Annotated in this window: 167 protein-coding genes, 2 tRNA genes, 1 other RNA gene and 1 pseudogene (1 of these 171 only partly in view); 107 read left to right on the top strand and 64 right to left on the bottom strand. The window is 56.7% G+C overall.

The genetic code is table 11. The features are described from left to right. From ACUTQW_RS18010 to mdtD, 3 genes are all read left to right on the top strand, one after another. Positions 1–255 (top strand): hypothetical protein (locus ACUTQW_RS18010; RefSeq protein ID WP_445654926.1); only part of this gene is annotated, 255 nt, incomplete at its 5' end. 30 nt (positions 256–285) lie between these two features. Next, positions 286–975: a FadR/GntR family transcriptional regulator gene (locus tag ACUTQW_RS18005; protein WP_006328988.1), complete on the top strand. Its 690-nt coding sequence runs from the start codon at positions 286–288 to the stop codon at positions 973–975. 69 nt (positions 976–1,044) lie between these two features. Then, the gene (gene mdtD / locus ACUTQW_RS18000) at positions 1,045–2,460 is read left to right on the top strand and encodes a multidrug transporter subunit MdtD (protein ID WP_020440007.1); all 1,416 of its coding nucleotides are present in this window, start codon (positions 1,045–1,047) and stop codon (positions 2,458–2,460) included. Here the strand turns inward: mdtD and rbsR are convergent. From rbsR to kup, 7 genes are all read right to left on the bottom strand, one after another. Next, positions 2,457–3,458, bottom strand: coding sequence for a ribose operon transcriptional repressor RbsR (rbsR, locus tag ACUTQW_RS17995; RefSeq protein ID WP_006328992.1), 1,002 nt, complete (start codon positions 3,456–3,458; stop codon positions 2,457–2,459). The two genes, mdtD and rbsR, sit on opposite strands and share 4 nt — an antisense overlap. Positions 3,459–3,463: 5 nt before the next feature. Continuing rightward, positions 3,464–4,390, bottom strand: a complete 927-nt coding sequence (gene rbsK / locus ACUTQW_RS17990) for a ribokinase (protein WP_006328995.1) — start codon at positions 4,388–4,390, stop codon at positions 3,464–3,466. A 61-nt stretch (positions 4,391–4,451) separates the two neighbouring features. Continuing rightward, positions 4,452–5,339, bottom strand: coding sequence for a ribose ABC transporter substrate-binding protein RbsB (gene rbsB, locus ACUTQW_RS17985; RefSeq protein ID WP_006328997.1), 888 nt, complete (start codon positions 5,337–5,339; stop codon positions 4,452–4,454). Between the two features lie 23 nt (positions 5,340–5,362). Continuing rightward, positions 5,363–6,328: a ribose ABC transporter permease gene (gene rbsC, locus ACUTQW_RS17980; RefSeq protein ID WP_004950441.1), complete on the bottom strand. Its 966-nt coding sequence runs from the start codon at positions 6,326–6,328 to the stop codon at positions 5,363–5,365. Between the two features lie 6 nt (positions 6,329–6,334). Further along, positions 6,335–7,840, bottom strand: coding sequence for a ribose ABC transporter ATP-binding protein RbsA (rbsA, locus tag ACUTQW_RS17975; protein WP_037433830.1), 1,506 nt, complete (start codon positions 7,838–7,840; stop codon positions 6,335–6,337). A 7-nt stretch (positions 7,841–7,847) separates the two neighbouring features. After that, positions 7,848–8,267 (bottom strand): D-ribose pyranase, encoded by a 420-nt coding sequence (rbsD, locus tag ACUTQW_RS17970; RefSeq protein WP_004950445.1) that lies wholly within the window; start codon positions 8,265–8,267, stop codon positions 7,848–7,850. Between the two features lie 168 nt (positions 8,268–8,435). Then, entirely contained in the window at positions 8,436–10,304 is a 1,869-nt protein-coding gene (gene kup / locus ACUTQW_RS17965; RefSeq protein WP_004950448.1) for a low affinity potassium transporter Kup, read from the bottom strand. Between the two features lie 283 nt (positions 10,305–10,587). Here kup and ravA point away from each other — a divergent pair, with 283 nt between their 5' ends. Beyond that, entirely contained in the window at positions 10,588–12,096 is a 1,509-nt protein-coding gene (gene ravA / locus ACUTQW_RS17960; RefSeq protein WP_006329002.1) for an ATPase RavA, read from the top strand. A gap of 2 nt (positions 12,097–12,098) precedes the next feature. Next, on the top strand, positions 12,099–13,562 hold the full coding sequence (gene viaA, locus ACUTQW_RS17955) for an ATPase RavA stimulator ViaA (protein ID WP_004950455.1): 1,464 nt from the start codon (positions 12,099–12,101) through the stop codon (positions 13,560–13,562). A 3-nt stretch (positions 13,563–13,565) separates the two neighbouring features. Here viaA and asnA read toward each other — a convergent pair whose 3' ends face one another. Further along, positions 13,566–14,558, bottom strand: a complete 993-nt coding sequence (gene asnA / locus ACUTQW_RS17950) for an aspartate--ammonia ligase (RefSeq protein WP_006329006.1) — start codon at positions 14,556–14,558, stop codon at positions 13,566–13,568. Between the two features lie 155 nt (positions 14,559–14,713). Between asnA and asnC the strand changes: the two genes are divergently transcribed. The 15 genes from asnC (at position 14,714) to glmS (ending at position 29,920) form a co-directional block, all read left to right on the top strand. Next, the gene (gene asnC / locus ACUTQW_RS17945) at positions 14,714–15,175 is read left to right on the top strand and encodes a transcriptional regulator AsnC (protein ID WP_004950461.1); all 462 of its coding nucleotides are present in this window, start codon (positions 14,714–14,716) and stop codon (positions 15,173–15,175) included. Between the two features lie 96 nt (positions 15,176–15,271). Continuing rightward, the gene (mioC, locus tag ACUTQW_RS17940; protein ID WP_004950463.1) at positions 15,272–15,712 is read left to right on the top strand and encodes an FMN-binding protein MioC; all 441 of its coding nucleotides are present in this window, start codon (positions 15,272–15,274) and stop codon (positions 15,710–15,712) included. Positions 15,713–16,093: 381 nt separating this feature from the next. After that, the gene (mnmG, locus tag ACUTQW_RS17935) at positions 16,094–17,983 is read left to right on the top strand and encodes a tRNA uridine-5-carboxymethylaminomethyl(34) synthesis enzyme MnmG (RefSeq protein ID WP_006329008.1); all 1,890 of its coding nucleotides are present in this window, start codon (positions 16,094–16,096) and stop codon (positions 17,981–17,983) included. 137 nt (positions 17,984–18,120) lie between these two features. Further along, positions 18,121–18,741, top strand: coding sequence for a 16S rRNA (guanine(527)-N(7))-methyltransferase RsmG (gene rsmG, locus ACUTQW_RS17930; RefSeq protein ID WP_006321814.1), 621 nt, complete (start codon positions 18,121–18,123; stop codon positions 18,739–18,741). A gap of 639 nt (positions 18,742–19,380) precedes the next feature. After that, complete coding sequence (gene atpI, locus ACUTQW_RS17925; RefSeq protein WP_004950471.1) at positions 19,381–19,764, top strand: F0F1 ATP synthase subunit I; 384 nt, start codon at positions 19,381–19,383, stop codon at positions 19,762–19,764. 21 nt (positions 19,765–19,785) lie between these two features. Beyond that, positions 19,786–20,562, top strand: a complete 777-nt coding sequence (gene atpB / locus ACUTQW_RS17920) for a F0F1 ATP synthase subunit A (protein WP_006329010.1) — start codon at positions 19,786–19,788, stop codon at positions 20,560–20,562. Between the two features lie 49 nt (positions 20,563–20,611). After that, positions 20,612–20,851: a F0F1 ATP synthase subunit C gene (gene atpE, locus ACUTQW_RS17915; RefSeq protein ID WP_004093904.1), complete on the top strand. Its 240-nt coding sequence runs from the start codon at positions 20,612–20,614 to the stop codon at positions 20,849–20,851. 57 nt (positions 20,852–20,908) lie between these two features. Continuing rightward, a complete protein-coding gene (gene atpF / locus ACUTQW_RS17910) occupies positions 20,909–21,379 on the top strand; it encodes a F0F1 ATP synthase subunit B (protein WP_004950476.1) in 471 nt (156 codons plus the stop codon). A gap of 14 nt (positions 21,380–21,393) precedes the next feature. Beyond that, the gene (gene atpH / locus ACUTQW_RS17905) at positions 21,394–21,927 is read left to right on the top strand and encodes a F0F1 ATP synthase subunit delta (RefSeq protein WP_004950480.1); all 534 of its coding nucleotides are present in this window, start codon (positions 21,394–21,396) and stop codon (positions 21,925–21,927) included. A 12-nt stretch (positions 21,928–21,939) separates the two neighbouring features. Next, entirely contained in the window at positions 21,940–23,481 is a 1,542-nt protein-coding gene (atpA, locus tag ACUTQW_RS17900) for a F0F1 ATP synthase subunit alpha (RefSeq protein WP_004950482.1), read from the top strand. A gap of 59 nt (positions 23,482–23,540) precedes the next feature. Continuing rightward, positions 23,541–24,404 carry a F0F1 ATP synthase subunit gamma gene (gene atpG / locus ACUTQW_RS17895; protein WP_004950485.1) on the top strand — a complete coding sequence of 288 codons (864 nt, stop codon included), beginning with the start codon at positions 23,541–23,543 and terminating at the stop codon, positions 24,402–24,404. A gap of 32 nt (positions 24,405–24,436) precedes the next feature. Next, positions 24,437–25,819 carry a F0F1 ATP synthase subunit beta gene (gene atpD / locus ACUTQW_RS17890; RefSeq protein ID WP_004950488.1) on the top strand — a complete coding sequence of 461 codons (1,383 nt, stop codon included), beginning with the start codon at positions 24,437–24,439 and terminating at the stop codon, positions 25,817–25,819. Positions 25,820–25,839: 20 nt separating this feature from the next. Continuing rightward, on the top strand, positions 25,840–26,259 hold the full coding sequence (locus ACUTQW_RS17885; protein ID WP_004950490.1) for a F0F1 ATP synthase subunit epsilon: 420 nt from the start codon (positions 25,840–25,842) through the stop codon (positions 26,257–26,259). Positions 26,260–26,555: 296 nt separating this feature from the next. Beyond that, a complete protein-coding gene (gene glmU / locus ACUTQW_RS17880) occupies positions 26,556–27,926 on the top strand; it encodes a bifunctional UDP-N-acetylglucosamine diphosphorylase/glucosamine-1-phosphate N-acetyltransferase GlmU (protein ID WP_020440008.1) in 1,371 nt (456 codons plus the stop codon). 164 nt (positions 27,927–28,090) lie between these two features. Then, entirely contained in the window at positions 28,091–29,920 is a 1,830-nt protein-coding gene (glmS, locus tag ACUTQW_RS17875) for a glutamine--fructose-6-phosphate transaminase (isomerizing) (protein ID WP_006322826.1), read from the top strand. A gap of 48 nt (positions 29,921–29,968) precedes the next feature. Here glmS and ACUTQW_RS17870 read toward each other — a convergent pair whose 3' ends face one another. Then, a complete protein-coding gene (locus ACUTQW_RS17870) occupies positions 29,969–30,349 on the bottom strand; it encodes a hypothetical protein (protein ID WP_006322834.1) in 381 nt (126 codons plus the stop codon). A 217-nt stretch (positions 30,350–30,566) separates the two neighbouring features. Here ACUTQW_RS17870 and pstS point away from each other — a divergent pair, with 217 nt between their 5' ends. From pstS to ACUTQW_RS17830, 8 genes are all read left to right on the top strand, one after another. Continuing rightward, entirely contained in the window at positions 30,567–31,607 is a 1,041-nt protein-coding gene (gene pstS / locus ACUTQW_RS17865) for a phosphate ABC transporter substrate-binding protein PstS (protein WP_004950502.1), read from the top strand. 89 nt (positions 31,608–31,696) lie between these two features. Continuing rightward, the gene (pstC, locus tag ACUTQW_RS17860) at positions 31,697–32,653 is read left to right on the top strand and encodes a phosphate ABC transporter permease PstC (protein WP_004950505.1); all 957 of its coding nucleotides are present in this window, start codon (positions 31,697–31,699) and stop codon (positions 32,651–32,653) included. 1 nt (position 32,654) lies between these two features. Next, on the top strand, positions 32,655–33,545 hold the full coding sequence (gene pstA, locus ACUTQW_RS17855) for a phosphate ABC transporter permease PstA (RefSeq protein WP_020440010.1): 891 nt from the start codon (positions 32,655–32,657) through the stop codon (positions 33,543–33,545). 54 nt (positions 33,546–33,599) lie between these two features. Continuing rightward, on the top strand, positions 33,600–34,370 hold the full coding sequence (gene pstB, locus ACUTQW_RS17850; RefSeq protein WP_369982368.1) for a phosphate ABC transporter ATP-binding protein PstB: 771 nt from the start codon (positions 33,600–33,602) through the stop codon (positions 34,368–34,370). Between the two features lie 14 nt (positions 34,371–34,384). Continuing rightward, positions 34,385–35,119, top strand: a complete 735-nt coding sequence (gene phoU, locus ACUTQW_RS17845) for a phosphate signaling complex protein PhoU (RefSeq protein ID WP_004950510.1) — start codon at positions 34,385–34,387, stop codon at positions 35,117–35,119. A gap of 169 nt (positions 35,120–35,288) precedes the next feature. Then, positions 35,289–36,128, top strand: coding sequence for an ABC transporter substrate-binding protein (locus ACUTQW_RS17840; protein WP_004950512.1), 840 nt, complete (start codon positions 35,289–35,291; stop codon positions 36,126–36,128). Between the two features lie 79 nt (positions 36,129–36,207). Continuing rightward, positions 36,208–36,921, top strand: a complete 714-nt coding sequence (locus ACUTQW_RS17835) for an amino acid ABC transporter permease (RefSeq protein ID WP_020440011.1) — start codon at positions 36,208–36,210, stop codon at positions 36,919–36,921. Between the two features lies 1 nt (position 36,922). Beyond that, entirely contained in the window at positions 36,923–37,663 is a 741-nt protein-coding gene (locus ACUTQW_RS17830; protein ID WP_006322842.1) for an amino acid ABC transporter permease, read from the top strand. Positions 37,664–37,673: 10 nt separating this feature from the next. Here ACUTQW_RS17830 and yieH read toward each other — a convergent pair whose 3' ends face one another. Beyond that, complete coding sequence (yieH, locus tag ACUTQW_RS17825) at positions 37,674–38,339, bottom strand: 6-phosphogluconate phosphatase (RefSeq protein WP_004950519.1); 666 nt, start codon at positions 38,337–38,339, stop codon at positions 37,674–37,676. Between the two features lie 222 nt (positions 38,340–38,561). On the opposite strand from yieH, the gene ACUTQW_RS17820 reads away from it, so the two are divergent. Continuing rightward, positions 38,562–39,899 (top strand): NCS2 family permease, encoded by a 1,338-nt coding sequence (locus tag ACUTQW_RS17820; RefSeq protein WP_006322843.1) that lies wholly within the window; start codon positions 38,562–38,564, stop codon positions 39,897–39,899. Positions 39,900–39,933: 34 nt separating this feature from the next. Here the strand turns inward: ACUTQW_RS17820 and ACUTQW_RS17815 are convergent, their stop codons facing one another. From ACUTQW_RS17815 to rpmH, 9 genes are all read right to left on the bottom strand, one after another. Further along, complete coding sequence (locus tag ACUTQW_RS17815; RefSeq protein ID WP_006322844.1) at positions 39,934–40,983, bottom strand: alpha/beta hydrolase; 1,050 nt, start codon at positions 40,981–40,983, stop codon at positions 39,934–39,936. 96 nt (positions 40,984–41,079) lie between these two features. Then, positions 41,080–41,646 (bottom strand): NADPH-dependent FMN reductase, encoded by a 567-nt coding sequence (locus tag ACUTQW_RS17810; protein WP_006322846.1) that lies wholly within the window; start codon positions 41,644–41,646, stop codon positions 41,080–41,082. Positions 41,647–41,821: 175 nt separating this feature from the next. Next, complete coding sequence (locus ACUTQW_RS17805) at positions 41,822–42,547, bottom strand: 4'-phosphopantetheinyl transferase family protein (protein WP_037433843.1); 726 nt, start codon at positions 42,545–42,547, stop codon at positions 41,822–41,824. 96 nt (positions 42,548–42,643) lie between these two features. Next, positions 42,644–43,957 (bottom strand): lysine N(6)-hydroxylase/L-ornithine N(5)-oxygenase family protein, encoded by a 1,314-nt coding sequence (locus tag ACUTQW_RS17800; protein ID WP_004950536.1) that lies wholly within the window; start codon positions 43,955–43,957, stop codon positions 42,644–42,646. Positions 43,958–44,076: 119 nt separating this feature from the next. Continuing rightward, entirely contained in the window at positions 44,077–45,444 is a 1,368-nt protein-coding gene (gene mnmE, locus ACUTQW_RS17795) for a tRNA uridine-5-carboxymethylaminomethyl(34) synthesis GTPase MnmE (RefSeq protein ID WP_006322850.1), read from the bottom strand. A gap of 100 nt (positions 45,445–45,544) precedes the next feature. Next, positions 45,545–47,182: a membrane protein insertase YidC gene (yidC, locus tag ACUTQW_RS17790; protein WP_004950541.1), complete on the bottom strand. Its 1,638-nt coding sequence runs from the start codon at positions 47,180–47,182 to the stop codon at positions 45,545–45,547. Between the two features lie 2 nt (positions 47,183–47,184). Continuing rightward, entirely contained in the window at positions 47,185–47,442 is a 258-nt protein-coding gene (yidD, locus tag ACUTQW_RS17785; protein WP_004933881.1) for a membrane protein insertion efficiency factor YidD, read from the bottom strand. After that, entirely contained in the window at positions 47,406–47,765 is a 360-nt protein-coding gene (gene rnpA, locus ACUTQW_RS17780) for a ribonuclease P protein component (protein WP_004950547.1), read from the bottom strand. Before rnpA ends, yidD begins: the two co-directional genes overlap by 37 nt. A gap of 18 nt (positions 47,766–47,783) precedes the next feature. Further along, entirely contained in the window at positions 47,784–47,924 is a 141-nt protein-coding gene (gene rpmH, locus ACUTQW_RS17775) for a 50S ribosomal protein L34 (protein WP_000831330.1), read from the bottom strand. Between the two features lie 681 nt (positions 47,925–48,605). On the opposite strand from rpmH, the gene dnaA reads away from it, so the two are divergent. The 5 genes from dnaA (at position 48,606) to yidA (ending at position 55,717) form a co-directional block, all read left to right on the top strand. Then, positions 48,606–49,997 (top strand): chromosomal replication initiator protein DnaA, encoded by a 1,392-nt coding sequence (gene dnaA, locus ACUTQW_RS17770; RefSeq protein WP_004950554.1) that lies wholly within the window; start codon positions 48,606–48,608, stop codon positions 49,995–49,997. Positions 49,998–50,001: 4 nt separating this feature from the next. Next, positions 50,002–51,102, top strand: a complete 1,101-nt coding sequence (gene dnaN, locus ACUTQW_RS17765) for a DNA polymerase III subunit beta (protein WP_004950557.1) — start codon at positions 50,002–50,004, stop codon at positions 51,100–51,102. Between the two features lie 155 nt (positions 51,103–51,257). Next, positions 51,258–52,343: a DNA replication/repair protein RecF gene (recF, locus tag ACUTQW_RS17760; protein ID WP_006322860.1), complete on the top strand. Its 1,086-nt coding sequence runs from the start codon at positions 51,258–51,260 to the stop codon at positions 52,341–52,343. An 18-nt stretch (positions 52,344–52,361) separates the two neighbouring features. After that, the gene (gene gyrB / locus ACUTQW_RS17755) at positions 52,362–54,776 is read left to right on the top strand and encodes a DNA topoisomerase (ATP-hydrolyzing) subunit B (RefSeq protein ID WP_004950559.1); all 2,415 of its coding nucleotides are present in this window, start codon (positions 52,362–52,364) and stop codon (positions 54,774–54,776) included. A gap of 125 nt (positions 54,777–54,901) precedes the next feature. Continuing rightward, a complete protein-coding gene (yidA, locus tag ACUTQW_RS17750; RefSeq protein WP_006322861.1) occupies positions 54,902–55,717 on the top strand; it encodes a sugar-phosphatase in 816 nt (271 codons plus the stop codon). Between the two features lie 44 nt (positions 55,718–55,761). On the opposite strand, the gene ACUTQW_RS17745 is transcribed toward yidA, so the two are convergent. Then, the gene (locus ACUTQW_RS17745) at positions 55,762–56,703 is read right to left on the bottom strand and encodes an ornithine cyclodeaminase family protein (protein WP_006322862.1); all 942 of its coding nucleotides are present in this window, start codon (positions 56,701–56,703) and stop codon (positions 55,762–55,764) included. Beyond that, a complete protein-coding gene (locus tag ACUTQW_RS17740) occupies positions 56,690–57,658 on the bottom strand; it encodes a threonine/serine dehydratase (protein WP_006322863.1) in 969 nt (322 codons plus the stop codon). The genes ACUTQW_RS17745 and ACUTQW_RS17740 overlap by 14 nt, the downstream gene beginning before the upstream one ends. A 218-nt stretch (positions 57,659–57,876) precedes the next feature. On the opposite strand from ACUTQW_RS17740, the gene ACUTQW_RS17735 reads away from it, so the two are divergent. Then, complete coding sequence (locus tag ACUTQW_RS17735) at positions 57,877–59,157, top strand: DUF3748 domain-containing protein (protein ID WP_006322864.1); 1,281 nt, start codon at positions 57,877–57,879, stop codon at positions 59,155–59,157. Positions 59,158–59,193: 36 nt separating this feature from the next. On the opposite strand, the gene ACUTQW_RS17730 is transcribed toward ACUTQW_RS17735, so the two are convergent. Next, positions 59,194–59,538 (bottom strand): YceK/YidQ family lipoprotein, encoded by a 345-nt coding sequence (locus ACUTQW_RS17730; protein WP_004950571.1) that lies wholly within the window; start codon positions 59,536–59,538, stop codon positions 59,194–59,196. A gap of 303 nt (positions 59,539–59,841) precedes the next feature. On the opposite strand from ACUTQW_RS17730, the gene ibpA reads away from it, so the two are divergent. The 3 genes from ibpA to ACUTQW_RS17715 all read left to right on the top strand — a co-directional run bounded on the left by ibpA (position 59,842) and on the right by ACUTQW_RS17715 (position 62,614). Beyond that, the gene (ibpA, locus tag ACUTQW_RS17725) at positions 59,842–60,255 is read left to right on the top strand and encodes a small heat shock chaperone IbpA (protein ID WP_004950577.1); all 414 of its coding nucleotides are present in this window, start codon (positions 59,842–59,844) and stop codon (positions 60,253–60,255) included. A 104-nt stretch (positions 60,256–60,359) separates the two neighbouring features. Then, entirely contained in the window at positions 60,360–60,788 is a 429-nt protein-coding gene (gene ibpB, locus ACUTQW_RS17720; protein ID WP_006322865.1) for a small heat shock chaperone IbpB, read from the top strand. A 167-nt stretch (positions 60,789–60,955) separates the two neighbouring features. Beyond that, positions 60,956–62,614 (top strand): putative transporter, encoded by a 1,659-nt coding sequence (locus tag ACUTQW_RS17715; RefSeq protein ID WP_004950583.1) that lies wholly within the window; start codon positions 60,956–60,958, stop codon positions 62,612–62,614. Between the two features lie 48 nt (positions 62,615–62,662). Here ACUTQW_RS17715 and ACUTQW_RS17710 read toward each other — a convergent pair whose 3' ends face one another. The 10 genes from ACUTQW_RS17710 to ACUTQW_RS17665 form a co-directional block, all read right to left on the bottom strand. Then, positions 62,663–63,916, bottom strand: a complete 1,254-nt coding sequence (locus tag ACUTQW_RS17710) for a valine--pyruvate transaminase (RefSeq protein ID WP_006322873.1) — start codon at positions 63,914–63,916, stop codon at positions 62,663–62,665. A gap of 134 nt (positions 63,917–64,050) precedes the next feature. Further along, entirely contained in the window at positions 64,051–66,117 is a 2,067-nt protein-coding gene (locus tag ACUTQW_RS17705) for an alpha-amylase (protein ID WP_004950589.1), read from the bottom strand. Positions 66,118–66,277: 160 nt separating this feature from the next. After that, positions 66,278–67,255, bottom strand: coding sequence for a glyoxylate/hydroxypyruvate reductase GhrB (gene ghrB, locus ACUTQW_RS17700; RefSeq protein WP_004950598.1), 978 nt, complete (start codon positions 67,253–67,255; stop codon positions 66,278–66,280). A 101-nt stretch (positions 67,256–67,356) separates the two neighbouring features. After that, positions 67,357–68,625 (bottom strand): MFS transporter, encoded by a 1,269-nt coding sequence (locus ACUTQW_RS17695; RefSeq protein ID WP_004950600.1) that lies wholly within the window; start codon positions 68,623–68,625, stop codon positions 67,357–67,359. 164 nt (positions 68,626–68,789) lie between these two features. Beyond that, a complete protein-coding gene (locus ACUTQW_RS17690; RefSeq protein WP_004950602.1) occupies positions 68,790–69,749 on the bottom strand; it encodes a sugar kinase in 960 nt (319 codons plus the stop codon). 5 nt (positions 69,750–69,754) lie between these two features. Further along, on the bottom strand, positions 69,755–70,507 hold the full coding sequence (locus ACUTQW_RS17685) for a sugar phosphate isomerase/epimerase family protein (RefSeq protein WP_020438246.1): 753 nt from the start codon (positions 70,505–70,507) through the stop codon (positions 69,755–69,757). Positions 70,508–70,690: 183 nt separating this feature from the next. Then, entirely contained in the window at positions 70,691–71,707 is a 1,017-nt protein-coding gene (locus ACUTQW_RS17680; RefSeq protein WP_004950609.1) for a LacI family DNA-binding transcriptional regulator, read from the bottom strand. Positions 71,708–71,863: 156 nt separating this feature from the next. Continuing rightward, positions 71,864–72,523 carry an OmpA family lipoprotein gene (locus ACUTQW_RS17675; protein ID WP_004950614.1) on the bottom strand — a complete coding sequence of 220 codons (660 nt, stop codon included), beginning with the start codon at positions 72,521–72,523 and terminating at the stop codon, positions 71,864–71,866. 132 nt (positions 72,524–72,655) lie between these two features. After that, the gene (locus ACUTQW_RS17670) at positions 72,656–73,090 is read right to left on the bottom strand and encodes an N-acetyltransferase (RefSeq protein ID WP_006322891.1); all 435 of its coding nucleotides are present in this window, start codon (positions 73,088–73,090) and stop codon (positions 72,656–72,658) included. After that, positions 73,087–73,653: a DNA-3-methyladenine glycosylase I gene (locus tag ACUTQW_RS17665; RefSeq protein WP_004950617.1), complete on the bottom strand. Its 567-nt coding sequence runs from the start codon at positions 73,651–73,653 to the stop codon at positions 73,087–73,089. Before ACUTQW_RS17665 ends, ACUTQW_RS17670 begins: the two co-directional genes overlap by 4 nt. Before the next feature lie 198 nt (positions 73,654–73,851). Between ACUTQW_RS17665 and ACUTQW_RS17660 the strand changes: the two genes are divergently transcribed. Together ACUTQW_RS17660 and ACUTQW_RS17655 are read left to right on the top strand one after the other, a co-directional pair. After that, positions 73,852–75,840 carry an autotransporter outer membrane beta-barrel domain-containing protein gene (locus tag ACUTQW_RS17660; protein ID WP_235196019.1) on the top strand — a complete coding sequence of 663 codons (1,989 nt, stop codon included), beginning with the start codon at positions 73,852–73,854 and terminating at the stop codon, positions 75,838–75,840. An 801-nt stretch (positions 75,841–76,641) separates the two neighbouring features. Beyond that, a complete protein-coding gene (locus ACUTQW_RS17655) occupies positions 76,642–77,385 on the top strand; it encodes a helix-turn-helix transcriptional regulator (RefSeq protein ID WP_198640615.1) in 744 nt (247 codons plus the stop codon). Positions 77,386–77,600: 215 nt separating this feature from the next. Here ACUTQW_RS17655 and ACUTQW_RS17650 read toward each other — a convergent pair whose 3' ends face one another. Continuing rightward, on the bottom strand, positions 77,601–78,941 hold the full coding sequence (locus tag ACUTQW_RS17650; protein WP_020438250.1) for an MFS transporter: 1,341 nt from the start codon (positions 78,939–78,941) through the stop codon (positions 77,601–77,603). 263 nt (positions 78,942–79,204) lie between these two features. Between ACUTQW_RS17650 and glyQ the strand changes: the two genes are divergently transcribed. Both glyQ and glyS read left to right on the top strand, forming a co-directional pair. Beyond that, positions 79,205–80,119 (top strand): glycine--tRNA ligase subunit alpha, encoded by a 915-nt coding sequence (glyQ, locus tag ACUTQW_RS17645; RefSeq protein WP_006321728.1) that lies wholly within the window; start codon positions 79,205–79,207, stop codon positions 80,117–80,119. A 9-nt stretch (positions 80,120–80,128) separates the two neighbouring features. Then, positions 80,129–82,198: a glycine--tRNA ligase subunit beta gene (glyS, locus tag ACUTQW_RS17640; RefSeq protein WP_004950631.1), complete on the top strand. Its 2,070-nt coding sequence runs from the start codon at positions 80,129–80,131 to the stop codon at positions 82,196–82,198. Between the two features lie 39 nt (positions 82,199–82,237). On the opposite strand, the gene ACUTQW_RS17635 is transcribed toward glyS, so the two are convergent. Next, the gene (locus tag ACUTQW_RS17635; protein ID WP_445654925.1) at positions 82,238–82,570 is read right to left on the bottom strand and encodes a Fic family protein; all 333 of its coding nucleotides are present in this window, start codon (positions 82,568–82,570) and stop codon (positions 82,238–82,240) included. Positions 82,571–82,716: 146 nt separating this feature from the next. Between ACUTQW_RS17635 and ACUTQW_RS17630 the strand changes: the two genes are divergently transcribed. From ACUTQW_RS17630 to ACUTQW_RS17615, 4 genes are all read left to right on the top strand, one after another. After that, a complete protein-coding gene (locus ACUTQW_RS17630) occupies positions 82,717–83,436 on the top strand; it encodes a DUF3053 domain-containing protein (RefSeq protein WP_004950637.1) in 720 nt (239 codons plus the stop codon). Between the two features lie 531 nt (positions 83,437–83,967). Beyond that, positions 83,968–85,887 (top strand): PTS mannitol transporter subunit IICBA, encoded by a 1,920-nt coding sequence (locus ACUTQW_RS17625; RefSeq protein WP_020438252.1) that lies wholly within the window; start codon positions 83,968–83,970, stop codon positions 85,885–85,887. Between the two features lie 58 nt (positions 85,888–85,945). Further along, the gene (locus ACUTQW_RS17620) at positions 85,946–87,097 is read left to right on the top strand and encodes a mannitol-1-phosphate 5-dehydrogenase (RefSeq protein WP_020438253.1); all 1,152 of its coding nucleotides are present in this window, start codon (positions 85,946–85,948) and stop codon (positions 87,095–87,097) included. Between the two features lie 94 nt (positions 87,098–87,191). Then, positions 87,192–87,743 carry an MltR family transcriptional regulator gene (locus tag ACUTQW_RS17615; protein WP_006322902.1) on the top strand — a complete coding sequence of 184 codons (552 nt, stop codon included), beginning with the start codon at positions 87,192–87,194 and terminating at the stop codon, positions 87,741–87,743. On the opposite strand, the gene ACUTQW_RS17610 is transcribed toward ACUTQW_RS17615, so the two are convergent. After that, entirely contained in the window at positions 87,740–88,348 is a 609-nt protein-coding gene (locus ACUTQW_RS17610) for a LysE family translocator (RefSeq protein WP_020438254.1), read from the bottom strand. The genes ACUTQW_RS17615 and ACUTQW_RS17610 overlap by 4 nt on opposite strands. Before the next feature lie 139 nt (positions 88,349–88,487). On the opposite strand from ACUTQW_RS17610, the gene ACUTQW_RS17605 reads away from it, so the two are divergent. Together ACUTQW_RS17605 and ACUTQW_RS17600 are read left to right on the top strand one after the other, a co-directional pair. Beyond that, complete coding sequence (locus ACUTQW_RS17605) at positions 88,488–89,954, top strand: aminotransferase-like domain-containing protein (RefSeq protein WP_006322906.1); 1,467 nt, start codon at positions 88,488–88,490, stop codon at positions 89,952–89,954. A 73-nt stretch (positions 89,955–90,027) separates the two neighbouring features. After that, the gene (locus ACUTQW_RS17600) at positions 90,028–90,390 is read left to right on the top strand and encodes a YibL family ribosome-associated protein (RefSeq protein WP_004950649.1); all 363 of its coding nucleotides are present in this window, start codon (positions 90,028–90,030) and stop codon (positions 90,388–90,390) included. A gap of 34 nt (positions 90,391–90,424) precedes the next feature. On the opposite strand, the gene ACUTQW_RS17595 is transcribed toward ACUTQW_RS17600, so the two are convergent. The 5 genes from ACUTQW_RS17595 to fdhD all read right to left on the bottom strand — a co-directional run bounded on the left by ACUTQW_RS17595 (position 90,425) and on the right by fdhD (position 95,650). Beyond that, positions 90,425–91,201, bottom strand: a complete 777-nt coding sequence (locus ACUTQW_RS17595) for a class I SAM-dependent methyltransferase (protein WP_198640613.1) — start codon at positions 91,199–91,201, stop codon at positions 90,425–90,427. A gap of 54 nt (positions 91,202–91,255) precedes the next feature. Next, positions 91,256–91,927: a 6-hydroxyaminopurine reductase gene (gene yiiM, locus ACUTQW_RS17590; protein ID WP_006322911.1), complete on the bottom strand. Its 672-nt coding sequence runs from the start codon at positions 91,925–91,927 to the stop codon at positions 91,256–91,258. A 97-nt stretch (positions 91,928–92,024) separates the two neighbouring features. After that, on the bottom strand, positions 92,025–93,950 hold the full coding sequence (locus tag ACUTQW_RS17585) for a methyl-accepting chemotaxis protein (protein ID WP_004950658.1): 1,926 nt from the start codon (positions 93,948–93,950) through the stop codon (positions 92,025–92,027). Positions 93,951–94,074: 124 nt separating this feature from the next. After that, a complete protein-coding gene (gene sodA, locus ACUTQW_RS17580; RefSeq protein WP_004950661.1) occupies positions 94,075–94,695 on the bottom strand; it encodes a superoxide dismutase [Mn] in 621 nt (206 codons plus the stop codon). A gap of 127 nt (positions 94,696–94,822) precedes the next feature. Continuing rightward, positions 94,823–95,650: a formate dehydrogenase accessory sulfurtransferase FdhD gene (gene fdhD, locus ACUTQW_RS17575; RefSeq protein WP_020438258.1), complete on the bottom strand. Its 828-nt coding sequence runs from the start codon at positions 95,648–95,650 to the stop codon at positions 94,823–94,825. Positions 95,651–95,795: 145 nt separating this feature from the next. On the opposite strand from fdhD, the gene fdnG reads away from it, so the two are divergent. The 8 genes from fdnG to selB all read left to right on the top strand — a co-directional run bounded on the left by fdnG (position 95,796) and on the right by selB (position 106,033). After that, positions 95,796–98,843 carry a formate dehydrogenase-N subunit alpha gene (gene fdnG, locus ACUTQW_RS17570; RefSeq protein ID WP_144080219.1) on the top strand — a complete coding sequence of 1,016 codons (3,048 nt, stop codon included), beginning with the start codon at positions 95,796–95,798 and terminating at the stop codon, positions 98,841–98,843. A 12-nt stretch (positions 98,844–98,855) separates the two neighbouring features. Further along, positions 98,856–99,755 carry a formate dehydrogenase subunit beta gene (gene fdxH, locus ACUTQW_RS17565; RefSeq protein WP_004950673.1) on the top strand — a complete coding sequence of 300 codons (900 nt, stop codon included), beginning with the start codon at positions 98,856–98,858 and terminating at the stop codon, positions 99,753–99,755. After that, positions 99,752–100,387 (top strand): formate dehydrogenase cytochrome b556 subunit, encoded by a 636-nt coding sequence (gene fdoI, locus ACUTQW_RS17560; RefSeq protein ID WP_004950677.1) that lies wholly within the window; start codon positions 99,752–99,754, stop codon positions 100,385–100,387. The genes fdxH and fdoI overlap by 4 nt, the downstream gene beginning before the upstream one ends. Further along, a complete protein-coding gene (gene fdhE, locus ACUTQW_RS17555) occupies positions 100,387–101,316 on the top strand; it encodes a formate dehydrogenase accessory protein FdhE (RefSeq protein ID WP_004950679.1) in 930 nt (309 codons plus the stop codon). Before fdoI ends, fdhE begins: the two co-directional genes overlap by 1 nt. 131 nt (positions 101,317–101,447) lie before the next feature. Next, the gene (locus ACUTQW_RS17550; RefSeq protein WP_006322920.1) at positions 101,448–102,089 is read left to right on the top strand and encodes a DcrB-related protein; all 642 of its coding nucleotides are present in this window, start codon (positions 101,448–101,450) and stop codon (positions 102,087–102,089) included. 35 nt (positions 102,090–102,124) lie between these two features. Beyond that, entirely contained in the window at positions 102,125–102,730 is a 606-nt protein-coding gene (locus ACUTQW_RS17545; RefSeq protein ID WP_020438260.1) for a glutathione S-transferase, read from the top strand. Positions 102,731–102,797: 67 nt separating this feature from the next. Continuing rightward, complete coding sequence (gene selA, locus ACUTQW_RS17540) at positions 102,798–104,189, top strand: L-seryl-tRNA(Sec) selenium transferase (protein WP_020438261.1); 1,392 nt, start codon at positions 102,798–102,800, stop codon at positions 104,187–104,189. Next, entirely contained in the window at positions 104,186–106,033 is a 1,848-nt protein-coding gene (selB, locus tag ACUTQW_RS17535) for a selenocysteine-specific translation elongation factor (RefSeq protein WP_020438262.1), read from the top strand. Before selA ends, selB begins: the two co-directional genes overlap by 4 nt. 409 nt (positions 106,034–106,442) lie before the next feature. Here the strand turns inward: selB and ACUTQW_RS17530 are convergent, their stop codons facing one another. Continuing rightward, the gene (locus ACUTQW_RS17530) at positions 106,443–107,690 is read right to left on the bottom strand and encodes an MFS transporter (protein WP_004950695.1); all 1,248 of its coding nucleotides are present in this window, start codon (positions 107,688–107,690) and stop codon (positions 106,443–106,445) included. A 219-nt stretch (positions 107,691–107,909) separates the two neighbouring features. On the opposite strand from ACUTQW_RS17530, the gene ACUTQW_RS17525 reads away from it, so the two are divergent. Continuing rightward, positions 107,910–108,902 (top strand): acyltransferase, encoded by a 993-nt coding sequence (locus ACUTQW_RS17525; RefSeq protein WP_006322925.1) that lies wholly within the window; start codon positions 107,910–107,912, stop codon positions 108,900–108,902. Here ACUTQW_RS17525 and ACUTQW_RS17520 read toward each other — a convergent pair. The 5 genes from ACUTQW_RS17520 to xylA all read right to left on the bottom strand — a co-directional run bounded on the left by ACUTQW_RS17520 (position 108,897) and on the right by xylA (position 114,832). Continuing rightward, positions 108,897–109,820, bottom strand: a complete 924-nt coding sequence (locus ACUTQW_RS17520; RefSeq protein WP_006322926.1) for a GlxA family transcriptional regulator — start codon at positions 109,818–109,820, stop codon at positions 108,897–108,899. The two genes, ACUTQW_RS17525 and ACUTQW_RS17520, sit on opposite strands and share 6 nt — an antisense overlap. Next, a complete protein-coding gene (locus ACUTQW_RS17515) occupies positions 109,820–110,374 on the bottom strand; it encodes a cysteine hydrolase family protein (protein WP_004950705.1) in 555 nt (184 codons plus the stop codon). The genes ACUTQW_RS17520 and ACUTQW_RS17515 overlap by 1 nt, the downstream gene beginning before the upstream one ends. 99 nt (positions 110,375–110,473) lie before the next feature. Beyond that, on the bottom strand, positions 110,474–111,868 hold the full coding sequence (locus ACUTQW_RS17510) for an amidohydrolase family protein (protein WP_020438265.1): 1,395 nt from the start codon (positions 111,866–111,868) through the stop codon (positions 110,474–110,476). Between the two features lie 145 nt (positions 111,869–112,013). Then, positions 112,014–113,465, bottom strand: coding sequence for a xylulokinase (xylB, locus tag ACUTQW_RS17505; protein WP_445654924.1), 1,452 nt, complete (start codon positions 113,463–113,465; stop codon positions 112,014–112,016). Positions 113,466–113,512: 47 nt separating this feature from the next. Continuing rightward, a complete protein-coding gene (gene xylA, locus ACUTQW_RS17500) occupies positions 113,513–114,832 on the bottom strand; it encodes a xylose isomerase (protein ID WP_006322931.1) in 1,320 nt (439 codons plus the stop codon). A gap of 345 nt (positions 114,833–115,177) precedes the next feature. On the opposite strand from xylA, the gene xylF reads away from it, so the two are divergent. From xylF to xylR, 4 genes are all read left to right on the top strand, one after another. Beyond that, entirely contained in the window at positions 115,178–116,173 is a 996-nt protein-coding gene (gene xylF, locus ACUTQW_RS17495; protein ID WP_004950719.1) for a D-xylose ABC transporter substrate-binding protein, read from the top strand. A gap of 29 nt (positions 116,174–116,202) precedes the next feature. Next, positions 116,203–117,744, top strand: a complete 1,542-nt coding sequence (locus ACUTQW_RS17490) for a xylose ABC transporter ATP-binding protein (RefSeq protein ID WP_004950722.1) — start codon at positions 116,203–116,205, stop codon at positions 117,742–117,744. Beyond that, positions 117,722–118,906: a xylose ABC transporter permease XylH gene (gene xylH / locus ACUTQW_RS17485; RefSeq protein ID WP_006322934.1), complete on the top strand. Its 1,185-nt coding sequence runs from the start codon at positions 117,722–117,724 to the stop codon at positions 118,904–118,906. Before ACUTQW_RS17490 ends, xylH begins: the two co-directional genes overlap by 23 nt. 96 nt (positions 118,907–119,002) lie before the next feature. Then, positions 119,003–120,181: a D-xylose utilization transcriptional activator XylR gene (gene xylR / locus ACUTQW_RS17480; protein ID WP_004950728.1), complete on the top strand. Its 1,179-nt coding sequence runs from the start codon at positions 119,003–119,005 to the stop codon at positions 120,179–120,181. Positions 120,182–120,234: 53 nt separating this feature from the next. On the opposite strand, the gene ACUTQW_RS17475 is transcribed toward xylR, so the two are convergent. Continuing rightward, positions 120,235–121,089, bottom strand: coding sequence for a LysR family transcriptional regulator (locus tag ACUTQW_RS17475; protein WP_006322935.1), 855 nt, complete (start codon positions 121,087–121,089; stop codon positions 120,235–120,237). 126 nt (positions 121,090–121,215) lie between these two features. On the opposite strand from ACUTQW_RS17475, the gene ACUTQW_RS17470 reads away from it, so the two are divergent. From ACUTQW_RS17470 to ACUTQW_RS17450, 5 genes are all read left to right on the top strand, one after another. Further along, on the top strand, positions 121,216–122,415 hold the full coding sequence (locus ACUTQW_RS17470) for a cyanate transporter (protein WP_006322937.1): 1,200 nt from the start codon (positions 121,216–121,218) through the stop codon (positions 122,413–122,415). A 76-nt stretch (positions 122,416–122,491) separates the two neighbouring features. Next, complete coding sequence (locus tag ACUTQW_RS17465; protein ID WP_006322939.1) at positions 122,492–123,838, top strand: esterase-like activity of phytase family protein; 1,347 nt, start codon at positions 122,492–122,494, stop codon at positions 123,836–123,838. A gap of 102 nt (positions 123,839–123,940) precedes the next feature. Then, positions 123,941–124,035: transfer RNA gene (locus ACUTQW_RS17460), tRNA-Sec, on the top strand. A gap of 162 nt (positions 124,036–124,197) precedes the next feature. Then, a complete protein-coding gene (locus tag ACUTQW_RS17455) occupies positions 124,198–125,382 on the top strand; it encodes a tyrosine-type recombinase/integrase (RefSeq protein ID WP_445654923.1) in 1,185 nt (394 codons plus the stop codon). Beyond that, positions 125,375–126,733 (top strand): hypothetical protein, encoded by a 1,359-nt coding sequence (locus ACUTQW_RS17450; RefSeq protein WP_445654922.1) that lies wholly within the window; start codon positions 125,375–125,377, stop codon positions 126,731–126,733. Before ACUTQW_RS17455 ends, ACUTQW_RS17450 begins: the two co-directional genes overlap by 8 nt. Positions 126,734–127,013: 280 nt before the next feature. Here the strand turns inward: ACUTQW_RS17450 and ACUTQW_RS17445 are convergent, their stop codons facing one another. Both ACUTQW_RS17445 and ACUTQW_RS17440 read right to left on the bottom strand, forming a co-directional pair. Continuing rightward, a complete protein-coding gene (locus ACUTQW_RS17445) occupies positions 127,014–127,268 on the bottom strand; it encodes an ogr/Delta-like zinc finger family protein (protein ID WP_198639994.1) in 255 nt (84 codons plus the stop codon). Beyond that, complete coding sequence (locus ACUTQW_RS17440; RefSeq protein ID WP_261435447.1) at positions 127,265–127,990, bottom strand: NAD-dependent aldehyde dehydrogenase; 726 nt, start codon at positions 127,988–127,990, stop codon at positions 127,265–127,267. Before ACUTQW_RS17440 ends, ACUTQW_RS17445 begins: the two co-directional genes overlap by 4 nt. Positions 127,991–128,535: 545 nt before the next feature. Here ACUTQW_RS17440 and ACUTQW_RS17435 point away from each other — a divergent pair. The 6 genes from ACUTQW_RS17435 to ACUTQW_RS17410 are packed head-to-tail and all read left to right on the top strand — an operon-like array spanning position 128,536 to position 132,530. Beyond that, positions 128,536–128,796, top strand: a complete 261-nt coding sequence (locus ACUTQW_RS17435) for a helix-turn-helix transcriptional regulator (protein WP_261435448.1) — start codon at positions 128,536–128,538, stop codon at positions 128,794–128,796. Next, positions 128,793–129,038: a hypothetical protein gene (locus ACUTQW_RS17430; protein ID WP_261435450.1), complete on the top strand. Its 246-nt coding sequence runs from the start codon at positions 128,793–128,795 to the stop codon at positions 129,036–129,038. The genes ACUTQW_RS17435 and ACUTQW_RS17430 overlap by 4 nt, the downstream gene beginning before the upstream one ends. Before the next feature lie 5 nt (positions 129,039–129,043). After that, complete coding sequence (locus ACUTQW_RS17425; RefSeq protein ID WP_261435452.1) at positions 129,044–129,589, top strand: host cell division inhibitor Icd-like protein; 546 nt, start codon at positions 129,044–129,046, stop codon at positions 129,587–129,589. Continuing rightward, positions 129,586–129,849 (top strand): hypothetical protein, encoded by a 264-nt coding sequence (locus ACUTQW_RS17420; protein ID WP_037432034.1) that lies wholly within the window; start codon positions 129,586–129,588, stop codon positions 129,847–129,849. Before ACUTQW_RS17425 ends, ACUTQW_RS17420 begins: the two co-directional genes overlap by 4 nt. Continuing rightward, positions 129,846–130,184, top strand: coding sequence for a DUF5375 domain-containing protein (locus ACUTQW_RS17415; protein ID WP_261435455.1), 339 nt, complete (start codon positions 129,846–129,848; stop codon positions 130,182–130,184). The genes ACUTQW_RS17420 and ACUTQW_RS17415 overlap by 4 nt, the downstream gene beginning before the upstream one ends. A 12-nt stretch (positions 130,185–130,196) precedes the next feature. Next, complete coding sequence (locus ACUTQW_RS17410; RefSeq protein ID WP_445654921.1) at positions 130,197–132,530, top strand: primase-helicase zinc-binding domain-containing protein; 2,334 nt, start codon at positions 130,197–130,199, stop codon at positions 132,528–132,530. A gap of 445 nt (positions 132,531–132,975) precedes the next feature. Here ACUTQW_RS17410 and ACUTQW_RS17405 read toward each other — a convergent pair whose 3' ends face one another. From ACUTQW_RS17405 to ACUTQW_RS17395, 3 genes are read right to left on the bottom strand one after another with little or no spacing between them, the layout of a single operon-like run. Then, positions 132,976–134,031: a DUF3800 domain-containing protein gene (locus tag ACUTQW_RS17405; protein ID WP_445654920.1), complete on the bottom strand. Its 1,056-nt coding sequence runs from the start codon at positions 134,029–134,031 to the stop codon at positions 132,976–132,978. Between the two features lie 5 nt (positions 134,032–134,036). Then, entirely contained in the window at positions 134,037–134,606 is a 570-nt protein-coding gene (locus ACUTQW_RS17400; protein ID WP_261247694.1) for a hypothetical protein, read from the bottom strand. A gap of 14 nt (positions 134,607–134,620) precedes the next feature. Continuing rightward, positions 134,621–135,058 carry a hypothetical protein gene (locus ACUTQW_RS17395; protein ID WP_445654919.1) on the bottom strand — a complete coding sequence of 146 codons (438 nt, stop codon included), beginning with the start codon at positions 135,056–135,058 and terminating at the stop codon, positions 134,621–134,623. Positions 135,059–135,633: 575 nt separating this feature from the next. On the opposite strand from ACUTQW_RS17395, the gene ACUTQW_RS17390 reads away from it, so the two are divergent. Continuing rightward, positions 135,634–136,275, top strand: coding sequence for a hypothetical protein (locus ACUTQW_RS17390; protein ID WP_231106886.1), 642 nt, complete (start codon positions 135,634–135,636; stop codon positions 136,273–136,275). A 241-nt stretch (positions 136,276–136,516) separates the two neighbouring features. Here ACUTQW_RS17390 and ACUTQW_RS17385 read toward each other — a convergent pair whose 3' ends face one another. Continuing rightward, positions 136,517–136,840: a hypothetical protein gene (locus ACUTQW_RS17385; RefSeq protein WP_020438270.1), complete on the bottom strand. Its 324-nt coding sequence runs from the start codon at positions 136,838–136,840 to the stop codon at positions 136,517–136,519. Positions 136,841–137,426: 586 nt separating this feature from the next. Here ACUTQW_RS17385 and ACUTQW_RS17380 point away from each other — a divergent pair. The 4 genes and pseudogenes from ACUTQW_RS17380 (at position 137,427) to ACUTQW_RS17365 (ending at position 142,579) form a co-directional block, all read left to right on the top strand. Beyond that, positions 137,427–139,301 (top strand): diguanylate cyclase domain-containing protein, encoded by a 1,875-nt coding sequence (locus ACUTQW_RS17380; protein ID WP_006322942.1) that lies wholly within the window; start codon positions 137,427–137,429, stop codon positions 139,299–139,301. A gap of 39 nt (positions 139,302–139,340) precedes the next feature. Then, positions 139,341–141,119, top strand: coding sequence for a sensor domain-containing diguanylate cyclase (locus ACUTQW_RS17375; RefSeq protein ID WP_243846151.1), 1,779 nt, complete (start codon positions 139,341–139,343; stop codon positions 141,117–141,119). Between the two features lie 142 nt (positions 141,120–141,261). Continuing rightward, a pseudogene (locus ACUTQW_RS17370) lies at positions 141,262–141,441 on the top strand (IS630 family transposase); the annotation flags it as partial. 388 nt (positions 141,442–141,829) lie between these two features. Then, the gene (locus tag ACUTQW_RS17365; protein ID WP_020438272.1) at positions 141,830–142,579 is read left to right on the top strand and encodes a helix-turn-helix transcriptional regulator; all 750 of its coding nucleotides are present in this window, start codon (positions 141,830–141,832) and stop codon (positions 142,577–142,579) included. Here the strand turns inward: ACUTQW_RS17365 and ACUTQW_RS17360 are convergent. Both ACUTQW_RS17360 and ACUTQW_RS17355 read right to left on the bottom strand, forming a co-directional pair. Then, positions 142,551–143,183, bottom strand: coding sequence for an acyl-homoserine-lactone synthase (locus ACUTQW_RS17360; protein ID WP_004950753.1), 633 nt, complete (start codon positions 143,181–143,183; stop codon positions 142,551–142,553). The two genes, ACUTQW_RS17365 and ACUTQW_RS17360, sit on opposite strands and share 29 nt — an antisense overlap. 419 nt (positions 143,184–143,602) lie before the next feature. Beyond that, positions 143,603–144,202 carry a histidine phosphatase family protein gene (locus ACUTQW_RS17355; protein WP_006322949.1) on the bottom strand — a complete coding sequence of 200 codons (600 nt, stop codon included), beginning with the start codon at positions 144,200–144,202 and terminating at the stop codon, positions 143,603–143,605. A 160-nt stretch (positions 144,203–144,362) separates the two neighbouring features. On the opposite strand from ACUTQW_RS17355, the gene ACUTQW_RS17350 reads away from it, so the two are divergent. Further along, complete coding sequence (locus ACUTQW_RS17350; protein ID WP_004950762.1) at positions 144,363–144,599, top strand: DUF4282 domain-containing protein; 237 nt, start codon at positions 144,363–144,365, stop codon at positions 144,597–144,599. Between the two features lie 81 nt (positions 144,600–144,680). Here the strand turns inward: ACUTQW_RS17350 and ACUTQW_RS17345 are convergent, their stop codons facing one another. After that, positions 144,681–145,844, bottom strand: coding sequence for an MFS transporter (locus tag ACUTQW_RS17345; protein ID WP_006322951.1), 1,164 nt, complete (start codon positions 145,842–145,844; stop codon positions 144,681–144,683). A gap of 115 nt (positions 145,845–145,959) precedes the next feature. Then, positions 145,960–146,871, bottom strand: a complete 912-nt coding sequence (locus ACUTQW_RS17340) for a LysR family transcriptional regulator (protein WP_020438274.1) — start codon at positions 146,869–146,871, stop codon at positions 145,960–145,962. A gap of 242 nt (positions 146,872–147,113) precedes the next feature. On the opposite strand from ACUTQW_RS17340, the gene ACUTQW_RS17335 reads away from it, so the two are divergent. Further along, a complete protein-coding gene (locus tag ACUTQW_RS17335) occupies positions 147,114–148,562 on the top strand; it encodes an alpha/beta hydrolase (RefSeq protein WP_006322955.1) in 1,449 nt (482 codons plus the stop codon). On the opposite strand, the gene ACUTQW_RS17330 is transcribed toward ACUTQW_RS17335, so the two are convergent. Then, complete coding sequence (locus ACUTQW_RS17330) at positions 148,559–149,308, bottom strand: NAD-dependent epimerase/dehydratase family protein (RefSeq protein ID WP_006322957.1); 750 nt, start codon at positions 149,306–149,308, stop codon at positions 148,559–148,561. The genes ACUTQW_RS17335 and ACUTQW_RS17330 overlap by 4 nt on opposite strands. A gap of 92 nt (positions 149,309–149,400) precedes the next feature. Continuing rightward, positions 149,401–150,264: a LysR family transcriptional regulator gene (locus tag ACUTQW_RS17325; RefSeq protein ID WP_006322959.1), complete on the bottom strand. Its 864-nt coding sequence runs from the start codon at positions 150,262–150,264 to the stop codon at positions 149,401–149,403. 114 nt (positions 150,265–150,378) lie between these two features. On the opposite strand from ACUTQW_RS17325, the gene ACUTQW_RS17320 reads away from it, so the two are divergent. The 4 genes from ACUTQW_RS17320 to ACUTQW_RS17305 all read left to right on the top strand — a co-directional run bounded on the left by ACUTQW_RS17320 (position 150,379) and on the right by ACUTQW_RS17305 (position 156,212). Then, complete coding sequence (locus ACUTQW_RS17320; RefSeq protein WP_006322963.1) at positions 150,379–151,137, top strand: SDR family NAD(P)-dependent oxidoreductase; 759 nt, start codon at positions 150,379–150,381, stop codon at positions 151,135–151,137. A 262-nt stretch (positions 151,138–151,399) separates the two neighbouring features. Next, the gene (bglF, locus tag ACUTQW_RS17315; RefSeq protein ID WP_006322964.1) at positions 151,400–153,271 is read left to right on the top strand and encodes a PTS beta-glucoside transporter subunit IIABC; all 1,872 of its coding nucleotides are present in this window, start codon (positions 151,400–151,402) and stop codon (positions 153,269–153,271) included. Positions 153,272–153,285: 14 nt separating this feature from the next. Next, a complete protein-coding gene (locus ACUTQW_RS17310) occupies positions 153,286–154,689 on the top strand; it encodes a glycoside hydrolase family 1 protein (RefSeq protein WP_006322965.1) in 1,404 nt (467 codons plus the stop codon). Between the two features lie 128 nt (positions 154,690–154,817). Then, positions 154,818–156,212, top strand: coding sequence for a carbohydrate porin (locus ACUTQW_RS17305; RefSeq protein ID WP_006322966.1), 1,395 nt, complete (start codon positions 154,818–154,820; stop codon positions 156,210–156,212). Positions 156,213–156,215: 3 nt separating this feature from the next. Here the strand turns inward: ACUTQW_RS17305 and ACUTQW_RS17300 are convergent, their stop codons facing one another. After that, positions 156,216–156,815: an HD domain-containing protein gene (locus tag ACUTQW_RS17300; RefSeq protein ID WP_004950792.1), complete on the bottom strand. Its 600-nt coding sequence runs from the start codon at positions 156,813–156,815 to the stop codon at positions 156,216–156,218. Between the two features lie 111 nt (positions 156,816–156,926). Between ACUTQW_RS17300 and ACUTQW_RS17295 the strand changes: the two genes are divergently transcribed. The 14 genes from ACUTQW_RS17295 (at position 156,927) to dppF (ending at position 172,426) form a co-directional block, all read left to right on the top strand. Beyond that, a complete protein-coding gene (locus ACUTQW_RS17295; protein ID WP_062789672.1) occupies positions 156,927–157,391 on the top strand; it encodes a MarR family winged helix-turn-helix transcriptional regulator in 465 nt (154 codons plus the stop codon). A 158-nt stretch (positions 157,392–157,549) separates the two neighbouring features. Then, on the top strand, positions 157,550–157,975 hold the full coding sequence (locus ACUTQW_RS17290; protein ID WP_004950797.1) for an organic hydroperoxide resistance protein: 426 nt from the start codon (positions 157,550–157,552) through the stop codon (positions 157,973–157,975). 223 nt (positions 157,976–158,198) lie between these two features. Further along, a complete protein-coding gene (eptB, locus tag ACUTQW_RS17285) occupies positions 158,199–159,893 on the top strand; it encodes a kdo(2)-lipid A phosphoethanolamine 7''-transferase (protein WP_004950800.1) in 1,695 nt (564 codons plus the stop codon). A 239-nt stretch (positions 159,894–160,132) separates the two neighbouring features. Continuing rightward, on the top strand, positions 160,133–160,723 hold the full coding sequence (gene uhpA, locus ACUTQW_RS17280) for a transcriptional regulator UhpA (protein WP_004950803.1): 591 nt from the start codon (positions 160,133–160,135) through the stop codon (positions 160,721–160,723). Continuing rightward, a complete protein-coding gene (gene uhpB, locus ACUTQW_RS17275) occupies positions 160,723–162,264 on the top strand; it encodes a signal transduction histidine-protein kinase/phosphatase UhpB (RefSeq protein WP_006322972.1) in 1,542 nt (513 codons plus the stop codon). Before uhpA ends, uhpB begins: the two co-directional genes overlap by 1 nt. A 94-nt stretch (positions 162,265–162,358) precedes the next feature. Then, positions 162,359–163,690: an MFS transporter gene (locus tag ACUTQW_RS17270; protein WP_004950809.1), complete on the top strand. Its 1,332-nt coding sequence runs from the start codon at positions 162,359–162,361 to the stop codon at positions 163,688–163,690. Between the two features lie 119 nt (positions 163,691–163,809). Continuing rightward, positions 163,810–163,886: transfer RNA gene (locus ACUTQW_RS17265), tRNA-Pro, on the top strand. 33 nt (positions 163,887–163,919) lie between these two features. After that, positions 163,920–164,049, top strand: a non-coding RNA gene (locus tag ACUTQW_RS17260) — RtT sRNA. A gap of 392 nt (positions 164,050–164,441) precedes the next feature. Continuing rightward, the gene (locus tag ACUTQW_RS17255) at positions 164,442–166,133 is read left to right on the top strand and encodes a glycosyl hydrolase family 18 protein (RefSeq protein ID WP_006322973.1); all 1,692 of its coding nucleotides are present in this window, start codon (positions 164,442–164,444) and stop codon (positions 166,131–166,133) included. A gap of 601 nt (positions 166,134–166,734) precedes the next feature. Then, positions 166,735–168,342, top strand: coding sequence for a dipeptide ABC transporter periplasmic-binding protein DppA (dppA, locus tag ACUTQW_RS17250; protein ID WP_062789680.1), 1,608 nt, complete (start codon positions 166,735–166,737; stop codon positions 168,340–168,342). 168 nt (positions 168,343–168,510) lie between these two features. Next, positions 168,511–169,530 carry a dipeptide ABC transporter permease DppB gene (gene dppB / locus ACUTQW_RS17245; protein WP_020438277.1) on the top strand — a complete coding sequence of 340 codons (1,020 nt, stop codon included), beginning with the start codon at positions 168,511–168,513 and terminating at the stop codon, positions 169,528–169,530. Between the two features lie 11 nt (positions 169,531–169,541). Continuing rightward, a complete protein-coding gene (dppC, locus tag ACUTQW_RS17240; RefSeq protein WP_020438278.1) occupies positions 169,542–170,444 on the top strand; it encodes a dipeptide ABC transporter permease DppC in 903 nt (300 codons plus the stop codon). A 15-nt stretch (positions 170,445–170,459) separates the two neighbouring features. Continuing rightward, positions 170,460–171,440, top strand: a complete 981-nt coding sequence (gene dppD, locus ACUTQW_RS17235) for a dipeptide ABC transporter ATP-binding protein (RefSeq protein WP_006322977.1) — start codon at positions 170,460–170,462, stop codon at positions 171,438–171,440. After that, on the top strand, positions 171,437–172,426 hold the full coding sequence (gene dppF / locus ACUTQW_RS17230; RefSeq protein ID WP_037432049.1) for a dipeptide ABC transporter ATP-binding subunit DppF: 990 nt from the start codon (positions 171,437–171,439) through the stop codon (positions 172,424–172,426). Before dppD ends, dppF begins: the two co-directional genes overlap by 4 nt. 347 nt (positions 172,427–172,773) lie before the next feature. Here dppF and bcsG read toward each other — a convergent pair whose 3' ends face one another. The 3 genes from bcsG to bcsE are packed head-to-tail and all read right to left on the bottom strand — an operon-like array spanning position 172,774 to position 176,184. After that, on the bottom strand, positions 172,774–174,426 hold the full coding sequence (bcsG, locus tag ACUTQW_RS17225; RefSeq protein WP_006322978.1) for a cellulose biosynthesis protein BcsG: 1,653 nt from the start codon (positions 174,424–174,426) through the stop codon (positions 172,774–172,776). Then, positions 174,423–174,626 carry a cellulose biosynthesis protein BcsF gene (bcsF, locus tag ACUTQW_RS17220; RefSeq protein WP_004950833.1) on the bottom strand — a complete coding sequence of 68 codons (204 nt, stop codon included), beginning with the start codon at positions 174,624–174,626 and terminating at the stop codon, positions 174,423–174,425. The genes bcsG and bcsF overlap by 4 nt, the downstream gene beginning before the upstream one ends. Then, the gene (gene bcsE / locus ACUTQW_RS17215; protein ID WP_006322980.1) at positions 174,613–176,184 is read right to left on the bottom strand and encodes a cellulose biosynthesis protein BcsE; all 1,572 of its coding nucleotides are present in this window, start codon (positions 176,182–176,184) and stop codon (positions 174,613–174,615) included. Before bcsE ends, bcsF begins: the two co-directional genes overlap by 14 nt. Positions 176,185–176,382: 198 nt before the next feature. Between bcsE and bcsR the strand changes: the two genes are divergently transcribed. The 9 genes from bcsR to ACUTQW_RS17170 all read left to right on the top strand — a co-directional run bounded on the left by bcsR (position 176,383) and on the right by ACUTQW_RS17170 (position 192,483). Beyond that, complete coding sequence (gene bcsR, locus ACUTQW_RS17210) at positions 176,383–176,574, top strand: cellulose biosynthesis protein BcsR (protein WP_006322982.1); 192 nt, start codon at positions 176,383–176,385, stop codon at positions 176,572–176,574. Positions 176,575–176,577: 3 nt separating this feature from the next. Continuing rightward, positions 176,578–177,300, top strand: coding sequence for a cellulose biosynthesis protein BcsQ (bcsQ, locus tag ACUTQW_RS17205; protein WP_006322984.1), 723 nt, complete (start codon positions 176,578–176,580; stop codon positions 177,298–177,300). After that, positions 177,297–179,900: a UDP-forming cellulose synthase catalytic subunit gene (bcsA, locus tag ACUTQW_RS17200; RefSeq protein WP_004950843.1), complete on the top strand. Its 2,604-nt coding sequence runs from the start codon at positions 177,297–177,299 to the stop codon at positions 179,898–179,900. Before bcsQ ends, bcsA begins: the two co-directional genes overlap by 4 nt. A gap of 56 nt (positions 179,901–179,956) precedes the next feature. Continuing rightward, positions 179,957–182,263 (top strand): cellulose biosynthesis cyclic di-GMP-binding regulatory protein BcsB, encoded by a 2,307-nt coding sequence (bcsB, locus tag ACUTQW_RS17195; protein WP_020438279.1) that lies wholly within the window; start codon positions 179,957–179,959, stop codon positions 182,261–182,263. A 5-nt stretch (positions 182,264–182,268) separates the two neighbouring features. Further along, positions 182,269–183,381, top strand: a complete 1,113-nt coding sequence (gene bcsZ, locus ACUTQW_RS17190; protein WP_020438280.1) for a cellulose synthase complex periplasmic endoglucanase BcsZ — start codon at positions 182,269–182,271, stop codon at positions 183,379–183,381. Beyond that, positions 183,363–186,836, top strand: a complete 3,474-nt coding sequence (gene bcsC, locus ACUTQW_RS17185) for a cellulose synthase complex outer membrane protein BcsC (RefSeq protein ID WP_197912225.1) — start codon at positions 183,363–183,365, stop codon at positions 186,834–186,836. The genes bcsZ and bcsC overlap by 19 nt, the downstream gene beginning before the upstream one ends. Positions 186,837–187,113: 277 nt before the next feature. After that, positions 187,114–189,120 (top strand): biofilm formation regulator HmsP, encoded by a 2,007-nt coding sequence (gene hmsP, locus ACUTQW_RS17180; protein ID WP_020438281.1) that lies wholly within the window; start codon positions 187,114–187,116, stop codon positions 189,118–189,120. A gap of 300 nt (positions 189,121–189,420) precedes the next feature. Next, positions 189,421–190,710, top strand: coding sequence for a dicarboxylate/amino acid:cation symporter (locus ACUTQW_RS17175; protein WP_004950857.1), 1,290 nt, complete (start codon positions 189,421–189,423; stop codon positions 190,708–190,710). A 279-nt stretch (positions 190,711–190,989) separates the two neighbouring features. After that, complete coding sequence (locus ACUTQW_RS17170; protein WP_004950859.1) at positions 190,990–192,483, top strand: M16 family metallopeptidase; 1,494 nt, start codon at positions 190,990–190,992, stop codon at positions 192,481–192,483. Positions 192,484–192,507: 24 nt separating this feature from the next. Here the strand turns inward: ACUTQW_RS17170 and ppiC are convergent, their stop codons facing one another. After that, the gene (gene ppiC / locus ACUTQW_RS17165; protein ID WP_004950862.1) at positions 192,508–192,789 is read right to left on the bottom strand and encodes a peptidylprolyl isomerase PpiC; all 282 of its coding nucleotides are present in this window, start codon (positions 192,787–192,789) and stop codon (positions 192,508–192,510) included. Positions 192,790–192,897: 108 nt separating this feature from the next. Between ppiC and rep the strand changes: the two genes are divergently transcribed. After that, positions 192,898–193,407: the start of a DNA helicase Rep gene (gene rep, locus ACUTQW_RS17160; RefSeq protein ID WP_020438282.1), read on the top strand. Its footprint extends 1,515 nt past the window's final position; 510 of the gene's 2,025 nt are visible here — the first part of the coding sequence; it begins with the start codon at positions 192,898–192,900; its stop codon lies off the right edge, out of view.

Here is a 193,407-nt window from a genome sequence, read left to right as displayed (position 1 = left end):
CTACGCTTTTCACCCGAAGAGTCAAGCGTTTATTTCGCTTTTCTCTTACCGACCTGGCGACTGGTTCTCGTTAGAGGAGTCGTTGTTCCCGGTCAGTGGAGGCGCATTATAGGGAGTTCTCAGAAGGCCGCAACCCCTAAATGCAAAAAACTTTTCAAGCGCGGATTTTTTCGGCAAAACGCTGCACAAGCCAGCGATTCCGTCACTTTTTCCGGCAAACAGCCACAAAAGCTGGCGATCTGTAGAGTAAAATAAGAATAACGATGTCAGTAAGGACCCGCAGCCATGCAATTTAACGCTCAACAACAGGCCGCCCAACGTAACCTTTCTTATCTGCTTGCAGAGAAACTCGGCCAACAAATTCTGGCTGGCGATTATCAGGCGGGCAGTATCTTGCCCGGAGAGATGGAGCTGGGAGAACAATTCGGCGTTAGCCGCACGGCCGTGCGCGAAGCAGTAAAGATGCTGGCAGCCAAAGGTATGCTGTTGCCACGCCCGCGCATCGGTACCCGGGTGATGCCGCAAAGCCAGTGGAATTTTCTCGATCAGGATTTACTGACCTGGTGGATGACCCGGGAAAACTTCGATCAGGTGATGCAACACTTCCTTATATTGCGCACGTCATTGGAACCGCAGGCCTGCTCACTGGCTGCGACTAACGCCAGCGCTCAGCAAACCGCGCTTCTGGCCGAATTGATGGCAGAGATGCGCGCGCTGCATACCCAGTTTGACCGCGAGCACTGGATCCAGGTCGATACCCAATTCCACCAGCTTATCTATAAAGCCAGCGGCAACCCGTTCCTGACATCATTCGCCAACCTGTTCAGTTCGGTGTACCAAAGCTACTTCCGCGCCATTACCGGCAACGAAGTGATTAAGCTCCAACACCATCAGGCTATCGTAGATGCGATACTGGCCGGTGACGGCCCCCAGGCGTTAACCGCATGCCAGGTTTTACTTAAAGAGAAAGACTGACTCATCCCCTACTTATATATAGAGAAGAAAGGTGAGAGAGACGGATACGACAGTTAACCAGGACCGACAATGACCAAATCCGCGCGTAGTATGGCAGGACTACCCTGGATCGCCGCAATGGCGTTCTTTATGCAGGCGTTGGACGCCACCATTCTCAACACCGCATTGCCGGCGATCGCCCACAGTCTGGATCGCTCGCCATTGGCAATGCAGTCTGCCGTGATCAGCTATACGCTGACGGTCGCCATGCTGATCCCGGTCAGTGGCTGGCTGGCGGACCGCTTCGGCACGCGTCGAGTATTTATCCTCGCGGTGTCGCTGTTTACCCTCGGCTCACTGCTGTGTGCGCTTTCCCCTACGTTGAGCGTGCTGGTGACCTCACGCGTCATTCAGGGGATCGGCGGCGCGATGATGATGCCGGTAGCGCGTCTGGCGCTGCTGCGCGCCTACCCGCGCAGCGAACTATTGCCGGTACTGAACTTCGTGACCATGCCGGGGCTGGTTGGGCCGATCATGGGGCCGCTACTGGGCGGCTGGCTGGTGACCTACGCCACCTGGCATTGGATTTTCCTGATTAATATCCCGATAGGCCTGCTCGGCATCTTCTATGCGCGTAAATACATGCCGGACTTCACCACCCCCAAGCGCCGTTTCGATCTCATTGGTTTTATGTTGTTTGGCCTGAGTCTGGTGCTGGTTTCCACCGGGCTTGAGCTGTTCGGCGAACGGGTCCTGGCCAGCTATATCTCGCTGGGCATCTTGCTTAGCGGCGTGGTGATGCTGTTCGGTTATATCGCTCATGCCCGCAGACATCCCCAACCGCTGATTGGTCTGGATTTGTTCAAGACCCGCACCTTCTCGGTGGGCATCGCCGGCAACGTCGCCTCGCGCCTGGGTACAGGCTGCGTGCCATTCCTGATGCCGCTGATGCTGCAAGTGGGCTTCGGTTACTCTGCGATTATCGCCGGCTGCATGATGGCGCCGACCGCCGTAGGTTCGCTGATGGCAAAATCCACCGTCACCCAAGTGCTGCGCTGGTTCGGTTACCGCAAGACGTTGGTTGGCATCACTGTGATTATCGGCGTGTTGATTGCCCAGTTCGCGCTGCAAAGCCCGGGGATGCCGCTGTGGTTGATGATCTTGCCGCTGTTCGTTCTGGGCATGGCGATGTCTACGCAATTCACCGCCATGAATACCATCAGCCTGGCGGATTTGAACGATGCCAATGCCAGCTCCGGCAACAGCGTGCTGGCGGTCACCCAACAGCTTTCCATCAGCTTCGGCGTGGCGATCAGCGCGGCAGTGTTGCGTTTCTACGAGTCAATGTCGCTCGGCACCATGGTCGATCACTTCCACTACACCTTTATTACCATGGGGATTGTCACCGTCGCGTCGGCGTTTGTCTTCATGCTGTTGAGAACAAAGGATGGCCGCAATCTGATCGGCGGCCGGGAAGCGAAGAAAGAAGCGAAAGCGGCGGGCTAGCGGTGCCCCACCGAAGCGCGTTCCACCAGCTCCGGGGTCAGCACCAGGACCTGGGCTTCCCGTTCCGGGTTCTGCAGGCGGTTGATCAACGCATCAATCGCCAGTTCCCCCAGCGAATCTTTCGGCTGGTGAATGGTACTTAGCGGCGGCGCGAGGTATTTGGCCAGCTCGATATCATCGTAGCCCATCACCGCCATGTCCTGCGGTACCGACAGCCCGGCCTGATACAACGCCTGATAGGCGCCTACCGCTACCGCATCGTTACCGGCGAATACCGCATGCGGCGGTTCGGCCAGCGCCAGCAACTGTTTCATCGCGGTAACGCCGCCTTCAAACTCGAAGTCGCAATGCACTTCGTATCCGGGCAGGATCGCCAGCCCGGCGCGTTGCATGGCGCGGCGGTAGCCTTCCAAACGATGGCGTGCGGTGGTTTTATCCTGCGGGCCGGCGATACAGGCAATGTTGCGATAACCGCGGGCGATCAGGTGATCGGTCGCCATCTCCCCGCCCAGCAACGAGTTATCCTGAATGATATCGTTAGCCCCTTCGAAGGGCGCCCAGTCCATCATCACAATCGGCAGCGACGGATAGCGGCTCAGCGCGTCCTGCGACGGTCGGTGGTTTTCGGTGCACATCAACAGCAGGCCATCGACGCGTTTTTGCAACAGCGTCTCCATGCTGCGGTTCATGCGTGCGGCATCTTCTTCGGTATTGCACAGGATCAGGCTGTAGCCGCGCTCGTAGCAACTGCGCTCAACGCCACGCACCACTTCGGCATAGAACGGGTTGTTGCTGGAGGTAACCAGCATGCCAATGGTCCGCGTCTGATTCAGCTTCAGGCTGCGCGCCAGCGCGGAGGGCGCATAGTTCAATTGTTCAACGGCCGCCATGACCTTGTCGCGCACGCTGTCGCTGACAAAGCGATTGTTATTGATAACGTGTGAAACCGTCGAGGTTGAAACGCCCGCCAGGCGAGCGACATCTTTCATGGTGGCCAAAGGCGTTACTCCTGCTGCTGCAAGAAGGCGTCGATCTCTTCACGCCAGGGTACGGAGGGCTGAGCGCCGGGACGGGTTACCGCAATCGCCGCCGCCGCATGGGCGAAGCGCACCGCATCCGCCATAGTTTTACCTTCCAGTAGCGCCGTCACCAGCGCCCCGTTGAAGGTATCACCGGCAGCGATGGTGTCTACCGCTTTAACCTTGAAGCCGGGCACCAACTTACCGTTACCGTTCTCACTCAACCAAACGCCACGGCTGCCAAGAGTTATGATCACCGTGCCGATGCCTTGATCGTGCAAGGCTTTCGCCGCACGCGCCGCGTCATCATCATTAGCGATAGCTATGCCGGTGAGGCGCTGGGCTTCTGTTTCATTGGGCGTAATCATATCGACCAACGCCAGCAACTCGTCCGGCAGTTCACGCGCCGGCGCCGGATTGAGGATCACCTGAGTTTGATGCTGCTTCGCCAGACGGGCGGCAGCCATCACCGTTTCCAGCGGCGACTCGAGCTGCATCAGCAAAGCATCGGCTTCAATAACCCGCTGCTGATAACGCGCCAGATAGTCGGGCGTTACGGCGGCATTGGCGCCGGCATCGATGCCGATCACGTTCTCGCCTTCCGCATTAACAAAAATCAGCGCCACACCCGTGGTGTTGTCGGCAATCGCCTCAATAGGTTGGGTATCAATGCGATCGGTCGCCAATTGCAGGCGGATGCGTTCACCGATGTCATCTGCGCCGACGCAGGCGATAAAAGCGATATCTGCACCGCTGCGCCCGGCCGCCACCGCCTGATTCGCGCCTTTACCGCCAAATGCCACCTTATACTGTTTCCCGATCACCGTTTCGCCCGGGCGGGGAAACTGCTCAATATTGAGGATATGGTCGGCATTGATACTGCCAAGCACCACCAGCTTACCTGTTTCCATCGCATTGATTCCTGAATTGCGCGCCATCACAAACGCCCCGTTTTGATGGCGCTGGTATGACTTATTTAGTGACCAGTTTCAAATCAACCGGGAGGGTGGCCGGCACTTTCTCGCCTTTCAAGACCTTATCTGCCGTTTCCACGCCAATCACGCCGATTTGATCCGGACGCTGCGCCACGGTCGCCGCCAGCTTGCCGCCTTCAACCGCTTTCACGCCGTCGGCGGTGCCGTCGAAGCCTACCACGACCACATCGGTTTTACCGGCGGTTTGCAGCGCGCGCAGTGCGCCCAGCGCCATTTCGTCGTTCTGCGCAAACACTGCCTGCACGTCCGGGTGAGCAGTCAGCAGGTTTTGCATTACGTTCAGGCCCTTGGTGCGGTCGAAATCTGCCGGCTGGCTGGCCAGCAGTTTGAATTTGTTCTGATCAAGCGACTGTTTGAACCCTTCGCCACGCTCACGGGCGGCGGAGGTGCCCGCAATCCCTTCCAGTTGGATCACTTTAGCGTCTGTGCCCACTTTTTTAGCGATAAAGTCGCCGGCCATTTTGCCGCCAACGCGGTTGTCCGAGGCGATATGGCTGACCACCTCGCCCTTGCTTGCCACGCGGTCCAGCGTAATGACCGGAATCTTGGCCTGATTGGCCATCTTGATGGCGTTACCCACCGCATCGGAATCCGTCGGGTTAATCAGCAGCAGTTTAGGCGCTTGCACCATCAGATCCTGCACGTTAGCCAGCTCTTTCGCCGGGTTGTTCTGCGAGTCCAGCACCACCAGGTTATAACCCAACTTGTTGGCTTCCTGCTGCGCGCCTTCTTTCATGGAAACGAAGAACGGGTTATTCAGGGTGGACACCACCAGCGCGATGGTGTCTTTCGCCAACGCGTTAGCGCTTAAGGTGGCGGTCAGAGCGAAGGCCGAAGCCAGGATTGCCAGTTTTTTCATTTTCATCATCGTGATTCCTGTAGGGGAGGTTACTTGTTGCTTTTGTTATCTACCAGAACCGCCAGCAGTATCACCACTGCCTTCACGATCATTTGGTAGTAGGAAGAAACACCCAGTAAATTCAGGCCGTTGTTCAGGAAGCCGAGGATCAGCGCCCCGATCAGCGTGCCTACGATGCGGCCTTTGCCGCCCGCCAGGCTGGTGCCACCCAGCACGACGGCGGCGATGGCATCCAACTCATAGCCGGTACCGGCAGTCGGCTGCGCAGAAGACAAACGCGCCACTTCGATAACGCCAGCCAGCGCCGCCAACAGCCCGCACAGTGAATAAACGATAATCTTCACTTTATCGACGCTAATGCCGGAAAGGCGGGTCGCCGCTTCGTTACCGCCCAGGGCATAAATATAGCGGCCCAGACGGGTGTGGTGCAGCATGTACCAGGCGGCGATAAACACTATCGCCATGATCCAGATCGGGGTTGGCACCCCCAGCGGGCGGCCGATGCCGAACCAACCGAAGGTATCGGCCACGTCGGTAAAGCCGGTATTCACCGGGCTGCCGTTGGTGTACACCATGGTGACGCCGCGCAGCAGCAACATCATCACCAGGGTGGCAATAAATGCCTGCACCTTGCCTTTGGCGACAATCACGCCGGTGCAGGCGCCCACCGCAGCACCCAACGCCAGCGCCGCCGCAACGGCCACCACCGCGTTAATTTCAAAACCGACGATCGACGCCGCCACCGCACCGGTCAGCGCCAGCAGCGATCCCACCGACAGATCGATACCGGAAGTCAGGATCACCAGCGTCATCCCGACCGCCATAATGGCGTTCACCGAAGTTTGCTGGAGAATATTGAACAGGTTGTTCAGGGTGAAGAAATTCGGGCTCATTGAAGAGACCACGGCAATCAGCACCAGCAGAGCAATCAGGGACTTTTGCTCTAACAGCCACTCTTTACTGAACCAGCGCTTTGCGACACTCTGGGAACTCATATCTGATTACTCCTGCTTTACGCCGTATTGCTTGCCGACGGCCGCTGCCATCAACACTTCCTGGGTGGCCTGTTCAATCGGGAATTCACCGCTTAGGTGCCCTTCGTGCATGACCAGGATGCGGTCGCTCATGCCCAGCACCTCCGGCATTTCCGAAGACACCAGAATGATGCTCAGCCCTTCCTGCTTGAACTGGTTGATTAACTGATAGATTTCTTTTTTGGCACCGACGTCGACCCCGCGCGTCGGCTCATCGAGGATCAGCACCTTTGGTCGCGTCATCAGGCCACGGGCAATCGCCACCTTCTGCTGATTACCGCCGGAAAGCAGGCCTATCGGCTGCTCCATCGAGGGGGTCTTGATATTGAACAGGCGAATGAAATCCCCTACCGCCTGCTGCTCGTCAGCCTGTTTCAAGCTACCGCCGGCGCGGCTGAAATAACGCAGCGCAGTCAGCGACATGTTTTCCTTCACCGACATCCCCAGCACCAGGCCATCGCGCTTGCGGTCTTCGGATATATACACGATGCCGTTCGCCAGGCCGTCCTGCGGGGAGCGAGTCACCACCTCATGGCCATCGAGGCTGACCGTGCCGGCTTTACGCGGCGCGGCGCCGTAGAGAATTTTCATCAACTCGGTACGCCCGGCGCCCATCAGCCCAGCCACACCCAGGATTTCACCGCGGTAGAGGGTAAAGCTGACGTCATGCACGCCCGGGCCGGAAAGCTGGCTGACCTCCAGCCGCTTTTCGCCGCGCGGCAGGTTAAGCCGCGGGTACTGCTCCTCCAATTTGCGGCCGACCATCATTTCGATAAGCAAGTCTTCCCGCAACTCACTGACCGGCCGCTCGGCGATAAACTGCCCGTCACGGAACACCGTGACGTCATCGCAGATTTCGAAAATCTCCTTCAGCCGGTGCGAGATATAAACAATGCCGCGCCCCTCGGCCTTCAGCTCGTTGATCACTTTAAATAAAGACGCGGTTTCCGTGTCGGTCAGCGCATCGGTCGGCTCATCCATGATGATGACTTTCGACTCGAAGCTCAGCACCTTGGCAATTTCCACCATCTGCTGATCGCCGATCGACAGTTCGCCCACCAGCCGGTGGCTGCTGTAACTCAGGTTCAGCCGTGCCAGCAGTTTGTCGGCTTCGGCGTACATTCGCTTCCAGTCGATGCAGCCAAAACGGTTAACAAATTCACGCCCGAGGAAAATGTTTTCCGCAATCGTCAGTTGCGGGATCAGGTTCAGTTCCTGATGGATAATGCCGATGCCCGCTTCCTGCGAATCCTTTGGCCCATTGAACGCCACCTCTTTGCCGAGAAAATACTGACTGCCGGCGTCTTTGTCGTAGATGCCGGTCAGCACTTTCATCATGGTGGACTTCCCGGCGCCGTTTTCGCCCACCAGCGCCATCACCTTACCGGGATAAACGCTGAGGGCGGCGCCGGAAAGCGCCTTCACGCCGGGAAAGGCTTTATCGATCCCTTTCAGTTGCAGTAAAGGTTGCATAAATGCCTCAGAAAGTTACGCCGGCGCAGAGGATGACGTTCGCGTACGGCGAACATTCACCGCTGCGGATCACCGCCCGGCTGTGTTCAGTTTGCGCTTTAAAAGCCTGGTGGCTGATATAACTCACGCTAATGGTGTTTCCCTGGTGTTGGCCAAGCTGTATCAGTTGAGCCAACAAAGCTTGATGGAGCTGCGGATTTTGGTTCACCATCTCTTCCGCCAGAATGGCGCTTTCAACCTGCATCTCCTGCGTCACTACCCCGACCACCTGCAAAAACGTCGGCACTCCCTGGGTCAGCGCCAGATCGATACGCTGCGTTACCGCCGGGATCGGCAGCCCTGCATCGCAAATGACAATCTGATCGGTATGGCCGAGCCGGGAAACCACGGCAGAAACCTCAGCATTCAGCAGTACGCCTTTTTTCATCTTCTCACTCCAGCAGCGAAACGTTTCGCTATCGGATGAGTTTAAAAAAACGGCAGGGGAAGGCAACTGGGATAATGCAGAAATGTGATCGCTATCGAAACGTTTCGCTCATGCAAGCTAAAAGCGGAAACAAAAGGGGCCCAGCATAGCTGAGCCCCTGAGAGGGAGTTAAATCTCGACCTGGGTTCCCAGTTCTATCACCCGATTCGGCGGGATCTCAAACTGGTCCGGCGCACGCAGCGCGTTGCGACTCAGCGCGATAAACAGCTTGCCGCGCAGGAACAGATACCAAGGGCGCTTGGTCAGGATCAACGACTCATGCGACATAAAGAACGAGGTTTCCGTCATGCGGCACGGCAGCCCTTCCAGCCCGCAGCGGTGGAACACTTCTTCAACGTTCGGCGTTTCGCGCCAGCCGTAGCTGGCCACCACCCGCCAGAAGGTCGGCGAAAGCTGTTCGATGGTCACCCGGCGCACATTGTGTACGTAAGGCGCATCCTCGGTACGCAGCGTCAGCAGCACTACCCGCTCATGCAGCACCTTATTGTGTTTCAGGTTATGCAGCAGCGCAAAAGGGATCACGTTAATGGCGCGCGACATAAATACCGCAGTGCCAGGCACCCGCACCGGCGGCGATTTCTCCAGTGAGGCAATCATCGCCTCCAGAGAGTTACCGTGTTCATGCATGCGGCGCAACAGACGGAAACGTTCGCTTTTCCAGGTGGTCATGATGATGAACATCACCAGCGCCAGCATCAACGGCAGCCAACCGCCGGAGAACAGTTTCAGGGCGTTGGCGGAGAACATCGGCACGTCGATAATCAGCAGGATAATCAAAATGCCAACGGTGAAGAAACGGTTCCAGTGCCAATTCTTGATCGCCACCGAGGTCACCAGAATACTGGTCAACACCATGGTGCCGGTAACGGCGATGCCGTAAGCCGCCGCCAGGTTGCTGGAGTGTTCAAAGCCCACAATGACCAGCACTACCGCGATATACAACGTCCAGTTAATCACCGGAATATAGATTTGGCCCGATTCCATTTCCGAGGTATGGATAATGCGCATCGGCGACAGATAGCCCAGGCGCACCGCCTGGCGGGTCAGGGAGAACACGCCGGAAATCACCGCCTGCGAGGCGATGACCGTAGCCAGCGTCGCCAATATCAGCAGCGGGATCAGCGCCCAGTCCGGCGCCAGCAGGAAGAACGGGTTCTTGATCGCCTCGGGATTTTTCAGCAGCAACGCGCCCTGGCCGAAATAGTTCAGCACCAGCGAAGGCAACACCACGGTGAACCAAGCCAGGCGGATAGGGAATTTGCCGAAGTGCCCCATATCGGCATACAGCGCCTCAACGCCGGTGATCGACAGCACCACCGCACCAAGCGCAAAGAACGAGACCTTCTTATATTCCATAAAGAAGTTCAGCGCCCATTTCGGGTTCATCGCCTGCAACACTTCCGGGTTAGCGATGATGCTGCGCGCGCCCAACACCGCCAACACGATAAACCACAGCAGCATCACCGGGGCAAACAGTTTGCCGACGCTGCCGGTACCGTGTTTTTGGATAGCGAACAGCAGCGTCAGCACCAGAATGGATAAGGGGACGATATAGCCATCGAGCGATGGCGCGGCGATCTCCAACCCTTCTATCGCCGACATCACCGATATCGCCGGGGTGATAACCACCTCGCCATAGAAGAAGCTGCCGCCAATCAGGCCGAGAATAACCAGCACCGCAGTGGTGCGCGCCGAGGTATTGCGCCCGGCCAGCGACATCAGCGTCAGGATACCGCCTTCGCCGGCGTTATCCGCACGCATGACATAGCTAAGGTATTTAAGCGAAACAATGATAATCAGCATCCAGAAAATCAGGGACAGGAAGCCAAACACCACGTCAGGACGCACATCGAAGCCATAATGGCCGGAGAAACATTCTCTCAGGGTATAAAGAGGGCTGGTGCCGATATCACCGTAAACCACCCCAATGGCCGCCAGAGTTACCGCTGATAAGGACTGTTTATGTTCTGTGCTCATAATTCGTTTCTTTATTAGAACATCCGTTAGCGATGCATCCGCATCAGCCAGAGATACGGGCTCTAAGATCCGTTACGCCCACTAAAAGGCGCACAGTATGCACGATTTATACTGCTTGCCTACTCTTATATCAGCCCCAAAAAATAAACAAAATGTGAACCAGCCACTCTTTTGATAATAGAAAGATTTTACTAATCAACAAGCTATACCATTAAAAATAATGGTGGTTTATCATCGGATTATCCACCAAGATTGGCTAACTCTCGGACAACACGACAATAATATGGCGCCATCATCACTTCTGGCAGAACGGATCTCCCGCCTCAGCAGCGCGCTGGAGAGCGGTCTTTATGAACGGCAGGAAGCAATTCGCCTGTGTTTACTGGCGGCGCTCAGCGGTGAAAGCGTGTTTCTTCTCGGCCCGCCCGGCATCGCCAAAAGCCTGATTGCCCGCCGGTTAAAATTCGCCTTTCGCAGCGCGCGCTCGTTTGAATACCTGATGACGCGTTTCTCGACGCCGGAAGAAGTGTTCGGCCCGCTGTCTATCCAGGCATTAAAAGATGAAGGCCGCTATCAGCGTCTGACCGCCGGCTATCTGCCCGAGGCAGAGATCGTGTTCCTGGATGAAATCTGGAAGGCCGGCCCGGCCATCCTCAATACCCTGTTAACGGCGATCAACGAACGCCGCTTCCGCAACGGCAACAGCGAAGAACCGATCCCGCTGCGGTTACTGGTTACCGCCTCTAACGAACTGCCTGAGGCCGACAACAGTCTGGAGGCGCTGTACGACCGCATGCTGATCCGCCTGTGGCTGGACAAAGTTCAGGATAAACAGAATTTCCGCTCACTGCTGGTCAGCCGCCAGAACGAGAATGACAACCCGGTCCCTGAAGCCTTGAGCATCAGCGACGAAGAGTTTCACCAGTGGCAGTCGCAGATCGACAAGGTCAAGCTGCCCGAAGGCTGTTTTGAACTGATATTCCAGTTGCGCCAGCGATTGGATGCGCTGGAGAGTGCGCCCTACGTCTCCGACCGTCGTTGGAAAAAGGCATTGCGGCTGTTGCAGGCCTGCGCCTTCTTCAGCGGCCGCGACGCCGTCGCCCCGCTCGACCTGATGTTATTGAAAGATTGTCTGTGGCATGACCTCACTTCGCTAAAGCTGCTGCAACAGCAAATCGACCAATTGCTGACCGAGTCGGCCTATCAGCAGCAGACGTTGTTGATTCAACTGCAACAGATCCACACCCGCTGGCTGCAACACCAACAGCAGCAGAGCGATCGTCAGGCGATAGCGCTGGTGAAAAAAGGCGGTATGTTCAGCAGAAAGCCCCAATACATGGCGGCGGCGCCGTTAGGCACCGGCACCCTGACCCTGCTGCTGCAAAAACCGCTGCAACTGCATGATATTCAAGTCAACCATCTGAGCATTGAAAGCAGCGCGCTGGAAAACTGGCTGCAAAAGGGCGGCGACGTGCGCGCCAAGCTGAACGGCATCGGCTTTGCCCAGCAGATCGACCTGGAAGTGGACGAGCAGTTGCACCTGACGGTGCTGGACGTCAGCCGCCAGCCTTCGCTGCTGGCCCTGCCCGGTAAACAGACCGGCGGTACGCCTCAGGCGATGCTGGACGAAATGGACGCGTTGGCACAGCGTCTGGCGGAACAGCGCCGGTTGTTCAGCCAACACCAGCCCTGCCTGTTTACCCCTGCCGGTGGCCTGGCAAAAATTGAAGCCAGCCTGTTGCAGGTGGCGGAACAGATCAAACAGCAGCACCAGCAGATGCGCGGCCAGTAACGATGCTCAGCCTGGAAACGCTCGATCTGCTGCTGGCGATCACCGAAGGTGAGCTGATCGAGGAGATGATCGTCGGCATGCTGGCAGCCCCGCAGCTAACGGTTTTCTTCAAGAAATTTCCGGCCATCCGCCGGGCGCTGGATCGCGACCTGCCGCGCTGGAAGCTGCAACTGAAAGAGCGTATCCATGAAGCCATGGTCCCGCCGGCGCTGGCTCAGGAGTTTTATCGCTATCAACAGTGCCAGTTGGAGAACAATACCCAGTTCTATCACCATCTGAACGACACCCTCGATCTACTGCGCCAGCTGGTTTCCCCGTTTTATGAGCAGGCCCGTTCGCTGGTGGATGCCGCCGATCTGCCCAATCATCCGCTGGACGACAGTTTCCAGACCCTGTTTTTGCAGCGTTGGCGCATCAGCCTGACGCTACAGGCCACCATGCTGCACCATCAGTTGCTGGAACAGGAGCGAGAGCAACTGATGGCGGAGCTGCAGGAACGTCTGGCGCTGAGCGGTGCGCTGGAGCCGCTGTTGTCGGAAAACGACACCGCCGCCGGGCGGTTGTGGGATATGAGCAAAGGCCACCTGCAACGCGGCGACTACCAGCGGCTGGTGGAATACGGCAATTTCCTGCAACAGCAGCCGGAGCTGAAAAAATTGGCGCAGCAATTGGGCCGGAGCTATCAGGCCAAGGCGGTGCAACAGCAAGATGCACTGCCGGAACCGTTCCGCGTAATGGTCCAGGTGCCGGCCACGCTGCCGGAAGAGGTCAGCGGCATTCACCAAAGCGACGATATTCTGCGCCTGCTGCCGCCAGAACTGGCCACGCTGGGCATTGAAGAGCTGGAGTTCGAATTTTACCGTCGCCTGCTGGAAAGGCGGCTGTTGACGTATCGCCTGCAGGGCGACGTCTGGCAAGAGCAAATCCTGATCCGACAGGTCACCCACCAGCAGCAAGATCAGCAGCCGCGCGGGCCGTTTATCGTCTGCGTGGACACTTCAGGTTCGATGGGCGGTTTCAATGAGCAGTGCGCCAAGGCTTTTTGCCTGGCGCTGCTGCGCATCGCGTTGGCGGATAACCGCCGTTGCTACATTATGCTGTTCGCCAACCAGATCGTGCATTACGAACTTACCGCCGCCAGCGGCATCGAGCAGGCGGTGCGTTTTCTCGGCCAGCATTTTCGCGGCGGTACCGATCTGGCCGCTTGCCTGAACGCCACGGTCACAAAAATGGCAGACAGCGGCTGGTTTGACGCCGATGCGGTGATCATTTCTGACTTTATTGCCCAGCGGTTGCCGGAGGAGGTCATAAAGAAGGTGAAACAGCAGCAACAAAGCCACCAGCAGCGCTTTCATGCCGTGGCTATGTCCGCCTATGGCAAACCCGGCATCATGCGCATCTTCGATCATATCTGGCGCTTTGATACCGGGTTAAAAAGCCGTTTAATGCGCCGCTGGCGGCGCTGAAGATTACAACAGCCCTTCGACTGCTTCACGCACTTGCGGCGACCACACGCCGCATTGCACCTGGCCGATATGCGACAGCTGCAGCAACAGCATGACCAGACGCGATTGACCGATGCCACCGCCAATGGTCTGCGGCATATCGCCGCGCAGCAGCGACTGATGCCACTCCAGCTTGAGACGATCTTCATCGCCAGTCAGCGACAGTTGGCGTTTCAGCGCCTCGGCGTCAACGCGGATCCCCATAGAAGAAAGTTCAAAGGCATCCTGCAATATCGGGTTCCACACCACAATATCGCCGTTCAGGCCGGCCAACCCTTCAGCCGCCGGTGTGGTCCAGTCATCATAATCCGGCGCACGCACATCGTGGGATTTGCCATGCGACAGTTTACCGCCGATACCGATCAGGAATACCGCACCCAGCTCTTTGGCAATAGCCCGCTCGCGGCCTTTGGCGTCCAGCTCCGGGTAACGTTGCAACAGGGTTTCGCTGTGAACAAAGTGGATTTGCTCTGGCAGGAACGGGGTTAAGCCGTATTCGCGGCTCACTTCGGCCTCCGTAGCCTTAATAGCCGCATAAATGCTGCGCACGGTGCTTTGCAGGTAATCCTGGCTGCGTTCACCGTCGCCCATCACCCGTTCCCAATCCCATTGATCAACGTAAACCGAGTGGATCGCGCTCAGACGATCTTCATCCGGGCGCAGCGCTTTCATATGGGTATACAGGCCTTCACCTGCACCGAAATCATAGCTGCCCAAGGTTTTGCGTTTCCACTTGGCCAGCGAATGCACCACTTCGAAGGTGGCGTCCGGCAAGGTTTTCACCTTAACTTGCACCGCTTTCTCGCTGCCGGACAGGTTGTCCTGAGTGCCGTCGCCCAAACGGCTGAGGATAGGCGCCTGCACTTCGATCAGGCCAAGCTGCTGTTCCAACTGGCGGGAGAAGAAGGATTTAACCAGGCTGATTTGTTGTTGTTTTTGGATAAACTGTTTTTTCATTGCCGTATCTCTTATAAATCTGTCTCTGTTGCCATCGATTAAGCAACGGAACGGCACCACAATTCAATATCCGCTAATCAATATTGCCTTTTCACTTTTAATCATTCATTTTGAGGCGGTGATAATTCAACAATCAGCAATTAATGGGGGTTTAAATGGCGGAAAATTACCAGATCGATAATCTCGATCGCGGCATTCTCAACGCCCTGATGGAGAATGCGCGCACGCCCTATGCCGAACTGGCGAAGAACTTTGCCGTCAGTCCCGGCACCATCCATGTGCGGGTAGAGAAAATGAAGCAGGCCGGTATCATCACCGGCGCACGGGTAGACGTGAACCCCAAACGCCTGGGTTACGACGTCTGCTGTTTTATCGGCATTATATTAAAGAGTGCCAAAGACTATCCTTCCGCGCTTAAAAAACTCGAAAGCCTGGAGGAAGTGGTCGAAGCCTACTACACCACTGGCCACTACAGCGTGTTTATCAAAGTGATGTGTCGCTCGATAGATGCATTGCAACAAGTACTTATCAACAAGATCCAGACGATTGACGAGATCCAGTCCACCGAAACCCTGATCTCGCTGCAGAACCCCATCATGCGTACCATCACGCCTTAGTCAGTTAATTAGTATACCCATATTATCCACAGGTAGATCCCAGCCGATTCACAGCGTACAATGCTGCGACTTTAAGAAGGCTGGGATCATTCATTCATGGCAGATATAACCCTGATCAGTGGCAGTACACTTGGCAGCGCCGAGTATGTAGCCGAACATTTGGCTGAAAAGCTGGAAGAGGCAGGCTTCACTACCGAGATGCTGCACGGTCCTGAATTGGATGAACTGACCCTGTCCGGGCGTTGGCTGGTGGTGTCTTCAACCCACGGCGCCGGCGACTTGCCGGATAATCTGCAGCCGCTTCTGGAACAAATAGAAGAACAGCAGCCTGACTTGTCGCAGGTGCAGTTCGGTGCCGTCGGTTTAGGCAGCTCTGAATACGATACCTTTTGCGGCGCGATCCAACGGATCAACGATCTTTTGATCGCCTGTGGAGCGAAAAGGATCGGCGATCGGTTGGAGATCGACGTGACTAAACACGAAATTCCTGAGGATCCGGCAGAGGAATGGGTGAAAAACTGGGTTAATTTACTCTGATTCGCTCAAAGATCACGCGAACGATTGTGGATAACTATGCTTGAAAGCAGGGTAAAAGCAGTAGTTATCCCAATAACAACCCTAGGTCGCTTTTTGTCCTGTGCATAACATGCCATTTAGATCCCAGCTTATAAGCAACAGGATCACCGATCATTCACAGCTAACGATCCTCCTTAATCCGCTGATCTCACTCGCGAATAATCACTTATCCACAGAGGATCGCGATCCTAATAAGAGATCTAATAAAGAGATCTTTAAATAAAAAAGATCTTCTTTTAATTACCTAAGATCCTGACCACTTGGTCGATCGACTAAACTTGAGTAGAATCTCCCACCCCAGGGCAAACAACGATCGTTCGCAATACGGCGAGGTGCAGTTCCATGTTTTATCCAGATCAATTTGACGTCATCATCATCGGTGGTGGCCATGCCGGTACCGAAGCCGCTATGGCTGCGGCACGCATGGGACGTCAGACTTTATTATTGACACACAATATCGATACGCTGGGGCAGATGTCTTGCAACCCGGCAATTGGCGGTATTGGTAAAGGGCATCTGGTTAAGGAAATTGATGCACTTGGCGGCCTGATGGCCACGGCGATCGACCATGCCGGCATCCAGTTTAGGATACTAAACGCGAGTAAAGGCCCTGCGGTACGAGCGACTCGTGCTCAGGCAGACCGCGTGCTGTATCGCCAGGCCGTTCGCACCGCTCTGGAGAACCAGCCTAACCTGATGATCTTCCAACAGCCGGTCGAAGATCTGATTGTGGAAAACGATCGAGTCGTAGGTGCCGTTACCCAGATGGGCCTGAAATTCCGTGCCAAAGCGGTAGTACTGACCGTAGGCACCTTCCTGGACGGCAAGATCCACATTGGTCTGGAAAATTACAGCGGTGGCCGTGCCGGGGATCCACCGTCGATCTCGCTGTCACAGCGTTTGCGCGAATTGCCGCTGCGGGTAAACCGTCTAAAAACCGGTACGCCACCGCGCATTGACGCACGCACCATCGATTTCAGCGTATTGGCTCCGCAGCATGGCGATACGCCGATTCCGGTTTTCTCGTTCATGGGCAATGCCAATCAGCACCCGGAACAAATGGCGTGCTACATCACCCATACCAACGAAAAAACCCATGACGTGATCCGTAATAACCTCGATCGTAGCCCGATGTATGCCGGGATCATCGAAGGGATCGGCCCACGCTACTGCCCGTCGATCGAAGACAAAGTGATGCGCTTTGCCGATCGTAACGCGCATCAGATCTTCCTCGAACCGGAAGGCCTGACCAGCAATGAAATTTATCCAAACGGCATCTCCACCAGCTTGCCGTTTGACGTACAGATGCAGATCGTTCGTTCGATGGAAGGGATGCAGAATGCCCGTATCGTTCGCCCAGGTTATGCCATCGAATATGATTTCTTCGATCCACGCGATCTGAAACCCACGTTGGAAAGCAAATTTATCCAGGGCTTGTTCTTCGCCGGCCAGATCAACGGCACCACCGGCTATGAAGAAGCCGCGGCCCAGGGCCTGCTGGCCGGTCTGAACGCCGGGCGCTACGCCAATGAAGACGAAGGCTGGTCGCCACGCCGCGATCAGGCCTACCTGGGCGTGCTGGTAGACGATCTCAGCACGCTGGGTACCAAAGAACCCTACCGCATGTTTACCTCACGCGCCGAATACCGCCTGATGCTGCGCGAAGACAATGCCGATCTGCGCTTGACCGAAAAAGGCCGTGAACTGGGCCTGGTTGACGATGCCCGCTGGGCGCGTTTCAGCGAGAAGCTGGAACATATCGAACAGGAACGTCAGCGCTTGCGGGACATTTGGATGCACCCGCACGCCGAAAACGTCGAGCAGGTCAACGCGTTGCTGAAGGCCCCGCTGTCACGCGAGGCTAACGGTGAGGAACTGCTGCGTCGACCTGAAATGGATTACGCGCTACTGACCACCGTTGCGGCTTTCGCGCCGCCGTTGGCGGATACTCAGGCTGCCGAGCAGGTTGAGATCCAGGTAAAATACGAAGGTTATATCGCTCGTCAGCAGGAAGAGATCGAGAAGCAACAGCGCAACGAGAATACCGTGCTGCCGCTGGATCTCGATTATCAGCAGGTTTCCGGCTTGTCGAATGAAGTGATCGCCAAACTGAACGATCACAAACCGAACTCTATCGGGCAGGCTTCACGTATCTCCGGCATCACCCCTGCGGCGATCTCAATCCTGCTTATTTGGCTGAAAAAGCAGGGGCTGCTGCGCCGCAGCGCATAAATCCTGTTTCTGGGCGGCCGTTTGTTTATTCCGTGAACAAACGGCCGCTGACATCATCCCGGGCCTGAATTATCATGGTCGCCTTATTGGCCAGCCCTGATTAGGCTTGCCGTTCCGCGCCTGTCAGAGGACACGTTGTGCAGAAAAAATTAGATTCGCTGCTCTCGGCGGCAGGCATTGCGCTTCCCGATCAGCAAAAACAGCAGTTGCTGGGTTATGTCGGCATGCTGGATAAGTGGAACAAAGCTTACAACCTCACCTCCGTGCGCGATCCGCAGCAAATGCTGGTGCGCCATATTCTCGACAGCATCGTGGTGAACCCGCATCTGCAAGGCTCACGTTTTATCGATGTCGGCACAGGGCCTGGTCTGCCGGGTATCCCATTGGCTATCGTTCGTCCTGATTCTCATTTCACCCTGCTCGACAGTCTGGGCAAGCGGGTGCGCTTCCTGCGCCAGGTGCAGCATGAACTGGGATTGACCAATATCGAGCCGGTGCAGAGTCGTGTTGAAGCGTTTCCGGCCGAACCGCCTTTTGACGGCGTCATCAGCCGCGCTTTCGCTTCGCTGCAGGATATGCTGTCCTGGTGCCATCATCTGCCGGCAAAAGGGCAGGGGAGGTTCTACGCGCTGAAAGGGGTACGCCCGGATGAAGAGCTGGCGCAACTGCCTGAAGGCATAGTGCTGGAGTCGGTGGTGCGTCTGCAGGTGCCGGAACTCGAAGGTGAACGCCATTTGGTGGTACTTAAGGCAAACTGAGTTTGCTTTTGATCAAATAAGCGTGAATTAAAGAGGGTGCCCAACGTAAAAGGTAAGCAGGCTAACTAAATGGTGATTTCTTTAGTTAATTTACTTTTTATTAACACAAAAATAGCCGCTAATTAGCGACAATAGAGTAATTGCCATTTGAAATAGTCACGTTAGCAACGATAGGCGAACGATTCTGCTTTGCTGCTAATGTTAATTGGCTGTTGTAATATTAGCCCGGAAGCTGTCAATAAAAGGTTTTTATCGGGTATATGGATTGTTTTTGAACAGTTAACTTGTAATGTTTTGATTTATAATATTTTTTGATCGCCCAATTAGCTAAAGACTGTTTGCGTTACGATGAGCTATAAATCATTACGAGGCATTATTGTGAGCGGCTCCACGTTTCTCGGTGCAATGCTGGAATAATCAGACAATTAAATTAGCCCTATTATTCCGACCGTTTTCTTGTGAAAATGGCCTGAAATGGGGGAATTTAAATAATTGTTCACCTTTTCGCTACTTATCGATTGAATTCGTTGGTATGCCCCGTATAATTTGCTCGTTTTTTGCTGCTTGACTCAGGACAGCAAAGACAGTTTTATACGTCACTCAGCATACCCCCTCTGGGGTACGGAGAGAACAAACGTCATGTCTGTGTCCCTTTACAGCGGAAAAGTAGCACGCAAGCTGCTGTTCCTGCAGTTAATGACTTTTGTTCTGATCAGCGCTGTTTTCTTGCTGAAAAGCCTGGAATGGAGCGCTTCGGCATTGGCAGGTGGTCTCGCCGCCTGGTTGCCGAGTGCAATGTTTATGCTGTTTGCCTTGCGCCATCAGGCGCAGACGCCGGCGCCCGGTCGGGTTGCCTGGTCGTTCGCCATAGGCGAGGGGCTAAAGGTCGTGATCACCATCGTTTTGCTGATCGTGGCGCTTGGGGTGTTCAAGGCGGAGTTTATACCGCTTGGCCTGACCTATTTAGCGGTGTTAGTGGTGCAAATAGTGGCACCCGCCGTGATTAACAGTTACCGAAATTAACTAAATAAGGGTAGAGGCATCATGTCTGCAGAGGGATACAACAGTCCACAGGAGTATATCGGTCACCACCTGACGCAGCTTCAGGTCGGGACTGGTTTTTGGTCGATTAACCTCGACTCGATGTTTTTCTCCGTTGTACTCGGGGTTCTGTTCCTGGTGGTTTTCCGCAAGGTTGCCAAAAATGCCACCAGCGGCGTGCCGGGTAAACTGCAAACCGCAGTAGAACTGGTCGTTGGCTTTGTCGACAGCAGCGTCAAAGATATGTACCACGGCAAGAGCAAGGTAATTGCTCCGCTGGCGCTGACGGTGTTTGTCTGGGTGTTCCTGATGAACATGATGGACCTGATTCCGGTAGACTTCCTGCCGTACATCGGGACTCATCTTGGTCTGCCTGCGCTGCGCGTCGTGCCTACCGCGGACGTCAACGTGACCTTGTCGATGGCGTTGGGCGTATTTATCCTGATTTTGTTCTACAGCATCAAAATGAAAGGCGTTGGCGGGTTCGTTAAAGAGTTAACCATGCAGCCGTTCAACCACCCTGTATTCATTCCTATCAACCTGATTCTTGAAGGTGTCAGCCTGCTGTCCAAGCCTGTTTCACTGGGCCTGCGACTGTTCGGCAACATGTATGCGGGTGAGTTGATCTTCATCCTGATTGCCGGCCTGTTGCCGTGGTGGTCACAGTGGGTCCTGAGCTTGCCTTGGGCTATCTTCCACATCCTGATCATTACGCTTCAAGCCTTTATTTTCATGGTTCTGACGATTGTCTATCTGTCGATGGCATCTGAAGAGCACTGATTTTCTTAAAACACTTGCACTTTTAAACTGAAACAAACTGGAGACTGTCATGGAAAACCTGAGTATGGATCTGCTGTACATGGCTGCCGCTGTGATGATGGGTTTAGCGGCAATCGGTGCTGCGATCGGTATCGGCATCCTGGGTGGTAAATTCTTGGAAGGCGCTGCACGTCAGCCTGACCTGATTCCTCTGCTGCGTACACAGTTCTTTATCGTTATGGGTCTGGTTGACGCCATCCCGATGATCGCTGTTGGTCTGGGTCTGTACGTGATGTTTGCTGTCGCGTAAGTAGAGAAGTTCTCTACACTGAAACCACACTATTAACTTTTAAAGAGGCATTGTGCTGTGAATCTTAACGCAACAATCCTCGGCCAGGCCATCGCGTTCGTTCTGTTTGTCTGGTTCTGCATGAAGTATGTATGGCCGCCGATTATGGCTGCCATCGAGAAGCGTCAGGGAGAAATTGCTGACGGTCTCGCTTCTGCAGAGCGTGCCAAAAAAGATTTGGACTTAGCGCAAGCCAATGCGACCGACCAGCTGAAAACTGCTAAAGCAGAAGCTCAGGTGATCATCGAGCAAGCAAACAAACGCAAAGCTCAGATCATGGATGAAGCGAAAGCCGAAGCCGAGCAGGAACGTAACAAAATCGTGGCGCAGGCTCAGGCTGAGATCGAAGCCGAACGTAAGCGCGCTCGTGAAGAGTTGCGTAAGCAAGTCGCGATGCTGGCAATTGCCGGCGCCGAGAAGATCATCGAACGTTCCGTGGATGAAGCTGCTAACAGCGACATCGTTGATAAACTGGTCGCTGAACTGTAAGGAGGGAGGGGCTGATGTCTGAATTTGTAACTGTAGCTCGCCCCTACGCCAAAGCAGCTTTTGACTTTGCCGTTGAGCACCAAAGCGTAGAACGCTGGCAGGATATGCTGGCGTTTGCCGCTGTTGCCACTCGCAATGAACAAATTTCTGAACTGCTGTCTGGTGCTGTCGCGCCGGAGACGCTGTCCAAAACGTTCATCGCTGTTTGTGGCGAGCAGCTCGACGAACATGGCCAGAACTTTATCCGTGTAATGGCCGAAAATGGACGTTTACTGGTTCTTCCCGCGGTGCTGCAGCAGTTCATCGAACTGCGCGCTTTGCTGGAATCCACCGTCGAAGTCGAAGTGCTCTCTGCGAGCGTACTTAACGACGAACAGCAGGCTAAAATTGCCGCTGCGATGGAAAAACGTCTGTCACGCAAAGTTAAGCTGAATTGCAAAATTGACAAGTCTGTTCTGGCTGGCGTGATTATCCGCGCCGGCGATATGGTGATTGATGGCAGCGTTCGCGGTCGTCTTGAACGCCTGACAGACGTCTTGCAGTCTTAAGGGGACTGGAGCATGCAACTGAATTCCACCGAAATCAGCGAACTGATCAAGCAGCGCATTGCTCAGTTCAATGTGGTGAGCGAAGCTCACAATGAAGGTACTATTGTTTCCGTCAGTGACGGGATCATCCGCGTTCACGGTCTGGCCGAAGTTATGCAGGGCGAAATGATCGCGCTGCCAGGCAACCGTTACGCAATCGCATTGAACCTGGAGCGCGACTCCGTAGGTGCCGTGGTTATGGGTCCGTACGCGGATCTGGCCGAAGGCATGAAGGTAAAATGTACCGGCCGTATTCTGGAAGTTCCGGTTGGCCGTGGCCTGCTGGGCCGTGTAGTTAACACCCTGGGCGCACCTATCGACGGTAAAGGCCCGGTTGATAACGACGGTTTCTCCCCGGTTGAAGCTATCGCCCCTGGTGTTATCGAGCGTCAATCCGTAGATCAGCCGGTTCAGACTGGCTACAAATCTGTTGATGCGATGATCCCAATCGGCCGTGGTCAGCGTGAGCTGGTGATCGGTGACCGTCAGACCGGTAAAACCGCTCTGGCCATCGATGCGATCATCAACCAACGCGACTCCGGCATCAAATGTGTTTACGTGGCTATCGGCCAGAAAGCGTCCACCATCGCTAACGTGGTGCGCAAACTGGAAGAGCACGGCGCATTGGCTAACACCATCGTTGTGGTTGCGACCGCGTCTGAATCCGCTGCACTGCAATACCTGGCACCTTATGCCGGTTGTGCGATGGGTGAATACTTCCGTGACCGCGGTGAAGATGCACTGATTGTTTACGATGACCTGTCCAAACAGGCTGTCGCTTATCGTCAGATCTCCCTGCTGCTTCGTCGTCCACCAGGTCGTGAAGCTTACCCAGGCGACGTATTCTACCTCCACTCCCGTTTGCTGGAGCGTGCTGCGCGTGTTAACGCCGACTACGTTGAAGCCTTCACCAAAGGTGAAGTCAAAGGTAAAACCGGTTCACTGACCGCTCTGCCGATCATTGAAACCCAGGCAGGTGACGTTTCCGCGTTCGTTCCGACCAACGTAATCTCGATTACCGATGGTCAGATCTTCCTGGAATCCAACCTGTTTAACTCCGGTATTCGTCCGGCAGTTAACCCGGGTATCTCTGTATCCCGTGTGGGCGGTGCAGCGCAAACCAAGATCATGAAAAAACTGTCCGGTGGTATTCGTACCGCGCTGGCACAGTATCGTGAACTGGCTGCGTTCTCTCAGTTCGCTTCCGATCTGGATGATGCGACCCGCAAACAGCTGAGCCACGGTCAGAAAGTGACCGAGCTGCTGAAACAGAAACAGTATGCGCCGATGTCCGTCGCACAACAGTCTCTGGTGCTGTTCGCCGCAGAACGTGGCTACCTGAACGACGTTGAAGTCGCGAAAGTCGTGAGCTTCGAAGCCGCTCTGGTTGCTTACGCAGACCGCGAGCATGCCGAGTTGCTGAACCACATCAACCAAACTGGCAATTTCAACGATGAGATCGAGGGCAAGCTGAAAGCTATCCTCGAGACCTTCAAGAAAACCCAGTCCTGGTAACGCCTAACGGTCCTGCTGTTGAAAGACAGCAGGCCGTCTGGCAATGAGGAGAAGCAGAGATGGCCGGCGCAAAAGAGATACGTAGTAAGATCGCGAGCGTGCAAAACACGCAAAAGATCACTAAAGCGATGGAAATGGTCGCCGCCTCCAAAATGCGTAAATCGCAGGAACGCATGGCGGCCAGCCGTCCTTATGCAGAGACCATGCGCAAAGTGATTGGTCACCTTGCGTTAGGTAATCTGGAATATAAGCACCCGTACCTGGATGAGCGTGATGTTAAGCGCGTCGGGTATCTGGTGGTGTCTACTGACCGTGGTCTCTGTGGTGGCTTGAACATCAACCTGTTCAAGCGGCTGTTGTCAGAGATGAAAGGCTGGTCCGAAAAAGGCGTCGAAGCTGATTTGGCGCTGATTGGCTCTAAAGCGGCTTCTTTCTTTGGTTCCGTGGGCGGCAACGTGGTTGCCCAGGTGACCGGCATGGGGGATAAACCTTCTCTGTCGGATCTGATCGGGCCGGTGAAAGTGATGCTGCAAGCCTACGACGAAGGTCGTTTGGACAAGCTGTACATTGTCAGCAACAAATTTGTCAATACGATGTCTCAGGAACCACAGATCGTTCAGCTGCTGCCGTTACCGCCTTCCGATGACGGTGAGCTGAAGAAAAAATCTTGGGATTACCTGTATGAACCCGATCCAAAAGTGCTGCTTGATACCTTGCTGCGCCGTTATGTGGAATCGCAAGTTTATCAGGGCGTCGTGGAAAACCTGGCCAGCGAGCAGGCCGCACGAATGGTAGCGATGAAAGCCGCAACCGATAACGGCGGTAGCCTGATCAAAGAGCTGCAGTTGGTATACAACAAGGCTCGTCAGGCCAGCATCACTCAGGAACTCACCGAGATCGTTTCGGGAGCCTCCGCGGTTTAAGCTAGGTTTACGAATTACGTAGAGGATTCAAGATGGCTACTGGAAAGATTATCCAGGTAATCGGCGCCGTAGTGGACGTCGAGTTCCCTCAGGATGCCGTACCGAAAGTGTACAACGCTCTTGAGGTAGAAAACGGTACCGATAAGCTGGTGCTGGAAGTTCAGCAACAGCTGGGCGGTGGCGTGGTTCGCTGTATCGCGATGGGGACCTCTGATGGTCTGCGTCGCGGCCTGAAAGTGATCGACCTGGATCACCCGATTGAAGTACCGGTAGGTAAAGCTACCCTGGGCCGCATCATGAACGTATTGGGTGAACCAATCGACATGAAAGGCGACATCGGCGAAGAAGAACGTTGGGCAATTCACCGTCCAGCGCCAAGCTACGAAGATTTGGCCAACTCCCAGGATCTGCTGGAAACCGGTATCAAGGTTATGGACCTGATCTGTCCGTTCGCTAAGGGCGGTAAAGTTGGTCTGTTCGGCGGTGCGGGCGTGGGTAAAACCGTAAACATGATGGAGTTGATCCGTAACATCGCGATCGAACACTCCGGTTATTCCGTGTTTGCGGGCGTGGGTGAGCGTACTCGTGAGGGTAACGACTTCTACCACGAAATGAACGACTCCAACGTACTGGACAAAGTATCCCTGGTTTACGGTCAGATGAACGAGCCACCGGGTAACCGTCTGCGCGTTGCTCTGACCGGTCTGACCATGGCGGAGAAATTCCGTGACGAAGGCCGCGACGTTCTGCTGTTCGTTGATAACATCTACCGTTATACCCTGGCCGGTACCGAAGTGTCCGCACTTCTGGGCCGTATGCCATCTGCGGTAGGTTATCAGCCAACGCTGGCGGAAGAGATGGGCGTTCTGCAAGAACGTATCACCTCTACCAAGACCGGTTCTATCACCTCCGTACAGGCCGTTTACGTTCCTGCGGATGACTTGACTGACCCGTCGCCAGCCACCACCTTTGCCCACTTGGACGCAACCGTGGTACTGAGCCGTAATATCGCTTCTCTGGGTATCTACCCGGCCGTTGACCCGCTGGATTCCACCAGCCGTCAGTTGGATCCGCTGGTAGTTGGCCAGGAGCACTACGATGTAGCGCGTGGCGTGCAGTCCATTCTGCAACGTTACCAGGAACTGAAAGATATCATCGCAATTCTGGGTATGGACGAGCTGTCAGAAGAAGACAAACTGGTCGTATCCCGTGCGCGTAAAATCCAACGCTTCCTGTCTCAGCCGTTCTTCGTGGCAGAAGTCTTTACCGGTTCTCCGGGCAAGTTCGTATCGCTGAAAGACACCATTCGTGGTTTCAAAGGCATTATGGACGGCGACTATGACCACCTGCCTGAACAAGCGTTCTACATGGTTGGCACCATTGAAGAAGCAGTGGAAAAAGCCAAGAAACTGTAACGTCTTGAGAGGAGGGTGATATGGCTATGACTTACCATCTGGATGTAGTCAGCGCGGAAAAACATATGTTTTCCGGCCTGGTGCAAAAGATCCAGGTGACAGGTAGCGAAGGCGAACTGGGGATTTTCCCTGGCCATGCGCCGCTGCTGACTGCCATCAAGCCTGGCATGGTGCGTATTGTTAAACAACACGGTGAAGAAGAGTTCATCTACCTGTCCGGTGGTATCCTTGAGGTACAACCGAGCGTGGTAACCGTGCTGGCCGACACTGCTATCCGTGGAACGGACCTCGACGAAGCGAGAGCGCTGGAAGCTAAGCGTAAAGCTGAAGAGCATATCAGCAGCTCTCATGGCGATGTCGACTATGCTCAGGCATCTGCAGAACTGGCGAAAGCGATCGCGAAACTGCGCGTTATCGAGCTTACCAGAAGATCGATGTAATATTTTGGCGCGTGCATAACGTAGCTAAAATTAAGAAAGCGGCCTATAGGGTCGCTTTTTTTTTGCTTTAAAATAAGCGTTTCTACCCGGCGGGGATTGTGATGTATAACACCCGGTACAGGCTAAAAATGTCTCCGATTGCCGACAATTATACCCTGCATAACGGGATGTCAGGCTGAGCTGCGGAACGCCTAGTGCCACATGGCTTATGCCCGGTTCGTGCAGAGAAATATGTAGTAATATTGTCACCAAAGGGTTCTACTTTCGTCCATCAAAATGGAGTTATCAGGTTGCTTATGTCGAACAGCGCAATGAGTGTGGTGATCCTCGCCGCGGGCAAGGGAACACGCATGTATTCCGATCTTCCCAAGGTGTTACATCCGTTGGCCGGCAAGCCGATGGTGCAGCACGTCATTGATGCCGCGATGAAACTGGGCGCGAAAAACGTCCATCTGGTGTATGGCCACGGCGGTGACTTGCTGAAAAGTACCCTGACCGATGAAGCGTTGAACTGGGTGTTGCAGGCTGAGCAACTGGGTACCGGGCATGCCATGCAGCAGGCTGCGCCGCATTTTGCCGATGATGAAGACGTCCTGATGCTGTACGGTGACGTGCCGCTGATCTCCGTCGATACGCTCACGCGCCTGCTGGCGGCGAAGCCGCAGGGCGGCATTGGCCTGCTGACGGTAAAGCTGGCTGACCCAAGCGGTTACGGCCGCATCGTGCGTGAGAACGACGATGTAGTGGGTATCGTTGAGCATAAGGATGCCAGCGAAGCCCAGCGTCAGATTACTGAAATCAATACCGGCATTTTGGTCGCTAACGGGCGCGATCTTAAGCGTTGGTTGGGGATGTTGAACAACGACAATGCGCAGGGTGAATTCTACATCACGGATATTATTGCGCTGGCCCATGCCGACGGTAAGAAAATTGAAGCGGTGCACCCGTCACGCCTGAGCGAAGTGGAAGGCGTGAATAACCGCCTGCAGCTGTCGCGGCTTGAGCGTATCTATCAGGCAGAACAATCTGAAAAATTGCTGTTGGCCGGCGTAATGCTGCTGGATCCGGCACGCTTTGACCTGCGCGGGGAACTTGTGCACGGTCGCGATATCTCTATTGATGCTAATGTCATCATCGAAGGAACGGTAACGCTGGGGGACCGGGTGAAGATCGGTGCTGGCTGTGTACTGAAAAACTGCGTGATCGGCGATGACTGCGAAATCAGCCCCTACAGCGTGTTGGAAGATGCGGTGCTGGAATCTGCTTGTACCGTGGGGCCATTTGCCCGCTTACGCCCGGGCGCAGAGTTGGCAGAAGGCGCTCACGTCGGCAATTTCGTGGAGATAAAAAAAGCGCGTCTGGGCAAAGGTTCCAAAGCGGGCCATCTGAGCTACCTGGGCGACGCTGAAATTGGCGATGATGTGAATATCGGCGCCGGCACCATTACCTGTAACTATGATGGCGCCAATAAGCATAAAACCATTATTGGCGACGGCGTGTTTGTCGGTTCAGACACGCAGCTGGTGGCGCCGGTTTCCGTTGGCAAAGGTTCCACCATTGCCGCCGGCACCACGGTCACCCGCGATATCGCTGAAAATGAACTGGTACTGAGCCGCGTCAAGCAGGTACATATCCAGGGTTGGCAGCGACCGGTGAAAAAGAAATAGGCGTAAGAAGATAGTGTGTTTTGCGTTGGGCTCAGGTAACGAGCCCAATACAAAACATAATAATCCCCATTCTCTACAGGCTCGGGGACGCACGGTAAAAACCGGCAAAATCAGGTCAAGGCATCGAAAGCGCCCCGAAAGGCGTTTAATTAGGAATACAACTGATGTGTGGAATTGTAGGCGCAGTAGCGCAACGTGATATTGCAGAAATTCTGTTGGAAGGGTTACGCCGTCTTGAGTACCGCGGTTACGACTCCGCCGGTCTGGCGGTGGTTGATGCCGAAGGCAACGTAAGCCGTTTACGCCGCGTAGGCAAAGTCAATAAACTGACCGAAGCCGCAGAACAACACGAACTGCATGGTGGCACCGGTATTGCTCACACCCGCTGGGCAACGCACGGTGAACCTACCGAAGCGAATGCGCACCCGCATGTTTCTGATTACATCACCGTGGTGCATAACGGCATCATCGAAAACCATGAACCGCTGCGTGAATTGCTGATCGAGCGCGGTTATCACTTCAGCTCTGAGACCGACACCGAGGTGATTGCACACCTGGTGCATTGGGAACAGCGCCAGGGCGGTACGCTGCTGGAAGTGGTGCAGCGCGTGATCCCACAATTACGCGGCGCCTACGGCACCGTGGTCATGGACAGCCGCGATCCTAGCGTGCTGGTGGCTGCGCGCTCCGGTAGCCCGTTGGTTATCGGCCGCGGCGTGGGCGAAAACTTTATCGCTTCCGATCAGCTGGCTCTACTGCCGGTAACTCGCCGCTTTATCTTCCTGGAAGAAGGCGACGTGGTGGAAGTGACTCGCCGCACCGTCAGCATTTTCGACAAACAGGGGAACGCCATCGAGCGTCCTGAGATCGAATCCAAAGTGCAGTATGACGCCGGTGACAAAGGCGCTTACCGTCACTACATGCAAAAAGAGATCTACGAACAGCCGCTGGCGCTGAAAAACACCCTGGAAGGGCGTTTCAGCCATGGCCAAATCAACCTGAGCGAACTGGGTCCGCGCGCCGATGAATTGCTGGCTAACGTGCAGCACGTGCAAATCATCGCCTGCGGCACCTCCTACCACTCCGGTATGGTGGCGCGTTATTGGTTCGAAGCGCTGGCCGGCGTGCCGTGCGACGTCGAAATCGCCTCGGAATTCCGCTACCGCAAATCTGCCGTGCGCCCGGGCAGCCTGATCATCACGCTGTCGCAGTCCGGTGAAACCGCCGATACCCTGGCGGCGTTGCGTCTGTCTAAAGAGCTGGGTTACCTCGGTTCCCTGGCGGTGTGTAACGTGGCCGGTTCTTCGCTGGTGCGTGAGTCCGATTTGGCGCTGATGACCAAAGCCGGTACTGAAATCGGCGTAGCTTCTACCAAAGCCTTCACCACCCAGCTTGCGGTATTGCTGATGCTGGTGGCGCGTTTGGGTCGTTTGAAAGGCATGGCGGAAAGCGTTGAGCATGAAATCGTGCACGCTCTGCAGGCATTGCCAGCGCGCATCGAACAGATGCTGTCGCTGGACAAAAACATTGAAGCGCTGGCGGAAGGTTTCTCCGACAAGCATCACGCGCTGTTCCTTGGCCGTGGCGATCAGTACCCGATCGCCATGGAAGGTGCGCTGAAGCTGAAAGAGATCTCTTACATTCATGCGGAAGCCTATGCGGCGGGTGAGCTGAAACATGGCCCGCTGGCGTTGATCGACGCCGATATGCCGGTCATCGTGGTGGCGCCGAACAACGAACTGCTGGAAAAACTGAAGTCCAACATCGAAGAAGTGCGCGCGCGCGGCGGCCAGCTGTACGTGTTCGCCGATCAGGACGCCGGTTTCGTCAGCAGCGAAGGAATGACCATCATTCCATTGCCGCACGTGGAAGAAATCGTGGCGCCCATCTTCTACACCGTGCCGTTGCAGCTGCTGTCCTATCACGTGGCGCTGATCAAAGGCACCGACGTTGACCAGCCGCGTAACCTGGCGAAGTCCGTCACGGTAGAGTAATCAGCTGCTGTTATGTTTGAAAAGCCGGCCTGAGCGCCGGCTTTTTTATCATTTAATTTTGTTATTCAGGTCTTGTACCGAGCGTTTCAGATCGCTGATTTCGCTTTGGGCATTGTCTTGCCCTTGTAACTTACGTTTCAGATTGTCGATCTCGCTGTTTTGATTTCGGTTCTCGTTTTCCATATTGCTCAGCTTGTCTTGCAGTTTCTTGATGGCCTGTTCCTGAAGCCTTAATTGTTCTTTGAAGCCGTCTAAATCTCCAAGCTCATAATTGGAAATGACGTAGCCTTGGTCGTAATGGCTCCAAAGAAGGATGTTATCGGTACTGCCGCTCGATTGCTTGCTGCGCTGTAGTCCATCCGCCGCCGTGGCGTTGGCCATAGCCAGCAAACCAAGGCTAACCGTTGACAATATAAGTATTTTTTTCATATGAAGTCCCTTTTCCTGAGCAAGGTATAACAGAATGTTTCAGGTTAAATAATAGCCTAATCAATATGTTAATTGCACGCTTGGTGTCTTGTAATATAACTGTCATATTTCGTACATTTTACTGTCACCAAACTGTCCTATTTTCCCTCCTGCAGCAATACTTACTCTGATGAAAACGACTTGAAGTCGATTTTTGAATATCCCATTAGGAGGGATTATGAAACTGATGCGTACCACCGTCGCCAGTATTGTGGCAGCGACTTTCTCCCTGACCGCCGTGTCCGCGTTCGCTGCTGCCAGCCTGACCGGTGCAGGTGCGACATTCCCCGCTCCGGTGTATGCCAAGTGGGCAGATTCTTATCAGAAAGAAACCGGCAACAAGGTTAACTATCAGGGGATCGGTTCCTCTGGCGGCGTGAAGCAAATCATCGCCAACACCGTTGACTTTGGTGCTTCTGATGCCCCGTTGTCTGACGACAAACTGGCGGCCGATGGCCTGTTCCAATTCCCTACCGTGATCGGCGGCGTAGTGCTGGCCGTAAACATCCCGGGCATCAAATCCGGTGAATTGACCCTGGACGGTAAAACGCTGGGTGACATCTACCTGGGCAACGTGAAGAAATGGAATGACCCGGCAATCACCAAGCTGAACCCGGGCGTCAAGCTGCCGGATCAGAATATCGCCGTGGTACGCCGCGCTGACGGTTCAGGCACCTCTTTCGTGTTCACCAGCTACCTGTCTAAAGCCAACGCGCAGTGGAAAGAGAAAATCGGCGCAGGCTCTACCGTTAACTGGCCAACCGGTCTGGGCGGTAAAGGCAACGACGGCATCGCCGCGTTCGTACAGCGTCTGCCAGGCTCTATCGGCTACGTTGAGTACGCTTACGCCAAGCAAAACAACCTGGCTTACACCAAGCTGATTTCTGCCGACGGCAAGCCGGTCAGCCCAACCGAAGAGAGCTTCAGCGCCGCCGCTAAAGGCGTGGACTGGAGCAAAACTTTCGCTCAGGACCTGACTAACCAGAAAGGCGATGGCGCATGGCCAATCACCTCCACCACCTTCATCCTGGTGCACAAAGAGCAGAAAAACCCGGCTCAGGGCGCAGAAGTGCTGAAGTTCTTTGACTGGGCGTACAAAACCGGTGCCAAGCAGGCCAACGATCTGGATTACGCCTCTCTGCCTAACGAAGTGGTTGAGCAGGTGCGTGCAGCATGGAAAACCAACGTAAAAGACAGTTCCGGTAAAGCACTGTACTAAAGAACGCAGGGGCGCGGGTTCACCGCGCTCCAGCCTATTTTGCAGGGCTCACCCATTGAGCTCGCCAGGGTTAAAACAGAGAGTGATCTATGGCTGAGTATAAGCCGACCATCAAAGCACCGAGTAAAAATGGTGATGTCATCTTCAGCGCGCTGGTCAAACTGGCGGCGCTGATTACCCTATTGTTGCTGGGCGGCATTATTGTTTCGCTGATTTTCGCCTCCTGGCCGAGCATGCAGAAATTCGGCTTCGCCTTCTTGTGGACCAAAGAATGGGACGCGCCTGCCGAGCAGTTCGGTGCGCTGGTTCCTATTTACGGTACCGTCGTCACGTCGTTGATTGCCCTGATTATTGCCGTACCCGTGAGCTTCGGTATCGCGCTGTTCCTGACCGAGCTGGCGCCAAACTGGCTGAGACGCCCACTGGGCATCGCTATTGAGTTGCTGGCGGCAATCCCGAGTATCGTTTACGGCATGTGGGGCTTGTTCGTGTTTGCGCCGCTGTTTGCCGAATATTTCCAGACTCCGGTTGGCGACGTGCTGTCCGGCATTCCTATTGTCGGCGAGCTGTTCTCCGGCCCGGCGTTCGGTATCGGTATTCTGGCAGCCGGGGTGATCCTGGCGATCATGATTATTCCTTATATCGCCGCCGTCATGCGAGACGTGTTCGAACAGACCCCGGTGATGATGAAAGAGTCCGCCTATGGCATCGGCTGCACCACCTGGGAGGTGATGTGGCGTATCGTGCTGCCGTTTACCAAGAATGGCGTGATTGGCGGCGTGATGCTGGGATTGGGCCGCGCGCTGGGGGAAACCATGGCGGTGACCTTCATCATCGGTAACACCTACCAGCTCGACAGCGCTTCACTGTATATGCCGGGTAACAGTATTACCTCTGCGCTGGCCAACGAATTCGCCGAAGCGGAATCGGGCGTGCACACCGCAGCGTTGATGGAGCTGGGCCTGATTCTGTTTGTTATCACCTTTATCGTCCTGGCGCTGTCGAAGTTGATGATCATGCGTCTGGCCAAGAAAGAGGGGCGCTAACGTGGCGACTATGGAAATGCAAAACGACGTGGCGCTGTTAGAAAGCCGCCGCAAAATGCAGGCCTGGCGCCGCCAGAAAAACCGACTGGCGCTGTTCTTGTCGATGGCGACCATGGTATTCGGCCTGTTCTGGCTGGTGTGGATCCTGTTCTCCACCGTGACCAAAGGCATCGACGGTATGTCGCTGGCGTTGTTCACCGAAATGACGCCGCCGCCGAACACCGCAGGCGGTGGCCTGGCGAACGCCATCGCCGGTAGCGGCTTGTTGATCCTGTGGGCCACCGTGTTCGGTACGCCGCTGGGCATCATGGCCGGCATTTACCTGGCGGAATACGGCCGTAAATCCTGGTTGGCGGAAGTCATCCGCTTTATTAACGATATTTTGCTGTCGGCGCCGTCGATAGTCGTGGGCCTGTTCGTCTACACCATTGTGGTGGCGAAGATGGAACACTTCTCCGGCTGGGCCGGGATCATCGCGCTGGCTTTGTTGCAGGTACCGATTGTTATCCGTACCACTGAAAACATGTTGAAGCTGGTGCCGGATACGCTGCGTGAGGCGGCTTACGCGCTGGGTACGCCGAAATGGCGCATGATTTCTGCCATCACGCTGAAAGCCTCGGTCTCCGGCATTATCACCGGCGTGTTGCTGGCCATTGCGCGTATCGCCGGGGAAACCGCACCGTTGCTGTTTACCTCGCTGTCGAATCAGTTCTGGAGCACCGACCTGATGCAGCCGATCGCCAACCTGCCGGTCACCATTTTCAAATTCGCCATGAGCCCGTTCGCCGAATGGCAACAGTTGGCCTGGGCCGGGGTGCTGTTGATTACCCTGTGTGTACTGTTACTGAATATCCTGGCGCGTGTGGTTTTCGCCAAGCAGAAGCATTCATAAAATTTTGAGCGCTGCCGTGGCGGCGCTGATGAAAAGAGAGAAGTCTTGATGAGTATGGTTACTGACGCTTCCAGCAGCAAAATTCAGGTACGCGATCTGAACTTCTACTATGGCAAATTCCATGCGCTGAAAAACATCACGCTGGATATTGCCAAGAACAAGGTCACCGCGTTTATCGGCCCGTCCGGCTGCGGCAAATCCACTCTGCTGCGTACTTTCAACAAGATGTACCAGCTGTACCCCGAGCAGCGTGCTGAAGGCGGTATCCTGCTGGATGGGCAGAACATTCTGACCGACAACTCGGATATCGCCCTGCTGCGCGCTAAAGTCGGCATGGTGTTCCAGAAACCGACGCCGTTCCCGATGTCGATTTACGACAATATCGCCTTCGGCGTGCGCCTGTTTGAAAAGCTGTCGCGTGCCGACATGGACGAGCGCGTCCAGTGGGCGCTGACCAAGGCGGCATTGTGGAACGAGACCAAGGACAAGCTGCACCAGAGCGGTTACAGCCTGTCCGGCGGCCAGCAACAGCGCCTGTGCATCGCACGCGGCATCGCCATTCGCCCGGACGTTTTATTACTGGACGAGCCCTGCTCGGCGCTGGATCCGATCTCCACCGGCAAAATCGAAGAGCTGATCAGCGAACTGAAGTCTGACTACACCGTGGTGATTGTGACCCACAACATGCAGCAGGCCGCGCGTTGCTCTGACTCCACGGCATTTATGTATCTGGGCGAACTGATCGAGTTCAGTGATACTGATAACCTGTTCACCGCGCCACAGAAAAAACAGACCGAAGACTACATCACCGGCCGCTACGGTTGATTACGGGAACCCAAATGGACAACCTGAATTTAAATAAACACATTTCCGGCCAGTTCAACGCAGAACTTGAGCACATCCGTACCCAGGTGTTGACCATGGGCGGGCTGGTGGAACAGCAACTGACCGACGCTATCACCGCGATGCATAATCAGGACGGTGAACTGGCCAAACGCGTTATCGAAGGTGACGCCAAGGTCAATATGATGGAAGTGGCGATCGACGAGGCCTGCGTGCGCATCATTGCCAAGCGCCAGCCGACCGCCAGCGATCTGCGTCTGGTGATGGCGATCATCAAGACCATCTCCGAGCTGGAACGTATCGGCGACGTGGCGGATAAAATTTGTCGCACCGCGCTCGAGAAATTCTCGCACCAGCATCAGCCGTTGCTGGTCAGCCTGGAGTCGCTTGGCCGCCATACCGTGCAGATGCTGCATGACGTGCTGGACGCCTTTGCGCGTATGGATCTGGATGAAGCTATCCGGATTTACCGCGAAGACAAGAAGGTCGATCAGGAGTATGAGGGCATCGTCCGTCAGTTGATGACCTATATGATGGAAGACACCCGCACTATTCCAAGCGTGCTGACTGCGCTGTTCTGCGCCCGTTCGATCGAGCGTATCGGCGACCGTTGCCAGAACATCTGCGAATTTATTTTCTACTTCGTGAAAGGTCAGGATTTCCGTCATATTGGCGGCGATGCGCTGGAAAAACTGCTGTCTGCCGACGGCAAAGTAGAAAAAAAAGAGTAATTTTCCCCGCGAGTTACTCCCCGGAAGGCGCAGAAAACTGCGCCTTTATGCTGTTTAAAACCCTCAAAGATAAAAAGGTTATAAATATAGCTTTTTATATTATTTCCTGACCTATGTGGCTCTTGCTAGCTTAGCAGCCAGCAGGACATCAACCACTTAGGAGCTTTTCATGAAACACCGCGCTTTGGCCTTAACTCTGTTAGCCAGCCTGACCAGCCTCGCCACCGGCGCCGCACATGCGGATAAACTCGACGACATCAAGAAAGCCGGCGTAGTGCGTATCGCGGTGTTCGACAGCAACCCGCCGTTCGGCTATATCGATCCGCAAAGCAAAAAGTTGGTCGGTTATGACGTTGATGTCGCAGACGCGATCGGCAAGGCGCTGGGCGTAAAAGTTGAGCTGCGCGCCACCAACCCGGCTAACCGCATTCCCTTGCTGGTATCCAAGAAGGTCGATTTGATCGCCGCCAACTTCACCATTACCGACGAGCGCGCCAAGGAAGTGAATTTCAGCGTGCCGTATTTCGCTACCGGCCAGAAATTTATTGCCCGTAAAGGCGTGCTGAAAACCCCGGAAGACATTAAAAAGCTGCGCATTGGTGCAGATAAAGGGACAGTGCAGGAAATCACCCTGCGTGAACATTACCCAACGGCAAAAGTGATCTCTTACGACGATACCCCGCTGGCCTTTGTGGCGCTGCGTAACGGCAACGTACAGGCGATCACTCAGGATGACGCCAAGCTGGTTGGCCTGCTCGGCAACCTGCCGGCGGCGCAGAAAGCCGATTTTGAGATTTCACCGTTCAGCATCACCAAAGAGTACCAGGGCGTCGGCATTCCAAAAGGGGAAGATCGCCTGACCGCCAGCATTAACGACACGCTGATCAAGCTGGAAAAAGACGGCGAAGCGGTTAAGATCTACGACCGCTGGTTCGGCCCGGAAACCAAAACCGCCCAACCGCGCGGCGATTTCAAGATCGCGCCTTTGGATCAACAGCCAAAAGCCTGACGATCTGGAGTGCCGAGATCTGAACGGAGGGGCGCAGCTTGCTGCGCCCCTGATGCATTTGGCAAAACAAGGATTGAACATGAATTTGGACTGGCTGCTGGCGCCTCAGTATCTGGGCTGGTTATGGGATGGCTTCCTGCTGACGCTGTGGCTTTCCGCTTGCGCGAGCCTGGCGGCCACGCTGTTGGGCTTGGTACTGACGGCGATGCGCGACAGTAGCCTGCGTCCGCTGCGCTGGCTGGCGGTGGGCTACAGTTCGTTGTTTCGCAATACGCCGCTGTTGGTGCAGCTGTTCTTCTGGTATTTCGCGGCCGGGCAGATCCTGCCTTCCTCCGCCATGCAGTGGCTGAACACTTCGCATCAGATTGGGCCAATCGCCTGGCCGTCGTTCGAGTTTCTCGCCGGCTTCTTTGGCCTGACGTTGTATTCCACTGCTTTTATCGCCGAAGAGATCCGCTCCGGTATCCGCGGCGTCGCAGGTGGGCAAAAATACGCGGCCAATGCGCTGGGGCTGACCGGCTGGCAGGCCATGCGTTACGTGGTGCTGCCGCAGGCGCTGAAAATTGCCTTTCCGCCGCTGTTGGGCCAATACATGAACGTGATAAAAAATTCTTCGCTGACCATGGCGATCGGCGTTGCCGAGCTGTCTTACGCCTCGCGTCAGGTGGAAACCGAAACGCTGCGCACTTTCCAGGCGTTCGGCGTTGCGACGGTGTTGTACATCGCCATCATTGCGTTATTGGAAGGCTGGGGCATGTGGCGACAGCAACGTAAACCCCTGGGAGGGCACTAACATGGATTTCGGCGTAATTTACGACAATCTGGGTTATTTATTGTGGGGCACCTGGCCGGATGGGCCGTTGGGCGGCGCGGCGTTGACGTTGGCGATCAGCCTGATGGCCGGCGTGGCTTCGGCTGTCCTCGGCACGCTGCTGGGCGTGGCGTTGGCGATGTCGCGCGGCGTAGCCGCCGGGTTATTGGCTGCTGTACTGGGATTTTTTCGCGCTATCCCGGTCATCATGCTGATTTTTTGGACTTATTTCTTGCTGCCGATCCTGTTTGGCGTGGATATCCCGGAGATCACCACCGTGGTCTGCGCATTGGCGCTGATCGCTTCGGCCTATCTGGCGCATGCGGTGAAGGCGGGCATTGTCGCCATTGGTCCCGGCCAGTGGCAGGCCGGTTTGTCGCTGGGGCTGACCCGTTGGCAAACGTTGCGCATGATCGTGCTGCCGCAGGCGTTGCGCATGATGGTGCCGTCGTTTATCAACCAGTGGATTTCCCTGATCAAGGACACCTCATTGGCTTATATCGTCGGCGTCAGCGAACTGACCTTTCTGGCGACCCAGGTCAATAACCGCAGTATGGTGTACCCGATGGAAGTGTTCCTGTTTGTCGCGCTGGTGTACTTCGTGTTCTGCCTGGCGCTTGATCTGCTGGCCAATGCGGTCAACCGCCGCCTCAGCCCGCAGGCCAGGGCATTGAAACGTTCCTGGCGCTGGTGGCGCAACAAACCGCCGCTGCCGGCGAGCTGATCGGGGCCGATTAACGGGTCAACTGCCAGCCGCGTTCCCGCCATAACGCCGGAAGTTGGGCCAGATCGTCAAACGGGGTGACCAACGGGTGGTCGATAGGCTGGTTGTGCGGATCGGCGCAGAAGTAAAACACCGGAATGTCGGCGGCGATCCCGGCCTGGGCTCCGGCGGCGGAATCATCCACCAGAATACAACGCTCTACCGGCACCTGCATTTTTTCGGCGGCGTGGAACAGGAGCGCCGGGTCCGGTTTCCAGCGCTGGATGTCATAGCCGCTGAACAACCGGTCATCAAAATAGTTCAGCATGCCGGTCAGGCCGAGCGAGTGCTGCATTTTGCTGACCGGACCGTTGGAGACGGTGCACATCGGCACGGCTACTTGTGCCAGCAACTCGCGCGCGCCGGCGATCTCCTGTAGCTCACTGTCGAACAGACGGGCCACTTCCCGGCGATATAAGGGCTCCAATTCCTCTTTCGGCAGCGTGATGCCGTGCTCCGCATTAACCTGCTCGATGATCTCGTACAGCTTTATCCCTTTGTATTTCCTGAACATCTCTTCCAGCGACAGCTGAAGGCCGTAGTGGGCGAACATATGCACATAGGCTTTGCTGCACAGCACTTCGCTGTCTACCAGCGTGCCGTCGCAATCAAACAAAATGCAGTCGATCTGATTCATCAGGGTAAGCGTCCTTCGGTTAAGCGGCGATAAACCACTTTAACCGCATCAGGCAAGATTGCGACTCCTTAATCCACTTTGCCAGTGAATATCAATAAATACAGTCTGTTGACTACTTTAGCCGTAAAGACGGCGAAAAAAACCTGTGACCTGCGTCAAAAGCCAGACTTTTTGTTATAGGATAGCCAACGACTGTCCATTCCCCTCTTCGGAATTCTGATAATGAGCAAACCAGTATCTGGCCTTGACGTTGAGCAAGGCTTGCTTGGGCGCGTGTTTAAACTCAAGCAGCATGGAACCACGGCGCGTACGGAAACGATTGCCGGTATTACTACCTTTTTGACCATGGTGTATATCGTGTTCGTTAACCCCCAGATCCTGGGCGCGGCGGGCATGGATACGCAGGCGGTGTTCGTAACAACCTGCCTGATTGCCGCTTTTGGCAGCATTTTTATGGGCTTGCTGGCTAACCTGCCGGTAGCGTTGGCGCCGGCGATGGGCCTGAATGCGTTCTTCGCCTTTGTGGTGGTTGGCGCCATGGGTATTTCGTGGCAGATCGGCATGGGCGCTATTTTCTGGGGCGCCGTCGGTTTGTTGCTGTTGACCATTTTCCGCATCCGTTACTGGATGATTGCCAACATTCCGATGAGCCTGAGGGTGGGGATCACCAGCGGTATCGGTTTGTTTATCGGCATGATGGGGCTGAAAAACGCCGGCATCGTGGTGGCCAATCCGGACACTCTGGTCACCATCGGCAAGCTGACCTCGCACAATGTGCTGTTGGGCGCGCTGGGCTTCTTTATCATTGCCGTGCTGTCCTCACGCAATTTCCATGCGGCGGTACTGGTTTCTATCGTGGTGACGACTCTGATCGGCTGGGCGTTGGGTGATGTTAAATACGGCGGTGTGTTCTCCATGCCGCCGAACATTACCTCGGTGGTGGGCCAGGTTGATCTGGCCGGGGCGCTGAATATCGGCCTGGCAGGGGTGATCTTCTCCTTTATGCTGGTTAACCTGTTCGACTCTTCCGGCACCCTGATTGGCGTGACCGATAAGGCGGGGCTGACCGACGACAAGGGCAAGTTCCCGCGCATGAAACAGGCGCTGTATGTGGACAGCATCAGTTCGGTCGCCGGTTCGTTTGTCGGCACTTCTTCCGTCACCGCGTACATTGAAAGCTCTGCCGGCGTATCCGTTGGCGGCCGCACCGGCCTGACGGCGGTGGTGACCGGTATCCTGTTCCTGCTGGTGATCTTCCTGTCGCCGCTGGCGGGCATGGTGCCGGCTTATGCCGCCGCCGGCGCGTTGATCTACGTTGGCGTGCTGATGACATCGAGCCTGGCGCGCGTGAAATGGGATGATCTGACCGAGGCCGTGCCGGCGTTTGTCACCGCGGTGATGATGCCGTTCAGTTTCTCGATCACCGAAGGCATCGCGCTGGGCTTTATTTCTTACTGCGTGATGAAGCTCGGTACCGGCCGCTGGCGTGAAATCAGCCCCTGCGTGGTTGTCGTGGCGCTGCTGTTTATACTGAAGATTGTCTTTGTAGACGGCCATTAATACGACAAGGGCCGACGTTTGTCGGCCCTGTTCTCTATACCCCAGGCTTCGCGTCCGGTGCCTGATTCAATACCCACTGTAATGGCCGTTTGAAACGCGCCTGCCAGCCGCCTTCCGCGTTCTCTCCCTGGGGAAAATGCAACGTCTCCACCTGATTATTTTCGCTGAAAAGATTGGCGAAGTGCAGTGCCAGCGCCTGCTCGCTGAAGTTTTGCCGATCGTAGTACGCCACCACCACCTTCTTGTTCGCCGCCAGCGACTGCTGCGCCGGTTTGATCTCGCCATTGGGCGCAATCAGCATTGCACCGGCATAAAACTGCGGATACTTGCTCAGCAGGTTGGCGGCATGCAACGCCCCTTGTCCGCGGGCCGCGAGGTAGATCTTTTGCGGGTTGAGCGGTAATTCTTCCTGAGGCCGGAGGGCCTGTTGAATGGCGTTTTGGGTACTTTCCTCGCTGTAATTCGACCAGCGGAAGCTGTTTTCCGACAGCATCTGGGTGCCGTTGATCTCAATATAGGCGACGCCCATCTCACTGAACAGCAAGCGTTCTTCGGGGCTGATATTGGCGCCTTTGCCATAGCCGTGCAGGAACACCACGATTGGCCATCCTCCAGCCGGAGGAGTGCCGTCCGGTATGGCATAGCTGGCTTTGCCTTCAAACAACGGGGCGTGCCGCAGGTAGCGAGCTTTGGTGGCGGCGAGGATCGACTGATAGGTGGCACGGTGCTGGATGCTGTTGAAGGCGTCGTCTTCGAGCAATGCGTAGTAATACCACAACCCACGATTGGCGCTCAGTTGCAGATAGCGCTCAGCCAGCTCTGTCTGGCCCTTTTCAGCCGAAGAGGCCGCTAACTGATAGGGTGCCCATACGTTGCTTCCATCTTCTCGCATCAGCGTCAGATAGAGCGACATGGCTCCGAGTTTCTTGTCTTCCTGGCTTTGGGCGGAGCGCGGCAACTGGGCGTTCAGCAGGCTATGTGCCGGCAGCTCGATCGGTTCTTCTCCGGCGGGATAGCGCATTTCTGTGGCGAACGAAGGTCTGGTGAACAAAGCCAGTAATAGGGCTAAAATAAAAAAATACATAATTGCATAACTTTATTTTTTAATGGGTTAGAGAAAATCCTCTCACGGAAGCAGCGCCTTCAGCCGATTGACGGCCGAAGGCCTCAAAAACAGGATTTACTTTAGGCGGCGGATATAGTCGCTGAATGCGGACAACTGGCCGGTCAGGAAATCCAGCGCGCCTTGTTCGACCAATTGCCCGGCCTGCGCATCCACTTTGTTCTGGATGACACTGCCCATAAACTCCGGCTTGTTCATCACCATGGCGTCGAGGAACACCAGAATCTGGCGCAGATGATATTGGCAACGCGCGCCGCCAATGGGCCCCATCGAGCTGGTCTGAATCGCTACCGGTTTACCGGCCAGCGGCTGGTTCGGTAAGCGGGAGAGCCAGTCAATGGCATTTTTCAATCCGCCCGGCACCGAGTAGTTATACTCCGGGGTCACAATGATCACGCCGTCAGCCTGACGGATTTGCGCGGCGATAGCCTCAACCGAGGCGGGGAAACCTTCATCTTGTTGCACATCGGCATCATACAGCGGGATATCACGGATTGAGGGAAGCGCTTCGATGATCACCCCCTGAGGGGCGAGGTCTGGCAGCGCTCGGGCCACCATGGCGTTGTAAGAACCTTTACGCAGGCTACCGAGCAGGGTGACTATTTTTAAGGCTTGGTCTGACATGGTGATTCTCCCTTCCGAATGAACAGATTCAGCTTAGAACACCTGCCGATAGTAGGGCAAACATGGCGGTGAGAATAGCCAATTCCTGCATATTTGCCTGCATTTACAATTTTATTCAGAAATTAATAGGTTAAAGAAAGTTTTATCTTATCTTTTTTGCCATAAGCCGCCGATGTCAGCGGTGATGGGCCAGGCTGGTCAGTTTTACAAAGCGGGTGGAGATGGTGGGGGTGCGTGATGAGATCTCGCCGTACTTCTGCAGGCCTTTGTGCTCTTCGTACTGCCAGCACACCAGCCGATCAAGATTGGGCTCATGCGCACAGGCCCAGCTAAGGTGCTCGTCGATATCGCTCATCACCTGAACCTGGGGGGTAGCGCTGGAGCGAAGATGGCCGGAAAAGGGGTGCAGCAGCAGCGTCGATTGCCCGCTATTCCCCAGACCGGAAAGCTTCAGCACGCTCTGGCGGATACTCCACAACTGGGTTTCCGCTTCCAGCTGATCGTACTGTGCGCTGATCCAGGCGGTCTCTGTCGGTGTCTGATACTGGTGTTGCAGCTTTTTTTGCTGGCCGCCGCGCGCGCGCATGACCTCGATATCCAGCCCTACTTTGCCTTCATTGCTGAGCAGGACGCCCACGGTATCGCTGGCATAGGCCAGGCTGAAATCAGGCAGGTGGTTGTCGGCAAAACAGGGGCGCCCGGTGGGCGTGGTGGCTATCGGCGGCAGTGTCGGCAGCCCATAAAGATAAAACATCATTTCGGCGAGCAGGATGCGTCCCTGAAGGAAACGCTGGCGGCGTTTAGCGGAAAAAGCCGCGGTCGCGGTCAACACCTCGGCGGATAATCTATGGGTATCCAGGGCGGCGCTAGCGGGGATCCATCGGGCAAAATGACACGCCATTGTTCACTCCATGACAGAGAGGTCTCTGATAACGCAGGAGTGTTAGATTAAGCATAAGTCGCGGATTTATCATCAAAAAACAGTATGAGGTTTATCCTATTTATCTGTTTCTTGAATGTCATTGTCTGGCGCCGCATCACTCCACCATTGTATCAGCGAGGCATTTGGCGTCAGATCAAAATGCGGTTTGCCGAGCAAATGATTGAGGATGCGGGCAGAACGCCAGGCCATCAGGCTCAGGCCGCCTTCAGCGCTGCCGTGGCTGTGGATACCGGCATTCACCGCATAAATCCGGTTCTGCTCCGGCCCTTGCCACTCAAGGTTAAAATCCGGTAACAGCGGCAGGTGCTGTTGATTGTCGAAGGGGATGCGCGGCAACAGCGGTTTCAGGCAGGAAGGCAGCGAAGGGCGGTAGCCGGTGGCTAAAATGACCATATCGGCCTTAAATCCTTCCTGACGATTTTCCAGGCCATGCCGGGCACGCAACTGGAAATCCTTTCCCGTTGGCTCTATCGCCAACAGCGTTCGGTGCGGCAACAGGCGTACGTTACGTGTCTGGTGCATTACGTCAAAACGCATGTACAGCTCGCGATACAGGGTACGCAGCGTATGGTTGCTGATGCCGTCGGCGGGCAGCTTCTGCGCCTTGATTTCCCGCTCGCGGATATCTTGCGGCAGCGTATAGAAATAATCGACGTATTCCGGGGTGAAGTACTCATTGGTGAAGGCGGATTCATCCAGAGGCTGGAAGTTGGGCCGGCGGGAAAGCCAGTCCAGCTGCGCCGGTTTTCCCCAATGCCCGCGCAGCGCATTGAGGAAAATATCGGCACCGCTTTGGCCGCCGCCTACCACCATAACCCGCTTGCCGGTAAGATCCGGATTGCGGAGGGCGATCTCTGCGGCATGCAGGCAATTTTCCCCCAGAGCCGGGTAGAACTCATCGGGGATCCAGGGATCGTGGCCGGTGCCCAGGCAGATGTTTTTTGCCCACAGGGTTTGGTTGAGAGTACGGACTTCAAACAGCTGCTGGTCATCGTCAAAATCAATGCTTTCAACCGACTGCGAAAACTGTAGCCCATCTAATCTGTCGCAGGCCCAACTTAGGTAGTCCGAGAACTCTTCACGGCTGATAATTTGCTGCTCGGTGATCAGAAAACGGTAAATTTTTTTCTGCTCGACCAGATAATTGATAAATGAAAACTGGCTGCGCGGCGCAACGGCGGTCACCAAGTCCTGCAGCACGTAAGTCTGCATATACGCCGAGGGTAACAACATGCCGGGATGCCAGCGAAAGCTGGCGTTGCGATCGAGAAAGGCGTAGTTCACCTCACCGCTTTCGAAGGCCATGGCTGCCAGGCTGAGATTGAATGGCCCCAGGCCAACGCCCAGTAAATCCAATGGTTCGTTCATTTATGCTTATGTCTCCCGGCAAAAATCGCTGAGATAAGCTTAGGCCAGTTTGGGCGGGTAAAGGGGAAATGACGGGGGGATTGTTGGATGCGGGTGCCGTTTCCAGCACCCGTCGCCGATTATTTTCCGATGCAGAAACTGGAGAAAATGCGCCCCAGCAGGTCATCTGAGGTAAATTCGCCGGTGATTTCACTCAGCGCTTGCTGCGCCAGGCGCAGTTCCTCGGCCAGCAGCTCCCCCGCGTAAGCGCTCACTAACTGTTCTTTGCCCTCGACCAGATGCAGAGCCGCCTGTTCAAGCGCCTGCAGATGCCTACGACGCGCCAGGAAGCCGCCTTCCATATTGCTGGTGAAACCCATGCTCTGTTTCAGATGATCGCGCAGCAGGTCGATGCCTTCGCCGGTGCGCGCCGAGAGGCGAATAAGTGAGTGACCATTTACTTCGGTCATGCCCAGCGTTTCACCGGTGATATCGGCTTTGTTGCGCACCACAGTGATTGGCAGGCTGTGCGGCAGGCGCGCCATAAACTCTGGCCAAATCTCTGCCGGTTCGGTTGCGGCGGTGGTGGTGCCGTCAACCATAAACAGCACGCGATCTGCCTGTTCGATCTCGTTCCATGCACGTTCGATGCCGATGCGCTCCACTTCGTCACTGGCTTCACGCAGGCCGGCGGTGTCGATGATGTGCAAAGGCATGCCGTCGATGTGAATATGCTCGCGCAGTACGTCGCGGGTGGTGCCGGCAATGTCGGTGACGATCGCCGCATCGCGGCCGGCTAACGCATTGAGCAGGCTTGATTTACCGGCGTTTGGCCGCCCGGCGATCACCACCTTCATCCCTTCGCGCAGCAGGCTGCCCTGGCGCGCCTCGGCGCGTACGTTGGCAAGAGAGGCCATCACGCCGTTGAGCTGCGCTTCGATTTTACCGTCAGACAGGAAGTCGATTTCCTCATCGGGAAAGTCGATCGCGGCTTCCACATAGATTCGCAGGTGAGTAAGTGCTTCCACAAGCTGGTGGATGCGGGTGGAAAACGCCCCCTGCAATGAGTTCATTGCAGAACGCGCTGCCTGTTCGGAACTGGCGTCGATCAGGTCGGCAATTGCCTCGGCCTGCGCCAAATCCAGCTTGTCGTTGAGAAAGGCGCGTTCGGAAAACTCACCGGGCCGCGCGATGCGCACGCCGGGTAGCGCCAGCACGCGTTTCAGCAGCAGATCGAGGATTACCGGCCCACCGTGGCCTTGCAGTTCCAGCACGTCTTCGCCGGTAAAGGAGTTCGGCCCCGGGAACCACAGCGCAATGCCCTGATCCAGGGTGGCGCCTGCGGCGTCGCGGAACGGCAGATAATCGGCGTATCGTGGCTTCGGCAACTTGCCGAGCAGGGCCTGGGCGGCGTCTTTCGCGCCACGACCGGAAATACGCAGAATGCCGACGCCGCCGCGTCCCGGCGGAGTGGCTTGGGCTACGATGGTATCGGTAGTGCTGCTCATAACGGTTCTCTCTGACGATTCAATATGCAAAAAGGCGGTCTAATGACCGCCTCTTATCTTTCGCTGCAAGGGTTCAGCGCGCCGAACCCCTACAATACGCTTAGGTCTTTTTCTTGTCGCGGCTGTGTAAGCCACGTTTTTCCAGGCCGCGGTAAATCAGCTGCTGCTGGAGGATGGTGACCAGGTTACTGACGATGTAGTACAGCACCAGACCGGACGGGAACCACAGGAAGAACACTGTGAAGATCACCGGCATAAAGGTCATGATTTTCTGCTGCATCGGGTCAGTCACTGTGGTTGGCGACATCTTCTGGATGAAGAACATCGTCACGCCCATCAGGATTGGCAGAATGTAGTACGGGTCTTGCGCCGACAGATCATGGATCCACAGGGCGAACGGCGCATGGCGCAGCTCAACCGAGCCCATCAACATGTAGTACAACGCCAGGAAGATTGGCATCTGGATAACCAGCGGCAGACAACCTCCCAATGGGTTCACTTTCTCGGACTTGTACAGCGCCATCATTTCCTGACTCATGCGCTGTTTGTCGTCACCGATACGCTCACGCATCGCCTGCAGTTTTGGCTGCAGCATGCGCATTTTCGCCATCGAGGTGTACTGCGCTTTGGTCAGCGGGTACATGATGCCGCGCACGATGAAGGTGATGATGATAATCGAGAAGCCCCAGTTACCGATAAAGCCGTGGATGAACTTCAGCAGTTTGAACAGCGGCTGGGAGATGAACCACAACCAACCGTAATCCACGGTCAAGTCCAGATGCGGCGCCAGTTGGGCCATCTGATCCTGCAACTCCGGGCCAACCCACAGGGTGGCATTCAGCTGTTGCTGCGCACCAGGCTGCACCACAACCGGGGTAGATTTGAAGCCGATGGTGGACAGGTTGTCGCCAGGTTTAGCGGTATAGAAGGTATTGCTGCCCTGAGTTGCCGGCACCCATGCGGTGGCGAAATATTGTTGCAGCATCGCAACCCAACCGCCCTGAGTGGTGACATTCAGGTTCTCGTCCTTGTCGAACGCATACTTCTGATATTTGTCTTCGCTGGAAGAGTACGCCGCGCCGCGGAAGGTATGCAGAGCGAAGTTGTTGCTGCCGGTGTCGCGGTGCTTAGGCAGTTCAGTAGTCTGCTTCAGTTGGCCGAACAGGGTCAGCTCCAGCGGAGCGGTGCTTTTGTTGTCGACGTTGTAGTCAACGCCAACCGCGTAATGGTTACGCTTGAGCACGAAAGTCTTGGTGTAAACCGCACCGTCTTTGCCGGTGAAGGTCAGCGGGATGCGCAACTCATCCTGGCCTTCCGGCAGGGTGTAGTTGTCCTGCGCCGCCTGGAACAACGGGCGTTCGCCGTTTGCCGGGTTATCCGGGCCGTTTCTGCCGGTCAGACCGCTTTGCGCCTGATAAACAAATGACGGGGTGTTTTCCAGCAGTTGGAATGGAGTCGATGAACCCAGGGTATCCGGGTAGGCCAACAGTTTAGCCTGCTCGATATCACCACCACGCGTGTTGATGGTCAGCGACAGCACGTCAGTGTTAACGGTAATCAGTTTACCTTGGCCACTGGCTGGCACAGCCTGGCTTGCAGCATCACCGGTAGCTGTGTTCGAAGTCTGTTGCGTGGTCTGGGCGACTGGTTGCGGAGCGTTGTCCGTTTGCCAGGCTTGCCAGATCATGAAAGACACGAACAGCAGAGCGATGAGGAAAAGATTGCGTTGCGAATCCATCGTTAGTGTTCTCTGTTATCGTCGGTTTTCGGCGGCACGGGATCATCGCCACCTGGGTTCAAGGGGTGGCATTTTAATACGCGTTTCAATGCTAACCAACTGCCTTTTATCATGCCAAACCTGCTTAATGCCTCAATTGCGTAATGAGAACATGTCGGCTGGAAGCGACAACGAGGCCCAAGCAACGGACTGATGACGAGCTGGTAAGCCCGCACCAGCCCGATCAGGATGCGGGAGCCTGGCGACAGTGGCGACGCCATAATTTTTCCAAAGCTTCCGTCAACGCGCGGTTATCCAAATCCGCTATCCCTTTTTTGGCCACCACGACAAAATCCATCGCCGGTAACTCGTGCTGACGTAAACGGAAGCTCTCGCGGGTAAGGCGTTTGATCCGGTTGCGTTCATGCGCGCGTTTGACGTGTTTTTTGGCGACGGTAAGACCGATGCGGGGATGCCCCAGCTGGTTCAGGCGGCCGAGGATGGTGATTTGCGGCGTGCCAGCCCGTTGTGGCTGCTGGAAGACGAAAGTGAAATGAGTGGGAGTTAACAAACGTAACTCCCTGGGAAAAGCGAGCTTAACCACTCAGCGGGTTAGCTTTTATTACTTAGAAACAGTCAGACGAGCACGGCCTTTCGCACGACGGCGGGCCAGAACTTGACGACCATTTTTGGTGGCCATACGAGCACGGAAACCATGGCTACGGTTGCGCTTCAATACGGACGGTTGGAAAGTGCGTTTCATGGCGATTTCTACCTAAACTTAAAATAAGGACATAAGTCAAATGCGTTTGGCTACTCGGCGTGAAAGCTACCGACGCCTCAATCGCAATATATAAAGAGGCGGGATTGTAATAATTGTACAGTCCTGAGTCAATTCACATCGCGCGAGCCTACCTGGTTGTCTGCCAATACGGAGTAAAATCCGGTCTTGGCCCGTGGTCACAGCTGAATCCCGTCTGGCCAATGACTCACCATAAGGAACCAGGTATTACACGTAGGGCGAATATTATACGGATTCGGGGGTAAACCGCAAGGATCCTGAAGCGATCCTGGTGTTTAAAAGCCAGGATCCTTCGTGGATAACAGGGTATAACCGGTTGACAATGTAAAAAATGCCCTCCTTCGGGCGGGATCTCGCCTGCAATTCGACGTGGATGGCGAAAAGATCGCCGCAGGCCGCGGCCTGTGGATAAAATGGATCTAATCTGTGATGAAGGGGAGGATCTCTTGCTCGGATTGCGCTATGATCCGTCATTCCGATCGCGATCTCTCAAGCGGGGATCGTGAGGGACATAAACCGTGAAAGGCGGTTCGCATGCCCCACTGGTGTTCAGCCGATGCCGGGCATGTGTCAAAAATCATGAGTTATAAAAAATTAGCCTGATTCTTTTCTTTTATTGATCTTGTTCGAGTGGAGTCCGCCGTGTCACTTTCGCTTTGGCAGCAGTGTCTTGCCCGATTGCAGGATGAGTTACCTGCCACAGAATTTAGTATGTGGATACGCCCATTGCAGGCGGAACTGAGTGACAATACCCTGGCGCTTTATGCGCCCAATCGCTTTGTGCTGGATTGGGTTCGCGATAAATACTTAAACAATATCAATGGGCTGCTGAATGATTTCTGCGGTACGGATGCCCCTTTGCTGCGTTTTGAAGTCGGCAGCAAACCGCTCACCCAAATCATCAGCCAGACCGTCACTGCCAGCGTCAGCGCACCTAGCGCGCCGGTGGTGCGCGCCGTAGCGCCTTCCCGGCCAAGCTGGGATAACGCGGCGCCACAGCCCGAACTTTCTTACCGCTCCAACGTTAATCCAAAGCACACCTTTGATAACTTTGTTGAGGGTAAATCCAACCAACTGGCGCGCGCGGCGGCCCGTCAGGTGGCGGATAATCCGGGCGGTGCCTATAACCCGTTGTTTCTGTATGGCGGTACCGGGTTGGGTAAAACTCACCTGTTGCATGCGGTCGGCAACGGCATCATGGCGCGCAAGGCCAACGCCAAAGTGGTCTATATGCACTCTGAACGTTTCGTGCAGGACATGGTAAAAGCCTTGCAGAACAACGCCATTGAAGAATTTAAGCGTTACTACCGTTCGGTCGACGCGTTGCTGATCGATGACATCCAATTTTTTGCCAACAAAGAGCGTTCGCAGGAAGAGTTCTTCCACACCTTTAACGCCCTGTTGGAAGGCAATCAGCAGATTATCCTGACGTCAGATCGCTATCCCAAAGAAATTAACGGGGTGGAAGATCGCCTCAAATCCCGTTTCGGTTGGGGCCTGACGGTGGCAATAGAGCCGCCGGAGCTGGAAACCCGAGTGGCGATCCTGATGAAAAAGGCCGACGAGAACAATATCCGTCTGCCGGGCGAAGTGGCGTTCTTTATTGCCAAGCGCCTGCGTTCCAACGTGCGTGAGCTCGAAGGGGCGCTGAACCGCGTGATCGCCAACGCGAACTTTACCGGCCGTGCCATTACCATTGATTTCGTGCGCGAAGCGCTGCGCGATCTACTGGCACTGCAGGAGAAGCTGGTCACCATCGATAATATTCAAAAGACGGTGGCGGAATACTATAAAATTAAAATCGCGGATTTGCTGTCCAAGCGGCGTTCGCGTTCGGTTGCCCGCCCGCGCCAGATGGCGATGGCATTGGCAAAAGAACTCACCAACCACAGCCTGCCAGAAATCGGCGATGCGTTTGGTGGCCGCGACCATACCACGGTGTTGCACGCCTGCCGGAAGATTGAGCAGCTGCGTGAGGAAAGTCACGACATCAAAGAAGATTTCTCAAATTTAATCAGAACATTATCTTCCTAGCGCTATGAAATTTATCGTTGAACGTGAGCATCTGCTAAAACCGCTGCAACAGGTGAGCAGCCCGCTGGGCGGCCGCCCAACATTGCCAATTCTGGGTAACTTGCTGCTGCAGGTGACGGAAGGCTGCCTGCTGCTGACCGGCACCGATCTGGAGATGGAGATGGTGGCGCGCGTTGCCCTGTCCCAACCCCATGAAGCGGGCGCGACTACCGTCCCCGCGCGTAAATTCTTTGATATCTGCCGTGGCTTGCCGGAAGGGGCTGAGATCGCCGTAACGCTTGAAAGCGAACGCATGCTGGTGCGCTCCGGCCGCAGCCGTTTCTCGCTGTCAACGCTGCCGGCGGTGGATTTCCCGAACCTGGACGACTGGCAGAGCGAAGTTGAATTTACTCTGCCGCAGGCGACGCTGAAGCGCCTGATTGAGGCCACGCAGTTCTCGATGGCTCATCAGGACGTGCGCTACTACTTGAACGGCATGCTGTTCGAAACCGAAGGTGAAGAACTGCGTACCGTAGCGACCGACGGTCACCGCCTGGCGGTGTGCTCGATGCCTATCGGTCAGCAACTGCCTTCGCATTCGGTGATCGTGCCGCGTAAAGGGGTGATGGAGCTGGTGCGTCTGCTGGACGGTGGCGATACGCTGCTGCAACTGCAGATCGGCAGTAACAATATTCGTGCCCACGTCGGTGATTTTATCTTCACCTCCAAGCTGGTTGATGGCCGTTTCCCCGATTACCGCCGCGTATTGCCGAAGAATCCGGACAAAACGCTGGAAGCCGGCTGCGACTTGCTCAAGCAGGCTTTTGCCCGCGCAGCCATTTTGTCGAACGAAAAGTTCCGCGGCGTGCGCCTGTATGTGAGCCAGAACCAGCTTAAGATCACCGCCAACAACCCGGAGCAGGAAGAAGCTGAAGAGATCCTTGATGTCAGCTACGACGGCACCGAGATGGAAATTGGTTTCAACGTCAGCTACGTGCTGGATGTGTTGAATGCGCTCAAGTGTGAAGATGTGCGCCTGCTGTTGACCGACTCGGTTTCCAGCGTGCAGATCGAAGACGGTGCGAGTCAGGCGGCGGCGTACGTCGTCATGCCGATGCGGTTGTAGAAATTATCGGGCTATCTTACTTGCCCCTTTGCGATTGGGCAGTGCTCGCAATCCTCGCGTACTCTGTGTACGCTCCGGTTGCTGCGCGCTGGCCGCGCGCAAATGGCCTGCGACGATTACGCCCTGGGCTGTTCGATGATTAAGATAACTGCAGCATGGCTCTGACGCGTTTACTGATTAAAGATTTCCGCAATATCGAAGCGGCGGATTTGGCTCTGGCGCCGGGATTCAATTTCCTGGTTGGGGCCAACGGCAGTGGGAAAACCAGCGTGCTTGAGGCGGTGTATACCCTTGGCCACGGGCGCGCATTTCGCAGCCTGCAGGCCGGAAGGGTGATCCGCCACGACCAGCCGGAGTTCATTTTGCACGGCCGTATTGAAGGCGCTGAGCGTGAAATATCCGTTGGATTAAGCAAGAGCCGTCAGGGAGACAGCAAAGTACGCATCGATGGCAGCGACGGCCACAAAGTGGCTGAGCTGGCGCAGTTATTGCCGATGCAGCTGATTACCCCCGAAGGTTTTACCCTGCTAAACGGCGGGCCGAAATTTCGGCGCGCCTTCCTGGACTGGGGTTGTTTTCATAACGAACCCGGTTTTTTCACCGCCTGGAGCAACCTGAAACGGTTACTGAAGCAGCGTAATGCCGCGCTGCGCCAGGTCAGTCGCTATGCGCAGATCCGCGCCTGGGATCAGGAACTGATCCCGTTGGCCGAGCGTATCAGCGAGTGGCGGGCAGCTTACAGCGACGCGATTGCCGCGGATATCACCGCGACGTGCGCGCAGTTTTTGCCCGAATTTGCCCTGAGTTTCTCTTTCCAGCGCGGCTGGGACAAAGAGAGCGACTACGGAGAGCTGCTGGAGCGCCAGTTTGAGCGCGACAGGGCGTTAACCTATACCGCCGTGGGGCCGCATAAGGCGGACTTCCGCATCCGTGCCGAGGGCACGCCGGTAGAGGATTTATTATCGCGCGGTCAGCTAAAGCTGCTGATGTGCGCGTTGCGCTTAGCGCAGGGTGAGTTTCTCACCCGGCAGAGCGGGCGGCGTTGCCTGTATCTGATTGATGATTTTGCCTCCGAGCTGGACACCGGCCGTCGCCGGTTGCTGGCCGATCGCCTGAAAGCCACCCAGGCCCAGGTCTTTGTCAGCGCGGTAAGCGCTGAACAAGTGACCGATATGGCCGGTGAAAAGGGCAAGATGTTCCGCGTGGAACAGGGTAAAATAGAGGTTCAACCACAGGACTAAAATGAGCGAGAAACGTTGATGTCGAATTCTTATGACTCCTCAAGTATCAAGGTATTAAAAGGGCTGGATGCGGTGCGTAAGCGCCCGGGCATGTATATCGGCGACACCGATGATGGCACCGGTCTGCACCACATGGTATTCGAGGTTGTGGACAACGCTATCGACGAAGCACTCGCGGGCCACTGTAGTGACATTCAGGTGGTCATCCATGCCGATAACTCCGTTTCGGTACAGGATGACGGCCGTGGTATCCCGACCGGTATTCACGAAGAGGAAGGGGTTTCTGCGGCGCAGGTCATCATGACCGTGCTGCATGCCGGCGGCAAATTTGACGACAACTCCTACAAGGTATCCGGCGGCCTGCACGGCGTGGGTGTCTCCGTTGTAAACGCCCTGTCCGAGAAGCTGGAACTGGTTATCCGCCGCGAAGGCAAGGTGCATGAGCAGACCTACGCCATGGGTGAGCCGCAGGCGCCGCTGAAAGTGGTCGGTGAAACCGATCAGACCGGCACCACGGTGCGTTTCTGGCCGAGCTACGAAACCTTCACCAACAACGTTGAATTTGAGTACGACATTCTGGCCAAGCGCCTGCGCGAGCTGTCTTTCCTTAACTCCGGCGTGTCTATCCGCCTGAAAGACAAACGCACGGACAAAGAAGACCACTTCCACTACGAAGGCGGCATCAAGGCGTTTGTCGAATACCTGAACAAAAACAAAACCCCAATCCACCCTAACGTGTTCTATTTCTCTACCGTGAAAGACGACATCGGTGTGGAAGTGGCGCTGCAGTGGAACGACGGTTTCCAGGAAAACATCTACTGCTTCACCAACAACATCCCGCAGCGCGACGGCGGTACCCATCTGGTCGGTTTCCGTACCGCGATGACCCGTACCCTGAACAGCTACATGGATAAAGAAGGCTACAGCAAAAAGGCTAAAATCAGCGCCACCGGCGATGATGCGCGTGAAGGCCTGATTGCCGTGGTTTCGGTGAAGGTGCCGGATCCCAAGTTCTCTTCCCAGACCAAAGACAAGCTGGTTTCCTCCGAGGTGAAAACCGCGGTTGAAACGCTGATGAACGAGAAGCTGGTCGATTATCTGATGGAAAACCCGGGCGATGCGAAAATCGTCGTCGGCAAAATCATCGATGCGGCGCGTGCCCGTGAAGCGGCGCGTAAAGCGCGTGAAATGACCCGTCGTAAAGGCGCGTTGGATCTGGCCGGCCTGCCGGGCAAACTGGCGGACTGCCAGGAACGCGATCCGGCGTTGTCCGAACTCTACCTGGTGGAAGGGGACTCTGCGGGCGGCTCTGCCAAGCAGGGGCGTAACCGTAAGAACCAGGCGATTCTGCCGCTGAAAGGTAAAATCCTCAACGTCGAGAAGGCGCGCTTCGACAAGATGCTGTCTTCGCAGGAAGTGGCGACGCTGATCACCGCGCTGGGTTGCGGCATCGGCCGTGACGAGTACAACCCGGACAAGCTGCGTTACCACAGCATCATCATCATGACCGATGCCGACGTCGACGGTTCGCACATCCGTACGCTGCTGTTGACCTTCTTCTACCGCCAGATGCCTGAAATCATTGAACGCGGCCACGTGTTCATTGCCCAGCCGCCGCTGTACAAGGTGAAAAAAGGCAAGCAGGAACAGTACATCAAAGATGACGAGGCGATGGATCAGTATCAGATCGCCATCGCGATGGACGGCGCAACTCTGCACACCAATGCCAACGCGCCGGCGCTTGCCGGCGAACCACTGGAAAAACTGGTGGCCGAGCACTACAGCGTGCAGAAGCTGATCGGTCGTATGGAACGCCGCTACCCGCGCGCGCTGCTGAACAACCTGATCTACCAGCCAACCCTGAATGAAAGCGATCTGAGCGATCAGGGCAAAGTGCAGGTATGGATTGAGTCGCTGGTGAAACTGCTGAACGATAATGAGCAGCATGGCAGCAGCTATGACTCGGTGATCTTCGAGAACCGCGAGCGCCAGATGTTTGAGCCGGTGCTGCGCATCCGTACCCACGGCGTGGATACCGACTATCCGCTGGACTTCGAGTTCTTCCACGGCGGAGAATATCGCAAAATCTGCCAGCTGGGCGAAAAACTGCGTGGCCTGATCGAAGAAGATGCCTTCATCGAACGTGGCGAACGCCGTCAGCCGGTAGACAGCTTCGAGCAAGCGCTGGAGTGGCTGGTGAAAGAGTCGCGCCGTGGCCTGTCGATACAGCGTTATAAAGGTCTGGGCGAAATGAACCCTGAGCAGCTGTGGGAAACCACCATGGATCCGGAAAGCCGCCGCATGCTGCGCGTGACCGTGAAGGACGCCATCGCCGCCGATCAACTGTTCACCACCCTGATGGGTGATGCCGTTGAGCCGCGCCGTGCCTTTATCGAAGAAAATGCCCTGAAAGCGGCCAATATCGATATCTAACGCGTTCTGTCGCCGTAAAAATCCGCGCCGGGCAACCCGCGCGGATTTTTTTACGCTTTTTTTAGCGCTGACACCGCAGGCTTAAACGCGTTAGCATGAAGAAAATACACCTGGGAGAGGACGTTATGGCTATTGAACTGATTGCGATTGATATGGACGGCACGCTGCTTAATCCGCAGCACCAGATTACGCCTGCGGTGAAGCAGGCCATCACCGAAGCGCGCCGCAAAGGGGTTCATGTGGTGCTGGCTACCGGGCGGCCTTACGTCGGCGTGCAGGATTATCTGCGTCAATTGGACATTCAGGGCAGCGGTGATTTCTGCATTACCTATAACGGTGCCCTGGTTTTACAGGCCGTAGACGGCGCCTGCATCCTGCAGGAAACCCTGGATTTCGAAGACTACGTCTATGTTGAAGGGTTGGCGCGCGAGTTTGGCGTGCACTATCAAGCGTTTGATTTCGATACCCTGTATACGCCGAACAAAGACATCGGCAAATACACCATCCATGAAGCCCACATGACCGGTATTCCATTGAAATACCGCAGCGTGGAAGAAATGGACCGCCAGATGCGCTTCCCTAAAGTGATGATGATTGATGAGCCGGAACTGCTCGATAGCGCAATTGCCCGCCTGCCGGCCGAAGCCTGGGAGCGTTACACCATCCTGAAAAGCGCGCCTTACTTCCTGGAGATTTTGCATAAGCGGGTTGATAAGGGCACCGGGGTGAAAATGCTGGCCGAACACCTCTGCATTGCGCAGGAAAACGTGATGGCGCTGGGCGATCAGGCCAATGATACCGCGATGATCGAATACGCCGGCGTTGGCGTAGCTATGGGCAACGCCATCCCTGAACTGAAAGCGGTGGCGCAGTTCGTTACCACCGCCAACACTGAAGACGGCGTAGCGCGCGCCATAGAGAAGTTTGTGCTGAATGCCTGAGGCGTGGTTGCACTCCGGGGGGCGCACCCGCCCCCTGGGGTGCGTCAGAGCCGCGCTAAAATACCCTTCACAATCTGTACGTCCTGAATCGCCAGCCCGGTAAGATCGGCAATAGTGATTTGTTGCGGGCTGCTGCGCAGCCTTCCCCCCTGCGCCAGAGCAGTACCTAATTCGACGATCGGCTTCGATGTCAGCAAACCTTGCCGATAAGCGGTGGCGATTTCGCCATAGTCTGTGCACTGCGACAAGGCATCAACCAGCAACAGGTCAGCCCTGGCGACCAAATCGGTCGCCAGCTCCTGCTTGCCGTGGGTGTCTGCGCCAATTGCCGTGATATGGGTACCAGGCTGAATATCCGCCGCCTGCAAAATGGGCTCGCGGCTGGGGGTAGTGGTGACAATCAGCCGACAATGCGCCGCCAGCTCTGCCGCGTTTTGGGTGGTCTGCACCCGAAAACCCTCGGCTTCGGCATCCTGGCGAAAGGCTTGCAGAGCCGCTTCGTTGCGGCCCCATACCCAGACATCGCGGCATGGAGTGAGCGGTTTTAGCTGCTGCAGTTGCAACCGGGCCTGCATGCCGCAGCCGACGATGCCGATCGCCGGGATGTCCGCCGGGGCACACAGCTCGGCGGCAATACGCCCCGCCAGCGCGGTACGTAACGCTGTCAGCCAGCCTTCGTCCAGCAGCAGCGCCTGCGGTTCGCCGGTCAGTGCAGAGAAGGCCATCAGCAATCCCTGATTGCTGGCCAACCCTTGCGTCGGGTTGCGATAGAAACCGGCGGACACCTTGACGACAAACTGCTCATCGCCTTCCAGCCACGCCGATTTGATACAGCAGTCGCCCGCGGCCTGCTCAAACAGAAAATGCTGTACCGGCGGCTGTTGTACCTGTTGGCGCGAGTAAGCAATAAATCCAGATTTAAGCAGCGACGTGATGCTATCTGCGTCGAAACTGTCAATTATCTGCTGCTGGTTAATGATTTTCATCGGCGATGGCCTTGAGGTATTTCTCCAGCACGATGTTTTTTCCGCACAGCACCACCGCCACTTTTTTTCCCTGAAATTCCGGTGCCAGCTTGATGGCCGCCGCCAGGGCTACCCCGGCCGCGCCTTCAATAATCCAGCGATCGCTGGCGGCAATCTGGCGCATCGCCCGTTTGATTTCCGTTTCACTGACCAGAATTTTGCGATCGATCAGCTGCTGGCACAGTGGGAAGGTAATGGCGTTAGGCTCCACGCCGCCGGCGGTGCCGTCGGACAAAGTCTCCTGCTCCTCTACCGGGAAGATATGGCCGGCTTCCAGCGCGCTGTACATGCTGGTGGCATTCTCAGGCCAACAGGCGATCAGTTGGGTTTTTGGCGACAATTGCTGCAGGACGGTGCCAATGCCTGAAATATAGCCACCGCCGCCCACGGCGACAATTACCGCATCCAGATCCGGCTGCTGTTCGACCAGCTCCATGCCGCAGGTGCCCTGGCCGGCGATCACCTGTTCGTCGTTATAAGGGGAAACATAGACCTTTCCCTGTTCCTGCGCCGCTTTCTCGCCCGCCTGTTCCGCTTTCAGAGCATCCCCCGGCACTGTCACGACTTTGCCGCCCAACGCACGGATGGTTTCGAGCTTGATCGCGGCGGCGGTTTCCGGCGCATAGACCGTCACGCTGACGCCCATCAGTTTGCCCGCCAGCGCCATCGCCTGGCCGTGATTACCGCTGGAGGCGGCGATCACCCCGCGTTGACGCTGTTCGTCACTCAGCAGCCGCAGTTTATTGCTGGCCCCGCGAAATTTGAATGAACCGGTTGGCTGCAGATGGTCGCATTTCAGATACAGATCGCAACCCAGTTGCTGCGACAGCAGCACGCTGCGCTCCAGCGGGGTCACGCGTACCTGAGGACGCAACTGCTGATGGGCGGAAACAATTGCGTCGAATAAGCTGCTCATACCGGTTCCTTTTATTTTCATCGGGTTGACGATCTTTTTGATCTGATTTTCCACATGGGTACTTCCTATTTTTGTGGACTTTAAAATCCATATTGTACTTTATTGTATTTATTGTAAACCCCCCTGCGTCGACGGGAAGCACCTTGATGGGCGATGTGAAGCCCTTGCCCAATCCGGTAAGATGGTGACTTAGTGCCAACATGTGCAGGGGAGCCGCCATGAGCTATCGGGAAAAACAACTGACTTTTGAACCACGTGGACACCAGTTAACCAATATCAACGTTTGGACGCCAGACAGCCAGTGGCTGGCTTACGACGTGCGTCCGAACGGCGCTTCCTTTACCGGTCTGAGTATTGAACGGGTGAATGCCAACAGCGGCAAGGTCGAGGTGGTATATCGCGCGCAGCACGGTGCACATGTGGGTGTAGTGACCGTTAGCCCGGACGAGCCGGCCCGTTACGCTTTTATTCACGGCCCGGAACACCCGGACAGCGTTTGGCATTACGACTTTCATCATCGCCGTGGCGTGATCGTCAGCGAACCGGATCTTGAACTGGCCGTGACTCTTGATGCGATGGATATCACCGCGCCCTATACCCCCGGGGCGCTGCGCGGTGGCTCGCACGTTCACGTGTTCAGCCCGGACGGCAGCCGCCTGAGTTTTACTTATAACGACCACGTGATGCACGAGCTGGACCCTGCACGGGATCTGCGTAACGTAGGTGTGGCTGTGCCGTTGCAGGGCGTAAATCCGCCCAAGCAGCATCCGCGTGAATATGATGGCAGCCATTACTGCGTGTTGGTCAGCGAAACGACGCCGCAGCCGCAGCCGGGCAGCGATCAGATTAACCGTGCCTACGAAGAGGGTTGGGTCGGGCAACGCGGCTATTTACGGCCCGATGGACGCCAGCAGCGTTGGGCACTGGCGTTTATCGGCGATACGCGTTCCGCTGCCGGCGAAAAGTTGCCGGAAGTGTTTATTGTCGACCTGCCGCGCGACGACGCCGATTACGCTAAAGCCGGCTCCCGACCGCTGCAGGGCACCTCGACCCATTTACCCGCTCCCCCTTTGGGCGTGCGCCAACGTCGCCTGACCTTTACCGAAGGGCGTCGTTATCCCGGCGTTGTCACCGCACCGCGCCACTGGCTGCGCAGTTCGCCTGATGGCAGCATGATTGCCTTTCTGATGAAGGACGACCAGGGTGTGGTGCAGCTGTGGACGGTTTCGCCGAACGGCGGTGAGCCGCGCCAAATTACCCGGGGTGAGCATGGGATCCAGTCTGCGTTCAGTTGGCATCCGCAGGGCGGACGAATCGCGCTGGTGTGCGATAACAGCCTGATGTTGTGCGAGGTGCCCAGCGGCCGCATGCAGCGCCTGACGAAACGCACCCTGCTGCCACCGTCGGGCGATGCCATTGTCTTTTCGCCGGACGGTAACCAAGTGGCGTTTATGCGCGAGGTTGAGGGTTTCAGCCAGATTTTTGTGGCTACGGTGTGATCAGGATGCGGGCAGGGCAGCCCGCGTCAGAGCCTTTTAATGTGCGGCTACGCTGGCTGCATGGCTGGGATCGCCGCTGGCCGCCAGGTTCTGCTCTTCGCCGCGCAGGATGCGTGCTCTCGGCGAGTCTGCGGTGTCGTCACTGCCGGAGCGCATATAGTCGTAAGGCAGCAGCACGGTGTCCATCACGGCCGAGAAGGGCAGATCCAGCGCCACCAGCGGCATCATCGCCCAACTGGTGTTGTCGTCCTTCAGCATGCCCACGCTGGCGCGGGTACCCGGATAGTAGCCCTGATTCGGGCCGGTGTGGCTCATCACGCTGGAGCAGCCGTTTGTCGCCAGCAGCATGCAACTGGTTGCTATCACTTTTATCGTTTTCATTATTCCATCCTGCAGGGTGCTGTTCCCTAAAATTTGCTGATCTATAACATCTTGTCGATGTTTTAAAAGGAGCAAGGTCACGCTCTGTGGCGGCTCTCTCACTTTATTGTAAGGGATAAAAAAACTTTCGCCGAACTGATTGTCATTTTTTTGATCGCCGCCGGTTGAAATGATGAAATCAACCCCCATTTTCTTATCAGAAGCAAATTAAGAATTTGCCGTAAGGGAATTCTTATTATTAGCCTGTCCTTAGTGGAAGGCGTAATTATTAAACCTCGCTGAAGTGCCTTAGGAGGCTGTTTTATGCGCAATTTCGATCTTTCCCCGCTATACCGTTCCGCCATTGGTTTTGACCGCTTGTTTAACGCGCTGGAGGCTGGGCAGAGCCAGGGGAATGGCGGCTACCCACCTTATAACGTTGAGCTGGTGGATGAAAACCATTATCGCATTGCGATCGCGGTGGCCGGGTTTGCCGAGCAGGAACTGGAAATCACCACCCAGGACAATCTTCTGATTGTGCGTGGTGCCCATAATAACGAACCTGCTGAAAGAACCTACTTATATCAAGGTATTGCCGAGCGTAACTTCGAGCGTAAATTCCAGCTGGCCGAGCATATCCAAATTAAAGGCGCGAAGCTGGAGAATGGATTGTTGTATATCGATATGGAACGCATCGTACCGGAAACATTAAAACCGCGCCGGATTGAAATTAAATAATTCTTATTTCATCAGCGAAACGTCTCGCTGGTGTTAAATGTTAACTTGCCCGCCGTCAGGGGGCACTTAAACATCATCTCGCTTCATAGAAGGAGTTTTACATTATGCGTAATTACGATCTGTCACCTTTGCTGCGTCAGTGGATTGGTTTCGACAAGTTGGCCAGCTCAATGGGCGGCCAGGAACCCCAGGGCTTCCCGCCGTACAACATCGAGAAAAGCGACGACAACCACTACCGCATTTCTCTGGCGCTGGCCGGGTTCAAACAAAGCGAACTGAACATTGAAGTGGAAGGGCCGCGCCTGACCGTGAGCGGTAAGCCGACGCCGCCGGAAAAACAGGTGGAATACCTGCATCAGGGGCTGGTGTGCAAAGAGTTTACTTTGACCTTCACGCTGGCCGAGCACCTGCAGGTTGCTGAGGCGCAGTTTGAAAATGGCCTGTTGCACATCGATCTGGTGCGTCAGGTGCCGGATGCCTTGCAACCGCAACGCATCGCCATCGGCACCACGCCAGGGTTAGAATCTCAGTAACCGACTGAAAAAAATCGGTAATAACACGGGGGAAGTCCAAACGGGCTTCCCCCGTTGCATTCTGTGGCGTAACCCACATTCCCCTCGTCCCGCTTATGCCAGAATCCCTATTAATTGTGTGCTTTAACCGCAAACCGGTTGTTAAACTTCTGGCAAGGATGTGACCTATGAGCGATATCGCCCTGACCGTCAGCATGTTGGCGTTGGTGGCCGTTCTCGGGCTGTGGATGGGTAACTGGAAGGTGTATGGCGTCGGGCTGGGCATTGGCGGGGTCCTGTTCGGCGGCATTATCGTGGGGCATTTCGCCCAGAGCTGGCAAATCAGTCTTAACGGCGACATGCTGCATTTCATTCAGGAATTCGGGCTGATCCTGTTCGTTTACACCATTGGCATTCAGGTGGGCCCAGGTTTCTTTTCTTCCCTGCGGGTGTCCGGGCTGCGGCTCAACGGTTTCGCCATTTTACTGGTGTTGGTTGGCGGCGTGGTGGCGGCGGGGGTTCACAAGCTGTTTGCCGTGCCGCTGCCGATCATTCTCGGCGTGTTCTCCGGAGCGGTCACCAATACCCCCGCGCTCGGTGCCGGGCAGCAAATTCTTACCGATCTGGGGTCCGATCCGGCGTTGGTCGATCGCATGGGGATGGGTTACGCCATGGCCTATCCGTTCGGTATCTGCGGCATCCTGCTGGTGATGTGGCTGATCCGCCTGTTCTTTCGTATCAATATCGATAAGGAAGCGCAGGCGTTTGAAAACAGCCTGGGCAATCACCACGAACTGCTGCACACCATGAACGTGGCGGTGCGTAATCCCAATCTGCAGGGGATGGCGATAAAAAATGTGCCGCTGCTGAATGGGGAGGACATCGTCTGCTCACGGTTGAAACGTGGCGAGCTGCTGATGGTGCCCGCGCCGCTCGAGAGGCTGGAGTTGGGCGACTATCTGCATCTGGTAGGAAAGCGCGAGAGCCTGGAAAATGCCCGGCTGGTGATTGGCGAAGAGGTGGACGTTTCGTTGTCAACGCGCGGCACGGCGTTACAGGTGGTGAGGGCGGTGGTGACCAATGAGAAGGTGCTGGGCAGCAAAATCCGCGATCTCAACCTGAAGCGGAAATATGACGTGGTGATCTCGCGCCTGAACCGTTCCGGGGTTGAGCTGGTGGCCGGCAGCAACGTTACGCTGCAATTTGGCGATATCCTCAACCTGGTTGGCCGGCCGGAATCGATTGAAGCGGTTGCGGCCATCGTCGGCAACGCTCAGCAGAAATTGCAACAGGTGCAGATGTTGCCGGTATTTATCGGCATCGGGCTGGGAGTGTTGCTGGGTTCTGTCCCGCTGTTTGTACCGGGTTTCCCGGCGGCATTGCGCCTTGGGCTGGCCGGCGGGCCGCTGGTGGCGGCATTGATCCTCGGGCGTATCGGTAGCATTGGCAAGCTGTACTGGTTTATGCCGCCGAGCGCCAACCTGGCGCTGCGAGAGTTGGGCATTGTGCTGTTTCTGGCGGTGGTGGGGCTGAAATCGGGGGGGAACTTTGTCGATACCCTGATGCATGGCGAAGGGCTGGCGTGGATTGGCTACGGCGCGTTGATTACCGCTATCCCGCTGCTCAGCGTGGGTGTGCTGGCGCGGGTCGTGGGCAAGATGAATTATCTGACGCTGTCCGGCATGCTGGCAGGTTCGATGACCGATCCGCCGGCGCTGGCTTTCGCCAACGGCCTGCACCCGACCAGCGGCGCTGCCGCGCTGTCTTACGCCACGGTTTACCCTTTGGCGATGTTCCTGCGCATCATGTCGCCGCAGTTGCTGGCGGTGCTGTTTTGGGCGATGTAGCGAGCCGGGGCGCAGCTTTTACCTGCTAACTGCGCCCCGGCTCAGGCATCAGCCCGCTTCCTGGTGCGCGCGTTCGATCTCTTCCGCCAAAATCGCCACGCCGCGCTCGATTTTCTCCGGATCCGGCACGTAGTTCATCCGCATGCACTGGTGAGTATGCGGCCATTCATGCTCCAGCCCCGGGAAGAAGTAGTGGCCCGGCACCATCAGCACGCCGCGTTTTTTCAGGCGCTGATACAGCAGCTCGGTGGTGATCGGCAGATCCTTGAACCACAGCCAAAGGAAAATCGCCCCTTCCGGTTTGTGGATCAGGCAACGCTCTGGCGACAGATAGCGGCGGATTATCTCGATGGTGTGTTCAACGCGCTGTTTGTAGAACGGGCGGATCACCTCGTTCGACAGGCGCAGCAGATCGCCGCGTTCGATCATTTCCGCGGCCATCGCCGGCCCCATGCTGCCCGGTGACAGGCTGATGATGCCGTTCATGTTGGTCAGGGCGCTGATGACTTTCTCATCGGCAACCACGATGCCGCAGCGTGAGCCGGGCAACCCGAGCTTGGACAAGCTCATGCACAAGATGATGTTCGGGTTCCACAGCGGCGTCGCTTCGCTGAAGATAATTCCGGGGAACGGCACGCCGTAAGCGTTATCGATCACCAGCGGAATATTGCGCTGTTGCGCCAGCAGATCGAGCTTCATCAGCTCTTCGTCGGTGATCACGTTCCCGGTTGGGTTGGTCGGGCGCGACACGCAGATCATGCCGATGTCGTCGCCAATGTGCAGGTGTTCGAAATCAACGTGATATTTGAACTGGCCTTCCGGCAGTAGCTCGATATTGGGCTTGGCCGACACGAACAGGCCCTCATCCAGCCCGGCGTCGGCGTAGCCGATATATTCCGGCGCCAGCGGGAACAGCACGCGGCGACGGCTGCCGTCGGCATAACGCCCGGCAAACAGGTTAAACAAGTAGAAAAACGCGCTCTGGCTGCCGTTTGTTAGTGCAATATTCTGTGGTGAAATCTGCCAGCCCAGCTCGTCGCGCAGCAAAGTAGCCAGCGCTTTCAGCAGGGCGTCTTTGCCCTGCGGGCCGTCGTAGTTACACAGCGCCTCGGTCAGTTTGCCCTGGTCCAGCATGTCCTGGCACAGCTGTTTGAAGTAGCTTTCCATCTCTGGAATTTGCGCCGGATTGCCGCCGCCGAGCATGATGGCGCCGGGCGTGCGCAGGCCTTCGTTCAGGTCATCCATTAAACGGGTAATGCCCGCGTAACGGGTAAATTTGTCGCCGAAAAGTGAAAAAGTCATAGGTGCAACAGTATTGTTTTTAGCAGGTAATCGCCCACCATACCGCCAGATAATTTTCGGCGCAATGCGGTTCATAAATCAACCATCGGGGATAAACTTCACCCGGTGGTTGTTTTCCAGCAGATTGTACTGAATTAATGTGACCGATCGCCGACCCACACCACCATCACCTTGTCGTCGCCAAGTCGGCGGCTGAAGGCATAGTAGCCTGCGGTTTGCTGCGACTGTTGCGTGCCGGCGCCGATCGCCGGATGGCGGGCGCGGAACTGCCCAAGCCGCTGCCAATGCGCCAACAGTGGCGCTTTGGCGTCTTGCAGTTCACGCCAGTTCATATCGGAACGCGTGCCCTGCAGCGGATCCGAACCGGTCGGGCCGAGCTGGCGGCCGCTTTCATCACCGTAGTAAATTTGCACCGCCCCAGGGGCCAGCAGCAGCAAATCTGCCGCACGCTGCTGCAATGGCAGCGAACCTTTGGCATCGCTGGCGAAGAACAGCCGGGTATCGTGCGAGGAGAGATAGCTCAGTACGTTGAAATCCTGCAGCTTGTCGGCCATTTGCTGGTAAGTGGCATCGATACTGGAGAAACAGCTCAGCGCCTGCGAAGCCTGATCCTGAAAATCGAAATTGATCATCGCGTCGAAGCCGTTCTGGTAATAGTCGCTTTTCATGACGCCGTGGCCCCAGGCTTCGCCGGTCATCCAGAACGGGGCGTCATCCAGCGCCTGGTGTGGATTGGCGGCTTTCCATTGCGCCAGTGCCGCCGTGGCACGCTGTTTCAGCAGCGCCAGCGTGGGTTTCTCCACGTGCTTGGCGGTATCGACGCGGAAGCCGTCGATACCGTAATCGCTTACCCATTGGCTGAGCCAGGTGGTCAGGTAGTCGCGGGTGGTAGCGCCGGGAATGTCGTGCGCGGCGGTGTCGGGTTTGTGGCGATAGAACAGCGGCAGGCCACTGGCGCCGGGCGCTTCAGTTTTGATGTCCGGGAGGAAGGCCAATGACATGGTGAGGTCGTTATAACCCGGCGAGTCATAGTCGCCGATATCGGTGCGGATCCAGTTTTTTCCCCACCACGGGCTCCAGCCCGCCTTGTCGCTGAAATTAATGTAATCGTTGAAGCTGTGCCAGTTTTGGCCTGGACCAGGCCGCCAGTCGCCCCAGTTTTTACCCAGCGTTTTTTCGATCTCCGCGCCCTTCAGGTAGAGCGAGCCGAATTGGAAGGTCTGCATATCGGCCAAGGTGGCGTAGCCGACATGGTTTACCACCACGTCGAACAGAATGCGGATACCGCGTTGGTGCGCCTGTTCGACCAGTTTGCGCAGGTCTTGCTCGGTGCCCATATTGGCGTCGAGCCGGGTCCAGTCCAGTGCGTAGTAGCCGTGATAAGCGTAGTGCGGGAAATCGCCCTTGGTGCCGCCGCCGACCCAACCGTGGATCTGTTCCAGCGGCGAGCTGATCCACAGTGCGTTGACGCCAAGCTGTTGCAGGTAATCCAGCTTTTGCGTCAGCCCGGCGAGATCGCCGCCGTGGAAGGTGCCGATCTCCTGCATACCGTCGCTGCGGCGGCCGTAGCTGTGGTCGTTGGTCGGGTTGCCGTTCTCAAAGCGATCGGTCAGTGCGAAATAGACCGTGGCGTTGTGCCAGTTGAACGGTGCCGGTTTTTCCGTGCCGGCGGATTCCAGCAGCAGCATGCCGCCGCTGCCTGCGGCAGGCTGAAGGGTCACTTTGCCCTGGCTGACCCTGGCCGTTTGACCGGAATAGAAATCGCGCACTGTTTCGCCTTCGGCGAAGGTCGCCGCTACGTCAAGGGTGACGGGCTTGCCGTCCCAGCGCTGGCAGGTGCGGGTTACCGCTGCTGCGGCGGCCTGTGGGGCCGTTTTCAGGCTGAGTTGCAGCGTCGGCGTACCGCTGCGGGTATCGATGCGCACCTGGTATTCACCGTCGCGGAACAGCCGCCAGGTGACCGGCGGGGCATCGCCGCAAGGTTGCAGCGACAGGGTTTGATTCAGCCTGGCCGCAGCGGTCGGCTGCCAGCATTGCCGATCCTGATAAATTTTCAGCGGCAGTTCGCCCTTGGGCAGCGTGGCGTGGCTGGTGAACAGCCCGGCGGTGGATTCGTCAAAGGTCGGGAAGCTTTGCAGCGTCCAGCTTGCTGTTGCGGCCGGTGACAGCAGCATCAGCAGGGGTAGGGTCAGGCGTTTCATGGCTCTCCTTACGCGCGGCAGGAAGCGTTTTTATTCTGGGGTAAGGTCAGTGTGACAAATGAAGAAAAAATAGCCTCATCCCGATGGCGTATTTTCAGGGAGGAGGGAGAAGGGGGAGAGGAGGGAAGAAGATGGACGGGAAAACTCCCGCCCGTTATGACTATTTCTTCAGCAACTGCGGATTGACGCAGTTTTCTTTTACCGTGCCGGTCAACGCGGCAATCAGGTTATCCACCGCGCATTCGGCCATCGCATTGCGGGTTTCATGAGTGGCGGAGCCGATGTGCGGCAGTGCCACCACGTTCGGCAGCGTCAGCAGCGGCGAAGAGACCGGCAGCGGCTCTTTCTCGAAGACGTCCAGCCCGGCGGCGTGGATCGTTCCGTTCTGCAACGCTTCTATCAGTGCGGCTTCATCCACCACCGGGCCACGGCCGGCGTTGATCAAAATACCGCTCTTTTTCATCTTCGCCAGTTGGTCGCGGCTGATCATATGGAAGGTTTCTTCGGTCAGCGGCAGCGTGATGCAGATGAAATCGGACTCGGCCAACAGGGTGTCCAGATCGCAGCGGCGGGCGTTAAAACGCGTCTCGGCCTCTTCGTGGGTGCGGCGGGCGTTGTACAGTATCGGCATGCCGAAGCCGAAATGCGCACGCTGCGCCAGCGCCAGGCCGATGCGGCCCATGCCGAGGATGCCGAGGGTTTTATGGTGCACGTCGACGCCAAACCAGTCCGGCCCGATGCTGCCCTGCCATTCACCGGCTTTTACCCGCTCGGCCACTTCCACCACGCGGCGAGCCGTCGCCAGCACCAGGCTCATGATGGTATCGGCGACGGTTTCGGTCAGTACGGTCGGGGTATGCATCAGCACCACGTTATGGGCGTTAAGCGCGTCGACGTCGAAATTGTCGTAACCGACGGAAATGGTCGAAGCGGCACGCAGCTTGGGTGCTTGTTGCAGGAAAGCTTCATCAATCTTGCCGCCGGAACCGATGATCCCTTCCGCCTGAGCGAGCGCCTGTTTCAGCTCGTCGCGGTTATCCGGCGACAGGCCATCGAAGGCGTGCACGGTAAAGTGCTGTTCCAGCCGTTGACGCAGGTCGGCGGGGATGCTTTTGTACAATACGATAGAAGGCTTCATCACGAACTCCAGCAATACCCTTTGTCTTTCAGGCTGCAGCGTTGTTGGCTACAACCTGAAATCCATCGGGTATGTTCAACAGAAAATAAAGTATAACGAGATCAGGCTACTTGTGGATGAACCTCGTTGCGAGCGGGTTTGACGATCAGCGTCACGACGACCGCCACGATCAGCGCTATGGCCATAAACATATAAGAAGCTGACGGGTTGCCGGTCGCGCCGTTCAGGTAGCCGACGAACCAGGAGCCGAAGAAGGAACCCAGCGCACCCATGCTGTTGATCAGCGCCATCGCGCCACCGGCGACGTTTTTCGGCAGCATTTCCGGAATGATGGCGAAGAAGGGTCCGTATGGGGCATACATTGCCGCGCCGGCGATCACCAGCAGGCCGTAGGAAACCCAGAAATGGTTGGTGCCGACGGCATAGGAACCGAAGAACGCCAGCGCGCCGATCAGCAGCAGCGGCCAGACGAACAGTTTGCGGTTCTGCATTTTGTCCGAAGCCCAGGACACCAGGATCATGGAGATAGTCGCCGCCAGGTAAGGCACCGACGACAGCCAGCCGGCTTCCACCATGCCCATTTGCATGCCGCTGCGCAAAATGGACGGCAACCACAGCACGAAGCCGTATACGCCGATGCTCCAGGCGAAATACTGTACGCACAGCAAGATCACGTTGCGTGAACGGAAGGCTTCACCGTAGTTGCGCACCGCCTTGATGCCTTTCTGCTCCTCATCAAGCTGCTTTTGCAGCGCCGATTTTTCTTCTTCGTTCAACCATTTGGCCTGCGCCGGCTTGTCTTTCGCCAGCACCCACCAGCAAAAGGCCCAGAGTACCGCCGGAATACCTTCGATGATGAACATCTCGCGCCAGCCGAAGGCGTGGATCAGGTAGCCGGAAACCACCGACATCCACAACACGGTTACCGGGTTACCGAGGATCAGGAAGGTATTGGCGCGAGAGCGTTCTGATTTGGTGAACCAGTTGCTGATGTAAATCAGCATCGCCGGCATCACGGCCGCTTCCACTACGCCGAGAATAAAGCGAATGGCGGCCAGCATCGGGATATTGCTGACCACGCCGGTCAACGAGGCGCAGCCACCCCACAGGATCAGGCACCAGAAGATCAGTTTTTTTACGCTGCGGCGTTCGGCATAGATCGCGCCGGGAATTTGGAAGAAGAAATAGCCAAGGAAAAACAGCGCGCCCAGCAGCGAAGACATGCCTTTGGTAATGCCCAGATCGTCGTTGATGCCGGCGGCCGAGGCAAAGCTGAAGTTAGCGCGATCGAGGTAGGCCAGGCTGTAGGTGATAAACACGATGGGCATGATGTACCACCAGCGTTTGGCCGCGAGAGTGACTGTATTCATGTTCAGATTCCTCAGTGGTGTCGTATTCCCGTTGCCTTTCAAGCTGCAGCCAACAAGGCTGCAACTTGGAAATCATTGGGTATTGCTCTCCCGGCGAGTCTGGTTGTAGGGCCAGAGGTGTGTGCCGTTCGGAGAAGGCTGTTAACTGATTTTGTTTGTTATTTTTATTCAGCCAGTGCCGCGCGGGTTGGCAACCCTTCGCTGTCGCCGATGGCCTGGATCGCCAGCGAGCCGATTTTATTGCCGCGTTGCACCGCCTGTTTCAGCGTTTTGCCCTCCAGCAGGGCGCTGATCGTCCCAACGGCAAAGCCGTCTCCTGCACCTACGGTATCCACTACGTTGCTGACTTTTATCGCCGGTACTCTGGCCCGATCGCCGGCGGCGGTTTTAAACCAGGCGCCGTCCGGGCCGGTTTTGATGATCACCGCTTGCACGCCGCGTTCCAGGTAGAAATCGGCGATGCCTTCCGGCGTGGATTGGCCGGTAAGGATTTGCCCCTCTTTGAGCCCCGGCAGCACCCAGTCGGCGGCGAACGCCAGCTTGTTCAACTGGTCGATCATCACCTGTTGGCTGGACCACAGCACCGGGCGCAGGTTGGGATCGAATGAAATGGTCTTGCCCATGGCGCGCATTTCACGGGCGGCATGGTTGCACAGCTCCAGCGATTGACCTGACAGGGCCGCAGCCACGCCGCTCAGGTGCAGATGGCGTGCGGAGCCGAAGTAATCGCGGTTAAAGTCGGCGGTCGACAAATGGCTGGCCGCTGAGCCTTTACGGAAATACTCCACGCTGGGATCGGTACCATCGGTAGTTTTCGATTTGATCTGAAAACCGGTCGGATAGTTGCCGTCTACCGTGACCTGCTGAAAGTTAATGCCTTCTTTTTTCAGCTGTTGCAGGGCGAAACGGCCGAAAGCGTCGTTGCCGACCCGGCTGACCCAGCCCACGTTCAGGCCCAGGCGCGCAAGGCCAATTGCCACGTTCAGCTCGGCACCGGCGATGCGTTTGGTGAAGGTCTCGACTTCAGCCAGATCGCCGGTTTGCGTGGCCACGAACATCGCCATGGCCTCACCCAGCGTAACTACGTCCAATGGCGCATTACGCGCCGCTGTCAGCGTTGTCATGATGTTTACTCCGCACGCAGAAGGTTAACGTAGTGGCGGGTAACGGCTTCCAGGCTGTCACCTTGCAGAGGGAATTCGATGCCGCGCGGCGCGTCCAGCGGCAGACGGGTCAGCAGATCGCGCCAGCTGCCGTCGGTGTCGTCCAGCGCCACTGCGCGCCAACCGCGCGGGCCGTGGGTGGCGGCTTTAACGTGAACATAGCTGACGTGCTGCGCCAGGCGTTCTGCGGCGGCGAAGGCGTCTTGCCCCACCCAGTGCCAGTTGGCCATATCGAACGTCATGCTGACCGGCAGGCGGTTGTCTTCCGCCGCATGGAAAAAGGCATTCAGCAACGACAGGATGCCGCAGTCAGGGGTCTGGTCATTTTCCACCACCAGCTTGACCGGGTGCTGCTCCAGCGCCACTTTCAGTTCGGTAAAATCGAAGCCCGGTTGGTAATGCCCAAGGGAAAGCTTCAACTGCCGAGCATGCAGCACCTGAGCTTCCGCCAGCAGCGCCGGCAGGTTTGGGTTCAGCGTATGCTGTGGGGTAAACAGCGCTTCAGGAGCGGAATAAACGGCAAACAGCTGCTGCTGTTCAATCGCCTGAGCCAGCGCCGGCAGGCTTTCCAGCTCCTGGGCGGAAAACAGCTCGCGGCGGATCTCCACGCCATCCGCGCCCGCGCCGGCAATGATCGGCAGTAAAGCGGCTTGCCCGCCGTGTTGCTGAACCACATCGGTGCCGTATGCGCCGGTCACTACGATAATTTCTCTTTTCATTTTGGCTCCTGAGGTGGCGTTATTCCCACCGCTGCTGTTAAGGGTACGTTAAATGGAACCGGTTCCAGGTTAAAGCGACAGAATGTAAAAATATGATCGCAATCACGAACATGAGCAAAAAATAGTCTTTCGAGGGAGGCGAAGAGGCGCCGTAAACCGCGCCACTGCTGGGAAAAGGGGGGGTTAGCGGGTGGTGGAGCCGCGCACGATCAGTTCACCGGAGAACATCTGTTCGCCGATCGGCGCATCCAGGCCCTGAATACGTTGCACCAGTTGTTCCAGCGCCGCGTGGCCCATTTGATAGGTCGGTTGCTTCAAGGTGGTGATGCCTACCCCCGCCAGTTCGGCCCATTCCAGCTCGTCAAAGCCGAGCAGGCCGATGTCGCTGCCCCATTGAATGCCCAGCCGGCGCATGGCGCGCGCGACCTGCAACGTCAGAGCGCCGTTGGCGGAAATCACCGCCTTGCGCATGCCGCGGTGGCGGGCGTTAAAGCCGCTGAGTACGCTTTCCAACTGCTTGAGGTCGTTAAGCGGCGTCTCGGCTTGCTCAGCCAGCAGCCCGGCATGTTGCGCCATGGTCTGGTTAAAGGCGTGCAGCCGCTCCAGCCGGGTATTGACCGTGCCAATGGGTTCGCTGAGAAACAGGATAGCTTCGAATCCCTGCTGCAACAGATGTTCGGTGGCGGTGGTCGCCGCCTCATGGTTGTTCAGGCCGACCACGTCGCAGGCGAAATCAGGGATTTTTCGGTCGATCAGGACCATCGGCAGCATGGATTGTTGCAGTGTCGACAAGGCTTCTTCACGCATGCCGACGGCATTGACCACGATGCCCTCCACCCGGTAGCTGCTGAGCAACTGCAGGTAGTGTTGCTCCTGATTGACCTCGTTATTGGTGTTACACACCAGCAGGGTAAAGCCGTGTTGACGGCAGGCGGCTTCGATACCGCGCATGACGTCCACCGAGTAGGGGTTGGTGATATCGGCGATGATCAGGCCAATCAGACGCGTTTGCCCGCCCTTCAGGCTGCGGGCCATCTGGCTCGGCCGGTAGTCGAGCTGTTGGATTGCCTGTTCGATACGCTGTTTGAGATCGTCAGAAAGCAGGTGCTGCTCACCATTCAGATAGCGCGATACGCTGGTCTTGCCGGTTTTGGCGGTTTTCGCCACATCGCTGATGGTGGCGCGCCCCGAGGCGCGCATTGCCTTAACAGTGCTCACTGCCGATCTCCCCTGCGGTTAATTGCCAAGGAGACTACCACACCCGGCGTGGGGCCGGGAATGTTGAATGGCAGGTTGTGTGTGACTGAGGGATGGGCACAAAGCGAGAAGCGGCGGGGCTTGGCGCCCCGCACGGGATTACTGCAGCGGGCTGAGGGTGATCTCGACGCGGCGGTTTTGCGCCTTGCCTTCCGCCGTGCTGTTGGAGGCGATCGGATTATCCGGGCCTGCGCCTGAGGTGCGGATGCGGTTTGCCGCTACGCCCTGGGTGATCAATGCGCTGCCCACGCCGTCGGCGCGCTGCTGCGACAGGGTCATGTTCAGGGCGCGGGAACCGGAGCTGTCGGTGTAGCCAATCACGTTAACCGCCGTTTTTGGGTATTCCTTCAGCACCATGGCAACGCCGGTCAGGGTGTTGGCGCCCGCCGGTTTCAGGGTGGCGCTGCTGCTGTCGAAGGTGACATTGTTCGGCATATTCAACACGATATTGTCGCCCTGGCGGGTGACGCTGACGCCGGTGCCTTTCATTTTGTCGCGCAGCTTGGCTTCCTGCACGTCCATGTAATATCCCGCGCCGCCGCCCAGCGCCGCACCGGCTGCTGCGCCGATCAGCGCACCTTTGCCGCGGTCTTTTTTCGACGAGGAGATCATGCCCACGCCGGCACCCAGCGCCGCGCCAATGCCGGCGCCAATACCGGATTTACCGGCTTCAGATTCCCCGGTGTACGGGTTGGTGGTACAGGCTGACAGCGTGAGCGCAACGCTCACCGCGCCGGCAATAATCGCAATGCGTTTCATGTTTTTTCCTCAACAAGCGGATAGAAGCTGAGCCTGTTATCAGGGAAAAATCAGAGGAATACCATGCAGCGGATTCTGAATTGACCGCATCCCGGTGCGGGATGCGTTATTTTTAAGCGAAATCGACAGGGTTCAGACGGCCGGCGGCCAGTTCATGATCAGCGTATAAGCCTGAGTTTCTTCATTGTACAGCCGTTGGGATACCTGAAAACCCTGCTTACGGTAGAACGCGCAGGCACGCAGATTCTGCTCGTATACCTCCAGGCTCAACCGGGGATAGCGCTGCTGTACGTGCGTCATCAGCGCCTGGCCGACGCCGTGGCCATGAAAGGCTTGTTCGACAAACAGCGCGCCGATAAAACGGTCATCCAGTACGCTGATAAACCCGACGATCTCCCCTGCGTGACAATACGCCCAGCTTTGCGCCCGCGGCAGATAGCTCTCCCGCACCAACACAGCGCTTTCCCGCCAATAGCTTTCCACCACGAACGGATGGGCGGCGATGGTGCTGGGCAACCACAGGGCCATCAGCCGCGGAATATCGGCCGGGCGGCAGGGGCGGATCATTTCTGCTTTGGGTAGCAAATACACCCGGTCAGATGATCGTTCACCAACCCGCAGGCCTGCATAAAGGCGTAACAGATGGTGGAGCCGATAAATTTGAAGCCGCGTTTTTTCAACGCTTTGGACAAGGCATCGGACAGCTCGGTTTTCGCCGGCACCTGGCTCAGCGCTTGCCAGCCGTTGAGCTGTGGCTCGCCGCCGACAAAGCCCCAGATAAAGGCGGAAAAATCTTCGCCGGCCGCTTCCATGGCCAGGTAGGCTCTGGCGTTGGCGATGATGGCTTCGATTTTGCCGCGATGGCGGATGATGCCGCTGTCTTGCAGCAGCGTTTCCACGTCCTGCTCGGTCATGGCCGCCACCCGTTGCGGATCGAAATTGTGGAAGGCGCGGCGGTAATTTTCACGCTTTTTCAGCACGGTGATCCAGGAAAGCCCGGCTTGCTGGCCTTCCAGGCACAGCATTTCAAACAGTTCACGCGCAGCGGTGGTCGGTGCGCCCCATTCTTTATCGTGATAGTCGAGATATAACGGATCTGCCGTCACCCAACCGCAACGTTCGCTGGCCATACTGCCTGTCCTTAAGCTGTGTTTATTTACAGTAATCATCGCCCGAAGCGGCAAGCTTGGCAAGCCCCTGATTGTTTTATCATCAACTGGCTTGACGTGACGGAAAAGCCAGCAATATTTACTAGATGGCCGCAGGCAGAAAAAGGCCAATGATAAAAAACGGGTTTCCTTCATTTGCTGGCTCTCAGGAGTCTCTTCATGCCTCTAAAAATAACTCGCATGCCCCGCCCGGCGGCGCTTGCAGTGGCGATATTATGCAGTATGACTACCCCGGCGCTGGCCTATGACCAGGTTTACGTATTTGGCGATAGCCTGAGCGATACCGGCAACAATGGCCGCTTTACCTACGACGGCAATAAGCACCTGCTGTATGACGAAGTGCTGGCGGAACGCATCGGCGCCGCGTTGGTGGCGTCGGACGACGGCGGCTACAATTATGCCGCCGGCGGCGGTGTGGCGGTGCCGGCGCTCAACCCGGCGGACAATACTCAGGATCAGGTGCAGAGCTACCTTGGCCGGGTCGATGGCCGGGCCGATGGCGACGGTCTGTATATTCACTGGATTGGCGGCAACGATCTGGCGGCGGCGGCGTTAAACCCGACAACCGCGTCGGACGTGGCCTATAACAGTGCAGCCGCCGCCGCAGTGCAGGTTCGTTCGCTGTTGAATGCCGGCGCCGGTACGGTGATCGTACCGACGGTACCGAATATTGGTTCAACGCCGCAGCTGATGGAGCTGATTATCCAGCAGGCGCTGACGCCGGTGCAGGGCGCCGCAGTGCAGGCGGCCTATGCCACCCTCAATTCGCTGACTACGCCGGATAATGCTTCGCGCACCCAGGCTATCCATCAGGCGCTGACTTCCGCCGCCGCACAGGCCAGCGCAATCCCGCAGGTGCAGCAGGCGATCGCCGCACAGCTGATTGCCGCCTTTGACAGCCTGAGCGCTCAGGCCGCGCAGTTGACCGATTTTTATAACCAGAGTGAGGATCGCCTGTTGGCGCAGGGCGGTGGCAATGTTGTTCGCGTCGACGTGAACAAGCTGTTCGCCGAGGCGATAGCCAATCCGGCGCAGTTTGGCTTCGCCAATACCGCCGGCATGGCTTGTCCGGCCGGGGTGTCGTCGGCGGTGTGCAGCTCCGCCACGCCGGGCTTCGACGCCAGTCAGTCCTATTTGTTCTCCGATCATTTTCACCCCAGCCCGCAGGCGCATCTGTTGATTGCCGATTACATTCAGGCGGTGCTGGATGGCCCGGCGCAGGTGGTGGCGCTGAACCAGGCGACGGCGGCGATGGCGCGTGACAGCCGCGCGACGCTCGACAGCCGTTTCCAGCAATTGCGCAATGGCGACAACCCGCAGGGATCGCTGGGCGTCTTCGGTGGCTATGCCGGGCAGCATTATGATTACTCGGCCAATAAGGCGGCGGGCGACGGCAACGCCACCACCCATAATCTGACGGTTGGGGTAGATTATCAGTTGGCCGAAGGCTGGCTGATTGGCGCGCTGATATCCGGCTCCAATGACGATCAGCAGCCGTCCAGCCGCTATGAATACAAGGCGCGTGGCCTGCTGTTGTCGGCCTTTACCGCCCTTGATCTGTTTGAGCACGGCTGGGTGAATGCCGATCTGCACTACGCGACGATGGATTACGACGATATTCGCCGCAGCATGCAGCTCGGGCCGCTAACCCGCACCGAAACCGGCTCGACCTCCGGCAAGCAGTGGGGCGCACGCCTCACCGCCGGTTATGATTTCCCGATCACCTCTTATCTGACGACCGGTCCAATGGCGCAGTTTGCCTGGGATTACAGCAACGTCTCCGGTTACAGCGAGGATGGCAACAACAGTACCTCAATGCGCTTTAACGACCAGACCTACCATTCGCAGATCGGCGCGTTGGGCTGGCGGCTGGACAGCCAACTTGGCCTGTTTAATCCGTATGCCGAGGTGAGCTATCAGCATCAGTTTGGCGACGATGTCTATCGGGCCGGCGGTGGGCTGAAGTCCACGCAAACCTCGTTCACCCGCGACAGCGCCGGCCAGGATAAAAACTGGGTGGATGTGACGCTGGGGGCGAACATGCCGCTGACCGATCAGGTGGCGGCGTTCGCCGCCGTTTCGCAAACCGGTGGCCTGAGCAGCGGCGAGCAGTTTATGTATAACGTCGGCGTCAGCGCGCGGTTTTGATCGTTAAGGCTCGTGGGCCTAAGGCACAAGGCCCACACATATTAATTAGTCATTTTCTTTCCGCTTGATCCTTCGCCTTATTCGACAAAAATCACAAAATTGCCATAAATAATGACTCATCTTCTGGCTGGGATCCTTTCCTGCTACGGTTTGAAAATATTGTGTTTATTTGGCATTCGAACCGCAGGAGTAAGGCGCTTGCCGTATAGGCTATTTACATGCCATAAGAAAAAGCATAGTGTAACGACTGTACTTTAGTAGGGTGCTTGATGTGGGGGGCCTTACGGCGACAACGTATGAAGTTAAAGAAAAAAAGTCGCTTTAGAATTTATTGCGCAACACCAGGGAATCATTATTAATCAATAAGATGAGATTTTTCATCGTTGTTATTAGTCCTTCATCCCACTCGAAGGTGCCTTCTGGCGCTTCTATTTTCCTCTCTGGCGATCTGCCTGGTATTGACATAGCGTAAGGATGTTCATTTCAGGTCAAGTAACGGCATTGTTCGCTGGTTTTTTGTCTTATCCATCAATCATTTAGTACCATTCCTTTTATCCAGATATAACTTTAGACGAGCAGTCGGTTTGTTTTTTACCCGATGACAATCTCTATTGTGATCGGATCTTAATATATATTTCAAATTCTGTTATATTTCATAATATGACTATCATGGTTATTATTTCGATATGAAATAATAACTATTAAATGCTTTTTTAATGAATGTCAGCTCACAAATGTATCAGTGAGACATTGGATTAGCATGCTATATTACACGTTTATTTTCTTTCAAGGAGGTGTTACGTGACTAGCTCATTCTTCGATAATGAATTAATCAATGAGGAGATTAAAAGGGATCTGGAAAATAGTCTTGTAAGTTATAATAGTATAAAATACGTTTATGCAATAATGAATAAAAGAAATCCGGCAAATTTTTCTGTTATATCAAACAGAATGGATTGGTTTGAACTTTACACGAAAAGTAACTTTCAGTTTATCGACCCCGTACTTATCACTGCATCCAATCGGATTACCCCATTTCTCTGGGATGAAAACCTCATTATTGAATCAGGGGTGAAATTCTCAAAATTATTTGACGCGGCTAAAGATTATAACATCGTTAATGGTTATACTTTTGTGCTGCATGATCATCATCATAATCTTGTCGTGTTGTCTTTCTTTTTGGATGATCCTCTCTCTGAAAATAGAGGGAAGTTAGAGAAAAATAAAAACAAAATTCAGATGTTGTTAATAAATACACATGAAAAACTAATCACTGATTACCAGAATGTCAGCAGTGCGAGATACTTTGAAAGAATAAATGACAAAGAAATTTTCTCCGATAGAGAAAATGACGTGCTTTATCTGGCAAGTATGGGGAAATCCTATCCAGAAATTGCACTTATCTTGGGCGTGAAGTTAACGACAATAAAATATCATATTGGTAACGCAGTAAAAAAACTGGGCGTCACCAATGCTAAGCATGCCATTAGACTTGGGGTCGAGTTGCAACTCATCAGGCCCGTGCTCTTTGACGCAGAAGGCTAATGGACGAGTGTCGCAATCTGATTTGAAGCCTGGGTTGGCTGATGCATTCGACCGATATTTGCCGGTGAGGCCGTCAATTTGTATGTAAACCCGTTACTTTCCGCGGTAGATACGCGATAGATAATATGAAGCGTCACTATCGGCGGGAGCTGAAATTCACTTAATGCAGAATGCGCTGACCTGAAGGCATCCTTGCCTCAGGAGTATTACCGTTGTCAGGGCGCGATTTGCTGAATACCACGGCGGTGCGCAAGCGTGCTGCCGGCCACGAGCTTCCTTTCCGGTTGCAGCAGGGTCATGCACAGCATGCTGCAGAAAGATACCGCGGCGGTGGCGAAGAACATGGCGCCATAGCCGTGGTGCTGCGCCAACCAACCGCTCAGCATCGGCGCGGTGATCGACGCAATATTGGCGATCGCCAGCGTCATGCCGCTGTAAGCGCCCACCGACGCCTTCGGCGTGACGTCAATCACCACCGACCAATACACGTTATTCACCAGCGCGTTCAGCGCATTGCCCAGCGTCATCAACAAAATGATTTCGGTCGGCGTGCTCATAAACGGGATCAGCAGGAAGCAGGTGGCGGTCAGCAGCAGCGTCACCGCCGCAAACAGGTTGCGCGCCAGCCGCAGGTTGCCAAAGCGCCTCAGCAGCGCATCGGCGATGCGGCCGCCGAGCAGCACGGTAAAGCAGGCGCCGCTCCAGGGGATCATCGCCACATACCACAGCGAGTGCAGATCGTAGTTGAAGGTGTCCTGCAGGTATTTTGGCCCCCAGGTGACCAGCACAAAGGTAACGTAGAGGAAAGAGAAGTAACCCAGGGCGTTAAACACCAGTGTGCGGTTAGTGAAAAATGCCCACCACGGCAGGTGCGGTTGTCGGCTGTCCGGTTCCTGATCGGCACCGATGGCCGCCAGTTCGGCGGCGTTAACCAAAGGATGCTCCTGCGGCGTATCGGTAAAGACACGGGCGAACAGCAAAATGGCGATCAGCGAGAACAGGCCCAGCAGGATGAACATGCAGCGCCAGTCATCGGTCAAGAGCAGCAGCCCCACCGCCAGCGGTGCGGTGAGCAGCGAGCCCACCTGGGTACTCAGCAACCCGATGCCCAATGAAAATCCCCGTTCCTTGCGCGGTGCCCAGTTGGCGATGGTTTTGTTCATCAGCGCGTAGGCCGGGCCTTCGGCAAAGCCGAACATGATCCGCAGCGCGGCGAAGCCCATGATCGCCGAGCCACCGAACAGCGCCACCCCCAACTCGCCGGCCCAGGCAGTGGCTATCTCCAGCAGCGACCACAGCGCCCCGGCCATCAGCCAGACTTTTTTGGTGCCGATTCGGTCGGCCAGAAAGCCGCCGCACAGCGAACCGAACAAATAACCGAAGCCGAAGTAGCCCAGTACGGCACCCAATTGCGCCTTGTTGAAGTTGAATTCATGCGAGATATCGTTGGCGGCGAAGGATAACGCGCCGCGATCGACGTAGTTGATCAGCGCTATAAAAAACACCATGGCGAAAATACGGTAGCGATAGCGGCTGTCGGTTAAGGCGTTGGTCATCAGCAAACCTCCTGAAACGTTTGATATCAGGATGCTGCAAGGTTGGTGCCAGTCTCGTCGGCCGTTGCGGGACGGGGGATAGCGGCGGTGCGGATGCGTTGAACGGGCATCCTGCATGGGCATTTGCCCTGTGATGGTGCATGAAAAGGCGACGCCTCTTCGCCGATTCGCACTTGTTGCCGGATTCTGGCTGTATATCTTACGGTCAACGGGTATACTGGCCCATTCCATATAAATCCACTTGTATCGCGTGCGAATTCAACATGCAAAAGTTTGATACCAAGACCTTTCAGGGCCTGATCCTGACACTGCAGGACTATTGGGCGCGCCAGGGCTGCACCATTGTTCAACCATTGGACATGGAAGTCGGCGCGGGAACCTCTCACCCGATGACGTGCCTGCGCGCACTCGGCCCAGAGCCGATTGCCGCCGCCTATGTGCAGCCGTCCCGTCGTCCGACCGACGGCCGTTACGGTGAAAACCCTAACCGCCTGCAACACTACTATCAGTTCCAGGTGATCATTAAACCGTCGCCGGACAACATTCAGGAACTGTACCTCGGCTCGTTGAAAGAGCTGGGTCTGGATCCGACCATCCACGATATCCGCTTCGTAGAAGACAACTGGGAAAACCCGACGCTCGGCGCCTGGGGCCTGGGCTGGGAAGTGTGGCTGAACGGCATGGAAGTGACGCAGTTCACTTACTTCCAGCAGGTCGGCGGCCTGGAGTGCAAACCGGTTACCGGCGAGATCACTTACGGTCTGGAGCGCCTGGCGATGTACATCCAGGGCGTGGACAGCGTCTACGATCTGGTCTGGAGCGACGGCCCGCTGGGTGTGACCACCTACGGCGACGTGTTCCACCAGAACGAAGTGGAGCAGTCCACTTACAACTTCGAGTATGCCGACGTCGACTTCCTGTTCTCCTGCTTCGAGCAGTACGAGAAAGAAGCTCAGTCGCTGCTGGCGTTGGAAAAACCGCTGCCGTTGCCGGCTTACGAACGTATTCTGAAGGCCGGCCACACCTTCAACCTGTTGGATGCGCGCAAGGCGATCTCGGTGACCGAGCGTCAGCGCTATATTCTGCGCATCCGCACGCTGACCAAAGCCGTTGCAGAGGCCTACTACGCTTCCCGTGAAGCGCTGGGCTTCCCGATGTGCAAAAAGAACGAGAACTAAGAGGCAGCCATGACTCAACAGACTTTCCTGGTGGAAATCGGCACGGAAGAGCTGCCGCCGAAGGCTCTTCGTTCACTGGCAGAATCCTTTGCCGCGAATTTTACCGCTGAGCTCGATAGCGCCAACCTTGAGCACGGCGAAGTGAGCTGGTTTGCCGCGCCGCGCCGTCTGGCGCTGAAAGTGGCCAATCTGAGCGCCGCACAGGCCGATCGCGAAGTCGAAAAACGCGGCCCGGCGATCGCCCAGGCGTTCGACGCCGAAGGCAAGCCGAGCAAAGCGGCCGAAGGCTGGGCGCGTGGCTGTGGCATTACTGTCGATCAGGCCGAGCGCCTGGTGACCGACAAAGGCGAGTGGCTGCTGTATCGCGCCCATGTCAAAGGCCAGTCCGCGCAAGCGCTGCTGGCGGGCATGGTCAGCACTGCGCTGTCCAAACTGCCGATCCCGAAACTGATGCGTTGGGGCGACTCCGAGGTGCAGTTTGTGCGTCCGGTACACACCGTGACCCTGCTGCTGGGTGCTGAACTGATCCCGGGCACCGTGCTGGGCATCGAGTCCGCCCGCACCCTTCGCGGCCACCGTTTTATGGGTGAAGCCGAGTTCACTATCGACAACGCCGACCAATACCCGCAGATCCTGCTGGAGCGCGGTAAAGTGATTGCCGATTACGAAGCTCGCAAGGCGCTGATCAAACGTGACGCCGAGCTGGCGGCGCAGCAGATTGGCGGCAAGGCCGATCTGAGCGAAAGCCTGCTGGAAGAAGTGGCCTCGCTGGTGGAATGGCCGGTGGTGCTGACCGCCAAATTCGAAGAGAAATTCCTGGCGGTGCCGGCGGAAGCGCTGGTGTACACCATGAAGGGCGACCAGAAGTATTTCCCGGTGTATGACGCCGCGGGCAAACTGCTGCCGAACTTTATCTTCGTGGCCAATATCGAATCCAAAGATCCGCAGCAAATCATCTCCGGTAACGAGAAGGTAGTGCGTCCGCGTCTGGCCGATGCCGAGTTCTTCTTCAACACCGACCGCAAAAAACGTCTGGAAGACAATCTGCCGCGTCTGGAAACCGTGCTGTTCCAACAGCAACTGGGTACCCTGCGCGACAAGACCGATCGCATCCAGGCGCTGGCGGGCTGGGTTGCCGGCCAAATTGGCGCCGACGTAAACCACGCCACCCGCGCGGGCCTGCTGTCGAAGTGCGATCTGATGACCAACATGGTCTTCGAATTCACCGACACCCAGGGCGTGATGGGCATGCACTACGCGCGCCACGATGGCGAAGCGGAAGACGTTGCCGTTGCGCTGAACGAGCAGTATCAACCGCGTTTTGCCGGCGATGCGCTGCCGGAATCGCTGGTGGCCTGTTCGCTGGCGATCGCCGACAAGATGGACACCCTGGCCGGTATTTTCGGCATCGGGCAACATCCGAAAGGCGACAAGGATCCGTTCGCTCTGCGCCGTGCCGCATTGGGCGTGCTGCGTATCATCGTCGAGAAAAACCTGCCGTTGGATCTGCAGACCCTGACCGAAGAGGCCGTGCGCCTGTACGGCAGCAAGCTGAGCAACGCCAAGGCCGTCGACGAGGTTGTCGAATTCATGCTGGGCCGTTTCCGCGCCTGGTATCAGGAAGAAGGCCACGCCGTCGACACCATTCAGGCGGTGTTGGCACGTCGTCCGACCAAGCCGGCGGACTTCGACGCGCGCGTCAAAGCGGTGACTCACTTCCGTACGCTGGAAGAAGCGGCGGCGCTGGCGGCGGCCAACAAACGAGTGTCCAATATCCTGGCTAAATCCACCGATACGCTGAACGATCGCGTTCACGCAGCGGTATTGAAGGAAGCGGCCGAGATCCAACTGGCGACCCATCTGGTGGTGCTGCGCGACAAACTGGAGCCGGTGTTCGCGGCAGGCGACTATCAGGATGCGCTGGTGCAACTGGCTGCGCTGCGCGAGCCGGTGGATGCGTTCTTCGACAACGTAATGGTTATGGCCGAGGATGACGCCGTGCGCGTCAATCGCCTGACGCTGCTGAGCAAGCTGCGTGAGCTGTTCCTGCAGGTGGCGGATATCTCCGTATTGCAGTAAGCGGTTCTGCCGTGAAAAAGGCGCCTGCGGGCGCCTTTTCTATTGCCGGCGGCGCTGTGCTGCGCCTTCTGCGGTGAGTCGGTATTTTTGCAGACGGCTGTTGGGTTTATCCGGTAGCGTCATTTCGATCCATCCAGCATTCAGCGCAGGTTGCAGATAACGTTCGCGGAAAGATTTCCGATCCTGCAGTTGCAGAGCGCTCTGAATGGCCTCGCGCGACATCTCTCCCTTTAGCGCCGCTAACAGCTCGCCGACTTGGGGGGGGACTTGGGGGGTAAGACTTTGCTCCAGCGCCCGCAAAATCATCTCCAGCATAAACTCCACAAAGGGTGCGCAGTCGGTGCGTGTGACAGAGTCCCCGTTACCGCCCATGAGCGGCCTTTCGCCACAGAATCGCAACCGAATGGTGAATCGCGTATCGGATCGCACGCAGTTGATCTATTCTTATAGGCGCACGGAGTGCAACAAAAGGGACGGAGTCCGATGAGAAAGCAGGTTTATAACAGGAGTTATGTCACATGGCGGTAGGGATCCAGAGCAGAGTTTTCGCGCGTTGGTTGGCCCCGGTATTGGCATTGTTGGTGGTCATGCAATTGACTGCCTGCGGCGATAAAGAGCCGGAACAACGCAAGGCGTTTGTTGATTACTTACAGAATACGGTTATGCGCAGCGGCGCGAAAATCCCGACGCTGAGCGAAGATCAGAAGCAGAAATTCGGCAACTATGCCGGTGATTACGCCATCCTGGTCGGTTTTTCACAGCAGTTGTCTAAATCGCTGGATGCCAGCCTGACGCCGGCGTTGGATCAGATTAACCAGATCCGCACCGCGCAGGATTACATGAGCAAGCGCGATTCGCTACAGCAATCCGTTGGGGCGTTGAACCTGCTGGGCCAGCAGATTCAGTCTGCCAAGTCACAGGCGGACACCTCCCGGGCGGCGCTGAAGCAACCTGACGATCTGAAAGCCGTTTATAATCAAGTGTATGACAAGATTGTCACCGGGCCGGCCAATGCGCTGATGCCGGTTATCCCTACCACCGCCAGTTTCGTTCAGGATCTGGTGCAGGTCGGGGATTTCCTGCGCACTCAGGGCAATCAGGTGAGCTTTAACAATAACGGTGTGCAGTTCCGTACTTCGCAGCAGGCAACGCAATACAACACCATGATGTCGAATCTGGTGGCCAAGCAGCAGGATTTGCTGAATGCACAGAAAACCGTCGCGAGCGTGACCCAGTAATTGTTTTTAAGAGGCCGGCTTGCCGGCTTCTGTTATTTATCCCCCCGGCTTTCCAATAGCTTGCTCACTTCTTCCCCATCGCTTCTGTACTACACTCAATTCATCATCGTATTTCGTCATGTAGTTTTCTTACATTCATCACGTCGCTATTTCCCTACGGGATGAGTGCTCACAGGGAAGGTCTTCCCCAAACCAGGATTCGGTAGTCACCGATAAAATAAATTGTGATTAATGTCACAATTTAAAAACAAACACGCGACTTTAAAGTGTGATGTTAATCACTATTTTTGTGCATTTACGCAGGTTTTGTTCTCGTTGTGTTTTTTTTACACGGAGTAATTGTGACGAATATCACTATAAGTGCCCGGTGTATGGGATGTTTGGTGTGACGTGTATCACGAAATTTCCGTGAGGTTCGCGTGGTAAAAACAGCGTGATAGAGTCCACTCGCAGACAGCACCAACACGGCTGGATCGTAACAACAATAATCACGCGCTCTATTGTCAGCGCGTAACAATAGGGGTGTGTTCTATGTTTTCACCAGACATCAAAGTCAAAGTTCAAAACTTTGGCCGCTTCCTGAGCAACATGGTGATGCCCAACATTGGCGCCTTTATCGCCTGGGGTATCATTACCGCGTTATTCATTCCTACCGGCTGGCTGCCGAATGCAACTCTGGCCAAACTGGTTGGCCCGATGATCACCTACCTGCTGCCGTTGCTGATCGGTTTCACCGGCGGGCGTCTGGTGGGCGGCGATCGCGGCGGTGTGGTCGGTGCCATCACCACCATGGGGGTGATCGTCGGTGCTGACATGCCGATGTTCCTCGGTGCAATGATCGCCGGTCCCTTGGGCGGCTGGGCAATCAAGCATTTTGACCGCTGGGTCGACGGCAAAATCAAAAGCGGTTTCGAGATGCTGGTGAACAACTTCTCGGCCGGCATTATCGGTATGCTGCTGGCGATTTTGGCCTTCCTGGGTATCGGGCCGCTGGTTGAAGTGCTGTCCAAGCTGCTTGCGGCCGGCGTGCACGTCATGGTGGTGAACAACCTGTTGCCGCTGGCGTCCATCTTCGTCGAGCCGGCGAAAATCCTGTTCCTGAACAACGCCATCAACCACGGTATCTTCTCGCCGTTGGGCATCCAGCAGGCGACAGAGGCCGGCAAGTCGGTGTTCTTCCTGATTGAAGCCAACCCGGGCCCGGGCATGGGTGTGCTGATGGCTTACATGTTCTTCGGCCGTGGCAGCGCCAAGCAGTCTGCCGGCGGTGCGGCGATCATTCACTTCCTTGGCGGTATCCACGAAATTTACTTCCCGTACGTGCTGATGAACCCGCGCCTGCTGTTGGCGGTGATTCTGGGCGGCATGACCGGCGTGTTCACGCTCACCATGCTGAACGGCGGCCTGGTTTCTCCGGCTTCGCCTGGCTCCATCCTGGCGGTGCTGGCGATGACGCCGAAAGGCGCTTACTTCGCCAATATCGCGGCGGTGGCGGCGGCCTTCGCCGTGTCCTTCGTGGTCTCCGCTTTCCTGCTGAAAACCTCCAAAGTGAAGGACGAGGACGATCTGGAAGAAGCGACCCGCCGCATGCAGGAGATGAAATCTCAGGCTAAAGGCGGTGCCGCAGTACAAGCTGCTGTGGACGGCGATTTGACAACCGTACGTAAAATCATCGTCGCCTGCGATGCGGGTATGGGCTCCAGCGCCATGGGCGCTGGCGTGCTGCGCAAAAAAGTGGCGGACGCCGGGCTGAAAAACATCTCCGTGACCAACAGCGCCATCAACAGCCTGCCGGACGATGTGGATCTGGTGATCACCCACCGCGATCTGACCGAGCGTGCGATGCGTCATGCGCCGCAGGCCCAGCACATCTCGCTGACCAACTTCCTCGACAGCAAGCTGTACAGCGATCTGACCGAACGCCTGGTGGCGGCCAACAAAACCACCGACAACCAGCAAAAAGTCATCAACACGTTGGACGACAGCTTTGAAGCGACCGAGCAAAACCTGTTCAAACTGAGCGAAAGCAACGTGTTCCTTAACCTGCAAGCCAGCGACAAAGAGCAGGCGATACGCTTCGCCGGCGAGCAGCTGGTTAAAGGCGGCTACGTAGAGCCGGAATACGTCCCGGCGATGCTGGAGCGTGAAAAACTCACCTCCACCTATCTGGGCGAGTCGATCGCGGTGCCGCATGGCACCATCGAAGCCAAAGATCGGGTGCTGCGCACCGGCGTGGTGTTCTGCCAGTATCCGCAGGGCGTGCGTTTCGGGGATGAAGAGGATGAAGTGGCGCGGTTGGTTATCGGTATTGCCGCCCGCAACAACGAACATATCCAGGTGATCACCAGCCTGACCAATGCGTTGGATGATGAAGGCGTCATCGAGCGGTTGGCGAATACCACCAGTGTGCAGGAAGTGCTGGACCTGCTGGGTGGCAAAAAAGTCGGATAACAGAATCATTTTAAAGGGTGCAGCTTGCTGCACCCTTCGACATTGGAAAGGTAGGAATATGAAAGCATTACATTTCGGTGCAGGGAATATTGGGCGTGGCTTTATCGGCAAACTGCTGGCGGACGCGCACGCCGAACTGACCTTTGCCGACGTTAACCAAACCGTGCTGGACTTGCTGAACAGCCGCAAAAGCTATCAGGTTCACGTCGTGGGTGAGCAGGCTCGGGTTGAGAGCGTGAATAACGTCAGCGCGGTTAACAGCGGCAGCGAAGAAGCGGTGGCGCTGATCGCCGAAGCGGACATCGTGACCACCGCCGTCGGCCCGCAGATCCTGGCTAAAATTGCCGGCACTGTCGCCAAAGGGCTGATCAAACGCCATCAGCAGGGCAACACTCAGCCGCTGAACATCATCGCCTGCGAGAACATGGTGCGCGGCACCAGCCAGTTAAAACAGCACGTGTTCGACGCGCTGCCGCAAGATGAGCAGGCGTGGGTCGAACAGCATATCGGTTTTGTCGATTCGGCGGTGGACCGCATCGTGCCGCCGGCGGAAGCGGGCAGCAACGATCCGTTGGAAGTGACGGTAGAAACCTTCAGCGAATGGATTGTCGATCAGACCCAGTTCAAGGGGCAGCCACTGGCGATCGCCGGCATGGAACTGACCGATAACCTGATGGCCTTTGTCGAACGCAAGCTGTTTACGCTCAATACCGGCCACGCCATCACCGCTTACCTTGGCCAACAGGCCGGTCTGCTGACCATTCGTGATGCGATCCTCGACTCGGCCATCCGCCGCGTGGTGAAAGGCGCGATGGAAGAGAGCGGTGCGGTGTTGATCAAACGCTACGGCTTTGACGCCGACAAGCACGCCGCCTACATCGACAAAATCCTCAGCCGCTTTGAAAACCCGTATCTGCACGATGATGTCGAGCGCGTGGGCCGCCAGCCGCTGCGTAAACTGAGCGCCGGTGACCGCCTGATCAAACCTCTGCTGGGCACGCTGGAATATGGCCTGCCGCACGACAACCTGATCCAGGGCATCGCCGCCGCCATGAGCTACCGCAGCGAGCAGGATCCGCAGGCGCAAGAGCTGGTGGCGTTGCTGGCCAAACTGGGGCCAAAAGCGGCTCTGGCGCAAATTTCCGGCTTGCCGGTTGAAAGTGAGGTTGTAGAACAGGCGGTTGCTGTGTATAACGCCATGCAAAAGTAGATTCAGTATGACGAATCCACGGGCGCGGCAAGCTGCGCCCCTATACCCCGACTTCAGCATTGACGGCATCTCCCAGGCCATTCGAAAAGCGACGATGATCGAGCCACAGGCATTTGAAAATCAGGTTCTGGAAAAGCTGAACGCAGGCAAGACGGTGCGCAGTTTTCTGATCGCAGCGGTAGAGCTGCTGGCGGAAGCGCTTGACGTGCTGGTGGTGCAGGTGTTCCGCAAGGACGACTATGCGGTGAAGTATGCCGTTGAGCCGCTATTGTCCGGCGCCGGCCCCTTGGGTGAGCTGTCGGTGCGCCTTAAGCTGATGTACGGGCTGGGCGTTATCTCGCGTCATGAGTACGAAGATGCCGAACTGCTGATGGCGATGCGCGAAGAGCTCAATCACGACGGCTCGGAATACCGCTTTGTCGACGATGAAATCCTCGGCCCGTTCGGCGAACTTCACTGCGTGGCCGCGCTGCCGCCGGTGCCGACTTTTCTGCAGCCCGGCGAAGCGGAAGAATCGCTGATCGCCATGCAGCGCCAGCGATACCAGCAGGTGGTGCGTTCCACCATGGTGCTGTCGATTACCGATCTGATCGCCGGCATCGGCGCCAAACAGCCGTCCCGGCTTTCTCCTCTCGGCCGCGGTTAAGCAAAGGCCGCGCGCCACTCATCGAACAACAGCCACAACGCCGTTACCGCCATCAAACCCGCCATCGTCGCGTTAAACAACCGCAGCTTCCAGGTGACGCGCAGCGCAACGCGCAGGCGATCGCCCAGCGCCGCCCACACCAGCACGCAAGGGATATTCAAGGCGACAAAGCCGGCAACGAGCATTAGCGTGTGGCTAAGGCTGGTCCCTTCGCGCGGGGTGAACAGGATTGCGATGTTAATGGCCATCAACCAGGCTTTGGGGTTCACCGCCTGGAACAGCGCGCCGTTGAGCAACCGCATTGGTTGCGCCTGCTGTTTGGCATCCGGCGAGGTCGCCTGGAACAGCTTCCACGACAACCACAGTAAATAGGCGCAGCCAATCACCGCCAGCGGGAAACGTATCGCTCCGGCCCAACTGAGCACCAACGCCAGCAGGCTGGTGGTCAGGGCCAACTGTACCCCACAACCCAGGCTGATGCCGAACACCATCGGCAGGGTGCGGCGCAGGCCGAAGTTGACCCCGGAAGAGGCCAGCAGCAGGTTGTTGGGGCCGGGGGTGATCGACATCACCGTGACATAACTGATAAAGGCGGAGTCCAGCATAACGGGTTCCTTAAACGACACAGTAGCAAGGGAACCAGCATAAAACCTGCGAGCGGATGGTGACAGAACCAGAAACCCGCTATTGTTATGGGTACAGTTTTGCAAGAAGTAAACTGTACCCATTACCTGGAGAGAAACTGTGACCCTGCTCGATGAAATGCCTGAAACGCGTTATCAGCAACTGGCGGATACCCTGGCACAGGCCATTCGCCGCGGCACGCTGCTGCCCGGCAGCCGTTTGCCTTCGGTGCGCCGCTGCGCGCAGACCCACAGCGTCAGCATCAATACCGTGGTGGCGGCCTACCGTGCGTTGGAAGACCGTGGGCTGATCGAAGCACGGCCGCAGTCCGGCTTCTATGTGCGCAGCACGTTGCCGGCGCTGAAAGCCGCCTCGCAGCCCAGTAGCCGAATAGAGCCGCCGGCGGACGACGTGCTGGCGCTGATCGACACGGTGTTTGCCGCCCAGCAGAACCCGGCGTTCACCAACCTGTCGTTGGCCTGCCCACAAACCTCCGATTTTTATCCGGGCGGCAAACTGGGGCGGATGCTGTCGTCGCAGCTGCGTCGCCAGCCCGATCTGATCGGTAAGTACGCGTTGCCGCCCGGCAGTTTGCGGCTGCGCCAGCAGATCGCCCGCCGTTCGATGACACTGGGCATGCTGGTGGAACCTGGCGATGTCACCCTGACCCACGGCTGCATGGAGGCGCTGCAACTGGCGTTGCGTGTCACCACCAAGCCGGGCGACTGTATTGGGCTGGAGTCGCCGACCTATTTTTATCTGCTGCCGCTGCTGGCCAGCCTGGGGCTGAAGGCGCTGGAAATCCCGACCGATCCGCAGCATGGCCTGTCGCTGGACGCGCTGGAGCTGCTGTTGAATGAGAAACGGCTGGATGCGGTGATCGCCATGCCAACGGTGCAGAATCCGCTGGGGTGCACCATGCCGCTGGCGGCCAAAAAGCGGTTGGCGCGGCTGATGAACGATCATCAGGTACCGCTGATTGAAGACGGGCTGTACGCCGAGATTCAGTTCGGCGGCGCGCTGTCGCCGGCGGTGAAATCTTTCGATCGCGACGGCTGGGTGCTGTTTTGCTCCAGCTTTACCAAGACGCTGGCGCCGGATTTCCGCATCGGTTGGATCGCCGGTGGGCGTTTCAACGAAGCGCTGCGCAAGCTGAAAGCGGTGTCATCGATGGCGGAATCACAGCTGTTGTCGGAAACGCTGGCGATGTTCCTGGAAACCGGCGGCTACGATCACCATTTACGCAACCTGCGTAAGCGCTACGCCGCCCAAGTGGAGGCGGCACGGGCCTTGATTGCCCGCCATTTCCCGCGTGGCACGCGGGCGACGCAGCCGGCGGGCGGTTTTGTGTTCTGGGTCGAGTTTCCGGCCAGGGTCGACAGCGTGGCGCTGTTCCACCAGTTGCTGGAGGAACAAATCTGCCTGACGCCGGGCACCTTGTACTCCCCCAGCGGCCGCTACCGCAACGGGCTGCGGCTCTCTTGCTGCTATCCGTTTAATGCACGTTATACCCAGGCGTTGGCGCGCGTGGGGGCGAAAGCCTGCGAGATGAGCGGGTTGCCGCCGGGAATCGAGCAAGGCGAGTAACTGCGTGCACATTTTGCTACAATGTGGGCATCGTTGATTAGCGTGCCGCACAGGCACAAACAGGCCATAAACCATGAAAGAGAAAGAAAAGGCAGAGATTAAGCGCCTTAGCGACCTGCTGGACGCACTGAATCACAAAGACACGGCGGTGATCCAACAGGGCAATGTCGACCTGATTGCCCAGCACACCAAAGAAAAAGAGAAGCTGGCGACGGAAATCGAACGTCTGAAAGGCGTGCGCGTCGAGAAGCTGAGTGCGGAAGCGCAGAAGCTGAGCCAACTGCCCTTCAGCCGTGAAATCACCAAGAAAGAGCAGGCGGACATGGGGTCGTTGAAGAAAAGCGCACGCGGCCTGATCGTGGTGCACCCGATGACCGCACTGGGCCGTGAGATGGGCCTGAAAGTGGTCACCGGCTACGCCAAAAAAGCTTTCTGATTCACCCGGGCGCCGCCCTGCGACGCCCGGTATTTCATCGCTTGGTCGTGAAATACGCCTTGGTTTGATAGGGCACGATCACTGTTTCCTTGCCCTGCAATTCCCCTTCCTCCGCCACCAACTGGCGAATCTGATCGATCACCTCTTCCTGCCGTTGCGGCGGCAAGGCGGCGATAAAGCTGGTTGAGCGCACCCGGTTGTAAATAACATCTTCTGCTGCGCCCTGGTGGCCGAACATAAACACCTGCTCCTGCAACGCTTCGAACCCCTTGACCGGAAACAGTTTGCGCCATTCGCCAGTGTAGAAACGCGGCGCGTCGCCTTCGTGTCTGTCGACAATCTGATTCAGCTTGCGCACCCAGCTCACGCGCGCATCGCGCATATTCCACACCAGGCCGAACTTGCCGCCGGGCTTGAGGATACGCTGAATTTCAGCCAGCGCCTGAGGCGTGGCGAACCAGTGGAAGGACTGCGCGCAGACTACGGCATCGACCGATTCGTCCGGCAGCGGAATCGACTCGGCGGTGCCCGCCAGCGTTTTCACCTGCGGCAGCGCGGCCGACAGTTTTTCCAGCATTTGCGCTACCGGTTCGACGGCGATCACCTGCGCACCGGTTTCCAGCAGACGCGGGGTGAATTTGCCGGTGCCGGCGCCGAGGTCGACAACCGTCATGCCGGCGTGCAGGCCGATAACCTCACGCAGCCAGATGGCGATCTCCGGCGGATAATCCGGTCGCCCTTTCACGTAGCGGTCGGCATTGGCCTGATAACCAACGGCTGCGGCGTGGTGGATCGGAGAGGGGGTGGTCATAACTTTTGCTCCTGCCTGAAAGAGGTTGCACAACAGTCTAGCGGCCGGTCTTTTTCAACGGCCCAGCAGACGGCGGTTAACGTTTTCGATATGGCCCGTCGTGATGCGCGCCAGCATGGTTTTACTCCAACTGGCGGACAGCCCGGCTACCGCCAGCAAGCGGCGATACTGCTCTTCATCGAACGGCATATGCCAGGCAATGCCGATGGCGTCGGCCACCGAGACGTCGCTGCTGCGCATCACCAGTTCCAGCGGACGATCGCCGCTGACGGCACCGGCGGACACCACCCGGTACAGCCAGCCGCAACGGCCGCTTTGCTGCATCAGCACCGAGATGTCGTCGATCGCGAAGTGGTAGTTGAGTTTGAAGCAGGGAGAGCGTGGCTGGGTGACCTGAATCAATGCCTCGCCCCAGCGGAAGATATCGCCCATAAACACGTTGTGCTCGGTCAGCCCCAGCGTGGAAATATTCTCGCCGAAAGCCGGCGCGCAAAACTGTTCCGCCTGTGCAGGAAACTGTTCCCGCCAGTGGGCGTAATGTTCGCGCGGATAGTGGCACAAAGCGCGGTCCGGCCCGCCGTGATAGCTTTTTTCCGCCTGCTCGTCGCCTTCCAGGCCGAGCGGGGTCAGCTTGATGGCGCCCTCCACCAGGCGTTTGGCGATGCCGCTGGGCCGCCCGCCGTCATAAGGCTGGATGGTGCCGATATAAACCTCAGGGTGATGCATATGCGCCTCCGTTCTTTGCGTCAGAGGTTCAGCATAGCCTGAGTTGATCGGGAGGGACAGAACATCCCGCCCGAAAATAACCGGGCGGGGAGGTGCATCAGAACGTGGTCCAGTTGTCTTGCGCTGCCGCTGACCGCGCTTTAATCACCGGGGCTTTTGGCGCGCTGGCTTTTGCCACGGCGGCGGGGGCTTTCTGCTCCGCCAGGCGGAATACCGAGACGCTTTGCAGCAGCATGTCAGCCTGCTCTTCCAGCGAGTCGGCGGCGGCGGCGGATTCCTCCACCAGTGCGGCGTTCTGCTGGGTGGTATGATCCATTTCGACAATCGCCTGGCCGATCTGGGCGATACCGCGGGTTTGCTCGTCGGAGGCGGCGGCGATCTCCGCCATGATGTCGCGCACGTGGGTCACCGAGAGGACGATTTGCTCCATGGTGCTGCCGGTATTCTCCACCAGGGTGGTGCCGGTTTGCACCCGGCTGACCGATTCGGCGATCAGCCCTTCGATCTCTTTTGCCGCTTGGGCACTGCGTTGTGCCAGATTACGAACCTCGCTGGCCACCACCGAGAAGCCGCGCCCCTGTTCGCCGGCGCGCGCAGCTTCTACTGCGGCATTGAGCGCCAGAATATTGGTCTGGAAGGCAATACCGTTAATCAGGGTGGTAATTTCGGCGATTCGTCGCGAGCTGCTGGAAATATCGCGCATGGTGCTGACCACGTTCTCTACCAGCTTACCGCCCTGTTGGGCGGTTTGCGAAGCGTCGGTAGCCAGTTGGTTGGCGTGGTGGGCGTTTTCGGCGTTCTGCTTCACCGTGGCGGTCAATTGCTCCATGCTGGCGGCGGTCTCCTCTACCGCCGCCGCCTGCTGTTCGGTGCGAGAGGACAAATCGGTGTTGCCTGCGGCAATCTCCGCCGCAGCGGTAGAGACCTGGCTGACCCCCATCTGGATTTTCTCAATCATATCGCGCAGGTTTCGGCTCATCGCCGCCACCGCATTCAGCAACTGGCCCAGTTCATCGCGGCGGGTGCTGGTCTGCGCCTGGCGCAGATCGCCGTTGGCGATGCGTTCCGCCAGCGCCAGAGTGCTGCGCAGTGGCCGGGTGATTTGCAGCGTGATGCGCCAGGCAATCAGCAACCCGGCGATAATGGCAATCAGCGTGGTGATGCCCATCTGCAGCTGCGCCGCATTAATATCGTTGTGGGTTTGCGCCAGTTCGTCCTGCATAAAGGCGTTGACCAGCGTACCGACCTCCTGAGCGCTGTCCCCCAGCCGCTGGCTGATCTGCTGTTCCTGTTCATAAGCCGGCAGGTAAGCTTCGATTCGGTTTTTGTAGTCGTCGAGCGCGCTCAACAGCGGTTGCAGCAGGGGGCGCTGGGCATCGCTGAGCCGTCGGCTGAGGGCGTTTGCCGTGCTGCGCGCGTCATCAATCGCCGCTAACAGCGGCGCTTCGGATTCACGGTTCAGGCTCAACAACAGGCCGCGTGCGTCGTAGCGCACCAGGGTCAGTTTCTGATTCAACTGCACAAAAGCCAGTTGCAGGTCGCCATTGGTCAGTTGGCGCTCTACCTGATTCAGGCTGTCTTGCACTTCCGACATGTTCCAGCTTTGGCGTACCGCGTCTTTCGCCGCTACCGCCTTTTCGAAGGCATTTTGCTGTTGCTGGTATTGGCCGATCAATACCACCAGGCGCTGCAAGTCTTGCCGGCTTTGGGCATCCCAGTCCAGCGCCTGGCCCTGGCTGATCAACCGCACCGCGTTTTCGATATTGGCGCGGTTATTCTTCAGGTACTCGGGCCGGTAGGTCTGGCCGAACAGCGCACGGTTATATTTGGCCTGATTGATTTCGTCATTAAGCCGGTTGCTGAAATCGATGCGGTCGGCGCGGGATTCGATGATATTCAGGTATTGTGCGCCGGTGCCGGCGATGACCGCCGTAAGCAGTAACATCAGACCGAATCCGAGGCCGAGCTTTTTACCCACGGTGAGATGAACGAACTTTCCTGCCAGTGTTTGCAATGCCGCCATATTATTTTTCCTTTGTGGGCGAACCTCTATTGAACAAACCATCGGCAAAGGGCGGTCAAACTTTAGCGGATTTTGGGCAAAAAAATGCCCGCTTTACGCGGGCATCATCAGTGTTGGGGGCGAATTACTTCTTCGCAGCGAAGCGTGCTGCCGCTTCGTCCCAGTTAACCACGTTCCAGAACGCTTTGATGTAGTCTGGGCGTTTGTTCTGATATTTCAGGTAGTAAGCGTGTTCCCACACGTCCAGGCCCAGGATTGGGAAGCCTGAAGCGCCGGCAACGGCTTCGCCCATCAGCGGGCTGTCCTGGTTAGCGGTAGACACCACGGCCAGTTTGTCGCCTTTCAGCACCAGCCAGGCCCAACCTGAACCGAAGCGGGTCGCTGCGGCTTTCTCGAACTCTTCCTGGAATTTCTCGACGCTGCCGAAATCGCGCTCGATAGCGGCTTTCAGATCGCCACCCAGCGTGGTACCGATTTTCAGGCCTTTCCAGAACAGGCTGTGGTTAGCGTGGCCGCCGGCGTTGTTACGCATGAAAGTGCGCTTGTCGGCAGGCACTTTATCCAGATCCTGGATCAGCGCTTCAACGCTCAGCGAAGCCAGCTCAGGGTACGCTTCCAGCACGGTGTTCGCGTTGTTGACGTAAGTCTGGTGGTGTTTGGTGTGATGGATTTCCATCGTCTGCTTGTCGAAATGCGGTTCCAGTGCGTCGTAGGCGTACGGCAGGGATGGCAGTGAATAACTCATAATCATCATCTCCAGTGGGGTATGGGCGGCGCAAGGTGCGAGCACCGCGTAAGCAGTCGGATCATTATAGTTAATTAAATGATCTTGAAAATGATTATCAATGCCCTACTTAATGTAAGGGATTAAATTAATCCACAATGCGCTGCGGGTGAGTAAACACCGTGGCGCGGCCGGGTTTGCTGAAACCGACCAGCGTCAGGTTGCTGCGCTCGGCGATTTCCACCGCCAACGAGGTGGCAGCGGAAACCACGAACAGGATCTCGACGCCGCACATCGCGGATTTTTGTACCATTTCATAGCTGGCGCGGCTGGAGACCAGGATCGCGCCCTGTTGCCAATCTTGCTTCGCGCGCACGCCGAGCAACTTGTCGAGCGCTACGTGGCGGCCGACGTCTTCACAGCCGCCCAACAGGTCACCCTGCGGCGAAATCCAGCTGGCGGCGTGGGTACAGCCGGTGAGCTGCCCGACGCTCTGCACCTGCTTGAGCTGCCTCAGCGCGTGGTCGAGGTTGGCGAGAGAAAAGCGTTGGGTGAACGGCAGCGCAGGCAGCGGGCGGAAGATGTCCGCCAACTGCTCGATGCCGCACACGCCGCAGCCGGTGCGGCCCGCCATGGCGCGGCGGCGCTCCTTCAACCCGGCAAAGCGGCGGCTGGAGAGCTCTATTTGCACCTCCAGCCCGTTACAGGTTTGGTTAATCTCTATACTGTAGATATCGCGCGGTGACTCGATAATGCCTTCGGACAGCGAAAAACCCAGGGCGAATGCCTCCAGATCTTTTGGCGTGCACATCATCACCACGTGAGAGATGCCGTTATAGACCAGGGCGACCGGCACTTCTTCCGCCAGCCAGTCCGGCTGCGCGGTGGCGAGCTGCCCGCGCTGATAAACCTGGGCCTGGGTCACCCCTGTGAGCGGGGTCTCATTTATGTGCTGCTCTGGGTTTATAGTGTTCACTTAACTGGCACCTGTTTGTAACAACCCCATATACGCTGTGGTAATATTGCCGCGTAAAAAACAAAATCAATTTTAGCGCTTCCCGCGTCAAGGGGGAAAGCGCCATTTGAAACAATGTGACAATCGAGAGTGAAAGGAGACCCCCATGCAGGTCAGCAGAAGGCAGTTCTTTAAGATCTGCGCTGGCGGTATGGCAGGAACGACGGTAGCCGCACTGGGCTTTGCCCCGGAAGTGGCGTTAGCGGAGACCCGGCAGTACAAACTGCTGCGCGCCCGTGAAACCCGTAATACCTGTACGTATTGTTCCGTCGGCTGTGGGCTGTTGATGTACAGCCTTGGTGATGGCGCCAAAAACGCCAAAGAAAGCATATTCCACATTGAAGGGGACCCGGATCACCCGGTAAACCGCGGCGCGCTTTGCCCGAAAGGCGCGGGGCTGGTCGACTTCATCCACAGCGCAAGCCGTCTCCAGTTCCCGGAGTATCGTGCGCCGGGTTCAGATAAATGGCAGCGCATTACCTGGGACGATGCCTTTACCCGCATCGCCAAACTGATGAAGGAAGACCGTGACGCCAACTTCGTGAAAACCAACGAACAGGGCGTCACCGTCAACCGCTGGCTGAGCACCGGCATGCTGTGTGCCTCCGCCTCCAGTAACGAAACCGGATATTTAACCCAAAAATTTAGTCGCGCTCTCGGCATGCTTGCCGTAGATAACCAGGCGCGTGTCTGACACGGACCAACGGTAGCAAGTCTTGCTCCAACATTTGGTCGCGGTGCGATGACCAACCACTGGGTTGATATCAAGAACGCGAATCTGATTATCGTCATGGGCGGTAATGCGGCGGAAGCGCATCCGGTGGGGTTCCGCTGGGCGATGGAAGCCAAAATTCACAATAAAGCCAAGCTGATCGTCATCGATCCGCGCTTTACCCGTACCGCATCGGTGGCGGATTTCTACACGCCGATCCGTTCCGGGACCGACATCGCTTTCCTGTCGGGCGTCCTGCTGTACCTGATCACCAACAACAAGATCAACCGCGAGTACGTCGAGGCCTATACCAACGCCAGCCTGCTGGTGCGGGAAGACTTTACCTTCGAAGACGGCCTGTTCAGCGGCTACGACGCGGAAAACCGCAAATACGACAAAACCACCTGGAATTATCAGCTCGACGAGAATGGCTTCGCCAAGCGCGACGTCACGTTGCAGGATCCGCGTTGCGTGTGGAACATGCTCAAACAGCACGTCAGCCGCTATACGCCGGAGGTGGTGAACAATATCTGCGGCACGCCGACCGAGGATTTCATCAAGGTCTGCGAATACATCGCCGAAACCTGCGTGGCGGATAAAACCGCGTCGTTCCTCTACGCCCTGGGCTGGACTCAGCACTCGGTCGGCGCGCAGAACATCCGCACCATGGCGATGATCCAGCTGCTGCTCGGCAACATGGGCATGGCGGGCGGCGGCGTCAACGCGCTGCGCGGCCACTCCAATATCCAGGGCCTGACCGATCTGGGCCTGCTGTCGCAAAGCCTGCCGGGCTATATGACGCTGCCGTCGGAGAAACAGACGGATATCGACACCTACCTGAAGGCCAACACGCCGAAGGCGCTGCTGCCGGGCCAGGTGAACTACTGGAGCAACTACCCGAAATTCTTCGTCAGCATGATGAAGAGCTTCTACGGCGACAAGGCGCAGAAGGACAACGACTGGGGCTTTGACTGGTTGCCGAAGTGGGACAAAGGCTACGACGTACTGCAGTACTTCGAGATGATGTCGCAAGGGAAGGTCAACGGCTATTTCTGCCAGGGCTTTAACCCGGTCGCGTCGTTCCCGAACAAAAACAAGGTCGTGGCCTCGCTGTCGAAGCTGAAGTTCCTGGTGACCATAGATCCGCTCAACACCGAGACCTCCAACTTCTGGCAGAACCACGGCGAGTTCAACGACGTCGATCCGTCGAAGATTCAGACCGAGGTGTTCCGCCTGCCGTCCACCTGCTTTGCCGAAGAAAACGGCTCGATCGTCAACTCCGGCCGCTGGCTGCAGTGGCACTGGAAAGGCGCGGACGCCCCGGGTGAGGCGATGAACGACGGGGAAATCCTGGCGGGCATTTTCATCCGCCTGCGCGAGATGTACGCGCGCGACGGCGGCGCGGTGCCTGAACAGGTGCTGAACATGACCTGGGATTACCTGACGCCGGAAAACCCCGCTTCGGAAGAAGTGGCGATGGAAAGCAACGGCAAGGCGCTGGCGGACATTCTCGACGCCGACGGCAAAGTGCTGGCGAAAAAGGGCGAACAGCTCAGCACCTTCGCCCACCTGCGCGACGACGGCACCACCGCCAGCGGCTGTTGGATCTTCGCCGGCAGCTGGACGCCGGCCGGCAACCAGATGGCGCGGCGCGATAACGCCGATCCGTCCGGCCTCGGCAACACGCTGGGTTGGGCCTGGGCCTGGCCGCTCAACCGCCGCATTCTGTATAACCGCGCTTCGGCCGACCCGCAGGGGAAACCCTGGGATCCGAAACGTCAGTTGCTGGAGTGGGACGGCGCCAAGTGGGGCGGGGTGGATATCCCGGACTACAGCGCCGCCGCGCCGGGCAGCGACGTCGGGCCGTTTATCATGCAGCCGGAAGGCATGGGCCGCCTGTTCGCCACCGACAAAATGGCGGAAGGGCCGTTCCCTGAGCACTACGAGCCGTTCGAAACGCCGCTCGGCACCAACCCGCTGCACCCGAACGTGGTGTCCAACCCGGCGGCGCGTGTGTTCAAGGACGATCTGGCGGCGATGGGCACTTCCGACAAGTTCCCGTATGTCGGCACCACCTATCGTCTGACCGAGCACTTCCACTACTGGACCAAGCACGCGCAGCTCAATGCGATCGCGCAGCCGGAGCAGTTTGTGGAGATCGGCGAGAAGCTGGCGGAGAAAAAAGGCATCAAGCACGGCGATACGGTGAAAGTCAGCTCCAACCGCGGCTATATCAAGGCCAAGGCGGTGGTGACCAAGCGTATCCGTACTTTGCAGGTGAACGGCCAGGATGTCGACACCATCGGTATCCCGATCCACTGGGGTTACGAAGGGGTGGCGAAGAAAGGCTTTATCGCCAACACGCTGACGCCGTTTGTCGGCGATGCCAACACGCAAACGCCGGAGTTCAAGGCGTTCCTGGTTAACGTGGAAAAGGTGTAACGGAGACGAATTATGGCAATGCAATCTCAGGACATCATTCGTAAATCCGCCACCAATGGTTTCACGCCGGCCCCGCGCGCCCGTGACCATCAGGAAGAAGTGGCCAAACTTATCGATGTCACCACCTGTATCGGCTGCAAGGCCTGTCAGGTGGCTTGTTCCGAATGGAACGACATCCGCGATGAAATCGGCAGCAACGTCGGGGTGTACGATAACCCCGCCGATCTGACCGCCAAGTCGTGGACGGTCATGCGCTTCTCCGAAGTGGAGGAAAACGGCAAGCTGGAATGGTTGATCCGCAAGGACGGCTGCATGCACTGCGCCGATCCGGGTTGCCTGAAGGCTTGCCCGTCGGAAGGCGCAATCATTCAGTACGCCAACGGCATCGTCGACTTCCAGTCCGAGCACTGCATCGGCTGCGGCTACTGCATCGCCGGCTGCCCGTTCGACGTGCCGCGCATGAACAAGGACGACAACCGGGTGTACAAATGCACCCTGTGCGTCGACCGCGTCGATGTCGGCCAGGAACCGGCCTGCGTGAAGACCTGCCCGACCGGCGCGATTCATTTCGGCACCAAGGACGCGATGAAGCAGATTGCCGCCGAGCGCGTCGGCGAGCTGAACACCCGCGGTTATCAGAACGCCGGTCTGTACGATCCGGCGGGCGTGGGCGGCACCCACGTGATGTATGTGCTGCACCACGCCGACAAACCGCAGCTGTATCACGGTTTGCCGAATAACCCGACCATCAGCCCGGCGATCACGTTCTGGAAAGGCGTGTGGAAACCCCTGGCGGCCATCGGCTTTGCCGCCACCTTTGCAGCCAGCGTGTTCCACTATGTCGGCGTCGGGCCAAACCGCGTCGAAGAGGAAGACAACGACGAGCTGCACGATGAGGAGACGCGCAAATGAAGAAGGAAAAGCGGATTCAGCGCTACAGCGCGCCGGAGCGGATTAACCACTGGATTGTGGCGTTCTGTTTCGTGTTCGCGGCCATCAGCGGGCTGGGGTTCTTTTTCCCCTCCTTCAACTGGCTGATGAACATCTTAGGTACGCCGCAGCTGGCGCGCATCCTGCACCCCTTTGTCGGCGCTTTCATGTTTGCGGCCTTCCTGCTGATGTTCCTGCGCTACTGGAAGCATAATCTGATCAACCGCGAAGACATCGTCTGGGCCAAAAACATCCACAAAATCGCCATGAACGAGGAAGTGGGCGATACCGGGCGTTATAATTTCGGTCAGAAGTGCGTATTCTGGGCAGCTATCGTCAGCCTGGTGCTGCTGTTGGCCAGCGGTGTGGTGATCTGGCGGCCGTACTTTGCGCCGTCGTTCCCGATACCGCTGATCCGCATCGCGCTGCTGGTGCATTCGCTGGCGGCGGTCGGCCTGATCATCGTGATAATGGTGCACATTTACGCCGCGCTGTGGGTAAAAGGCACTATCACCGCGATGGTCGAAGGCTGGGTGCCTGCGGCCTGGGCTAAAAAACATCATCCGCGCTGGTACCGAGAGGTCCGCGAGAAACAACAGGAAGACAAACCCTGATGAGCATCCGCATCGTTCCTAAAGAGCAGTTAGGGGCACAGCGCGAGAAGTCCACAACGGCGGAGACAATTCCGCCGTTACTTTTCGCCAATTTGAAAAGCCTCTACAGCCGCCGCGCCGAGCGCCTGCGCAAGCTGGCGACGGACAACCCGCTGGGCGACTACCTGAACTTCGCCGCACAACTGGCCGAGGCGCAGCACCATGCGCTGCACGACAACCCGCTGCAGTTGGATCTGACCGAAGCGCTGCAGCAGGGCGCGGCCAGCGGCAAGCCGCCGCTGGATTTGAGCGTCTATCCGCGCAGCGAGCATTGGCACCGGCTGCTGGGCTCGTTGATCGCCGAGCTGCGTCCGCAGGCGCCGGAACACATTCTGGCGGTGCTGGATAACCTGGAAAAGGCGTCAGCGCATGAGCTGGAGCTGATGGCCGACGCCTTGCTCAACCGCGAGTTCGGCAAGATCGGCAGCGAGAAAGCGCCGTTCATCTGGGCCGCGCTGTCGCTTTACTGGGCGCAAATGGCAAGCCTGATCCCCGGCAAGGCGCGTGCGGAATATGGCGAGCATCGCCAGTTCTGCCCGGTGTGCGGCAGCATTCCGGTCTCCAGCGTGGTGCATATCGGCACCGTCAGCGGCCTGCGCTATTTGCACTGCAACCTGTGCGAAAGCGAGTGGCACGTGGTGCGGATAAAATGCAGCAACTGCGAGCAAACCCGCGATCTGAATTACTGGTCGCTGGACAGCGAGCTGGCGGCGGTGAAAGCGGAAAGCTGCGGCGACTGCGGCACTTACCTGAAGATTCTGTATCAGGAAAAGGACCCGCATATCGAAGCGGTGGCCGACGATCTGGCCTCGCTGGTGCTCGACGCCAAGCTGGAAGACGAAGGTTTTGCCCGCAGCAGCATCAACCCGTTTCTGTTCCCGGGGGAGTAAATCGCAAAACGTCGGTATTTGCCCCTTACGAGTGGCCAGATGATTAATTTCAGACTGCGCATCTGGCATTCACAGGGGCGAGTTGCTACGTTTACGCAATGACGCGCAACGCGAAAGAAAAGGGACGGACGATGTTGAAGACCATTGCGAAACTCACGGCGGTCGCCGTTCTGGCGATCGGGCTGTCGGCCTGTGACAACAAGGAAGACACCAAACCGGCAGTACCTAAGCCGGACCCCAAGCCGATCGTCACGCAGCCCATTGCGCCGCCACCGCCACCGGTGGAAAGCGAGCCTGTGGGGCTGAAGGTATCGCTGCAAAGGGGTAACGTGACCTTTTTACTGCCGGCGGGGTTCAGCGATCAGACCCAGAACAGCGGCATCGTCAACGACAGCAAATCCACCATTCAGCGTTTCCTCGACGGCAAGACACGCCAGAGCACCGTCTCTTCCGAAGTGGTCCCGCCTGACGACATGAAGCTCAACACCAGCGATAAAATGCTGAAAGATTTGACGCAAAGCATCATCACCGAGCTGGCCGACCGCTATCAGAATATCAAGACCACCAAAGAAGAGAACTTCATCGTCGGCAAGCAGAAGTTCCATCGGCTGGATACCGAGCAAAGCGTCAATGGGCAAAAGGTACTCTCCACTTTTGTGCTGACGGTATTGAATAAAAGGGTGGTGACGTTGCAAATGCTGTCACCGGCCAAAACGCCGGAGGCGCACCAGGCGCTGGTTCAGCGGATTATCGACACGCTGGTGGTGAAATAACAACGCTGTGACTCGACAGCTCGGGGGGAAGACGGATGAAGCTGATTGGCAGTTATACCAGCCCTTTTGTACGCAAGATTTCCGTGATGTTGCTGGAAAAGGGGATCGCGTTCGAATTCGTTAACGATCCGCCGTATGAGCCGGGCAGCCGGGTGGTGGAGCTGAATCCGCTCGCCAAGGTGCCGGTGCTGGTGGCCGATGACGGCGTGGCTTATTACGACTCGCGCGTCATTGCCGAATACCTCGAACTGCTTCCCGCCGCCCCGGCATTTTTGCCCGCCGATCGCGCGGCTGCGCTGCGCATTCGCCAGGTGGAAGCGCTGGCCGACGGCGTAACCGAAGCCGCCGCCACGCTGTTTCGCGAGAGCAAACGCGCGCCGGAAAAACAGGACGAAAACTGGATACTGCGCCAGCGCGACAAGCTGACGCACGGGCTGGACGCGCTGGAGAAGCTGGCGCAGGAAAAGACGCTGCTGAACGCCGCCGAGCTGACGTTGGCGGACATCGCTACCGGCTGTGCGCTGGGCTACCTCAATTTTCGCCGCATCATGCCCAACTGGTGCGTCGAACGGCCTGCGTTGATCAAACTGGCCGAACGGCTGTTTGCCCGCGAAAGTTTTTCCCGCACTTCACCCCCCTGAATTCCCTCACCCCGCTTTGGCGGGGGGTTGTTTTATGCCGCATCCTCACACAAAAAACCGAGCGACCATGAGCACTGAATCCCACCTTCTTTACAGCCAGTTACCCGCTATTGATCGCCTGCTGCGCGATCCCGCTATCGAACCGCTGGTGGCCCAACATGGCCAGACGCTGATTGGCGATCTGCTGCGCGCATTGCAGTTGCAGGCGCGTGAGACGATCAGGCAGCAGCAGCGGCTGCCCGATTGGTGCAGCGACTGGCCGCAGGCGCTCAGCGCCGGTTTGGCGCAACGGCAGCGTTCGGCGCTGGCGCCGGTTTTCAATTTGAGCGGCACCGTACTGCACACCAACCTTGGCCGCGCCCTGCTGGCGCAACCGGCAATCGACGCGGTGAGCCATTCGATGGGGGCGGCGGTGACGCTGGAATACGATCTGGACGGCGCCGGGCGCGGGCATCGCGATCGCGCCGTGGCGGATTTACTGTGCCGCCTGACCGGTGCGGAAGATGCCTGCATCGTCAATAACAATGCGGCGGCCGTGTTGCTGATGCTGGCGGCGATTGCGCCCGGCAAGGAAGTGGTGGTGTCGCGCGGTGAACTGGTGGAAATCGGCGGCGCGTTCCGCATCCCCGACGTGATGCGCCAGGCGGGCTGCCGGCTGGTTGAGGTCGGCACCACTAACCGTACCCACCTGAAAGATTACCGTAACGCCATCAACGAACAGACCGGGTTGTTGATGAAGGTGCATACCAGCAACTACAGCATTCAGGGCTTTACCGCTGCGGTGGATGAAGCCGAACTGGCGCTGCTCGGCGCCGAATACGGCGTGCCGACCGTCACCGATCTGGGCAGCGGCTCGCTGATTGATATGACGCAGTACGGCCTGCCGGCCGAGCCGATGCCGCAGCGGCTGCTGGCCGCCGGGGTGGATCTGGTGACTTTCTCCGGCGACAAGCTGCTGGGCGGCCCGCAGGCCGGGATTATCGTCGGCAAAAAGGCGCTGATCGCCCGGTTGCAGCAGCATCCGCTTAAACGCGCGCTGCGTGTCGGCAAGTTGACGCTGGCGGCGCTGGAAGCCACGCTGCGCCTCTATCAACAGCCTGAATTGTTGGCGGAGCGACTGCCGACGCTGCGGCTGCTGACCCGCCCGCAACAGGCGATGCAGGCCGCAGCCGAACGCTTGCTGCACGCGCTGGAACCGCAGTTTGCCGAACGCTTCCAACTGCGCGCCGAACCCTGCTGGTCGCAGATTGGCAGCGGCTCGCTGCCGGTGGACAGGTTGCCCAGTTACGCCTTGACCTTTACGCCGCTCGACGGCCGTGGGGCGACGCTGGAAGCGCTGGCAGAACGCTGGCGCCGCCTGCCGCAGCCGGTGATCGGCCGAATTAACGACGGCCGGCTGTGGCTGGATCTGCGCTGCCTTGAGCAGGAACAGGCGCTGATCGAGGCGTTAAACGCATGATTATCGCCACTGCCGGCCATGTCGATCATGGCAAAACCACCCTGTTGCAGGCGATCTCCGGGATCAACGCCGATCGCCTGCCGGAAGAAAAACGCCGTGGCATGACCATCGATCTGGGCTATGCCTACTGGCCGCAGCCCGACGGCCTGGTGCTGGGTTTTATCGACGTGCCCGGCCATGAAAAATTCCTCGCCAATATGCTGGCGGGCATCGGCGGCATCGATCATGCGCTGCTGGTGGTGGCTTGCGACGACGGCGTGATGGCGCAAACGCGCGAGCATTTGGCGATCCTGCGGCTGAGTGGGCGCCCGGCGCTGACGGTGGCATTGACCAAGGCCGATCGGGTGGACGAAGCACGGGTTGACGAGGTGCGGCGGCAGGTTAGCGATGAACTGGCACGGCAGGGCTGGCCCGATGCGCCGCTGTTTGTCACCGCTGCGGTGCGGGATCGGGGGATTGACGCCCTGCGTACGCATCTGCTGGCGTTACGGCCTGATGAGCATGCGCTGACGCGCCGTTTCCGGTTGGCAGTAGACCGCGCCTTCAGCGTGAAAGGGGCGGGTCTGGTGGTAACAGGCACCGCGCTGGGCGGGCAGGTGGCGGTAGGGGATACGCTGTGGCTGACCGGTGCGGACGCCCCGGTGCGGGTACGCGGTCTGCACGCGCAGAATCAACAGGTTGAGCAGGCGCAGGCCGGGCAGCGCATCGCGCTGAACATCAGCGGTGACGTCAGCAAAGAGCAGGTGGCTCGCGGTGACTGGCTGTTGGCGAAAAAGCCGTTGCAGGCGGCAGAACGCATTCTGGTGGCGCTGGATCTCGACCAGCCGATCAAGCATTGGCAACCGCTGCATCTGCATCACGCCGCCAGTCATATCACCGGCCGGATTGCGTTATTGAATGAACACCTGGCGGAACTGATCCTCGATCGCCCGTTGTGGCTGGCGGACAACGATCGGCTGGTGCTGCGCGATATCGGCGCCCGCCAGACCCTGGGCGGCGCACGGGTGCTGAGTTTGACGACGCCGAAACGCGGTAAACGCCAGCCGGATTACCTTGCCTGGTTGGCGGCATTGGCGCAGGCCGGCGACGATCGCCAGGCGCTGGCGCTGCACCTGCCCAACGGGCCGCTGGATTTGGCGATGTTCGCCTGGGCGCGGCAACTGACCGAAGGCGGTCTGGCCGAGTTGTTGGCGGACCATGAATGGCTGATTGCCGGCGAGTGGGCGCTGGCGCAGGAGAATGCACAGCAGGGCCAACAGCGCTTGCTGCAAGTCCTGTTCGAGTACCACCACCAGCATGCCGATCAGCTTGGATTGGGACGAGCGCGCCTGCGGCGCATGGCGTTGCCTTCGTTGCCTGAAGCGCTGGTATTTATGATGATCGATCGGTTGCTGGCCGCCGGCAGCGTGCGCAATACGCGCGGCTGGCTGCACTTGCCGGAGCATGGTCTGGCGTTCAGCGCGGAAGAACAGATTCTGTGGCGCCGTATTGAGCCGCTGTTCGGTGACGAGGCCTGGTGGGTGCGCGATTTGGCCGCGGAATTGGGCGAAGAAGAGGCCCCCGTGCGGGCGACGCTGCGTAAAGCGGCGCAGTTGGGTCACATCGCGGCGGTGGTGGTAGACCGTTATTATCTCAGCCGGCGTATCGAACAGTTCGCTGCGCTTATCCGGGAGCTGGATGCAACGCAGGGCAGCACCAACGCTGCGGATTTCCGCGACAGGCTCGGCGTCGGCCGCAAGCTGGCGATCCAGGTGCTGGAATTTTTCGATCGCAGCGGCTTTACCCGCCGCAAGGGCAACCAACACCTGCTGCGCGATAGCGGGCTGTATACCCGTCATACTTGAAGTTGCCTCTGTGTTGGCTGCGAGCACTCACCCCAGTCACTTACTTGAGTAAGCTCCTGGGGACTCATGCTCTTGCCGCCTTGATGCAACTCCAATTATTTTGGGTATAGCCGTGTATTTTGATTAAGTCTCGAGGTCATCAGGATGAATACTGAAGGTTTATCGCCACTGTCCGTAGGAAAAGATGATGAAAAGTATGACGGGCCTGTGCGAGAGAAAGAACAGAGGTGCTTGACGCTAGAGGCACTTAGTGATGTTGAACAGATGAATATTATTAGCCATGAGGCGGTACTGGCATGGGCTATGAGTTTGAGAACTGATTCACCAGACTGATAGTGTTAAATCCTGTGTAAATCTTGAAACACGGAAAGAGATATTGTCTCTTCCCGTGTCGTTAACCCGGCGTTTGTTACAGCGCTTCGTTAGGCGCAGGCGTTGCGTCGCCGCTGCGGCGTTTGCTGAGGAACAGCGCCACCAGCGCCAGCCAGCACAGGCCGCTGATCAGGTTAAACAGGTTGAACAACCCGCTGCCGCCCCAGACATAGGCCACTTTCGCCAGCTCGATGCCGACGGTAAACACCAGCATGCTCAGCATGCCCATGGTGGCGGAGACCGTCCCTTTGCTGACGGCGCTTGAGAACAGCGTCAGGCGGTACAGCCCGGCGTTGGCCAGCCCGATACCGAAGGCGTACAGGCTCAGCCCGGCGGTCATCCACAGATAGGCGTGGCTGGAGAACAGCGTAGCCAGCGCCGCGACCAGCAGCCCCAGCATCATGGGTACCGCGCCCAGCTTGATCAGGCGCTCTACGCTGTTTTTACCGGTCAGGCGCGCCAGCGTCAGGTTGCCGAGGATCAGCGCACCGAACACCGGGATCTGCAACAGGCCGTAATCCAGCGTCGACAACGATTCGCCGCTGATCAGGATCACCGGCGACTGGGCAATCCAGGCCAGCAACGGCAGGCTGGCGAAGCCGATGGCCAGCGCCCCGCAAACAAAGCGGCGGTTGCTCAGTACCTGGCGATAGTCGCGCCACAGGTTGGCGGCCGAGAATTTATCGCCCTGCAGCGAGGCGGTTTCCGGCATCGCCTTCCACAGGCCGTAAAAGGCAATCGCCGCCAGCGCCGCGAACAGCACGAACATGCTCTGCCACGGCGCGACGTGGATCAGCGCGGCCCCGGCCAACGGCCCGAGCAGCGGGGCGATCAGCGCCACGTTGGCCATCAGCGCGGTGATTTTTATGCACACCGATTCCTCGAAGGATTCCTGTATCGTGGCGTAGCCGACCGCGCCGATAAAGCACAGGCCAATACCCTGCAGGAAACGCATAAAGATAAACTGCTCGATGTTGGTCACCAGCAAAATGGCCAGACAGGCGACGATAAAGAACGCCACGCCGGCCAGCATCACCGGGCGGCGGCCACGTCGGTCCGACAGCGGGCCGAGCAGCCATTGCAAGAAAATGCCGCCGGCCAGATAGGCGGTCATGGATGTCGGCACCCACTCTTCGCCGGCGTTGAACTCCGCCACCACCGCCAGCATGCCGGGCTGGATCATATCGTTGGCGATGTAGGTGGCAAATTCGAACAGCACCAGACAAAGAGGGAATAAAAGCGCCTGTCGGCCCAAGCGTGCCGCAGGTGGTAATGTCGTTTTCATATTTATAGTACTGATAGTGAAGAAGAAAAAAGGAACTGCCAGGGCGGGAAGCGCAAACTGAGCGAGTTATGGCGGCTATTTTGCCGCCAATTGTTCACCTTAGCAACGATAAGGTGTTGTTTCAGCACATTCTGATATTTCGCTTTTGGGTTGTCGCCGCGGCCCGTGCTCTATAACCTCTTATTAACATAAAAATATGACACAACGTCGGGCACCGTTTTGAGCACTAAAATTGGCTGGATAGATAACCTGCGCGCGGTGGCGTGCATGATGGTGGTGATGATCCACGCCACCACCTATTACGTCACCAACGGCATGGCGGTGGGGGAACATAACTGGGACATCGCCAACGTGCTGAACGGCATGTCGCGCGTTTCGGTGCCGCTGTTTTTCATGATTTCCGGCTATCTGTTTTTCGGCGAGAAAAGCGCCGGCAAAAAACATTTCATCCGTATCGGCTGCTGCATCCTGTTCTACAGCCTCATTGCGCTGGTCTATATCGCGGCCTTCACCAAAATCGGCTTCTGGCCGTCGCTGCGCGGCATGCTGCAAAAACCGGTGTTTTATCACCTGTGGTTCTTCTATGCGATTGCGGTGATTTACCTGCTCTCGCCGCTGATCAGCGTCAAACCGGTCTCGCGCCGTTATCTGGCCGGGGTGCTGGTGATCCTGGCGGTGGTTGCCAACCCCAATACCGGTGCGGTGACCGTCGGTAACGCTCACCTGCTGCCGGTCAATCTGTATATCTACGGCGATACCTTCTATTACCTGCTGTATGCGCTGGCCGGGCGGGCGATTGGCATGATGGACACCGGGCGGCGCGGCATCAGCTGGCTGGCGGCGCTGGGTTTTGCACTCAGCGTGGCGCTGATTGTTCGCGGCACCAAAAGCCAGATGTTCATCAACGGCAGCTTTGCCGACACCTTTTACATTTACTGCGGCCCGCTGGTGTTTATCGCGGCGGTGTCGCTGCTGGTGTGGTTCAAGAACTGCCTGCCGGATCCGATCGGCTGGCTGGGCATTTTTTCCCGCCATTCGCTGGCGATCTACGGTTTTCACGCCATTATCGTCAACTTTATGCGCAGCCGGCACCTTGAACTCACCGCTCATCCGCTGCTGGATATCTTCTGGGTATTCGGTGTGGCGCTGGCGCTCAGCCTGCTGCTGTCGATGGGGCTACAGAAGCTGGACGTTCGAAGGCTGGTGTCATAACGGGTTTTGCCCGCGCTGCTGCGCACGCCGCAGCTGGCGGCCGGACGAGAACCCGGCCGCCAGCGCCGCTTTCTCAAGCCCGTAGCCTTGTTGCAGGCGCTGTTGCGCGACCGCCAGCCGCAGCTGCTCATGATATTCCCGCACGCTGATGCCGATATGGCTGCGGAACAGCCGCGCCAGATGGCGGCTGCTGACGTGGGCTTTTTCCGCCACCTGCGGCACTGACCATTCGGCCTCCGGCTCGGCGGCCATCACGTCCTGGGCGCGGTGGACCGCCGGGTGCAAATGATTGCGGTAGCGCAGCCACGGCGAAAGCTGCGGGTCGTCGCCGGAACGGCGGAAATACACCACCATTTCGCGGGCGACTTCCGTTGCCCGGGTTGCGCCGCACTGGCGGTTGATCAGGTGCAGCGCCAGATCGATACCGGCGGTAATGCCGGCGCTGGTGTAGACGCTGCGGTCTTCGACAAAAATGCGGTTTTCTTTCACCAGCGCCGCCGGTGCCTGCAGGCGCATGCGTTCGAGCACGTCATGGTGAGTGGTGCACTGGTAGCCGTCGAGCAAGCCGGCCTGCGCCGCCAGCAGCGCGCCGGAACACACGCAGACCAGCGTGATGCGCCGGCTTTGCAGATCGGGTTGCAGCGCCGCCAACCAGCGGCGAGCCTGCTCGGCTTGCGGATTGGCAAAGTAGCGCGCCGAATCGCTGACCCCCGGCACCACCAAAATTGCGTCGTCTTCCAGCCGGGCGGGCAGCGGCTCCAGCCGGCTCAGCGTCATGCCGATGGAGCAGGTTACCTGCGGCTCCGGGCCGATGTAATGCAGGCTGAACGTCCCGGCCAAGCGCAGGGTTTCGGCCGGGCCGCTGACGTCCAGCGACAGCACCTGGGGCAGCATCAGAAAGTAGACGGCCTGCGGCATTATGACTCCTGTGACAGTTGCGCCAGTACCTCATCCACGCTGGCGAGCTGGGCGAAACGGTCGACCAGCACCGTCTCAGTATGCCGCTTGAGCTGTTCGGTGGTAAAGATCTGGCCGTCGGGGTGTTGCATCGGGAACGTCAGGGTCGCCTCGGTGACGAAGGTCACCCGATACCCGAGATCGCTTGCCACGCGGGTGGTGGTTTCGCAGCACTGCTCGGTACGAATGCCGGAGATAATCAGGTGATCGATCTCCCGTTCACGTAGCCAGGCATCCAATCCGGATTCGGTCAGCGCATTGTGTACATGTTTATGCAGGGTAACGTCCGCCTGGTGGCTGAGGAACGGCAGGCGCTGCACAAAGCCGGACGCCAGCGAAAAGGGCCCCTGCGGGGACACGTGGAACACGTCGACCAGCGCCACGCCCTGCCGGCGGCAGCCTTCAATTAATTTTGTGAGCGCCTGCTGGAAAGCGGGCAGATCGTCCTCTTGCCAAAAAGGGCGATGCTGGAATGATTGCTGAACATCGATGATCAATAATGCGCTATGTGACATTTTCGGCCTCCGCCTGTGGGGTATAACGCCATACTGCGCCGTTATCCTGCAGGTAAGAAGGCCAAAAACGGCCATCATGATGGCATCAGCGGACCAGCATCAGGCTTTGCTGACCTGGCCGGCGACCAGACGCCCCCGATGGAAGGTGGCGCGGCGTGCGGGCAGGCGGGCCACCGCCTCGGCGGAGCAACTGGCGTCGATCAACACGAATTCCGCGCTGTCGCCGGCTTTGGGCCACGCGCGTTGGCCTTTGTCGTTCAGCGGCAGCACGCCGCCGGTGGAAATGGCCAGGGCGCGCGACAGATGGAACTCATCCGAACCGCGATACAGCTGGGCGTAGAGATTGGCTTTTTCCAGAATGTCGCCGGTGCCGAACGGTGACCAATGGTCGATCACGCTGTCGGTTCCGGTCATCACAAATACCCCTTTTTCACTGAGCTGCGGCAGCGGCATCATCAGCCCGCCGATCGGCACCGTGGAGGCGATGGTGATTTGCTGCGCCGCCAGGCGGGTGGCGGTTTCCGCCAGCTCATTCGGGTTCAGCGTAGTCAGGGCGAAGGCGTGGCTGATGGTGACCTTACCGCGCAGCGCCGGGTTTTTTTCTACGGTGGCGATCATGTAGTTAATCGCCGCTACCCCGGCGGGGCTGGTTTCATGCAGGTGGATGTCGACGCCTTTGCCGGTGTCGAGCGCAATCTGGAACATCGCGTCCAGCGACGCCTCCATCGCACCGTCGACGTTGGTCGGATCCAGCCCGCCGACGTATTGCACGCCCATCTGCATGGCCTCGCGCATCAAGCCGTCGACCTTAGAATGCAACAGGCCGTGCTGCGGGAAGGCGACGATTTCACAGCTGAAATCCGCCTGGTGGTTTTCCAGCGCACGTTGCAGGTGCTCCAGGCTTTTCAACCCGCTGACCGGATCGATATTGCAGTGGCTGCGCGCTACGGTGCTGCCTTTGGATTGCAACAGGGCGATCAGGTTTTCCGCGCGCTGCTGCGAAGTCGGCAGCAGTTTGGGGATCAGCGTTTGTTCCAGCGCGATCATGTCCATGATGGTTTTGCCCTGGCGTGGGCGCGGTGCCTGCCATGGGCCGCTGTAGAAGGTTTTGTCCAAATGGATGTGCATGTCGCGAAACGCCGGCAGCAGCAACTGACCCTGCACCTGATAGCGCGGCACGCCGGCGATAGGCGCCGCATCCGCCGCATGGATGGCGGCAATGTTGCCGTCTTTGATTTCCAACTGGTAGAGCGCGGTGCGGGTGCCGATCACCGTATCGCCATCGTATTCGAAACCCTCCTCCAGCCGTACGTCGCTCAGCACGTAGTGATGGTCGGTCAGGGTCATGGGTTTGGCCTCCGGCGCACAGTGGCCGCCAGCTTGCGGTGCAGCCTGCGCCACGCCGCCGGTCAGCCCGATCACCGCGCAGGCGGTGGTTAGCTTGCCGGTTTGGCTGAGGAAAGCTCTGCGGCTTTGTTGTTGGTTTTTTTCCACGTTCAGTTCCTTAATCCAGAGGTGAGGTACGTCAAAAAACACCCACCAATTTAGGAGAGGAACCCGCAGGTTGGCAGCGACATTTGCCACTGGCGACTATTCGATTTGGTAATAATGAGGGGGCAGGGTTACTGCCCCCGGGGCGTTACATCAGCGGCAACAAACAGGTATACAACTCGCGGAAGGTGCTGCGCCGCGCGGCGTAGTGCCGATGGCGTTCGGCATCCGGTTCGTGCAGCTGTTCCAGCGGCAATTCGGGCAGCAGGTCGCTCAGCGGGCGCTGCGGATTCAGGGCGATCTGCGCCAGACGCGCCGCCCCCAGCGCCGGACCGACGTCGCCGCCGGTGCGGTATTCCAGCCGTTGGCCGCTGATATCCGCCAGCATCTGCCGCCAGAACGGGCTGCGTGCGCCACCGCCGATCAAGGTGATGCTCGAAGGTTGCAGGCCGCTGGCGTGCAGCACGTCCATGCCGTCCGCCAGGGCAAAACCGACGCCTTCCAGCACCGCCCGCGCCAGATCGTTTGGCCCGTGCTGGTGGGTGAGCCCCCAGAACGCCCCTTTGGCGTTGGGATTGTTATGCGGCGTTCGTTCGCCGGAAAGGTAAGGCAAAAACCACAGCGGGGCTTCCGCCGGAGGGGCCTGTTCGACGTTGCGCAGCAGGGTGGCGACGCTGTCGACGTTGGTCAGTTTGCAGACCCAGTCCAGGCAGGAGGCGGCGCTGAGCGTCACCGACATCAGGTGCCAGGTGTCGGGCAGCGCATGGCAGAAGCTGTGCACCGCGCTGGCCGGGTTGCTGAGAAAGCCGTCGCTGACCGCAAAGTAAACGCCCGAGGTGCCGAGCGACAGCATGGCTTGCCCGGCCTGATACAGCCCTACGCCGATCGCCCCGGCGGCATTGTCGCCGCCGCCGGCCACCACCGGCACCGGCGGCATGCCCCAGCGCCTTGCCAGCTCGGTGTGGGTCTGACCGGTGATTTGATTGCCTTCGAACAGCTGCGACATGTGGCGGCGCGACAGGCCGCAGGCGGCCAGCATCTCGTCGCTCCAGTCGCGCTGCGCTACGTTCAGCCACCCGGTGCCTGCGGCGTCCGACATATCGCCGGCGAATTCGCCGGTCATGCACCAGCGCAGATAATCTTTGGGTAACAGCACCTTATCGATCTGGCTGAACAGGTGCGGTTCGTGCTGTTGCACCCACAGCAGCTTGGGTGCGGTGAAGCCGGGCATCATCAGGTTGCCGGTAATGTGCCGCGATTGCGGCACCGCTTGCTCCAGCGCCTGGCACTGCGCGGCGCTTCTGCCGTCGTTCCACAGAATGGCCGGGCGCAGCACCCGTTGACGGTCATCCAGCAGCGTGGCGCCGTGCATCTGGCCGCTGAGGCCAATGGCTTTCACCTGTTGCAGACTGTGCTGCTTGCCCAGCACCAGCATGGCGCGATCGGTGGCGTGCCACCAGTCCTGCGGCGCCTGTTCTGACCACAGGGGATGAGGGCGGGAGATGGGCAGCGCCTCACTCTGGCTGGCGAGCAGTTGGCCCTGCTCACCGAGCAAAATGATTTTTACGCCGGAGGTGCCGAGATCGATGCCGATGTACATGATTGAGATCCTTTAAGGCGCGGCGGACGGTGCGCCGCGCGGGTCAGTTAACCGAACAGGTAGCGGTTCATCAGGTTCTCAAGCTGTTCCTGACGGCCGCTGGCGTGCTGCGGCGCCAGTGCATGTTGTTCAGCGTACTGCGCCAGGGCTTCCAGCGACAGTTTGCCCTGCAAAATTTGCTGGCCCAGCTCACCGTTCCAGCCGGCGTAACGTCGGGCGACCTGCTGAGGAAGCCGGCCGTCGGCGGTCATTTTGGCCGCCACTTTCAACGCCAGCGCCATGGTGTCCATCGCACCGATATGGCCGTAGAACAGATCGTATTTGTCGGTGCTTTGGCGGCGGACCTTGGCGTCGAAGTTCAGGCCACCGGTGGTGAATCCGCCGGCCTTGAGGATTTCGAACATCACCAGGGCGTTCTCCTCCACGCTGTTGGGGAACTGATCGGTATCCCAGCCCAGCTGCGGATCGCCGCGGTTGGCGTCGACTGAGCCGAAGATGCCGAGCGCGATGGCGGTGGCGATTTCATGGTGGAAGGAGTGCCCGGCCAGGGTGGCGTGGTTGGCCTCGATATTGACCTTGATCTCCTTCTCCAGCCCGAACTGCTTCAGGAAGCCGTACACCGTGGCGACATCGTAGTCGTACTGGTGCTTGGTGGGTTCCTGCGGTTTGGGTTCGATCAGCAGCGTGCCCTGGAAACCGGTTTTGTGTTTGTGCTCCACCACCATTTGCATAAAGCGGCCAATCTGCTCGCGCTCCTGGCGCAGATCGGTATTCAGCAGGGTTTCGTAACCTTCGCGTCCGCCCCACAGCACGTAGTTCTCGCCCCCCAGTCGATGAGTGGCGTTCATGGCGGTGAATACCTGCGTGGCCGCCCAACTGAACACTTCCGGATCCGGGTTGGTGGCTGCGCCTGCGCCGTAGCGCGGATGGGTAAAGCAGTTGGCGGTGCCCCACAACAGCTTCACGCCGCTGCTTTGCTGCTTTTCCGCCAGCACGTCGGTCATCACCGCAAAGTTATTCAGATATTCTTTCAGCGAAGCGCCTTCCGGCGACACGTCGACGTCATGGAAGCAATAGTAAGGCACGTTCAGCTTGTGGAAGAATTCGAACGCCACGTCGGCCTTGCGTTTTGCCAGCGCCAGCGCATCGCCCGGCTGCTGCCAGGGGCGATCGAAGGCCCCGACGCCGAACATGTCCGCGCCGTTCCAGCAGAAGGTGTGCCAGTAACAGGCGGCGAAGCGCAGGTGATCGGCCATACGTTTGCCGAGTACCAACTCATCGGGATTATAGTGGCGGAAAGCCAGCGGGTTATTGCTGTCGGGGCCTTCGTAGCGAACTTGCTCAAGCTGATCAAAATAGGATTGCATTTTCGACTCCTGGGTAGCGATGCCCGGTTTACGGGATGCATTTATCTTCGGAGTTAGAACCCGGTGGCTCAATTACGTTATTTCACTCTTAAATTCACAGAATTATTAAATGTGCGGCAGATCTCATAATAGGGCGTTTAAGCGCGTTTCATTTGAATTTTATGGCGCGCGACAGTGCTTTTCAGAGTGAAAGCATGACCGCCATCATAAAAACAACATTAAACCAAAAATCATAATTCGCCGGTAAAAATCTGTAATTGCCGAAGAGTAAATAACCGACAACAATCCGAGAGTCGGCCCGTTTCAATTATTACCCTTACACATTAAATAACAAAGGTATATAAGATGAAATTAAAACCCCTGTTCCTTTCGGTCTGCGCGCTGCTGGCGCTGGCCAGCCAACCGGCCATGAGCAAAGAAATCAAAATCGGCATGGCGATCGACGATCTGCGCCTGGAGCGCTGGCAAAAAGACCGCGATATTTTCGTCAGCAAGGCCAAAACATTGGGGGCGGACGTCTTCGTGCAATCGGCCAACGGCAATGAAGAAACCCAGATGGCGCAGATAGAAAACATGATCAACCGCGGCGTCGACGTGCTGGTGATCATTCCCTATAACGGCCAGGTGCTGAGCAACGTCATCAGCGAGGCCAAGCGGGAGGGCATTAAGGTATTGGCCTACGATCGCATGATCAATAACGCCGATATCGATTTCTATATCTCCTTCGATAACGAAAAGGTCGGTGAACTGCAGGCGCAAAGCCTGGTGCAGCGGGTGCCGCAGGGGAATTATTTCCTGATGGGCGGTTCACCGGTGGATAACAACGCCAAACTGTTCCGTCAGGGCCAGATGAAGGTGCTGCAACCCTTGATCGACAGCGGGAAAATCAAGGTGGTGGGCGATCAGTGGGTTGATGGCTGGCTGCCGGAAAACGCATTGAAAATCATGGAAAATGCGCTGACTGCCAACAGCAATCATATCGACGCCGTGGTGGCCTCCAACGACGCGACCGCCGGCGGGGCGATCCAGGCGCTGGCCGCACAGGGATTGGCGGGCAAGGTGGCCATTACCGGTCAGGACGCCGATCTGGCGGCGGTGAAGCGCATCGTCGCCGGTACCCAGACCATGACGGTCTACAAGCCGATCAGCAAGCTGGCCGATGAGGCGGCGAGCATTGCCGTGCAACTGGGCAAAGGCGAAAAACCCAAATCCAACGCGACCTTGAATAACGGCGTCAAACCGGTGCCGGCCTGGTTATTGACGCCGATCCCGGTGGATAAATCCAATATCGACAGCACTATTATTGCCGACGGTTTCCATAAAAAAGCCGATCTTAATTAATACCGATATCCGGTGACGCGGAGGGAATAATGCCCTGCCTATTGGAAATGAAAAATATCACCATGCAATTCGGCGCAGTCAAGGCCGTGGATAATGTCAGCCTGCAACTGGAGGCCGGCCAGGTATTATCGTTATGCGGTGAAAACGGGTCGGGAAAATCCACGCTGATGAAAGTGCTGTGCGGAATATATCCGCACGGCAGTTATCAGGGCGATATTTATTTTTCCGACGATGTGTTGGCGGCAAAAAATATCCGCGACACCGAGAAAAAAGGCATTGCCATCATTCATCAGGAATTGGCGTTGGTGAAGCAGATGACGGTGCTGGAAAACATGTTTCTCGGCAACGAACAGTGTCGCCGTGGCGTGATGGATTACGACGCCATGTACCTGCGCTGCCGGCGCATGCTGGCGCAGGTCAAGCTGGAGGTGGATCCCAATACCCGCGTCGGCGAGTTGGGGTTGGGGCAGCAGCAACTGGTGGAGATCGCCAAGGCGCTCAACAAGCAGGTACGGCTGCTGGTGCTGGATGAACCGACGGCGTCGTTGACCGAAAGCGAAACTGCCACGTTGTTGGCGATCATTCAGGATCTGCGCGATCACGGCATCGCCTGCATTTACATTTCGCACAAGCTGAACGAGGTGAAAGCGATCTCTGATCTGATCTGCGTGATCCGCGACGGCAAGCCTATCGGCACGCGGCCGGCGGCCGAGATGAGCGAAAAAGACATTATTGCCATGATGGTGGGGCGCGAACTGACCGAGCTGTATCCGCAGCAGGAACATGCGATCGGCGATGTGATTTTGCAGGTGGATAACCTGACCGCCTGGCATCCGGTGAACCGCCACGTCCGCCGGGTGGATGAGGTGTCGTTCAGCCTGCGGCGCGGCGAAATTCTTGGCGTCGCCGGGTTGGTCGGCTCCGGCCGTACCGAGACCATGCAGTGTTTGTTCGGCGTCTATGCCGGCCGCTGGCAGGGCAGCATCCGCATTAACGGCCAGCCGGCCGTGATCGACAATTGCCGACAGGCGATGCGCCACGGCATCGCCATGGTGCCGGAAGATCGCAAGCGCGACGGCATTGTGCCGGTGATGGGCGTCGGGGCGAATATGACGCTGGCGGCGCTGAGCGATTTCAGCGGCGCATTGACGGTGATCGACGACGCGCAGGAACAGGCGACCATTCGCCAGTCGTTGGCGCAACTGAAGGTGAAAACGTCGTCGCCCGAGCTGGCGATCGCCAGGCTGAGCGGCGGCAACCAGCAGAAGGCGATTTTGGCCAAATGCCTGCTGCTGAAGCCGAAAATCCTCATTCTTGATGAGCCGACACGCGGTATCGATATCGGTGCAAAACAGGAAATCTATAAATTAATCAATCAGCTGGTACAGCAGGGTATCGCGGTGATCGTGGTGTCTTCGGAACTGCCGGAAGTGCTGGGCCTCAGTGACCGTGTGTTGGTTATGCATCAGGGGCGTATCAAGGCGTCGCTGGAGAACCGGGGTTTGACCCAGGAACAGGTGATGGAAGCCGCATTAAGGAGTGAAACAGATGTCGAAAAGCACGCAGTCTGACGCGATAGCGCAGGAAATCGCCGAGAAAAAGCCCCTCCTGAAGCTGAAATCCATCAATTTTCAGGTGCTGGTGATGCTGGCGGCGATCGCCGTCATTATGCTGTTCTTTACCTTTACCACCGAGGGCGCCTATCTCAGCGCGCGCAATGTCTCCAACCTGCTGCGCCAGACGGCGATTACCGGCATTTTGGCGGTGGGCATGGTGTTCGTGATTATTTCGGCGGAGATCGACTTGTCGGTCGGTTCGATGATGGGGCTACTGGGCGGGGCGGCGGCGATTTTTGACGTCTGGCTCGGCTGGCCGCTGCCGCTGACCATTGGGGTTACGCTGCTGGCCGGCTTGCTGCTGGGCGCCTGGAACGGCTGGTGGGTGGCGTACCGCAAGGTGCCGTCGTTTATCGTCACGCTGGCGGGTATGCTGGCCTTTCGCGGCATTCTGATCGGCATCACCAACGGCACCACGGTCGCGCCGACCAGCGGCGCCATGTCGCAGATCGGCCAAAGCTATCTGCCGAGCGGTGTGGGTTTTGGCATCGGCGCCGTCGGGTTGATGCTGTTCGTCGCCTGGCAATGGCGGCGACGCAGCCGACGCGCGCAGCTCGGGCTGCCGGTGGCCGCCGCGACCGGCGATGTGACCCGGCAAAGCCTTCTGGCGGTGGTGGTGCTGGGGGCCATTTATCTGCTCAATGATTACCGCGGCGTACCTACGCCGGTACTGATCCTCACCGCGCTGATGCTGGCGGGGATATTTATGGCTACCCGCACCGCTTTTGGCCGCCGGATTTATGCCATTGGCGGCAATATCGACGCCGCGCGCCTGTCGGGGGTCAACGTCGAACGCACCAAGCTGGCGGTGTTCGCCATCAATGGCCTGATGGTGGCGATTGCCGGGTTGATCCTCAGTTCGCGGCTGGGCGCCGGCTCGCCGTCGGCGGGCAATATCGCCGAGCTGGATGCCATCGCCGCCTGCGTGATTGGCGGCACCAGCCTGGCCGGCGGCATCGGCAGCGTAGCCGGCGCGGTGATGGGGGCGTTTATCATGGCGTCGCTGGATAACGGCATGAGCATGCTGGACGTGCCGACCTTCTGGCAGTACATCGTCAAGGGCGCGATCCTGCTGCTGGCGGTGTGGATGGACTCCGCCACCAAGCGCCGGGCATAAGAATCGCGCTTGAGCTCACAGTTATGAGGTAATGCTTTCTGCTCTCGAAGATAGCTATGCTATCCCAGAGAGCAGTTTATTTCTCGGGGATGCCACATGTTCGCGAAGCGCTTTCGCATTACGTTACTGTTCAACGCCAATAAAGTGTATGACCGCCAGGTGGTCGAGGGCGTCGGCGAGTATTTACAGGCTTCACAGTGTGACTGGGACATCTTTATCGAAGAGGATTTTCGCTGCCGTATCGACAACATCAAGGACTGGCTGGGCGATGGGGTGATCGCCGATTACGACGATCGCGAGATTGAGCGGTTGCTGCATAACGTCAATGTGCCGATCGTCGGCGTTGGCGGCTCCTATCACCGTGAAGAGGATTACCCGCCGGTGCACTATATCGCCACCGATAATCAGGCGCTGGTGGAGGCGGCGTTTATGCACCTGAAGGAGAAGGGGGTCAATCGCTTTGCCTTTTACGGCCTGCCGGCGGAAGGCGGCAAACGCTGGGCGCAGGAGCGCGAACAGGCTTTCCGCCAACGGGTGGCGGCGGAGCAATATCAGGGCGTGGTGTATCAGGGCATGGCCACCGCGCCGGAGAACTGGCAGTACGCGCAGAACCGGTTGGCGGACTGGGTGCAGACCCTGCCGCAACAGACCGGCATCATCGCCGTGACCGACGCGCGGGCCCGCCATTTGCTGCAGGTGTGCGAGCACCTGGATATCGCGGTGCCGGAGAAACTCTGCGTGATCGGCATCGATAACGAAGAGCTGACGCGCTACCTGTCGCGGGTGGCGCTGTCGTCGGTGGCGCAGGGCACTCGCCAGATGGGTTATCGCGCCGCCAAGCTGCTGCATCAGTTGCTGGACCGCCGCGAACTGCCGCTGCAACGCATCCTGGTGCCGCCGGTGAAGGTGATTGAACGCCGCTCCACCGATTTCCGCTCGCTGCGCGATCCGGCGGTGATTCAGGCCATGCATTACATCCGTCATCACGCCTGCAAGGGCATCAAGGTCGAGCAGGTGCTGGACGCGGTCGGCATGTCGCGCTCCAACCTGGAAAAACGCTTTCGGGACGAGACCGGCGCAACCATCCACCATATGATCCATCAGGAAAAGCTGGAGCGCGCCCGTAATCTGCTGACGGCGACCTCGCTGACCATCAACGAGATCTCCCAGATGTGCGGCTACCCGTCGTTGCAATACTTCTATTCGGTGTTCAAAAAAGGCTATGACGCGACGCCCAAAGAGTACCGCGAACGCCACGGTGAAACCGGCTATTAAGAGGTGTAGCCATAATGGCTACAAATGTAGTTAATCAGGCTACATCGCTCTTCTCACACCAACCCGCAGAACGCCCTTAGCCGCTCGGCCAGCGCCGGGGTGGCGGCGGGTGCGCTGTCGCGGTAGTAAAGCGCCAGCTCGAAGCTGCCGACCGGCGGTAACCCTTCGGCGATGCCCAGTACCCGGTGGCTCGGTAACCGGCAGCCGGCCGGCAACAGGGTGACGCCCAACCCGGCGGCGGAGGCGGCGGTGAGCGCCGCCAGGCTGGCGCTGCTGTAGCCGATGCGCCAGCGTTTGCCGAGGTTATCCAACGCCTGACACAGCTCCTCGCGGTACAGGCCATTGAGCGGGAACACCGCCAACGGCACCGGGGATTGCTCGATCGCCGGGAAGGCCAGGCTGTCGAGCCACAGCAGCGGTTCCGGCCTGGCGGCGCGCGGCGGCTGGCTGCGGCGCTGTTTGACCAGGATCAGATCCAGCTCTTCACGGGCGTAGGCGCTGTGCAGATCGGCGCTCAGACCGCTGGCGACGTCGAGGCGCAGGTGCGGGTGCGCACGGCTGAATTCCGCCAGCAGCTCGGTGGTCGGCGCCGCGAAATCCTCCGGCATCCCCAGCCGCAATACCCCGTCGCGCCAGATGCCGGTCAGCGCGTCGTGTGCTTCTTCATTCAGCGCGATAATCCGCCGCGCGTAGCTCAATAGCTTGACGCCCTCTTCGGTCAGCAACACCTGATGGGATGAACGTTCAAACAGCGGCTTGCCGAGCATCTCCTCCAGCCGCCTTACCTGCTGGCTGACGGTCGATTGCGACAGGAACACCCGATCCGCGGCGCGGGTGAAGCTGCCGCTGTCGCAAACCGCGACAAAGCTGAGCAATAACTGCGGATTGAACATCGGGTAACGATTCATTTTCCCACTGCCGGCTATTTCATTATTTAATTTCCCAATACTAGCGGCGATGCCTACAGTAACGCAACGCTGTGGCGCACAGGCTGTGACGCTGCACTCTTCATCCCGCAAGATCAGGATTATGCCGTGTTGAATCATTCCGTTTCCCCCGCCACCCCGCGCCGCGGGTTTAACCCGCTGCTGTGGGCGCTGGTGCTGATTGGCCTGAATATGCGGCCCTTGTTGACCTCGATCGGCCCGCTGTTGCCGACGCTGCGGCAGGCCACCGGGCTGAGCTTTGGCGGCGCTGCGCTGCTGACCACCCTGCCGGTGCTGATGATGGGGCTGATGGCGCTGGCGGGCGGGGCGATCAACCGCCTGTTCAGCGAACGGACCAGCGTGGTGCTGAGCCTGCTGGCGATCGGCCTCGGTGCCGCCTGGCGCGAACTGGCGCCGGGCAGCGCGCAACTGATGCTGAGTGCGGTGCTGGGCGGCCTGGGGATTGGGGTGATCCAGGCGGTGATGCCCGGGATTATCAAGCATCACTTTCTCAGACAGATGGCGTTGGTGGCCGGGCTGTGGTCGGCGGCGCTGATGGGTGGCGGCGGACTGGGAGCGGCGATAACGCCGTGGCTGATGAGCGCCGGGCATGACTGGCACAGCGCGTTGGCCTGGTGGGCTGCACCGGCGCTGGTGGCGTTGCTCGCCTGGTGGCCGGTCAGCCGTGGGTTGGCTCGCCTTGTGCCATCCGGCGCTTCCGCCGGCCCGAATCTGCTGTTCAGCCGCCGCGCCTGGCTGTTGGGCGCTTATTTTGGTTTGATCAACGGCGGTTATACCAGCCTGATCGCCTGGCTGCCGCCGTATTACATGCAGCTTGGCTGGCAGCCGCAGGCCAGCGGAACGCTGCTGGCGCTGATGACCTTCGGCCAGGTGATTGGCGCGCTGTTGCTGCCGGCGGTGGCGCGGGCGCAGGATCGCCGGCCGCTGTTATGGTTGGCGCTGGCGATGCAACTGATCGGTTTTATCGGCCTGATTTACCTGCCGCAGACGCTGCCGTGGCTGTGGGTAGTGATCGCCGGCCTGGGGTTGGGCGGCGCCTTCCCGCTGTGCCTGGTGCTGGCGCTCGATCATATCCCGCACCCGGCGGCGGCGGGGCGGTTAGTGGCGTTTATGCAGGGCATCGGTTTTCTGCTGGCGGGGGTGACGCCGTATCTTTCCGGCCTGCTGCGCGACTACAGCGGCGGCTTTACGCTGGACTGGCAAATCCATGCGCTGCTGGTGGTGGCGTTAATCGCCATCACCTGGCGTTTTCATCCGCGCAGCTACCGGCAGGCATTCCGCGAATAATATTTCTGTCATTGCGGCTCCCTATAGTGACGTTGCTTTTACCTCGGGGCGATAACAACAATTAGGGAACCATGACATGCACATCACCAAAACCCGTTTGGCGCTGTTGGCCGGCTGTATGGCATTAAGCAGCAACCTGTGGGCCGACGCGCAGCCGGCGCAGGCGATCCTGGCCGGGCATGCGCTGCTGCCGGTTAAATCCAGCATCTCCGCGCCACAGGATGCGCCGTCCGATTTACGGCAAAGCGGCAAATACACCAGCGGCAAACGTGTCACCGAATTGGGCAGCGTGGCGGGTAAATCTGCCGATCGCATGACCGGCATCGGCCTGCCGATCAACGGCCAGCCGTTGCAGGGCCATTCCGGCATCAAACATATGCCCGACGGCACCTACTGGGTGCTGACCGACAACGGCTTTGGCAGCAAGGCCAACTCGCCGGACGCCATGCTGTATCTTAATCACTACAAAATCGACTTCAGCACCGGCGCGGTCACGCCGCTGAAGACGGTATTCCTGCACGATCCGGACCAGAAGGTGCCCTTCCATATCATCAATGAAAGTACCGAGAAACGTTACCTGACCGGCAGTGATTTCGACCCGGAAAGCTTCCAGTTCGCCGACAATGCCTTGTGGATAGGCGACGAGTTCGGCCCTTACCTGATCAAGGCCGATCTGGACGGCAAGGTGCTGGCGGTATTCGACACCAAGGTGGACGGCAAGGTGGTGAAATCGCCGGACAACCCGACGCTGACCCTGCCGGGCGCACCGGACGGCAAACAGAACTTCCAGGTGGCGCGTTCCAAGGGCTTTGAAGGCATGGCGGCGTCGCCGGACGGCAGCAAACTCTACCCGCTGCTGGAGGGCGCGCTGTGGGACGGCGAGAAGTTTGAAAACGTCGACGGCAAACGCTACCTGCGGGTGCTGGAGTTTGACGTGAAACAGCAGGCATGGACCGGCCGCAGCTGGCAATACGTACTGGAAGATAACCAGAACGCCATTGGCGATTTCAATATGATCGACGCCACGCACGGCCTGGTGATTGAGCGCGACAACGGCGAAGGCACGCCGGACAAAGCCTGCGCTGCGGGTGCGCCGACCGACAACTGCTTCAGCCAGGTGGCGAAGTTCAAACGGGTGTATAAAATCGCCTTCTCGGACGCCAATGCCGGCAAACCGGTGGAAAAGCTGGCGTATATCGATCTGCTGAACATTCAGGACCCGAACAAGCTGGCGCGCAAACCGCTGAACGACGGGGTGCTGACCTTCCCGTTCTTCACTATCGAGAATGTTGATGTGGTAGACGGCAGCCATATTATCGTCGGCAACGACAATAACTTCCCGTTCTCTTCCAGCCGCCAGCCGAACGTGGCGGACGACAACGAATTTATTCTGCTGGACGTGAAAGATCTGCTGAAGCCTTAACCCCGCCGGCCTCCGGTATCGCTGCCGGGGGCCAACGCTATTTCCCTCTTAGCGCTAAGGATAAACTGCGCTATAATCAGCCTCTTGCTTCCGACTCCCGAAGGAAGATCCTCGTCCCCGGTGGGGCGGCCGGACTTCAAATCCGGTTGGGGCCGCCAGCGGTCCTGGGCAGGTTCGACTCCTGTGATCTTCCGCCAAAGATTGTCCTGACAGTTCCCGATAAATCCATAAAAACACAATAAATCAAAGAATTGATTGGGTTTCTTGTCCGTATAAGTCCGTGTGCTACTGCCTGAATCCGTGATAAATGTGTATAGTGATGCGTATAGATTTTTTATACACAGAATCCACTTATACACATGCTCCTAACTGACATACAAATTCGACGCTCCAAACCGCAGGAAAAACCCTACACCCTCAACGACGGCCAAGGCCTGTCTCTTCTTATCAATACTGATGGAAGTAAAGGTTGGCGTTTTCGCTATCGCTATGCCGGAAAAGCCAAGCTGATGTCCTTTGGTACCTACCCATTGATAACGCTGGCTGAGGCGCGAGAAAAGCGCGGTGAGGCTCGCAAGCAGGTTGCGAATGGCATTGACCCAGTAGCCGAGAAAAAGGCGCAAAAGCTTGCTCAGAAGCTTTCTGTCGAGAACTCCTTTGAAGCGATTAGCCGTGAATGGCACACGAACAAGGCTGACCGGTGGACTTTGGCTTACAGAGAAGAAATCATGCGCACCTTTGAGCAGGATGTGTTTCCGTATGTTGGTCAACGCCCCATAGCCGAAATTAAGCCGTTAGAGTTGCTAGAAGTGCTGCGGCGCATTGAGAAGCGCGGGGCATTGGAGAAGACCCGTAAGGTACGCCAGCGCTGCGGAGAGGTCTTCCGCTACGCCATTATTACCGGTAGGGCGGAATATAACCCAGCCCCAGATCTCGCCAGCGCATTAGCCGTTCCCAAGCAAAAGCACCATCCGTTCCTTTCGGCTGAAGAGCTGCCTTATTTTGTTATGGACTTGGAAGGGTATACCGGTAGCATCATCACCAAGAATGCCGCGAAGATCGTTATGTTGACCGGCGTGCGCACGCAAGAAATGCGCTTTGCTACGTGGGAAGAGATCGATTTTGAGCGTGCCATCTGGGAGATCCCCGCCGAACGTATGAAAATGCGCCGCCCGCACATTGTGCCGCTCTCTACTCAGGTGGTTGAACTGTTTAAACAGCTACAACCGATCACAGGTCACTATCCTTACATTTTCATTGGACGAAACAACCGCAGAAAGCCTATAAGTAAGGAAAGTGTGAATCAGGTAATAGAGCTGCTGGGATATAAAGGGCGAGCCACCGGTCACGGTTTCAGGCATACGATGTCTACTATCCTGCATGAACAGGGGTTTGATTCCGCATGGATTGAGATGCAACTTGCGCATGTTGATAAGAATGGTATTAGGGGTACTTATAATCATGCGCAGTATCTTGAGAAACGCAGAGATATGCTAAATTGGTACTGTTGTTTTATTTTATCTGGAGTTTCGAAAAATGAGTGATTTTGATATAAAGGAAAAGTTAAACTATTTCTTAGAAATACTTGAAAGCATCGAGGATGCACTTCCGTCCCTTAAAAAGAATCTTTATAATGACTACTCTGAAAAGAAAGCAGGATATCACTCATTTATAGAAAATCATGCTAAGGAAATAGAATACCATGAGGATGGAAAAATAAAGGGCTATATTATTCACAGAAGTAAATCGAGTGAGCTAAAAAAAATAAAGAAAGATCTAAGTAAGGCAATTAAGTTATCTTTTGTAATACCACATAACTTCCTGGTTGCTATTGTTAGTGAGTATGATGCGTATCTTGGTGATTTAATAAAAGAAATTTATAAAAACAAACCTGGAATAATAAACAACTTGGAAAAAGAGTTCTCATTCAAAGAGGTTATTGATTTTGGATGTGTGGATAAGATCAAAGAATATGTTATAGAAAAAGATATTGAAGGCATTCTTAGGAAGAGTCACTTAGAGCAACTAAATATAATTGAGAAAAAGTTCTCTCTAACCATAACAAAAGATTTGAATATATTACCCGAGTTTATTGAGATAACTGAGCGAAGAAACCTATTTGTCCACTGCAAAGGTAAGGTGTCATCGCAGTATATAAAGGTATGTTCTGATAATGGTGTGAATTTGGCCGGAATAGAGGTCGGAGCTATTCTTTATGCAACTAATAAATATATACTTAGAGCTATACATGTTTTTTCTGAGTTGGTAATTAAACTTACTCATGTGTTATGGAATAAAGTATTTGGTGACGATAAGGATAAAGTCAGTTCTAGCGCATTGGAGATATCCTTTGATCTTCTTGTAAGGGGAAGGTACAACTTGGTTGTAGATATATTGTCACTATTTAACTCAAAGGCATTTAATAATTTTGATGATGTAAGTAAAAGATACCTGATTGTAAATAATGCCATCGCTTATAGAGAGTTAGGTCAGGATGATAAGTGTATTGTCCTTTTGAATAACTATGATTGGAGTGCTGTGAGCTCTATATTTAAAATGGCGGAGCAGATACTAAGAGGCAATTATGGAAAGGCAGCCTTTTTCATGAAGCAATCATGTCAGTCTGGTGAGATAGTAAAAGAATCTTTACATGAATGGCCGATATTTAATAAATTCCGGGATTCGGAAGAGTTTAAAATAGTTTATGAAGATCTCTATGGTAAAGAGGAAACGGTGAATATAGTTTTACAGGATCCCACTGATAAAGAAGGAAAATCGCAACAAGAGGCCGAAGCTGAAGCTGAAGCTGAAGCTGAAGCTGAAGCTGAAGCTGAAGCCGAAGCCGAAGCCGAAGCTGCAGCTGAAACAGAAACAGAAACAGAAACTAAAGGCTAATAGCACTGTTGAAGCTAAGCCAAGTTAGGTAGCGCGCAATACTCCCTCGCCTACGCGCTCTGACTTTATCATGCACATTTCATGCATGACACAGAGGCCCTGCAAGCCCTTGTGGCGCGGGGTTTCGGCTGTTTTGAGAGGCTGGGGATTAATGCAAAATCATGCACCCTATGCATGCACGCTCGATTTAAGGCAGGCTAGCCAGAAAAAAGGCTGTTTTCGAGCTTGTGGAACGGTAAAGCCCCGCAGCAAAATCAGTATTGCAGCGGGGCCAGTTCAATCAATGAAGTGTTTGGTTTCGGCTATAACGGCGGTAACGGTTTAATGTCCTTTGTTCCGGCGGCGGTAAATCATCACTGGTCACCGTTTCCGCTTGAATGGGCTGACATAAAATCTTATCGACGCTTTCCACTGTTTTAAACGTACAGGAACACACGATGTTTTGGCACTGATAATAGGCCTCTTTCGTTTGTTCGGTCACATAACGGCTAGTACGGGTATAAGAGGAATGGGTACACAGCGGGCAACGCATCATGATTTAGCCCATTTCTGCTGCAAGCGCTGGCGTTTTTCCTTCAGTTCCAAGGCAACCTGCATACGTCTGGCAGGGCTGCGTTTCAGCTCTGGCAATACGCCGGTTTCTGCCGGTATCGTCAGACCAATATCTTTGAGTACCGGGTGGTCGATATTTTGCTTTGCTATGGCAACGTGAATACGGCCCTGTAGCGTTCCCAGTAGCTGTTGTTCAATCATTTTCATCGGGTCATTTCCATAGACGCCGTAAGCCTGCTTCGCCAGCGCGCAAGCCTTGATGACATCGGGACTGATAAGCGCTGTGCTCAATGCATCGACTGCCTGACACATAACATGGTTTGCGAAGGCCTTAAGTGCAGTTTCGTGCGAAGCCACCATTTTTGGGGCCGACTCGCCGCAACTGAGGTGAAGCTGCATTTTGTCCAGCTCCATTTCCTCAACCAGACCGTCGAACTCTTTCGCCAGCTCCCGTTTGGAAATCCGGCTGTGGTGTTGCGCTTGTAGCTCTGGGGTCATTTCCCCACGCAGTTTGCGAAACAGGGTGCGCCACTGGCTTTCTGCCTCATGACTTTCCACTTCCGTGTCTTTCTTCTGTTGATGACAGCGGGCGATCCCCGTAATGACGTCTGTCAGTGCCTGATAGTTTTTGTCGTGGGCGGCGCGGGCATCACGCAGGGCTTGCAGCTTGTCGTTGATGTGCTGGGGTAATGCAGTCGTGCTCATGGGGTTATCTCCGGTGTCAGTCAATGTGAGGCTATTCTGCTGACTGCCGTACAACATCGCCATTCATCCCGGTTGGACTGTCCGCAGGACAACAGCCCCAAAATCTGACGAGAAAACAACCAGCGAGATTTTAGTTCTTATAAAAACTATTCACTACTGTTCACTTTAATAAAAAAGGTAGATAAATCAGTAGATAAAGTGGTGACTAGTTTATCTAAAACTATTCACCCAGTGTTCACTACTGTTCACTCGGCTAAAAACAGCCTTTTTTCTGGCTAGCCGGTATTTAATGTTTTTATCTATTTATTCGCTGGATACCAATCGGTCTTACTGGTAAGCGGAGTTGTCATTAATTGTCATAGATTGTCAATATGGGGCAATAAAGGGCAATACACCCATTCGATTGAAAAACAAGCAAAAAAGCTCGGGCACCACACAACATCCCCTTGTTGCCACCCCGCAAAATATTCTCATAATAGGGCGCTACCAGACGAACCCACACAGCGCCGGTGAGATCCCACCGGGTATAAACGAGGTAGCATTCCATGCTTGCAGTTGCCACACAGACCCCTTCCACATTCCCGCCCGTCCCGGTCGATTACACGCCCCGTGAGCGTTTCATCCGCTTGCCGGAAGTGCTGTACACCACCGGGCTGTCGCGCTCTACCGTCTACGAGATGATGACCCGCAAGCAGTTCCCAGCCCAAATATCCCTTGGCGGTAAAACTGTTGCATGGCTCGAATCAGAAGTCGAAAACTGGATGGCTGAACGTATCGCCAACCGCCATCAGGGGGCCGCCGCATGATGCAGTTAACCTTTGGCCGACACAGCTTTACCCTGAACGATACCGACGCGCTGTTTGTGGCTGAAGCCATCTTGTTGCAACGCAAACAACCGGATATTGCCTTACCGGAACACCGCAGTGATAAGCACGGCGTGATCCGCCTGGCCAGCAGCCTGGCCGAACCACGCCTGTTCCGCGCCGGGCCGGTACCGCTGACCAGTGCCGCCGCCGATACCCGTAATGACCAACTTACCGACTGTTGATCACTATGCGATCGATTGAACATCCGGGGGCGTCTTACCGCTTGCCCCCGCGTCCGGCCCTGCGCTATAGTCCTCCCGCTGCCGCACAATCGGCAGCCGGGCGTAGGAACCCGTGTTACTCTAAGGCGACACAACACGCGCCTAGCGTGTTTTTTTTCGTCGCAGCCTTTGTGCGCTCATTTTTTGCACAGTGCTATTTATGCTACTGTGGCTGTCAAACAATGGTGGCTCAGGCGGGGCAGCCTTCGGGCTGGCCGGTATTCTTAGAGGCCGGTATTCCTACCCCCGTCTGGGCTACCACCCATAAGTGTAGGAACTTCGGTGGTAGCAATAACCTTTACTCTAAGAAGGCTGCCACCATGGCTACGATCCTTACCCCGACTCACCCTGAATTCTGTTTCCTGTTTGCGGCTATTCGCCGTACTGCCCTGACGGCAACCCCCTGTATGCTGCGCACCGTGGCGGATTCCGAGCACAGCGCCCGCCGCCTGCTGGCGCGTGACTATATTCTGTCGTTTGCGGGCCGTCTGCCTGTACAGGGGGTGGCATGAATACGCTGGCCGCCCGTTTCCACAGTGAAACCTTCTACCCTATTCCGCATGCTGATTTCCTGCGTCTTCAGCACGCGCATTCTACCGGCGTGCTGTTTCTCGACATGCTGGACACGCTCGAATCGACCGGTCAGCGCCCGGACGCCGCTCAGAAAGCCGCTTTCGCGTCTGTCATAGCGGTACTCACTGACCAGCTCGGACAGGTCGTCAAAACCTGTGATTCCCACATTATCGCCAGCATGGAGGCTTCCGCCGCATGAACACCCCACAGTCTTGTTTACCCGTTGAAGTCCGTACCGCCGTTTACCGCCGCGCATTGGCTCATGCCTATCTCGATACCTGCGCGTTTTACCGGGTGACTCCCGGTTACACGCTGGATGAGTTGCAAATGGCGATCGCGATGGACATTGAAGGCTACTTTGTTCGCCAGCACGGGGCTGAGGTGGGCATGGATATGGCCTGCACTATGCTCAGTGACATGGTGCAGCCGGATATTCTGGTAGCGCCGCCACGCCTGACCACGCTCGGGCAAAAGATGATGGATGAACTGTGCTGTGGCCGGATGGCCGTCACCTGTAACACCACCGTGCACTGAGGGAGCAAAACAATGACCGTATTAAGCGTTTCTCACACCTCACGTGCAGCGACCGGACACTGGCCGGTCTTGCTCCCCGCACTGGGCATTCACATCACTGCAGGGGGCCGGGCGCAGCCCTGCCCGGTCTGCGGCGGCAAAGACCGCTTTCGCTTTGATAACCTGCAAGGGCGCGGGACATGGTTTTGTAACCAGTGTGGCGGTGGCGATGGCCTGAATCTGGTCGAAAAAGCACTGGCCGTGACCGCCAAAGAGGCCGCCGTAAAGGTGGCCGGAGTATTGGGTGAGCCGTCGGGCAGTACGTTGCCCGAATACAATCCCCAACAGGAACAGCAGGACAAAGCACAGGCGCGAAATAACGCAGCACAGCAGGCCAGACAACTGCTCGCCAGCGCCCGGCAGCAGACCGGGAATGCCTACCTGACCGCCAAAGGTTGGCCGGACACTGACGCCCTGACATTACAGGGGTCGTCACTGCGTGTCGGCGGTATTACTTACCAGCCCGGCGACCTGCTGCTCCCCCTGACCGACAGCACCGGGGACGTGGTCAACGTCCAGTTAATTAATGCCGCAGGCGTCAAGCGCACACTGGCCGGGGGGCAAATAAAACACGCCTGCCATTTTCTGCCGGGGCAGGATAATGCCGTTATCTGGCTGACCGAGGGCTACGCTACCGGCCTGACCGTGTATCAACTGACCGGGGAAAGCGTTTGTATCGCGCTCAGCGCCAATAACCTGCCCGAAATGGCGCAGCAGTTGCGCACCCACTACCCTGACGCGCTGTTGCTGCTGGCGGCCGATAATGACGAGAACGGCACCGGGCAGGCCCGTGCCGCCGAGGCCGCGCAACTGAGCGGCGGTAAACCGGCGTTACCGTCAGAAGCAGGCGACTGGAACGATATTTACCAGCAACAGGGCAAGCTGGCCGCGCTTGCGCAGTTGACGGCCTTCAGCCAGCCCAAACAACCCAGCCCGTTTGATACGCTCAGCGATGCCGACCTGAAAGCCCTGAGCGCCAGTGAAAAGGCCGAATTGTTGGCGGAGCACTACCAGCATCTGCTGGCCGTACCACAGGTCGGTGAAGACCTGTGCCGCTATGAAAACGGCGCATGGCAGGTGTTACCGTACCGGGTACTCAGCCGCGAGATTGCCGCCTTGTTCCAGAAAATCCGCGCCCCGTTCTCGGCGGCGGGTATCAACAGTATTCTGGACACGCTCAGGCTGATGGTGCCACAAATGGGCACGCCGGCACGCCACCTGATAGGCTTTCGTAACGGGGTATTTGATACCACCACCGGGCAATTCAGCGCACACCAGAAAACGCACTGGCTGCGTACCGTCAACAGCGTGGACTACACACCGCCCAAGGCCGGGGAAAATCTGGCCGACCACGCCCCGCACTTCTGGCGCTGGCTGACCCGCGCCGCCGGTCAGCAGCCCGACAAGCAGGCGCGCATTCTTGCCGCGCTGTTTATGGTGCTGGCGAACCGTTATGACTGGCAGCTGTTCCTTGAAGTCACCGGCCCCGGCGGCAGCGGCAAAAGCGTGATGGCCGCCATAGCCAGCTTGCTGGCAGGGAAAGACAACACCACGTCGGCCACCATTGATACGCTGGAATCCTCACGGGAACGCGCTTCCGTGGTCGGGTTCTCGTTGATTATCCTGCCTGACCAAGAGAAATGGAGTGGTGACGGTGCGGGCATCAAAGCGATCACCGGCGGCGATGCGGTGGCTATCGATCCGAAATACCGGGACGCCTACTCCACGCACATTCCGGCGGTGATTCTGGCGGTGAATAACAACCCGATGCAGTTCAGTGACCGTAGCGGCGGGGTTTCCCGCCGCCGGGTGATCCTGCCGTTCCCGGAGGTGATACCGGCCAACGAGCGTGATCCGCAGTTGCTGGCAAAAATCACCGGCGAGCTGGCGGTGATCGTGCGCCATCTGATGCAGCGTTTTGCCGTGCCCGATGACGCCCGCGCATTGCTGGAAGCGCAACAGAACTCGGGTGAAGCGCTGGAGATTAAACGCAGTGCCGATCCGCTGGTCGATTTTTGTGGCTACCTGCTGGCAGTCAATGCGCCTGACGGTCTGTATATCGGTAATGCCAACATCACCCCGGCGAACCCACGCAAGTACCTGTATCACGCGTACCTGTCGTTTATGGAGTCACGCGGCCACCAACGGCCCATGAGCCTGAGCGCCTTCGGGCGTGCTGTACCGCAAACCCTGCGTGAGTATGAAATCGCGCTGTTGAAACGCAAGACTAATCAGGGGATGCAAACCAATCTGATATTGAGTGAAGACTGTGAAGCCGACTGGCTCCCCAAGTGTGAGATGCGCTGAGCGAATGGCATCACGATCGTTTCTGCCGATCAATAGGCGGTTATTGATCTGCCGAACCCATTGGACGCTGTTGTGTAGTGGCACTTATAGTTCCCCTGTACAAACCGCATACACCCAACACCGGGGAACCCCGTAGCGGTGACTACTCAGGCCTGCATTGCAGGCCTTTTCTCTGCCTGAAATCTCTCCCTGCCGCTCACCTACTGTACAAACAATCACCGGCTCAGGCCGGTATTTTGCATTTATAGGGCTGAGTGTTCACTGAGAGTGACCAGTTAGGGCAAACTCGTCACCAACTGGTCACTACTTAATTTATTGTTTTTAAACAACTAAATTAAAAAGTGAACACTGTGAACAGTTTTTATATAAATCTTTTTTGTGTGAACTGAGATTCACAACTTCAGCTTCATCTTTTTTGTATAAATATCGACCTTATTTGATAGGGTTAAAATAATTTACGAGGCATGATTTTTGATTTTTCTCTGAGAAGCATAGGACGACAGTTTTTTATAACTAAATTAATCAATTTGGATGTGTATAGTGGGAGATCTAAATTTATTTTTCTATCATCAAAACTTGTTAGCAATATAGGGGATGATGAGTTTTTTTCTTGAACCATCAAATTAGCAAAAAGTAATGCTGCTTTATTATTATTTATAAATCCACCCTTCAACAACCGCCTGACTCCTGATGCAAGAAGATCAGCAATTTGAACTCCATCATGATCTTTTGAGTCTATGAATTTAATATCATCTCTGAATATTTTTTGTATGTTTAATCCTGACTCATTTAATAGTTCTGGCTTCCTTTCTATCAAAAAATCAGGGATATTACCGGGCATATAGAAAAAATCTTTCATCTTCGTATAATTAAACCCATGAAATAGTCCTAAAGGAGATTCTAAAGAGAATGTTTGGAGAAGCGCTGGGGTGAATTTTTCTAACGCATTTTCGAAATCTGTTTTAAAATTTGGATCTTTTTGATCTACTCTCCACTTGAAGGAGCTCAAAGTGTTATGGTTTCTTTGAACAAAATAGTTTACTGCATTTTCTATTATCTTCAGTATGAGTAAAACTTGACATGTTAATTGTACGTATAACTGCGGTGATGTTTTACTTAACTCTTCCGCCAATTTTTTTAAACCTAGCTTACCTTCTTCATACTTCATTCCTGGAATGCCAGAAATGATAGTTTTGACATGATTTTCTTTATGTTTATTAATGAAGTCAATATGGTTAAAAGCTGAGTCTGTCGCTACAGCAAACAGAACTCCTTTTAATTTACCTAATTCGGCAAGAAACGCAAAGTAGTCAGGTTCATCTATTTGATGTAGTTTTATCTCATTGCAACCTGCTTTGACTTTTATTTTCAAACGTTGAAGTATATTTCTATAGTTTCGCTTTTCTGTTTCTGGTGTTACATAAGCAACAACCACACTCCATGCGCCCTCATCAGTGGCATGTGTAGTAAACGAACCAGATTCATCAATGGAAATTTCCATATGCATCACCTCTCCATGTGATCTTTTATAAATTTTCCATACGCATTAATGTCGCTTATTTTTGTTTTTATTAATTCAGATTCCTTTTTATTTGATTTATGGAAAGAGTTTCTTTCAAATCCACAGTACCCATATGTTTTTTTTGCTTCAGTAGATAGTTTAGAACACCATGATCTGATATGTTCAATGCTTTCAGATAGTTGTTCTCTGCTTAAGCAATCTTCTGTAAGTTGCCCATGAAATATTTTGTTTCTATATTTTGTTGCTGATGATATCTCTTTTAAAAGAGCATCATAATCATGAGGTAAGATATCTTTAATCGAATTCTTGGCTAGAATATCTATTCCTTTTATGAAACCCTCAAAATACAGCCTTTTGCTTTTTGCTAGTGTTTCTCTTAAATTAGTCGTATCATTTTCATCGAAGTTTTCGTTTTGAAAAATCAAGTATGTGAAAATTCTTCTAATTTGTCTTTCTGCTTTTATTAGACATAATGAAAATGAGTCGACGTATCTAGTTTCGTATTGAGTTCCTAAAATTTCTTCGATAATGTCAAACTCTTCTTTGTAGCTCATTTGAAAATACCTTTTTAGGTCCGAGATAGAAAATCTGTTCGATTTATTATAAATGTATCTTGATAGAATGATGAAAGTGATTTAAAACCTGATTTTATGCAGTATTGTTTTAATATTTTATTTTTTACATCCTCAATAATTAATTTTTCCCAAGGGCTAATGAGGCAGCAATCCCTTAAAAATGACTTAAGCCATCCTTGATTTTGAAGTTGCTCTGGCAAGTTTACTGTTGCGATAACCAAACAATTCCCGTGGAAGCCTTGTGTTCTTCTTCGGATAAGCACATAAATTCCTGACTCTTCTAGTTCGCCGCGCTCGAGACCACTACTCTCATTGGTAGGATCTGTTTGTGCTAATACTACCCAGTGCTTAAGTTGTTCAAGAATGCTGGGGCGAGAATCATGAATCCACTGGAGCCATGTCTGACGATCCCCTGTTGTAGGAAGAGTCACTTTGGATATCCTTAGCAAGTTAGTTAGCGTCAGTTGAAGATAGCAGTTTTCAAAGGGATGATGAACTTGAAACCACCTCCACCTAAGTCATTGTTTTAGATATGTATAGAGATATGTATATTATTAACTGAAGTTATACTTAACTTCTTATATAACATATGGTTATTGTGATTTGTAGACTCCTGTGATCTTCCGCCAAAGCTTGTCCTGACAGCTCCCGCAATTGAAGCGAGCAGCCGTGAATGACACACGAATAAAACCGACCGGTGGACTCTGGCTTACAGGGAGGAAATCATGCGTACTTTTGAACCGGATGTGTTTCCGTCGGTTGGTCAACGTCCATTGCATTTTCTGAAGAAGCTAGTCTCTATGCCTAGCCTCCCAATTGTCTGAATAGCCTTTAGTGGCCATGATCGGGCTCACAACATACCTGTTTACCGCCAATTCCATCAGGTTTACTGATGCTTTTCGAGACGCAGATAAATCATAGAGCATAATTTCCCCTGTGATATTCTTCGTTTGCTGAATGTTGTCCTATCTTACTCATCATGTTAGGGAGCTTTATCGTGAACAAAATGAAAGTATTGGGTGCCGGCTTTGTCCTGCTGGTTTCTGCGTCGGTTCTGGCTGACGACCAGGACATTTCCATTCAGGGAAAGCCACTGCAGGTGGCTACCGTTGACGGGAAAAACCATTCTCTGGCCACCTGTGGCGACTATCTTGCTTTGCGTAAAAATAACCAGCAGATCACTTCTATCAGCGGTTTATCAGATCGCGATTATATGGAAACCCAGGACATGCTGATTCAGTGCAATATTCAGAACTATGCAAAACAGCATCAATATGTGTTGGATACTCAAGCTGGCGTTCCGAGTATTGAGCAAGTGGTCGCACATTTTCCTTCCAGCGCCGCTCTCGTAGTATCGGATGATGAGGTCAAGGTACTAAAAGCCAAGGGCCAGGGTAAAACGCTGCAGCAATGGACACCCACTCTGAAATTGAAGGATGACCGGATGGTGTCGGACAAAGAGCAAGTCGCTTACGCCATCAGCCAATATCAGGTATTCAAGCGCCCACAGGGTAAACCTTTGACTTTCATCACACTAGGCTCTGCTGTGACTGGCGGAACGCTGGGTACGCTGTCGACATATCGTATCGATGACACGAGCGGTAAGATTTGGACCATCACACATGTTACTGAAAACACCTCTTTGTAATAATAATAGTTCCCTAATGAGGGCTATCATTAATGGCTAACGGGCAAGCAACAACGGGTCGCGTGTTGCATTATTTCGGTCATCACTGATCTTCCACCCTGTGATCGCCAATCACTGTTTTCCGCACTTTCTTTAATTCAACGAAAGGTGCTCTGCATTTGGCCCGCATAAAAATTAAGACACCCGCGTTCGGTGTCTTTTGCAGGTTTCGCCATCAAGTCAATAACGCATAGCGGGCAAACTATGACTGATAAACATTGCCTTCATGCATCTGCAACAGGTGGTTGTTCGCCTGCTCGCAAAGTTCTAACAGAGCAGGGAGCACATGCGCGGAAGCTTTGAGCCAGGCGCTGATTTGCACCCCGCTGCTTGCTGAGCTCTGTTCCCCATTCTCCAACGATTCCGCCAGATACAATAAGCCATGACATAACCCTTCTGCGGATTCCTGAGCTACGGCGCTGAGATCGCACAATTGGATATCGCTGAGTTTGCAGAATTGCAGGTCGGCAATAAGGTTGCGGAAGATAGAGATGGAGCTGTCGGTATTTTCAATTGTCGTGTTCATGATGTTTTCCGAGATAGTAGTGATTGCTACCATCACGCGAGGTTCCAATCTCGGGTGGTGGCCCAGACAGGTTTGGAACCCCGGCTCTCAGAAAAACCGGTCAACCTTGCGGTTGCCCTGCCTGAGCCACCAAAGAGAGTGTGCACGTAGGCGCTGAAAAAACACAAGGTTTTTCAGTTCTGAGATAATCGGGGGTTCCAATCCCGGCTACGGATTTTGCCGCAGCAAGAAGACTCTATCCCGGCGATAACGCGCAGGATACAGGCTGGATAGATTTACAGGGATTTGTTGTAGAGATTGGAATCGGGCTCGCAATTTATTATTACCTTACGGACCTTATTATCTCCGACACCTGTACAGGGTGGGGCAATATTATCGGTAGGATAAACACCTTGCCCTGAGCGGTTAACATCTATTCCAGAGCGCTATTCTTCACGAGAATTTTTATTTAAATATTATCATCATGATAAATTTAACCCCCTCAGTGATTCCTGCCGAAATCATTCCAAGTGCAATCATAATTGGTTTTCCAGGGTAATAGAAAAACGTCTAATCTGTATTTAAGTAAACTACTACCGGAGCACATATGTTCGAGCCATGCTTTCCAGAGAATGAAGCCGAACGTCTGTCGGTTCTGAATTCGTTGAACGTATTGGACACGAATTCAGTGGAAAAATTGGACCGCATCACGCGGCTGGCCGCAAAATATTTTGGCGTCAGCATTGCGCTGATTTCTCTGATAGACCGTGATCGTCAGTGGTTTTTGTCGCGTTTTGGCCTGGATGCCAGGGAGACGCCACGCAATATTTCTTTCTGCGGGCATGCCATTTTGCAGCGAGAGACCCTGGTTGTGCCCGATACCGCCACCGACCCGCGTTTTTTCGATAACCCCCTGGTCACCGGCGGCCCAAAGATTGGGTTCTACGCCGGGCAGCCCTTGCTCTCGCTGGATGGTCTGCCGCTGGGGACACTATGCATTATTGACAGTCGCCCCCAACCCTTTTCCCATGACAGGGCGCACGACTTACGGGATTTTGCCGCGGTAATCGAAGAACATCTGCATAGTGTTGAGCGGAATATTTATACCGAAAGCCTGAAATCTAATCTGCAGCGCAGCGAAGCCATGTTTGAACAGACATTTTCTCAGGCGGCGGTGGGCATGGCCCTGGTCTCGCTGGAAGGGTATTGGTTGCGCGTCAACCCACGCATTTGCGAAATGCTGCAGTATTCTGAACGGGAATTGCTGGAGCGCACGTTCCAGGACATCACCCATCCGGACGATCTGCATATCGACCTTGGCCTGCTGAAACAGTTGCTAGCCAACGAGATAGAAACCTATTCGATGGAAAAGCGTTATTACCGCGCAGATGGCTCAATTATTTGGGTCCAACTCACTGTTGCCCTTAACCGTTTGCCAAACGGTAATCCCCACCATTTTATTTCTGTAATCGTAGATATCAGTGAACGTAAAGCGGCTGAGGCCGATTTGTTCGCGTTGCAGCATGAGCTGGAAGAGCGGGTCGAACTGCGTACCCACGAGCTCAGCGTGGTCGTTAATAAACTCAATCTCGAAATTGACAGCAGAGTCCTTACCGAACATCAACTTAGCGCAGAGAAAGAACGTCTGCGCGCCATTACCGACAATATGCCGGCCCTGATCAGCCAGATTGACAACGAGGAACGTTATCTTTTCGCCAACAGCGCTTATAAGACCTGGTTTGGCCTGGATGAAGCGCGCCTCAAGGAAATGACGGTACGAGAGTTGATAGGAGAGGCTGCTTATGCGACGGCCAAACCTGTGATCGAAAGAGCATTATGCGGGGAAACCCTAAGCTTTGAGAATGAAATCCAGACGCGGCAAGGGTTATTGATGGTCCATACCACATTAGTGCCCTGTGAAACGCAGGGTTTCTATATTTTGTCTATGGACATCACCGAGCTTAAACGCTTGCAGCAGCGGCTGGAATACGATGTCACCCATGACATGTTGACAGGGTTAACCAACCGACGCGCTTTCCTGCGCCGGCTGGCCGGCACATTGCAGCTCTGTTGTCCCCAGCAGCAGATGGCGCTGTTGTTCATTGACCTTGATGGTTTCAAAACCATCAACGACACCTTCGGCCATGATTTTGGCGATCTGATCCTGAAGACTTTCGCCAAACTGCTCAGTGCCTGTGCCGGCACCAACAACAGTGCGTCGCGGTTAGCCGGGGATGAGTTTACGGTAATCCTGTGGCCGCTCATGCATCCGGAGCGGCAAGTCAGTGAGTTTTGCGAGAAGCTACTCACGGAGCTGGCGGCGATAACGCAAATTGGCAATCAGAAGGTGACCCTGTCCGCCAGCATCGGCGCCGCGATATCTTCAGACGGCAATATCAGCGCTGAAGCGTTACTGACCAAAGCCGATGACGCCATGTACCAGGCGAAGTCCGCAGGCAAAAAGACCTACACGATCCGCTAGTTGAATCGTCTTTATCGGCTTTGATGGGGGATTCCAGGCATGCTAAGACACCTCAGTAAAAACGAAGAGGAACGACAAGCCACGATCGATGCCCTGGAAGGGCTTGATACCAGCCATAATGACGCTATTCATAATGTGTTGGATCTGACGTGCAGGCTTCTGCAAGTGCCCGGCTGTTTTATCTGTCTCTACGGCTCAAAAAAAATCTGGATCAAGGCAAAAATCAATACCGAACTGCAGGATATCGATTTTAACAGCCCACTCTTCAACTTTGTCCGACATAGCGGTAAACCGCTGATCTGCAAGGATACCAAACGGGACAAACGTTTCGCATCAGACCTGATGGTCACCGGCCCTGCCGCGATTCGTCACTATGTCGCCATGCCTATACGTACCCGCGAAGGCTATATTATCGGGGCGTTATGCATCACCGACAAACAACCGCGTTTTTTTTCGGCCGCTAGGGTCGGTTTGCTCAGTAATATGACCACCATCGTTATTGAGCTGATTGAGGCACAAAGTGAGATTGGTTTGGTCGACGCGGTAACGCGTTTCCCTAATCGCCAGAGGTTAATGAGAGAGATCGGCAATCTGTCGTCGGCCTCCGGTGAATATGCCTTGATTCTGCTCGATACGATCGACATTAAATACGCCTACGAAATGGCGCGCTCTTTCGGTCTCTCGGCCGTGGAGCTGGTGTTGATGGATATTGGGCATTTCCTAAAAGGCACGTTTCTTGGCGAACAACTTTTATACAGCATTTCCCCGGGACGTTTCGCCACCATTATCGATGCCCAAAAAATACACCCGGCAATAGGCATGCTGGAAACTTGTGCAGAGCGGATCCGCCATGAAGTGCGCGGTATCGTGCCGTTGAAACTGGAGCTGTATGCCGGCTACACCCTGTTCTCGGTCCAGGGCAGCAACCCGCAGGAGGTGTTGCGCGAAGCGACCAGCGCCTTGCATGACGCAATAGATGAGAGCCTGACCGTCTCGGCCTATAACGTCTCGAAGGATGCCATACGTAAATACAAATTCAATTTGCTCAATGAACTGGCGGAAAGTCTGAAACAAAGGGTCGGTTTGTATCTTGAGTATCAACCCAAAGTTGAGCTGATCTCGAAGCAGATTATTGGGGCGGAAGCGCTGCTGCGCTGGCAGCATCCGGTACTCGGGGCAATCCCCACCGGTGATTTTATTCGTCTCGCAGAGAACACGTCGCTGATCAAACCCCTCACCGAGTTTGTGATTTCACAGGCGACCCGCGAGGTCTTCAGGTTGCGTCAGGCAGGGGTCAATATACCCGTATCGATCAATGTCACCGCCGAAAATTTTGCCGAGAAAGACTTTTCGGGCAGGCTGGACGACGCACTCGACCACTATAATCTGCAACCACAAGATATCGAGATCGAATGTCTGGAATCACAGCGGATCCTTGAAAGCGGTGAGGCGTTAGCCTGTTTGCAGACGCTCAAGGCCAGAGGTTACACCATTGCGCTGGATGACTTCGGCGCTGGCTACAGCAATCTAAACTACCTGCGGCATATCCCCGCCAACGTGATTAAGCTGGATGGATCTTTGATCAAAAACTTGAGAACGGACAACGAGAGCCGAATCGTGGTGCAAAGCATTATTGATATGTTACATAAGCTCAATTATGTCGTATTGGCCGAAGGCGTAGAAGATCAAGAGTCACTGCACTACCTTGAGCAATATGGTTGCGATATCGCTCAGGGATTTTATTTCTCCCCTTCAGTCAGCCTGGAGAAACTGTGCGTGTTGCTTAATACCCACCCTCAGCGGGTAAAGATATCCTGACTGCATATACCCGGTTTTTCCAGGGGCGTTGATCGCTAGCCATGGTACGCAGTGTGTTGAGATGGGGTGGTCGCTGATTATTTGGCTTTTTGCCGGTTTCAGGAAATCATTGGCAACGCCAAAATCCCCCCTTGCCAATAATGTTCATTCACCGAAGGTCAAGGATGTAAGGTCCACGTCTTATCTTGGCCCAGAAGTGCACGACAGCATGACCCGTAATCACCAGTGCCGCTCAATGTGGCAACTGTTGAAAAAGGTTCGTCATTTTATGGAAACGGTCGGTATATTGCCTCTAAGTAGGCATGGACTGACAAAGCTGTAGCGATATCAGATGCAGCGATTCTCTGACCAACGACGTTATCTCTGGCAGTACCTGGCGCAGGAGGAAAACTCAAATGGACAGCAGTCGGCTAGCTAAAGATTTGCTGTCTTGGTGAAGATGAATTTGAAAGAATAAATTAGCAGTGTTAAAGTAAGTGTCCCGGCCAGCAGCGATTTTTTGCATACCCTGTCTGACCGGAAATTTTTCCCTGGTGTTGGCTGTGTTGGCTACCTGACCGTACAGGTCAGGTTTTTTTTACCATTGCCTAACGAGGTTTATTATATATTTCGGGCTATAATTCGTAAGTTGTACTTAAGTATAATCCGTACCTATACTTAAGTTCAGGTTCTTTCATTCAAGGGAAAAGTCAGATCGTCACGGAGCCTGTATGTTTTCTGTATTCAATAAGAATCAAACAATAACGGAAACACTTCGGGACCATATCGACAGGAAGCTGTCCTCACTCGGTAGTCCTGAATACGCTTACACGGTCGTTAGAAAAAAAAATCCATCAGATGTACTTATTATTTCAAGTTACCCGGATGAATGGGTTGATCTTTACCGTGCCAACAATTTCCAGCTCACTGACCCGGTGATACTGACTGCGTTCAAACGAACGTCGCCCTTTGCATGGGACGAAAATATCACCCTCATGTCAGATCTGAAGTTCACCAAGATTTTTTCCCTTTCCAAACAGTACAACATCATTAATGGCTTCACCTTTGTGCTGCATGACCATATGAACAACCTTGCGTTGCTGTCTGTCATCATCGCCAGCAACGGACAAGAGGAACTGGAAAAGCGGCTTTCGTCCGAGCGCGGGGCAATGCAGATGTTACTGATCGATATTAATGAACAGATGTATCGTCTCGCCGGAGCCGCTTCATCCAGCAATCAAAAATATCATACGGACGCAGACAAACCCATTTTCACCCCGCGGGAGAATGAGGTGCTGTATTGGGCCAGCATGGGGAAAACCTATGGAGAAATTGCTGCCATCGCGGGTATTTCTGTGAGTACGGTGAAGTTCCATATGGGTAATATTGTGGTTAAGCTGGGTGTCAGCAACGCCCGCCAGGCTATCCGGCTGGGCGTTGAGTTGGAACTTATTACACCGGCAGCGACAGCGGCCAGGTGATAACGGACGATCTCGGACAACCAAGCCCGGTGACGATCCCCGATGCCATCCGGTTTTGATCTTCTGACCCTGTTGGCAGAAACACCAAGTAAATACGCTCACGCTCGGTGAGGAATGCTTCTTTGAGTACGCTGATTTTCCACCCTGAGCGCTGCAAGATTCTCAGCATCGCCCGACTCACGATGGTGTGAATGCCGTTGCGTTCATGGTGATGCCCCCAGTTGATCATGGCTAAAAACAGAGCCTGGCTGACAGGGTATTGTTCACCAAGCAGTTGTCGAGCCCGAGCCTTGTCGACAAAAAAACGGCTTGATTCGATTCCTTCGAAGGGGATATGCACGCTGTCAAAGCAGGAGCAGAATGTGTGGGTTATCATGTTGGGCTGGCTTAGGGCGATAAAGCGCACGCTGCAAACCAACTGTCCTTGGCATAGACCGAGAATGTAACGTGTGCGGGGGTTATCAAACTCATCAAACTCCATGTCGAGGTTGCATGCTACGTCCCACCCCAGACGGTCACTGAAGGTTTTTTTTCTCAGTCGGTAAAGCTCGTTCGAGTGCGTCACTTTCAGTTCTTCGTAACTAACATCAAATAGTTCAAGCATTCCATTACCTTTTTATTATTGGCGCAAATATATAGCGGTTTTCAAACAGCTTGCCGGTATTCTACAAAAATTTTAAGCTTGCCGATGAAAACAACATCATGCGGGCGATAAAAGGGTACTCAGTTTCCAAAATTTTCACTTTACATAATAGAGTCATTTCTGGTCGTAGATAAGGCGTTCTTTGCATATTCTTTTAGCAATGAACATGCATTCCGGTCATGCGAACACAAATTCGGATAAGAGAGTACTGCAGGCTAATAATTATTAGACTATGCCAAATCAATAAGTCATCGTTTAACATTACTCTAAACATAGGACATTCCTATTTCCAAGCTGGCTATATAGAATTAAGCCTTAGTATCAGGTTCTGCGGGGCTGCAGCTCTCCATCTGCCAAACCCATCTAAGGCTGTTCTGGCTTTACCCTGCGGACGGGCAGGTCTCCGCCAATTGAACCAGCCCCTCACTTTCCTGTTTAAATGACACCTTATTCACTCCGCCGCTGTTATCCAGCGTGACCACAAAAATGCTGTCGAAGTCGCTGCCCGGCCATTTGGGCACCTGATTGGCGTCGCCACCGCGTGCGGCAACGATGCTTTTCACCACCTTGTCGAGGTTCTTGTGTTCCCAAGCGATGAAAATGCGCGAGTTTTGGTATTTATCGCTGAGCAGCGCTTGTTCAAGCCCGGCGATGTCGTCGGCATGGAACTGAATGTTGATGGGTAACTCAGCATGCACGGCGGTGGGCATAATGGTCGACAAAGCGCGCAGCGAACTGCCGCTTTTGTTTTCCTTCGGCCCGGCGGCAAAGATAAAGTCCGGCTTGCCGTAGCGGCCCAGCAGCACCTGCGGTAATGCCAGTGCGCGGTTCAACCCCTTACAGGTCAGTTGGCCGCTGTTGTTGGCGGGTTTCTCCCCGTGCCGGACGAAGATCAGCGTTTCCTGCGCCTGTGCGCTCTGGCTGCACAGCCACAATGCCGCCAAACAGCCCAGTATGTTGTGGCCTATCTTGTTGCGCATCTTTAGCCTTCACCTTCATGCAATGGTTCGTTGATTTTCTTGCGCTTTGCGTCGCATAACTCGTTATCATAACCGGCGTAACAAATAGGGCCGGCCGCCATATCGACGCTGACGAGTCGCCTCTGGGATAATTAAATACTGACCTAAGGAAGGATTTACAATGAAAAATATTTTCTTTTTTGACGCGATGCTGACACCGAAAATCATCACCGCCGTTTACTGGCTTTGCCTGCTGGGCATTCTTGTTAGCGGGATTGGGGCGATGTTCTACGGGGAGTTCTTCCGTGGCCTGCTCGGGATTATTCTCGGCGGCGTGTTTACCCGCGTCTGTTTTGAAATGATCATCATTGCATTCAAAAATAACGAATATCTGCGCAAAATCGCCGAAAAGCCGTAATTTAGCCAAGCTGTCAGGCGCCAGGGGAAGACCGATAATCTGGCACCTGTAAAAAAATGGGGTGCCAAAGCACCCCATCCGTCACGTTGGTATTTCGCTCTCTTCCCGCCCCCGTTTTTTCCGTAGTGCATAGACCGCGATTAGCAGGCCGATGCCGGTGGTAATAGCACCTACCCAGTTAGGCGAGACGAAACCGTAACCTGCATCGATAGCTACACCACCCAACCAGACACCGCCGGATGCCCCAAGATTGAACGCCGAAATATTGGCGGCAGAGGCCAGGGTTGGCGCGCCACTGGCGGTCTCCATCACGTACATTTGCAGCGGCGGGATAGTGCCAAAGCCAATGGCGCCAAGCAAAAAAACGCTGATAATGGCTAAGGATTTGATGTGAAGGGTGTAGGTAAATAACGCCAGAATCAGGGCCAGCAGGAACAGCAGTGTCAAAATGGTCGGCACTAAAGCGCGGTCGGCAAATTTAGCCGCCACAATGTTACCGACCACCAGACCAACGCCATAGATTGACAGGATCCAGGCCAGATTTGTTGGCGCAAAACCGGCCACCTCGGTCATCATCGGGGATATATAGGCAAAAGAGGCCAATAATCCGCTAAAACCGACGGCGGTGACGATCAATGCCAGCCAGACCTGCGGCCGCTTGAAGACCGCAATCTCGTCCAGAATAGGGCTGCGCTCGGCCAGCTGTTTCGGCACCAGCGCCGCCAACCCGGCAAAGCCAATCACCCCAAGCGCTGCAATCGCCCAAAATGCGGCGCGCCAGCCGAAGTGTTGCCCCACGTAGGTGCCGAGCGGAACGCCAACCACATTCGCCAGCGTCAGGCCGGTGAACATCAAAGCGATGGCGCTGGCCTTCTTGTTGGGTGCGACCACGGTGGTGGCGACGACTGCGCCGATACCGAAAAAAGCACCGTGACAGAATGCGGACAGCACGCGGCCTAACATCAGTTGTTCAAAGGTGGCGGCCCTGGCGGAGACAAGGCTGCCGACAATAAATAACAGGATCAAAAACACCAGGGTATGTTTGCGGTTAAAGCGAGCCAGCAACAGGGTCAAGATAGGGGCGCTGATCACCACGCCTAACGCATACCCGGAAGTCAGGTAACCGGCCTGCGGAATAGTAATGTGAAGGTCGCGGGCAATATCTTGCAGCAACCCGGTAGTGACGAATTCCGTTGTGCCGATAGCAAAAGCGCTAATCGCCAACGCCAGCAAGGCAAGCGGCATCTTTACTCCTGAGAAGGGAAATAGTGTGGAGATAATCATGCCGGGCCTTGGGAAATCGCGCCATACAGGGGTTGGAATATCACTTGTGAAGTTCTGTCACAATGACAGCGAATAACTATTCCCCTTTATTTAGTTTATTCTGGCAAAACTCGATAAGAAAGTTGGCAAACATCGATATTCTTATCGGTACCGAGTTGCGGCCGGTACGAACGATTTGAATTGGGCTAATGGGTTCGTGCCACTGCGGTAATAGATTAATTAATTCACCGTTGGTGAGGTGTTTTTGTACGCTCCAGGATTCACGTAATGCAATGCCATGGCCTTGCAATGCCCAGTGGAGTAACGTCATGCCATCATCGGCGCTCATGGCTTTTTTGACCGGCACGCGCCGCACTTCGCCATTTTCGGTATTTTCCAACGTCCAGTAGGCTGAATTGTAGCCCGGATAAGCGAATACCAGGCTGTTCAAGGCTGACAGATCCTGAACATGGGTTGGCGGGGATATTTTTGCCAGGTACGAGGGGGAGCAAACCAATACCCGGTGCTGCTCAAGCACCTTGCGCGCCACCAGTTGCGAGTCTGAAAGTTGGCCGGAACGAACGGCCAGATCAATGCCCTCTGAATAGATATCCACTACCCGGTTGGCGCTATCCAGGTAGAAGCTAACCTCTGGATGTTGCCGTTTAAAACACTCAATGGCTTCGATCAGAAAATAATTATTGAAGGTGGTGGGGCTGCTGATGGCAATATTACCGGAGAGGCTTTGCCTGCCTTGTTCAGCGATGCTATAGGCTTCATGGAGGCTGCTTAGCCCTCTTTTAACACATTCGTAAATCTGCAGCCCTTCATCGGTAACGCGAATGCGACGGGTGCTGCGCTCAAATAGCGTTGCGCCCAGCGAGCTTTCAAGCCGCCTTATTTGTTTACTTACTGCTCCGGCGGTAACGTTTAATGAACGCGCCGCGCTTGAAAAATCACCGCTGTCGACCACGCGGACAAACGCCTCCAGGTCATCAAGATTTTTCATCCACTGTGTTCCTTTTTCGCGTAAGTGTTTTCCAAAATACCGCTTTCAAAACCGCTTCACGTTGACTGGAAATATAGCCTATCTCAGTTCTAATGAAATACCGGTTATTTTAGCTATCCGTACAATGCCCATAAAATAACACCCCGCCATTAATAATTTAAAAGGACGGCAAGCGTGCGCTGCCCCTAAGCCCCTTTAGCACCTATAATCGCTGCTGGATAACCGTGAATTCAGGGGTGAGTATGCCGTCCAGGGCGATAATCAAAGGGATCAAACGGCTGACGATTGTGGTCGTCACCGTTGTATTCACGTTGCTTGCGGTGCGGGTTTACGACACCCAACGCGGCCCGGCGTTGGAGCCGTGGCACACTTTTGTGCCGCACGAGTTGGCTGCCGCCGAGCTGGATAAGGCTGACTGGCAAGCGTACCTGGCCGCCGAAAACCGGGTGTTCGACGAGGTGAAGGCCAACGTCACCGACAAGCTTTCCGCCAGCGAGCGCATTCCGCTTAACCGCTATTTCGACGGCAGCCCTGTGTATCCGCCGCACTTCGCTCAGGACTGGAACCGCTCCTATGAGCTGCTGCCGCAGGGCGAACCGCGTGGCGCGGTGGTGTTGCTGCACGGCCTGACCGATTCCCCTTACAGCCTGCGGCATATCGCCGAAAACTACCGGCAGCGCGGTTTTGTGGCCGTCGGCATTCGCCTGCCGGCGCACGGTACGGTACCGGGGGCGTTGACCGATATCGAATGGCGCGATTGGTTGGCGGCGACGCGGTTGGCGGTACGCGAGGCACGCAGTAAAGTCGGGGGCGACAAGCCGCTGCATATCGTGGGCTTTTCTAACGGCGGTGCGCTGGCGATGAAATATGCGCTGGACGCGCTGGAAGACCCGAAACTGGCGGCACCGCAGCGGCTGATTCTGATTTCGCCGATGATCGGCGTCACCAGCTTTGCCCGTTTCGCCGGCATCGCCGGTTGGCCGGCGGTATTCCCGGCGTTTGCCAAAGCGGCGTGGTTAGGGGTGCTGCCGGAGTTTAATCCGTTTAAATACAACTCGTTTCCGGTGAATGGCGCGCGCCAGTCTTATCTGCTCAGCAATAGCCTGCAACAGCAAATCGCCCGTGCGGCGCGTGACGGCAAGCTGGGCGCATTGCCGCCGGTGCTGACCTTCCAGTCGGTGATGGATTCCACCGTCAGCACCCGGGCGGTGATCCGTGCCTTATACAACGAATTGCCGGCGAACGGCAGCGAACTGGTGCTGTTTGACGTCAATCGTACAATCAACTTCGGGCCGCTGCTGCGGCCAAACGCGGCGGCGGCGGTTAGCCAGTTGTTGCCCGCCCCCCCGCGCCGTTACCAGACGACGGTAATCGCCAATGCTTCACCGGAAAGCAGTGAGGCAATTGCCCGCATAACGGCCGCCGGTGAAACCACGGAAACCGTGCAGCCGCTGGGGATAACTTACCCGGCGGATATTTATTCGCTGTCGCATGTGGCATTGCCGTTCCCGGTGAGCGATTCGCTGTATGGGCGTTTCCCGGCGCAGCGCGATGAGTTCGGCATTAGCCTGGGCACTATCGCTGCGCGCGGCGAACGGTCGGTGTTGGTGGTCGATCTCGATTCGTTGATGCGTATCGCTTCCAACCCGTTCTTCCCTTACCTGCTGCAGCGCATCGACAACAAACTTTAGGCGAAGCCCAGAATGCTGAACGCATCGTCTTGCGGGTAGTAGCCGAGCAGGCGGCTGGTCTCTTCCAGCGACAGCCGCTTATAGCGGTTGTTGGAGACGCCGTGTACCACCGCATGGTGCACGCCTTCAATGCGGACGCAGCGGTCCAGCAGATCGGCGGCGTCGCGGTGGCTGAGAAAAGCGCTCATGTCACGGGCGCTTAGCTGTTCGCCAGCTTCCAGCGTGGTGAAGTTGGCGATGCGCACTGACAGCGCGGAAAGCCCTTCCTGATGGGCAAAATAGGCGGCGATGCCTTCGCCGAACGCTTTGCTGACGCCGTACAGGTTTTTCGGTTTGGGGGCGTCTTCCGGCCGTATCTGATAATCCAGCGGATAACCTTCCACCGCCTGCGCGCTGCTGGCGAATACCACGCGTTTGCAGCCTGCGTCTTTCGCCGCACGGAAAATATTGTAGGTGCCGAGGATATTGTTATCCTTCAACGAGTTGCAAAAATCGGCGTCGGGGGAGGGGTCGGCAGCCAGGTGCAGCACGGTATCGATATTGGCGCAGGCCGCACGGCAGGCTTCGAGATTGGCAATGTCGAAGCTGATCACTTCATCGCCGGGGTGCAGGCCGGTCAACAAGTTGATGTCCTTTTCCGCCAGCCGCAGTTGATAGCGATCGCCCACCGATTGACGGAATGCCGTGGCGACCCGCCCGCCCGCGCCGGTAATCAAAATTCGTCCAAACTCAGTACGCAATGTCATGATCGCAACTGTCCATAAAGTAAATTTCGCGGTGATCAGTAATAATCCCCCGCGTGACTTTTGTCCAGCATTCAATTAGCTATTCTGATGTTTCACGTTGCCGTCGGGCATTTTTTTCCGATGAGATCGCTCAGGAACGTCATGACCGTGCGGATGGCGGTGGAACGCGCCAGATCGGGGTAGGTGACCAGCCATAACTCGCGCGTGGGCGGCGCGATCGGCGTCGGCAGGGCAACCAGCACCGGGTCGTCATCAGCGACAAACGTCGGCAATACCACCGCACCTAGCCCCGATCGTGCGGCTTCTTGCAGAGAGAACAGATCGCTGGCCTGAAACACTACCGGGCGGCCCTGCAACAGCTGTTGCAACCACTGCTGGTGAGGTTGGTTGCTGTAGTGATGGTCGTAGGCGATAAAGGCCCGCGCCGCTTCCGGCAGGGCTGCGTGCTGCGGCGTAGCGTACAACCTGTAGCGCATCATGCCGATGCGCTGCACCAGCAAATCCGGCTGCTGTGGCCGCACCATGCGCACCGCCACTTCGGCGTCGCCGCGATCCAGTTCGGCGATGGAGGCTTCGCCGGAGAGTATCAGCGTAATATGCGGAAAAGCCTGGTGAAACTCGGCGATATGGGGTGCGATGACCCGTGCGGCGATCGACGGCGGCGCGCTGATACGCACCTGGGCCTGCGGCGTTTCACCGGCGCTGCGGGCATGGCGAGCAATGGCGTGACTTTGATTTTCGATCTCTGCCGCCAGCCCGCCCACCCTTTGGCCGTCCGGGGTCAGCGGTGTGCTGCGCGGCAATCGGAGGATCAGCCGCAGCCCGAGCGCCTTCTCCAGCGCCGCCACCCGCCGGCCGACCGTCGCGTGGTCACAGCCCAATTCCCTTGCTGCCGCCGACAATGAACCGGTGCGTGCCAGCACCACAAAGTGTTTTAAATCCTGCCAATCGAACATCAGTGAATTCCTGCACAGCATTGCCGCGATTTTATGGAATATTCACACAGAGTGGGTTGTGATTCAATGCCGTAATCTCTTCAACTAAATTGAATTATTCAATTAGGATATCTTATGGATTTGCAGTTACGGGATCGTATCGCGCTGGTCACCGGCGCCAGCGAAGGCATTGGTGCCGGTATGGTTCGGGTTCTGGCGGCGCAGGGGGTCACCGTGGTGGCGACCGCCCGCCGTGAGGAACGTTTGCTGGCTCTGGCCGATGAGATTGAACGAAGCGGCGGCACGCGGCCCTATGCGATCGCGGCGGACATCACCGACGCGGCGGCGCTCGACAGCCTGCTGGCGCAGGCGGCACGCCTGGCCGGGACGATTGATATCCTGATTAATGCGGTCGGCGGCGCTCGTCCGACCGCGTTGAGCGAAGGTGACGCCGGTTGGGAAGAGGCCTTTGCCTTGAACTTTACGCCGGCCCGCCGGGTGACCCACGCGCTGTTGCCCGGCATGCAAGCGCAAGGCTGGGGGCGAATCATCAACATCAGCGGCTCGATGGAACCGCGCAGCCTGAATGCCGCCACCGCCGCCAAGGGCGCGCTGCACCTGTGGGCCAAGGGGCTGGCAAGCGAGCTGGCGGCGCAGGGCATTACCGTCAATACGCTGCAACCCGGGCGGATTAACAGCGAGCAGGTGCGCGAAAAACTTCACCCGACCGAGGCCGCACGCCAGGCGTTCATCAAGCAGAATATCCCGATCGGCTATTTTGGCGAGCCGGAGGACATGGCTTATCTGGCGGCGTTTCTTTGTTCCCCGCTGGCGCGCTATATCACCGGCGCCGTGATCCCGGTAGATGGCGGCATGCACTATTTTGCCCATTGAGGCCGTTTTGCATGCCGGATCACAGTTCTACTCTTTGCTGCCGGAAAGCCTTGCCGTGGCAAAAAGCCGGGTGTTAACGTCATAGCTCAGCCGATTTAGGGTTGTCACTGCTCCGGCAGGCAAAACCTAAACCTCATGCTTCTGTTCCCCTTTTGCGGGTGCAGGGCCATGAGGTTTAGGTTTTTTTTTGCGCTGAATTCCGTCACGGCGATTGGCCATCGCTGCGCAGGAGCGGCAGAACATCGATTGTAAGGATAACACTATGAAATATGACACATTAGCCAGTGAGATTTTGGCCGGCGTCGGTGGCCGCGACAACGTGAAAAGCCTGGTGCATTGCGCCACTCGCTTGCGCTTTAAGCTGCGCGATCGCCAGCGCGCCGATGCCGCGGCGCTGAAAGAAAATCCCGGCGTCATCATGGTGGTGGAGAGCGGTGGGCAGTTCCAGGTGGTGGTGGGTAACCACGTGGCGGAAGTCTATAACGCGGTCAATCAGGCCGCCGGTCTGGGCGATGGCACGGCGGCGGATGACGCGGGCGATGGCAAGAAGGAAAACCTGTTCAGCCGCTTTATCGATGTGGTGTCAGGCATTTTTACCCCGCTGCTGGGGGTGATGGCCGCTTCGGGGATCCTGAAAGGTTTTCTGGCGCTGAGCCTGGCCTGCAACTGGCTGTCGGGGGAGGGCGGCACCTATAAGATGTTGTTTGCCGCCAGCGACTCGCTGTTCTACTTCCTGCCGATCATGCTGGGCTATACCGCCGGGAAAAAGTTCGGCGGCAATCCGTTCGTTACCATGGCGATCGGCGGCGCGCTGACCCACCCGCTGATGATGGCGGCGTTTGAAGCCGCGCAGCAGCCAGGCGCAGTGCGCGAGTATTTCTTCGGCATCCCGATGACCTTCATCAATTACAGCTCGTCGGTGATCCCGATTATTTTCGCCGCCTGGGTTTCATGCCGGCTGGAGCCGTTGTTTAACCGGGTGATCCACAGCGCGCTGCGCAACTTCATTACGCCGCTGTTGTGCCTGGCGATCACCGTGCCGCTGACCTTTTTGCTGATCGGCCCGGCGGCAACTTGGCTCAGCCACCTGCTGGCCAACGGTTATCAAAGTATCTATGCCTTTAACCCGATCGTTGCCGGCGCCTTTATGGGGGCGATGTGGCAGGTGTGCGTGATCTTCGGCCTGCATTGGGGGCTGGTGCCGTTGATGATCAATAACCTGAGCGTGCTCGGCCGCGACACCATGGTGCCGCTGCTGTTGCCGGCGGTCATGGGGCAGGTGGGCGCCACGCTGGGCGTGATGCTGCGTACCCGCGACGCCAAACTGCGGGCGCTGGCTGGGTCCGCCATCGGCGCCGGGGTGTTTGGCATTACCGAGCCTGCGGTCTACGGCGTGACCTTGCCGAATAAACGGCCCTTTATCTTTGGTTGCATCGGCGGTGCGCTCGGCGGCGCGGTGATCGGCTATTTCCATACCGCCACATACTCTTTCGGTCTGGTGAGCGTCTTCACCTTTGCGCAGATTATTCCCGCCGGCGGCTTCGATGCCACGGTGTGGGGGGCGATTGGCGGCACCCTGTTGTCGTTCTGTTTCGCTGCGGTAGCCAGTTATCTGTTCGGCGTGGCGCCGGCAGAGGAGGCTGCACCACAGGAGCCGATGCCCGTCGCATCGCTGAACCGCAAGGAGATTGTCGTCAGCCCGATCGCCGGCGAGGTGATGCCGTTGGCACAGGTCAACGACGCCACCTTCGCCAGCGGGTTGCTGGGCAAGGGTGTGGCGATTGTCCCGTTGCAAGGGCGGGTAGTGTCGCCGGTGGCGGGGCGCGTGGTGTCATTGTTTAAAACCAAACACGCGATTGGCATTGAGTCGGAGGACGGGGCGGAAATCCTTATTCACGTCGGCATCGATACCGTCAAGCTCGACGGGCTGCATTTCACCGCCCACGTGCAAGAAGGGGATCGGGTCAAGCCGGGTGATCTGCTGATTGAGTTCGACCAGGCGGCGATCCACGCCGCCGGCTTTGATACCACCACGCCGATCATCGTCAGCAACAGCGATGACTACGTCGACGTGTTGGCCGGTGGCCAGGGCAGGGTGCAGGAACAGGCGCCGCTGCTGACTTTATTACGTTAACCAAGGAGAAAGCGATGAGCAGCAAATTTCCAGACCATTTTCTGTGGGGCGGCGCGGTGGCGGCAAATCAGGTGGAAGGGGCTTACCAGACTGACGGTAAAGGGCTGTCGACTTCCGATCTGCAACCGCAGGGCATTTTCGGTGCGGTGACGCCACGGGTTGACGGCGACAGCGGCATCAAGGACGTGGCGATCGACTTTTACCATCGTTACCCGCAGGACATCGCGCTGTTCGCGGAAATGGGCTTCAAGTGCCTGCGCACCTCCATTGCCTGGACGCGCATTTTCCCGCAGGGCGATGAGGAAACCCCCAACGAGGCCGGGCTGGCGTTTTACGATCGGCTGTTTGACGAAATGGCCAGGTACGGCATCCAGCCGCTGATTACGCTGTCGCACTATGAGATGCCGTACGGGCTGGCGAAAAAGTACGGCGGTTGGGGCAATCGCAAGACCATCGGCTTCTTTGAGCGCTATGCGCGTACTGTGTTTGAACGCTATAAGCACAAGGTGAAGCACTGGCTGACCTTCAATGAGATCAATATGTCGCTGCACGCGCCCTTTACCGGCGTCGGCCTGCCGGAGGGCAGCAGCAAGAGCGAGATTTATCAGGCGATTCACCATCAGTTGGTCGCCAGCGCCAAGGCAGTGAAGGCCTGCCATGAGATTGTGCCGGAAGGCAAAATCGGCAACATGCTGTTGGGCGGTATTTTGTATCCGCTGAGCTGCCGGCCGGAAGACCTGCTGGAAACCCAGCGCCAGAACCGCGACTGGCTGTTCTTTGGCGACGTGCAGGCGCGCGGTAGCTATCCGGCCTATATGAAACGCTATTTCCGTGAAAACGGCATTCAGGTCGAGATCACCGCCGAAGACCAACAGGCGCTGCGCGAGACCATCGATTTTATCTCATTCAGCTACTACATGAGCGGGTGCGTCACCACCGACGAGGCGCAAAACGAGACCGCCCGTACCAACATTCTCAACATGGTGCCGAACCCACACCTGGCCAGCTCGGAGTGGGGCTGGCAGATAGACCCGATCGGGCTGCGTTACCTGCTCAACGTGCTGTATGACCGCTATCAAAAGCCGCTGTTTATCGTGGAGAACGGGCTGGGCGCCAAGGACCGCATTGAAGCCGACGGCAGCATCAACGACGACTATCGCATCAATTATCTCAATGACCATCTGGTGCAGGTGGCGGAAGCGATTGACGACGGCGTGGAGGTGATGGGTTACACCAGCTGGGGGCCGATCGATCTGGTCAGCGCCTCTAAAGCCGAGATGTCCAAGCGCTACGGCTTTATTTATGTCGATCGCGACGATGCAGGCAACGGCAGCCTGGAGCGTCGCCGCAAAAAGAGTTTCTACTGGTATCGCGATGTGATCCAGAGCAACGGTAACAGCCTGAAAGACCACGGCTAAATCTGAATGCCCGCCCGGCGGCAATCGTCGGGCAATCACCTTTACTCACTGCTGCCAATTATGGGGAATTCTCGCCCAGGGAATGCTGTTGCCCGCAGTCAGCGTTTTATATGCGGAGAAATATAATAATGAAATATCCATTACCTCACACCGGGACACTCGCGGCACTGCTGCTGTTTTGCAGCGGCGTGCAGGCGGAAACGCTGCAAACCGGCAAAGACGTCGAAGCGCCAACTGCCCAATGGGATGGCGTGGCGCTCGGTTTCGAACCGCCTTCGCCGGGGTTGCTGGGCGATATGCTGGGGATCAGACCTATCCTCGAAGAGAGCGGCTTCCACTATAACCTCGGCTATCTCAGCCAACTGTCGTATAACGCCGGCGGCGGGTATAACCAGGATAAGCAGGCTTCGTATATCGATCAGTTCTCGTTGACCTTCAGCCAGGATTTGCAGGCGCTGACCGGCATCCCGGACGCGGCCATTGAGGGCAATATCGTCAACCGCAACCACGACAATAACCTGATGCGCGATCGTTTGCAGGATCCGCGCGCCAATCCGACCGATCTGTCGCAGGAAAGTTATGGCGGCCAGTCGATCACCCGGCTGGGCTGGCTGACCTTCAGCCGCAGTTTTCTCGATCGCCGGTTGCAGTGGCGCGTCGGCATGATGAACAAGGTGCAGGATTTCGATCAGATCATTCCCTGCGATTTCCAGACGCTGGCGCTGTGCGGCGGCAAGTCCGCCAACTCGCTGACCTGGTATAACTGGAACGTGCACTACTGGGGCACCACCCTGCAATACAAACTGACCGACGGGCTGACGTTCAAAACCGGCGTGATGGAGCAGAACCCGAACGCCACGAGCCGCGGCCATGCCTGGAGTACCACCACCAAGGGCAGCAAGGGCTTTTTACTGCCGATGGAACTGGAGCTGAAAACCAATGCGGTCAATCAGTTGCCGGGGGTGTACAACATCGGTGTCCTGTTCACCAACGCCAGGCAGCAGGATCTGTATGAAGGGGTTTCCGGTGGGGCGGGCGCGACCGATCCGAACGGGTATCGCAACCATAACCGTACCTGGTTCCTGTACAGCGGTTTTAACCAGCAAGTGACGCGCCACCGTGATGACGCCAGCCGGGGTTTGAGCCTGTTCTACAGCCTGGGGCTGGCGGATCAGCGCACCAACTATATGCACTATTCCACCTCGACCGGCATTCGCTACCACGGCCTGTTCGACGCGCGGCCGGACGACTGGCTGGGGCTGGGGGTATCTATGGTCAAGCTGAGCGATCATTATCGGGATAATCAGCGTTATATGAATCAAATCAACCAGGTTACCGATTATCAGGATCCCAACTATCGCCCGGTGCCGGGGCATTCGGTGACGGCGGAACTGTTCTATCGCTTCAACGTCACCCCTTGGTTACAGTTGCAGCCGGGTCTGCAATACTGGCATCACCCGGCGGGCGTCAGCGAAACGCAGGACGCCTGGGTGACGGCGTTGAAAACGGTGGTCACGTTCTGACGGCTACGCCGCATCGCTTTCCCGGTAACGCTGGCGCGCATGTTCGAACCAGCTTGCCGGGACGTTATGCGGCGGTAACTGGAGCCTGGTCAGCCCTTGTTCGACGATATGGCTGGCCTGCCGCCACAGCGTCGGGTCGCCTTCGGTCAGCACTTCCAGCAGCCGCTGTTTTTCAATCAGATAGGTTCGGGCAAAGTGGCTGTCGTATTCCAGCAGCGAACGGGTGTTGTCGATCAGGTCCGCCAGTTTGATGGTTTTAGCCTGCGGCGAGGCGCCAGCGCTGTGCCGCCGATCGCGGTTTTTGCGTTCAAAGCGGTTGCCGCCGCCGGTGCCGCTGACGTTGGTCAGCATGCCCACCAGTTCAGCGACCTGCGGCCCAAAGTGGCTTGCGATATCCCCGAGGGTGGTCGGCGTATCTTCCACCGTGTCATGTAGCCAGGCGGCGGCCAGCATCGCTTCGCTGTGCGGTACGCTGCTGACGATCTCCATCACCGCCTGTGGGTGCACGATATAGGGATCATTGGTGTATTTGCGGCGCTGATCGATCGCCGCATGCGCTTTGGTGGCGTAGCGGCGCGCACGTTCTACCAGTGTGGTTGTCATATCCTTTCCCTCCGCACAGCACCCTGCTGTGGCATCCCCTGCATTAAAAAATGTAGCACATCGCGTAAAAAATAGTTTGCGATTGCATCGCGCACTATCTATATTTACCTCATGAAAACCAAAGACACCGAACAACCCACTGCGAAAAACCTGCTGCTGCTTGACCAGCAGATGTGTTTTGCCCTGTACTCCGCCAACCTGGCGTTGAACAAGGTGTATCGTAAACTGCTGAGCCAACTCGAACTCACCTATCCGCAATACCTGGTGATGCTGGTGCTGTGGGAGCGGGATGAAATTACGGTCTCGGACATCGGTGAACGGCTGTTTCTCGATTCCGCCACCCTGACGCCGCTGCTGAAGCGGCTTGAGACCGCCGGTCTGCTGGTGCGTTATCGCGCCACTATCGATGAGCGGCAGGTGATCATCGCCTTAACCGAAAACGGCCGCGCGCTGCGTGAAAAAGCGCAGGCGGTGCCGGAAGCGGTGATGTGCGCCACCGATTGCAGCCTCGATGAAATAGTGAATATCAAGCAGCAGTTGGAAAAGCTGCGCGGCAAGCTGATCGACCAGATTTGATGGCCAGTGCCAGAAGCACGATCGCCGATCGTGCACTACACTGAGTTAAGCGCACAATATAAGTAGTGTACGATTTAATCGTGAAAGATAGAGCAGTGACGGCGTTCAGCCTACTGAAGCCGATGTCATACCTCCAACCCAGAAATAAGGAACGATTTATGTCCATTGAAAAAGTTGTTTACCGCGCTCATGCAACCGCCACCGGTGGCCGCGATGGTCGTGCGACCTCATCCGATGGCGTGCTGGATGTGAAACTGGGCGTGCCGAAAGAAATGGGCGGCGCGGGCGGTGAAGTCACCAACCCGGAACAGCTGTTTGCCGCCGGTTATTCGGCCTGCTTCCTTGGCGCGCTGAAGTTTGTCGCGGCGAAAGAAAAAGTGAAGATCCCGGCCGAGGCCAAAATCGACGGTACCGTCGGTATCGGTGAAATCCCCAACGGGTTCGGCATCGAAGTGCAACTGGATATCACCCTGCCGGGCATTGAACGCAGCGTAGCCGAAGACCTGGTGAAAAAAGCCCATGTGGTGTGCCCATACTCCAACGCCACCCGCGGCAATATTGATGTAACTCTTAACGTTAAATAACGTTTTCGCCGACACCACGGAAAAAATGGAGGGGTAACCCTCCATTTTCCCTTCTGCCCCGCATTTATCGTCATCACAAAAAACGGCAAAAAATGCCTGCTTTTTGAGAATTCACTTGATTATTACCCCCAAAATAGCGCTTATTGCCGATCGGCTGAACCTGCAGCCGCATCCAATGTCTGACTGATTCAGAACTGTTAAAGCTCCGGAGCCACCGCGTTACATGAACAAAGTTAAATCGCTATCACAGCAGAATTTATCGTTATTGTTAGCGATTTATATCGGCATCTTTTTGAACCTTTCCGTTTTTTATCGTCGTTTTGATTCGTTTTCGCACGGTATTCAGGGCATTAAGGTTATCTCTGCGGTCACTGAAGTTATCGCTATCGTTCTGTTCACCTTCTTCGTCATGCGGCTGATATCGCTGGGCGGCCGGCTGTTTTACCGCATTATCGCTTCGCTATTGGTGCTGATTTCCGTTGCCGCCAGCTATTACATGACGTTCTTCAACGTGGTGATTGGCTACGGCATCGTCGTCTCGGTGATGACCACGGATATCGACCTGTCGAAAGAAGTGGTCGGGATGCATTTCGTCCTGTGGATGGCGGTGCTCAGCGCATTGCCGCTGCTGTGCATCTGGAAAAACAACCTGCGCTATACGCTGATCGAACAGCTGAAAACTCCCGGGCACCGGGTGAAACCGCTGATGGTGCTGGTGGCGGTGGTGGCGTTGGTCTGGCTGCCGCTGCGCATGCTGGACAAAGAGCAAAGCGCACAGGAAAAAATCACTAACGTCGATCTGCCAAGCTACGGCGGCGTGGTGGCGCATTCCTACCTGCCATCCAACTGGATCTCGGCGCTGGGGCTGTTTGCCTATACCCGCTACGACGAAAGCCTGGATCAGGCCAACTTGTTCGATCCGGCCAAGAATTTTACCTATGTGCCGCCGGCGGATATCGATGACACCTACGTGGTATTCATCATTGGTGAGACCACGCGTTGGGATCACATGGGCATTCTCGGCTATGACCGTGATACCACGCCAAGGCTGTCGCAGGAAAAAAACCTGGTGGCGTTCCGCGGTGAATCCTGCGATACCGCGACCAAGCTGTCGCTGCGTTGCATGTTCGTGCGCGAAGGCGGCACGTCGGACAATCCGCAGCGCACGCTGAAAGAACAAAACGTGTTCGCGGTGCTGAAAAACCTGGGCTTCACCTCCGAGCTGTTCGCCATGCAGAGCGAGGTCTGGTTCTACAACAATACCGAAGTGGACAACTATTCGTTCCGCGAGATGATCGCCTCCGAGAAACGCAACGACGGCAAATCGGTCGACGACATGCTGCTGGTGGACGAAATGAAAGAGTCGCTGTCGCGTTACCCGAAAGGCAAGCATATGGTGATCTTGCACACCAAAGGCTCGCATTATCTCTATTCGCAGCGTTATCCGCGCAGCTACGCGCGCTATCAGCCGGAGTGCATCGGCGTTGACGACTTCTGTTCCAAAGATCAGCTGGTTAACGCCTTCGATAACTCGGTGCTGTATACCGACAGCTTTATCGCCAATGTGATCGACCAGGTGCGCGATAAGAAGGCGATTGTGTTCTATTCGTCCGATCACGGCGAGTCGATAGGCGAGAATTCACACCTGCACGGTACGCCGCGCGAAATGGCGCCGCCGGAGCAATTCCGCGTGCCGATGATGGTATGGACCTCCGACAAGTTCCTGGAAGACCCGCAGCACCGCAGCGCGTTTGAGCAACTGCAGGCGCAGCAGCGTATCGGCAAGACTCACCGTCACGTCGAGCTGTTTGATACCATTCTCGGTTGCCTCGGTTACACCTCGCCGGATGGCGGCATCGTGGATAAAAACAACTGGTGCAACATCCCGCAGGAAAAAGCGGCGGCGACCCCGCTGTAACATCTCCATGCCGGGCGCGGCTGCGCCCGGCGTTAATATCCCCATCATACTTGAAGCTGCATCTGTGTTGGCTGTGCCCGTGTACCCCAGTCACGTAGTTTACTAAGCTCCTGGGGATGAACGGTCTTGCCGCCTTGATGCAACTCCAATTATTTGGGGATACATGTCCCCCTCTTCAATTCATCCGGCTCAGGCTTGCGGTATACTTGCGCACTTTCCCCCTCGGACCGGAGATTTCCATGACCCTGCGCGTGGCGTTTATTGACGATCATGACATTGTGCGATCGGGCTTTGTACAACTGCTGTCGCTGGAGGCGGATATTCAGGTGGTCGGGGAGTTCAGCAGCGCGGCTCAGGCGCGCGCCGGCTTGCCGGGCCTGGAGGCGGAAATCTGCATCTGCGACATTTCGATGCCGGACGGCAGCGGATTGGACCTGCTGGCGGACATTCCCTCAGGGATCCGGGTTGTGATGCTGTCGATGCATGACAATCCGGCGCTGGTGGAGCTGGCATTGGAGCGCGGCGCCTGCGGTTTTTTGTCTAAGCGCTGCAAGCCGGAGGATTTGATCACCGCAGTGCGCACCGTCGCCAGCGGTGGCGTGTATCTGATGCCGGAAATCGCCCAACAGTTGGCGCGGGTGAAGGTCGATCCGCTTACCCGCCGCGAACGCGAAATCGCGCTGCTGCTGGCGCAGGGGCAGGAAGTGCGGGAGATCGCCGTTGTGCTGGGGTTGTCGCCGAAAACGGTGCATGTGCATCGCGCCAATTTGTTCGCCAAGCTGGGCATCAATAACAACGTTGAGCTGGCCAAGCGGATGCTGAACCTGTGATGCAACGCCTGATCACCCAATTGGCGCTGTTCTTTATCTATGCCACCAGCGCCTTTTGCCTGTGGGGCATAGGTACGGCGTTGATCGACCCGCCGTGGCAGGCGCTGTTGCTGTTCCCGTTTGGTCTGCGGATGGGCATTTTGCTGCAAAGCCCTTACCGTTTCTGGCCAGGGATTTTGCTGGCCGATCTGCTGCTGATGGTGCTGCTGGCGGATCAGTTCGGCTATGGCCCGGCGCTGTGGGCTTCGGTTGTGGTGCTGGCGCTGACGGTGCTGCTCAGCCTGCTGGCTTCCCCCTGGTTGTTGCGCCATCAGCAAAGCGACAGTGAATGGCAATGGCCGCTGCTGCAGGGCGCGGTGGTGGCGGCGGCGGCCTTGTTGCAGGCCATGGTGTGGCAACTGGTGAACGGTGAGGGCGCGCGTGCGCTGCTGCTTGGCCTGGCGGGCGGTTTCACCATTGCGCCGACCTGCCTGCTACTGTGGCATTATCTGGCGCGACAAATCTGGGTGCCGCTCGAGCCGGGCCTGATCCATAAACCGGTGACGCTGCGTTTGCGCCATCTGGCCAGCTATCTGCTGCTGTTTGCGCTCAGCATCTGGTTGCAGCAGCAGGTGAACGCCGCCGAGCTGCGCCGTTTCGCGCCGTTCTGCCTGGCTATTCCGATTGTCTTTATGTCCTACCGTTATGGCTGGCAGGGCGCGCTGCTGGCGACGCTGCTCAACGGCGTGGTGCTGGTGGCCAACGAGCCGCCGCAACCGGAATCACACCGCGATCTGCTGCTGTCGCTGCTGGCTCAGAGCCTGACCGGCCTGTTGCTCGGTGCGGGCATCCAGCGCCAGCGCGAACTGAACCAGCAACTGCGGTTGCGGCTGACGGAAAACCGTCAACTGGCGCGCGCGCTGGTCACCGCAGAGGAACAGACCCGGCGTGAGGTGGCGCGAGAGCTGCACGACGAGGTCGGCCAGACCATCACCGTCATCCGCACTCAGGCCAGTATCGTTAAACGCCTGGCGCCGCAGCCGCAGGTGATTGGCTGCGCCGAAGTCATAGATACGCTGGCGCTGCGGGTCTATGACGGCGTGCATGACGTGCTGACCCAATTGTGGCCAGCGGCGTTGAATAACCTGCCGTTGTCGGCGGCGGTGGCGGCGATGCTGCGTGAATCGCTGCCGCAGGATGCTTCGCTGGTGAGCGTGATGCAGTGGCAGGTGCCGGATGAGTTGCTGGACGAGACGCTGAAGATCACGCTGTATCGGGTGTGCCAGGAGGGGGTGACCAACGTCTGCCGCCACGCGGCCGCCAGCCGGATTGAGCTGGATGCGCGTCTTCGTCGTCGCAAAGGGCGGCCGCCGCAAATCCTGCTGACCATCCGCGATAACGGCGTGGGTATCGATCTGGCCAGCCACGAGCCGGGCTATGGTCTGCGCGGCATGCAGGAGCGCATCAGCGCGCTGGGTGGCCGGCTGCGGCTGACGTCAGAACAGGGCACCTGTTTGAATGTGATCTTACCCACAGTTTCACTGACAGAGGGGCAAAACTAGGAAATACTCCTAGCCGCGTCGGGAATCCGGCGTAAGCCATTCGCACGCGCGCGCAGCATGATAGCGGCACTTTCCCCTTCTTCTGAGGTTTCACATGTGGTCTTTCCTTAAAAGCCGCCAGGATGTGCCGCAGGTCACCGATCAAAAACAGATCGATGCCAGCTATAAATATTGGCGTATCCAACTGATGTGGACGATGTACATCGGCTATGCCGCGTTTTACTTCACGCGCAAAAGCTTCAACTTCATCATGCCGGCAATGCTGAGCGATCTTGGCCTGACGATGTCCGATGTCGGCATCCTCGGCACGCTGTTTTACATTACCTACGGCTGTTCGAAGTTTATCTCCGGTATGATCAGCGATCGCTCCAACCCGCGCTATTTCATGGGCCTGGGCCTGATCATGACCGGGATACTCAACATCTTCTTCGGCCTCAGCTCTTCGCTGATGATGCTGGGCACGTTGTGGATCCTCAATGCCTTCTTCCAGGGCTGGGGCTGGCCGCCATGCTCCAAAATCCTCACCAGTTGGTACTCGCGCTCCGAGCGCGGCAGTTGGTGGGCTATCTGGAACACCTCGCACAACTTTGGCGGCGCGCTGATCCCGCTGCTGGTCGGCTTTATCTCGCTGCACTTCAGCTGGCGCTACGGCATGATCATTCCGGGCATCATCGGTGTGGCGCTGGGCCTGCTGATGTGCTGGCGCCTGCGTGACAAGCCGTCCACCATGGGCCTGCCGAGCGTCGGCAAATGGCGCAACGACGCCATGGAGCTGGTGCAAGAATCGGAAGGCCAGGGTCTGACCAACCGGGAAATCATCAAGCGCTATGTGCTGACCAACAAGTACATCTGGCTGCTGGCGGTGTCTTACGTGCTGGTGTACATCGTGCGTACCGCGATCAACGACTGGGGCAACCTGTACCTGACGCAGGAAAAAGGCTATACGCTGATGACCGCCAACTCGGCGATATCGCTGTTCGAAGTGGGCGGATTTATCGGCTCGCTGGTGGCGGGCTGGGGCTCTGACAAGCTGTTCCGCGGCAATCGTGGGCCCATGAACCTGATCTTCGCCATCGGTATTTTCCTGTCGGTTGCGGCGCTGTGGATCATGCCGGGCGTCACTTTCCTGTTGCAGGCTGCCTGCTTCTTTGCCATCGGTTTCTTCATCTTTGGCCCGCAGATGCTGATCGGCATGGCGGCGGCGGAATGTTCGCACAAGGATGCCGCCGGTGCGGCGACCGGTTTTGTCGGCCTGTTCGCTTACCTTGGCGCGGCGCTGTCCGGTTATCCGATCGCCCGGGTGATGGAAATCTGGCACTGGAACGGTTTCTTCGTGGTGATTTCCATCGCCGCCTGCCTGTCCGCGCTGTTCCTGTTGCCGTTCCTGCGCGCCCAGTCGCCGGCGCTGAATACCGCCAAGGCATAACGTAAAAGCGCTGCACAGGCTCTGGTGCAGCGCTTTATGCCGTTTTTATCGCCACTTGACGGGCGCGGTTGAAAAAGTCATTGACGCCTATGATGACCGGCAGTAACATGCGCCCCCATCGGCGAGTAGCGCAGCTTGGTAGCGCAACTGGTTTGGGACCAGTGGGTCGGAGGTTCGAATCCTCTCTCGCCGACCACATTTAAGAAACCTGCTTTTCAAGCAGGTTTTTTTTCGTCTGTCGCTCAAGAGGATGAGAACCTCCGAAGGAGGTTTGAGCCGAGCGCAGCGAGACCACGTTGCTTTAGCAACGGCCCGCAGGGCAAGCATCAAAGATGCGCGTAATCCTCTCTCGCCGACCACATTTAAGAAACCTGCTTTTCAAGCAGGTTTTTTTTCGCCTGGAGTTTGTGTTTTGCCCCCAGCGTCCAGAACTCACATATCCCGATGAAAAACATTTATCCTTTCTCACTAATTAATTCACTCTCCTTATTTCTACCTATTCCCTTTATTCATATTTAAATAAATTCACCGTTGCCCAATAAAACCCGGTTGATAGCGCTATTGTATTGTCGGCGGTTTTATCTATAGTCTGAGTACATACAGCGGGATTAATTAATTCCTGTTGTGTGGCAAGATATTTAATATTTTTTACTTTAATCGGCCAGGATTATTGCGGAATTATTTTGCTCCGGCAATAGGCGGCCGTCATTAACTCTTTTACGTTTATCCTCTCGGAATAAAGGAATCAGTTATGCGCAAATTTAATAAACCGCTGTTGGCGTTGCTGATCGGCAGCACGCTGTGTTCTGCGGCGCAGGCCGCTACGCCGGGCAAGCCCACGCTGGCCTGGGGCAATACCAAGTTCGCCATTGTCGAGGTTGATCAGGCGGCGACGGCTTATAATAATCTGGTAAAATTAAAAACCGCCGCGGATGTTTCCGTTTCATGGAATTTATGGAATGGCGATACCGGCACCACGGCAAAAGTGTTATTAAACGGCAAGGAAGTCTGGAGCGGTGCCTCAACCGGCGCATCGGGCACGGCAAACTTTAAGGTGAATAAGGGCGGCCGTTATCAAATGCAGGTGGCATTATGTAATGCCGAGGGCTGCACCGCCAGCGACGCGACAGAAATTGTGGTGGCGGATACCGACGGCAGCCATTTAGCGCCGTTAAAAGAACCGTTACTGGAAAAAAATAAACCTTATAAACAAGACTCCGGCAAAGTCGTCGGTTCTTATTTCGTTGAATGGGGCGTTTATAACCGTAACTTCACCGTCGATAAAATTCCGGCGCAGAACCTGACGCACCTGCTGTACGGCTTTATCCCGGTCTGCGGCGGTGACGGCATTAACGACAGTCTCAAAGAGATCGAAGGCAGTTTCCAGGCGCTGCAACGTTCCTGCCAGGGCCGTGAAGACTTCAAGGTGTCGATCCACGATCCGTTCGCCGCGCTGCAGAAAGGGCAAAAGGGCGTCACCGCCTGGGATGACCCCTACAAAGGCAACTTCGGTCAGTTGATGGCGCTCAAACAGGCGCGTCCCGATCTGAAAATCCTGCCGTCTATCGGCGGCTGGACGCTGTCCGACCCGTTCTTCTTTATGGGCGATAAGGTGAAGCGCGATCGCTTCGTCGGTTCGGTGAAAGAGTTCCTGCAGACCTGGAAGTTCTTTGACGGGGTGGATATCGACTGGGAATTCCCGGGCGGGCAGGGTGCTAACCCGAAACTGGGCAGCGCGCAGGACGGGGCGACCTATGTGCAGTTGATGAAAGATCTGCGTGCCATGCTGGATCAGCTTTCGGCGGAAACCGGCCGCAAGTATGAGCTGACCTCCGCCATCAGCGCCGGTAAGGACAAGATCGACAAAGTGGATTACAACACCGCACAGAACTCGATGGACCACATCTTCCTGATGAGCTACGACTTCTATGGCGCTTTTGATCTGAAAAATCTGGGCCACCAGACCGCGCTGAAAGCGCCGGCCTGGAAACCGGACACGGCTTATACCACGGTTAACGGCGTCAATGCGTTGCTGGCGCAGGGCGTGAAGCCGGGCAAAATTGTGGTGGGTGCGGCCAAGTACGGCCGTGGCTGGACCGGCGTGAGCGGTTACCAGAACAACAATCCGTTTACCGGCACCGCCACCGGGCCGGTGAAAGGCACCTGGGAAAATGGCATCGTGGATTACCGTCAGATCGCCAACGAGTTTATGAGTGGCGAATGGCAGTACAACTATGACGCCACCGCAGAAGCGCCTTATGTGTTCAAGCCGTCTACCGGCGACCTGATCACCTTCGACGATCCGCGCTCGGTGCAGGCGAAAGGCAAGTATGTGCTGGATAAGCAGTTGGGGGGCTTGTTCTCTTGGGAAATTGACGCCGACAACGGGGATATTCTGAACAATATGAATACCAGCCTGGGCAATAGCGCCGGCGCGCAATAATTCGGTTGTAGCACGTCGCCGGGGGATATCCTTTCGCCCCCGGCTTTTTCACAGACGAAAGTTTTTTTACGCTGCACAGTTTGTGGTGCCATAGAGCTCAAAAAGGACAGCTCCGCCTCACCCTTTCGAGTAAGGAATCAGCATTTCGTCCTGTTTTTAACGCAGATAACAAAAATAACCGTTCAGATATTCATCATTCAGCAACAAACTTTTTTAGTTTTTTCTCGGAGTTAAATGCCAATAACTTTAAACATAGTAGCCTAACGAGCTAAAAATGACCGTATAGCATAATTTTTAATGCTGCAACTGTTAAAAAAAGGTTTTTTTTATGTTTGTTTGCTGTTTCTCACAGTCTGCGTAAATCCCCACTGGTTATATTGACGACACCCCAAACAGTTGGCAATTTGGTAGTCTCAGGGGTAAGAGCTAGAGTTGTTTGAGTGAATTCCACGCGCTCAGACGCCCCGCCGGGGTACGTTCCCCCGGCCTCTCACGCGCGATTATCCCTTCTGCCTTCGGGCGCTGACTGCACAGGCCGTGCAATAAAAAATATAGGGTCTGGCAGTAATACACACATCACATCACATAACGGAGCACAGCGATGACAAGTTCCTTGGGAAAAACAGGGATTCTGAAATTCGGGATTGGGCTGATTGCGTTGACCGTAGCGGCCAGCGTACAAGCCAAAACGTTGGTTTACTGTTCTGAAGGGTCCCCGGAAGGGTTCAACCCGCAGCTGTTCACCTCGGGTACCACCTATGATGCCAGCTCGGTGCCCATCTATAACCGTTTGGTCGAATTCAAAATCGGCACCACCGAACTGGAGCCGGGCCTGGCCGAAAAATGGGACGTCAGCGAAGACGGCAAAATCTACACTTTCCACCTGCGTAAAGGCGTGAAGTGGCAGAGCAACAAAGACTTCAAACCGACCCGCGATTTTAACGCCGACGACGTGGTGTTCTCGTTCGAACGTCAGCTGGACGCGAACAATGCCTATCATAAAGTCTCCGGCGGCAGCTATGAGTACTTTGAAGGCATGGACATGCCGAAGTTGATCGCCAAAATCGAAAAAGTGGACGATAACACCGTGCGCTTCGTGCTGAACCGTCCGGAGTCGCCGTTCCTGGCCGATCTGGGCATGGACTTCGCGTCCATCCTGTCAGCCGAATACGCCGACAACATGATGAAAGCCGGCACGCCGGAAAAAGTGGACCTGAACCCGGTCGGTACCGGCCCGTTCCAGCTGCTGCAATACCAGAAAGACTCCAAAATCCTGTACAAGGCATTTGACGGTTACTGGGGCACCAAGCCGAAGATCGACCGTTTAGTCTTCTCCATTACGCCTGACGCTTCCGTGCGTTACGCCAAGCTGCAGAAAAACGAGTGCCAGGTGATGCCTTTCCCGAACCCGGCCGATATCGCTCGTATGAAGCAGGACAAAACCATCAACCTGATGGAAAAACCGGGGCTGAACGTCGGTTATCTGTCGTTCAACGTCGAGAAAAAACCGCTGGATAACCTGAAAGTGCGTCAGGCGCTGACCCTGGCGGTCAACAAGCAGGCGATCATCGACGCGGTGTATCAGGGGGCGGGCCAGGCGGCCAAGAACCTGATCCCACCGACCATGTGGGGCTATAACGACGCGGTGAAGGATTACACTTACGATCCGGTCAAGGCCAAAGAACTGCTGAAAGAAGCCGGTATGGCTGACGGTTTCGCCATCGATCTGTGGGCGATGCCGGTACAGCGTCCGTATAACCCGAACGCGCGTCGCATGGCGGAAATGATCCAGAACGACTGGGCGAAAATCGGCGTGAAAGCCAAAATCGTGACCTATGAGTGGGGTGAATACCTCAAGCGCGCCAAGGCGGGCGAACATCAGACGGTGATGATGGGCTGGACCGGCGACAACGGGGATCCGGATAACTTCTTCGCCACGCTGTTCAGCTGCGCCGCAGCGAAAGACGGCTCCAACTACTCCCGCTGGTGCTATAAGCCGTTTGAAGATCTGATTCAACCGGCGCGCGCTGAACCAAACCACGACAAACGCGTAGAACTGTACAAACAGGCTCAGGTCGTGATGCACGATCAGGCTCCGGCGCTGATTGTTGCCCACTCCACCGTTTATGAGCCCGTGCGTAAAGAAGTGAAAGGCTACGTCGTGGATCCGCTTGGCAAGCATCACTTTGAGAACGTCTCTCTAGATTGATTCTGGCTTTTCGGCCGGGGTGCACAAAAGGACTTGGCAGGGGCGCAACAGGTTGCGCTTCTGCTGAGTCGTCCCCGGCGTATGGCATCAGGGTTGTTCAAAGTGTGTGAGCTTTAATAAGCCTGGCGGACGATGAGCTGCCGGGCATTGATACAGAGAGTTCGGGATATGTTGCAGTTCATACTCCGACGTTTGGGGTTAGTTATCCCAACGTTTATCGGCATAACTTTGCTGACTTTTGCATTCGTCCATATGATCCCCGGTGACCCGGTGACCATCATGGCCGGGGAACGCGGGATCTCCGCAGAACGCCATGCGCAGTTGATGGCGGAAATGGGGCTGGATAAGCCGCTCTATCAACAATACTTCCATTACGTATCCAACGTGCTGCATGGCGATTTGGGTACCTCCCTCAAAAGCCGCATCTCGGTGTGGGAAGAGTTTGTTCCACGCTTTAAAGCCACGCTGGAGCTCGGTTTCTGCGCGATGATCTTCGCCGTGCTGGTGGGCATTCCGGTAGGGGTGCTGGCGGCGGTCCGGCGGGGGTCGATATTCGATCATACCGCGGTGGGCATTTCGTTGACCGGCTATTCGATGCCGATTTTCTGGTGGGGCATGATGCTGATCATGCTGGTGTCGGTGCAGCTAAACCTGACGCCGGTATCGGGACGCGTCAGCGATACGGTGTTCCTCGATGACAGCTTGCCGCTGACCGGCTTTATGCTGATCGATACCCTGATTTGGGGTGCGCCGGGCGACTTCACCGATGCGGTAATGCATATGATCCTGCCGGCCATCGTGCTCGGCACCATTCCGTTGGCGGTCATCGTGCGCATGACGCGCTCCTCGATGCTGGAAGTGCTGGGCGAAGATTACATCCGCACCGCACGCGCCAAGGGCGTGAGCCGTATGAGGGTGATTGTGGTGCATGCGCTGCGCAACGCGCTGTTACCGGTAGTGACGGTCATCGGCCTGCAGGTCGGCACCATGCTGGCCGGCGCCATTCTGACCGAAACCATCTTCTCCTGGCCGGGCCTGGGGCGTTGGCTGATGGACGCGCTGCAACGCCGCGACTACCCGGTCGTTCAGGGCGGCGTGTTGTTGGTCGCCTGTATGATTATTCTGGTTAACCTGCTGGTAGACGTGCTCTACGGCGTGGTCAACCCGCGTATTCGCCACAAGAAATAAGGGGCGCTCTAATGTCTCAAGTCACTGAGCCTGTTGTTAAAGGTGCGCCGAAGCCCATGAGCCCGTTCCAGGAGTTCTGGCACTATTTCAAGCGCAACAAAGGGGCCGTTGTCGGCCTGGTTTATATCGTTTTGATGTTTGTGATTGCTATTGGCGCCGGCGTACTGGCACCGCATGCCCCGGCGGATCAGTTCCGCGACGCGCTGCTCAGGCCACCGGCCTGGCAGGAAGGGGGCAGTTGGCAGTATTTCCTCGGTACCGACGATGTGGGCCGAGATGTGCTGTCGCGCCTGATGTACGGCGCGCGGTTGTCATTGCTGGTCGGTTGCCTGGTGGTGGTGCTGTCGCTGATCATGGGCGTGGTGCTGGGCCTGCTGGCCGGTTACTTCGGCGGCGTGGTGGATGCCGTCATCATGCGTATCGTCGACATCATGCTGGCGCTGCCAAGCCTGCTGCTGGCGCTGGTGCTGGTGGCGATCTTCGGCCCGTCGATCGTCAACGCCTCGCTGGCGCTGACCTTCGTCGCCTTGCCGCACTATGTGCGTCTGACCCGCGCGGCGGTGCTGGTGGAAGTGAACCGCGACTACGTTACTGCCTCACGCGTGGCGGGCGCCGGTGCGATGCGCCAAATGTTCATCAACATTCTGCCAAACTGCCTGGCACCCTTGATCGTCCAGGCCTCTCTTGGCTTCTCGAACGCCATTCTGGATATGGCCGCTCTCGGCTTTCTGGGCATGGGTGCGCAACCGCCAACGCCGGAGTGGGGCACCATGCTCTCCGACGTGCTGCAGTTCGCCCAAAGCGCCTGGTGGGTCGTGACCTTCCCCGGCGTGGCGATTCTGCTGACGGTGCTTGCATTCAACCTGATGGGGGACGGCTTGCGTGATGCTCTCGACCCCAAACTCAAGCAGTAACAGAGGACGAGAGAGATGGCGTTATTAAATGTAGACAAGCTTTCGGTGCACTTCGGTGACGAAGGGACACCGTTCCGCGCGGTCGACCGTATCAGTTACAGCGTTGAGCAGGGCCAGGTGGTCGGCATCGTCGGCGAATCCGGCTCCGGCAAGTCCGTCAGCTCGCTGGCGATCATGGGATTGATCGATTTCCCCGGCAAGGTGATGGCCGAAAAACTGGAGTTTAACGGCCAGGATCTGCGCAAGATTTCCGAAAAAGAGCGCCGCCAACTGGTGGGCTCGGAAGTGGCGATGATCTTCCAGGACCCGATGACCAGCCTGAACCCGTGTTACACCGTCGGTTTCCAGATTATGGAAGCGTTGAAGGTACACCAGGGCGGTAGCCGCAGTACCCGCCGTCAGCGGGCCGTGGATCTGCTGACCCAGGTGGGCATTCCCGATCCGGCCTCGCGGCTGGACGTGTACCCGCATCAGCTTTCCGGCGGGATGAGCCAGCGCGTAATGATCGCCATGGCGATCGCCTGTCGGCCCAAGCTGCTGATTGCCGATGAACCGACCACGGCGCTCGACGTGACCATCCAGGCGCAAATTATCGAACTGCTGCTGGAGTTGCAGCAGCGCGAGAATATGGCGCTATTGCTGATCACCCACGATTTGGCGCTGGTATCCGAAGCGGCGCACCACATCATCGTGATGTACGCCGGTCAGGTGGTGGAATCCGGCAAGGCCGCAGAGATTTTCCGCGCGCCGCGTCACCCTTACACCCAGGCACTGCTGCGCGCACTGCCGGAATTCGCCGCCGACAAGGCGCGTCTGGCATCGCTGCCGGGCGTAGTGCCGGGCAAATATGACCGTCCTAACGGGTGTCTGCTCAACCCGCGCTGCCCGTACGCCAATGAGCGTTGCCGCGCCGAGGAGCCGGAACTGCGCAGCATTCCCGGCCGTCAGGTTAAATGTCACACACCGCTGGATGATGCGGGGAGGCCGACCGTATGAGCCAGAATCAACCCTTATTGCAGGCGATTAACCTGAAGAAACACTATGCGGTCAAGAAGGGGATATTTGCCCCGGAACGGCTGGTCAAGGCGCTGGACGGCGTTTCCTTCACGCTGGAGCGCGGTAAAACGCTGGCGGTGGTGGGCGAATCAGGCTGCGGCAAATCGACCCTTGGCCGCCTGCTGACGATGATCGAAGTGCCGACGGCCGGTGAACTTTACTATCAGGGGCAGGATCTGCTGAAACCGGACGTCACCGCCGAGAAGCTGCGGCGCCAGAAGATCCAGATTGTGTTCCAGAATCCTTACGGATCGCTCAACCCGCGTAAAAAGGTCGGGCAGATCCTCGAGGAACCGTTGCAGATCAACACCACGCTGACCAGCGCGGAGCGCCGTGAAAAGGCGCTGGAGATGATGGCGAAGGTCGGGCTGAAAACCGAGCATTACGATCGTTATCCGCACATGTTTTCCGGCGGCCAGCGTCAGCGCATCGCCATCGCGCGTGGGCTGATGTTGAACCCGGACGTGGTGATCGCCGATGAACCCGTGTCTGCACTCGATGTGTCGGTGCGTGCGCAGGTGCTGAACCTGATGATGGACCTGCAGCAGGATTTGGGGCTGTCTTATGTGTTCATCTCGCATGATTTGTCGGTGGTGGAGCACATTGCCGACGAGGTCATGGTGATGTATCTCGGGCGTTGCGTGGAGAAAGGCAGTAAAGACGCCATTTTCAACAACCCGCGCCATCCGTACACCCAGGCGCTGCTGTCCGCCACGCCGCGGTTGAATCCGGATATGCGCCGCGAGCGTATCAAGTTGACCGGCGAACTGCCCAGCCCGATGAACCCGCCGCCAGGCTGTGCATTCAATGCTCGCTGCCGTCGCGCCTTCGGGCCATGCACCCAGTTGCAACCGCAGCTTAAGCAATACGGCGACCAGATGGTGGCTTGTTTTGCGGTCGATCAGGATGAAAATCCTGCTGCATAACTTTGTTATCGCTGATAATTAATGAAAATGCCGGCGTTTACGCCGGCATTTTTTTGACGTTGATACTTGCGTTTATTAATTAGATTATCATTTAGATACTTTGTTTATATTAATTACGCTTATTTTACCTTAACGAAATCCTTAAGAAACGTTATCTGTATTCGGATTTTTCGCACGTTCATAATTAAACATTTATTTGATTTAAGTCTGTCTGTTTTTCCCGGCGGGATGAGAAGACTTAACGCCAATTAAATCGCATGCATTGAATTTCGCCGTGCTAATAGCCCTATAAAAAAAAGCACGCCCGAAGGCGTGCCTGAGAATTAACTGCGGGGTGGGCTGTACGCTTATTGCGGATAAGGCACCCAGTCGCCGCCGTTGAGGCGAATGTAAGGTTTACCCTGATATTGCATCACGATGGCGTTGTCATTCTCCGAGATAACCGGCGTTTGCGGCAGATTCTGAGTCAGCGCTTGCCAGTCTACGCTCGGCGCGGTGAAGGCTTTACCGTCGACCAGGCGGGATACCAGCTCTGAGAGCGCCAGATAGCTGCTCGGCGTTTTAACTTGCAGTGGGCCGCCCTGATGCGGCGCTTTCATGCCCACCAGTTTGATGCCGACCGGCGTATGGGTAATGCTCGGGCTTGGGATATCACGCAGGCCGGACATCTGCATTTTGTCCCCCACCAGCGCCGCGCCGTGTTCCGGCACAATCACCACCATCACTTTGCGCCCGGATTTTTCCAGTTGTTCCAGGAAGGCATTCAACTGGTCAAACAGCTTTTGCGCCCGCGGCTGATAATCCGCGCTCTTGTTCGAGCCGACGAAACGGTTGCCGTCATGCAACGGAATGACGTTGAAGAAGGTGGCGCTGCGGGTATCTCCGGCTTTCTGTTGTTGATCCAGCCAGCGGGTGAGCAGCTCCAGATCGTTGTAAATCGGTTCGCCGTCGAAAGAGGCCAACTCATTGCCGATCCCGGCTTGCGACATCAGCGGTGCCTGTATATCGGCCAGCTCGCGCAGATTTTTCAGGTAGTCGCCGAACACGCCCGAGTGGTCCAGCATCAGTTGCTCTTTAAAGCCCAGCTTGGCCAGATTATCAAACAGGTAGCACTGCTGGTTTGCCGCCTGATAGAGATCGTGGTGGGAGGTTTGACCGCAACTGGCGCGCAGCAGGCGGATCGCCGCCGGGCCGCTGTAGGCCGTCGCCGAGTTGAAGTTATCGAACATGATGTCCATCTTCGACCACAGCGGGTGATTCTGCAGTTTCACCGCATCCATATCGGCCCAGGCCAGCGAACAGACGTTGATCACCAGCAGGTCAAACGGCTGGGCGTCGGCGGGCAGGGTGGCCGGGAAGGCGGTGGTGCGGGCTTTTTCCTTATCGTAAAACTGATTCAGATAGGCCGTCAGGTTGGCGCTGGTCGGCGGTGCGCTGTCGGTCGGGGCGTTATCGCCGCCTGCTGCGGCCGGCGCCGTCGTTGCCGGCGTGGTGGTGGCTGCGGTGGTGTTGGCGGGCAACAGCGACACGGCCGGGCCGGCGATGGTCAGGACATTCAGCCACACCAGCGCCCCCACGGTGAAGACCGTGACACGCACCCACTGGGCCAGGAACAGGTAGGCAATCAGCATCACGAAGGCGGCGCCGATCATCTGCCAGTTGATAAAACGGGTCACCAGTTCCAGCAGGTATTGGGCGCTGAAGCCGGTCAACTGCGAACCCTGGCTGATGATGCTGTTAATGCCCGGCAGCCAGGTATCGTAATAGAACAGAGCGATACCGACAGGAATGGCGACGTAGTGTCGCCAGCGGTGCAGACGCATCGCCGGTATCGGCATCAGCAGGAACGCCATGAACACCAGGTTCGGCAGCGGGTGGAAATTCAGGTAGCCGAACCACAGCAGGCCGAATTTGGCCAGGAAGTAGTAGTTCCAGCCGCCGAGTCCGCGCCAGTAGCGCCACAGGGAGTTATCGGGTTGGGTGTTGTTTTTTGGCTTCATGGCTGTTTTTTACGCTTAATCTGAGATGAAGAACCTTCGCGCACCCACAACCCGGTGGGTTTTAAATAGCGCGGTGATAAAAACAGGTTTTGCCAATATTGACGCCAGCGCGGGAAACGGCGATGGAAGAAGTACCCCAGCGGAATAAAAATGATCGCGCACAGCAGGATCAACTGCACGATATCGTTAAGGTTCAGCATGCTTGTTCTCCTGTGCGCCGGTAGTCAGCGTGAAGGCCACCGGTTGACGGCGCTCCTGCGGGCTGTCAGCCACGGCGGCGCTCTGGCGCGGCGCGGATGGCTTGGTGGCCTGCGGCGCTAACGGAATATTGGCGCTGTGCGCCAGCCGTTTGATTTCTGAAGTAATATCTACATCCTGGTGCCATACCACCCGGTTGCTGAACGCCTCGTTCACCGGCAGGCGGAAGATAAATTTCAGCGCGGTGTCCAGATCGTTAATCCGGCAAGTGGAGAGAAACAGCACCAGCCGGCCTTGCACCACGGTCATCACGTCGCCGAAGCGGCGCAGATGACACAGGGTCATCGCCTGTTCGGCGCGCAGCCCCGGCGCAGGACGCAGCGCCACCATCACGCCTTTGCCGTCTTCCGGCAGCAGCGTGTTGTTCATCAGCGAAATGACCGCCTGGCTGAAGTCGTCCGGGCGCATATAGCCTTTCAATTGCAGCGGTCGCAAGCCGTGCAGCAGGGCGTCGATATCCGCCGGAACATGGCGTGAGAAGCGTTGCCCCTGGATGCCTTCCAGCATGGTCAGAAAACGCGACAGCGGCGCAACGTGCGGCACCGTCAGGTTGGCACCACAGGCCAGCAGCAGGCGTTCATCGCTGTAGCGCAGGCTGGCGCTCATCTCGCGCACCACGATCTTCAGCCCGTTGCCGCGGTGGCGGCGCAGGCTGTGAATTTGATGGGCCAGCACATCGATCTCATCGCTTTGGTACAGCGCAAATATCAGCGTTGCCGAGAGCGTCAGCATGCCGTGCTGAGCCAACTGCGCATTGCTTTCCAACAGTTGCCAGTTGGCCGACAGCGGCGGCGCGCCTTCAAGAATGCTTTGCTGGGCCAGGTAGAGGCCTTCGTCGCTGCGTATCGAGGTTGGCGAAGGTTGGTTGCCGTCATCGTCCCCCTGCCAGCCGTTTTCACCGGCGAACAGCGTTAGCAGCTGGTTGGCGTTGATGCCGTTTCCCGTACTCCACCAGTTAACCAGATACTGTGCGCTGTCTTGCTGCCACTGCAGGTTGGCCAGGCCGTTAAGAATACGGTGCTGGGTGCTGAGCTGCCCTTTGAGTTTGTTCACGCCGCTGCCATGGCTGAGGATCAACAGGGTGCACCCTTGCCGATGCAGCCAGTGGCCAGTGGTCCGGGCCCAGTCGCGCAACTCTTCGGTGGTGAAGGTTTGCCACAGGCTGGCGTGGGCGAGCAGGATCAATAAGCGGTTTTGCGGTTTTAAGGCGCGCATCAGGTCATCGCAGAAATGCGTCAGCGCCGCTTTTTTTTCCGGTAACTGGTACAGCGGAATTTTTTTCAGCGCGGGGGAGGCCAGCTCGGCCAGCAGTTTGTCGGGTTTATCTCCGCTGCAGATCAGCGCGACCTGGCTGGTTGCGGCCTGGGCAGCCAGGGTTTGTTGGCAGAGCAGAGCGGCATCAGTTTGACGGTCGACATTCACCCAATAGAGCCCGGGGGACTGCATCACTGACAGTTCTTCCCAAATCTGCCGAATACCTAATGAGAAAGATTGCGCCATAGGATATTTTTCTACTTTCGTTGAAAGTGTCGTTGCGGCCAACTGAGTAATGCTAGTCAGTCATCGTATCATTGGGATCAATAATAACAAATCTGACAATCTGTGTAATAATATCTGTTAGGAATCATCTTATTGGCCATGTCTTTTTTTTACGTTGCTATAGTTAATTAACATTAGCCTATTTTTAAAGGCGGCAGAATGAATAATCAATTAACGCGCTTTCAAACCGTGGCACCGTCGGAAACTCAGGATGATCTGCTGGCCCTTAGCGAGGCATTTTCTCTGCCGACATTAAGTTATGTCGATATTTCGCGTCAGGAACGATTAACGCAAATGATGACGCGCTGGCCGCTGCTGGCCGAATTGGCGCAGACAACGGGGAGCCGCTAGTTTATGCCAGTGATTGCTCTGCAGGGGCTGCGAGGCGGAATGGGCACGACGTCAGTGACGGCGGCGCTCGCCTGGGCATTACAACAGTTGGGTGAATCGGTGCTGGCGATTGATTTCGCGCCGGATAATTTATTACGCCTGCATTTTAATATGCCGTTTGGGCTGGCGCGCGGCTGGGCCCGTGCCGAGCAAGACGGCGGCGACTGGCAGCAGGGCGCGATGCGCTATTGCGAAAAGCTCGATTTTCTTCCTTTTGGCCGGCTAACGGCCACGGAACGACTGAATCTGCAATCCCCCGCCCACTGGCAAGATAGGCTGGCGCAGTTGGCCGCCGGCGGTCAATATCACTGGATCCTGCTCGACGTGCCGGCGGACGACAGCGTACTGGCGCGTCAGGCGTTGGCGCTGGCAGACAGCATCTTCATGCTGATCGCCCCGGACGCCAACTGCCAAATCCGTCTGCATCAACAGGCGTTGCCGGAAGGCTGTCACTTTCTGATTAACCAATATTTCGCGGCCAGCCAGTTGCAGCAGGATTTGCATCAGTTATGGTTGCAAACGCTGGGCGGCCTGTTGCCGGTGGCTATCCACCGCGATGAGGCGATGGCCGAGGCGATGGCGGTGAAGCAGCCGTTGGGCGAGTACCGCCCGGAAAGTCTGGCCGCCGATGAGGTGCTGACGCTGGCCAACTGGTGTCTGATCAATCTCAAGGATGCGGCACCATGAGCCGGGTGATGAGCCTGTTGCTGGTGCCGCCGGTCCATCAGGCGGTGCAGACGCGCTATCGAACCTACCGCCGTAACGGATCCTCGGCCTTTAGCGCTTTCCTTGCCACGCTGCTGGTGGCGTTGGGCTGGATTTTCCTGCGCTTTGAATCCCCGGACTGGCAGCGAGTGCGCGCCAGCCGCGCCTATTGGTTCCCGCATTTATCCTTCAGCCGCCCGCGCCCTGCGGATGGGCTGCGTTATCTGTTGCAGGGGCTGTGGCTGCTGCTGTTTCGCACCGGTCGCGCGCCGATGGGCCGTCATTATTTCGCCGGTTGGCACCGTCTGCAACTGCGTTACGCCAACTGGTTGCAAAGGCTCCCGCACCGGTTGCAGAGCGCCGGGATGGAGCAGCGTTCAGTGGAACGTCTGAGCCAGATGAACCGGCGCATGCGCCGGGTGCTGTTTATCATTGTCGGCGTACTGGCGGCGATCCTCGCCATGCTGTGCATTTCGCAACCCTTCGATTTGCCGGCGCAGTTTGTGTTTGTGGTGCTGCTGTGGGGCATTGCGATGGTGGTGCGCCGGGTACCGGGCCGTTTGCCGGGGCTGATGCTGATCGTACTGTCGTTGACCGTTTCCTGCCGCTACCTTTGGTGGCGCTACACCGCCACGCTGAACTGGGACGATCCGCTCAGCCTGATCTGCGGCCTGTTGCTGCTGGCGGCGGAAACCTATGCCTGGGTGGTGTTGGTTCTGGGCTATTTCCAGACCGTCTGGCCGCTTAACCGCCAGCCGGTGCCGCTGCCTGCCGACAGCGCGACCTGGCCGACGATCGATCTGATGGTGCCGACCTACAACGAAGATCTTGGGGTGGTGAAACCGACGATCTACGCCGCGCTGGGTATCGATTGGCCGAAAGAGAAGGTCAATATCTACCTCCTCGATGACGGCAACCGACCGGAATTCAAAGCCTTCGCCGAAGAGGTGGGGGTGAAGTATATCGCCCGGCCGACCCATGAGCATGCCAAGGCCGGTAACATCAACAATGCGTTGAAGCAGGCCACCGGCGAGTTTGTGGCGATCTTCGACTGCGACCACGTACCGACCCGCTCCTTCCTGCAATTGACCATGGGCTGGTTCTTCAAAGACAAGAAGCTGGCGATGTTGCAGACCCCGCATCACTTCTTCTCGCCGGATCCGTTTGAGCGCAACCTCGGGCGTTTCCGCCAGACCCCGAACGAAGGCACGCTGTTCTACGGCCTGGTGCAGGACGGCAACGATATGTGGGATGCGACCTTCTTTTGCGGCTCTTGCGCCATCCTGCGCCGCAGCGCGCTGGATGAGATAGGCGGCATCGCGGTGGAAACCGTCACCGAAGATGCCCACACCTCGTTGCGTTTGCATCGTCGCGGTCACACCTCGGCTTATATCCGTATTCCGCAGGCCGCCGGGCTGGCGACCGAAAGCCTGTCGGCGCACATTGGCCAGCGCATTCGTTGGGCGCGCGGCATGGTGCAGATTTTCCGGCTGGATAACCCGCTGTTCGGCAAGGGGCTGAAACTGGCGCAGCGGCTGTGTTACGCCAACGCCATGTTGCACTTCTTGTCCGGCATTCCGCGGCTGATTTTCCTTACCGCGCCTTTGGCTTTCCTGCTGCTGCACGCCTATATCATTTTCGCCCCTGCGCTGGCGATCGCGCTCTATGTGTTGCCGCATATGATCCATGCCAGCCTGACCAACTCGCGCATTCAGGGTAAATACCGTCACTCTTTCTGGAGCGAAATCTACGAGACCGTGCTGGCCTGGTATATCGCCCGCCCTACCACGGTGGCGCTGTTCAATCCGCACAAGGGCAAATTCAACGTGACCGCCAAAGGCGGGCTGGTGGAAGAGGAACATGTCGATTGGGTGATTACCCGCCCTTACATGTTCCTGGTGGTGCTCAATCTGGCCGGCCTGATCTTCGGCGCCTGGCGGATGGCCTACGGCCCGACGGACGAAGTCATGACGGTGATCGTCAGCCTGGTGTGGGTGCTGTACAACATGACGATTCTCGGCGGCGCGGTGGCGGTGGCGGTAGAGGCCAAGCAGGTGCGCCAGGCGCACCGCGTGGAGATTGCCATGCCGGCCGCGATAGCCCGCGCCGATGGTCACCTGTTTCCTTGCACGCTGCGCGACTATTCCGACGGCGGGGTAGGGATTGAAATGCGCGTGTCCGATGCGCTGAAAGACGGCGACAAGGCGTCGTTGCTGCTAAAACGCGGCCAGCAGGAATACAGCTTCCCGTGCGTGGTCACGCGCGCCTTCGGCAGTAAGGTGGGGATCCGCATGGTCGATCTCACCACCCGTGAACATATTGATTTTATTCAGTGCACCTTTGCCCGCGCCGATACCTGGGCGCTGTGGCAGGACGGGTTCCCTGAAGATAAACCGATCGAAAGCCTGCGCGACGTTCTGGCGCTGGGCTTCCGGGGTTACCTGCGCATGGCGGACTATGCGCCGCCGATGGTGCGCAGCCTGCTGGTCGGATTCACGACGATGATTGCGTGGATAGCGTCATTCATCCCGCACGGTGTTGGCAGGAACCCGGCTTTCAGCCAAAAAGAGACAGTGGTATAGGCAAACCGCCCCGTTCACTTGCCTGGCTCCCAGGCTCTAACATTGATGATGATACGATGACGAGAAAAATAACCTGGTTTACCGCCCTGGCCTTAGGCATCAGCACCCTGTCTCAGGCTGAAACCGCCACCGCGCCGACCGTCGTCGCGCCACCGGCGAGTGTACCGGCCGATGCACCGGTCACCACGCCTATGGGAACGGCCGCACCGCAGGATGCGAATGCGCCGGTCCGCGACGTGCAATTGCCGTTTGCCCAGATAGCGCCGCCGCCGGGGACCTTTACCCTGCGCGGCACCCGGCCGGATGGCCAGGTTGAGTTCGGCGTCCGCAGTGACGAAGTGGTGTCGCAGGCGACGCTCGATCTGGAGTTCACGCCTTCGCCGTCGCTGATCCCGGTGGAGTCGCACGTCAAGGTGTACCTCAATGACGAACTGATGGGCGTGACCCCCCTCACCAAAGAACAGCTCGGCAAGCCAAATCGTATCCAGATGGCGATCGACCCGCGCTATATCACCGATTTTAACCGCGTGCGGTTGGTGTTCGTCGGCCATTACCAGAACATCTGCGAAAACCCGGCCAACAGTACGCTGTGGCTCGACGTCAGCAAATCCAGTTCGCTGAATTTGCGTTTCCAGACGCTGCCGCTGAAGAACGAGCTGTCGCATTTCCCGGAGCCTTTCCTGGACAGCCGCGACAACCGGTCGTTGACCTTGCCGATGGTGTTCGCCGGCTCGCCGGACCTCACTCAGCAGCGTGCGGCGGGCATGTTGGCCTCGTGGTTCGGCAGCAAGGCGCAGTGGCGCGGCCAGTCGTTCCCGACGTTGTATAACAAGCTGCCGGACCGGCACGCCATCGTCTTCGCCACCAATAAGCAGCGCCCGGATTTCCTGCGCGATTACCCGGCGGTCAACGGGCCAACGGTGGAGATGATCAGCCATCCTGACAATCCCTACGTCAAACTGCTGCTGGTGCAGGGGCGCGATGACAACGATTTGATCACCGCGGTAAAAGGCATTGCGCAGGGCAACATTCTGTTCCGCGGCCAGAACGTCACGGTGGATAAGGTTGAACAACTGGCGCCGCGCATGCCATACGATGCGCCTAACTGGGTGCGCACCGATCGGCCAATGACCTTTGCCGAGTTGCAACAGTACGCCGAACAGCTGCAAACCAGCGGTATCGAGCCTGGCCCGATCTCGCTGACCATGAACCTGCCGCCGGATCTGTTCCTGATCCGCAGCACCGGCATCGATATGCACCTGAAATACCGCTATACCGCGCCGCGCATCCAGGACGGCTCGCGCCTGAGCGTCAGCCTGAACAACCAGTTCGTGCAGGCCTATTCGCTGGTGCCGGAACACGAACAGGGCGCTCAGTTGCTGCGTCTGCCGCTGACCCAGGGGCTGATCGACTCCGACAAGAGCGTCAATATTCCGGCGCTGCGGTTGGGGGCCAGCAACCAGATGCGGTTCGACTTTGATTACACCACGCTGTTGGCCAGTGGGGCGGAAGGGCGCTGCGAGACGTATTCGTTCACCCAAAACCACGCGGTCATCGACGGGGCGTCGACCATTGATTTCTCCGGTTACCGTCACTTTATGGCGATGCCGGATCTGCGCGCCTTCGCCAATGCCGGTTTCCCGTTCAGCCGTCTGGCCGATCTGTCGCAGACGCTGGTGCTGGTCAACAAACAGCCGCAGCCGGCGCAGGTCAGCGCCATGCTGAACGCACTGGGGGTCATCGGCGCCCAGACCGGTTACCCGGCGCTGGCAATGACGTTGAGTGACGACTGGTCGCAGGCCAAAGATCGCGATGCCGATATTTTGATGATCGGCACCATCCCGCCGGAACTGCGGGACGACAAAAAAATCAGCCTGCTGGTGGATGCCACCCAGAGCTGGGTGAAGCAGCCAACGCGTCAGTTGCCGCTGCCGACAATGGATGTATTGCCGGAGGACACCAAACCGGACAGCCAGACCACCATCAGTTCCGAAGGCGCGATGTCGGCGATTATCGGCGTGCAGTCGCCGTTTAACGATCAGCGCAGCATTGTGGCGCTGCTGGCCGACAGCCCGCGCGGCTATGATCTGCTGAACACGGCACTGTTGGACAGCGGCAAGCGTGCGGCGGTGTTTGGCTCGGTGGCGGTGATCCGCGAATCGGGGGTGAACAGCCTGCGCGTAGGCGACGTTTATTATGTCGGTCACCTGCCGTGGTGGGAGCGCATCTGGCACGCGTTGTCGACCCATCCGGTGTTGCTGGCGGTGATTGCGGTGGCGGTGGTGGTGATTCTGGCGCTGATGCTGTGGCGTGGTCTGAAGGCCTTTAGCTGCCGTCGCCTGTCGCCTGAAGATCGGGATTAATCACCATGTCTGCAACGCTGAAACGCCTGACGTTCGGCATGCTGCTGCTGTGTGCATTCGGCGCGGCGGCGGCCTGCGAGTGGCCGGCCTGGCAACAGTACAAACAGTTTTACATCAGCGACGAAGGACGGGTGATCGACCCGAGCAGCCCGAACCGCATCACCACCTCGGAGGGGCAGAGCTACGGCCTGTTCTTCGCCCTGGTGGCGAACGATCGGCCGACGTTCGACAAGCTGCTGGAGTGGACGGAAAACAACCTGGCGGCGGGCGATCTCAGCGCCCATTTGCCCGCCTGGCTGTGGGGCGAGGACGATAAAAAACGCTGGACGGTGCTGGACACGAATACGGCGTCCGATGCCGATCTGTGGATTGCCTACAATCTGCTGGAAGCCGGTCGTTTGTGGAAAAGCCGGCGTTATCAAACTCTGGGGACGCTGCTGTTGCAGCGTATCGGCCGCGAAGAAGTGGCCGACATCCCCGGGCTGGGGCTGATGTTGCTGCCGGGCAAGATCGGGTTCGTGGCGCAAGATCGCTGGCGGCTCAATCCAAGCTACCTGCCGCCGCAGCTGCTGGCGCGTTTTGCCGCCCTGAACGGCCCATGGCGAGCGATGCAGAAAACCAATCAGCGGTTGTTGCTGGAAACCGCACCGCACGGTTTCTCCCCGGATTGGGTGGTGTGGCAGGCCGGCAAAGGCTGGCAACCGGATACCGTGAAACCGGATGTCGGCAGTTACGACGCCATCCGGGTTTATTTGTGGGTCGGTATGTTGGCGGACGATGACGAGCATAAAGCCGCATTGGTCAAACAGCTGCTGCCGATGGCGCAATTGACCGCTCAACAGGGTGTACCGCCGGAAAAAACCGACACCGCCAGCGGCAAAACCAGCGGCGACGGCCCGGTGGGTTTCTCCGCGGTCATGCTGCCGATGCTGGCCAATCAAACGGCTGCGCTGGACGTCCAGCGCCAACGCATCAATCAACACCCTCCGGGCGACGATGCCTATTTCAGCGCCTCTTTGACGCTGTTCGGCCAGGGATGGGATCAACAACGTTATCGTTTTAATCGGCAGGGTGAACTTCAACCCGCCTGGGGCGGCCAATGCGTAACTTCAAAATAAACTGGCTGGGCCTGGTGCCTTTAAGCCTGGCAATGCTGCCGCAGGCGCAGGGGGCGGAAGCCGTCGCGCCGGAACAGTGGTTGCTGGAACAGGTGCGCGTCGGGGAGGCCAGTAACAAGGATGAACTGGTGCGCCAGTCGCTTTATCGGCTTGAACTGATGGATCCGAATAACCCGGACGTGATTTCGGCGCGCATGCGCCTGGCGTTGCGGCAGGGCAATCAGGCGCTGGCGCAGCAGCAACTGGATAAGCTCAAGCAGATTGCGCCGCAGTCCAGCGCTTATCGCCAGGCGGAAATGAACATGCTGCTGACCCAGCCGGAAACCCGCCAAAAACTGCAACAGGCGCGGCTGATGGCCACCGCCGGCCGTTTGCCGGAGGCGAAAGCGCAGTATGACGACCTGTTCCATGGCGATCCGCCGACGCTGGAACTGGCGGTGGAATACTGGCGTCTGGTTGCTCGTTTGCCGGGTCAGCAAGCGGCTGCGCTGAAGCAGTTACAGTCATTGGATCAACGCTATTCCGGTAACGTGCCGCTGCGCATGTCGCTGGCGCGGATGCTGTTCAGCCAGGATCGTGACGCGCAGGCTTATGATTTGCTGCAAAAAGTGGCCGCCGACCCCGCCGGACGCGGCGATGCCGCCGATCTGTGGCTGGAAAAGGTCAAAGCCATGCCGGTCAGCCCGCAAAGCGTAGCGGCCCTCAACCGATTCCTCGGCGTATTTGAAACCGGCGATCAGGCGGTGAGCGCCCGGCAGGAACTGGCCCGGCAGCAAGCGTTGTTGTCGGATCCCACCTATCTGGCGCGGGTGCGCGGGTTGGCGCAGGTGGACAAGGGCGGCAGCCGTGCGGCGATCCCCGAACTGAAAAAAGCGCTGGCGGCCTCGCCCAATGATGCCGAAGTGCTGGGGGCGCTGGGCCAGGCCTATTCACGCGCCGGTAATCGCCCACAGGCGTTGAGCTTGTTCCGTCAGGCGTTGCAGGCCGATAAAGGTGGCAATAACAGCAGCAAATGGCAGAGCCTGATTAAGAGCAACGCTTACTGGCTGGCGATTGACGAAGGCGACAAGGCGCTGAAAGCCGGCAATCTGGCATTGGCGCAGCAAAAATACCAGCAGGCGGGCCAGATTGACGGCCGCGACAGCAGTGCGGCGCTCGGCCTGGGTGACGTTGCGGTGGCGCGTAAAGATGACGCCGCTGCGGAACGTTATTATCAGCAGGCGCTGAGGCTGGAGCCGGGTAACGGCAGTGCGGTGCGCGGTCTGGTGAATATCTACCAGCGTCAGTCGCCGGAAAAGGCGCTGGCCTATCTCAATAGCCTGCCGCGCAGCCAGCAAAACAAGCTGCGCAGTACGCTCGACGGCCTGCAGCTCGATATGCTTAAACAGCAGGCTGACGACTTGGCCGGGCAGCAGCAATGGCATCAGGCGGCGGAAAAATACCGCCTCGCCCAGTTGATGGACCCTGATGACGTCTGGCTGACCTATCACTATGCGCAGACGCTGCGTCAGGCCGGGCAACCGCAGCAGGCGGACGCCTTGTTCAGCCGGTTGGCGCAGAAACAGCGTGACAACCCGCAGCAGGCTTATGCTTATGCATTATACCTCTCCGGCAGCGATCGCGACCGGCAGGCATTGGCGCAACTGAATACCTTGCCCGCCGCGCAGTGGAACGACAACATGCGGGAACTGGCGCAGCGGCTGAAAATGCAGGCAACGCTGGAACAGGCCGAACGGCTGCGCGCGGCAGGCGACGAACCTGGCGCGGTAGCCTATCTGCGCCGACAACCGGCGGATACCCGTATCGACCTTCAGTTGGCCGACTGGGCACTGGCGCGGGGTGAATATGATGCCGCGCTGGCCGATTATCAGCGGGTGCGGACCCGTGAGCCGAACAACCCGGATGCGCGGTTGGGTGAGATTGAGGCCTATGTGGCACAGGGCAAACTCAGCGAAGCGCGTCAGCGCCTGCAAACCGAACCGCAGGAGCCGGAACCTTCCGGCAACAGCGGGCGGCGAGTGGCCAATGCCTGGTATGCCGTTGGGGAGCCGCAGAAAGCGAGCGATATCTTTACCCGGCTGAAAACGGCGGCGCAACAGGAGCCGGCGGGGCAGGCGAAAGCGCTGATTTACCGCGACGCGGCCAGAATTGAACGTGAACAGCGGCAGCCGGCATTGGCGCAACAGGATTATAAGCAGGCGATGGTCGCCGGCGGCATTACGCCGACCGTGCCGCAGGATAACGACAGTTACACTTATCTGACGCGCAACAACCCGAGTGACGACTGGCTCAAGCGCGGCATTCGAGCAGACGCGGCGGATCTGTACCGCCAGCAGGATGTCAACGTTACGCTCGATCACGATTACTGGCGTTCCAGCGGTACCGGCGGCATCTCCGACTATAAAGCGCACGACACCATGTTGCAGGTGGACATGCCGCTGTACGACGGGCGAGCCTTCTTGCGGACCGATACCGTGCAGCTGGATGCCGGCAGTTTCTCCTCCGACAGCAGCGGCAAGTATTACGAAACCTTCGGCACCTGCAATACCCAGGGCTGCAGCGGCGATGAACATCAGAAAACCACCGGCACCAGCGTGGCGGCCGGTTGGAAAAACGACCGCTGGGCAGGGGACATCGGCACCACGCCGATGGGCTTTGAGGTGGTCGACTGGGTAGGCGGGTTGGCCTACAGCAATGACTGGAACCACATTGGCTGGACGCTGGCGGCGTCACGCCGGCCGATTTCCAGCTCGCTGCTGGCGTTTGGCGGCACTAAGGATCCGAACACCGGCACCACCTGGGGCGGCGTGCGTGCCACCGGGGTGAGCCTTAGCGCCAGCTACGATCGCGGCGAAGCGCACGGCGTCTGGGCTGACCTCAGCGCGCACCAACTGACCGGCAAAAACGTCGAAGATAACCAGCGCGAGCGCTTTATGGCCGGTTATTACTACAAGCTGATCAACGAAGATAACCGCCGCGTCACCGTCGGGCTGAACACCATGCTGTGGCACTATCAAAAGGATTTGAGCGGTTACTCGCTCGGCCAGGGGGGGTATTACAGCCCGCAGCAATATATGTCGCTGGCGGTGCCGGTAAATTATCGCCAGCGTACCGAGAACTGGTCGTGGGAACTGGGCGGATCGGTATCGTTGTCCCATTCGAAAACCAACAGCCAACGGCGTTATCCGCTGCAGGGGCTGATACCGGATTCATTGCCGGACAAGTTCGCGGTGGAAGACGGCAGCTCCTCTTCCGGCGTTGGTTATACTTTGCGGGCGATTGTTGAGCGCCGTCTCAGCTCGCACTGGACATTGGGTGCCGGCATCGATATTCAGCAGGCGAAAGATTATACACCGAGCCATGCATTGATTTATCTCCGCTATTCGTTGGCTGGCTGGCAGGGCGATCTCGATTTGCCGCCGCAGCCGCTCACGCCTTACGCAGACTTCAAATAACCCGGCTCAGTCAGATTCGGAGTGTCGGACACAGGGTAGTTTTGCTACCCTGTGTTAAGGCTGCGTCCTGCCATTTTCCGCCACCGGCGCGCATGTGCCGGGGCGAGATAGGGCCTTTCGATTAAGAAAAGACTGAAACCCGCAGTTTTCTTGGTTCTGCCATGGGTATGGCAAGATAAAAACGGCAGACAATCGAGTATACTCGGACCGGTCCGAAGGGGGGTAGGATGCTTCTTAACCTCTTTTTTATTTCAGCCCGAATTAGCGGAGAGCAGGTTTGCGGGTCAGGCGTTCATTAACGATTAAACAGATGGCAACGGTGTCCGGCGTGGCGCTGGTGACGATCTGCATATTTATCGTGATCCAGTTATTCCACTTTGTGCAGCAGCGCAGGGATGACTATGCCCAGCAACTGGAAAACATTGCGCATTCCGTACGCCAACCGCTGGCGGAAGCCGTACTGCGCATGGACGTGCCGGAAACCAAGCGGGTGCTGAATACCCTGCTGCCGGTGGGCATATTGACCCGTGCGGATATCGTGCTGCCGAATGAGTTTCAGGCACTGCACGCCAACTTCCCGCCGGAACGTCCGGTACCTACGTTGATCGCCCGCCTCTTCGAGCTGCCGATCCAAATTTCCGTTCCGCTCTATTCGCTGGAGCGCGTGCCCGCCAATCCGCAGCCTCTGGCTTATCTGGTGCTGCAGGCCGATTCGTTTCGCATGTACCAATTCATTCTCAGCATGTTGTCGACCATGCTGTCGACCTATTTGCTGCTGGCGTTGATTCTGTCGGTCGCGATCAGCTGGTGTATGAACCGGTTGATGGTGCATCCGTTGCGCGCCATGGCGAAAGAGCTGGAAAATATTTCGCAGGACGAAGCGCCGTATCACCAACTGATGCTGCCGGCCCTGCACCAGGACGATGAGCTGGGGTTGCTGGTGCGCAATTACAACCGCAATCAGCAGCGGCTGGCAAAAGCCTATGCCGAGATGAGTCGCCTGAGCACGCGCCATCCGGTAACCGAGCTGCCCAACCAGGCGCTGTTTACCGCCCTGCTGGAGCAGCATATCGCCTCCAGTCTGCGCCCCGATCGCTTCAACCTGCTGGTCATCGGCATTGAGACGCTGCATGAGGCATCCGGCGTGCTCAATCCGGCGATGCGCGAAGCGCTGTTGCTGACGTTGGCGAAGAAGCTGCGCGAGTGTATCGATGAGAACGGCGTGCTGGCGCAACTGAGCAACACCGAGTTTGCCATTTTGGCCAAAGGCGTTGAGCGGCCGTTCCACGCCATGCAGTTGGCGCGGCGCATTATGGCGCAGATCAATGCGCCGCTGAGCCTGCAGGAAATGCCGTTGCGGCCAAGCGCCAGCATCGGCATCGCCCACTATCTCAATGTCGGGGAGAGTGCGGAACAGCTGCTGCGCAGCGCCACTTCGGCGATGATGTCGGCGCATCGTGAAGGCAAGAACCAGATCCTGTTCTTTGAACCGAGCCTGACGGAACGCACCCAAAAGCGCCTGACGCAGGAAAGTGAAATCCTGCACGCCATTGAGCAACGCCGCTTCACCCTGTTTTTGCAGCCGCAGATGGACATGCAGTCCAATGCGGTGATCGGCGCCGAGGCGCTGCTGCGTTGGCAGCAATACGACGGCAGTTTTACTCTGCCGGCAGACGTCATTCCGTTGGCCGAGGAGCTTGGCGTGATTGTGCCGCTCGGCAACTGGGTGCTGGAGGAGTCCTGCCGCATTCTGGCGGACTGGCAGACCAGAGGCATTACGCTGCCGTTGGCGGTCAACATTTCCGCCACCCAGATGCAGCATGAAGACTTTATTCCACACCTGAAGAGCATGTTGGCGCAGCATCATATTGATCCGCGCAAGCTGCTGCTGGAAATTACCGAAACGGTGCGGATTGACGATCTCGATCGCGCGTTGGCGCTGTTGCGGGAACTGCACGACCTGGGGCTGTCGATTGCGCTGGACGATTTCGGTATGGGATATTCCAGCCTTAATTACCTTAACCGCCTGAAATGCCTGCCGATCGATCTGATTAAAATCGACAAGAGTTTTATTCAGGGATTGCCAGCGGATGACGCGATGGTGCGTATCGTTAGTTCGATTTCTGAGGTGCTGCATCTGCCGGTGATGGCTGAAGGCGTCGAAAATGCCGGGCAGCGCGACTGGCTGTTGCAGCACGGCATTCACAGTGGTCAGGGGTTCCTGTTTGCCCGTCCGTTGCCGCGCGCGGAATTTGAAGCGCAGTTCTGCCAACCGCCAGCTTAAACTCTTCGCCTTTGCCTTTCTCTTCGGGCGGCGCGTGCGTCGCCCGTTGCCTATCCTGCCCAAAAAGCGTTGATTATCAGCTACCCCTTTTGCGTTAGTGCAAAGAAATAGTTACGCAATTCGCCGCCTTACATTCGGGCTGGCGCGTTTCAGCTCTTAAATTCGTATCAACATGTGTCTGTGGGTGCAACAAATTATTTCCATGTTGTTATGTGGGTGTTATTTTCCGCGCAAGCGATGAACAGGCGAGATAACTAGACTACCGCCTGGTGCGTGTCTTCCCCCCCAAAGGATGTTCATATGAAAATCACTATCTTTAAGAGCCTCTATTTTCAGGTGCTGACGGCGATTACGCTGGGCGTCCTGCTTGGCCATTTCTATCCTGAGATTGGCGCACAGATGAAACCTCTGGGCGATGGATTCGTTAAGCTGATCAAGATGATCATTGCGCCGGTGATTTTCTGTACCGTGGTGACCGGCATCGCGGGTATGGAGAGCATGAAAGCCGTAGGCCGCACCGGTGCTATCGCACTGCTCTATTTTGAAATTGTCAGCACCCTGGCGCTGCTGATTGGCCTGCTGATCGTCAACGTGGTACAGCCGGGGGCGGGGATGAACATCGATCCGGGCACGCTGGACGCCAAAGCGGTGGCGGTATACGCCGAACAGGCTCAGCAGCAGGGTATCGTTCCGTTCCTGCTGGACATCATTCCCGGCAGCGTCATCGGCGCTTTCGCCAGCGGCAACATTCTGCAGGTGCTGCTGTTCGCCGTGCTGTTCGGTTTCGCCCTGCATCGCCTGGGTGATAAAGGCCAGTTGATCTTCAACGTGATCGACAGCTTCTCGCGCGTTATCTTCGGCATCATCAATATGATCATGCGCCTGGCGCCGCTGGGTGCTTTCGGGGCAATGGCGTTCACCATCGGCAAGTATGGCGTGGGTACGCTGCTGCAACTCGGCCAGTTGATAGCCTGCTTCTATATTACCTGCGTGCTGTTCGTGGTGGTGGTGCTTGGCACCATTGCTCGCGCCAATGGTTTCAGCATTTTCAAATTTGTTCGCTATATCAAAGAAGAGTTGCTGATTGTGCTCGGGACCTCTTCTTCCGAGTCGGTGCTGCCGCGCATGCTCGACAAAATGGAAAAGTTGGGCTGTAAAAAATCTGTGGTGGGGCTGGTTATCCCGACCGGTTATTCCTTTAACCTGGACGGCACCTCGATCTACCTGACCATGGCGGCGGTATTTATCGCTCAGGCGACCAATACCCATATGGATATCGTGCATCAGGTGACTCTGCTGGTGGTGTTGTTGCTGTCCTCGAAAGGGGCTGCCGGGGTGACCGGTAGCGGCTTTATCGTGTTGGCTGCCACCATTTCCGCAGTGGGCCACCTGCCGCTGGCCGGTCTGGCGTTGATTCTGGGCATTGACCGCTTTATGTCCGAAGCCCGCGCGCTGACCAATCTGGTCGGTAACGGCGTGGCAACCGTGGTAGTGGCGAAATGGTGTAAACAGCTGGATGAAAAACAGCTGAAAGACACCTTGTCCAACAAGCACGGCGGAGGTGCCGATAAAACACTGCCTTCTGCCTGATTTTAGCTTCAAATCACCGGCTGCGGCCGTGGCCGGTGATGTTTTATTCCTTCGAGTAACTCATTCTTGCATTAAAAACCCGACTATCCATTATTTTTCACTTCAATGAGTGACATCCGCAAAGGCATGCGGTCTAACAGAGTGGTACACTTTCCGCTTTCCGCCCCACTGTGAAACTCAGGGCGTATTTGTAGGCTGTACGACACAGCCTAATATTCCGGTGAATGGAATATCCGCATTTGTATACAGAAATTGGATAGTAATTAAGTAGGGGTTCACATGCAGGGCACCAGAATTCATCTTATAGTCGGTGGGCTGTTGTTGGCTGCCGCCAACGGCAGCGTGCAGGCTGAAGCACTACAACCCGATCCTGCCTGGCAGCAGGGTAAGCTCGACAACGGGTTTTCATGGCAGATACTTGATACGCCGCAGCGACCGAGCGATCGCGTCGAGCTGCGGTTGATGGTCAATACCGGCTCGCTGGTGGAGTCTTCCCAGCAGATCGGTTTTGCGCACCTGCTGCCGCGTCTGTCGCTGGCGCGCAGCGAAAGCTTTACGCCTCCGCAGTTGCGCTCGCTGTGGCAACAGAGTGTGGACAGCGAGCGGCCTTTGCCGCCGGCGATCAGCTCTTACGATTTCACCCTTTATAACCTCAGCCTGCCGAATAACCGCCCAGATTTGCTGAAAGAAGCGCTGGCGTGGCTTTCCGATACCACCGGCAAACTGGCGATCGACGAACATACCGTGCATGCGGTGATGAACTCCAGCGTCGACCCGGTCGGTACTTTCCCGCCGAACCCCAAAGATGCCTGGTGGCGTTATCGCCTGAAAGGCTCGACGCTGCTGGCGCACGATCCGGCCCAGCCGGTGAAACGGCCGGTGAATATCGATCAACTGAAGAAGTTCTATCAGCAATGGTACACGCCGGACGCGATGACGCTGTACGTGGTGGGTAAAGTGGACAGCCGCAGCCTGGGCGAGCAAATCAACAAAGCCTTCTCGCCGCTGAAAGGGAAACGCGAAACGCCGGCCACCATGCCGACGTTGACGCCGTTGCCGCCGCAGCCGGTCAGCCTGATCAGCGAGCAGGTGAAGCAGGATACGTTGTCGATCATGTGGGACGCGCCATGGCACCCGATCCGCGATTCGCAGAACCTTAGCCGTTACTGGCGCAGCGACATCGCCCGCGAGGCCCTGTTCTGGCATCTTCAGCAGGTGCTGGAAAAGAGTGACCAGAAAAACCTGCATCTGGGCTTCGATTGCCGCGTGCAGTACCAGCGTGGCCAGTGCGGCATTCACCTTGATACGCCGAACAACAATCTGAACAACAGCCTGGGCTTTATCGCCCGCGAGTTGGTCAGCGTGCGTAACAATGGGTTGTCGCAGGACGAGTTTAACGGCCTGTTGGCGCAGAAGAACGATCAACTGAGCAAGTTGTTCGCCACCTACGCCCGCACCGACACTGACGTGCTGATGAGCCAGCGTCTGCGTTCGCAACAAAGCGGCGTTGTGGACATCGCGCCGGAACAGTATCAGAAGCTGCGTCAGGAGTTCCTCTCCGGATTAACGCTCGAAGCGCTGAACCAGGAGCTGAAGCTTCAGCTCTCGCAGGATGCGACGCTGGTATTGATGCAGCCGAAGGGCGAGCCGGAAATGAGCATGAAGCAGTTACAGGAAACCTATAACGGCATTATGGCACCGGCACCGGCGGTGGTGACGGAAGAGGCCAAGCCGACCGACACCGCTCCGGCACCGGAGACCAGCGCACAGTAAAAGCGGAGGGGGCGGTCAGCCCCCTCAGTTGCGGTACAGCACCTTGATGATGTGGTAGCCGAACTGGGTTTTCACCGGACCATAAGGTTTCAGCAGCGGGATGCTGAACACCGCTTTATCAAAGGCCGCCACCATGGTGCCCTTGTTGAATTCGCCCAAGGCGCCGCCGTTGCGCTTTGACGGGCAGCTTGAATATTTGCGCGCCAGCGTGTCGAAGCTGACGCCGCGCTTAAGCTTGGCCAGCAGATCGTTGGCCAGTTTTTCGTTATCTACCAGAATGTGCAGGGCGCACGCCGTCTTTGCCATGGTATTGCCTTATCGATACAGAAATTGTGCCGAGTATACCCGTTAAATCTCATCGGCGCTTTCTGCTACAATCCCCTTCCACGTGATAAAGTCGAGCAATAAAGCGCCATGCGATTAAACCCCAGCCAACAACAAGCCGTCGAATTCGTTACCGGGCCTTGCCTGGTGCTGGCCGGTGCAGGTTCCGGCAAGACGCGCGTCATCACCAATAAAATCGCTCACCTGATCCACAACTGTGGGTATCAGGCGCGGCATATCGCCGCCGTGACCTTTACCAACAAGGCGGCGCGTGAGATGAAAGAGCGTGTGGCGCAAACCATGGGGCGCAAAGAAGCGCGTGGGCTGATGATTTCCACTTTCCACACGCTGGGCCTGGAAATCATCAAGCGTGAATATGCTGCGCTGGAGATGAAGTCCAACTTCTCGCTGTTTGACGATCAGGATCAACTGGCGTTGTTGAAAGAGCTGACCGAAAAATGGCTGGAGAATGATAAAACGCTGGTGGCGCAGCTGATCTCCACTATCTCCAACTGGAAAAATGACCTGGTCGATCCCAAAAAGGCCATGGAGCTGGCGCGCTCCGAGCGCGACAAGCTGTTCGCTCATTGCTATGGCTTG

This window comes from Serratia sp. TSA_7 (assembly GCF_052692135.1).
This window is presented reverse-complemented; position numbering and strand designations above follow the sequence as displayed.

Excerpts from the sequence above, each read along its gene's own strand:
- atpD (WP_004950488.1), top strand. The coding sequence starts at position 24,437 with ATGGCTACTGGAAAGATTATCCAGGTAATCGGCGCCGTAGTGGACGTC.
- phoU (WP_004950510.1), top strand. The coding sequence starts at position 34,385 with ATGGACAACCTGAATTTAAATAAACACATTTCCGGCCAGTTCAACGCA.
- ACUTQW_RS17350 (WP_004950762.1), top strand. The coding sequence starts at position 144,363 with ATGAAAAATATTTTCTTTTTTGACGCGATGCTGACACCGAAAATCATC.
- ACUTQW_RS17450 (WP_445654922.1), top strand. The coding sequence starts at position 125,375 with ATGAGTGATTTTGATATAAAGGAAAAGTTAAACTATTTCTTAGAAATA.
- ACUTQW_RS17710 (WP_006322873.1), bottom strand. The coding sequence starts at position 63,916 with ATGACTTTTTCACTTTTCGGCGACAAATTTACCCGTTACGCGGGCATT.
- ACUTQW_RS17805 (WP_037433843.1), bottom strand. The coding sequence starts at position 42,547 with ATGGCGTGTCATTTTGCCCGATGGATCCCCGCTAGCGCCGCCCTGGAT.
- ACUTQW_RS17360 (WP_004950753.1), bottom strand. The coding sequence starts at position 143,183 with ATGCTTGAACTATTTGATGTTAGTTACGAAGAACTGAAAGTGACGCAC.
- ACUTQW_RS17885 (WP_004950490.1), top strand. The coding sequence starts at position 25,840 with ATGGCTATGACTTACCATCTGGATGTAGTCAGCGCGGAAAAACATATG.
- rpmH (WP_000831330.1), bottom strand. The coding sequence starts at position 47,924 with ATGAAACGCACTTTCCAACCGTCCGTATTGAAGCGCAACCGTAGCCAT.
- ACUTQW_RS17585 (WP_004950658.1), bottom strand. The coding sequence starts at position 93,950 with ATGGCGGCATTGCAAACACTGGCAGGAAAGTTCGTTCATCTCACCGTG.
- ACUTQW_RS17305 (WP_006322966.1), top strand. The coding sequence starts at position 154,818 with ATGAAATATCCATTACCTCACACCGGGACACTCGCGGCACTGCTGCTG.
- ACUTQW_RS17320 (WP_006322963.1), top strand. The coding sequence starts at position 150,379 with ATGGATTTGCAGTTACGGGATCGTATCGCGCTGGTCACCGGCGCCAGC.
- dppF (WP_037432049.1), top strand. The coding sequence starts at position 171,437 with ATGAGCCAGAATCAACCCTTATTGCAGGCGATTAACCTGAAGAAACAC.
- ACUTQW_RS17615 (WP_006322902.1), top strand. The coding sequence starts at position 87,192 with ATGATCGAGCCACAGGCATTTGAAAATCAGGTTCTGGAAAAGCTGAAC.
- ACUTQW_RS17545 (WP_020438260.1), top strand. The coding sequence starts at position 102,125 with ATGAAGCTGATTGGCAGTTATACCAGCCCTTTTGTACGCAAGATTTCC.
- ACUTQW_RS17610 (WP_020438254.1), bottom strand. The coding sequence starts at position 88,348 with ATGCTGGACTCCGCCTTTATCAGTTATGTCACGGTGATGTCGATCACC.
- yidD (WP_004933881.1), bottom strand. The coding sequence starts at position 47,442 with ATGGCGTCGCCACTGTCGCCAGGCTCCCGCATCCTGATCGGGCTGGTG.
- ACUTQW_RS17365 (WP_020438272.1), top strand. The coding sequence starts at position 141,830 with ATGTTTTCTGTATTCAATAAGAATCAAACAATAACGGAAACACTTCGG.
- mioC (WP_004950463.1), top strand. The coding sequence starts at position 15,272 with ATGGCAGATATAACCCTGATCAGTGGCAGTACACTTGGCAGCGCCGAG.
- pstB (WP_369982368.1), top strand. The coding sequence starts at position 33,600 with ATGGTTACTGACGCTTCCAGCAGCAAAATTCAGGTACGCGATCTGAAC.
- mdtD (WP_020440007.1), top strand. The coding sequence starts at position 1,045 with ATGACCAAATCCGCGCGTAGTATGGCAGGACTACCCTGGATCGCCGCA.
- dppD (WP_006322977.1), top strand. The coding sequence starts at position 170,460 with ATGGCGTTATTAAATGTAGACAAGCTTTCGGTGCACTTCGGTGACGAA.
- fdoI (WP_004950677.1), top strand. The coding sequence starts at position 99,752 with ATGAAGAAGGAAAAGCGGATTCAGCGCTACAGCGCGCCGGAGCGGATT.
- sodA (WP_004950661.1), bottom strand. The coding sequence starts at position 94,695 with ATGAGTTATTCACTGCCATCCCTGCCGTACGCCTACGACGCACTGGAA.
- ACUTQW_RS17705 (WP_004950589.1), bottom strand. The coding sequence starts at position 66,117 with ATGAAACGCCTGACCCTACCCCTGCTGATGCTGCTGTCACCGGCCGCA.
- bcsC (WP_197912225.1), top strand. The coding sequence starts at position 183,363 with ATGCGTAACTTCAAAATAAACTGGCTGGGCCTGGTGCCTTTAAGCCTG.
- ravA (WP_006329002.1), top strand. The coding sequence starts at position 10,588 with ATGGCGCCATCATCACTTCTGGCAGAACGGATCTCCCGCCTCAGCAGC.
- ACUTQW_RS17290 (WP_004950797.1), top strand. The coding sequence starts at position 157,550 with ATGTCCATTGAAAAAGTTGTTTACCGCGCTCATGCAACCGCCACCGGT.
- ACUTQW_RS17680 (WP_004950609.1), bottom strand. The coding sequence starts at position 71,707 with ATGCGCGCCTCGGGGCGCGCCACCATCAGCGATGTGGCGAAAACCGCC.
- ACUTQW_RS17415 (WP_261435455.1), top strand. The coding sequence starts at position 129,846 with ATGAACACCCCACAGTCTTGTTTACCCGTTGAAGTCCGTACCGCCGTT.
- ACUTQW_RS17670 (WP_006322891.1), bottom strand. The coding sequence starts at position 73,090 with ATGATCCGCCCCTGCCGCCCGGCCGATATTCCGCGGCTGATGGCCCTG.
- viaA (WP_004950455.1), top strand. The coding sequence starts at position 12,099 with ATGCTCAGCCTGGAAACGCTCGATCTGCTGCTGGCGATCACCGAAGGT.
- ACUTQW_RS17310 (WP_006322965.1), top strand. The coding sequence starts at position 153,286 with ATGAGCAGCAAATTTCCAGACCATTTTCTGTGGGGCGGCGCGGTGGCG.
- ACUTQW_RS17430 (WP_261435450.1), top strand. The coding sequence starts at position 128,793 with ATGATGCAGTTAACCTTTGGCCGACACAGCTTTACCCTGAACGATACC.
- ACUTQW_RS17435 (WP_261435448.1), top strand. The coding sequence starts at position 128,536 with ATGCTTGCAGTTGCCACACAGACCCCTTCCACATTCCCGCCCGTCCCG.
- ACUTQW_RS17675 (WP_004950614.1), bottom strand. The coding sequence starts at position 72,523 with ATGAAACGCATTGCGATTATTGCCGGCGCGGTGAGCGTTGCGCTCACG.
- ACUTQW_RS17635 (WP_445654925.1), bottom strand. The coding sequence starts at position 82,570 with ATGGGCGGTAACGGGGACTCTGTCACACGCACCGACTGCGCACCCTTT.
- glyQ (WP_006321728.1), top strand. The coding sequence starts at position 79,205 with ATGCAAAAGTTTGATACCAAGACCTTTCAGGGCCTGATCCTGACACTG.
- asnA (WP_006329006.1), bottom strand. The coding sequence starts at position 14,558 with ATGAAAAAACAGTTTATCCAAAAACAACAACAAATCAGCCTGGTTAAA.
- pstS (WP_004950502.1), top strand. The coding sequence starts at position 30,567 with ATGAAACTGATGCGTACCACCGTCGCCAGTATTGTGGCAGCGACTTTC.
- xylF (WP_004950719.1), top strand. The coding sequence starts at position 115,178 with ATGAAATTAAAACCCCTGTTCCTTTCGGTCTGCGCGCTGCTGGCGCTG.
- ACUTQW_RS17405 (WP_445654920.1), bottom strand. The coding sequence starts at position 134,031 with ATGGAAATTTCCATTGATGAATCTGGTTCGTTTACTACACATGCCACT.
- bcsG (WP_006322978.1), bottom strand. The coding sequence starts at position 174,426 with ATGAAGCCAAAAAACAACACCCAACCCGATAACTCCCTGTGGCGCTAC.
- glmS (WP_006322826.1), top strand. The coding sequence starts at position 28,091 with ATGTGTGGAATTGTAGGCGCAGTAGCGCAACGTGATATTGCAGAAATT.
- bcsF (WP_004950833.1), bottom strand. The coding sequence starts at position 174,626 with ATGCTGAACCTTAACGATATCGTGCAGTTGATCCTGCTGTGCGCGATC.
- ppiC (WP_004950862.1), bottom strand. The coding sequence starts at position 192,789 with ATGGCAAAGACGGCGTGCGCCCTGCACATTCTGGTAGATAACGAAAAA.
- ACUTQW_RS17840 (WP_004950512.1), top strand. The coding sequence starts at position 35,289 with ATGAAACACCGCGCTTTGGCCTTAACTCTGTTAGCCAGCCTGACCAGC.
- ACUTQW_RS17735 (WP_006322864.1), top strand. The coding sequence starts at position 57,877 with ATGAGCTATCGGGAAAAACAACTGACTTTTGAACCACGTGGACACCAG.
- glyS (WP_004950631.1), top strand. The coding sequence starts at position 80,129 with ATGACTCAACAGACTTTCCTGGTGGAAATCGGCACGGAAGAGCTGCCG.
- rbsA (WP_037433830.1), bottom strand. The coding sequence starts at position 7,840 with ATGCAACCTTTACTGCAACTGAAAGGGATCGATAAAGCCTTTCCCGGC.
- eptB (WP_004950800.1), top strand. The coding sequence starts at position 158,199 with ATGAACAAAGTTAAATCGCTATCACAGCAGAATTTATCGTTATTGTTA.
- selA (WP_020438261.1), top strand. The coding sequence starts at position 102,798 with ATGAGCACTGAATCCCACCTTCTTTACAGCCAGTTACCCGCTATTGAT.
- ACUTQW_RS17815 (WP_006322844.1), bottom strand. The coding sequence starts at position 40,983 with ATGTATTTTTTTATTTTAGCCCTATTACTGGCTTTGTTCACCAGACCT.
- ACUTQW_RS17830 (WP_006322842.1), top strand. The coding sequence starts at position 36,923 with ATGGATTTCGGCGTAATTTACGACAATCTGGGTTATTTATTGTGGGGC.
- fdxH (WP_004950673.1), top strand. The coding sequence starts at position 98,856 with ATGGCAATGCAATCTCAGGACATCATTCGTAAATCCGCCACCAATGGT.
- recF (WP_006322860.1), top strand. The coding sequence starts at position 51,258 with ATGGCTCTGACGCGTTTACTGATTAAAGATTTCCGCAATATCGAAGCG.
- bcsA (WP_004950843.1), top strand. The coding sequence starts at position 177,297 with ATGAGCCGGGTGATGAGCCTGTTGCTGGTGCCGCCGGTCCATCAGGCG.
- fdhE (WP_004950679.1), top strand. The coding sequence starts at position 100,387 with ATGAGCATCCGCATCGTTCCTAAAGAGCAGTTAGGGGCACAGCGCGAG.
- ACUTQW_RS17685 (WP_020438246.1), bottom strand. The coding sequence starts at position 70,507 with ATGAAAAGAGAAATTATCGTAGTGACCGGCGCATACGGCACCGATGTG.
- ACUTQW_RS17715 (WP_004950583.1), top strand. The coding sequence starts at position 60,956 with ATGAGCGATATCGCCCTGACCGTCAGCATGTTGGCGTTGGTGGCCGTT.
- yidC (WP_004950541.1), bottom strand. The coding sequence starts at position 47,182 with ATGGATTCGCAACGCAATCTTTTCCTCATCGCTCTGCTGTTCGTGTCT.
- bcsR (WP_006322982.1), top strand. The coding sequence starts at position 176,383 with ATGAATAATCAATTAACGCGCTTTCAAACCGTGGCACCGTCGGAAACT.
- bcsQ (WP_006322984.1), top strand. The coding sequence starts at position 176,578 with ATGCCAGTGATTGCTCTGCAGGGGCTGCGAGGCGGAATGGGCACGACG.
- bcsB (WP_020438279.1), top strand. The coding sequence starts at position 179,957 with ATGACGAGAAAAATAACCTGGTTTACCGCCCTGGCCTTAGGCATCAGC.
- ACUTQW_RS17745 (WP_006322862.1), bottom strand. The coding sequence starts at position 56,703 with ATGAAAATCATTAACCAGCAGCAGATAATTGACAGTTTCGACGCAGAT.
- rbsD (WP_004950445.1), bottom strand. The coding sequence starts at position 8,267 with ATGAAAAAAGGCGTACTGCTGAATGCTGAGGTTTCTGCCGTGGTTTCC.
- ACUTQW_RS17800 (WP_004950536.1), bottom strand. The coding sequence starts at position 43,957 with ATGAACGAACCATTGGATTTACTGGGCGTTGGCCTGGGGCCATTCAAT.
- xylB (WP_445654924.1), bottom strand. The coding sequence starts at position 113,465 with ATGTACATCGGCATCGATCTCGGCACCTCCGGCGTAAAAATCATTTTG.
- atpB (WP_006329010.1), top strand. The coding sequence starts at position 19,786 with ATGTCTGCAGAGGGATACAACAGTCCACAGGAGTATATCGGTCACCAC.
- atpE (WP_004093904.1), top strand. The coding sequence starts at position 20,612 with ATGGAAAACCTGAGTATGGATCTGCTGTACATGGCTGCCGCTGTGATG.
- rbsC (WP_004950441.1), bottom strand. The coding sequence starts at position 6,328 with ATGAGTTCCCAGAGTGTCGCAAAGCGCTGGTTCAGTAAAGAGTGGCTG.
- ACUTQW_RS17600 (WP_004950649.1), top strand. The coding sequence starts at position 90,028 with ATGAAAGAGAAAGAAAAGGCAGAGATTAAGCGCCTTAGCGACCTGCTG.
- ACUTQW_RS17695 (WP_004950600.1), bottom strand. The coding sequence starts at position 68,625 with ATGAATACAGTCACTCTCGCGGCCAAACGCTGGTGGTACATCATGCCC.
- atpA (WP_004950482.1), top strand. The coding sequence starts at position 21,940 with ATGCAACTGAATTCCACCGAAATCAGCGAACTGATCAAGCAGCGCATT.
- ACUTQW_RS17870 (WP_006322834.1), bottom strand. The coding sequence starts at position 30,349 with ATGAAAAAAATACTTATATTGTCAACGGTTAGCCTTGGTTTGCTGGCT.
- ACUTQW_RS17595 (WP_198640613.1), bottom strand. The coding sequence starts at position 91,201 with ATGACCACCCCCTCTCCGATCCACCACGCCGCAGCCGTTGGTTATCAG.
- dppC (WP_020438278.1), top strand. The coding sequence starts at position 169,542 with ATGTCTCAAGTCACTGAGCCTGTTGTTAAAGGTGCGCCGAAGCCCATG.
- ACUTQW_RS17330 (WP_006322957.1), bottom strand. The coding sequence starts at position 149,308 with ATGACATTGCGTACTGAGTTTGGACGAATTTTGATTACCGGCGCGGGC.
- ACUTQW_RS17625 (WP_020438252.1), top strand. The coding sequence starts at position 83,968 with ATGTTTTCACCAGACATCAAAGTCAAAGTTCAAAACTTTGGCCGCTTC.
- ACUTQW_RS17660 (WP_235196019.1), top strand. The coding sequence starts at position 73,852 with ATGCCTCTAAAAATAACTCGCATGCCCCGCCCGGCGGCGCTTGCAGTG.
- ACUTQW_RS18005 (WP_006328988.1), top strand. The coding sequence starts at position 286 with ATGCAATTTAACGCTCAACAACAGGCCGCCCAACGTAACCTTTCTTAT.
- ACUTQW_RS17665 (WP_004950617.1), bottom strand. The coding sequence starts at position 73,653 with ATGGCCAGCGAACGTTGCGGTTGGGTGACGGCAGATCCGTTATATCTC.
- bglF (WP_006322964.1), top strand. The coding sequence starts at position 151,400 with ATGAAATATGACACATTAGCCAGTGAGATTTTGGCCGGCGTCGGTGGC.
- ACUTQW_RS17455 (WP_445654923.1), top strand. The coding sequence starts at position 124,198 with ATGCTCCTAACTGACATACAAATTCGACGCTCCAAACCGCAGGAAAAA.
- ACUTQW_RS17740 (WP_006322863.1), bottom strand. The coding sequence starts at position 57,658 with ATGAGCAGCTTATTCGACGCAATTGTTTCCGCCCATCAGCAGTTGCGT.
- ACUTQW_RS17385 (WP_020438270.1), bottom strand. The coding sequence starts at position 136,840 with ATGAACACGACAATTGAAAATACCGACAGCTCCATCTCTATCTTCCGC.
- ACUTQW_RS17490 (WP_004950722.1), top strand. The coding sequence starts at position 116,203 with ATGCCCTGCCTATTGGAAATGAAAAATATCACCATGCAATTCGGCGCA.
- ACUTQW_RS17425 (WP_261435452.1), top strand. The coding sequence starts at position 129,044 with ATGCGATCGATTGAACATCCGGGGGCGTCTTACCGCTTGCCCCCGCGT.
- xylH (WP_006322934.1), top strand. The coding sequence starts at position 117,722 with ATGTCGAAAAGCACGCAGTCTGACGCGATAGCGCAGGAAATCGCCGAG.
- ACUTQW_RS17475 (WP_006322935.1), bottom strand. The coding sequence starts at position 121,089 with ATGAATCGTTACCCGATGTTCAATCCGCAGTTATTGCTCAGCTTTGTC.
- ACUTQW_RS17520 (WP_006322926.1), bottom strand. The coding sequence starts at position 109,820 with ATGCCGCAGGCCGTCTACTTTCTGATGCTGCCCCAGGTGCTGTCGCTG.
- dppB (WP_020438277.1), top strand. The coding sequence starts at position 168,511 with ATGTTGCAGTTCATACTCCGACGTTTGGGGTTAGTTATCCCAACGTTT.
- ACUTQW_RS17400 (WP_261247694.1), bottom strand. The coding sequence starts at position 134,606 with ATGAGCTACAAAGAAGAGTTTGACATTATCGAAGAAATTTTAGGAACT.
- ACUTQW_RS17835 (WP_020440011.1), top strand. The coding sequence starts at position 36,208 with ATGAATTTGGACTGGCTGCTGGCGCCTCAGTATCTGGGCTGGTTATGG.
- glmU (WP_020440008.1), top strand. The coding sequence starts at position 26,556 with ATGTCGAACAGCGCAATGAGTGTGGTGATCCTCGCCGCGGGCAAGGGA.
- ACUTQW_RS17390 (WP_231106886.1), top strand. The coding sequence starts at position 135,634 with ATGAAAGTATTGGGTGCCGGCTTTGTCCTGCTGGTTTCTGCGTCGGTT.
- yidA (WP_006322861.1), top strand. The coding sequence starts at position 54,902 with ATGGCTATTGAACTGATTGCGATTGATATGGACGGCACGCTGCTTAAT.
- yieH (WP_004950519.1), bottom strand. The coding sequence starts at position 38,339 with ATGAATCAGATCGACTGCATTTTGTTTGATTGCGACGGCACGCTGGTA.
- xylR (WP_004950728.1), top strand. The coding sequence starts at position 119,003 with ATGTTCGCGAAGCGCTTTCGCATTACGTTACTGTTCAACGCCAATAAA.
- mnmE (WP_006322850.1), bottom strand. The coding sequence starts at position 45,444 with ATGAGCAGCACTACCGATACCATCGTAGCCCAAGCCACTCCGCCGGGA.
- ACUTQW_RS17295 (WP_062789672.1), top strand. The coding sequence starts at position 156,927 with ATGAAAACCAAAGACACCGAACAACCCACTGCGAAAAACCTGCTGCTG.
- rbsK (WP_006328995.1), bottom strand. The coding sequence starts at position 4,390 with ATGGAAACAGGTAAGCTGGTGGTGCTTGGCAGTATCAATGCCGACCAT.
- rbsB (WP_006328997.1), bottom strand. The coding sequence starts at position 5,339 with ATGAAAATGAAAAAACTGGCAATCCTGGCTTCGGCCTTCGCTCTGACC.
- ACUTQW_RS17325 (WP_006322959.1), bottom strand. The coding sequence starts at position 150,264 with ATGTTCGATTGGCAGGATTTAAAACACTTTGTGGTGCTGGCACGCACC.
- ghrB (WP_004950598.1), bottom strand. The coding sequence starts at position 67,255 with ATGAAGCCTTCTATCGTATTGTACAAAAGCATCCCCGCCGACCTGCGT.
- ACUTQW_RS17345 (WP_006322951.1), bottom strand. The coding sequence starts at position 145,844 with ATGCCGCTTGCCTTGCTGGCGTTGGCGATTAGCGCTTTTGCTATCGGC.
- ACUTQW_RS17355 (WP_006322949.1), bottom strand. The coding sequence starts at position 144,202 with ATGCGCAACAAGATAGGCCACAACATACTGGGCTGTTTGGCGGCATTG.
- ACUTQW_RS17730 (WP_004950571.1), bottom strand. The coding sequence starts at position 59,538 with ATGAAAACGATAAAAGTGATAGCAACCAGTTGCATGCTGCTGGCGACA.
- atpG (WP_004950485.1), top strand. The coding sequence starts at position 23,541 with ATGGCCGGCGCAAAAGAGATACGTAGTAAGATCGCGAGCGTGCAAAAC.
- pstC (WP_004950505.1), top strand. The coding sequence starts at position 31,697 with ATGGCTGAGTATAAGCCGACCATCAAAGCACCGAGTAAAAATGGTGAT.
- yiiM (WP_006322911.1), bottom strand. The coding sequence starts at position 91,927 with ATGCATCACCCTGAGGTTTATATCGGCACCATCCAGCCTTATGACGGC.
- ACUTQW_RS17465 (WP_006322939.1), top strand. The coding sequence starts at position 122,492 with ATGCACATCACCAAAACCCGTTTGGCGCTGTTGGCCGGCTGTATGGCA.
- ACUTQW_RS17170 (WP_004950859.1), top strand. The coding sequence starts at position 190,990 with ATGCAGGGCACCAGAATTCATCTTATAGTCGGTGGGCTGTTGTTGGCT.
- ACUTQW_RS17375 (WP_243846151.1), top strand. The coding sequence starts at position 139,341 with ATGCTAAGACACCTCAGTAAAAACGAAGAGGAACGACAAGCCACGATC.
- ACUTQW_RS17515 (WP_004950705.1), bottom strand. The coding sequence starts at position 110,374 with ATGTCACATAGCGCATTATTGATCATCGATGTTCAGCAATCATTCCAG.
- selB (WP_020438262.1), top strand. The coding sequence starts at position 104,186 with ATGATTATCGCCACTGCCGGCCATGTCGATCATGGCAAAACCACCCTG.
- kup (WP_004950448.1), bottom strand. The coding sequence starts at position 10,304 with ATGAGCACAGAACATAAACAGTCCTTATCAGCGGTAACTCTGGCGGCC.
- ACUTQW_RS17445 (WP_198639994.1), bottom strand. The coding sequence starts at position 127,268 with ATGATGCGTTGCCCGCTGTGTACCCATTCCTCTTATACCCGTACTAGC.
- ACUTQW_RS17820 (WP_006322843.1), top strand. The coding sequence starts at position 38,562 with ATGAGCAAACCAGTATCTGGCCTTGACGTTGAGCAAGGCTTGCTTGGG.
- bcsE (WP_006322980.1), bottom strand. The coding sequence starts at position 176,184 with ATGGCGCAATCTTTCTCATTAGGTATTCGGCAGATTTGGGAAGAACTG.
- ACUTQW_RS17380 (WP_006322942.1), top strand. The coding sequence starts at position 137,427 with ATGTTCGAGCCATGCTTTCCAGAGAATGAAGCCGAACGTCTGTCGGTT.
- ACUTQW_RS17650 (WP_020438250.1), bottom strand. The coding sequence starts at position 78,941 with ATGACCAACGCCTTAACCGACAGCCGCTATCGCTACCGTATTTTCGCC.
- ACUTQW_RS17410 (WP_445654921.1), top strand. The coding sequence starts at position 130,197 with ATGACCGTATTAAGCGTTTCTCACACCTCACGTGCAGCGACCGGACAC.
- ACUTQW_RS17690 (WP_004950602.1), bottom strand. The coding sequence starts at position 69,749 with ATGACAACGCTGACAGCGGCGCGTAATGCGCCATTGGACGTAGTTACG.
- ACUTQW_RS17255 (WP_006322973.1), top strand. The coding sequence starts at position 164,442 with ATGCGCAAATTTAATAAACCGCTGTTGGCGTTGCTGATCGGCAGCACG.
- ACUTQW_RS17300 (WP_004950792.1), bottom strand. The coding sequence starts at position 156,815 with ATGACAACCACACTGGTAGAACGTGCGCGCCGCTACGCCACCAAAGCG.
- bcsZ (WP_020438280.1), top strand. The coding sequence starts at position 182,269 with ATGTCTGCAACGCTGAAACGCCTGACGTTCGGCATGCTGCTGCTGTGT.
- ACUTQW_RS17530 (WP_004950695.1), bottom strand. The coding sequence starts at position 107,690 with ATGAAAACGACATTACCACCTGCGGCACGCTTGGGCCGACAGGCGCTT.
- mnmG (WP_006329008.1), top strand. The coding sequence starts at position 16,094 with ATGTTTTATCCAGATCAATTTGACGTCATCATCATCGGTGGTGGCCAT.
- uhpB (WP_006322972.1), top strand. The coding sequence starts at position 160,723 with ATGCAACGCCTGATCACCCAATTGGCGCTGTTCTTTATCTATGCCACC.
- ACUTQW_RS17420 (WP_037432034.1), top strand. The coding sequence starts at position 129,586 with ATGAATACGCTGGCCGCCCGTTTCCACAGTGAAACCTTCTACCCTATT.
- xylA (WP_006322931.1), bottom strand. The coding sequence starts at position 114,832 with ATGCAATCCTATTTTGATCAGCTTGAGCAAGTTCGCTACGAAGGCCCC.
- dppA (WP_062789680.1), top strand. The coding sequence starts at position 166,735 with ATGACAAGTTCCTTGGGAAAAACAGGGATTCTGAAATTCGGGATTGGG.
- atpI (WP_004950471.1), top strand. The coding sequence starts at position 19,381 with ATGTCTGTGTCCCTTTACAGCGGAAAAGTAGCACGCAAGCTGCTGTTC.
- ACUTQW_RS17810 (WP_006322846.1), bottom strand. The coding sequence starts at position 41,646 with ATGTCAGACCAAGCCTTAAAAATAGTCACCCTGCTCGGTAGCCTGCGT.
- dnaN (WP_004950557.1), top strand. The coding sequence starts at position 50,002 with ATGAAATTTATCGTTGAACGTGAGCATCTGCTAAAACCGCTGCAACAG.
- gyrB (WP_004950559.1), top strand. The coding sequence starts at position 52,362 with ATGTCGAATTCTTATGACTCCTCAAGTATCAAGGTATTAAAAGGGCTG.
- ACUTQW_RS17335 (WP_006322955.1), top strand. The coding sequence starts at position 147,114 with ATGCCGTCCAGGGCGATAATCAAAGGGATCAAACGGCTGACGATTGTG.
- asnC (WP_004950461.1), top strand. The coding sequence starts at position 14,714 with ATGGCGGAAAATTACCAGATCGATAATCTCGATCGCGGCATTCTCAAC.
- ACUTQW_RS17340 (WP_020438274.1), bottom strand. The coding sequence starts at position 146,871 with ATGAAAAATCTTGATGACCTGGAGGCGTTTGTCCGCGTGGTCGACAGC.
- ACUTQW_RS17440 (WP_261435447.1), bottom strand. The coding sequence starts at position 127,990 with ATGAGCACGACTGCATTACCCCAGCACATCAACGACAAGCTGCAAGCC.
- ACUTQW_RS17620 (WP_020438253.1), top strand. The coding sequence starts at position 85,946 with ATGAAAGCATTACATTTCGGTGCAGGGAATATTGGGCGTGGCTTTATC.
- ACUTQW_RS17630 (WP_004950637.1), top strand. The coding sequence starts at position 82,717 with ATGGCGGTAGGGATCCAGAGCAGAGTTTTCGCGCGTTGGTTGGCCCCG.
- ibpA (WP_004950577.1), top strand. The coding sequence starts at position 59,842 with ATGCGCAATTTCGATCTTTCCCCGCTATACCGTTCCGCCATTGGTTTT.
- uhpA (WP_004950803.1), top strand. The coding sequence starts at position 160,133 with ATGACCCTGCGCGTGGCGTTTATTGACGATCATGACATTGTGCGATCG.
- ibpB (WP_006322865.1), top strand. The coding sequence starts at position 60,360 with ATGCGTAATTACGATCTGTCACCTTTGCTGCGTCAGTGGATTGGTTTC.
- ACUTQW_RS17550 (WP_006322920.1), top strand. The coding sequence starts at position 101,448 with ATGTTGAAGACCATTGCGAAACTCACGGCGGTCGCCGTTCTGGCGATC.
- ACUTQW_RS17270 (WP_004950809.1), top strand. The coding sequence starts at position 162,359 with ATGTGGTCTTTCCTTAAAAGCCGCCAGGATGTGCCGCAGGTCACCGAT.
- ACUTQW_RS17175 (WP_004950857.1), top strand. The coding sequence starts at position 189,421 with ATGAAAATCACTATCTTTAAGAGCCTCTATTTTCAGGTGCTGACGGCG.
- atpH (WP_004950480.1), top strand. The coding sequence starts at position 21,394 with ATGTCTGAATTTGTAACTGTAGCTCGCCCCTACGCCAAAGCAGCTTTT.